Here is a 230,686-nt window from a genome sequence, read left to right as displayed (position 1 = left end):
ACCGCGAATATCTACAGCGTAATAACAGCGTCTATCTGTCTGGCCGTTATACTCATTACACCGCGTTTTTTCCCCAGACTGCCCGGTGCACTTATCGGCATATTGGTTTCTACCGCTGTGACTACGATCTTTTATCCCCATGAAGTCACAACGATCGCTTCGGCCTTTGGCGGTATTCCCAGCGGCTTGCCGCAATTGATTATTCCGGAAGTTTCTATCGATAAAATAGAACAGCTTTTTCAGCCTGCCCTTACCATTGCCATTTTAGGCGCTATTGAATCACTTTTATCGGCAGTTGTTGCCGATGGGATGGCCGGAACTCAGCACAATAGCAATAAGGAATTGATTGGACAGGGCATCGCCAATTTGGTGAGTCCTCTTTTTGGCGGCATTCCCGCCACAGGAGCCATCGCCCGGACTGCCACTAACATTAAAACAGGAGCGGCTACCCGCTATTCTGTTGTTATTTCCGGTATTTTCGTATTCTTTACTTTATTATTGCTGGCACCGTATGCCGGATTGATCCCGCTATCCAGCATGGCTCCTGTTCTGATGCTCGTTTCTTACAATATGAGCGAACATCAGGCCTTCGCCGATATTGTAAGAGTGCGTACATTCAGTAGTGTTGTTTTACTTATTTCTTTCGTTCTTACCGTATTTGTCAATTTAACAATAGCCGTCGAAGTGGGTTTGCTGTTGGCTATGATGTTGTTTGTAAAACGCATGAGTGAAATCACGGCGGTCAAGCCGGTGGTTTTTGACCGTAGCAGCAACCTGATCGAAGTCGTCGACGATGAAGTGCCGGAAGAATACTCCTGTCCGCAAATCAGTATTTATAGCATTGACGGACCTTTATTTTTCGGAGCGGCCCAGATGTTTTCCCAAAGTGTTATGAAAATGATCAACTACGAACCCAGCATTATTATCTTACGAATGAGTAAAGTATCCATTATTGACATTACGGGGGAAAACCATTTAAGAAAAATAATCGAACGTTTGAGAATAAGAAAGATTACTGTACTGATTGCCGGACTGCAGGGACAACCTAAGAAGAAGCTGGAGACCACAGGCTTGTACGACGATATTGGAGAGAATCATTTCTTTCCTCATACGATCAATGCTATCGATTATGCCATGAAGCAAATTGACACCCGTCATTGTTCCCGGTGTCAAAAAGACGTCTTTCAACAATGCGTGTTAGCGGGAAAAATACAGCACGGTGCCGATAAAAGCAGCAAATGATAATATTTTAACAAAAAGACTTTTCAAGTTATGGAAATTAATATATGATTAATTGTAAATTAAAGATCATAAGCGAGGGATTGAGTATGAAAACCGTTATAAATACCGACCGTGCGCCACAGGCCATCGGACCCTATTCACAGGCGATTAAAGCAAATGGTTTTTTGTTCCTGTCCGGACAAATCCCCTTAGATCCTATTAGCGGGCAAATAGTATACGGTGGTACAGTGATGCAGACCTACCAGGTTTTAAATAATATAAAAGTCATACTGGAAAAAGAAGGCTTGACGTTTGCCAATGCAGTCAAAACAACCGTATTTTTGAAAGATATAAGTGATTTTGCGGATGTGAATAAAGTGTATGCAGAATATTTTACGGAAGAACCGCCGGCCAGAAGCTGTGTTGAAGTGGCCAGATTGCCGAGGGATGTGCAGATCGAAATAGAAGTGATTGCTGCCTATTAATCGGCAAAACGGAAGCGTATAGCTCCGGCTTTTCTCGTGCTCCGCCAAATGTGAAAGTACAATTACATTTGCGGGGATTTTTCACAAAACAAGGCGGAAGAGACGCGCTTATGAGCACAGGTAAGCTGCTGACAACAAAGCCTTACGGAAAAAGACCTGTAAAGAACTTGTATTTTCACAATTGGTGGGGTACTCGTATGCTAATTTGTAAAGATGAGGAATATTTGGTATAATTATAAGTATTATATACTGATATCTATCTTAAATTGCAGGTAATATACAGCATTTTCCAATAATCGTAAGATAGGGGGGTTGTGATTGAGTAACCAGAACCATGTCGTAAGAAATGAATCGAGTGATGTGGGGGCTATCCGAATAGCCGATGAAGTGGTAGGAATTATTGCAGGTATGGCCGCAACAGAAATTTCAGGCGTAGCAGGGATGAGTGGAGGCCTCGTAGGCGGCATTGCCGAAATGCTTGGTAAAAAAAACCTGGCTAAAGGGGTCAAAGTGGAAGTCGGAGAAAAAGAAGCGGCTGTAGATTTATATATTATTGTAGAGTACGGGGTACGTATTCCCGATGTCGCTCTGCAGGTGCAGGAGAATGTGAAAAGGGCTATCGAAACGATGACAGGGCTTGATGTTGTGGAAATTAATATTCACATTCAAGGGGTTGGATTTGGGCAAGATAATAAAGATGAGGACATTCGTGTACGATAATACGCTACTTAAAACAGAACATGGAGCTTAGCTGGCTGGGAAAGGAGCCGTTATGGGAATCATTGATCGTGTCATTCTTTCAATTTATACACTATTATTGGCGTTCTTATCTTTAGGCGTAATCTTAATTTCTTTACGCCTAATTTCTTTAGAATGGGTGCAGACAAGCATTGCCTATCTGTATGGTCATTGGGAAGCCGGTCTGGTTGCTGCTGTCTTTTTTCTTGTAAGTGTCCGGCTTTTATTAGCAGGGGTGCGTTCACGGGCTGAACGGTTAAAAAACACCATAGTTCACCATACCGATATGGGGGATGTTAACATATCCTTGGATGCCGTTAGGAATCTGGTGGAAAAGATATCGAGAAACACACGCGGTGTTCGGGGTGTCAAAGTATTTGTTACGCATGATGAACAAGGCCTTAAAGTAATGCTGCGCGCCGTTATTAGTCCGGAAAGCAATGTTCCCAGTGTATCTGCCGAAGTGCAAAGACGGGTTCATGAATACATCAAAAATACAGTCGGTGTTGAATTATCTCATATACATATCCTGGTTGAAAACATTTCTAATGAATTTAAGACCAAACATCGTGTGGAATAAGATGAGGTGATACGATGAACTCCAAGCTATTGGCAGAAATATGGCAAAATCATAGTGGTAAAATATCGGGAGCTGCGATTGGCTTGCTAATCGGAATTTTTATTATTACCTTCGGCTTTTTTCGCACAATTTTCGTATTATTATGTATGATTGCCGGTTATGTTATAGGAAAACGTATTGATGAAAAAGAGGATATTATGGATATATTGGAAAAATTGCTGCCGCCCGGATATCATCGCTAATACTCTGTGTCACTTAAACCAGTAGACAAGACAGCAGCGCGAAAAGGCTGCAAGAGTATCCGTGTGTTTAGGTAATAAGAATATTAGTCATTTAGTTGTATTTAACTTTAGAAAAGAGGTATTATATGAGTCGCCGGAAAGCCAGGGAAATGGCATTACAGACTTTATTTCAGCTTGATTTTAATTCTGCCGATTATAATGATGCGCTTGGTTTGGTATTTGACGAAAATCTGCAGGTAAGTACCAAAGCAAAAGAATATACCGAGCAGCTTGTACAGGGAACGCAAGCTCATCTGGAGGAAATAGATAATATTATTTCAAAGGTCTCCAACGAATGGAAGCTGGAGCGGATGACTGGTGTTGACCGCAATATTGCCCGTATCGCCGTTTATGAAATGACCTATAGCGAGGAAAAACTGCCTCCTAATGTGGTAATCAATGAAGCGGTCGAGCTGGCAAAAGCATTTGGTACGGAGGACTCCAGTCGTTTTGTGAATGGTATTTTAGGTTCTCTGGTAAAAAGCCGGCAGTGAGGTGAGGGGTTACCATGACTCGCTGTTATCTGGGGATTGATACCAGTTGCTATACAACATCGGTGGCCATTTTTAACGAGACCGGCCATTTGCTTACTGAAGTCCGAAAATTACTAACTGTTAAATTTGGTGGCCGTGGCCTGGCGCAATCTGAAATGGTATTTCAACACTCACGCAATTTGCCTCTACTGTTAGAGCAGGCGCTGGCGTCCATTCAGAATGAACGGAGTTTCGCTGCCATTGGGGTATCTGCCTATCCCCGTCCTTTGCCGGATTCTTACATGCCAGCTTTTCTGGTGGGGGAAGGCTATGCAAGGGCGTTGGCCTGTATGCAAAACAACAGGTTATACCGGATCAGCCATCAGGAAAATCATATCTTAGCCGGCATTTGGTCGGCAGGCGGACCGGCTGGTAACGATTTTTTAGCTGTCCACGTTTCTGGCGGAACGACAGAAATTGTCCGAGTCAGCAAAACTAGTCCGATGAGCTTGGAAAGACTCGGCGGCAGCTCTGATTTACATGCCGGTCAATTCATTGACCGTGTAGGTGTCGCGATGAAACTTCCTTTTCCTGCAGGACCTCATTTAGAAAAACTAGCAGCTCAAGGTCATGATAATCCTCTTTTGTTGCCTGTTGCAGCCCGGGGATTGCAGATTAGTTTTTCCGGACCTGAGTCTCACGTAATGCGTCTTTTGCCTAAAAATCCTGATTTTGCGGCACTAGCTGCCGGCGTGGAGATTTGTGTCGCAGAGGCTTTATATAAAATGATTCGCGAGGCAATAGGGCAGACTGGTCTTGAGGAGATTCTATTGGTGGGCGGTGTTATGTCCAATTCCTTCATTCGGCAATATGTTTCTAAAAAATTAACTGCCGAACGGGCAAAACTGTATTTTCCACAGAAAGAATTCAGCAGCGATAATGCCGTTGGTGCGGCATACTTCGCTTCCATACAATAGCACGCTTACCGGATTTTTCGCATATGCTACTAATAAGAAGAGCTATGCGGAGGTGCACGCGTATATGTTGGCATATATTGTCGTAGGCGCAGCCATAGGTACTTTTATCGGACAATTGCTGCCGCCGGGAGGTTTTATCGGTTTTGTTGTCGGTACGGTTACCGGCTTTTGCGTACAAAAATATATCTCTCACAGAAGTTTTTGATATGACGTTGTCTCATCTGCATTTCAGACTTCTGTCTGTTTTTTTTTGTGCATTATACAAAATGTTAGGATGATGGCTTTGAAAGTATATACGGTCAGCGATATTACAAAATATATTAAACAAGCCTTTGTTAGGGACGCCATACTTTCATCCGTCTATATTAAAGGTGAAATTTCAAATTACAAGCAGCATTATTCCGGACATTGCTATTTTACTTTAAAAGACAGCAATGCGACAATACGGGCCGTTATGTTCAAAAGCCGGGCACAGTTTCTCCGCTTTAGACCGCATGACGGATTGCAGATTATTGCCGGAGGTCAGATTTCCGTTTTTGAACGGGACGGGCAGTATCAATTGTATGTTGAACAATTATTACCTGATGGTGTCGGTGATTTAAGCCTTGCTTTTCAACAATTGAAGGAAAGACTTTCAGTAGAAGGACTGTTTGATGAAAGCCGGAAACGGCCTTTGCCGATGCTGCCGCAAAGAATCGGCATTGTTACCTCGCCGACAGGAGCTGTACTGCGGGATATCGTTACGGTTTCCAAACGAAGGCATCCCGGCATTTCTTTAACTTTGTTTCCAGTCAAGGTGCAAGGACCGGAGGCGCCAAAAGAAATTGCCCGCGCCATTACCGTGCTAAACCGGCTAAAGCAAGTCGATGTGATTATTGTCGGTAGAGGCGGTGGTTCGATCGAAGAGTTATGGGCATTTAATGAAGAAGAAGTTGTCCGCAGCATTGCGGCTTCTGAAATACCGATAGTGTCGGCAGTAGGTCATGATACAGATTATACACTTTCCGATTTTGCGGCAGACAGACGGGCTGCCACTCCCTCGCAGGCTGCCGAGCTGGTTGTCCCCGATGCGGCAGAATTGCGCCGCTATGTAAAAGCATTGCGTGACATGCTGATAAAAGATATGTATCATCTAATTGATAGCAACCGGACTTGTGTTTTGAAATATATTAGCAGCCGTTTCTTTACACAGCCTTATGAACTGATTAAAGATAAACAGCAGTTGGTTGACGAGCTTTTACAACGGCTGGTACAGGCAACCGGTAAAACCGTCGTTACCAAACAGCATGCATTTAAACTGCTGACGGAAAAATTGTTGGTATTGAATCCTTTGTCCGTATTAGCACGCGGTTATAGTATTACCCGTACGGCCGAGAAGGAAGTTATCCGCTCCGTCCGGGATGTCGTTCCCGGTCAAGAACTGGAGATTATTCTGGTACAAGGCAGTCTTACTGCTAAAGTGATTACCGTAAGAGAAGGAGAACCCCGTGAAAAAGAAAACCGCTGAGTTAGCTGAAAACCAAACAACTGGAAATGAGCTATTGTTTGAAGAGGCATTGCAGAAATTGGAAGATATCGTAAAACAATTGGAAAAAGGCGAACTGCCCCTTGACGAGTCGCTTGCCCGTTTCTCGGAGGGAGTTCTTTTATCCAAAGCCTGCCTTACCAAGCTAAATAATGCCGAACAACAAATAGATACAATATTGCATGAGGAAGAGGGCATAATGGTAGAAAAACCATTGCCTTTGCAGGAGGATATGTAATGTTACGCAAGTACATTCAGGAAAAAAGCACACTCATTGACCTGGCTCTAGAAGAATTTATTCCGGAATATAACGGATATCCGGCAAAAGTCTTTGAAGCCATGCGCTATAGTCTGTTAGCAGGTGGTAAACGCCTGCGTCCCGTCTTATTGATGGCTGCCGCTGATGCCGTTGGCGGTCAGGGCGCCCGTTACCGGCACGTTGCCTGCGGGTTAGAAATGATTCATACCTATTCCTTAATACACGATGACCTGCCCAGCATGGACAATGATGACTACCGGCGCGGCAAACTCACCAATCACAAGGTGTTTGGTGAAGCAATTGCCCTGTTGGCAGGAGATGGTCTGCTCACGGCTGCATTTGAAATCATGCTGGCTCAGCCGGAGGTTGCACCGGCGGTACTGCTCCAGGTTGTGCGGGAAATAGCCTCGTCTGCCGGCGCAACAGGCATGATTGGCGGGCAGACGGTTGATTTATTGTCGGAAGGAAAAATGATTAATATTGCTACCTTGACGTACATGCATCAGGCCAAAACCGGTGCCTTATTCAAGGCTGCACTGCGTGCCGGCGCCATGCTGGCCAATGCACAAACATGGCAGGTAGATGCATTGACTACCTATGCGGAAGAATTTGGTCTGACTTTCCAAATCACTGACGACATTCTTGATGTAACAGGTGATCAAGCGAAAATTGGCAAGCCGGTCGGCAGTGATGAAAAAAATCAAAAGGCTACCTATGTCTCGCTCTATTCACTGGCAGAGGCCCAGAGTATGGCGGAAGCTGCCGGACAGCAGGCACTTTCTGCTTTGGACAAGTTTGGTCCTGAAGCCGACGTATTGCGCTTGATGGTTCGCTATATTCTAACCCGCGAGAATTGAGGTGCTTACATTGTCTGAGTTCCTGGCTTCCCTGGGACATAACATTATTCTCCTAAGTGCTTTTACAGCCTGGCTAAGCGCCCAATTACTAAAAGTACTTACTTCTTTTTTAGAGCACCGCGAGTTTAATGCTGAACGGTTGGTCGGCTCGGGCGGTATGCCAAGTTCTCATACGGCTTTGGTAGTCAGCTTGGCTTTTGCTACAGGCTTACAGGATGGCTTTGCTTCCTCCACTTTTGCCATTGCTGTCATCTTAGCTTCTATTGTGATGTACGATGCGGCCGGGGTGAGAAATGCAGCCGGTAAACAGGCTAAAGTCATCAATCGTTTGGTTCATCAGATGCGGGTCGAACATACCTTGCCTGACATAAAACTGAAAGAATTGCTGGGACATACGCCATTAGAGGTTTTAGCCGGTGCCGCTCTAGGTATTTTAGTTGCTTATGCGTTTGATATTTTCCGCTAAACGAGTTTTTCTAGAAACGAAAGGATGTATATGAGTAAAGAGCGTTTGGATGTTTTATTGACCACCCAGGGCTTGGCTCCCAGCCGCGAACGGGCCAAGGCCTGTATCATGGCCGGACTGGTCTTTGTCGACGGTCAAAAAGTGGACAAGGCCGGTACTTTGGTACCCACCACGGCCAACCTCACCGTCCAGGGCGACAGCATTGGCTATGTCAGCCGGGGCGGCTTAAAATTAGCTAAGGCCCTGGCGTATTTTCAGATTGATATGACCGGAAAAGTCATGGCTGATATTGGCGCATCAACTGGTGGCTTTACTGATTGTGCTTTGCAGCATGGCGCCGCCAAGGTTTTTGCCATTGATGTTGGTTATGGGCAACTAGCCTGGTCTTTGCGGACCGATGAGCGTGTCGTTAACATGGAAAGAACAAATATCCGCAATGTGACAGTTGATATGCTGGGTGTTTACCTGGACTTTGCTACCATTGACGTGGCCTTTATATCTTTAACCAAAGTCCTGCCGGTAGTAAAGTCGCTCCTGGCAGAGCACGCTACCGTTATCGCATTAATCAAGCCTCAATTTGAAGCAGGCCGGGAAAAAGTAGGGAAAAAAGGTGTCGTAAGGGATGGCGGTGTTCATATCGAGGTCATAACGCATATTATAGAGTTTGCCAGGGAGACGGGGTTAGTACCAATGAATTTGACTTTTTCCCCGGTAAAAGGGCCCGAAGGTAATATTGAGTATTTAATTCAGCTGGCTAACTTTCCTACGGAAGATGCACTTACCAGTCAGGTGATCGCCGAAGTGGTTGCCAATGCCCATGGAACTTTATCCTAATCAGGCAGATTATACAGATTTTAGATAAATAGTAATCGTCCGTTATCCGGAACCATAGCTGATTTTTCATTCAGCTTTTACGTGACGCACGGTACTAGTTGGATATGATGGGGGAAGGATCTTGCTGACTTTTGCTTTATTTCCGAACTTCAAAAAAAAAAATATTGGTAATGTACTGTCCTGGATTATTGAGTATCTGCGCAAAAACCAGGTAAGGGTCCTCTTGCCGGAAGAAATGGCAAAAACAGATATATACCGAAGTCTGACTCATCCTTTTGAGCAGGAGCCGAGCCAGGATATTACACTGGCCCTTACTCTGGGAGGTGATGGCACTTTGCTTAGCACCGCCAGAAAGATTGCACCTTACGGAATTCCGCTTTGCGGTATTAATATGGGGCAACTGGGTTTTCTGACGGAAGTGGAACTGCCGGAGTTAAGCGTGGCTTTAGACAAATTAATTGCCGGAGCGTATTCCACGGAAAACCATGTCATGCTGGAGGCAATAGTTTGCCGTGGCAAGAAGACCATCTATGTTTCCTCCGCGTTAAACGATGTTGTTGTGACCCGCGGCGGCTGTTCCCGTATGATCCGGTTAAATTTGTATATAAACCATGCTTTAACGGCAAATTACTCGGCTGATGGCTTGATTATTTCCACACCTACCGGTTCCACAGGCTATTCTCTGTCGGCCGGCGGTCCGATCATAAAACCCAGCCTGAATGTATTATTGATAACTCCCATATGCCCTCATACATTAAATTCACGTTCTCTGGTAGTTGCCGATACGGAAGAAATGCTGATCAAACTGCAATCGGTATCGGATGATATCGTGTTAACCTTAGACGGTCAAACGATTTACAAGCTATTGCCCGGTGATCAGATAACCGTCAGGCGCTCCGGGTCTTCAGCTCAATTTGTCAAATTTAATGATCAAAATTACTATGGGAAATTACATAGTAAGCTGCGAAGGGGCAAATGAAAATGCAAACCTTAAACGCCGTTCAACTGGCGCAACGACTATTGTTGCCAAAGGTTCAACAAGCGACCTGTCTAGTCGATGCTACCATGGGAAAAGGTGGTGATACACTGTTTTTAGCCCGGAACTCGTCTCCCGCTGCCACGGTATATTCCTTCGATATTCAAGCTGCAGCGGTAAAGCAAACACAGGAACTACTGACCAGGCACGGTCTTGAACAAAAAGTCAAACTGATTTCAGCCAACCATGCAACGGTTGGTGAACACGTCGGCTTAGGAATGCTTGAGGTTGCTATGTTTAATCTGGGGTATCTTCCTGGAGGGGATCATCTGCTGATTACCAAGCCGCAGACAACTGTTGAGGCACTACACATCTGTCTGCAGCGCTTGCAGGCAGGTGGTTTGGTTTCCGTTGTCGCTTATCCGGGGCATAGGGGAGGAAATGAAGAGACACAGGCAGTAGAAGATTTTCTGGAGAAATTACCGCAAAGCATATTTACCGCCTGCTGCTGGAATGTACTCAATCATACCAAGCATCCACCCCGGTTATATATAATTGAAAGGACGAGAGGTGAATTTTTTGAAGGGGATACGGCACGCGAAGATTAAGGAAATCATTGAACATAAAGTAATTGAGACACAGGAAGAATTGGCGGAATCCTTACGAAAAGAAGGCATTGAGATCACCCAGGCCACTGTTTCCAGAGATATTAAAGAATTAATGTTAATTAAGGTTCCTGTTGGTGACGGACGATACCGGTATGCATTTCCCTTAGAACAAAACGTAATTTTTTCGCAGGCGAGAATGGCGCGTATGTTCCAAGATTCTGTTCTACTCCTGGACCATAGCCAAAATATGATTGTATTAAAGACGCTTCCCGGGACGGCTCAGGCGGTTGCTTCCACTATTGACTGCGCCAAATGGCCGGAAGTATTAGGAACCGTTGCCGGTGATGACACCATTTTTGTTGTAGTAAAACCGCCGGACGCAGTTCCCCTGGTATTAAGCAAATTTCAGAATTTGTTACAACAATAGTTTGTTCATTATACGGTTAGACGCTTTAGTTTAGAGGAGATGGATGTGGATGCTAAAATCGCTAACCATTACTAACTTCGCCTTGCTTCAGCAAGTGTCTGTAGAGTTTTCAGAGGGACTGAATATTTTAAGCGGCGAAACAGGTGCCGGCAAATCAATTCTTATCGATGCTTTGGGCATTATCCTGGGGGAGCGGGCCTCCGCCGATTTTATACGTACCGGGACTGATTTTCTCCGTGTAGAGGCCGTATTTGCCATTGAGCAACTAACTTCTGTTATGGAATTACTGGATGAGCAGGGAATCGTTCCGGAAGAAGGCAGCATCATCATAAGCCGTAAAGTGGCTCGTAATGGCAAAAATACCATTATACTTAATGGCTGCCATATTACCCTAGCTGTTTTGCGGCAAATTGGCGAAAAACTGGTGGATATGCATGGTCAGCATGAAAATCAATCTCTGTTGAAACCGGAAATCCATATTCACCTACTCGACTTGTTTCAACATGACATTCTACCGGCTTTGCAGAACTACCGTGAAATATACCGAAACTGGCTGAAGGTCAAGGAAAATCTGACCAAGCTTGAAGTCCATTCCCGCGAGCGTGAACAACGACTGGATATGCTCTCCTGGCAAACGAAGGAAATCTCCGCCGCAGCGCTGCAGATCAATGAAGACCGTGACCTTGATAATGAAATACGCGTATTAGCCAACTCCGAACGAATTGCCCGGGCTATCAATCACGCCCATCTCTTGCTGGGAGAAGGCCTGGGCGACCAGGGTGGTATCATTGCCCAACTGTCGGAAGTAAAAAGGGAACTGGAGTCCATCGAACGCTTTGACGATAACCTGCACCCGATCATTGCAGCTATTACGGAAGCCTTATATCAACTGGAAGAGAGCACCAGCGATATAGGCAGCTACCAGGATACCATTGAGTTTAATCCTGAACGTTTGGAAATGCTGCAGCTGCGGGCCGACCTGATTCACAAGCTAAAAAAGAAATACGGTGCCACCATTGAAGACATTCTGACCTACTACGAACAAGCAGAAAAAGAACTGTATACTATAAATCATTATGACGAACAAATCGAAAAATTGCTTCGCCAGCGGGACAGTCTGCTTGTTGAACTCCAGGCTGCTGCAGCCAAGCTGAATACATTACGAAAGCAGTCGGGGCGAGAGTTGGGCAAGGAAATAACCGAGCACCTTGCTCATTTGGGGATGCCTAAAGCTAACTTTACTGTTCATATCGCGTCCAGTGACCGATTAGGACCGGATGGCGCCAATGATGTGTTGTTTTTATTTTCGGCCAATCCCGGGGAAGAATTAAAACCCTTGCATAAAATAGTCTCCGGTGGTGAATTGTCCCGTATCGCCCTAGCTATTAAAGCTGTTTTTTCGCAAAAGGACGAAATTTCGACCCTAGTCTTCGACGAGGTAGATGCTGGTGTTGGCGGAGAAATGGCCTTTCGCATTGCGGAGCGAATTAGTCTGATCAGTGCCAGCAAACAGGTGCTATGTATCACCCATTTGCCGCAAATTGCCTGTATGGCGGATACACATATTTATATAGAAAAGCTCGTGGAAGAGGAGCGGACAACTACTTCGCTTCGCCTGTTAACGGAAGAACAGCGGCTAACCGAATTAGCCCGGATGGTTTCCGGTACGGAGATTACTCCCATTGCCTTGGAAAATGCGCAACAAATACTGGAAACTGCTAAAAATAAAAAAGAAAAATGGAAAAAAACAGAGAAACTTTGAGGTTTCTCTGTTTTTTTTAATGTAATCGCCTTAAATAAAGATAAATGATAAATAATGCTATTAATTCCGGAATAATCCCCTAAAAAATCAGGTAATCTATAAACGAAATTGAGTTAAAGACTAATGTGCGAAGGGATGTGATGTAAAAAAATGCATAAAAGTCGTCGGCGGTCTTTTACGGGGATAATGATTGTATTACTCATTCTCAGCTTTTGTTTTTCACCACAATTTCGCAGCATCTATAATCTTCCGCCGCACATCAATATGATTGAAGGGGAAACAACTTTTTTTCCTATTAACTTTCCTTTGACGATTAAAATATATAAAAATACCAGTTATGAAGTGAGCTCCCCTGTTTATGCATTTTCAAAAGAAGTGGCACTATCATCACAGACTATCGGTAAAAGCGTTGTTGAGTTCAAATTATTGGGGCTTTTTCCTTTGCGCAGTATCCAAGTGGATGTCATCCCAGCTATTAAATTAATTCCTGGCGGGCATTCGATTGGTGTGATTTTGCACTCGCACGGCGTACTCGTCGTCGGCAACTCACCAGTGCAAAATCAGGAAGGTCAGTTCGTAACACCGGCAAAGGATGCGGGAATTGAGCTCGGCGACACAATTGTAAGTATTAACGGAATGACCGTTAACAGTGACGCCCAGGTAGCTGACCTCATTGACAGTAGCGGCAAAAGTGGACAATCACTACAAATGGTTATTAAACGAAACACCGAGGAAATGAATGTAACTGTTTCACCAGTATTATGTAATGAAACCAGGCGTTACCGGATTGGACTTTTTGTAAGAGATAGTGCAGCCGGAGTCGGTACACTTACTTTTTACGAACCTAAATCGCGAGCTTATGCTGCTTTAGGACATGTGATTGCCGACAGTGATACTAACCAGCCTATTGATTGCGATCAGGGTAAAATCGTAATGGCCACCATTTCAGGGATACAGCAGGGAAAGCGAGGCCAACCGGGAGAAAAAATCGGTGCCTTTGTCGAGGACAATGAAATAGTAGGAGATATTAAGAAAAATACTACCTTCGGTATATATGGCCAAATGAAAACCAATTTGACCAATGAGTTGTATCCCGACGCTTTACCTGTTGCCTCCATGAATCAGATACAAACAGGACCTGCCGAAATTTTGACCGTTATTGATAATCAAAAAATAGAAAAATTCAGTGTAGATATTCAAAAAATCAATCTGCAAGAGGCACCTAGCAGTAAAGGACTGGTTATTAAGGTCACCGATCCACGTTTATTAGAAAAAACCGGTGGAATTATTCAAGGAATGAGTGGTAGCCCTATTATTCAAAATGGCAAACTAATCGGCGCGGTAACTCATGTCTTTGTACATGATCCAACCAAAGGCTATGGCTGCTTTATCGACTGGATGTTGATGGAAAGTGGATTAATTCCAAAAACAGAGAAACAAACGGTAGGGAAATTATTCACTTTTTCCTTGCCGTTTGTTTTTAGGTAATAACTCTTACATATTGTATTTATTTTCCAAAAGAGGAAGGAAATCACGTAGCTTTGTCGAATTGTATTTTCATAAAACTACAGGGAGGAAAAGTAATGACAAAAGAAGTAATTAAAGTGGCAATTGCTGATGATAACCGTGAATTTGCTGCAATTATGCAGGAATTCCTTACACAGCAGGAAGACATCGAATTGGTAGGGATAGCGTATAACGGAGAACAGATTTTGACAATCATTCAGGAAGCTAAACCTGATGTAGTTATCCTGGATATTATTATGCCGCATTTAGATGGCATTGGTGTATTAGAGCGGGTTAATACTTTCAGTGGAAAACGTCCTAAGATCATCATGTTGACTGCTTTTGGCCAAGAGAGCATTACTCAGCGGGTTGTGGAACTGGGTGCGGATTATTATGTATTAAAGCCATTTAATATGGAAGTCCTAGCGAGCCGAATCAGACAGTTAGCCAGCACGATTACTTTGCAGCGACCTGTAGTTGCTCAGGCAATAAAAGCTCGTCCCGTCGATGTAGAGGTTACTAATATTATCCGTGAGATTGGCATTCCGGCTCATATTAAGGGCTATCAATATTTACGTGATGCAATCATGATGATTATCGGTGAAATTGAATTACTTGGGGCAGTCACCAAAGTCCTGTATCCCATGATTGCCCAAAAATACTCAACAACTCCCAGCCGGGTCGAACGGGCTATCCGCCATGCGATTGAAGTGGCCTGGAGCCGTGGCAATATGGAGATGATCAACCGGATTTTTGGTTATACTATTAAACTGGAAAAAGGGAAACCTACCAATTCTGAATTCATGGCGATGATTGCCGACAAACTCAGAATGGAAATGCGCGGCGCTTAATAGCGATCAGACAAAAGGTAAAGGATATTCGAGGCATTCCTCATGCCCGGATATCCTTTTTGCTATTTTCCCCGATGAATAAAAGGTAATTTGATTGGCAATAATCCTCCTATAGGAACGAACAAATACGGTGCAGGGAGATAGGGAGGATTCACAGTGATTATTAATAAGGTTGAGATATGTGGTGTTAATACAGCCAAACTCCCGGTTATTTCCGCCGGCAAAATGCGTGAATTGTTTGAGGTCATGCAGCAGGGAGAAAAGTCTGCACGGGAACAGCTTATTTACGGCAATCTGCGTTTAGTCCTAAGTGTCATACAACGGTTTAACAACCGTGGCGAATATGTTGACGATTTGTTCCAGGTTGGATGTATCGGTCTGATCAAGGCCATTGATAACTTTGATTTATCACAAAATGTCAAGTTTTCCACTTATGCAGTACCCATGATTATCGGTGAAATAAGGAGATATTTGCGCGACAACAATCCAATACGGGTAAGCCGTTCTATGCGGGACATCGCGTATAAGGCATTGCAGGTGCGTGATTCCCTGGTAAGCAAATATTCCCGGGAGCCTTCTATTAATGAAATTGCCGATGAATTAAAAATACAGCGGGAAGAAATCATTTTTGCCCTTGACGCCATTCAGGAACCGATCTCTCTATTTGAGCCCATTTATCATGATGGTGGTGATCCGATCTTTGTTATGGATCAAATCAGCGATGATAAACACCAGGATTTTAACTGGCTAGAGGGAGTGGCCATCAAGGAAGCGTTGCGTAAATTGAGCGAACGGGAAAAGCATATCCTTACATTACGCTTTTTTGAAGGAAAAACGCAAATGGAAGTCGCCGATGAAATCGGTATATCACAGGCTCAGGTTTCGCGTTTGGAAAAGGCCGCATTAGGTCATATGCGTAAATATATTTAACTGGGGAGTAGTTATGAAGAAAAAAGTATTGGCAGCTGCTATCGTGCTGTTTATAATTTCGGGCTGGAGTTTCTTTCTAAAAGAAAATAACAGCCGTTCTACTTTGCTGGAAACCAGCCAAGGACTTATTCGTCTGCATGTACTGGCTAACAGTGATAGTCCGGAAGATCAACAACTGAAACTAAAAGTTCGCGATGCCATACTTGCTTATTTGTCACCGCAACTGGAACAGGCAGGCTCCAGCGATTCAGCCAGAAGTATTATTTTAAATAATAAAGACAAACTGGTTGAGATTGCCCAACAGGTCATTAAAGAAAATGGCGCTGACTATTCGGCCCAGTTGGAAATGGGGATGTTTGACTTCCCCATAAAATCGTACGGAGACTTGATATTGCCGGCAGGAAAATATGAAGCAGTACGGATTTTAATTGGAGCTGCTCAAGGGAAAAACTGGTGGTGCGTTTTATTTCCCCCGCTATGTTTTATCGATATTACCAATGCGGCAGCGGCAACTTCCCAAACAGGAACTGATGCTCAGGGGCAACCGGCAAAAGATCATATTGAGATCCATTGGAAGCTGTGGGAAGCCCTCCAGCAAAAACCATAAACCAGAAAAAATATATAAAAACTCTTCCATTAATAGGCACATTTGCAATCAAGTAAACATATAGTGTATAGAGCTTGTGCTCTACCAATTTTGAAAGTGCAAAGTAAATTTGCGGTAACTTTGGGGGTAAGACAAGACGGAGGAGGAGCGCCTATTGAGTATAGGCAAACCGACGACAACGAAGCCTTACGAAAAAAGATCCGTGAAAGAATTGTAATTTCGAAGTTGCGGAGTACTTGGTAATGGAGGAGTGAGCGTATTATGGTAAAGACATCGGACTTGAAATTAAAAGAAGTCGTAAATGTAATCGACGGAAAACGATTAGGGACGATAACTGATATTGAAATTGATATAGAAACTGGTAAGCTTACAGCAATCATCGTACCCGGACATGGCCGGTTTTTAGGCTTCTTTGGCCGCAACGACGATGTAGTTATTACCTGGGATAAAATAACCAAAATTGGCTTTGATGTGATTTTAGTAGAAGCCCCCCATTTTAATGGAACTAAGCAAATTGAATAACCTATACCAGTCAATATACCGGCAAAAATAAACCTCCTGCAGAAAAAGACGCAGGAGGTTTATTTTTACCCCAAAACAATAAAAAAGTTTAATTTTAAGCAGGAATAATACAATATATGGAGTAATTTAATATATAGGAACACAACATGTAGTGTGTTATAGGTAAACCTTTTATATTATACCAATATTTTGTTTCTTATGCAAATAAAATAACAAGGGGGGAGAACTTTGTTATGCGTTGTCCATTTTGTGGCTTTGCCGAAAGCAAAGTGATTGATTCACGCGCGGCGGAAGAAGGAAATTCCATACGCCGTCGTCGTGAGTGTTTGTCATGTGTAAAACGATTCACTACCTATGAAGTAGTGGAGGAATTGCCCTTAATGGTGATAAAAAAAGACGGACGTCGCGCTATTTTTGACCGTGGAAAATTACTGAATGGGTTGCTGCGGGCTTGTGAAAAACGCCCGATTCCTTTAGCTGTTATTGAGAAAATTGTAGAACAGGTTGAAAAAGAAAGCAGAAACAATATGGAGCGGGAAATAACGACCAGACAAATTGGCGAAATGGTTATGGGGCAGTTGAAAGAAATTGATCAAGTAGCCTATGTACGTTTCGCATCGGTGTACCGGCAATTTGCGGATATTAACAATTTTATGTCCGAACTGGAATTACTAATGAAACAAGGATCTAAAGAAAAGCTATAAAGTGAGGAATCGAACGTGTTTACAAAGATAAAAAAACGGGATGGCCGCGAAGTTAATTTTGATGAAGCAAAAATAACGGAGGCAATCTTTAAGGCGGCCAAGGCGGTTGGCGGAGCGGATAAGCAATTGGCAATTGAATTAACCTTGGATGTCTTAAAGTATCTTAAGCGGGAATACAATGGACGCACTTTTACAGTTGAAGATGTGCAGGATGCGGTTGAAAAAATTCTGATTGAAAAAGGCCATGCCAAGACAGCAAAGGCCTATATTATATATAGAAATAAACGGACAAGCATACGGGAAGCACAGTCTTATCTGATGGATGCCGTGGCGGAGATACTGGTGGAAACCAGCCGGGAAAACGCCAATGTATCCAATTCTCCTTCGGCTAAGATGCTGCAAATTGCCAGCGCTGCCAGCAAAGCCTATTATCTTAATCGATTGATTCCGGAAAATATAGCGCAGGCCCACACACGGGGAGACATTCATATCCACGATCTTGATTTTTACGGCAAAACGCTGACTTGCGTACAAATTCCATTAGGCAGATTATTAACCAATGGCTTTAATAATGGTCACGGCTATATACGTCCGCCTAAACGTCCTTCTTCTGCAACCGCTTTGGCAGCCATTGTTTTGCAAAGCTCGCAAAATGACATGCACGGCGGACAATCTTTTGCGTTCTTTGACCGCGATATGGCTCCCTTCATGGAAAACGCCACGGAAGAAGAAGTATACCAAGCAATGGAGGCGTTAATCTATAACTTGAATTCCATGCATAGCCGTGCTGGTGCTCAGGTGCCGTTTTCCAGTTTAAATGTAGGCACCGATACTTCACCGGCCGGACGCAGAGTGACTAAAAACCTTTTGTTAGCCTATGAGAAAGGCCTTGGCCATGGCGAAAACCCGATATTCCCTAACATTATCTTCCGGGTAAAAGAAGGGATTAGCCTTAATCCGGGTGATCCCAACTATGATCTGTTCAAACTGGCAATCCGGGTAGCCGCCCAACGGTTAAACCCGACTTTCAGTTTTATGGACTCATCCTTTAACAAAGAATATAATGATCAAGTAGGTTATATGGGGTGCCGCACCCGGGTCATGTCCAACATTTGCGGGCCGGAAGTGACTGATGGGCGGGGCAATTTAAGCTTTACTACCATTAATTTACCGCGGCTGGCAATCAAGGCGGAACGGGATTTGGTTAAATTTTATCAAAGCCTGTCCGATCTGATTAATCTAACCTGTGAACAGCTGTTCCATCGTTACCAGGTGCAGGCTGCCTTAAAAGTAAAGGATATGCCTTTTTTGATGGGACAGGGGCTCTATTTGGATTCCGACAAATTATTGCCCAATGATACCATCGAAGATGTGATCAAACATGGCTCCCTGTCGGTCGGCTTTATCGGTCTGGCGGAAACGCTGATCGCTTTAACCGGCAGTCATCATGGCGAAAGTCCGGATTCCCAGGTTCTAGGCGAGGAAATTGTTGCCTTTATGCGCAACAAGGTTGACAAAGCGGCCGAAAAGTACAATTTGAATTATTCATTGCTGGCGACGCCGGCTGAAGGTCTGTCGGGAAGATTTATCAAAATGGATCGCCGGGAATACGGGCTCATCCCAGGTGTTACCGATAAGGAATACTATACTAATTCTTTTCATGTTCCCGTATCCTACTCCATTAGCGTCTTCGAAAAAATGAAAATTGAAGGCACTTACCATAAATATACGAATGCCGGCCATATCAGTTATGTGGAGTTTACTTCGCCTCCCGTCAATAATCTTAATGCCGTGGAAGACATTATCCGCTATATGAAAGAGTGCGACATCGGTTACGCAGGAATTAATTTTCCTATAGATTTTTGTGAAAGCTGTGGACAGCTTGGCGTCATTGACAACGAATGCTGCCCTGCCTGTGGTTCCGTCAAAGTGCGGCGTGTACGCCGGATTACCGGGTATTTAAGTACAGTCGAAAGATTTAATGATGCTAAATCCCGTGAGTTGAATGACCGGATTGCTCATGTGTAAGCTTCAAACAGGGAGATGGATACATTGATTCGTTACGCAGACATAGTTGGTGAATCCATCGTAGATGGTATCGGCATTCGGGTAGCTGCTTTTTTACAAGGCTGTCCCCGTTATTGTCCAGGCTGTCATAATCCGAAGCTGCTCGATAACGAGGGAGGAACTTTAGTGACAGAGGAGGCGTTTGCTGACTTATTGCTAAAGAAGATCACGCCGTTGCATCAGGGTATTACCTTTACTGGTGGTGACCCGCTACTGCAGCCAGAGGCTGTCCTTAAAGTCATCCTGTTATTGCGAAAAAACGCTCCCCGGTTAAATATTTGGCTGTATACGGGGTATACTTTTGATGAGGTATGTAACTGGGAGGTTATGCAGTATATTGATGTTTTGGTTGACGGACCGTTTATCCTGGAAAAGCGGGATATTGGTCTTCCCTGGCGCGGGTCCAGCAATCAACGGGTTATTAACGTACCGGACTCACTAAGGAGCGGGAAAGTCGTGGAAATGCTATTCGAAAGTCATTGATTCATTTTTAAACCATAGTTTCAAGAAAACAATGGTTCTCTAACTTGACAACTCCCGGCTAAAAGAATAGGCTTACAACAGACATAATAAGGAATGTTCTTTTATGGGTTGTAGGTCTATTCAGTTTTTATCAGTTCGGTTAGAAGATATATGTATTGGGGTTGATCGGTTGTCCTGGCTTTTAAAAGAAAAATTAAAAAATCAATTGACCACGGAAAAAGGAGCAAGAATATTCGCCCCAGGTTCCCGGAACGGGTTTGCTTTGGTGTATCCAAACACTTATTACGTGGGAATGTCTAACCTGGGTATGCATATTATTTATAAATGCATTAACGACAGGAAAGATACTGCCTGTGAGCGTGTTTTTTTGCCGGATAAAAAAACCGAACAGGAGTATCTGCGCACCAACACGCCGTTGATGACATTAGAAACGCAGCGCCCGCTCTATGAGTTCCCTTTGATTGGGTTTTCCGTTACCTTTGAAATGGATTACTTTAACCTTATCAAGGTGCTGGACCTGGGCAAGGTTCCTGTTTTGGCCGCCGCAAGGACGGATACCGATCCACTGGTTATCATTGGCGGTCCCTGTGCTACCTTCAATCCGGAACCGCTGGCTGATTTTGTGGATCTGTGTATTATCGGTGAAGGTGAGGAAGTAATCCAGGACTTGCTGGATACCTATTATGCCCAGCGTCATAAGCCACGTAAGGAGCTTTTAACGGCATTGGCGCAAATTGAAGGTATCTATGTTCCCGGATTTTCGACTTTTCACTATGACTCAAGTGGCAAAATCGCCTTTCGGGAGACTACACCAGGAATTCCGCCTACCACCAGACGGCGCTGGATTAAGAATTTGGAGCAGTTTGAAGCACAAACGGTTATTGTCACTGCAGACACCGAATTTGGTTCCATGTTTTTGGTTGAAGTTGCCAGAGGCTGCGGACGTCATTGCCGGTTTTGCATGGCCGGCTATTGTTTCCGCAATCCGCGAATTCGTTCGCTGGCAAGAATAAAACAAGCTATTGGGCAGGCTAAACAGTTGGAGCTGAAAGTCGGTCTGATGGGAGCCGCCATTTCGGATCATCCGAATATTGATGATATTTGCGAAGAAATCGTGCAGCAAGGCTTGAATATGTCGGTTGCTTCCCTGCGGGCCGATTCACTAACCCCACGCTTGGTCAAAGCCCTGGCGGTCAGTAACCACAAAACGGTAACCTTAGCGCCCGAAGCAGCCAGTATCAGAATGAGGGATGTAATTAACAAAGGCATCACTGATGAGCATATGTACGAAGCAATCCGCCTGGCTATCGATGCCGGAATTCATAATATACGATTGTATATTATGATCGACCTGCCTTTTGAGCGGGATGAAGATATTGAGGAAATTATCCTGATGGCCAGAAAGTTTAAAGAGTATATGAAGAAACTGGGCAGTGCCGGTAAATTGACACTAAGCGTCAATCCTTTTATCCCCAAGCCGTTCACACCTTTCCAATGGCTTGCGGTTTCCTCCGTTGCCACAATTGACGCTAAATTGAAGCACATTCAGACATCGCTGAAAAAGGATAAAAATATCGAAGTATTGGCGGAAACCGCTAAGGAATCCAATATTCAGGGCATTCTGGCACGGGGCGACCGCCGTCTTGGGTCAGCTTTACTAACCGCATACCGGTTAGGCGGTTACAAGTACTTTAAGCGGGCAATGTGTGAACATAACCTGCAGGAGGAATTTTATCTCTATCGCACCAGGGATGAGGAGGAAATATTCCCTTGGAGTCACCTGAATATGGGCTTTCATACCGAATATCTCTGGCAGGAACTGCAGCGGGCCGATAGTGGGAAGACAACTCCGCCTTGCAGCGACCATTGTACGCGTTGCGGAGTTTGCAAATGAAGGGAGGAGCTACTTTGGGGACTTTCTCAATTCAGCATAGAGAGGGTATCTGGAATGGTACCTTTAGTCATTTTAGTGCTTTTGGTCTGAAACATGGCGTTTCTGCCAGATTGGGAGGAATTAGCAACGAGCCGTTTACTTCTTTAAACCTGGCTCTTCACGTGGGAGATGACCCGGATGCCGTCAGGACAAACAGACAGTTATATTGCCGGGCGCTGGATATTCCCGCCGCAGCACTGGCAACAGCCGAACAAATACACGGTGACTCGATTCATCTGATTACCGCCCGGGATTATGGCCGGGGAGCCGTCAATTATCAGGAGTCTTTGCCACAGACAGATGCACTGATAACTCAGGTTCCTGGAATTCCCTTGATGTTGTTTTTTGCTGATTGCGTACCGGTGCTTATTTTTGATCCGGTACAGCAGGCGATTGCCGTAGTACACGCCGGCTGGAAAGGCACGGTGGCTTTACTGGCCCGCAAAACAATTCTGGCAATGCAGAAGTATTGCCAGACACAGCCCGAAGACTGTCTGGTGGGCATAGCTCCTTCGATTGGTCCCTGCTGCTATAAGGTAGACGCTCCGGTCATTGAACGGTTAAGAGCAAGCTTCGTTCATTGGGAGTCGTTGCTAAAGGAGGAAGAAACTCATTGGAAACTGAATTTATGGGAAGCTAACCGTCAGCAATTACGGGAAATGGGCGTAAAGGATGAAAATATTATCAATAGCCAGGTCTGCACTGCCTGCAATTCCAGCTTGTTTTTTTCTTATCGCAAAGAGCAGGGAAAAACAGGACGTTTAGCAGCATTTATCATGTTATAGTTGATTAATAAATAAACCTTGCCTGCAAGAATTAGTTATTGTTGAAGGTAAGGTTTATTCTATTTACCATAACCGGATTTATTTTTTTCAATTTATAAAATAATTTATGGAATATAAGAGGTAACTAGAGGAAAATTATGTTTATTCGAGAATAATATATATATCCGGCAGGAGGATTATTATGTCTATACGGAATTGTCTAAATCAAATACAGGAAAATATTGAAAAGGCCTTACAGACAAGAACGGTCTCGCCATTATGTCCGGATAGTGGTGTAAAGTTACTGGCCGTTACCAAGAATCAAGGCGTATCAGTTATCGAAGAAGCCATTCATAACGGAATTACAGCAATTGGCGAAAATCGGGTGCAGGAAGCGTTGCAAAAGCACGCGGCGTTACCTGATGTGGAGCTTCATCTCGTAGGTCATCTGCAAACAAATAAAGTAAAACAGGCTGTGCGCCTGTTCCATCTGATTCACTCCATTGACAGTGAAAAATTGGTCATCGAAGTCGACAAAGCTGCCGGCAGTTTTAATGCATGTCAGGATATACTGCTGCAGGTTAATGTCGCCGGTGAGGAAACCAAGTATGGTGTAACGCCGCAGGAGGTTGTTTCGCTAGGACGCCGCATCAGCGATTTGGAACATGTGCGCCTTTGCGGACTGATGACGATTGCTCCCTACTATGAAACTGCGGAGGAAGCGCGTCCTATTTTTAGTGAAATGTATCAATTGTTCAAAGAACTGGAATCCTGTCGGTTTCCCGGCCATCACCTTAAATGGCTGTCGATGGGAATGACGAACGACTACATAGTTGCAGTGGAAGAAGGTGCCAATATCGTGCGTATTGGTACCGGTATTTTCGGGCAAAGACAATATTAAAGGTCAGAAAGAGGGGGCGTACGTATATGAAGTTTATGGAAAAAGTATGGGGCAGCTTAGGTTTATTTGAGCCACTGGAGCCCGAAGAAGAACGTGCAACAAAGGTGGAAGAACCTGAATACAAACAGAAAAAACTCGGCAGTAATAACATAGTAAACTTACCTACTGCGCAAAAACAAATGAAAGTAATGGTTGTCGAGCCATTCTCTTTTGATGACGCGCAAACGGTAGCTGATTATCTAAAAAACAGAAAACCTGTGGTTGTAAATTTTGAAAGCAGTGAAAAAGAGGTAGCTAAGCGCATGATTGATTTCATCAGCGGAACTACGTATGCCTTGGGGGGAACGATACAGAAAATCGGCAACGATATTTTCCTATGTGCTCCAACCAATGTTGATGTCTCATATAGCTCACATGAGGATAGCGGTGACAAAGTTATCCTGCCTTGGGCCAATAAGTGAATTTTCTCTAGGGGGATACTATATTGTTACAAAATAAAAAGATTAGTTTTCTGGGTGGGGGAGCCATGGCGGAAGCCCTCATCCGGGGAATCTTAAAAGCGGGATTGTTCAAGCCGGAGCAAGTCACTGCCAATGACATCTCGCAAGAACGGTTGCATTACCTGGCAGACCGGTATCAAATCCGGACTTCCCCGGAAGGGGCAGCGGTAGCGGCGGAAGCCGAAATATTATTTCTGACTGTCAAACCGCAAGTCATTAACCAGGTCTTGAAGCATGTCGCTTCCAAGGTTAGAAAAGAAACTACCGTTATTTCTATTGTTGCCGGCTTTACGATTGCTGCGCTGGAAGAGGCGTTACCCCAGGTTCCGGTAGTGAGAGTAATGCCCAATACTCCGGTAGCTGTAGGAGAAGGAATGTCGGCCATTGCGCTGGGAACCTTTGCCGATGCCGGTACTGGTGAAATAGCCTCTGCTATTTTCTCTTCTGTTGGACAAGTTGTGAATTTGCCGGAAAGCTTACTGGATGCTGTAACCGGTTTATCCGGCAGCGGACCAGGCTATGCCTTCGTTATGATTGATGCACTAGCCGATGCTGGCGTACGGGCAGGGTTGCCCCGTGCCCAGGCACTGCTTTTATCGGCACAAACCCTATTAGGTGCCGCCAAGATGGTCATTGAAACCGGCGAGCATCCTGGCAAGCTCCGTGATATGGTTACATCGCCGGGAGGAACAACCATTGCCGGAATTCATGTTCTGGAACAACGAGGCGTTCGGGCTGCTTTAAGTGATGCCGTTATAGCTGCTGCTAATCGCTCGCGCGAACTGGGGAAAAAGTAATGGCTGAAAGGGAAAAAATCTTACGTTATTACCGTGCCAGCGGGGACGAGGCGATAGCTGCCCAATTATTGGATCTGGCTGAAAATACTCTCCGGAGCCGAAAATATAAAATCAGCGATTTTCTTGATCCCTATGGGTTTACTATTGCGGAAACAATCATTGCTCATTATGATGGGCGTCTAGTGCTGCAAGCTTTAGGCGGTTATGAGGATGCTGAACGCAATAAAGCTGTTTTTATAAGTAACGATTATTTAGGAAAAGTGGATTCACCAATAGCGGCCCTGCAAATAAGCTGGGATGGCCGCTATGATCATTTGTCCCATCGGGATGTCCTCGGCGCCTTGATCGGCTTGGGTATCAAACGGGAAGTTTTTGGTGATATCCTAATGCAGGGAGAACAATGTCAAATTATTGTTGACCGGACATTGGCCGCATTTGTCTTGGAAAACCTTAGTGATGTCGGCTCAGCCAAAGTGAGTGTGGCTGAAATTGCTCTTACCGACATTGTGGCACCGGAAAAGAAGGTCAAGGAAATTAAGACAACTGTTGCGTCCCTGCGACTGGATGTGATTGCCGCCGCCGGCTTTGGTGTCTCCCGCAGCCGGATGGCTGATGAAATTGCGGCAGATAAAATCAAGGTGAATTGGCAGAGTGCCAAAAATAGTGCTCAGACTGTGAAACAGGGTGATGTCCTTTCTATGCGCGGTCGTGGACGGGTAGAGGTATGTGAAATTATCGGGCAAACGAAGAAGGGACGGACTAGTATATTTTTAAAACGGTTTATATAGTGGAGGTGGAAGAATGCTAACACCCTTAGACATTCATAATCAGGAATTCAAACGCAGCTTCCGTGGCTATAACGAAGAAGAAGTGGATGAGTTTTTAGACCGGGTGATTAAAGATTATGAACAGCTATACCGGGAAAATATCGAAATCAAGGAATCCTTAGATCGTCTAAACAGTAAACTGGAACATTTTCAGAATATGGAAAACACCTTGCATAATACACTGATGATTGCGCAAGAAACGGCAGAAGAAGTAAAGTTAAATGCTAAAAAAGAAACGGAATTATTGATTAAGGAAACGGAAATCAAAGCGCAAAAAATGATTGAAGAGGCTATGGGTAAGGTGCGGAAAATGAGTGGTGAGTATGAAGAACTTCAAAAACAGGCACAGATTTTTCGCACCCGTATCAGAACACTGCTGCAGGCTCAACTGGAAATGGTAAAAAATGCGGAAGAAGACGATGTCCGATAAAACGATATAGGAAAGTGATTTTAAAACCGGAATTTACCGGTTTTTTTTTTATTGAAGTGGGAATTATAAGCGGGGAGGATTCATTATGGCTAATGAAAAGAATGAATCGGAAATGCTTGCTCTCCAAATGGAAAAATTAGTACGGCATTTTGAGGCCCTGCGTATTGCCGACTATATGGAATTACTGGAAAAGCCGTTTCGATTAATAGCCATAAATTTTGTGGCCGGCTTGTCCAGAGGATTTGGTATAGCCATTGGTGCAACCTTGATTTTTGCTTTAATGCTGGAATTTTTGCGGCGTCTGATTATGCTGAATATTCCTGGGATTGGCGGTTTTATTGCCGAATTGATTCGTATTGTGGAAATGAAAAACGGTCAAATTTAAAACTGGTAAAATATCCGGGGGGAATAGAAATGACAGGAGAAATTTTCGAATGTATGAGGGAATCACAAACAGTACGAAATTTTAGACAGGAACCCGTTACAGATGAAAATATTGCCAAACTTATCGAAGCTGCCTGCTGGGCTCCCAGTGCCGGTAACCTACAGCCATGGTTTTTCTATGTAGTAAAAAACGAAAAGGTAAAACAACGGCTGGCCGCAGCCTGTACTGACCAGCCACAGGTTGCCGAGGCTCCTGTGGCCATTGTTGTTATGGCCGATCCAGCAAAATCAAATGAAAAATATGGCGAAAGAGGCGCACAGCTCTATTGCCTCCAGGACACGGCGGCGGCAGCAGAAAATCTATTATTGGCCGCCGAAAGTATGGGACTGGCAACCTGCTGGGTCGGTGGCTTTGATGAGCCGCAGGTACAAAGATTAGTGGAAGCACCGCCACGCTTACGAGCTGTCGCCATTATCTGTGTAGGCCATAGTGATGAACAGGTAAGCTCGCCTAAAGAGCGATTGCGGGTAGCTGAAGTAACCAAAATAATTCATTAATAATTACGGAGTGTATGAAATGAATGAAAGTGAACGTCAAAAATATAAGACTCGTTTATTGCAAGAAAAAGAACGGCTTGGTTCCCAGATTTCCCGCTTAGCTGAGGCGGAAACCTCAAAGGCTATGTCTGATTCTATCGGGGAATTATCTATGTATGACAATCATCCTGCTGATATTGGCGATGAATTGTTTGAACGCAGTAAAGACATGGCCTTGCGTGAAAATGAAGAGCTGCTGTTGGCAGAGGTGGAAACTGCTCTGGAAAAACTATCTGCCGGCAACTATGGTATTTGCGACGCTTGTGGACAGGAAATCACTAAAGAACGCTTGAATGCCATTCCCTGGGCTTCAAAATGTCTTTCGTGTCAACAAGCGTCTGATCATCCCGATTCTACCCCTAGGCCGCTCGAAGAAGAACTTTTAGAGCCTCCCTTTCAGCGCACTTTTTTAGATCGGACAGAATTTAACAGCTTTGATGGCGAAGATGCATTACAGGCGGTTATGAGATTTGGCAGTTCCGACACTCCCCAGGATATTCCCGGCACAGATGATTACCAGACTTTGTTTCCCAATAGTAATAATGAACATCAGGGGCTTGTGGAAAAAACCGATGCCATTCCTAACCAAACGACGGAAAAAAGAAAATAGTATAAAAATTATATAGCAGGAGCTGTCTTGCATTAAGATCTCATGAGATATGTCCGGTACTCACAGATTACTTAATAACCAAGACAGCTTCTTTCTATGAAATCTACAAATAAATGAATTAAAGACGAGGAGGGAATTTTTATATGCAAATTTCACGACGAGAGCGTAAAAAACTGTTACAGGCCCTTATCCGTAAGCGGATAATTGCCGGCTTTGGTTTGCTTATCACGTGTTTTTTGTTGAGTATCCCATTATATTTCAATCAGCTATTTATCTTTGCCATAGAAACAGTTATCATATTATACGGGTTACTTATTATAAATCCTTATCATATCAGGAATTTTATTCCCGGCTTAAATTGCTCGCACCGCAGTACCCGTTGTATAGTAATAGTAATCTATATACTAGTCTCGATGGTTTCACTCAGTGAATTTTTAGGGAACCGCTGATTTATAAGAGTGTTACGCGTAAAAAGCTCTGTCAGGCACGCAGTACAAATAAATCTTTGGTACTCTAGGATAAATACTGCTAATTTACTTATTGTTATAGAGGAGAGATTGGATTGAATAAAATCCAGGGAAACATTAATGGAATCCGTAAAAGTATGCTGTCCCGCCTGGACGCGCTATATGAATATACAATTCCGCCTGATCAGCCGGCCACAATAGAATTAATCAATTTGTTGGCGGCATTTACTACGGAAATAAACCGGGAAGTTATGGTTTACATAAATAGAAAAGGACAGATTATACAAATTGCCATTGGTGACGCTGTCACTGTCTCGTTGCCTGAACTACCGGTAAAACGTTCGTTAAACAGATTAAGCGGTCTCCGTTGCCTGCATACTCATCCCAACGGCAATAGCGAATTAAGTGCCGTTGATATCAGCGCATTGCAGGAAATGCGTTTTGACTTTATGGCTGCCATCGGGGTGGGGGAAACACCTGCTGATACCAAGGTTACCTTAGGCGTAATTGCCGGCATTACCGATGAAGATATTTACCGTTTTGAAATGGCCGGACCATTCCAGGCAGAGAATTTCGTACAACTGGATTTTCCGGCCTTAGTCAGGCAAATAGAAGAGACGTTACTACGCCAAACAACGTTCAGTAATCTGGAAAAGCCGGAACGGGCTTTGCTTGTTGGTCTGGAAAGCTCTCAGGCCTGGGATATACGGGATTCTCTCCAGGAATTGGAACAACTTGCCGAAACGGCAGGTGCCAGTGTCGTGGGGAAAACCTGGCAGAAACGGGAGCGACCGGACGCCACTTTTTTTATTGGCCGTGGAAAAATACAAGAGCTTAGTCTTTTGCGTCAACAACAAAATGTCAACATGATTATTTTTGACGATGAACTTATCCCTTCCCAGCAACGAAATATCGAACAGGCTTTAGGCGTTAAAATTATCGATCGCACAGCCCTTATTTTAGATATTTTTGCACAGCGTGCCCGTTCTCATGAAGGTAAGTTGCAAGTGGAATTAGCACAATTAAAATATAACCTTCCCCGCTTAAGCGGACAGGGCTTGGTTCTTTCCAGATTAGGAGGCGGGATTGGGACACGCGGCCCCGGCGAAACCAAACTGGAGGTAGACCGCCGCCGGATTCGCTCCAGAATCAGTTTTCTTGAGGGTGAGATTAATACCATTCGTGCCAAACGTAACTTACATCGCGCCAAAAGGCAGGAAGCACGCGTACCAACCATAGCCTTAGTTGGTTATACCAATGCCGGTAAATCTACTTTACTCAACAAAATGACTCAATCCGAGGTATTGGCGGAAGATAAGCTTTTTGCTACCTTAGATCCTACAACCAGACGCTTCACGCTAGGCAATGGGAAGGAAGCCCTGCTAACAGACACCGTTGGTTTTATTCAAAAGCTTCCTCACCAACTGGTGGCTGCTTTCCGGGCTACTTTAGAGGAGATTTCCTACGCGGATATTCTGCTGCACGTAGTGGATGCCAGCAGTCCGCTTCTCCAGGAACAAAGTGATGCTGTGCTGCAGGTTATTGCTGAATTGGAACTAAGCAATAAACCATTGATTACAGTATTTAATAAAATTGATCAAATTAACGACCCGGAACAGATAAGCGATTTGTTGCTGCAGAAAGACAGTGTCGCCATTTCAGCGAAAAAAAACGCCGGTCTTGACCGGCTGTTGCAGGAAATAGAAAAACTTTTGGACAGCCAAACAGTTGACACTGAATTATTTATACCATATAATGACACCGGCATTATTTCACAATTATATAACTGTGCCGTTGTTCATAACGTTGATTATCAAGCTGAGGCGATCCGCGTAAAAGTTTCCCTAACACCTGAATTAGTCAAACGTTATAGTATATACATAACAGGAGAGAAGTAGACAATGTGTTTTTCCGAATCTTTATTGGCTTTACGTCACAAAGCGTTAGAAGAAGTGAAACCTTATTATTCAGCCGTCGATGATATTGCCGAAAAAAATACGGCCCGTATATTAGAAATCTTTCGCAAGCATCAGATTGCCAGCTATCATTTCAGTGCCACCACCGGCTACGGTTACAATGATGCCGGCCGCGATAAACTGGAAGAAGTGTGGGCTGATGTCTGCGGTGCGGAAAAAGCCTTAGTTAGAACTCAATTTGTATCGGGTACGCACGCACTGGCTACTGTATTATTTGGTATATTGCGCCCCGGCGATGAACTGCTTGCCGTTACCGGTGCACCTTATGATACCATGCAATCAGTCATTGGCTATGCCCAAGATAGCCCCGGCTCTCTAAAGGATTTCGGAGTTGCCTATCGGGAAATCGCCATGACCGCAAGTGGTGAGGTGGACTTTGCCGCCCTAAAGAACGCCATTCACGCCAAAACTAAAGTAGCTCTTATTCAGCGGTCCCGCGGCTACAGTCTTAGAAATCCCTTACAGATCAGCCAAATTACCGCTATCTGTGAGTTTATAAAAAGGATCAAACCGGATTGTATCTGCTTTGTCGACAACTGCTATGGCGAATTTGTGGACAGCCTTGAACCGACAGTAGCCGGAGCGGACATCATGGCCGGCTCGTTAATCAAGAATCCTGGTGGCGGCTTGGCAGCTACCGGCGGTTACATTGCAGGTCGTTCGGATTTGGTTGAAATGGCCGCTTACCGTCTTACTGCCCCCGGCATAGGCAGTGAGGTGGGATCTTCGATTAGCGGCAACCGCTTGCTCTACCAGGGCTTGTTTATGGCTCCTCACACCACGGCGCAAGCCGTGAAAGGTGCCATTTTTGCTGCTGCCTTTTTCTCCCTGTCAGGTTATACTACCTTTCCCGGACTAAGCGAACGGCGCAGCGATATTATCCAGGCTATCCAACTGAATTCACCAGAGAAAATGGTGGCTTTTTGCCGGGGACTGCAAAAATATTCTCCGGTCGATTCTCATGTGAAACCGGAACCAAGCGGCATGCCGGGCTATAGCGATGCCGTTATTATGGCGGGTGGTACTTTTGTCCAGGGTTCTTCCATCGAACTTAGTGCGGATGGTCCGCTCCGTCCGCCCTATGCCGTCTATTTGCAAGGGGGGTTAACCTTAGAGCATGTCATACTGGGGGTAATGGGAGCGGCGGCAGAAATGGAAAACCTCAGATAACTCGAATAATTAACATATTTCTATCATCTTATATAAAAACAGACAGGAATATTCTATAGCATGTCGAATGTAAATATAGATAATTTTAGAAAATAAACATTTTATGGTGGTAGTTTTGGAGTATATTATTGTTACCTTAACGGCAGTGACAGCAACTACACTGATCGTTTATAAGCTGGGAAACAGACTAACTGGCGTAACCTTGCATATAAAGTCCCTGATTTTATGTGCCATATGCGCTTTATTTATTAGTCTGATTTTGCCGCGAATTGTAGTAGATTTTGCCGGTTTGTCCGGCAGTGTTATTTTTTTGTTGTTTTTTGCTATCATTTTTGCTTATTTTGTTGCTCAATATGATGCTTCCTGTAAACCTACCCAGTCAACTCATCAAGTAATACATTCCGAGACTTTTTCCGAAGCCTGCACAGCGGCCCAAATCCCTGTCGCCGACAGTGTTGCGGGCCATATCCCACCGTCGCTTGCACTGCTGCCTTCGGAAAAGGTAGAAGTGATCACAGAAACTCAGCCGGAATTTGCTGTGACTGCAGCTTCTGTTGCAGTACTGGAAACAGAGTATACATCTTATAACAATCCTCAGGAAAAACCGGAGCCGGTGGCGCCGATTATACTTCAACAGATAAATGATAACGAGGAATGTCATATAGAGGAAGTGGCTGAAGAAGTGAAAAAAACAGATAATCCTAATCTGATTGATTTTATCAATCCGGCGATAACCGCCGAAACAGCTGAATTCGAAACGGCAGCTACCGTTTCAATAGCTGCCAACCAGGATATTGTTTCCGCAACTGTTGCTGAAGAACTGCCTCAGGCTATTCCGTTCACCGATTTAGCTGCACCGGTTGTTTCACTGGAAGAATTAATGGAAATGGCCTATCTGGAAAAGGAGCAAAAAAACTTTAATCAAGCGCTTACTCTTTTCCGGCAGGCTTTGTCCCGATATCCGGAAGATGATACTGCTCCGTTCTTAACTGTCGAAATAGGCAATATCCTAAAAAATAAAGGACTCTATGATGAGGCAATACAAATATTTTCAGATGGGCGCAACTTATCAGGACTGCGCAACGATCCATTATTAGAGCAGGAATTTATCTCGACAGTGGCTTTTTTACGAATTATCAAAAATACCTTGCTTCAGCATCGGTTGGGGTTTGTCCCCTTTAACAGCATCCCGGAAGCAATTATGGAAGAAATTAATACTGAGTTTCGCGAATGGCGCAACCTAAGTTAATATTTTAAATTCTAGGAGGAGTACTGTAAATGAAAAAGAGTGTAGACATTTTAGGGTTACAAGTGATTAGTATTAGCGAAGGTAAAGAGTTAGGCAGCGTTAAAGGGTTAGTGATTAATTCCAGCGAGGGAAGCGTAGCCGCACTAATTATTGACGACGGTAAATGGTATTTAGGAGCAAAACTATTGCCTTTTTCCGCTATTGCCGGCATTGGTGAATATGCTGTCACGGTGGAAGGCAGCGATGAAGTATTATCAGTCTCCACAGCACCTGATTATGAGAAGTTGTTAGCTGCCGACATTAGAATTATAGACACCAAAATCGTGACCAAGACAGGCCGGATATTGGGTAAGGTAGTCGAGTTTAATATTGACGAAAACGGAAAAATTGTTGCTTGTGATATTGAGGATGTAAAAGGTGAAGCGCTCACCTTAGCAGCGCAACGAGTTATTACATTTGGTAAACAAGTTACCGTTATCGCCGAAGAGGATGCCTTTATTACTGAAACAACTGTTCCGGTAACCAAAGAACCCCCTGTCCAGCCTAAGGAAGAAGTAGCACCGGCACCGGTGGTAAAAACTGCGCTGCCGGTCGAAGCAGCGGAAAAGCAGCAAGAAGAACCGGAAAAGAAGGTGGACGACAAACACCGTAAATTCTTGTTAGGGAAAAAAGCCAGCCGTCGTATTGAGACAGATAATGGCGTAATTATAGTGGATCAGGGTGGAGAAATTACAGAAGAAGTACTGCAAAAAGCAAAACTTGCTGGGAAATTTGTTGAACTCTCAATGAATATTCAATAAACTGAGTAAAATCCCCGCCATTGCGGGGATTTTCTCACTTCCCAGTTTTCGCTCATTCAAGCTAAACATGAAAGGGTGCTAGACTGTGCAAATTGCATCAGGAAAACGTACCACCAATATTATTCTCTTTTTAGCTATTATTGTTTTATTTAGTTCGGTTAGTTTATTTGCTGCCAACGCCGCGTTTGCCGTTAGAGATGAAATTTATACCGGCGTCAAAATTGCTAATATTCCTGTCGGTGGCCTCTCCGAAGAAGAGGCCCGGACCAAGCTGACTACACTGCTGAACGACCGTCTCGCCAAAAATCCGTTAATACTGATCTATAAAGATCGTGAATGGACAATCCAGCCTACAGAAATTAAATTGTCAGCAGATATTGATTCACTAATTAAGCAGGCTTATCAGGTCGGCCGAAGCGGTAATATCATTCAGCGTCTGCAAGAACGGTATATCACTATTAATAAAGGCTATCAACTGCCTATTAATTTTGCTTATGATAAGGAAAAACTCAGTGAGATACTAACTTCTATTGCGACTACGCTGAATCAAGAACCGCAAAGTGCCAGAGTAGTGTTACATGGGGTAAAAATTGTCTCTATCCCTGATACAGAGGGACTAAAGGTAGATGTGGAAGCTACTACCAAGGCAATTAATGACAAGATTAATGCCGATAGTTTTCCTTATAAAGTTTCTCTGGTTGTGAATGTTACCAAACCTAACATCGTCTTAGAAGATTTGAAAAGCATTGATGATCTCATTGCAAGTTACACTACACAATTTAATTCGCAAAATGAAAATCGTGTACAAAATATCCGTTTGGCTGCCAAAAGTGTAAATAATATCTTATTGCGTCCAGGTGAAACATTTTCCTTCAATCAAACTGTTGGCTTACGTCTGGCGGAATACGGCTATAAAGAAGCGCCTGTTTTTATTAACGGTAAGTTGGTTCCCGACTGGGGTGGCGGCGTCTGTCAGGTTAGCAGCACTTTGTATAACGCAGTGTTGCTGGCCGATATGAATATTTTGGAAAGAACTTCTCATTATCGTCCACCTGGATATGTACCATTGGGACAGGATGCAACGGTTGCCGACAATTTACTTGATTTTAGATTTAGTAATTCATCAGACCATAACATTTTTATTGGCAGTGAATTAACCGATACCCATCTGACCATTTACGTATTCGGTAAGAGTGAAAAGCGTCCGGAAATTACAGTGACTGCTACAGACAAAAAGGTGATAGAACCAAATACAATTGTGAAACAGGACCCGGAGCTGGAATTGGGGAAAGAAGTGGTAGAATCGGAAGGGGAAAAAGGCTTCCAGGTGACAACCTACCGGATTAAGCAATTGAATGGCAAGGAAATCAGCCGGGAACTGTTGGCTAAAGATGAATTTCCTCCTGATGACCGGATTGTGCGGGTAGGCACCAAAAACTTGCATGATCAAAAATAATATAAATAATAGATAAATAAAAAAGACAAGAGGTAAATTTATCTCTTGTCTTTTTATTTTTGTTTACGATTTACAATAATCGCAATACACCAACAACCTTACCAACAATGGCTACATCCTTTACATAAATTGGAGCCATTTGATCATTTTCCGGCTGTAAGCGGACGACATTCTTCTCTTTGTAAAATCGTTTCACCGTAGTTTCTTCATTATCAATAAGCACTACAACAATATCGCCGTTATTTGCATCTTTTTGCTCTCTGACCAGAATATAGTCACCGTCAAGAATTCCGGCATTGATCATACTGGTTCCTTTCACAGTCAGCATAAAAACATTGTCGTCCCGAACCAGTTCTGTCGGCAGGGGGTAGGTCTCTTCAATATTTTCTATAGCTAAGATAGGCTGTCCCGCTGTGACACAGCCAACCAAAGGGACAGGAGTCAAATGTTTTTGGCGCCAGGGAGCTTCATCCAGCACATCAATGGCGCGGGGTTTGGTTGGGTCGCGTTTGATCAGTCCTAACTGTTCTAATTTGGAAAGATGACTATGGACGGTAGAACTGGAACTCAATCCCACAGCTTCGCCGATTTCACGCACTGATGGCGGATAGCCTTTAGCCCGCAAAGTACTCTTTATATAGTCCAATATTTGCTGCTGTCGCGAATTTAGATAAGCGTCATTGTTCATGTTCATCCTCATTTCCTAATACTCAACCTAATTATAGCAATAGTTAACAAAAAATGCAAACATTCGTTCGAAAGCATATTGACCAGAACATATGTACGTGTTAAAATAATACCAAACAAATGTTCGAGGTGATATTATGTTTAACAAACCAAATCTATTTTTTATTTTGGGAATCATCTTAGGATTTTTATTTTTTGTTACTTATCAAAATGTCTATGCCCAGTCCAATATTTTTCTAGACTCCAAAACTTATGTCGTCGTCCAGGTAGAGACAAACGACACTTTATGGAGCATCGCTGAAAAACACATTACCAACCAAAACGATATTCGTGATTTGATCCGTGCTATCAAATATATAAATCATATTGACGAAAGCTCCAGTATCTATCCGGGGCAAGAATTAAAAATTCCAATCATAACAACATCCACTTAAAGACATAGAATTAAAGACATAGAAAGCGACATAATTTAAAATATGCTTCATTAATTTGATTCATTCGAGGTGATTCCTATTATCTATCCATATGCGGGGCTGCCATAGCCCTTTTTTCTTAAATATTTTACGTCCGATAATATCTATTATGTTAAGTAAACGGGTGAAAGGGGTCAAACTTGACTCAAGGTATCATGGTAACCGTTTTTCCGTATTTTTTATTGCGATCTATTAATTATTAATAATGTTCGTTCGGAACTTTTAAAGTTTTAGTTTTATTTAAATTTAAATGAGCTACTTTTTACAGTCTAATCCGTCAATTATTTTTTACAACTATATTTTCTATTAATTATATAAATATATAAAAAATCTAATTATCACTACCGAAAAATTATCGCCATAAATTGAAAATACGCCCTGTATTTCAGTTTGTCCGATAGGCAAGCCTTAGCGGTACATAAAAACTCATTAGCCGCTTTGTATGGCCTTATAAATAGCTATAATCTGAATTAACGATGTTCATCGGTTCCTGTTTGTAATCTCCCTTTACAAAATCCCAGTTTCATCCTATTTTCTTGCCAAAAGATATCCTTATAAGTATAATTATAGGGATATCTAAGCTAAACCAATTGAATTTGAATAAGGCAGGGATAATTTTGAAAATATCAGCCACAGCAATTGACGCAACCAACTTTATAGAAAATATAAAAGAGTATATTAAAAGAGATTCGGCCCATGGCCGTCCTTCGCAAGACACGTTAAATACCTATATGTCAAATATTAATCAATTTCTCCAGTGGTGCAGCCTGGAAGCCCGCATCCATCCTTTAGCGGCTGTCCAGGATGATATTAAGGAATACAGAAACTATCTGTGGGAAAATAGACAACTACGAGTATCCACGGTATCACTCAAGTTAACGGCTATCCGGCGTTTCTACGATTCAGCACGGCTCAGGAATCTGGTGGAAACAAACCCTTGTGACGGTATTTTTGCCGGTGAAGATCCCTTATTACGGACTACAGGCATCAAATACCTTAATGAAACTCAGTTACAAAGCCTGATCAGTCTAATACCCGCTGCCGGGGTAAATAACCTACGGGCCCGTTTGATCATTGCGTTTATGGCCTTACAGGGTTTACGTACGGTGGAAATCCATCGCGCCAGTGTGGAAGATATTGATTTAGACCACGGTATTATGATTGTTCGCGGCAAAAAGCGTGACGGACGGATTTATCTGAGAGCAGACACATTGGCTTTGTTGTTGAAATATCTACAGATTCGTGGTTTTGCCGAAAAGGATGAACGGGGCACTCCCCTCTTCCTCTCCACCGCATATCATAATAAGTTTGGCAGGTTATCCCGCTGTGGTATACGGGATATCGTGGATTTCTGGTTTAAGCAAGCCGGAATTAAGCAGGAAAATAGCCAAATGCTCAGTTGTCATTTACTTCGGCACTCTTGTGGGACCAACTTATATTTGCGCACCAAGGATTTAAGAGTTGTACAAGAAGTGCTGCGGCACAAAAAAATTGATACTACCACCAAATATTCGCACATTGAGGATCAAATGAATAAACGCTATACGGAGTTAATTCCGCTGGAAATATTGTAGTTCCGAAATAGGCGCTACGTATTTATAAAATTAAAGAAACATCCAGTAATTGCAAAACATGATCTATTTTATTGAATAAAGTGGCTTGATCAGATCCGGCAAATAAAAGTCCTATCGCATAATTGTCCAGCGTTAAAATTAAGGATCCGCTATCACCGGGCTTACTCATCGGCCCTGCCAAAATCTGTTCACTGAATACGGCATATTCACTGGGATTAATGCTTATTTTAAGCGTCACATCGGTAGCTAATACAGTACTTTGGGTTACGCCGGTAGTTCGCCCGCTTTTTTTTATCTCCAGCCCTGGTACAGCTTCCTTTATTCCCTGGACCGGGCCAATCTCCATAATGTCAGGACTTATGCTATTTTTATCAATAGGCTTGGCCACAGCACAATCTGCAAGGTTTTCTTTGCCGCTTTGCCGCCATACCTGAACTTTATATTGGGGACGAAAGGCTTTAATGATTTTATTAATCGTTGTTTCAAAAAACTGCGCAATGGGGCATTGCGGTGTAATTAATTCCATGGACAAGGGAACGAACCGTTCTAAATGTCCTATAGCGATCTTGTCCAAACTCAAGCTGGCGCCATCATATATTCCCGGTTGAGTAATTAGATCTCCCTTCTTCGAGCGACCATCCGATCCGTTTGTCAAATTTGCCAGGACATGATTATTGGATAAAATAAATGGCTCCTGAGTCTTTTTATCATATACAACAGCACCAAAAGTTCCCGCCGAAACCTGATAATGCCCTAAACTAATACCCGGCTGTGCCGGCCTTATCATGTCCGTACGGTTGGCATTCAATAAACGAATATTACCAACCTCAATAACATCGGTAGGTAGTCCGGCTAAAGCGGAGGGGATTTGATCATTGCGCAGAAGTTCCTTTTTTTTAAGCTTTTTTTGTACTAGTACAACGACGGCTTCATGTCCCGTATTCTGCCCACGAATTAATTTATGACCCTGTCCTATACCAACCACTTGATCCAAATTTGCCACTTGACGAAATAGTTCCGAGAATTTTGCACTCATACAAAGGCCTCCTCAACTAGACCGGTTTCTCGGTCATGAATGTCGGTCATTAATGTATGATATGCATACTCAACTTGCAACGCAATTAATTGCTAAGCAATTTTTTTATTTCATCAATCTGGGTCCGGGCAGCCTCTTCGCCACGCTTGATGCCAAGCAAGGCCTGTTTAGTGCTTTTAAAGCTTATACCCTGCATATCCGGCCGGATGATTACATCGGCATATTGCTCTCCCTTTAACAAAGTAACTTCCCGTCCCATAATATCAATACATTGCAACAAAATTTCACCAACCGATTTAAGGTCATAATTGGCCTGGCCGGCATAGCCTAAATCTACGGCTATAATGAAATCAGCTCCCATATGGTGTAATATGTCGGTAGGTAAATTATTCTTTACAGCACCATCTACCAATGTCATGCCACGGAATTTCTTCGGCAAAAAAATACCCGGTATGGATATACTGCTGCGCACCGCATCGGTAAGTAACACATTATGATAATATCTGGCATTTAAGATAGTGCGATGTCCCGGAACCGGTGTCGTAAAAAAAACGGTACTTGCTGAATTAATATCTACAGCCGTCACCGCCAGAGGAATCTTGGTATCATGTACGGTACGTTCCTGCCAGAGGCCGGAAAAAAAACGTTCTAGCTTATCTCCCTGAATCAAGCCTGTGGGCAGTACAGACCAAAACCGGAATTTACCGCTAAAGAACCACTTCATACTATGCTTAATAAGATCTGTGACGGTAACATTTAAATCAATTAAATTGGATAGATCAAGCTTTTCAGCAAGATTTATCATTTGTCTGGGGGTATAACCACAGGCATAGAGCGAAGCGACAATCGAGCCGGCGCTAGTACCTGCGATCATATCAATGGGAATGTTGTGATCAAGCAAGGCCTTTAGAACGCCAATATGTGCCAGCCCCCGTACTCCACCGCCACTGAGCGCGACACCGACAACTTTGGTTTTTGTTTTCTGGCGGCCAATACGAATAAGCATAACATCCCCCCACACTCTTCTGTAACATACTATGAGTTCATTACAGGAGATGGTGTATAAAAAAACACCTGTTGAAATATCTTTTCAACAGGTGTTACATTTTCTGTGCTAAAATAATCATTCGTGGTGTTTCCGGTCCATATGGCCGGCCATCAAAATCTCCATAGGTGGATTTGATGACGAAACCACTTTGTTCCAAGATGGTAATCATCTCCGAGAGCGAATAAGAACGTAAAGCAAATTCATATTGCGTTTTAACTCCAGTTACCTGGTTAATCAGCTGCCGTTTCATCGTTGCAATACCGTTTTGCAATTCCACCTTGTAGGACAACACATACTCTCCACTAGGATGCCGCCAATAGCGATTTAAACTATTACGAATCATCCAGTCCTTATTCAGTAAATCAATTAAAAACAACCCGCCTGAATAAAGAGAATGATTGATCAAATGCAAGACATGCGCATTTTCGCTATCCGAAAAGTAACCAAAAGCGGCAAACATGTTGATTACAGCATGGAAGCTCTGATTATAACAAAGCTTACGCATATCGCATTGGGAAAAAGTTATTGCTACGTTTTCCTCCTGCGCTTTTTGTGTGGCTATTTCTAAAAACTCAGCCGTGGCATCCACGCCTGTCATATTAAAGCCCAGTTTGGCAAGTTCAATCGTATGTCGGCCATATCCGCAATATAAATCTAAAATACAGGAATGCATAGGTAAATGTAGTACGTCTGTTATAAAGTTTACTTCTTGGGCAGTTCCTGCTAAAGAATATTCTTTAAAGTCACCTAGTATATTTTGCGTCATTATGACACCTACCATTACCCGATTCATACATAAGTCTGATTATGTCGAATCAGTTTTGTCAGATTTTTCTCCAAATAATTTAACACAGTTTCTACCGGCATGCTTTGCTGTGTATAAAGCAATATCCGCACATTCTATCAACTCAATATCGAAGTAGGCATCCTCCGGATAGCTGGCGATTCCTACGCTTACCGACACCTGCCCGTTTGGCTGAGCCATTCCATTTGGGAATGAATATTCGGCAATCTCCTTGCGGATCCTCTCTGCCAGCAGATAGGCTTCCGCCTCACTGGTTTCCGGCAATAATATGGCAAACTCCTCACCGCCATATCTTACAACAATGTCCACATCCCGGCAGGACTGTTTGATCAAACCGGCTACCGTGCTTAACACGGCATCACCGGCCAAATGTCCGTTTGTATCATTATAGTGTTTAAAATAATCAATATCAATCATAATCAAGGAGAGCGAACGTCTATAGCGCATAGCCCGCTTCAGCTCTTGCGTCAAAATGGTCCTGAAATAGCGGTAATTATACAGCCCGGTTAAGCCATCGGTGATCGCCTGGATTTCCACTTTCGAGACATGACTGGCATGAGCTATTGTCATGGCAATTTGACTTGCCAGTGAGCGCAATAAATCCAAATCGTAGGACTGGAGAATCCGTCCGTCAGTAGTTTCCACATTTAACACACCAAACAACCGGTCATCAACAACTAGAGGAATCGCCACTTCACTGATGCAATCACTGCTTCCGGTAATATATCGGGAATCCTTGGATACATCTTCCACATAAACTAATTCCCGGTGCAATGCGGCATAACCGGTTATGCCTCTCCCCAAAGGAATGCGCCGTGAGGCATCAGCAAGTCCCCGTTGCGCCGTCACTTTAAGCTCCTTGCGCTTTTCATCAAACAACATGATTGACACGTGGGTAAAACCCAACTCACGGGTAATGCCGTCTAAAATTTCATTTAATACTTCCTGTTCGTTGACTGTTTTTTGCACAATGGAAGTAATTCGATACAATGCGGCAATTTTCTTATGAGCCTGCTCGATGTCCATCATATGAAATTCTAAGTTAGACATGGCAATACACAATTCACGATTGAGTGACTCATACTGTTCAGACATACAGGTAAACTCTTCTTCGATCAGCAAAGACTCAGTAATATTTTTCATAAATACAATGACTGTGCTATATTGAGGCAAGAAAGAAAAAGAACAGGAGTAATATTCCGTTAGGCCACGAATATCAATATGGCATAACTTCGAAATATATACCGGCTGCTGTGAAGTAACACACTCATAATATGCATTATGAATGGTCGTATAGTTTTCCGGAGTGACAACTCTTTTCAATAAATCAAACCAACTTCTTCCGACCAGATACTGGAGATTGCGGGCATTATGTTTATGAACATATAAATGGGTTATTTTTTCCGATGAATTCACCGCGATCAAAGAAGAAGAAATGTGATTGACTACTGTCTCAAGCATTGCAATATTGATTTGATCCATCACGTTTAATCAATCCACCTCAAAAATACAGTACCTTATACTATTCGCTAAAATAGCCATAACTCCTGCTATCAAGTAAAATATGTGAAATAATCCGAAAATATCCATGCTATTCGTTTTTACACATCAATTAATCATTTCAGTACAGTCTATATGTAGTGTATATATTGTATTGAAACGATTTTATGACATTTTTTATAATTTTTCCAGCCAGCTTGCCACCCTGTTTACGCCTTCGGCCAGCCTGTCTTCCGGTTGTACCAGCGCAATGCGAACAAACCCTTCACCACAAGCCCCAAAAGCAATACCGGGAATCACAGCAATCCCTGTGTTTTGTAAAAGATCCACCGTAAAAGCCAACGAACTCTGCCTGGTGGGCACCGGCGCCCAAAGGAACATCGAAGCCTTAGGCTTTGGTATATTCCAACCGGTCCGCTTTAAACCGTCAACAAGAACATCGCGTCGGCGCTGATACATAGCCGCCAAATCTTTCACACATTGTTGTGAACCGCTAAGAGCCGCTATAGCAGCCTGTTGCACCGGATAGAATACACCATAATCTATATTGGATTTTAAGCGGCCCAGTAATTCGATTACCCTGGCATTCCCAACAGCAAATCCAATGCGGCAGCCTGCCATATTGTATGTCTTAGACAGTGAGTGGAGCTCTATACCGACCTCTTTAGCACCAGGAACAGATAAAAAACTATCCGGGCGATATCCGTCAAAGACCAGTTCGCTATAGGCGAAATCGTGACAAACGACAAAGGAATATCGCTGCGCCAGATTAACCACTTGGGCAAAAAACTCTTTAGGGGCTATGGCGGCCAGCGGGTTATTCGGATAATTGAGAATCATGAGCTTAGTTCGCCGCAATACGTCTTCGCTAATGGCACTTAAATCAGGAAGATAATGATTCTCCGGTCTAAGCGGCATATAATGAATTTCAGCGCCCGCGATGAGCGGTCCTGCCGTATAGATGGGATAACCCGGATCAGGAACTAATACCACATCGCCAGGGTTAACCAGGCATAAAGACAAGTGAGCCAAGCCATCCTGAGATCCCATCAGGGAATGAATTTCGTTCCGGGCATCTAAACCAACATTAAACTTTTGCCGGTACCAGGAGGCAATCACATCCAACAGGTCAGCATTGCCCTTTGACAGGGTATAACCGTAGCGTTCTGCATCATTTACCGCCTCGGTTAAGGCACGCATAATGTGCTTGGCCGGCGGCATATCGGGACTGCCAATACTTAAAGTAATCACATCTTTGCCTTCACAGACTCTCGCCTGCCGCAGGTCATCCATTTGGGTAAAGATGGCTGACATCAAACCGTTCATTCTTGCAGCTTGTCCAACTATTTTCAAACCAGATCACTTCCTTTGCAGGTACGTATAAACAGAAGCAGGACAAACAGTCCAAGCTTATTTTCCTGTCAATCTCATACTGCGCTTATGCGCCTCATAAAGCAGCTTTTCTTCGTCTATTGTTGTTAACCGGCGATTTTCAACCACAATTTTGCCATTGGCAATAACGGTATGAACATCGCCGGCTGAGGCTGAGTAAGCCAGCAATGATAAACGGTTGTGTCTGGGGCACCAGTGAGGAGAATCCATATCGAGAAGCACAATATCTGCCTTAAGGCCCGGAGCTAAGCGTCCAACCTTATCAGCCAAGCCCAACGCTTGCGCCCCAAAAGCAGTTGCCATTTTAACAGCGGTTTGAGCCGGTATAACCAGAGGATCACGAGTGTTAACTTTATGCAGCAGCGCTGTTAGCCGGATTTCCTCCAGCATGTCCAAATTGTTGTTGCTTGCAGCCCCATCGGTTCCCAGACCAACACAAAGGCCGGCAGCTAACATCTGCGGCACAGGTGCAATACCGCTGGCTAATTTCATATTGCTTCCCGGATTATGCGCCACGCGGACCTGCTTTTGCCGCATGATCTGAATATCCTCAGTCGAAACGTGTACACAATGAGCTGCCAATACACCGCAGTCCAGTACGCCTAATTCAGACATTAATTCAATCGGCGACTTCCCATACTGCTTAAAGCAATTTTCCACTTCACCGGCTGTTTCCGATAAATGGATATGAATCTCGGCATCCAGCTTCTGGGCTAAGGACACCACTTTTTTTAAATAATCCGGTGGACAGGTATAAGGCGCGTGAGGTCCTAACATAACCGTAATACGTTCATTTGCCGTATGATGATACTCATGGTAAAAGGCCTCACTTTCCGCCAATGACTGCAGCGCATTGGCGCCCAAACCGGTCATGCCTCTGGCCAGCACTGCTCGTATGCCACTTTCGGCAACCGCTTCGGCAACCTGGGGCATATAAAAATACATATCGGCAAAGGTGGTCGTACCTGTTTTCAGCATTTCGGCAATAGCCAATAATGTTCCGTAATATACATCTTCTGCCGTTAAGTTAGCCTCGGCCGGCCAGATTTTATTCTCCAGCCAATCCATCAGCAGCATATCATCGGCATAGCTTCTGAACAACGACATGGCGGCATGGGTATGTGTGTTAATCAGTCCCGGTATGGCCAGTTTGTCAGTGCAGTCAATAACTCTTGTCTTATCACCTGCTTCCATAGCGGTGCCGATACCTGTTATGCAGTCGTCACTGATCGTAATATCTGTTTGAATCAGTTCATCACAGTCAGATAAAAGTTCAACATTCTTTAAAATAATTGTCTGAGGCATTTTACACCGTCCTTTCTCTCCTGCATTCCCGCAGGAGTTAGGAACCACTGATTTAATGAGTGTCGTCCCTGGCAAGAAAGTAAAACCCCTGGGAAAGGTCAGCTATTTCAGGGTTTTATTGACACACTCAAACGGAAAAAGATCCGCCAAGACGCGTAATTCAATGAATCAGTGGTCCCTAGATTGTCTAAAGCATCGGCATGGTTTTATCCTTAAGCCTGCTTTAAATATTGTTCCTGTTCTTTTGTCAGATGATCAATCGTTATGTTCATTGCCTGTAATTTTAAAAGCGCTACCCGTGAATTCAGTTCATCGGAGGCTATATATACTTTATTACTCATTTCGCTGTGATGCTCCGCAATATGCATAACGGCCAGAGCCTGCATGGCAAACGATAAATCCATGATTTCCGTCGGATGACCATCACCGGCAGCCAAATTTACCAGTCTTCCCTCAGCCAGCAAGTAGACCTTTTTGCCATCGGAAAAAGTAAATTCTTCTATATTTTTACGGACCACCCGCTGTGAAACCGAATCGGCCGCCAAATGCTCCCGATTTATCTCCACATCGAAGTGACCTGCATTGGCTAAAATAGCGCCGTTTTTCATTACGGCAAACTGCTCACGCCGAATGACATGCTTGCAGCCGGTCAGCGTCACAAAGAAATCTCCCTGTTTTGCGGCTTCCTGCATAGGCATAACTCTAAAACCGTCAAATACGGCTTCAATCGCTTTGATGGGATTGACTTCGGTAACAATGACATTGGCACCAAGCCCCTTGGCCCGCATGGCAACCCCCTTGCCGCACCAGCCATAACCGGCCACTACAACAGTTTTCCCGGCAACAGTAAGATTGGTTGTGCGCATAATTCCATCCCAGGTCGACTGTCCGGTGCCATAACGATTATCAAACAGATATTTACAATAGGCATCGTTTACCGCCATCATTGGAAATTGCAGGCGTTTTTCCGCTTCCAGCGCCCTCAGGCGGATAACACCTGTAGTGGTTTCCTCGGAACCGCCAAGAATATGAGGCGCTAACTCGCTGCGTGTCGAATGAAGCAAGGATACCAGATCACCACCGTCATCCACAATAATTTGCGGCTTGGTATCCAGCGCCTTATGTAAGAATTGTTCATATTCTTCAGCCGTACAATTATACCAAGCATATACGGTCACACCTTGTTCCGCGAGGGCTGCCGCTACATCATCTTGTGTGGATAACGGATTGCTGCCGGTGATTGCGACATTCGCCCCGGCATTTTTCAAAACCAGCGCCAAATAGGCGGTTTTGGCCTCCAAATGCATGGTGATAACTATATTCTTTCCAACCAGAGGTTTTGTAGCCGAAAGTTCTTCATTTAACACGTTAAGCACTGGCATAAAGCCCTTGACCCAATTTATTTTATCGGCACCCTGTGCGGCAAGGCTCTTATCTCTAATGATCGATTCCATTTACATATCACCTTTCTTAGCTTTTAATTTTTCAATTGATATTTCATACGGCGTCCGTAATACACCATATTCTGTGATAATACCCGTTATCAACGAATTGGGTGTAACATCAAAGGCCGGATTAAATACCGGAACTCCGTCAGGAGCCACGCACACACCGCTCAGAAAGGTAATTTCCTCAGGCTTGCGTTCCTCAATAGGAATTTCATCGCCGGACCGCATGGAAAAGTCAAACGTCGAAAGCGGTGCAGCCACATAAAAAGGAATGTTATGTTCTTTCGCCAGAATGGCCACACTATACGTTCCGATTTTATTTGCCACATCGCCGTTACTGGTTATCCGGTCTGCTCCCACTATCACTGCCTGAACCATCCTCTGTTTCATAACCCAGCCGGCCATACTGTCGGTAATTAACGTAACCGGAATATGATCTTGCATAAGTTCCCAGGCGGTTAACCGCGAACCCTGCAGCAAGGGTCTGGTTTCATCAGCAAAAACACGGGATACATTTCCTTCGGACCAAGTCCTACGAATGACGCCTAAAGCCGTTCCATAGTCAACTGTCGCCAGGGTACCTGAGTTACAGTGAGTTAATATGGCAGTCGGTTGGGTAAACAATTGCGCGCCATACTGGGCAAGACGGTAATTAACTTGTTTGTCTTCTTCGGCAATGAGCAGGGCTTCCTGTTCCAGCTTATCAAGCAGGTCACTGTCCTGCTTATAGCGCTGCACTACCCCCAACATGCGGTCGACAGCCCAGGCCAGATTGATCGCAGTCGGTCTTGTCTTTTTTAATTCTTTCGCCAATACGCTAATTTTCTCATCAGTAAGCTCCGGTCGTACGGCTAATTCCCGGATGCCTAACACCATCGCAAAAGCGGCCGCAGCCCCTATCGCCGGAGCACCGCGTACCTCAAGATTTTTAATTGCCTTTGCTACAGTACGATAATCCCGGCACTGTATATATTCTACCTTGTTGGGCAGTAAGGTTTGGTTCAATAAGGATAAATAGCTACCTTTCCAAGAAATTGCTTGCATATGAACCTCCTATAATTTAAATCCGCCATACTCGGCTAACGCATGACGGCAACCACAATCCTTTTCCGTATCAATCAGTTCAATGGCCGTCATAACCAATTGTTTGATATGCTGCGTATTGTTCTGCATGGCCTCAACAACTTCTGCATGCGTCAAAGGTGTTTGAGAAATTCCCGCAGCAAAGTTCGTTACCATCGAAATGGTCGAATAGCAAATCTCAGCCTCCCGCGCCAGCACCACCTCCGGAACATTGGTCATACCGACAAGATCACCGCCCATTTGTTTAAACATGGAAATTTCCGCCGGTGTTTCAAATCTTGGACCTTCCGCGCACACATAAACTCCCTTATTATGTACAGCAAAACCCAGCGACTCGCCTGCTTCGACCAGTTTTTTTCTGAGTGACGGGCAATAGGGTTCGGTAACGTCAACATGGACAACGCCTCTCTCTCCGCCTTCATAAAAAGTATTGATCCGGCTTTTGGTAAAGTCCAGAAATTGATCGACCAGTACAAAATCACCTGGTTTCATCGCCAAATTTAACGAACCTACAGCAGTTGTAGCCAGGATACTCTCTACACCGATTTTTTTTAAAGCCCAAATGTTGGCCCGGTAATTGATTAAATGAGGCGCAATGGAGTGCTGACTGCCGTGCCTGGGAATAAAAGCAATCATTTTATTCTCAAATTCTCCGACCTGGCAGCTTACCTCACCATAGGGAGTAGTGATATCCACTGTTTGTACATTATGTAATATGGAAGGATCGTAAACGCCGGTTCCTCCAATAATCGCGATTTTCGCCATATTGCTCACTCCTTTATTAGATTGCTGCATTACCTTATATTGTACTATACTCTGTAAAGAAAAACAGCAAAGCTTATCGAATAAGCTTTGCTGTAGGCAAAGCAAAATTACCAAGGCAACTAAATCATAGAATGCCCCTGTTACTCTCACATCATTTATCCATCCATATATCAAACAGACAAATGCGTATCCCAGCCGGCAAGGAAAGCTTGTCGATTGATGACAAGTGCTTTTTCAGGCACCGCTTGTTCAACGGCCTGTAAGCAGAGGTTTTGCTCAAACTCCAGAATACGGGCTGCTACGCCTAGCAATATGGTATTCACTGTCCGTGGCTCGCCCAACTCTCCGGCTATTTCCCGGGCCTGTACAGGTATCGTTTTATAACGCCGGGAGAGCGTCTCAACAATATTCTCAGGATAGGTAGCCGCGCCTAATATAACAGGCATCGGTGCTATTTCCTGGGTATTAACGATCATGGTCCCTTCCGGCTTCAGATAGACCGACCAGCGTAATGCCTCCAGCTTCTCAAAAGCCAATATCATATCAGCTTGTCCCTTCTCGATTAAAGGAGAGAATACTTTGTCGGCAAAACGGACATATGTGACGACGCTGCCGCCGCGTTGTGCCATCCCATGGACCTCTGATTGTTTTACATCATAGCCGCTTAGCCGGGCCACGCCGCTGATTATTTTACTGGCCAGTAAGGTACCCTGCCCACCTACACCGACAATAAGGATATTAACCTGCTTACCCATGGTTGGCACCTGCCTTTATAGCTGTAAAGCGACAAATTTGGCTGCAAACGGTACAGCCATTACATAACGCCTGATCAATAGTTATTTCACCTGCCCGATCAGAAATCGCCGGACAGCCGATTTTAAGACACATTTTACAGTATTTACAGGATTTTTTATCAATCTGCAACGGGCGGCGCCTGATTTTTTTCTCAATAAGCAGACAAGGTTGGCGAACAATAACCACAGCAGGCCCATTGTGATCCACTGCCGCGCGCAGTGCTGTTTCCACCGCTGCCAGATTGTAGGCGTTCACCACAAAAACCTGCTCTACCCCGCAGGCACGGACCATCGTTTCCAAATCAATCTTCTGCGTCGGCTCGTTTTTTATCGTAAAGCCGGTGGAAGGGTTGTGCTGATGGCCGGTCATACCGGTAATGGAGTTATCCAGGATAACCAGCGTTATATTGCCTTTATTGTACACGACATCCATCAGACCGGTAACCCCGGAATGAAGAAAGGTGGAGTCACCAATCGTAGCGACAATCTTTTTCGCCGGTAATACCTTAGACATTCCCAGCGCGTTACCGATACTGGCTCCCATGCAAAGCCCCACTTCACCGGCCCGCAATGGCGGCAGTACCCCCAAGGTATAACAGCCTATGTCGGTAGTGATAATATCGGCAAATTTTTTTATTGCATGGTATACGCCACGATGCGGACAGCCAGGGCAAAGAACCGGAGGCCGCAAAGGCAGTTCCTGACTGGCATCTTCCGACCGGTGTGTTTCCAAAAGAAGCCTTTCCCGTATAAGGGAAGGGCTCATTTCACCGATGGCCGAAAAAATCTCTTTACCCACTACGGAAAGGCCCAACGCCTTGATTTGCTCTTCAAGAAAAGGTTCACCTTCCTCGATAACATATACCGTTTGATGATTCCGGACAAACTCACGGACTAATTGTTCCGGTAAAGGATAAGTAAAACCAAGCTTTAAATAGGTAGCCCGGTCCCCTAATGCCTCACGGGCATATTGGTAAGTAATACCGCTGGTAATGACGGCAAAGTCTTTGCCTTCTCCTTCTATATAGTTTCCGGAAAAGGTTTCCGCAAACACCTGGAGCCTTTCTAACCGTTCTTCCAGACTAATGCGCAGTTTCCTGGCGTGTGCCGGCATTAAAACATATTTTTCAGGATTTTTTTGATAGCTCCGTAAAGTATGTTCCTGTGGCTCCAGCAAAGAAACTAAGCTTTTGGAATGAGAAATCCTGGTAGTTAACCGTAATAAAACCGGTATATCAAAAGTTTCACTAATTTCCAGACCGGCATGCACAAAATTCTTGGCCTCTTGACTGTCCGACGGTTCCAATAAAGGTATTTTCATAAACTTGGCATAGTATCTGTTATCTTGCTCATTCTGCGAACTATGCATGCCTGGATCGTCGGCCGAAATTAATAAAAAACCGGCATTAACACCTGTATAGGCAAGCGAAAATAGCGGGTCTGCCGCCACATTTACGCCTACATGCTTCATCGCGACCAAAGCACGGCCGCCGGCCAAACAAGCACCCTGCGCCACTTCAACAGCCACTTTTTCATTGGGTGACCATTCACTATATATAGTGTCGTACTTGGCAATATTCTCAAGAATTTCAGTACTCGGTGTTCCCGGATAAGCGGAGGCGACCTTTACCCCGGCTTCATAAGCGCCACGCGCAACTGCTTCGTTGCCTGATAATAATATGCTGATGGGGGCTCATCCTTTCCTTGTTTCATCACATGCTATTACCTTCGCCAAAATATAGTAAAATCCTTGCGATTTTATAAATTTACCCCGACTAAACCACCAAGCGCTCCTGCGGCAACGCCTGCCAATAATTTATTGAGAAGAACCAAAGTCGTGACCGCATCATTATTCAGTTCCATACCAATCAGTACAGAGATACCTACATATAAAATTCCGACAGACATACCAATGAGCAAGCCCTTGGCCTCCGCTTTCTGTGTGGCCAGAACACTTCCCAAAAAGATACTGCCAATACTGATTGCCACCATGATGTACTCTAAATAAGTCTCAAGATATTCAGAATCAGAAACCAGCGTAAAAATTGCTAACAAGAGCACGGAAAGCAACGAAAAAATAAAACTAATGCAAGTTCCTCGAATAATCAGCGAAAGCGGATTTGTCATTCTCTTATTGTCCGCAGTGTTCCAACGGGAACGGTTATGTACCGCCACAGCATTCCCCCCTTTATAAAGCACTATTTTCATAGTTACTTTATTCAGACTTTGGCAAAATATGACTAATGCGGGACAAAAAATATCGACAACCTGGCAAGCAAGTTGTCGATTAGTTTTTTTATAACTTCCAGGAAGTCAATGCATCCATCAGGTTATACTTGGTCAAATCAAAATGAATAGGAGTCACTGAGATTCGTCCGGCTTTGACAGCCTCTACATCAGTATCCGGCTCATTGTCGCAGTCGACAATTTCGCCGCTCATCCAATAATATATTCTGCCTCTGGGATCTTGGTGGGGATGAAACGCATTACGGTATTCCCGGCACCCCAGCTTGGTGATCGAAACACCAGCGATCTGATCGGGCGGCAGCGCCGGGACATTTACATTTAGCAAGGTTCGCGGCGGCAATGGGTTTTGGATAAATTGTCTAGCTAACCTTACGGCAAATTGAGCGGCGGCAGTAAAATCGAAGTTTTCCCTGGCATCAAGCGAAACGGCTATGGCCGGGATACCATGCAACGCTCCCTCTATAGCGGCACTGACCGTACCGGAATAAAGTACATCGGTACCAATATTCGGTCCATGATTAATACCGGAAACGATCAAATCCGGCGGTTCCATGATATTGGTTTCCAAAGCAATCTTAACACAATCGGTAGGAGTCCCCACGACCCGCCAACCTCGGACACCGGCCTGTTCGATTACTTGTTCGTCAACATAAATTGGCTGATGAACGGTAATCGCCTGGCTGGTTGCACTTTTTTCGCTGTCGGGGGCGACAACGGTAACTTCGGCAACAGAAGCAAACTGTTGCCATAAAGCCTGTATTCCTGCCGAATGAATGCCATCGTCATTCGTCAATAACACGCGCAAAATGTAATCCCTCCATTCATCGTCTTTTTATTTTTACAATACTCCCAAATATTTATGAGTCTGCGGTATGACCCTCACGTTGGGTAAATAGTCAAGCGCCCGCTCCTGCCATTTTACGATTTGCTCTGTTTCAACAGCCAGTGCGGCATGAGTAACGGGTTGTAAAATCAACGGAAGCATTACATCCGCCGAGCCGATCAGGTGAATCGCCTCAAGAAATTCCTTTTCTCCGGTCAACGAACTTACCACAATCTTTACGAATACTTCCTTTTGACTGGCTAAGGTCAAGAAACGGCGGTGCTCCTGCCAATACTCCCGACCAGAGGTGCTGGGCAGTTTAATATCCATGCTGACAATGTCAATATAAGGCAGTACTTTGGCCAATTCTTCCGGTAAAGTACCGTTCGTCTCCAGATAAATGCGCCCTTGCAGTAAGGGTAGCAGTTGCAATAGCGCCTCACTTTGACAGAGCGGCTCGCCACCGGTTATACTCACCGAATGATGCCCTGTCTGGGACAGACGGTTCACCCGGTGCGCCAGTGCATCAACCGGCACAGGATTGGGTAGAACGGTAAAATCCCGCTGGCCCGGCGTTTGTTCCAGCATACAGGTTGTCGGAATACTGCGGGATTCTGAAGTATCACAAAAAATACAGGCGGCATTACAACCGGCTAAACGCAAAAACAATTGTCGATAACCAATATACGGTCCTTCTCCCTGGATAGAAGAAAATAATTCGATCAACTGCAGGGTATTCATTGTTGTTCCTCACCGGAATACCTCACGGCCGAGTGTGCCGACTCCCATACTTTGACTGAAGCAACCGTTACGGTTTCGGCAAGCCCGGCGTGATTGGCAAGCTCGTCATAAATGTATCTGGCTATATTCTCCGCCGTAGGGCTAATCCGGCAAAAGGGCTCAATTTCGTTCAAATAAAAATGGTCCAATTTGCCAATAATGACCTGAACCTCGGCTTTTAATTCTTTAAAATCAATAAGCATCCCCAAGGTATTTAATTGCTTTCCTTTGACTGACACTTCCACCTTCCAGTTATGGCCGTGTAGCCGGCAGCATTTTCCGGGATAATCCGGAATGTGATGAGCAGCCTCAAAATCAACAATGATCGTCAATTCAAACATGGGCAACTTCCTTTCTTTAAACAAAAATATTATTTACAGAATCAAACTATACCGAAAAACGATTGAAAAAAGATGAGTTAGAAAACTCACCTTTTGCCATACTTCTTATTCGCTTTTATTTAACCGCCTGTTTTCCCAGCAGTTCTTCCTTAGCAAACTCTTCCCGCGTGTCCGGCAGCAGCATGTCCTTGTAACTCATGCTGCGTGTATGCTGAGTATGACTCCATACACGTTCATTGCGATGAATAAAACCAAGAAATGTAATCGGAATCCAACTGTAAATAAATATAGGATACATAATCAAATAAAGCCAGCACTTCCAACTGGCCCGTATTTTAGCCAAAACAATAACCGGGAAGATATATTGTCCGATAGCAATTGCCGTCCAAACCTCGATTGGTAATATCATATACAAAATGTTCGTATAAAATGGAACATAATGATAAACATAATTCGATAAAATAAACAAAGTAGAGAGTATTAAAAAATACGGTTGTATCAAATGAATAATTCCATCCAGCAACCGGACATTTTGTTGTTTTATCCCCTCAACCAATAATTGTGGAATGTAACGGCCGGCTACGTCAAAATGCCCCTGTGCCCACCGCTTACGCTGATTCCATGCTTGTTTAAAGGTCAGTGGTTTTTCGTCATAGACAATGGCGTCATGAGCCCACGTGGTAGGAATTCCCTTCAGCAACGCTTTCATGGTAAACTCCATGTCCTCTGTCAGACAGGTGGCTCCCCAACCGTGCTCTTCCAGAACTTCTGATGCAATACACATTCCTGTCCCGCCTAAAACACTGGATAATCCGATATTATACTTAGCTAGATGCCAGATATGGTTAACCACCCAGAATGAAATGGCAAAAGTGCCGGCAATCCAGGTATCATTAGGATTTTTTGCATCCAAATAACCCTGAATGACCCGCTCGCCTTTACACAGGCGGTTATTCATTTCCAATAAGAAATCGGGATGAACCAGATTATCGGCATCGAAGATAACAACGCCATCATATTTCCGTTCGAGTCGGAACAGCTTGGCAAACATCCATTCCATGGCAAAACCCTTGCCCCGTTCCTCCAAATTAAACCGTTCATGAACATTGGCACCTGCGTTACGGGCAATTTGAGCTGTTTTATCATTACAGTTATCGGCAACTACGAAGATATCATATAGTTCGTTAGGATAGTTAAGCACATGCAAATTTTCAACCAGTTGTCCAATAACCTGCTCCTCATTATGGGCAGCAACTACGACAGCAAATGTTTTTTGGGGAGTAAGAATTTTTTCTTCCTTCCTTTTCCACATACCAAAAAATGCAATCACAAAATAGTATACCGTGAAAAAGACGATAATAAGTTGTATGGGAACCATTATGTAATCCAAAATATAGTTCATTCTAATGTTACTCCTTCTAAAAAACCTGTTTTTAAAAGGATTCCAGGAAAACACACAAAATGCTAATTATCAGATAACCGATAATTAGTGGCACAATAGCTTCCCCAGTCCCCTATTGTTAGACACTTTATTTACAAATAATATACCCCAATCCAAAAACAAGTATCCGAATATACTGTGCACGAGGTATATTATGCCGTACAAGTATCAAACAAACTAAAAAGAGTATTGAGAATACCCAGTAAAACATAAGCAATAAAAGGAATGAAAATCCATGCCGTTGCGTCTTTAATAGTAAACAAAAGGAAGGCGGCAAAAACTGCCGTACAGATAGCCGGAATGGCTCGTATTTTTTCTCCCTTTCCTTTAAAATCAGGGTAACGAATCGTGCTGACCATAAGATAGCCGACAATGGCAACCATAACGGCAAACAGCCAGGCTTCCGGTTTATACCCTACCAGAATAAAGGTTGCTATGACACAACCGCCGGCCGGTATGGGGAGTCCCATAAAATAGCCTTTTACAATACCTGTATTTACATTAAACCTTGCCAAACGAAGAGCGCCACAGGTCGCAAAAAGAGCAGCAACGCCATAGCCGGCATAGCCCAGCTCATGCAGCGAAAAAACATAGGCCAGAATCGCCGGTGCCACCCCAAAGGACACAAGATCACACAGCGAGTCCAGTTCTTTACCAAACTCACTGCTGACTTTAAAAAAACGAGCAGCCCGACCGTCGAAACCGTCAGCAATCATGGCGCAAACAATAAAAAAAGCGGCATACACAAATTGCTGTTGTAAAGTGGATATAATTGCAAAAACACCCAATACCAAATTAAGCGCTGTTAACGCATTGGGGATTATGCTTTTCATTGCATTAACCTCCCGATAATGGTTTCCCCGCCTTTAACCCGGTCCCCTTTTTTTACAAGAACCTCTACGGTTTTAGGCATAATAACTTCTGTACAGGAACCGAACTTAATCATACCATAGCGTTCTCCTTTTTCAAGCATGCTTCCCAAGGTGACCCAGGATACGATCCGGCGTGCTAAAAGTCCGGCAATCTGAGTAACCAGAACGCGCATATTTTCACTCTCCAAACCAATGGCATGCCGTTCATTTTCACAACCGGCCGACTCTTTATAGGCAGGACGGAAACGTCCGCAAGTATATTGCTGGAAAGTAATCTCGCCAGCAATAGGACTACGGTTCACATGCACATCAAAGACAGACAGGAAAATAGTTACCTTATTGCCTACTTCATTTAAAAACTGATCATCATATACTTCGCAAACACTCATCACCTTACCGTCGGCAGGTGACAAAACGAGCACGCTATCTTCGGGAATGGAGCGATTAGGATTCCTAAAGAAAAATGTAACAAAAACCAATAATATCCCAGGGGCAACACTCCAATAAGGGCCAGCGGCCAAAGCGACTATGGCAGTGAGCAGTGCAAGAAAAGCGATGTATATGTAACCTTCTTTGACTATAGGCGTTTTAACCATCTATACACCCCCTTCGTCCCCACTATGGCATTATAAAAATAAAAAGCAAGGAACTCTTATCTTCCTGCATTCTCAAATTATTATAATATAATAGGAGTACTTTGTCTAATGTTTTTTATGACCCATAACCTTAAGGACAAAGCGTGGCAATGCCAGCATGCGAATAGCCCGGGACGGCTGATTAAGCAAACGGAACAGCCATTCCAGATTGGCACGTTGCATCCAAACAGGAGCACGGCGGACATTTCCGGCCATAACATCAAAAGTTCCTCCCACTCCCATACATATGGGAACATTAAGGGCAGTCAAATTGGCCTGCAGCCATTTTTCCTGCTTGGGCACACCCAAAGCAGCCAGTAAAATGACAGGTTGGGCCCCTCGAATTTCATTAATAATAGCTGCATCATCTTCCGATGAGAAAAAACCGCTTCGCGTACCTATAATTTGTAAGCCAGGATAAATTCTTTCTGCTGACGCTTTTGCCTTTTCCGCCACACCAGGAGCACCGCCAAACATAAAAACCCGGTAACCCTTTTCGGCAGAAAGAGCCAACAACCGCTGAGCTAAGTCGTATCCGGCAACCCGTTCCGGCATAGGAGCTCCCTGATACCGTGCCGCCCACACAACACCGGCTCCGTCAGGAACGACCAGATCAGCATGGTTCAAAATATCGGCTAACTCCCTATCCTGCTGGGAAAACATAACCATTTCAGCATTTGCGGTGGCAATCAAATGAGGCTTGCCCGAATCGATAAAGCTTTGTATCGTATCGACAGCTTCCTGCATAGTAACACAATCAATCATTATATCCAATACCGATATCTTCATATGCACTGCAGACCATAATCTCCTTTTCTCTTAGAGCGTGTTTTTAAACTAACCGAATGATTCATGGCACAAAAGCGCCGCAGGGAAAACGTTGCAGATAGTTTTGAAAACACGCCCTAATATAAATAAACTACCTAGACCAAAGAATATTTTACCATATTTTTAAAACTTGGGCAATTGAAACGGAAAGTTCCACTTCAATTTATCATTTCGCTTTTTTCTGCTCCCCTCCTGTTGATCGTTTCCCGGTATATCGGCTTGCTTTTGTCTGGAGTTTTCCAGTCTTGCCCGGGAGTCGATTTCACTAGGTTCACTTCCTTTAATAAAGGCATCATATTCTATTTCCGGACAGGCTGGCGTCGCAATTTTTCCCGAATCGGTACAAACAGGAATGCCTGTCACCACGTTAGCTGGAACGACAAAGGAAGCTCCCTTGCTAAACGGTAGTTGTGATACCATATTACCCCATAATTGCGCCACCTGTGTTCCCGAAATCCCCACAGGTGTACGATCATCATTCCCCACAAAAATCCCTACAAGAAGTTCCGGGGTGAAACCAACAAACCAGGCCGTTTCATAATTATCGGTCGTTCCTGTCTTACCGGCCGCATCCCTGCCAAGCTGGGCCGGCGTGCCAGTCCCACTGTCAATGACCGCTTTCATCATATTGGTTGTTAGGTATGCAATTTCCGGACGCAAAACAGCCTGCTGAACCGGATGGTTTTCTTCCAATACCTGATTATTTTCATCCAGAACTTTTATGATACTGACAGGTCGGGAAACTATTCCGTTATTAGCAAAAGCAGTATACGCCGTACTTAATTCCAACAGATTCACCCCACGGGTCAATCCACCAAGCGCTGCCGCCAAATTGTTATCTTCCGGTACCAGTGTCGTGATACCCAGGCTTTTAGCCAAATTTAACACTTGTTCGATTCCAACCTGCCGTCCTAATTTTACCGCGGCTACATTGACAGATAGCCGCAAAGCCTTTTTAAAAGTAATGGGACCAAGATATTTTTTATCATAATTCTGTGGACTGTAGCCATTAATATTGATAGCCTCATCCAAAATAATAGAATTCATCGGCATTCCCTGATCAAGGGCTGTAGCATATACAAATGGTTTAAACGCCGACCCTGGTTGACGTACCTCTGTAACAACCCGATTTATCTGACTTTCCTCATAATTTCTGCCACCAACCATGGCACGGATATATCCATTCCGGGGATCTAGCGCCAAAAGCCCTCCCTGTTGTTTTCCCAAAATGGTTTCTGCAGCCTGCTGCGTTCTAATATCCAGTGTGGTATAAACCTTGAGACCGCCTTTATAAACCCGGTTGGCTCCGTATTTTTCCACTAATTGATTGGCGATATAATCAAGAAAATAGGATGCTTGTACCGAACGTTTCTTTTTACCGGAAACAATCAGTTGCTCCTTTTTGGCTTTCTCGGCCTCTGCCTCTGTAATATATCCCGCTTTGGCCATACCGGCAATGACTGTATTACGCCGTTCCAGCGCCGCCCCGCTGTCGATATAGGGAGAATAAATATTGGGCCCTCGGGGCAGGCCGGCCAGCAAAGCACTTTCGGCCAATGTCAGGTCCTTGGCTGATTTGCCAAAATAGACCTGCGCTGCTGCTTCCACACCATAAGCTCCCTCGCCAAAATACACCTGATTTAAATAAGCCTGCAGGATTTCCTGTTTGGTGAATTTCCTTTCAATAATTACCGCCAACAGCAATTCATTGACTTTTCGGGAAAATGTCCTTTCCTGGGTAAGAAACATGTTCTTGGCTAACTGCTGAGTAATCGTACTGCCGCCTTCCACTAGCCCACCGGTTCGAATATTTACCCAAAGAGCACGCAAAATCCCAATCGGATCAACACCTATGTGACTATAAAATCGTACATCTTCATTGGCAATAACCGCCTGCTGAACGTAAGGAGAAATATTGTTAAGAGTAACCACCACCCGATTTTCCTCAAACAACTTGGAGATAAGCTGCCCCTGGCTATCATAAACCTGCGTAGCTTCGATAAGCTGCAGGTTTTCCAAATTGTCGGTACGCGGCAGATTAATGCCTGCGCAACCGCCAAGCAAACTGCTTGTCAAAAATAAAACCAGTAAAAAAGCTGTGCATGAAAAAAAACGGAATATATACACCGGTGCACCTCCCTTTCTACTAGTATTTCAAAAAAATATAGGCTTTACGCGCTTAGGTGTGTTTTCAGACTAACGGAATGATTTATGCGAGTGATTTGTGCGCTAAATAAGCAAATTTTCCGGGGGAGCAATAGACGTTATTCCAAAAATTTTTCATCGTGCAGGGCACAAAAAGCACCGCCGAAGAACGTTTCTGGTAGTTTGAAAACACACCTCAACGCGAGTAAGGGATAGGGATATAAGACAAACACCGCCAACAAGAATTGTGGACGGTGTTTTTGTTTTATCGTACTGATAGATCAATTGCAGTTTTACAAACTATAGTTTGGAGATTCCTTGGTAATATTCACATCGTGAGGATGGCTTTCTTTCAGCCCGGCACCGGTAATACGAATGAACTTCGACTTAACAATCAATTCCTGGATGTTACGCACGCCGCAGTAACCCATGCCGGAGCGCAGGCCGCCAACCAGTTGGAAGACAGTATCTGCCAGAGAACCTTTATACGGCACACGGCCTTCAATACCTTCCGGCACCAGCTTGTCCATATTCTCTTGGAAATAACGGTCTTTGCTGCCCTCAGCCATGGCTCCCAGTGATCCCATTCCACGATATACCTTGTAGCTGCGCCCTTGATAAATAATCGTTTCGCCCGGACTTTCCTCTGTCCCAGCCAGTAGATTTCCTACCATAACAACGCTGGCTCCCGCCGCAATCGCTTTAGTGATGTCACCGGAATATTTAATACCGCCATCGGCAATAACCGGGATATTATATTCACGGGCCGCCTGCGCACAGGAATATACAGCCGTAATTTGCGGAACACCGATACCGGCAATAATACGGGTTGTACAAATGGAGCCAGGACCAATTCCTACTTTCACAGCATCCACACCGGCTTCGATTAAATCGCGGGTGGCTTCTGCCGTAGCCACATTGCCGGCAATAAGATCGACTTGCGGATAGGCAGCTTTGATGGTCCGTACAGCGTCCAAAACACCCTTAGAATGGCCATGGGCGGTATCCACTACCAGGACATCAACCTTAGCCGCGACAATGGCATCAATACGATCCATCATATCGGCACCAACACCTACGGCCGCAGCCACCAGCAACCGGCCTTTGGCGTCCTTCGCCGAATTGGGATATTTTTGAGCCTTCTCAATATCCTTAATTGTAATAAGCCCTTTTAAATTGCCTGCTTCATCAAGCAAGGGTAATTTTTCAATCCGGTGCTGACGTAATAACTCCTTGGCATCTTCCAGAGAAGTGCCAACAGGTGCCGTAATTAAACGTTCCCGTGTCATACAGTCACGGATTTTAGCGGTCAAATTAGTTTCAAACCGTAAATCACGATTGGTTATAATGCCTACTAATTTGTTATTTACCGTAACAGGCACACCGGAAATATGGTATTTTTCCATTAGATCATGCGCGTCTTGCAGTATGTTATCCGGCGATAAAAAGATGGGATCAACGATAATTCCGTGCTCGGAGCGTTTTACTTTATCAATCTCGTTGGCTTGCCGTTCAATGGACATATTCTTATGAATTACGCCCAAGCCGCCCTCTCTGGCCATAGCGATAGCCATTGGTGCTTCTGTTACCGTATCCATTCCGGCACTTACAATAGGAATGTTGAGTTTGATATTCCTGGTCAGATAGGTATTCACTTCTACATCCCGCGGTAAAATATCGGATCTTCCCGGGATTAATAACACATCATCAAAGGTTAACCCTTTTGTGGCAAATTTGTCCTCAAACATTAAATTATCTCCTTCCCGAAAACAATACAGGTGTATTTCATAATATAATACCACATTTAAACTTACCGAATCTACCATTTTTTATGTAGGAGTTAAAAATTTTTACCTATTTTCGACAAAAAAATCATGGATTGAAAGACAAACCCTCCAATCCATGATCTAGTCATTATTTTTCTAATACATATACTTTAACGTGTTGGATACCGAAATCATAGGCCTTTGCCACCGACTCAACGGCAATATCCACCCGGTTTCCCTTAATAGCGCCGCCGGTGTCTTCCGCCACCGCATACTTTCCCTGTCCGTCAGGGAACTCAATATACACTTTAGAACCAAGCGGAATAACCGAAGGGTCTACAGCAATAACACCCGGACGAATCTGAGTGCCTAAATGAGTCAAATTACCCCATTTGCCATTATCATGCGGTCCTGGTGCATACGCGGTTGCCTTAATATCCAGTTTCTTAGTATAAGAATCCGGCTTGGCTGCCGCCTTGGCAAAAGTAACAGGTGCAACAAAAGTCATCTGCAAAACAGTTAGTATGGTACCCCATAAAAGTATTTTTTTAAAATTCAACATGGTGGTACACTCCTTTCTATATGCCTGCGAGGTTAGCTGTCGGGTTCGGACAAAGGATAATCCCTACCGCTTTAGGCGGATTCACCCCAAAAATGGTTCCCCCGTTTTCTTTAAAAGAAATTCGGCATGCACATATAATAACGTAGCTGCTCAATAAAGGCAACCCGATCCCAATATGTTATACTATATTTACGCAAACTTATTATTAGCATACTCCGTTATGGTATGATATGCTCCTATTTGCTCGTAAAGTCACTGAAACGAGACTTCAAATACTACTCTTTGCCGATCATAAATGGGGCAAAACCAAGCTGGCCCCAAAGATGATTATGTACGGTCCGTACAGCGCCCCCTACTTTTCGTTTTTCCATTAGTTTTATTTGCTCCAAGGAAAGATACCACGCTTTTTCTTTTGGATAGGCGCTATTGATGCCTGCCTGATGATAATATTGAGCCGTCCGCTCCAGCAAGGAATAAATTGTCCATAAAGGAATGGCTCGCTGTAAAACGGCCCCTTCCATTCCTGCAATATAGGCATGAACTTGTTTCCAAGCTTCGTCTGAACCAGTCAACCGCCCTGTTTCCAGGTTGACTGGCTCATCACTTTGCAGCACTTGTATAAACTCTTCCTGCAATACAAGCAACAGATCCCACAGACAGGTTAATTCCGGTGTACGTTTTTTCAGTTGTTCCAATTCTTCGGTTATCGCTCGCTCTAAATCCCCGGCAAAGGTCTTTTTCATAAATATAATATGCCTCCTTGCTAAAACAGCCCATTCGCGCTAAGCGATGGGCTGTTTTTTACTTATTACTACTTATCCAGCATGAGTACGCCGGCTTTGCTGATATGCTGCTTAGCAGCCTCTCTGATTACAATGGTCACTGCATCAGGCTGACATTTGGCAGTTTCAACAATTACCTCGGTAATTTTTTTGGCAAGTTCTCTTTTCTGTTCGGTAGAACGGCCTTCCAACATATCAATTTGAACGATCGGCATAATAGCTCTCCTCCTTATCTTTGGGAATCGCTGATTCAATAATCCCGTCGGGCTGGCTAAAGATTTTTCCGTCTGGCAAGGAAGCAAATCCATAGGAATAGCAGTGCTCTCGCGAAGCTTTGCTGACGACGCCAGGCGGAAAAAGACCCGATAGAACGCACAATACGAATAAATCAGTGACTCCCTAAATATATTCGTCATTCACCCTAACAACCCTGCCGGTTAGGTTATGCTTTAACCAGGGAAATATGCCAAAAAAGGAACACTATCCTTCCATTTTTCATAAAGTATAGTAAGTCAGTTTATAATTCTTAACACAGGGAGGAAAACGTTTATGGGATTTTTACATGAAATCCGTAATCTAGAGTTCATTAAAGATCTGGAGCGTGAAATCAATACAGATGTATTGCTATTTGGAGTTGACGGGTTTACCTATTATGGAAATTTGCAGGCAATTGAGGATTGCCGGATAGCTTTTCTAACCCCTGCAATAACGGCAGAATCCAATGAAGTTGAAATTCTTACGCCGGGTGGCGAAATCAGAGAAGTGACCTTCTTGCGAGTTGACCTATGGTCAATTATCGCCAAAGGCTCCGGCATTGTAAATGATCCCTTTAATAACACCGGTTCCGGAAATGCCTTGAACGTTAACGGCGTAATCGGCTTAGGGCAGCGTGATGGAGAAGAGCAACGCCAGGACGGACATGATCTGGTATGTCAGTTAAGGCGCATGGTCGGCGATACGGTAGTGCTTACAACTTTGGGCGGTTTCTTATTTGAAGGAACGCTCGGCGCAGCAGACAATTGTCTGGCACTCTTAACAGTCAACAGTATTTTTGTTCCTGGTACTGATCAATGCATCAGCAACAGGGACGTAAGATCTGTCCTAGTAAATCTTGAATCGCTGACATCTATATCAACCGTTTGCTGTTGCTAACAAAGTTAAAAGTCCGTACTCCAGCGACTCGGTTAATCATATAGCCGGGTCGTTTTTATTTCCCTATTCTTCCCAGGAGGTTAACGTATGTTGTTTGCCAAGGAATATCTGGGACGCGTTGGTGTCGGAGCGACATCCCCCCATTTTTTTTGTGCCAACGACCGCAATATATATATTGTCAAGCTCCAAAACAACCGTTATGGAACAAAAGTATTAATCAGTGAACTACTGGCAAGTCAGTTAGGTAATTTACTCAATCTCTGTTTTCCTGCCAGCCAGTGTTTTACCATTGATGAGTCTTTCCTGGAATCCTATCCGCAGCTCCGAGCTGAAGGTGTTACTGCAGGCATCCATTTTGCCTCACAATATATATCCCATGCGACCTATATTGATAAATATACCTTTTCACAGATTACCAATCTTCATGAATTGGCAGGAGTGATATTTTTTGATCATCTCTTTCACAACGCTGACCGTACTAATAACAGAAAAAATTTACTGGTTGTTTCACAAGCTGCTAACTGTAAAGCCTATGCTATCGATAATTCCCATCTATTCCGCTCAGGAAAATGGACGAATGAATCGGTAACCTTTTTGGCAAATAAAATTTATATTTATTACCGTCGCGCTTTTCGGATGTTATTGAAAAACTATCTTACGCCACAAGATTTTAAACCTTATGTTGAGGCCTTTAAAAAAATCAGCAAGCCCCAAATCAGAAAGGTTATCCAAAAAATTCCCTCTGAATGGTGGACTAATCCAGAAGAAGCGCAGACACTGGAAACCTTCATTGAAGAGCGCCAAAGAATAGCCGATAGATTATATTATGCACTTTGCCAGTATACTGCAGCGACTCCCCATAGAATCATCTAACAACCACTGCTGAAAGCATGTCCTAATGATTTATACCAAAAGGCTGTATATATTTTCTATGTCCGGTAACAATAGTAATGTAAATTTTCTCCTCTCCCATAATCGGCGGCGTAGGCCGCCCTTTTTTATCCCCATTGCAGACTGGCAGTATGTCATAAATTTTTAACATTGGAAAATCTGATCAAAGTGATGACAAAAACGTTCCGCTATATAAGGACGCACTTTCTCAAATTCACCGGGCTGCGTAACCGTTTCATAGGCAGCCTTTCTAGCTTTAAGCAACAATTCAAGATCATTGACAATATCTGCTATCTTAAGGTCCGGCAATCCATGCTGCTGTTCGCCAAAAAAGTGGCCGGGACCGCGCAGCAAAAGATCCTGTTCCGCTAAAGCAAATCCGTCAGTGGTACTCGTCATGACCTGCAGACGTTCCTGTGATTCCGGATTGGGGTTATCTGACAATAAAATGCAATAGGACTGATGCTCGCCCCGGCCAATCCGTCCCCGCAGTTGGTGCAGTTGTGCCAGGCCGAACCGCTCCGCCCCCTCAATGACCATAATAGTGGCGTTAGGAACATTGACCCCGACTTCAATGACCGTTGTGGCAATAAGCACCTTAACACCGCCCTCATAAAACCGGCGCATCATTTCATCCTTTTCCAGGTTCTTCATTTTGCCATGTACTAAACCGCAGTCTAGATTCCGAAAATAGGTTTCCTGCAGCTCTTCATAAAGCTGTGTCGCTGATTGAGCCTGGATTTTTTCCGATTCATCTACCAAAGGGCATACAATATAGGCTTGACGGCCCTTAGCTATTTCATCCGTTATAAATTTATAAACCAAATGCCTGCGGTCCGAACCGCGAACAAAGGTTTTTATCGGTTTTCGCCCTGGCGGCAACTGACGTATGGAGGAAACATCCAAATCGCCATACACCGTTAGGGCCATCGTGCGCGGAATCGGTGTTGCCGTCATAACCAGCACATCCGGCATCATGCCTTTAGCCTGTAATTTTGCCCGCTGCCGGACTCCGAAACGATGCTGTTCATCGGTAATTACCAATCCCAGCCTATGAAAGCAAACATCTTCTTGGATCAAAGCGTGAGTGCCAATGACGATGTCGATACAACCGGTCTGAAGCGCTTGCAGCAATTCTTTTCGCTTTCCCTTTGTAACACTTCCTGTTAAAAGAGCCACTTTAATTCCCAGATTTTCAAGCTGGGCAGCCAGAGTCTGATAATGCTGTTCCGCCAATATTTCAGTGGGAACCATCATAGCTCCCTGATAACCGTTTTCCACTGTCTTTACTAACGCGATAGCAGCTACAACTGTTTTACCCGAGCCGACATCACCCTGTACCATCCGCTGCATGGGAAGCGGCGCCTCCATGTCCGCCTTAATCTCAGTTAATGCCTGCCGCTGTCCCTCGGTAAGTTGGAAAGGAAGCTGCTGTTCAAACTGAGACACCAAGCTACCGTCAGAAGCATGCTTAATTCCCAGCACATCCTTTTTCGCAGCATTTTTAGTATACAACAAACCACATTGCAATAAATACAATTCTTCAAACGCCAGTCTTTCCCTCGCTTTTTTCAATATCTCCCAGTTGTCGGGAAAATGAACCTGTAACAACGCTTCTTTACGTTCCATCAGCTTAAAATTCATCAGAAGCATTGCAGGCAGAGATTCCAATGGCTGTTGTAGGGCAAAATCAAGGGATTGTCTAATTAAACCTCTCAACCACCGTTGGCTGACAGCCTCATTGGCCGGATAAACCGGCAATATAGTCCCTGCACAGGGCATTCCTGTCTCATCCAGAATTTCTATTTCCGGATTCACAATTTGTACCGGAAAAAATTTCGTTTGAACTTTGCCATAGGCCATGACTTCCATATTGACTTTATATTTTGTCTTTAAATAGGGTTGATTAAAAAAAACCAGTTCAGCCCTGCCGCTGTCATCCTGTATGATTATTTTTGTCAGAGTAAGCCGACGGGTCTTATTAGCCGTAACCTTAAGTACCGTGCCCCGGCAGCTTTCCACATTACCGTCAGTCAGTTGACTGATCTTTTTTATTTGGCTGCGATCTTCATAGCGGCGCGGGAAATGCTCCACTAAATCCCGCACGGTATAAATCCCCAAAGAAGCCAACAGCGCGGCTTTGGCGTTTCCCACTCCCTTCATATATCTGATGTCAGTTGACAACGTCTTTATCAAAGTATCACCCCGGAAAGAATAGGTATTAAGGGTACTTTGCCTATTCTTTTTCTTTTGCTTGATTTAGTTCCCTTAGCAATGCATTTACATCAATATTGTGCATTTTGGCTCCACTGGCAATAGTTTCCCTGGCAGAACCCATGCAGCCAATACAACTCATTCCGTGTAAAGCAAAAATTTTTCGAGCCTGCGGGTGCGACTGGAGCGCTTCCAGTATAGGAGTATCCTCGGTAATCATGTGCCACGCCTCCCAACACCTATTTACATAGATTTTCCCTAAAGATTATTTAAAATCCTGCTGTCCATATAAAGTTTCAAAGTTATTCCATAATTTTAAGAACAATCCCTTGCGCAAAGTTATTCTCTTATGTTAAAATATCTATGTTTGGTTTATAAGCGTGTCTTCATTAGAGGAGGTGTATATAGATGGCAAATGTTTGTGAAGTCTGTGGTAAGGGTGAGCAAAGCGGATTCAATGTCAGCCACTCCCATTTAAAAACAAAACGTAGCTGGAAGCCCAATATTCAACGTGTCAAAGCTGTTGTTAGCGGCCAAGTAAAACGAGTCAATACCTGCACTCGCTGCCTGCGTTCTGGCAAAATCCAACGTGCTATATAAGTAGTGCATAAAGGGTTAACATCTGTTAGCTCTTTATTTTTTTCCGAAAATAAGGCTATAGCCAGTATTGGCTATAGCCTTATTTTATATCTGCCTATTTTAATAATGCTTCCAGTTCCTGACGGTTAAATTGATATTTTTCCGCACAAAAATGACAGCAAACTTCGGCCTGTCCTTCAGCGATCATATCTTCCAGTTCCGCTTTTCCCAAACTTATTAAAACATTATGTACCTTCTCCCGTGAACAAAGGCATTGAAACACTAGTCCTGCCTGGTCATACCAGGTAATGGGAAGACCCTGCAGTACCGTTCGGATGATGCCGGCCGCGTCTTTTCCTTCGTCAACCATTTGCGAAACGGGCGCAAGGTGCGCCAAATTGGCTTCAATTATTTGCAAACTTTTCTCCTCATGCCCCGGCAAAGCCTGCACGATAAATCCACCGGCTGCCGCAACAGTCATGTCGGGACGCACTAGCACACCAAGCGCTACACTGGAAGGCGTCTGCTCCGAGACAGCTAAATAACTGGTGATATCCTCCGCGATTTCACCACTTACCAAAGGGACATTCCCGGTAAAGGGTTGTTTTAATCCGGTAAAACGTGTTACATAAACATTCCCTTGACCTACAGCCGCACCGACATCCAATTTTTTTCCCCTTAAAGGTATATCGACATGGGGATTTTTCGCATAGCCCCTCACGGTTCCATGGGCCGTAGCATCAGCAACGATATCACCAATAGGTCCATCTCCGGCAATGCGTACAGTGAGACTTTCTTCTGTTTTCAAATTTGCCGCCAAAAGCAAGGCCGCCGTCATCGTCCTGCCCAAGGCTGCCGCTACGACGGGAAAGCAATCATGCCGGCGGCGGGCTTCTTCAACTAACTGCGTAGTCACTGCCGCGACAATACGCACTCCCGGCACCGTAGCTTTCATGATATGATCTCGCATTACATTCCTCCTGTAATAAGCTCCTCCTGTATTACTGACCCCGAATCTACATCTGTTATGGTTAGTTTCCCGTTATACAAGGTAGCCAGGGTAGCACGCCCGTCTTCACGCTTGGATAACTCCCTGACCGGTGATCCCGGATTTAGATGAATGATACCATCCCTTTTATTCAGCCGGGCAACATGGGTATGGCCGGTAATGATCACATGAGCTTTAAAATGTTTAGCAGCTTCAAACAGAGCTTCTTCATCTTTAAAAGTATGTCCGTGATTCACTACTATACGCATACCATTTATGACCACATAGCTATAGGGTGATTGTATAGGCATGGCAAGGACCATACTGTCTACTTCGGAATCACAATTACCCTGCGCTATAATAACCGGAACGGAGCACTGATTCAGGGCTTCCGCCAATTTTTGCGGATTATAGCCGGCAACAATTGGATTGCGCGGCCCATGATACAATACATCACCGGCGTGAAGAATTAAATCGGAAGCCTGTAAATATTCGCGGTATAGTTTATCCCAAGCACCAAAATAGCCGTGCGTGTCACTTACTATACTGATCCTCATTTTAATTGCCTCCATTATTTCCCTGGAAATATTTTACATACTTTTTAGCAGATTAGCCATTTCAATCGCCGAAAGTGCTGCATCAAAACCTTTGTTTCCAGCCTTTGTTCCGGCCCGTTCAATCGCTTGTTCGATATTTTCCGTAGTCAGGACACCGAAAATAGTGGGAACACCGGTAGCCATACCTACATGAGCCACACCTTTGGATACCTCAGCACATACATAATCATAGTGTGTTGTACCACCACGAATGACAGTTCCCAAACAAATCACCGCATCATATTTACCGCTGCCGGCCATCTTCTGGGCTGTCAAAGGAATCTCAAAGGCGCCAGGAACCCAAACAACCGTGATATCCTCTTCACTGGCACCATGGCGTTTCAGCCCGTCCAGCGCACCGCCCAACAACTTATTGGTAATAAACTCGTTAAATCTTCCTACAATAATACCAAAACGCAACCCTGTCGCAACTAACTGTCCTTCATATGTTTTCATTGATTATCCCTCCATATTTTGTTTAAGCATGTGACCCAATTTTGCTTTCTTGACCGACAAATACCGTTGATTAAAACGGTTTGGTTTTATTTCCAGCGGGATGCGTTCGGTAATGGTTAGTCCATAACCTTCCAGCCCGACCCGCTTGCGGGGATTATTGGTCAGCAGTCGAATACTGGTCAGGTTAAGATCTGCCAGGATTTGCGCACCAATACCATAATCGCGCAAATCAGCCGGGAATCCTAAAATCTCATTGGCCTCCACCGTATCCTTCCCCTGATCCTGCAAAGCATAGGCTTTGATTTTATTCGCCAATCCAATGCCCCGGCCCTCTTGCCGCATGTACAGCAAAACTCCCTCACCTTCTGCTTCGATACGCTTTAAGGCTGTCGCCAACTGGTCCCCGCAATCGCAGCGCAGAGAGCCCAGTACATCGCCGGTAAGGCATTCGGAGTGAACCCGCACCATAACATTCTCCTTATTGGTAATGTCTCCTTTGACAAGGGCAAGATGGCATTGTCTATCCAGAGAACTTTCGTAAGCGATTAAATGAAACTCGCCATATTTAGTAGGCAATTTGGTCTCAGAAATTCGTTCCACAAATTTCTCATGCTTTTTTCTATACTTTATCAAATCGGCGATCGTAATGATTTTCAGTTGATGTTTTTTCACAAATTCCATCAGTTCCGGCACCCGGGCCATTTTCCCATTATCATTCATAATTTCGCAGATAACTCCCGCCGGATATAATCCGGCCAATTTGGCCATATCCACCGTGGCCTCGGTATGCCCGGCCCGCCGCAGTACGCCGCCTTCCCGATAACGCAGCGGGAAGATGTGCCCTGGACGCCGGAAGTCTTCTGCCTTGGCCTTAGGGTCCAGTACCTTTTGAATGGTTTCCGAACGTTCGTAGGCCGAGATTCCTGTCGTTACACTGGCAGCGTCAATAGACACGGTAAATGCCGTGCTCATCGTATCCGTGTTCACCTGCACCATGGCTCCAATTCCCAGTTCATCCAACCGTTCGCCCACCACCGGCATGCATATTAAGCCACGACCATAGGTAGCCATAAAATTGATTGCTTCCGGGGTGGCTTTTTCCGCAGCCATTAATAGGTCCCCTTCATTTTCCCTGTCCTCATCATCAACCACGACGATGATCTTGCCATTTCTTATATCCTCAATAGCTTCTTCAATCGTATTAAATTTCATCGCAAACCTCTCCTTCGTTTTCTAGAATCCATGATCCTTTAGATATTCCATGGTAATACCGACAGGCTTACCGGTTTCGCTCTGATTTTGCGGCAACCCCAAGAGCTTTTCCACATACTTTCCGATCATATCAACTTCCAAATTAACCGGATCGCCCTTCTTCTTATGTCCCAACGTTGTCAGGGCAGCCGTATGAGGAATTAATGACACCGTAAACCACTGATCGCCGCAGTCGACCACGGTAAGACTAATGCCATCAATGGCAATAGAACCTTTTTTTATAATATACCGCATAATTTCAGCATCTGCTTTAATCTTGATTAGAATGGCAATATCATTTTTCTCCTTGACGACAATGTATCCTACTCCGTCAATATGGCCTGCTACAATATGCCCTCCTAAGCGGTCGCCAACCCGGAGTGTTCTTTCCAAGTTAACATAGTCACCAGGTCTTAAATTAGCCAATACAGTTCTGTCAACAGTTTCCGGCATTACATCAGCGGCAAAACAACCGTTCGACAGTTCTACTACGGTAAGGCAAGTGCCATTAACGGCAATGCTGTCACCTAATTTTGTATGGTCCAGCACAGTATTGGCATTAATCGTCAAGCGAACTGATTTCTGGCCTCTAGCTATGGCCCTCACTGTTCCCAATTCTTCCACAAGTCCTGTAAACATCACGGCCCTCCCTTCGCTGCAAATAAGCAGTCATCAATATATCTTCTCCAATATTTCCCACATGCATGTCTTCAAGTACGGTAGCCTGTGCGATATCGCTCACTCCCAATCCCCCAACAGGTCCCGGCGCCGTTTTTCCGCCAAGTATCTTAGGTGCGATAAACCAGTGGACTTTATCTATCACATTCTCCATCAGTACCGAAGCATTCACCTCGGCCCCGCCTTCCACAAGAATACTGGTTATCTTGCGCTGACCAAGCTCGACAAACAAATGTCGTAACGAAACGCCATGCCCGGTAACCAACGGCAGTTTAAGGACCTCTGCCCCCTTCGCTTGCAAAGCTGCCAGCTTTTCCGCCGGAGCCTCCGGTCCGACAGCTATAATGACAGGCGCCTCATGGTCACAAAGCAGTTTTGCTTCTAACGGAATCCGGCCCTTACTGTCCACAATCACGCGGATGGGATTTTTCCCGCCGCCTGGCAAGCGCGTCGTTAACGACGGATCATCGGCAAGGACGGTTCCAATTCCCGCCAAAATAGCATCGTACATATTACGCAAGCCATGGACATACTCCCTTGAACGCTCACTGGTAATCCATTTGGACTGACCTGTATAGGTCGCAATTTTACCGTCCAGTGTCATTGCCGTCTTTAATACACCAAACGGCAGCCCCGTGGCAATCCATTTGATAAATACTTCGTTCAGTTGTGCCGCTTCAGCGGCACAAACTCCCTCCAGCACCTCAAGACCATGCTGCCTGAGTTTCTGAATGCCTTTTCCTCTGACAAGCGGATTAGGATCAGTCATTGCCACAACGACCCTTTTCACACCGGCTGCAATTATGGCATCTGTGCAGGGGCCTGTGCGCCCATGATGGCAGCAAGGTTCTAATGTTACATACAGCGTTGCATTCCGTGCCAGTCCCCCGGCCTGGGCGAGCGCATGTACTTCAGCATGGGGTGTGCCAGCAGCCTGATGCCAACCTTGGCCGACGATATTGCCGTCAGCAACAATAACCGCCCCAACAACAGGATTTGGTGATGTACGTCCCAGCCCTTGCGCTGCCAACGCCAGTGCCTGTTTCATATATAATTCATCCATGCCAGCCTCCTGTAAAATAAAAAATCCCCTAAAAACCGTAGGGGTTTCAGGGAAATAACATACCAAGCCTATTAAACTAATGGCCCGTTGTAGCCTTTTCCCATCCAGACTATACTGTCGGCCCTGGAATTTCACCAGATCAACCACAAAGGTTCGCGGGCTTTACCGCCGGTAAGGAATTAAAAGATGTACTCTTTTTCACCTTGCCCCAAAGGCTAATTCTATTCTTATGTATAGGTATATGATAATAAAATATCGGCGATTAGTCAAACTGAATTTTAAAAAATTTACAAGACACGCCCTAAAACTTACTCCGTTGTTCCCGAAGCTCACCGATAATCTCCAAGTAAGAAGCATAGCGGCTCTGAGCGATGTGCCCGTCAGCGACGGCTTCCTTTACCGCGCACTGCGGCTCCTTGACGTGAAGGCAGGAAGAAAACCGGCAATGTGCCGAGTATGGTTCCATTTCCGGAAAGCAGTCTGCCAGTTGCGCCTCTTTAATGCCGGAAAACTCCGTAAAGCTAAAGCCAGGAGTGTCGACGACAAACCCTTCTCCCCCCGCTAACGGCAATAACTGGGCAAACCGCGTCGTATGTTTGCCCCGCCCGATCTTCTCACTTAATTCACCGGTAGTCAGTTGAAACCCCGGTTCTATAGCGTTTAAAAGAGTTGATTTCCCCACACCAGACGGACCGGCAAAAGCGGAAATTTTTCCGTACAGAATCTGTTTTAATTCCACTACACCGGTGCCCTCTTTGGCGGAGAGAGCAAGCACCGGATAGCCGATCGCTCGGTACAGGTTAATAATATCCTGCAATCGGTCTGCCGGCAACAGCTCAATCTTATTTATGCATAGGTATGCTTTTAAGCCGGACAAAGCGGCAAGCACTAGAAAACGATCAACCAGCCCCACATGAATGTCGGGTGTGGCAGCAGCAAATGTGACAATGACTTGATCAACATTGGCGACCATCGGCCGTTCCAATTTGGTACGCCTAGGTAAAATCTGCTCAATAACTCCCTTGTCCGGTCCGCTGGGCGTGTACTGCACGAGATCCCCCACCAGCAGGGAAAAACGTTCCTGCTTCATTCTGCCCCGCAAGGTGCAGGTAATTTGGCTCGAATTGGTTTGTACATAGTAAAAGCTATTATAGGTCTTTACCACAATGCCTTGTGTTAGCTCATTTTCCTGCATCACAATGTCTGCTCCTGGGTCAGTGTTCCGTTCAGATACACCTGCATGCGAACTTGCCCTACGCCTTCAATTTGCTTTTCAATTTTATCACCAGGCTTGTGCGAGCTTTCGTAAACCACTCTCCGGCCATTGGTGTCTGTAACTACAATTTGAACGACCTGGCGTGACGCCCCGTCAGGCACGGTAATCTGTACGATAGCCCGCTTAATGGCACTGGGCGCACTTCTTGCCACAGTAAAATCAATAGAAGTGCCCTCCGTCACCTCCGCTGCGGCAGGCGGATTCTGACCAATAATCGTACCAGGAGGATACTTATCGCTGGCCTCTTCCGTCACCTTGCCCTGCTTCAGTTTCAGGCTTTCCAATTGGGTGCTCACGGTAGTTAAAGGCGTCCCCTGAAAATCAGGCAGTACAATTTTGCGGGGAGTCGGGCCTTTGCTAACTACCAGATCAATGGGTGTACTTTTATTTACATGAGCCGGCGGACGGGGATTTTGGCTGATAACCGTATCGGCAGCCACATCAGCGGAAAACTGTTCATCCACCCTCCCCAGAGTAAGTCCCGCATTCTTCAGTTGCAGCTCCGCATCCCTGCGCGTTAAACCTCGCAAATCGGGCACTACGGTGATTTCACCGCCTTTGCTAACCACCAGCGTGATCGTACGCTGTTCCTTGACGGTCGCTCCCGCTTCCGGATACTGGGATACAACATACCCGGCGGGGACAGTATCGTTATAGGCCTCAGAAATGGAGACCCGTAAGTTTTGGTTACTTAATACTGTCTTCGCTATTTCGACCTGCTTCCCTACCACATCGTTGACCACCACATCATTATTGCTCCAGAACTTACCGAAGATTAGAAAAGAACCCAAAGCCACACCAAAAAACAGTAATACTAACAGCAGAATCCACCAAAGCTTGGATTTTTTCTGGTTATCAGCCCGTTTAGTTTCATTCTTTACCATACGGGTCGAAGCCGCATTGGTCTCCGTGATTTTAGGCAATACCTGAGTGGGAAAATCGCTGTGCGATAGCCTGCGGGTGTGATCATCATGCAAGTAATTCTGGGAAAGCTTAAGATCGGCAATCATTTGCCCGATATCATCAAACCTGGCCGTTACCTCCTTGGCCATAGCCTTTAGGACGGTAGCCTCAACCAAAGGCGGGATCTGAGGATTAATTTCCCGCGGCGGCCGGGGCTCTTGCTGCAAGTGCTGCAGGGCAATGCTAATGGGCGTCTCACCATTAAACGGTACAACACCAGTCAACATTTCATATAAAACAACACCCAAGGAATAAATATCCGACTTGTTACTTACCATTTCGCCTTTAGCCTGTTCCGGTGAAAAATAATGGACCGATCCCAAAATGGTTCCGGTATGATTCATCGTGGCCGAAGTAACCGCCCTGGCAATCCCGAAGTCCGTAACCTTCACCCGTCCTGTACGAGTAATTAGTATATTATGAGGTTTAATATCACAATGGACCAAATTATTCTGATGTGCATGCTCCAAAGCTTCAGCAATTTCTATGGCAATGCGGATTGCATTTTCCACCGGTAAAGCATTGCTGCGGACAATACGATCCTTCAGTGTCTCTCCCGATATGTATTCCATAATTATGTAATAAATGCCTTCATCCTGTCCAACATCATAAATATTTACGATATTAGGATGTGATAGCCTCGCGGCTGCCTGGGCCTCGCGGCGAAATCTGGTTACAAATTCATCATCATGGGTAAATTGCGAGCGCAGTACCTTGACGGCAACCGACCGATCCAACAGCTGGTCATGAGCCCGATAGACATCTGCCATTCCACCGCCGCCGATATGTTCCAATATAGTATACCTGTTGTCTAATGTTTTATTGAGCATGAACTTCACCCCCTTATCGTAATGCCTGCGCTAATATTTTCCGGGCAATGGGAGCGGCTATCTGACCGCCGGCCCCCGCGTTTTCCACAATAACAGCAATAGCAACTTCCGGATTATCGGCCGGTGCGAACCCGATAAACCAGGCATGCGATTCTCCATGAGGATTCTCTGCCGTTCCGGTTTTTCCTGCCACTTGGATACCGCCTAAACCGGCAGCACCGCCAGTACCTTCATTTACTACAGTTACCATCATATTTTTTATTTCATCAGCCACCTCAGGAGCAGCCGGTGTCAACCAAGCTTCCGGCGAGTACGTCTTTCTCACACTGCCGTCGGCAGAAAGTATTTGACTGACAAGAAAGGGTTTCATCAACTTTCCCTGATTCGCAAAACTACTGGCTAGTAACGCCATACGCAGCGGCGTAACCAATAAGCTGCCCTGACCGATCCCGGTTTGGGCCAGATCACCATCACTCAGTTTTGAAAACTCCGGCAAGTGACTTGGCGTTTCCTGCAAATCTTGCCCAAGGGGTTTTAGGAAGCCATACCGTTCAAACGTTTCTTCCAGTCTTTTACTTCCCAGTTTCAAGGTAAGACTGCCAAACATAGTATTGCAGGAAACAGCCAGACCCTGCTGCAAGTTAATTTTTCCATGTTTTTGTGAATCATGTTCATTAAGCACGTAATCAGGCCCGATTTTTAAGGCCCCGTCACAGTTGAAAGTCCAAGCCAAATCAACTATTTTTTCCCGCAAAGCCGCTTCCGCGATCATCACTTTTATGGTTGAACCTGGCGGATACAAGCCCTGGGTAGCTCGATTCAAAAGCAAACTGTCCTTGGAGTGTGATATATTGTCCCATTCAGCCTCTACCGAATTAGGATCAAAAGCCGGCTTACTTACCATCGCCAGAATCTCTCCGGTGCGGGGATTTAAAACGACAACGGCTCCCCGGTGACTGCCTAACGCTGAATAAGCTGTCTTTTGCAGGTTTACATCCAGCGTTAACTTTACATTATCACCCTGCTCCGGCATAAACAGTTGGGCAATAGCGCCCCACTGAGCTAAAGGTGTATTGAGGCCTGTCAAGAAAGCGGCATAGGAAGCTTCCAACCCTGATTTTCCATATTTATCACTATTATACCCGACGATATGCGCCGTTACCGGCCCAAAGGGATATTTGCGCTGCTGACCTGTCTCTGACCTTTCACTATAGGCAAGTTTATTGTTATTTCTATCCAGGATTTGCCCGGTTAATACCCGCTTGTTGGCTTCAGTGAGCCGCTTATTCAGCGGATGTTCGGCAAGCGAACGGCTCTCATAGGTTTGCAGATAGGAAACATGAATAAACAGGACGCATAAAAGGGCCAGAATACAAACGGCAACCTTACGAATTTGGCGGCGCAGCGAATTTTCAAATCCATCGAAGCGGTTGAAATTCATATGTTCTTAGGCCTCATTTCAGATATACCAAATAAAATTCCTAATAAGATGAAGCCGGACAACACAGAGCTTCCACCATAGCTGATCATTGGCAAAGTAATTCCTGTAAGCGGAAAAAACTTGGTAACCCCGGCAATAATTAAGAATATCTGTAAACCCATACTAGTGGACAGACCGCCGGCGAGCAAAGCACAAAAAGAGTCTTCCTGCAGCCAGGAAGTCCGAAAGGCGCGATAAACTAAAAGAATGTAGATTAGCAGCACTGCTCCCGCCCCTAAAAAACCAAGCTCCTCCCCTATGGCCGCAAAGACAAAATCGGTATGCACTTCCGGAATCATATTGGGAAATCCGTAGCCCAAGCCACTGCCCAGCATGCCGCCTGAACCAAAGGCGAATAAGGACTGCACGATTTGATAGGCTCTGCCATTTGGATCGGCCCAGGGATTAAGCCAAATATCCACTCTGGTTTGGATATGAGGATAGAGCATATAACATAAAACCGATCCGCCTAAAAACAGAACGGCCCCAATCAGAATATAACTCAACCGTCCACTGGCCATATAACTCATCAAAATGGTTATGCTGAAATATAAAAGCGCCGATCCCATATCCCGCTGTAAAACAAGCACCAGCATGGTTATTCCCCAGACAACCAGCAAGGGGGCAACAAACCGGGGATGGGGCAGTATAAAAGGTCCCACCCGTTTACTGGCATAAGCAAGTACCTCACGCCGTTCATTCAAATAGGCCGCCAGGAAGATGACAATGAACAGTTTGGCAAATTCCGAGGGCTGAAAACGGATGGGCCCTAAAATTACCCAGCTGCGGTGTCCGCCAATGTCCACACCTAACACAATTGCTGCCAGTAATAAACTAATACCAATAAAGCCGCAGATATATTTATATTTTGTCAATGCTTCGAGATTTTTCGAAAAATGAACGGTCAGACCAAAAGCTGCTATACCAAGCAACATCCAAAGTACTTGTAAAAAAAACAAATCCGGTGTCAAGCGAAAAACCATAATTAAACCAATCGCCGATAAGACGGCAGTCAACGGAAAAAATAGCGGGTCTCCATGATAACTGGTTTTGGACAAATAAATGCTTACCCCGAACCAGGCCATGACTACAGCAGCCACCGCGCCCAACACCGGATAATCAATATGCTTTTGAACCAGGCCGACAACAACGATACCGTTGATCAATACGGCACTGGCCAGCAGTAGCAAGAGATAATCCGTTTTCCCAGTTCTTGTCATTATACATCACCATATTGCAGCCAAATGGCCGTTATATTATCCATGCCGCCTGCCTCATTGGCCTTATCGATCAGGTTATCCACAACCTTTTGGCCTTCAACGGCAACACTATTTACAGCTAAAATCTGAAGAATGTCCTGCTCACTAAGCATATTAGTCAAGCCATCGGTACAGAGCAATAAATGATCCCCCGGTTTCCATTGAAACACACCGCTGTCAATTTTAATGTCAGAACTAGTGCCAACCGCCCTGGTAAGCATATTACGCTGGGGATGGGTCTGCATTTCGTCTCTGGTTATATTGCCATTGAGAAACAACTCCCAAACCAGCGAGTGATCACTGGTAATTTGCAGCATATTGTCTTTTTGAAACAAGTATAACCGGCTGTCGCCGACATGACTCCAGTAAACGGTATCTGCCTCCACATAGACTGCCGTCAGCGTAGTCCCCATTCCCAGATATTCCGGTTTACTTAGAGAAACCTGGTAAATTAGTTCATTGGCATGGGAAATGGCGTCTTCCATCAAATTTTGCAAAGGAATTTTCCCATATCCTGCCTCCACTTTTTCCAGCAAAGCCCTAATAGCCAGCCCGCTGGCAACTTCACCTGCCGCATGTCCACCCATACCGTCTGCCACAGCAAATAAATAGGGAGGGTGAAAGGCATAGCTATCTTCATTGATTTCTCTCATCCGGCCGATATCTGACTTCACACTGGCTAACAAACCGATCACCTCTCAAACTTAAAACTCACTGTCCCAATCCTTACTATGTCGCCGTCTTTTAGCGAGATTTCTCCCTTAACAGGACGGTCATTTAAAAATGTGCCATTGGTACTGTTCAAATCAGCTAACCAATAATCGTCCTTCTGTACGGCAATACACGCATGGTCATGAGATACAACCGTATCTTTGATAACAATATTGCTATGCTCATTCCGCCCAATCGTAAAGGTTTCCTGCAAGTAAAACTCCGAACGAGGAAAATGCAATCCACCGTTGTCAAGAAGGATAAGCCGGGCCTTTTTGTCGTTTGTAAAAAAAGCTTTTCCCGTAAGGTCGGTATACATATATTTTATTGCAAAATATAAAAAAAGGTATATAAACACCAAGAGACTGTATTGTAGAGCTATACTAACCGCATTCACTAAAACAAGTTTTTCCGGCAAGCTACTTCACCTCATATACAATGACCGTATTTCCCAGTTTTATTTCGTCTCCGGAGCGCAAAACTTTGCGGCTGACCCGCTGGCCATTCACATATAATCCATTCAAGCTATTCGCATCATGCAGGATATGACTGTTATCTTCATAGATAATATAAGAGTGCAACCGTGACGTATTCATATCCGTTAAAGTCAACTCATTACCCTCACGCCGGCCAAGATTGATTCTCCGCTTGCCGATTTCAAGACTCTTGCCTTCATCAACGCCTTCCACCACCTGCAATACGGCTAGCCTGCCTTCCTGCTTGTTGGCAGCGGGATTTAACTTAGTAAATACACGCGTATCAGACAGTTCGCTTTCCTCACTGCCACCTGCCGGCATTTCCATCAACGGTTCAGTGTATTTAGCTGTAACCCGAATATTCCCCTGAGACAACGTCTCATCCGGTTCCATACTAATAAGAGGATTTCCCACCAGCGTAAATCCCCTTCGTGACGCCTGTTCATTCAGATAGTTTGCCAGTTCAGCGCAAATAGTCTCCTGATACGGCAACATTCGGTCACAGTCTTGTTTACTTACATAAACTACATAGCCATTGGGAACATAAATATGGTCTACGCTAATAGAGCGAGCATCTTCCATGGCCCTGAACAGTTGTTTGGCAATTTCTACAGGCTGCAGTTCTCCTGCGATTTTCTTATTCAAAAAGCCTTCTATACATTTTTCAAATAAATCTTCCAGACTGCGGACAAATCTTATTCCCATATTATACACTCCAAATTCTTATAGCTGTATTATACGCTATATTTCCAGTATAGTCAAAAATAAGCATTATCACGCAAAAAAAGGCGTTAACCGCCTTTAGCCTGTTTTTCTAATGAATCGCTAATGTAATCAACGGTCAGTCTGGCGGGAGATTTCCCGCCAGGCAAGAAAGTAAAATCTAGAGGACAATGACTATTTTAAGCTTTGCTGACGCAGCCAGGCAGAAAAAGATTCGTCAGGGACAAGCGATATGAATAAATCAGTGATTCTCCAAATGCTCTTTCCTAAGCTGTCCGCAAGCCGCCTGAATATCCGCTCCCATTTCCCGGCGAACGGTAACATTGATGTTGCGGGCAAGCAGCGTTTGTTCAAACCTCTTGATTGCCTCCGCTCCTGGCCGCAAGAGCCCTCTTTCCGTTACCGGATTGACTGGAATTAAATTAACATTGGCCAACCGTCCCCGGAGCAGCTTTGCCAATTCCTCAGCATCACTAACACGGTCATTACGCTCCGCAATCAAAGTATACTCATAGGTGACCCGTCTTCCTGTCTGTGCAGCATAACGGTCTCCCGCAGCTAACAGGCCAGCGATAGGATATCGTTTATTTACAGGCATAAGTGCCGATCGGCTTTCATCATTCGCAGCATGTAACGAGATCGACAGAGTAATTGGCAACCCTTCTTGCGCCAACCGATCTATTTCCGGCACCAGGCCCGAAGTGGAAAGCGTGATGCTGCGATAACTCAAATGCAACCCATACTCCTCATGACACAAACGAATAAACTTGACCACATTTTCGTAATTAGCCAACGGCTCACCCATTCCCATAATAACAATGCTGTCTACTTTCTGTCCCTCCTGCGCAAGAAGAGACTCAATATGCAAAACCTGCGCCATAATTTCGCCGCAAGTTAAGTTTCTGGTCATCCCCTGCAAGGTAGAAGCACAAAAAACACAGCCCATGGCACAGCCAACCTGGGTAGACACACACACGCTATTGCCATAGGGCTGACGCATAAGTACTGTTTCCACAGCAGACTGATCGGGAAAACGGAGCAAATATTTGCTTGTCCTTCCATCTTCCGACTGCCAGACCGCCTGCAACTCATATTCCTTTACGGTAAAGTGCTCCGCCAGCAAGGTTCGCATAGACTTAGGCAGGTTGATCATGGCGGAAAAATCGGTTACATACTGCTTGTATATCCAGTTGACAAGCTGCGAGGCACGATAGGCCGGCAAGCCATAAGGTTTAATGACAGCAGAAATTTCCTGAACAAACAACCCCAGTAAGGCCACTTTCACTGCTACCACCTACCTTACTCTCTTCATTCGTGCAATAAAAAATCCATCTACCTGATCCCGCTGGGGCCATAACTGAACAGTTTGCTGATCGCTGCGGGGCTGTGGTAAATAGTCTCCCGTTTTTTCCAGTACAAATTCAGGATGGCTCCGCAAAAAAGCGTCAACGACTTGCGTATTTTCTTCCGGCTCGGTAGTGCAGGTACTGTAAACCAATATCCCGCCTGCCCTTACACAGCAAGCGGCACTATGCAATATTTGCAATTGCAGTTCAGGCAGTTCTCTGAACATGACCGGGCTTTTTCGCCATCTGGCATCAGGCTTGCGGCGCAAAACCCCCAGACCGGAGCAGGGAGCATCCACCAATACACGGTCGGCCTGCCCGGCATACAAGTCTCCGATCTTCGTGGCATCCAACACTCTGGTTTCTATCATGCCAATACCCAGCCGCGCTGCATTTTCTTCCACCAAAACCAGCTTGTGCTCATGCACATCCACCGCCACAATACGTCCCTGATTATTCATCAGTGCTGCCATATGAGTGCTTTTGCCCCCCGGTGCACTGCAAACATCCAAAATCAACTCTCCGGCCTGCGGCGCCACTACATGAGCTACCAGCATGGAGCTTTCATCCTGGATCTGAAACAATCCCTGTTGCAGGGACTGCAATGAACCGAGCGCAGGATGACCGTAGCAAAGAATCCCTTCCGGCGTCCACTGAGAAGCTTCGCATTCCACCCCTTCTTCCACCAGAACAGTCAGCAGTTTATCGCGGCTTATTTTCAATGTATTTGTCCGCAATGACAAAGGCGGGGTAGCATTGTTAATCCGACACAACGACTCAGCCTCCTCCGGACCAAGACGTTCAATCCAACGTTTTACAATCCAATCGGGATGAAAATACCGCAACGCCAGAGAGCGTACCGGATCGTCCTGCATATCCGGATATACTACCTTTTCTGGACTTCTTGCAGCATTTCTCAGTACTGCGTTGACAAACTTGACAGTGCCGGCATGACCATATTTTTTAGTTAACTCCACTGCCTGATTGCAGGCTGCCGAGGCGGGAACCTTGGAAAGAAAAAATAGCTGGTACACCCCCAGGCGTAGAATATTACGGATAACAGGGGCTACCTTCTTCAAGGAACGGCTGAGATAATGTTCAAGAATCCAGTCCAGTGTGGCCCCTGCTTTCACAGTTCCGTAAACCAGTTCGGTCACAAAGCGGCGATCCTGGTCGGAAAGCGGTTGCGCCCCCAGTTCTTTTGCCAGGGCAATGTTAGCATATGCCGCATTGGTATCAATCGTATTGATAATTTTTAGTGCGACTTCTCTTGCATCCAATCGTATCACCACTTTTAAAGAATTAATTATTATTTATTCTTACGCGATAAAGCTGCGGAGCGCTTCTTCCACTTCCTCCACATTAATTCGCGTATTGCAGCAAGGTCCGCAGGGACGCTGATTCAAAATCCCGATAACCGGCAGCGGGAACACATCCTGAATCCCGCTTGTCAGATCCCGTTCACAGGCGATAGCCAGCACGGCCTGGGGACGCAAAGTTTTTATAACTTTTCTTGCCAGCGTCCCGCCGGTAACAATAGCTACATGAACTCCATATTTTTTTTGCAGCCTGAGCAAATCACCGACCTGGCACATTCCACAGGAGCGGCAATTGGCCACATCGCGGGTTATCTTATGCGGGCAAGACTCTTGTTGAATACAATGCGGCGTGAGGATGAGCAGCCGTTCCGGCTTGACCCGTATATGCTTTTTCTTGATTAAATAATTGCTGACTTCAATGAAAGAACGTTCCACCCGCTCTTTTTCAAAATCCAGCAGTTTCCCGATACGAATGGCAACAGGAAACAACAGATTGATTGCCGACCATGCGTAGCCCTGAAATATGGACAACGTCGGCAAGCCCAGAATAGCCAGAATAATGCCGCCTACTCCGCAGGCAACTAAGAAGATGGCAAGCGCCAGCAAGCCGCCGAGAATAACGGGCAAATGTTCACTGATGAGAGCCAGTCCCGGAAAACTAACCATCCATAGCCCATAAATAGATAAAGCGGCAATTAGCAAACTGGCAAGAATAAGCGCCAAAAAAAGACGTTTTTTAGGACGAGGAATGACCCCGATCATAACCTTCACCCCCTACTCCATTTTTTCCCCTATGGCAGGAGAATATCCCGTAATATATTCACGACTGTTCATGCGTCGCTTACTTTCCGGCTGCAATTCATAAATTTCCAGCATGCCTTTTCCAGTTTCAACAACAAAAGAATCTTCGTTAATCTTACTGATCCGCCCCGGTTGTCCGCTAAAATTACCGTTCACAACTTGAGTCCGCCAAATTTTCACTAGCTTTCCCCGATGGAAAGCAAAGGATCCCGGCCAGGGATTTAACCCTCTGACCAAGTTGTGAATAGCCTCTGCCGGACAGGTCCAGTCAATTCTTTCGGTTTGCCTCGACAGCATCGGCGCATGAGTCGCTTTAACATGATCCTGCGGGATACGGGGAGCTCTATTTTCTATCAGCAACTGAACAGACTGGGCTAATAAAGCGGCCCCGACATGTTTAAGTTTCTCGTATAACTGCCCGGTTGTCTCTTCTCTGCCAATCAGTACTTCTTCTTTAAGTAACATATCCCCGGTGTCCATTCCCTCATCCATATACATGGTGGTAACACCCGATTTATTTTCCCCATTGATCACCGCCCAGTGAATGGGCGCCGCTCCCCGGTAACAGGGCAATAAAGAAGCATGCACATTGATGCAGCCCAGTGGAGGCAGCTTTAAAATAACCGGTGACAAAAGCTGGCCAAAAGCAACTACAACAATCAGGTCCGGGTTCCAGGCTCTTAAAGCTTCTACTGCCGCTTCCGTCTTAATTTTTTCCGGCTGAAATACCGGTATGTTGTGAGCCAAGGCGGTCTCCTTCACCGGTGAAGCCGTAAATTTCTGCCCCCGGCCCTTAGGTCTGTCCGGCTGAGTAACTACGCCAATCACCTCATGAGGACCGCCCTGTAATGTTTCCAAACAAGGCACGGCAAAATCAGGCGTTCCCATAAAAACAATACGCAGCTTGGTCATCACTTTTGCCCCTTATAAATGGTTTTTGCCCGTTCAATAAACAGCACGCCTTCCAGATGATCAATTTCATGCTGCAATGCTCTGGCAAAAAAACCGGTTCCTTCAATAGTAACGGTCTTCCCATGACGGTTGAGTCCCTCCACAGTAACCTTGGCGTAACGCTCCACTTCGCCAAATACACCGGGAATACTTAAACAGCCTTCAGTGCCAACCTCCAGGTCCTCGTGACTGATGATAACCGGATTGATTAGCTCAACCAAGCCTTCACCAATGTCAACAACAATAACTCTAAGTGATATGCCCACCTGCGGCGCTGCCAGGCCAACCCCATCGGCCGAATACATGGTATCCGCCATATTATCCAGCAATTGCTTAATCTTACGATCTATTTTAACAACCGGTTCCGCAAGTTGTTTCAACACTTCATCGCCGGCTTTTTTTATATCCAATATTGCCATGATGCATCCTCCCCATTCCATTGATTTTAACTGTCCATATTATGTCCAAATTCTAACACAAAAGTTTACGAAAATCTATGAGTTACCTAATGACTTTCCAGGTTTCGCCTCTTACAGTATATTCAAGGGTTCAATATCCAGCAGGACATCGTTGCGGCTATTTAGCTTTAGTTCCACTATCTGGGACTTTATATTAGCCAGTTCCTTCGATTTTATTAAAATATTAACGCGGTAGGAATTGTTAATTTTCGCAATAGGCGCAGCAAAAGGTCCTATGATTTCTGTTTGGCGGTCATACGGCAGTTCTTTTCCCAACTGCCGGGCAATGTGCTCGGCCTGACTGCGGGCCTGGTTTTCGTCAGAAGAAAAGACAGTAAGTTTGAGTAACTCGCTAAAAGGTGGATACTGCAGGCTTTTTCTGGCTTCAATTTCCTGCCTGTAAAAAACTTCGTAATTATGGGAAGAACTGGCCATAATGGCATAATGCTCAGGATTATACGTTTGAATAACCACCTGCCCGGCTTTATCGCCCCGGCCGGCGCGGCCTGCGGCCTGAGTCAGCAGGGAAAAGGTCCGCTCAGCGGAACGAAAGTCAGGCAAATTCAGGGCAGAATCGGCCGATATGATGCCTACAGCGGTTACATTTTTTATGTCGTGACCCTTGGCAACCATCTGTGTTCCTAATAAGATATCATATTCTCCCCGTGAGAATGACGTTATAATCCGGTCATGAGCCATTTTTCTGCCGGTGGAATCCTGATCCATACGGATGACCCGGGCCTGAGGAAAGATTTTTCCCAGTTCTTCCTCCAGCTTTTGGGTGCCTGTGCCAAAATAGCGGATATACCGGCTTGCACAGACAGGGCAAATATCCGGTGCCGGACAGCTAGCCTGGCAGTAATGGCAGCGCAGCATATTGCTGGAATTATGATAGACCATGGAAACGCTGCAGTGCTTGCATTTTATGATATGTCCGCATTCACGGCATAAGACAAAGGTTGCATAACCCCGGCGGTTGAGCAAAATAATGGCCTGTTCCTGCCGTTGCAGCGTATCGGCCAGCAATTGCTGCAGCGGTGCTGAAATAACACTGCGTCGCCCCTGGGCTAACTCCTCCCGCATGTCGACAATCTGCACTTCCGGCAGGAGGGAATGATCAATTCTTTTATTCAAGGTAAGCAATATATGCCTGCCCTGCTGAGCTTCATAATAGGTTTCCACAGAGGGGGTTGCACTGCCTAGCAACAGCACAGCTCCTTCCAGTTCAGCCCGCTTAGCAGCCACTTGCCGGGTATGATAATGGGGCTGCTCTTCCTGCTTGTAAGTAAATTCATGCTCTTCATCAATGACAATAATCCCCAGACGGGTTACCGGCGAGAAAACTGCCGACCGGGCACCAATCACTATACCGGCGCTTTCCTCTTGCAGACGCTGCCAGGCATCATGCCGTTCCCCGATTGACAGCTTGCTGTGCATTACAACCACATCTTCACCGAACCGTTCTTTAAACCGAGAGACGATTTGGCCGGTTAAAGCAATTTCCGGCACCAGGACAATAGCCTGGCGGTCTTGCTGCCGCACCGCGGCAACAGCTTCAATATATATTTGGGTTTTACCGCTTCCGGTGATTCCATGTAATAAGAAAGAACGGTACTGCTGCTCATCAATAGTAGGTATGATCCGGTCAATGGTTTGCTGCTGCTCCGGCGTCAGACGGACAGTCTGCTCCCGCAACCCCATACCGGAATAGCTGTTGCGCAGCACCTGCTGCTTCACATTCTCCGCCACTCCGGCTTTTACCAGACGGTTAACCGTGTCACGGGTAATCTGCCACGTGCTCAGGTCACTATATTTCACTTCTTCTTTTTGCAACAATAAAGCCACCAGACGTTTTTGCGCCGGCTTACCTACTAACGTTTCCAGGTAAATTTCGGCCTCCGCCGGGAGAATTGCCAACCGTACACTGGTTGTAAACTGGGGCACCGATCTCTTCTTTGCCGTCGTAGTACAAACAATCAATTTATTAGCTAATAAATCGTTCAGGGCGGCCTCCGTATAATCACCGAAGACTTTTTTCAACTTTGACAGAACCACCGGTTCATGTTTTTTCAGATAGTCATAGACCGCTTGCGGCTGAGGCGGTAAGCGGGACAGTATTTGTTCCATAGCCGCTTGCTCCAGGCCGGAAATTATACCGAACTGCTTTTCACTTTTTATGCCGGTTTTTCCCGGAATGAAAAGACGCATAGCCTCGGCTAGGGTACAAAGATAATACTCGCTTATCCACTTGGCTGTTTGCAACATGCTGTCACTAAACCAAGCTTGGCTATCCAATACATCCATAATCGGTTTTACTTCATACTCAAACGAGGTTTCCTCCGACAGAGCGGACAGAGCGACAATAAAGCCTTCATAGGTTCTGTTTCCGAAAGGCACTACCACCCGCCAGCCGATATCAAGAAAATGCAGTGTTTCCGGAATCGCATAGGAAAAAACTTTATCTATATTGCGGGCAGGTAAATTAACACACACTTGAGCTATGCGATTCATCAGTATCCCTCTCATACAAAGAGAGGACTTTACCAAGTCCTCTCCGAGATTTTAAAGCAGGCATATTTTCTATCGTGATGACAGTCTGATTCTTACAGATACCTACTGATTTATCTGAGCAGCCTGGCGTAATACCGCTGCCTTATCCGTCCGTTCCCAGGGCAAATCGACATCGGTACGGCCAAAATGACCGTAGGCCGCCGTTTGGCGATAAATTGGCCGGCGCAAATCCAGGGTATTAATAATTCCCGCCGGACGAAGGTCAAAGTGTTTTTCAATCAGTTTGACAATAACAGGCTCCTCGATCTTGGCCGTGCCAAAGGTCTCCACCATAATAGAGACCGGATGGGCAATACCGATGGCATAAGCCAATTGAATTTCGCACTTATCGGCCAGACCGGCTGCCACCACATTTTTAGCCACATAGCGGGCTGCATATGCCGCGGAGCGGTCTACCTTCGTAGGATCCTTGCCGGAAAAAGCACCGCCGCCGTGACGGGCCATCCCGCCGTAGGTATCAACGATGATCTTCCGTCCAGTTAAACCGGCATCACCCTGCGGTCCGCCTACCACAAAACGGCCGGTCGGATTGATATAATATTTTGTTTCCCCATCCAGCAAATGACCGGGAACGATTGGTTTAATAACCTTTTCCAAAACATCCCGTTCAATCGTGGCACCATCCACTTCCGGGCCATGTTGCGTAGAAATAACAATGGTATCCACCCGTACCGGCTTACCATCTTCATATTCCACAGTAACCTGGGTTTTCCCGTCAGGACGCAAATAATCCACTTCCCCGCTTTTACGGATGTCAGTTAAGCGTTTTGCCAGTTTATGGGCCAGGGAAATCGGGAGAGGCATATATTCTTCCGTTTCATTGGTTGCATAACCAAACATCATGCCCTGATCACCGGCACCAATGGCATCAATCAGGTCCATTTCACCCTTTTTTGCCTCCAGCGCCTTATCTACACCCAAAGCAATATCCGGCGACTGTTCATCGATGGATATGGATACACCGCAAGTATCCCCGTCAAACCCAAATTTGGCACGGGTATAACCAATATCCTTAATTGCTTCACGGACAATCTTAGGAATCTCCACATAACATTTGGTTGTAATTTCACCGGCCACATGGACCTGACCGGTAGTAACAAGCGTTTCGCAGGCGACTCTCGCCATCGGGTCCTGAGCAATAATCGCATCCAGAATACTGTCGGAAATCTGATCGGCGATCTTATCCGGATGTCCTTCCGTTACCGACTCTGACGTAAACAATACATGCTTTCCCATACTAATACCTCCTTATAACAAGCCAATAAAAAAACTCTCCAAAACGGGAGAGTAGCTATGTCACTCCCATCTTGTGTAAAACACAGGATTTGGCACCTTTTTAGCCTAGCTAACGGTTGCCGCAGTTTCATCGGGCCAGTCCCTCAACCTGCTCTTGATGAGTAAATCATATGTATTTTCAACAAAATAATTTTAAAATAGAAAAATAGAAAAAGCAACTATTTTTTTGCTATTTGCTGAATTTTATCGAAAATGACATCGGCCAACTCCCGTTTCGTCATTTGAGTGATTTCCTCAATCCGTCCGTCCCGGTACAAAAGCTTCACAATATTCGTGTCTGCATTAAAGCCTGCACCGGCCTGGGTAACATCGTTGGCAACAATCATATCCAGGTTCTTTCTCATAAGTTTGTCGCCGGCATGCTCTAGCAGCGACTCCGTCTCAGCAGCAAAACCGACCAAAATCTGTTGATTTTTATGTTGTCCCAGTTCCAATAAAATATCAGGATTTTTTTCCAGGACTAAAGTAAGCGTATCGCCGGCCTTTTTTATCTTTTGCAGCGCCACCTGCTGAGGTTTATAATCAGCTACGGCCGCCGCCTTAATAACAATATCCGCCCCTTGGTACTCGGCCAAAACAGCCTGACGCATTTCTGCCGCCGTTTCCACAGGCACATAGGCTACACCCTCAGGCGGCCTCAATTTAGTGGGACCGGAAATCAATGTCACTTGCGCGCCCCGTGCTTTTGCCGCTTCGGCCAGAGCATATCCCATTTTACCGCTGGAACGGTTGCCGATATAGCGTACAGGATCCAAGGGTTCTCTGGTTCCGCCTGCCGTAACGATAACCTTTCTCCCGGCCAAATCATTTTTTTCAACCCGATTTGCCGGGTTGGCAAGCTGCTTTTTCATAAAAGCAACAATATAATCGACAATACAGGCCGGCTCAGGCAGCCTGCCCTGGCCTTCCACGCCGCAGGCCAGCATGCCGCTGGCCGGTTCGATAAAGAAATAGCCCAAAGCCGTAAGCTTGGCTATATTTTGCTGAACCAAAGGATTGTTGTACATATTGGTGTTCATAGCAGGTGCCATGATCACCGGCGCTTTCGTAGCCATAATGGTGGTAGAAAGCATATCGTCGGCAATTCCATTGGCTACCTTGCCGATGATGTTCGCCGTGGCTGGCGCCACTACAAATAAATCAGCCGTGCTGGCTAACGCAATATGTTCTACATTCCAGTGCTTGACTTCACTCCATAGATCAACAGCCACAGGATTACCGCTCAATTCCCGGAAGGTTAAGGGAGTCACAAACTCAGTGGCCGCTTTTGTCATGATCACATAGACGGTGGCACCGGCTTTTTTCAAACGGCTTACCAATTCAACGGCTTTATAGGCGGCTATACCTCCGCTCACTCCCACTACTATGTTTTTCCCGTCAATCATGGAGTGCCTCCTATTTTATGCCTGTTTTTGTTCTCTCATAGGAAATCTTGTCACTTGCGACTTCTTCCAGAGCAATGGTCACTTGTTTGTTGGATTTGCTGTCCACCAAAGAGTCTTCGCCGTCCATAATTTCACGGGCCCGTTTAGCCGCCAGCACAACCAGAGTGTATTTACTATCCACTTTATCTACCAAAACATCAAGTGAAGGATGAATCATCAGGTTTTCCCTCCGTTAGTATATTTATGATTCGGCTGTTTTACAGCAGCATACGTCGTTGACCAACAGTGTATTGCGCTTTGCATTGCACTTTTCCGCCGTGATAATGGCGGAAATTTTGCGAACAGCTTCTTCAACCAAATCATTTACTACCACATAGTTATAGTGCTGCGCACAGTCAATTTCAAATGTGGCGCAACTGAGCCTGGTTTTTATCGACTCCAGGCTATCGGTCCCCCGTTTATATATACGGTTGGCCAATTCATTCAGGGAAGGAGGTATGATGTAAATAAAAACTCCCTCCGGAAATTTATCTTTTATCTGCATGGCGCCCTGCGTATCAATCTCCAAAATAACATCCTTACCGTCGTTTAAAAGTTCCATAACATATTGGCGGGGCGTTCCGTAACAGTTGCCATATACGTTGGCCCATTCCAGCAAATCATCCTTCGCTATCATTTCCTGAAACTCTTCCTGTGAAACAAACAAGTAGTTTGTACCGTGGACTTCTCCTGCGCGTGCCGCTCTCGTCGTCGCTGATACGGAATAATGCAAATTGGGATAGCTACGCAACAACTCTTTGCAAATTGTCCCTTTACCCGCTCCGGACGGACCGGATAAAACAATTAAGATTCCTTGCTGCGTCATAAAAAAGCTCCTTTCAACGTATATCTATTCTGCACTTTCGTCGCTGGTATCTTTGCTGGCCAGGCGGTGGGCTACTGTTTCCGGCTGAACCGCCGACAAAATAACATGGTCGCTGTCCGCAATGATAACCGCTCTGGTACGGCGTCCGTAGGTAGCGTCAATCAGCATCCCTCGGTCACGCGCTTCCTGGATGATACGTTTGATAGGAGCCGACTCAGGGCTTACAATAGACACAATCCGGTTAGCAGACACGATATTACCGAAGCCAATATTAATAAGTTTAATTTCCATAAGTTTAAATCCTCCTAAAATTATTTGTAATAAAGTTTTACTCTATATTTTGTATTTGTTCCCGAATCTTCTCAATTTCGCTCTTTACATCCACCACGATATTGGCAACACAGTAATCATTCGCTTTAGAAGCGATGGTGTTGGTTTCCCGGTTGATCTCCTGCACAATAAAATCAAGTTTTCTGCCCACAGGCTCCTTAACGAGCAAGGTCTGTTGAAACTGGGACAAATGGCTTTTTAACCGAACCAGTTCCTCAGTAAAATTAATCCGTTCCGCAACCAAAGCTACCTCTTGCAAAATACGGGCCTCGTCAAGCCCCACATTCAGCGTTGCCAGGGTGTCCCTCATACGGTTCAGCAATTTTTCACGGTATTCCACCATGATTTGCGGCGCCCGCTCTTCAATAGCCGCAATAAATCCCGACAGTTTTTCTATTCTGGCAGTCAAATCCTGGGATATATTGGAGCCTTCCGCCATACGCATCGTCAGCAAATTCCGGCTGGCTATATCCAAAGCCTGGGATAGTTTTTCCCACAAAAGAAGAGCATCTTCGTCAATCTCCTCCACGCGAATCACATCGGGGTATTTCGCTATGTGATACACGTTTTCTGCTTTGCCGCTGCCTGGAATGGCAAAAAGCTCTGTCAATTCTTTCAAGGCATTATGGTAAGCGATTGCCAGGTCTTTGTCAACCCTTACCTCACGATTCTTTTGCCCATATTCATCTATATTGATAAAAACATCAATCCGGCCGCGAAGTAATACATTGGAAAGATGCCGGCGTATCTTATCCTCAAATACGTTAAGATTTCTGGGCATACGAATGACAATCTCGTTATAGCGATGATTTACGGCCTTAATTTCTACCGTCAGCCGATGAGCATTGTCCACATATTCGCCTCGGCCAAAACCGGTCATGCTTTTTAGCACAGTATGTTGCACCGTCCTTTGCGTATGTTATTATTGACGTTACAATTCAGAAATAATCTCATTTTATTTTAAATTACTTCTTCTTACATTGAGAAATTCCTTTTTATACAGGTTTTCATATTCATTCCCTATTTCATTTTATACGATCCATATTAAAATAAAAGGTATGCTCCTGTTTATCGGCGGTGAGTATATGCAGCAACGCCGGTTTATCGGTTTGGATATCCTTTTCCTGAAAATAAAAATAACATTGGGCCATATACTGCGGCTTGTTGTCAGGCCAATTGGTTTTGGATACCTCTACCGTCGATTGGGCCGCTTTGACTGTATGCTTATCCTGTCTTACCGTCACTGCAGCATTTTTCATCAATGCGTCATTACCACCGTACAAGGTTGCACTAAAAATAACATAACCTGCGTAGTTCTCCAGGGTTTTACTGCTGTCTGCCGTTTCCACCGGTTTGCCTTGCTGTGCTTTACTGCGGGCATCAATGGCAATCAACAGAAAAGGAGTGTAGAGATACGCTCGCTCGGCAAACTCATCCAACTTGGGGGCACGTTCTTCGAAGGCCATCCAGGGAGCTAGAAAAGAGGTATAATCCTTTTTTACATTAGCGGTTCCATAAAGCTGGGCTTCTTTTATTACTTCAAGATTGATTGGGGATATTGCCAGGGCTTGACTACCGACGAGCAGACAAAATATCAGCGCCAAACTAACAATCCTCATGAAGCACCTCCCTTAGTCTTATGGCGTATATTATTATACTTTACTCTAAAAAATTCCTGTAAGCGTATGAAAAAAGTCGCCTGTTTGCAGACGACAATGCATTAGTGCGTGTCTTCCAACTATCCTAAACGCTCCCAGACGGTGCTTTTGGGGCCAAACTTCATTAAATTTTTTGAAACAGGGACGCTATTCCTGCAAAATTTTCCGTGCCCCATAGGGCATAATTCGTCTGGCCCGAAAAATCACTCGCCATGGATCATTCCGTTAGTTGATAGACACGTATTTAACGACGGTATTCTCCACGAAACACTTCGATAGCCGGTCCCGTCATAAATATATGATTGTTGTCGCCCCATTCAACAAACAGTTTGCCGCCATCCAAATGAACAGTAACCTGCCGCTTGGTCTTTTGGTTTAACACGCTTGCCGCTACAGCCGCGCAGGCGCCGGTACCGCAAGCCAGGGTTATCCCTGCGCCGCGCTCCCACACCCTCATCCGGATATTTTCCGCATTGAGCACCTGCACAAATTCCACATTAATCTTTTTGGGAAACAGTTCATGCTTCTCAAGTCCCGGACCAACTAACGGCAAATCAATACCGGCCGCATCATCGGTGAAAATAACGCAGTGCGGATTTCCCATAGAAACACAAGTACCATAATAAAGAACTCCATTTGCTTCCACCGGAATATGTATAGCAGTATCTTTCGCCTGTCCTGTCACCGGAATAACACCACGGGTCAGTTTCGGCTCTCCCATATCAACCCGGACGTTGACAACCCTGCCGCTTTCAAAAATCAACTCCGGGCGGATAATACCAGCACCGGTTTCCAAACTGATCTTTGTTTTAGCTGTCAGACCGTTCTCATATACATAGCGGGCCACGCAGCGAGTTACGTTACCGCACATTTCCGCTTCGCTGCCATCGGAATTAAAAATTCGCATATGAAAATCAGCGACCGCCGAAGAAGAAATTGTAACCAACCCATCGGCACCTATGCCAAAATGCCGGTCACAAACGGCAACCGCTAGTTGATTGCAATCAGTTATAGTCTCCTTAAAGCAGTCAACAAGGACAAAATCATTTCCCAGACCTTGCCATTTTGTAAATTGAAAACTCATATTACAACGCCTCCTTGCGCATCTATGCAACTGTTTTGACAAGCTTCAGTGATTGCCTAAGCACGTTTGGGCTGCGAAAACATATACCGTTTTTTTCGAAAAGCATATCGCACACCGCTGGTGATGAATGTCCAGCCAGAGATGGCTACCACCAACAGCCAGTCAAAGAGTGACATGGGAACGGTCTGGAATATACCTTGAAAAAAGGGATGATATACTACTCCGATCTGCATTAAAACAGAACCGGTCACCGCCAACACCAGATACTTATTTTTAGTTAAACCGACCTCAAATGCTGTGAATATCTCCGAACGGCAATCGAAAACATGAAACATCTGTGATAATACCAGTGTAACAAATGCCATCGTTCTTGCCAACTGCAAATTGTCCTGCAAAAGATAGACAAGAGCGAAAATCCCTACAGTACTGCAGGAAATCTGGATACCACGCATAATAATTTTACGGCTGAGCCCCCGGGAAAACACACTTTCTTCCGGATTTCGCGGCGGTCGCTGCATAATATCGTGTTGGTTCGGATCAATCCCCAGTGCCATAGCCGGAAAACCGTCAGTTACCAAATTGACCCAAAGAATTTGTACCGGCAGCAGAGGCAACGGGAAGCCAAGCAGTGAGGCAATAAACATGGTCAAGACCTCTCCCAGATTACAGGACAATAGGTAACGGATAAACTTCCGGATATTTTCGTAAATTCCCCGGCCTTCCTCTATAGCTGCAACAATGGTCGTAAAATTGTCATCGGCCAGGACCATGGCAGAAGCTTCTTTAGTAACATCAGTCCCGGCTTTCCCCATGGCCACCCCGATATTAGCCTCTTTTATAGCCGGGGCATCATTAATTCCGTCACCGGTCATAGCCACAACATGGCCGCGGCGTTTCAGCGCTTTTACAATTCTCAGCTTATGAGCGGGAGATACCCGGGCATATACGGCAACTTGGTCGACAATTTTATCCAGTTCTTTGTCATCCAGCTTTTCCAGTTCATGACCGGCAAGAGCATAACTGTTATTTTCCTGGTAGATCTGCAATTCACTCGCAATGGCGATGGCCGTATCCCTATGATCACCGGTAATCATAACCGTCTTGATCCCCGCCTGCCGGCAAGACAGAATAGCCTGCTTCACTTCGCTGCGCGGCGGATCGATCATGCCGATTAATCCGGCAAAGACCATGTCCCGTTCCACGCTTTCATCCAGAGCATCCTTATTGACCTGCTGCGGTCCCAGCTTGCGGTAAGCCAGGGCCAACACACGCAAAGCCTGTGAGGCCATGCTGTCATGAGCAGCCATGATTTGTTCCTTCATTTCAGGCGTAAGTACAACTTCCACATTGCCCTTATTATAATATTTACACACCTCCAGAACAGTATCGGCAGCGCCTTTGGTATATAAAGTATATAAGCCCTTCTGGCCATACACTACCGACATGCATCTACGCTCCGATGTAAACGGTACTTCTCCCAAACGGGGTTGCGTTTTTTCCACCGTTTCCCGCCATATACCGGCTTTTCCCGCCACCACTACTAAAGCTCCTTCGGTGGGATCACCTTCAATCGACCAGCTATCGGCCTGAGCCCTGCGCCATAAGCCGCTGATGCCCACATTATTGCGTTTAAGAACACTGTTATTGCACAAAGCACCAACGGTTAAGCATACCTGCAGCGCTTTTTCCCGTTGGAGGTTTACTTTGGCTTGATTAAGAAAAAATTCCCCTTTAATATCATACCCGTTTCCGGTCACTTCAAACGCCTGACTCCCGGCGAAAACCTGCCGTACCGTCATGGTATTTTGCGTCAACGTGCCTGTTTTATCCGAACAGATTACTGTCGTGCAACCCAGCGTCTCCACCGCCGGCAGTTTACGGATAATTGCATTGCGGCGAATCATGCGCTGAACACCCAAAGCAAGGGAAACTGTCACAATTGCCGGCAAGCCTTCCGGAATAGCGGCAACCGCTAAACTAATTCCCGCCATACACATTAAAAAAAGCGGTTCCCCTTTCCAGATACCAGTAAGCACTACAACCAGGCAGACAGCCAGACAACCCCAGACCAGTAAGTGCCCCAGTTTGGCCAGCCTGATTTCCAGCGGTGTAGGTTCCTGTTCTGCCGCCTGGAGCATGTCGGCGATGCGTCCGACTTCTGTCCGCATGCCGGTATCACAAACAATGGCGGTCCCTCGCCCCCTGGTGACGCTTGTACCGGCGTACACCATGTTTTTCCGGTCACCCAAAGCACTGGTTTCATTGCAAAGCAAGCTTGCTGTCTTACTTACAGGCAGCGATTCCCCGGTTAAGGCAGCCTCTTCCATCTCCAGCCCTTTCGTTTCTATCAAGCGGCAATCGGCAGCCAGTTTGTCGCCTGTCTCTATAATCAGAATATCACCAGGCACAAGCTCCCTGGCCGGGATTTGCTGCAAATTTCCGTTACGAAGGACTCTGGCGGTTGGTGCGGATAATTTCTGTAAGGCTTGCAAGGATTTTTCGGCCCTATATTCCTGTACAAAACCTAAAATGGCATTAATGATTACAATAATTAAGATAGTGGCCGCATCGGCAAATTCCCCTAAAAAGGCTGAAATTAATGTAGCTGCCAGCAATACCAGCACCATAAAATCCTGAAACTGGGCTACAAGTTTTTTCCACCATGCTATTTTCTCCTGGGCTGCCATTTCATTAAAACCAAACCGTTGCAATTTTTCTTTAACTTCTTTAGAAGATAAACCTTCGTTAACTTCAGTTTGCCAAAATCCGATGATCTCGTCTACAGTACGCCTATGCCACTGTTCCATATCAGCCCGTTCACCTCGCTAAGTATTGGTCATATACCCATGTTATTCGAAAAAACAGGTAATTAGACCAAATACCGCCTATCCCTCCGGCAATAACCAGGCCGTCGGCAGGGCTGAACACTTGTTTGACCGTATAAAGCCTGCATGATATACTAGGGACAAATCATTCGGAGGCATTTTTTATGAGTCTTGACGGTTTTTCCTTATCCTTATTAATTACAGAACTTAACCAAACCTTAACAGGCGGCCGGATTGATCGGATTTATCAACCGGATAAACATACCCTGACCTTGCTTGTACGGCAGCTAAACGAAACAATACGTTTATTGATTAGTATTAAGCCGGAAAATCCCTGCATGTACATAAGTGCCGCTCTGCCGGAAAATCCTGCGGCGCCGCCCGCGTTTTGCATGCTCTTACGCAAACATCTGGAAGACGGACGCATTGCAGTCTTCTCCCAACATGGCCTGGACCGTACGGTGTTTATTGACATCGATGTTAGAAATGAACGGGGCGAGTTGGTAACCAAGCGTCTGATCGTTGAACTGATGGGTAAACACAGCAATATTATTTTTACGCAAAATAACCTGATTGTTGATTCCATCCGCCGTATTGGGGCAAATGTAAGCTCTTACCGGCAGGTACTTCCCGGCAGGCAGTATGAATATCCCCCAGGTCCTTTAGGACATGATTTATTACACGGCAGTATTCCCGATTTCATAGCACAGCTTTCTCTGGAAAACGGTCTTTCCCTGGCCAAGACCATTGTAAAAATCACCAGTGGCATAGGTCCGGTAACAGCTCGGGAAATCGTCTGGCGCAGCGGACTTCCGGCCGATATTATGGTGGATGCTTTGGACAAATCCGATCTTGACGCCATATCCGAGGCAATTTACAGCATTAGAAAACTACTACAGGAAGACGATCTGCAGCCGTCGCTGGTTATAGACGCGACTAACCGTATCGTCGCTATGGCTGCCTTTGAACTGGAGCACATTGCGACAGGCCAAAGACAAACCTTTTCCACTATGAGCCAAATGCTCGAATTCTCCAGCGATCAAAAAGGAACCCAAAAGCCGCCGGAAAAAATCATGGTGGAAAAACTGCTGGCCGGTGAAATCAGTAAACAAAAACGTAAGCTTGCTGTGCTGACCGAGGAACTGGCCGATGCCAATGACTGCGACCAGCTCCGCCTGTACGCCGACATTTTAATGGCCCATCTGTATCATTCCCTGCCGTCCCGCTGCGAACAGATTGTTCTGCCTAATATATACAGCCTCACCGAAGGGGACACCACTATAATCCCGCTCGACCCATCTATGTCGATTTTGGAAAACGCCCAGGCATACTACGGAAAATATAACAAGCTTAAGCGGGCTCAGAATTTGCTTGCCGAGCAGCTTTCCCATTGCCGCCAGGAAATAGCCTATCTGGAAAGCATTCAGGTGGCATTGGCCGATACTTCCCTACAGGCAGAATTAGCCGAGATCAAACAGGAACTTACCCAGGCAGGCTATGTTAAGCCAACGGCGAAGCGTCGTTCTCCTACGGCCCCAACCGCGCCCTTACAGGTAGCGTCAAGCAATGGAGCGATCATCTGGATCGGCAAGAACAACCATCAAAATGATGCGCTTACCTGTAAACAGGCCCGACCGGATGATTTATGGTTCCATGCCAAAGATATTCCGGGGTCTCATGTCATTCTCCGGACCGATACAGTGCCGCCACTGGAACAAACCATTCGGGAAGCGGCGCAATTAGCAGCTTATTTTAGCAAAGCCCGGCAGTCCTCCAATGTTCCGGTCGATTTTGCCAAGCGGCGCCATGTAAAAAAACCGACCGGTGCCAAACCGGGATTTGTCATTTACGATCATCAAAAGACCTTGTATGTGACACCCCCGGACGAACAGACCGTTCAACAAAAGCTTAAAGAAAATGAAAAATAACGGAAATAAAAATAAGTCGCCCTACTAGAAAGGCGACTTATTTTTATTCCGTTATTTCTTCGATAACAACCTGATCATTTCCGTCAACCTGCGATAATTTCACACTAACAATCTCCCGGCTGGCTGTGGGAACATTCTTACCGACATAATCCGCTCTAATCGGCAGCTCACGATGGCCACGGTCAACCAAAACGGCAAGCTGGATAACCTTGGCCCGGCCAATATCCATTACCGCGTCCAGCGCTGCCCGGGCCGTTCTGCCAGTATATAATACATCATCAACCAGGATGATTTTCTTGCCGTTAATATCGCCGGGGATTTGTGTCTGATGCACAATCGGCTGATAACTAAGCGTGGATAAATCATCGCGGTATAAGGTAATATCTAGAATACCGACCGGAACCTTTACGCCCTCTATCTTTTCAATAGTCGCCGCCAGGCGCTCTGCCAACGGTACGCCGCGTGTCCGTATTCCCACCAGGATAATATCCTGGACCCCTTTATTCTTCTCAATAATCTCATGGGCAACCCGTGTAATAGCCCGTTGCAAGCCCTGCGCATCCATCAATACGGTTTTCTCAACTCTATTAGCCATGCCTTTCACCCTTTTCTGTTTTGTAAACTGTTTAGTATGCTTTGCATATCTTCAGGCACCGGTGCTTCAAAGACCATTTCCTGCCCGGTAACCGGATGTTCCAGTCTTAATTTTTTAGCATGCAGGGCCTGTCCTTCAATCGAAAATCGTGATTTAGGTGATCCGTACTTGGGGTCACCGACCACCGGATGACCGATATAGGCCATGTGCACTCTGATTTGATGGGTTCGCCCGGTTAAAAGCTTGCATTCTACTAAGGTATACTCACCAAAACGTGTAATCACTGTAAAGTTGGTAATGGCCTCCTTACTGTTAGTAAACGTAACGGCCATTTTTTTCCGGTCAGTGGGATGGCGGCCAATCGGCGCATGAATGGTTCCGGTATCCTCCTTGATATTGCCCTGAACAATCGCCCAGTATATCCGCCCGGCAGTCCGATTCTTTATTTGCTGAGCCAGACTGACATGAGCCCGGTCATTTTTGGCCGCTACCATCACCCCTGATGTATCCTTATCCAGACGGTGCACAATGCCCGGTCGAATCTCCCCGTTTATACCGGATAAATTGGTACAATGCTCCAATAAAGCATTGACCAGCGTTCCCTTATAATTGCCGGCAGCCGGGTGTACCACCATGCCCCGCGCTTTATTGACAACAATGATATCTTCATCCTCATAGAGTATATCAAGAGGGATATCCTCGGCCAGCACATCGACTATTTTGGGCTCTGGCAGTACGACTTTAACAATATCGCCTGGTTGCACCCGGTAATTTGCTTTTGCCTCTTTCGCATTCACCGTAACCTGCTTGTCACGGATCAGCTTCTGGACAAAGCTCCGGGTTGTATCTTGCAACCGGTTTGTCAAAAACACATCCAGCCGTTCATTAGGAATTACAGTTTCATCCACTACTGCCATTACTTCTTCATTCACTCTCGTTCAGTCCTTTTTTAAAAAAGATGATATCAATAATAATTACAATCACACCGGTCACAATCGCGATATCTGCCACATTAAAAACCGGCCAGATTCTAAAATCAAAAAAATCAACCACATAACTGGTCTTAAGCCGGTCAATCACATTACCCACCGCACCGCCGGTCATGAGACAAATTCCTGCCCGCAATAAAATATCCTCCCGGGGAATGCGAGGATAAAAATATAGGACTGCCCCAACCATGAGAGTAGCTATCAAAACAAAAAAAACTGTTTTGTGCTCCAATATGCCAAAAGCCGCTCCCGGATTTAAAACATAAGTAATATGAAAAATCTTTGGAATAACCGGTATGGACATGCCTGGCTCTAAATGGGTTTGAATATAGTACTTAGTCAATTGATCCACAATAATTACAAGTATTGATAACAGTAATATTGGCACAAGGGTTCGCTCCTATTCTTATTCAGCAATGGCGCCTGTTTATTTAGAGATAGTTACATCATACCTAACTTTTTCTAAAACGTAAAGAATTATGGAGCTATTTATTGACTTTTATCCTTCCGTACTATCAGATTCTTTTGCAATACGATCCTGCCGGCACAAGCTGCAGATGCCGGTTTCCAACGTTTGCTGGCGCAACAGCAAACGCGTCTCAGCCATACCACGGGCATAGCCAGTTTGTTCACCCCGGTGCTTGCCAAGCAAATATCCTGCCAAAAACGACAGAAGTACCAGCAATACTATCACTAAGCGCATACCTCCTGGTAATAATAATTTATTATATAAAATAAGGCTACACCACAAAATACAGGCTCGAATACAGCTTGATCCAATATCCAGGCAAGGGTCAGACAACAGGCAGCGGCTAAGATGCTTTCCAATACACCAAACCGGTAGGCCAGATTACGATATCCGGTCAGTTCATCTGCCCTCAGATCAATACAATCATCGATTAATTGCACGGCGAACACAAAAACAAGTGAAAAAATCATCATCGTCCACCCGGCCAGTACACCGCCAAGTATAAAGGCTACGACTGACTCCTGAGCGCCTGTCAGGCGGCTGGGGAATGAATTGTGTAAGTCCTGGAACATGCCGACCATATAGCTTCCCATGAATAAGCCGATACTCACGGCGTTATGCAGCGCCGAGGCAATTAGCATACTGATCAAGGCATAAAACATTGTCCCCCGCCCCAGCCTGACAGCCCAGTTTTTATACCGCCTTTTTTCATCCACCTCGCAATCCAGATAGTCATCGGCAAGCTTTATGGAGCCGGCACAAAATAAAACGGCCAGAAACATTTTAACCCAGTCAGATAGTATGTCTAACATAGTTTTTCACCTCTCTAAAACCATGCAGATAAAGTGCCGATATAGTTAATATCGGCGTATCGGGAAACAGCATTGGCATTCTTTTGACGGAGTCTCTTGCCACAGGCAAATCAATCTTATTTGCCAACAGGACATAATTGCGCCGCGTCATGCCATAGCTATATATCTCCCGGTCAATTTCAGTCCCGGCATTATGCTCTCTGATAGCCGTTAAATCAACGATATGTAAAATACCTTCTGCTGATCGCAATATTTTTAGGGTTTGGGCCATTCCCCGCCGGATAGTTTCATCGGGGTGAATACTTTCACTAATGCCACAAGTGTCGGTTAGCATAAAATTGGCCGTTGTCTTGCCAATTGGAATTTTAAGGACGAAAGACTGCACGAGACGGGTTTTATGCAAGGTCATCGCGCATAGTTCCCGTTTGGCCTCTTCGATTGAAAAATGCCGGCAGGTCATAAGTCCGTCAAAGCTCTTTGCCGTTATATCCACCGTCCGGCTTCCCAAATAATCGGCAAAATTTAAGGCAAACATGGTTTTACCGGAATTAGGCCTGCCGACAATCACCAGTTCCCGCACGCTCTATTTCACCTCCAGAAGGTCTTCCGCTTCCAGCGTAACTAAATCCTCCCTGGTTGTGACCTGTTTGGCCATCAACCTGACCGCCTGCCGGCGGATTGCTCTTTCTATAATATTGCGAACCGTCCTGGCATTGCCAAAATGCTCTACATTCTCACTGGAAGGACGGATCAGCAATCTTAATAAAGCCAGCTTTGCTTCCTTCGTAAACCGGTACTGACGTTTGTTGCACATCTGTTCCGAAATAGCCAGTAATTCTTCCTGCGTATAATCCAGGAAATTAATATGAATGGGAAAACGGGAATGTAGCCCCGGATTGGCTTGGAGAAAGCCGTCCATTTCATCCCGATAGCCGGCTAATATCAGAATCAATTCATTTTTATGATCCTCCATGGCCTTTACCAGCACGTCAATTGATTCTTTGCCAAAATCCTTTTCCCCGCCCCGCGCCAGTGAATAGGCCTCGTCAATGAATAAAATTCCTCCATAGGCCTTTTTCAATTGCTCCCGGGTTTTTTGCGCCGTATGTCCAATATATTCGCCGACCAAATCGGCACGCTCGACTTCCAGCAAATGGCCACGGCTTAAAACACCCATTTCACAGAAAACTTTTCCCAGAATACGGGCCACCGTAGTCTTGCCGGTTCCGGGATTACCTTTAAAAATCATGTGCAAAACCAAAGGTTCGGTAATTAAATGCTCCTTTTCCCGGCGTTTTTGAATTTCCAGAAAAGCGTATATTTCTCTAACCAGTTTTTTCACTTCGGTCAGACCAATGAGAGCATCCAATTCCCGCAAAATCTCTTCCATCTTTTTGCTGCTATCTTCAGCTTTTTGTTTACTGCTTACAGGTTTTCGCATAGCTGCATCCATCCGCTGATCCATATCCCGCATTTGCCGGAAACCGTCCAGTGCCGATATATCGCCTGCGGCGATTGCTGTAATGACCTCCTGGGGATATATGTACTTCATTACTGTTCACCTCGCCGTCTATCGGTGATATACAGTATACGCAGCTACCCCCTAAAATGTAACAGATGCTCCGGAAAAACCGGAGCATCTAGTCTTAAAAAACTTTACTTAACTAGCAAGAGCAGTTGTTTACCGAGGTGTTATTTCCCTTGAAGATATTATAGGAGACTGCTGATTAAATGAAGCTGTCGGCCTGGCGAGAGATTTCTTCGTCGTTTTGAAAATAATCACAACCGCAGGAAAGTCGGGCAATCTTAAAGTTATGCTGACGCAGTCAGGCGGAAAAAGCTCCGTCAGGACATGCAGCGCGAAATAAATCTGTAGTTCTTAGATTATTGTAACCTCCCACCTGTACTTTGGTGAACGCTGCATCCCTTAATTAGGAAACTCCCCCGCCGCGAAAGTTCGTGGGGGAGAGTTTTTCTAAAAACTTACACTATGCATCCTTATTCAAAAACAAGATTATATTAAATTTAATTATCAATCACTTCAAAAGTTTCCCATTTACGCACTCGCTCACGATTGGCAATCAAGGAAGAAGTGCCATCATGGTCTGCCGATACAAATTGTCCATTTGCCATAGATTTAAGGGCGATTTGGCGATTGCCCAAATAAACAATCTTGAAAGTCTCCCACTCGCCGATCTTGCTGCGGTTTGCAATCAAGGGGGAATTACCGTCATTAGCTGCGCTTACAAATTTCCCATTAGTCACGGAACGCAGAGCGATTTGATGATTGCCCAAATGCACAATCTCAAAAGTTTCCCATTCACGCGCCCAGTCCCGGTTTGCAATCAACGCTGACCTTCCATCGTTTTCAGCCGTCACGAATTTTCCATTGGCCATCGATTTTAACGCGATCATATGATGGTTCCAACGCTCCCCATCGTATGTATCATGCCAGCCAGGCGCAGCAACAATACCCTGCCGCACTTCTGCAAAGAATGGATCGGCACTTTCATAACAAGCATGATCAGCCCGGAAATGGATAAATACCCCATTAGCCCAATAACCGACGCTAACCAGTCTGTCATTATCATCATAAAAGAATACGGCATCTTTCACTTGTTGCCCGTGATGATAAAAACCGGCATCATCATGCCAGCGATAGGCATGAGTTCCAGGAAATTTTTCACCCCATCTTACATCATAGATAATTTTCATTTGATTGTGTCCGTTCCAGACTTCCCGCCGTTCATACCATTTAAATGGCAACCTTTCTTCCGACACTGCATCGTCATGATGAGTCTGGCGCCAAACGTCACCGCTATTATAATAAAAACCCCAACTGGCAGCACTTGCCGTTACTGACCAAAACAAGGATGCAAATAATGTTAAGAGTAAGATGAATATTTTTTTCAAACTGATTCCTCCTTAAAATTCAAGATCTAACGGGACCACATCAACCGGCTTTCCTTTCATCTCCCTTCACTTTAAGCCTAAATGGTAAATAAATCCTAAACTAAGTGTATCGTGCAAATAAGACAAAATTATGACAGTGATAAATTATTTAGTGCTATCAACAAGTAGGCATAAATTCCACGATAAAGCCGATAACGTAACAGATGCTCCGGAAAAACCGGAGCATCTGTTTATATTTTACTTTCTTCTTTTTTATCATGGTAGCTGGCAGATAGTGGACGAAAAGGGGTAATAGTTGATATCGCATGCTTATATACTAATTGCTGTTTTCCATCATTTTCAATGATGACCGTAAAATTATCAAAGCCTCTAACTGATCCCCTCAGTTGAAATCCGTTAACCAGGTAAATTACAACCGGAACATTTTCTTTACGCACTTGATTTAAAAAACTATCCTGCAAATTGATTACTTTTGTTGTCATGAATTAACCCCTCCGTATTTATGATTTGCCAAAAACAACATTCATCGCCATATTCTAATTTTTATTCTACTTAAGACAAAACTTTCCTGCAATGCATTTGTAAATTGTTTCCATCATTTTCTCATAACTGTCGTACTCATCAACTGAAAACCATTGAATATAAGGCATTCTGCGATACCAGGTAAGTTGGCGTTTGGCAAAATTTCTGGTAGCCTGTTTAATTTGATTTACCGTAGAAGGTAAATCCATCCTACCCTGCAGGTAGGCAACCATCTCTTTATAACCAATCCCCTTCATGGACTGGCAGTCAGGTGATACACCCGAACAGAGCAACTCTGCCACTTCTTTTTCCAAGCCGGCGGCCATCATTTGGTCAACACGGAGATTTATATTCTGATACAGCTTAGCCCGCTCCATGGTTAAGCCAATAACAACCGACTCATAAACCAGTTCAGGCTTCTCCTTTGTTTGTGATATGCTTTCGCCGCCCAGCTCCCGTACCTCCAAAGCCCGTATAATGCGCCGGCGATCGTTTGGATGAAGCCGCAAAGCCGCCTGTGAATCGCTCCTGGCCAGCATGGCATGCAGATGGTCGTTACCGTACTGCTCTGCCATCTTTTCTAAGTGTTGACGAAACTCCGAATCGCCGGGAGTCTCATTAAACTGATAGTTTTCCAGCAGGGCTCTGACGTAGAGTCCTGTGCCACCGGCCAGAATGGGAATCTTTCCCCGCCGGTTAATCCCGGTAATATATTGTGCTGCTATTTGTTGAAAATCGGTTACACTAAAAGTTTCGACCGGCTCAATATAGTCGATCAGGTGATGTACAATTCCTGCCCGCTCTTGTAGCGTCGGCTTGGCAGTACCTATATTCATCCTTTTATACACAAGCATGGAATCACCGGAAATCACTTCTGTCTCCAGCAATTTAGCCAGATCAATGCTGACTCTTGTTTTGCCGACGGCTGTCGGACCAATAACTGCAATTACACGTTCCATATCCTTCTCCCATCCACCTTATCCGTTAACCTGAATTACGCCATAATGTACGCTGCTGTATTTTCCGCCATACAGGCCTGACAAGGAAAACTTATCAAATTCGGCACTGTTGCGGGTTTCTTTGATAACGACACGCTGCCTGGCAATACGGCAAGCCTCCTGGACTGCTTCCGGCAGCAAGGGACGGTCATCGGCCAGATAACGAAGCGGTTTAAGGTTGGAGCTGCTATGGATAGGATGACGAAACATCGGATCGAAATACACAATATCAAAGCTTTTATCCGGCACATGGCAAAGATACTCATAATAGTCTGCCCAAACAACCTGTATGCGCCGTAATGCCTGGGTAACTGCCTCATCCTTGGCTGAGAAATGACGCAGACCGTATTCGGTAATTTGCGCGATCAACAGAGCATGCTCTATTCCAGCGATCTGCCCTGCCGCGCCGGCAACAAAACTGGCAACAATAGCGTCGGTAGCCAAACCCATTGTGCAATCTAATACGGACATCCCGGCAGAGAGCCCCATGGCCTCCACCATATGGTCAGGTTTTCCATTTTTCAAATTATTTATACGTAATTCTGCCATGCTCAAATGAAAAAAGTACTCTCCCCCCGGTGTGATCACCACAGGGCCCTGCTTTTTTACCACTACGAGAAGCTCAGCTTTATGACTGGCTTTTAAAAAGTCCAGTGATTGTTTACCCCGCCGGACATAGGGGACCTGCAATGTTTTTGCCATAGACTCGGCCTGTTGAACGGTGGCTTCGGTTGGATAAATCCCTGTTGTAACAATCAACTGCATACCTTCCTCTTTAGAGAACCGCTGAATTCATGAACCTTTCGGCCTAACGATCTTTTTCTTGCTAGGTGGAAGAAAATTCGCCAGAACGCGCAGTTGCAGTGGTTCTTAAGTTCGTTTAAACATTTTTGCCATGTCCTGCGGCGAAAACCGGACAATCACTGGCCTGCCGTGGGGGCAGGTATACGGCAGGGTAGTGGCACAAAGCTCGTTGACCAGCGCCTGCATCTGCTCCAGCGACAGCGTATCGCCGGCTTTAATCGCCGCTTTGCAGGAGGCGATTTGCAGGCAGGCATGGCGCAGATCCTGGGCGGTAGGATTATGTAGGCCCTGTATTTCAGTCAGAATCTGCCTTAATAATGCCTCACTGGCAGCAGGAGAAATATCTGACGGAGCTTCCGTCAATCTGACGGTGTTAGGTCCAACCACATCCAGGGAAAAACCCAGTTGTTGAAACACCTCGGCCTGCTCGCTGATTACATCAATTTCCACCTGGCTGAACTCAAAGAAAAGCGGCACCAGCAATTGCTGAAAAGGAATGCGCTCGGCGGCCTGGCCAAACTTATCATAAAGAATGCGTTCATGGGCGGCGTGTTGATCAATGATGTAAAGGCCGTCTTTGCCTTGCGCGATCAGATAACATTCGGCAATCTGCCCCATAACGCGTAGTTCAAAAGACTCTGCCGGTTCTTCTGCCCTGGCAGGCAACACCGGCGTAGCTTCAGCCTGCCAGGAGGCCTTTTGCTCTTCGTCCTGTCTCTTCACAGCCTCCCGGACAGCCGAAAAGCTCACACTCGGCTTTTCATATATCACATTCGATTTCTGGTAGGATTGATAGGGTACGGGTTCTTTATATTCTGGCTGTCTGCCAAATAAGCCTTCAACCGGCTGCGCAGGATGGCGTTCAATGAATTTCGGCCGTATAGGAGAAGCCAGTTGGGTAGGCTGCTGGGGATTCACCAGTGTTGTTGTAACCGCCTTATACACGGCGCGAAAAACTTGTTGCTCATCGCGGAATTTGACATCGCTTTTTTGCGGATGAACATTTACATCCACGCTATCTAACGGCACCGTTATTTGCAGTACAGCTAAGGGAAACCCTGTTTTCGGCAATAAAGAATGATAGGCATTATCAATGGCTTTAGCAATAAACCGGCTGTTAATAACCCGTAAATTGACAATATAAGTTTGCCACTGCCGGCTGCCTTTAAGCAAGGTCGGCTTACCGATCATGCCGGAAATGCTGATATTCGTATCGGCATAATCAATCTCAATAAGGTCGGGCGCAATCTGAGTACCATAAAGGCTTGTCAGTGTGTCTCTGAGCTTATTGGTTCCCGGCGTGTGCAGCACCAGTTTCTGATTATTAATCAATTTAAACGATACATCCGGGTGTGATAAGGCCAGCTTGGTGACAACCTGATGAATTTGTGACGCCTCTGTTGCCGGTGTTTTTAAAAATTTCCGTCTGGCCGGCGTGTTAAAGAACAAATCCTGAATGGTAATGGTGGTACCAACCTGACCGGCACCTTCCCTAAGGTCGCTTATCGTTCCACCCTGGATTTCCAGATAAGTTCCCAGTTCTTCCCCATGCAGTCTGGTGGTAAGCGAAAATTTGGATACCGCAGCGATACTGGGCAGGGCTTCACCGCGAAACCCCAAAGAACTTATGCATTCCAGATCGTCAACTTCATAGATCTTGCTGGTTGCATGGCGTAACACCGACAACTTCGCGTCTTCACGACTCATCCCGCTGCCGTCATCAGTCACCCGGATAAAGGGAATACCGCCTTCGGCAATCTCGATTTCTATATTCCGGCTACCGGCATCCAGCGAATTCTCCGCCAGCTCCTTGACAATGGAAGCAGGACGCTCCACCACCTCACCGGCGGCAATCTTATTGGCTGTATTTTCATCAAGCACATGAATAATGGAATGGCTCATAGCTTTCCAGTCTCCTGTCTGGCCTGATTTTGAAGCTTGTATAACACATTCAGCGCTTCCAGCGGAGTCAGTGTCATAATGTCCAGTGACAAGATATCATCCGCCAGCGCACTGCTAAACAGGGTCGGCTGGTTAGCCGCAGCCGTCTGTTCCTGGGCGACTCTTTCCTGCACACAAACATGCTGCTGCTCCAATTCAATTAATATCTCCTGCGCCCGTTCAATCGTGCCTTTCGGCAGCCCGGCCAACTGAGCCACATGGATACCATAGCTTTTGTCGGCACCGCCCGGCACAATCCGCCTCAGAAAAACAACTTCCTTGCCCCGTTCCTTTACGGCTACGGAATAGTTTTTTATGCTGCCATTCCACTCCGCCAAATCAGTCAGCTCATGATAGTGGGTGGCAAACAAGGTTTTTGCCTTAATCTTCTTTTTGATATGCTCAATAACCGCCTTGGCGATGCTCATACCATCAAAGGTGCTGGTTCCCCGGCCGATTTCATCCAGTATAATCAGGCTTTTCTGTGTGGCATGTTTAAGAATTTGCGCCACTTCATTCATTTCCACCATAAAGGTGCTTTGGCCGGTGGCCAAATCATCACTTGCCCCTACCCGGGTAAAGATACGATCCACCGGACAAATGCTGGCTTCCCGCGCCGGAATAAAACTGCCGATCTGCGCCAGCAGGACAAGTACGGCAACCTGACGCATATAGGTCGATTTGCCGGCCATATTCGGACCGGTAATGATCATCACTTCACTGTCGGTATGATTCAGCACCGTGTCATTAGGAACAAACATTTCCCGTACCAGCAAGCGTTCCACCACCGGATGCCGGCCGTCTTTAAGAATGATTTCATTTCTGGTGTTAATAGCCGGACGTATATAGTTATAGCGAGCCGCCGCTTCTCCCAAAGCAGTCAGTACATCCACCTGGGCGATTTGCCGGGCTGTCTGCTGAATTTCTTTAATCTTTTCTTTAATATAATCGCGAACTTCACTAAATAGATGGTATTCGATGGATACAATTTTCTCCTGGGCTCCAAGAATTTTGGTTTCAAAATCCTTGAGTTCCGGTGTGATGTATCGTTCGGCATTAGCCAGTGTTTGTTTACGTATATACTGTGCAGGGACTGCCGCCGCATGGGTATGGGTTACCTCCAGATAGTAACCGAATACTTTGTTGTAGCCTACCTTGAGCGATTTGATTCCCGTCTTTTCCCGTTCCTGTGACTCCAGCTCCTGTATCCATTTCTTACTGTCCCGCGAAATAAATCGCAGCTCATCCAGTTCGGCATGATAACCTTCTTTGATCATGCCGCCTTCGCGGACCGAAAAGGGTGGCGTATCCACAATGGCCGAAGCAATAAGTTCGACCACATCCGCATGGTTTCGTATCTGCCCCTGCAGATAGGCCAGCAACGGATCACGGATATCCTGCAAGCAATCCTTAATTTCAGGCACGATGTCTAAAGAAGCTTTTAAAGCGACCAAGTCCCGGGCATTGGCTGTTCCGACCTCAATCCTGGTTAATATACGCTCAAAATCATAAATTCCCGTTAACAGTCTATGTATGTTTTGGCGTACGACAGGCAATTCCAGGAAGCTTCCCACTGCATTCTGCCGGGCTGTAATTTCCTCAGTCTTCAATAACGGATATTCCAGCCACTTTTTTAAAAGCCGTCCGCCCATGGCGGTTTGGGTAAAGTCCAATACGGAGAACAATGTATCTTTTTTACTGCCGTCCCGCATATTGCGTGTTATCTCTAAATTCCTCAGCGTAGCTGCATCCAGAATAAGATGCTCGGCGGCATTGTATTTAACCAGGCAGTTAATATGTGACAAGTCGTTCTTTACTGTCTGCTGCAAATAGTGCAACAAACAACCTACAGCCATGCAAGCTCCAACAGCCTGGGGAAGCTCCGCCGGTGAAAAGAATTGCTGCGGCAAGGCCTTAATGGAATCAACATCCGACACATTCAGCGTAGTGACTGTGCAGCGGGAGAGCCGATTCTCGATAAAAGCTTCCAGTTCCGCTATATTTTCCAGCTTGGAGGCCAGCACCAGTTCGGCAGGCATCAGCCTAAACAATTGATCACACAGACCATTTAAACGATACAGTCCACTAAAAACCGTCCACAAACACTCACCAGTGGAAATATCAGCCGCGGCCAGACTGATTTCTTCGCTTTCTTCCCAAACAACCACCAAAAAATTATTATTCTGGTCAGGCAAAAGATTTTCCGATAATACAGTCCCCGGCGTAATAATCTTGATCACTTCCCGCCGTACCAATCCCTTTACCTGCTTGGGATCCTCCATTTGTTCGCAAATGGCAATTTTATAGCCTTTGCCAATCAGTTTGGCAATATAGGTATCTGCCGCATGATAAGGAATACCGCACATAGGAACTCTCGTATTCTGACCGCCCTCGCGAGAGGTCAGGGTGATTTCCAATTCCCTGGAAGCTAACTCGGCATCGGAAAAAAACATCTCATAAAAATCACCAAGCCGGAAAAACAAAATTTCTTCCGGATGCTTAGCCTTAATCTCGCGGTATTGCTCCAGCATAGGAGTATAACTTACGCTCATCGTCTCCTCCTTTTCCGGGAAAACAAGTTAATAATTATAGAGTTTGCCCTTTAATACCCAGGTCTGGGCACGATCTATTTTAACAGACAGCAATTGCCCGACCCGTTCCGGCCCCTGCTTGTCCCATAGTATGATTTTGTTGGTACGGGTACGCCCCATCAGTTTGGTGTCATCGTTTTTACTCGGCCCTTCCACCAGTACCTCCACCACATTGTCTTCCAATTGCTTATTAATTTCCAGGCTGATCGTATTCTGTACATCCATTAACGCCTGCAGTCTGGCTTTCTTTTCGGCAAGCGGAATCTGATCAGGCATAGTAGCTGCGGGAGTGCCTGACCGCTTGGAATAAATAAAGGTATAAGCAGCATCAAAACGGATTGTTTTTAGAAATTCCAGCGTTTCTTTGAATAATTCTTCAGTTTCGCCGGGAAATCCTACAATGATATCGGTCGTGATACTGGCCTGGGGAACTTTTTTTCTTATTTGCTCAATCAGTTTAGTATAGTACTCAGTGGTATAACCACGGTTCATTTTGGCTAAAACCCTATTGCTGCCTGACTGGATCGGCAGATGAAACTGCTCGCATATTTTTTTGCTTTGGCAAATTACATCAATAACAGCCTGATTCATATCACGGGGATGGGAAGTCATATAACGAATTCGTTCAATGGACTCCACCTGATCAACCCGCGCCAGCAATTGGGCAAAACCGTCTTCCTGTTTTTGATCCTTGCCATAGGAGTTTACATTCTGCCCCAACAAAGTGATTTCTTTAAAACCTTCCTGTCCTAACTGTTCTATTTCTTTAATAATATCCTTCATTGGCCGGCTGCGTTCCCGTCCACGCACATAAGGCACAATGCAGTAAGTGCAGAAATTATTGCAGCCATACATAATAGGGACATAAGCAGAAACCTTTCCCTTATGTACGGCAGGTACATTTTCAGCCAACCGTTCGGCCTGATCCCAGACAGCCAGCACTTTATCTTTTTTATTTTCCACCTCGGCAATTAATTCGGTTAATTTGTGAACATTATGTGTGCCTATGACAAAGTCGACATGGGCCGCTTTTTTAAAAATTTCATCCCGGTCTTTTTGAGCCATGCAACCGGCAATCCCAATAATCAGATTAGGATTTACCGCCTTAAGCCGTTTCAGTTCACCAATTTTTCCATAAATTTTCTGCTCGGCGCTTTCTCTGACGCAGCAGGTATTTATCATAATTAAATCGGCCTGATCCAGCTTATCGGTTAGTTCATAACCGACAGACTTCAGCTGTCCGACAAACCGTTCAGAATCATTTTCATTCATTTGGCATCCATATGTCAGCACGGACATACGTTTCGTCTGTATCGCATCCTGCATAAAAAGAATCATCTCCATAAAATATCTTGATGGTTATTATACCCTATATTAAAGCAGCAAACAACAACCCCTAGTGTAGTGACACGTTGACATTTCAGCTAAAGGACGCAGGATAAATTTTCATCTGCAAGGCGAAGGAATGAGACGTAGTGGTTCCTACACCGATTGACGACAACGAAGCAGCTGGAAATTTAGACAAGTAATTAAGCGAAATGTGAATGGGCCACTACACGATGGCTCCACCAACTTTAAAACTGAAAGATGATGACCCGCCCTAAAGCAGCAAAATGGCTCTTAGTTGGCACATACCAATAAGAGCCGTTTTCGTTATTGCCCTGCTGTATTATACGATCTTCCAATGCTCCCAAATAAGCTTGCAAAATCAAATAAGTCATTTGGTAAAATATTCCACGTGAAACATTGCGAAACCTGGAGAAAAACCACTGCCTTGCGGGAAAACCATCCCCTACATTTCACAGAAGCAAGATTTCCCAAAAAATTATAGGTTTTTCTCCAACGCAACACTAAAATCTTTACGGGGCCGGTACCCCACCAGGCGATTTATTTCCTGGCCTGCTTTAAAAATCAATATGGTCGGAATACTCATCACATTGTACTGGCTGGCCAGTTCCGCCTGCTCGTCAATATTAACCTTTGCAATGACGGCTTTCCCCTCATATTCCTCAGCTACCGCTTCTATTTCAGGCGCAACCATCTTACACGGACCACACCAGGAAGCCCAAAAATCAACTAATACCGGTTTGTCGGCAGCAATTGTCTGTGTAAATTCTGCCGGACTTGAAATGTTTATCACACTCACCTGCCATACCTCCCTATAATCCCATCAAGTTTATTATCTAAAAAAGGCTTTCATTAACACGGTAAAACAAAAACAATTATAATTAGAATTATATAGAATATTCTTCCAAAAGTCAATTGAGTTCCCACTGTGAGGACCTGACGTGCTTTACTTTTCCAGGATAATTTACTATGATAAAGGTAAATATTTTCGGGAGGTAGACCCATGGATTTCAAAGAAACGCTGTATAGCCGACGTTCTGTGCGTAAGTATACCGGTCATCTGGTGGATAAAAAAATAATCGAGGAACTATGCACTGCTGCGACCCAGGCTCCCAGTGCCACCAACGCCCAACCTTGGTGCTTTGGCGTAATTCAGGACCAAAACCTACTGTCCGCCTATTCCCAGCAAGTCAAGGCACATCTTATCGGTAAGATGGAAGAACTTCCTTCACTGCAGAAATATCATGCCCTGTTATCACGCGATGATTATGATATATTTTATGGTGCCGGCACACTTCTGCTTGTTTATGCCAAACCAGCCAGTCCGTTTGCTGTCACAGATTGCTGTCTGGCGGCGCAAAATGTGATGCTGGCGGCCCACAGCCTGGGTCTGGGAACCTGTTGGATTGGTTTTGCCCAGGAATTCCTGCAGCAGCCTCCTATCAAGCAAGAGCTAGGCATCCCGGAAACTTATGTTATGGTTGCACCACTGATTGTAGGCTATCCGGCCAGCGAGCAAGAACCGGTCGTAAAACATGCACCGGAAATAGTCTTCTGGAAATAACAATAACATGGCCGTTGTACGATAGGCTGCATGCAGCTTATCGTACAACGGCCATGAGCATTATGAGTCATCAATAAGCCGAGTTCTGTTCCGCTCGCGCGGCGACGATTATTTATCTAGGCTGTCAGTTGCCTGACAGCTCAAGCGACGCAACCCGGAAGGCTCAGCGGGCAGCTTCATCCCTTCCCTATTCGGTCTTGCTCCAAGTGGGGTTTACCTAGCCAATCAGTCACCTGATTGCTGGTGCGCTCTTACCGCACCGTTCCATCCTTACCTGGAAAATACCAGGCGGTCTACATTTCTGTGGCACTTTCCCTGAGGTCACCCTCGCTGGACGTTATCCAGCACCCTGCCCTACGGAGCTCGGACTTTCCTCAAATACGCCCTAGTGCTCCATCAACTCTGAAACTACAATTTCTTCACGGAGATTTTTTCGTAAGGCTTCGTTGTCGTCGGTTTACCTATGTTCAATAGGTGCACCTCCTCCGCCTTGCCTTACGAAAAAATCTCCGCAAATTTAATTTGCAGTTTTAAAATTGGCGGAACACTAGCGCATTCGCAATCGTCTTTTTGACTCATAACAACCGGATTATTATGTTATCAGTTATTTTACTTTGTGTCAAGCCTCAATAAAAATCAAACACATCTTTGGAACAACCAGTCCCTGACTCAATCTCGACGAACCATTTATTTTCTGTGGCACACCGTGTTAAATAGGCCGCTAAATCAGCAACTATAGGCTGTTCCGTCGCATAATGACCGGCATCAATAACCGTTAGGCCTGCCGCAATCGCTGCCTGAGCTTCATGATATTTTACATCGCCAGTTACTAATACATCCGCTCCTTCAGCAACTGCCTGGGCAATCAGTCCGGCCCCACTGCCGCCGCAAACAGCCACTTTACCGACCATACCTTCATGTTGACCGGCCACTTTCACAAAAGAAACCTCCAATGCCTGTTTAAGCAAGCAAATAAATTCCATCATACTGACCTTGTGGGACAAATCGCCAATGCGGCCCATTCCCAGCGGCACTCCCGGATTGAGCAGCCCATACAGATCATAAGCTACTTCTTCATAAGGGTGAGCCCGAAGCATCGCCGTAAGCACCCGGCTCTTGATCGCTTCCGGCAAAACAGTTTCCAGGCGGACTTCATCCACCCTTTCTAGTTGACCGGCCTTACCAATATATGGATCTGTTCCTTCTAACGGCAAAAAGGTACCTGTTCCTGCTGTTTGAAAGGAACAATGACTGTATTGTCCTATATGACCGGCTCCGGCGTCAGCCATGGCGGTTCGCACTTCTTCCACATGATTCTGCGGCACGTAGGCCACTAGTTTTAAAAGCTGCCCGGTTTGCTGAACAGCAAGAGGTTTTACGTTTTGGAGCGCTATTTTTTGGGCCAGACTGTCATTTACACCGCCTGCAGCAATATCCAGATTGGTATGTGCCGCAAATACCGCAATTTCGTTCTGCAGCAGTTTGGCCAGCATAACTCCTTCCGGTTTATCGGTACGGATACTTCTCAAGGAATGAAAAATGAGCGGATGGTGAGCAATAATCATATCAATATGATTGGCTGCCGCATAATCGATGACTGACAACGTCACATCCAAAACAACCAATATCTTTTTTATCTTTTGGGAGGGGCTACCTACCAGTAACCCTACATTGTCCCACTTCTCAGCCAGTTGAGCGGGAGCAAGACTATAAAGAGTATCCATAATCGCCTGACACTTCACAGACATGTACGCCACGCCTCCAACTCTTCTATTTTTTTTACAAGCCGCTGACAGCGTTCGGCGGCCTCCGTTGTTTTACTTAATTTCAGATTTTCAACTATTTTTTTATATTGTTTTATAATCTGCGTCATATGATATTCCAGCAGCGGGTGCTTTTGCCTCCACAAAACCGGTCCGATCTCATACAAAAGAGAATTCATGGCAGGCATCTCACCCGGCTCGGCCGCAATAATTTCATAAAGAATATCATCTTCTACAATCAGCTCTTCCTCGCAAATGGCCCACCGATGCTTCGTCAGCCATTGACGCATTAGCGCGGCGCCGATCATCGGCTGCACCACCAGGCGTTTAGCCGCTTGCACAACCGCCGGACAGGCATTAAGAATATCGGTCATGGTGGTTGCCCCCATTCCGGCAATCACTATGGTTTCCACTTCGCCAGGCTGTAAAACAGCTAAACCATCACCCAGCCGCAAGGAAATGCTCGACTGCAGCGAAGCCCGCTGTATCATATCTTGAGCAGCCAGATAAGGCCCCTGATTGACTTCGCCAGCTATGGCATGAGTAGCCACGCCATGCTCAACAAGATAAATGGGCAAATAAGCATGGTCCGTACCAATATCGGCTACCCCGGCTCCCGGTATAACCAACTTCGCGATGGCGGAGAGCCTCTTACTTAACGGCATATCCCATCACCTCTCCTTTTTAGTATATAACAAAATCCCGCTTTGCATAATTGACTTTTATCATAAATTAAAAAATGCAAAGCTTGTGCTTTGCATGTAAGTTCGTGTGGTGGGCGATGACAGGATCGAACTGCCGACATCCTGCTTGTAAGGCAGGCGCTCTCCCATCTGAGCTAATCGCCCGTATATTTGGTGACCCGTGGGGGAATCGAACCCCCGATACCGCCGTGAAAGGGCGGTGTCTTAACCGCTTGACCAACGGGCCATATAATATAAATCAGTTGGTGGGCCCACCTGGGATCGAACCAGGGACCAGCCGGTTATGAGCCGGCTGCTCTACCGCTGAGCTATAGGCCCATAAAAACAGGATTTCCAAAGAAATCCTGTTTACTGTAACAAAAATGGCTCCTCGAGTAGGACTCGAACCTACGACCGATCGGTTAACAGCCGATTGCTCTACCAACTGAGCTATCGAGGAATGTCACCAACGAAATATATTATATACTAGTATTATAAGTTGGTCAATATTTATTTTTCCTTAAAGGCTTATTTTATTCTAAAAAGTCTTTTAGTTTCTTACTCCGGCTCGGATGTCGCAGTTTTCGGAGCGCTTTGGCTTCAATCTGACGGATACGTTCCCTAGTAACACCAAAATGTTGTCCTACTTCTTCCAAAGTACGCGCCCGGCCGTCGTCCAGGCCGAATCTCAATCGCAAGACTTTTTCCTCCCGCGGGGTTAATGTCTCCAGAACTTCCTCCAATTGCTCTTTTAAAAGCATGAACGAAGCGGCCTCCGCCGGCGCCGGTGCATCCTGATCCTCAATGAAATCCCCCAAATGAGAGTCTTCTTCTTCCCCAATCGGGGTTTCCAAGGATACCGGTTCCTGGGCAATTTTCATAATCTCCCGCACCCGGTCAACACTGATCTCCATTTCACGGGCAATTTCCTCGGGCAATGGTTCACGCCCCAACTCCTGTAGAAGCTGGCGGGATACCCGGATCAGTTTATTAATTGTTTCCACCATATGGACCGGAATCCGGATTGTCCGGGCCTGATCGGCTATCGCCCTGGTAATTGCCTGCCGAATCCACCAAGTTGCGTAGGTACTAAATTTATAGCCTTTATTATAATCAAATTTCTCAACCGCTTTAATAAGCCCCAGGTTACCCTCCTGAATTAAATCCAGGAAAAGCATCCCCCTGCCCACATAGCGCTTGGCAATACTGACAACCAAACGCAAATTGGCTTCAGCCAGCCGGCGCTTAGCTTCCTCATCACCGTTCTCCATCCGTTGGGCCAGTTTAATTTCCTCATCAGCATTTAAGAGCGGGACACGGCCGATTTCTTTGAGATACATTCTCACAGGATCATCAATACTGATTCCTTCCGGAATGCTTAGGTCAATATCCACCTCTTCCGGCGTTACCTCTTCCATCTCTGAAATATCTGGTTCCCCTATGCTTTCTACATCTGGAATTTCATCGACAATCTCAATACCCTTGCTGGAAAAAACTTCATACATATCATCAATTTCGTCGGGAGATAAATCATCGCCTTGGAGAGTGTCCATTATTTCAGCATAGGTCAGAACACCGCCACGTTGTTTTCCTTTATGCAATAATTCATTAACATGCTCATTAGATACATTAGGTACATTCTTTTTCTCTGTCATTCTTACTCCCCCCCTCCATTGACAATACAATTAGGCAAGCACTTACTATGACTGGTGCAATTTAGTAATTTCATCATTAATTCGCTGACTTTCCGCCAATTCCTGCAGAAAGCTACTATCCCCCATACGATGTAATTCATCAGCACGCAGCCGATGTTCTTCATATAATTTTTTCAGACTGAACAGACGGATCTTCTTTATGCAGTCATCAACCATTTGTGTCATATTGGTTAATTGTATATCCATTAGCATAATGTGAGAAAATTCCAGGGCCGCCTCTTCTCCGAGAGTTTCCTGAAAACTGATATCTGTAATATTTTTCTCCATATTATACGCATTGCATATTGATTTCATTATTTTTTTTCTGCGTTCATCCTGAATATCTTCCGGTGTCAATTGTACTTCAATATATGGTATAATCGACATATCCTCACACATAAAGCGTATAATAGTTTTTTCAGCCTGCTCCGTGGGACTGACCTGCCGATTTTTCAAATAAACCGCACTACTATCCTTTCCCACATTTACAATTCTATCCTTTTTTTCAATATTTAAATATTTACGCAGTTCACTGCGAATAGAATTTTCATCAATGGACAACGCCTCGGATGTTTGCGTAATGTACTCATTTATCTCAACCGCATTGTCAAGCGAGGCTAAAACAGGAATCATTTTACTGACCACTGCCACCTTGCCTTCTAGCGTAGAATAATCTATGGTTTGTAAAGAGTTGCGCAAACTATACTCCACAAGCGAAAGACTCTCGGTAATAAGCAGTTTAAAAGCATCGGCCCCATGTTTTCTGATATATTCATCAGGATCTTTGCCATCGGGAATTGCTATCACTTTAATAGTTATGCCCAATTTTTTAGCGATTTCCAACGCTCTGAGCGTAGCATTCTGTCCGGCTGCATCACTGTCATAGGCAAACACAATTTCATGAACCGATCGCAGGCTTTTTGCCTGTTCCAGGGTAAACGCCGTCCCTAACGACGCCACCGTGTTTTTTACACCGGCTGAATGAGCCGCAATAACATCCATGTAACCTTCTACAACGATGGCCTGTCCTGTCTCCCGGATAAATTTATCTGCCAGATTAAGCCCGAATAAAATATGCCGCTTATTAAAGATTAGCGTCTCCGGCGAATTAAGATATTTAGGCTGGCTATCATCAAGCACTCTTCCGCCAAAACCGACAACACGACCACGCAAATCACAGATAGGAAACATAATCCGGTTGCGAAACCTGTCATAAGCGCCTTCACCGGAATTTCTCTCAGCAGCCAAACCAGCCTTAATCATGGTCTCAAGCTGAATACCTCTTGTGGAAAGCCCGTTCACCAGCTTATCCCACGCCGGCGGAGCGAATCCTAGACCAAATTGCTTGACCGCTTCCTGTGTAATTCCCCGGCGCTCCAGGTATTTCCTTGCTCCTTCAGCAAAATTTGTTTTCGTAAGACAGGCATAAAAAAAATCCCTGGCTAATTCATTGGCACGGAACAAAGTAGCCCTTTCCCGCTCAAGCTGGCGCTCCTTTTCTGTCTTTTCCTTCTCTGGCACCGGAATATTAAGTTTATTAGCCAGCAGCTTTACCGCTTCCGGAAAAACCATGTTTTCCATCTTCATTAAAAAGGTAAAGACATTACCGCCTGATTGACAGCCAAAACAATAGAAAAAACCTTTATCAGGAGTGACAGAAAAAGACGGAGACTTTTCATTATGAAACGGACAGCATCCCCAATAATTTTTCCCTTTCTTTTTCAAGGGTACATATTGGGAGATAATACTGACAATATCGCTCTCCGCACGCAGCCTCTCAACAAAATCCTCATAATCCTTATCTTTCATACTAATCCAATCACCTTTGGGTTGCCTGCTTTACTTATACAATTCTTGGCATTAAGTATATACATTAGACAATTATTTATACACCAAAAGCCATGATTAAGGTATATACTCCGGCAACCTTGCCAATAGATGTATACATTCGCGCCTTTATCTAATTTTCCTGCTTAATCAAACCATTGTATAAAGCATAAGTAGACATACTCTGAGTTTATTCTACATAATTTGCTACAGTCCTGCTATGAAGCTAATACTTCTGACAGCTTAGCTTATTTTTTATAGTATTCAATAAATAATTTAAATATCCTCTCAATCAAGTGCAAAAGTATGTTAAAATTAAAGTTTCTCCCAGGGCATGTTTGCAAACTATTCGGAACAGTCCCTGACGGCACTGTTTTCACCATGAAACGTTAGTTGCAAAATACGTCCCGGCCATCTGTCTATTCTGAAATCCTAATAACTTCATGGTACTTTCCCATATGCTGTCGCCGGCTTACTTATGTCTGCTAGGCGCGCCTCCGCTACCCCAAATTCCCGTGAATTCTTTTACGCTTCAAATAAGACGAAGTACTAACGAATTTGCCAATTAGCCGGAATAAATAATTTCTCAAACAGATGAATGGCGTATACGTCGGTTAATCCGGCAATATAGTCAGCAACGGTTGTCTCCAAACCCCAACGATCCCGTCGCTGCAAATATTCATCAGGTAATGCCGAAGGCCTAGCAACAAAGTATTCATATAGCTTCTGAATCACATAACGGGCTTTTTTACGGTCCGGTTCCAACTCAGCCGAATGATAGATCTTTTCAAACATAAACTCTCGTAATTCATTCATGGCCTCTTCAATAGCCGGTGACAGGCGGATTTCTGTCAGATTGGCAGAAGCCTCAAGCATATCGGCAACCATAACTGTAATCATATCGGATGGATGTGTTCCCATACATTTTGCCACCCGAGCCGGGAGATCTGTCTTTTTAATCATTCCGGCCCGGATGCCGTCATCATAATCGTGACAGAGATAGGCAATACGATCTCCCTTCCGGACGATGCTCCCTTCCAAGGTAAACGGCTTATGCTCACCGGTATGATTGAGAATGCCATCTTTTACTGCCGCCGTTAAATTCAAACCTTTTCCATTCTTCTCCAAATACTCTACTACCCGCAAACTTTGTTCATTATGATTATAATGTCCGATTAGATCTCTTAATGCATATTCACCGGCATGACCAAACGGTGTATGTCCTACATCATGACCTAAAGCAATAGCCTCGATTAAATCTTCATTAAGGCGCAGCCCACGGGCGATGGTCCTTGAAATTTGGGAAACCTCCAAACTGTGGGTCATACGCATGCGATAGTGATCGCCAGGCGAAAAATACACCTGGGTCTTATGTTTTAGGCGACGAAACGCCTTACTGTGTATAATTCTGTCACGATCACGCTGAAATGCCGTGCGAAACGGACATGGCTCTTCTTCCTTTTGCCTCACAGCCGTTTTACTTTTACTGGCTGCCGCCGCCAAGTAGATATACTCCTGTTCTTCTATCCGTTCACGTATATTCATAAAAATCCTCCTCACCAAAATATAACCTATCAATTGGTTTTTCCATCATTTGGCTGTGGAAAAATGACAAAGCAACTCCGCTACATTCAGAAATCTGTTATAATAAATAGTGAAGAAAGGCGGGATCATTAGTGAAAAAAAAGATTTCCATCGTATTTCTCTTACTTACTCTCCTATTTACCAGCACTGTCTTTGCTGCCATGCCGACAATACGGGCAGACCATCAATATTTTGATATTACTTCAGGCTTGCAGGTATTGAGCGGCAATGTTTATATTGAACATAAAAACCGTGTGGTAACGGCCGGCGAAGCCAGAACAAACTACGTAGAAGTCTGGGCTTCTGGTGGAGTAACCTTTACCCAAGACGACATATATTTTACCGGCAGCACCGTATATGTCTCTTTTCCCAAAAATTTAGCCCAAATCAGCGGCGGCATCAGCTTTTCCCGTTCCGGGCTGCAGATTACGGCTAACCAGGTCGATTTCAATTGGAAGACCAAAGTGGCTGACTTCAGCGGCAATGTCCAGGTTACCCAAGACGGCAACAGTTGGTCGGCAGATACGGCAAGTTACAATGTAATAACCAACAGCTTCCTATAAGTAATTATTTATAAGGTAAGAAAAACCTGTACAGTTGTACAGGTTTTTCTTATTTATTTTATTCATTTACTCATAAAGTAATTTTGCTAAAATCAGCCACTGTATGCGACAGTTCCAGCACAGCCTTTAATAAGGCAAGACGGTTGTTCCTCACCGGCAGATCGTCTACCATAACCATAACTTCGCTAAAAAAAGCATCTATCGGTGCAATCAAGCCAAATAATGAGGTCAAGGCTTCGTCATACCGCTTGGTGCCGGCAGCAGACAATACCTTCTCCCGGACTGCACCATAGGTTTGATACAGGGCTTGTTCCGCCGGATTGGCAAACAGAGACGGGCTTATCGCTAAGTTGATGGTATCCGCGATATTTTTAGTTAAATTAGCGATACGGGTAAACGCCTGAGCCGCAAGCTGCAGTTCACCGCCCCCCGCGTTAGCGGCAACGGCATTAGCTTTAAGCCAGGTATTATAAATATCATCCGTACCACTAGTCAATACCGAATCAATTAAATCATAACGGATACCGGCATCAGCCAGCACATTTTTAATACGCAGGCGGAAGAAATCCTGCACCTCGGCAGTCAACTTTTCCCGTTTGGCTCCGTCGGTAATTTGTAATAAGTTCAGCGTATCTTCCAAGAGCTCTTGCAGTGACAAGTGATAAGTTCCGTCAATCAGGATATGGACAATCCCCAGTGACTGGCGGCGCAAAGCATACGGATCTTGAGAGCCTGTCGGAATCAAGCCGCGGCTAAAAGTGGCTACGATATTATCCATTTTATCGGCAATGCTGACAATGCGGCCGGCATCACTTTGCGGTAGTTCATCACCGGAAAAACGGGGAAGGTAATGTTCATAAATTGCTTGAGCTACAGGCGGTTTTTCACCATTTAGAAGAGCATATTGGCGCCCCATGATGCCCTGCAGTTCGGTAAACTCATACACCATGCCTGTGACCAAATCAGCCTTGGCTAACAACGCACTTCTTTCCACAATTGCACAGGTATTACTGTCTTGACCAAGCTTACCGGCAATTTGACCAGCTAAACGCTGAACCCGTAAGGTCTTATCATATAACGTTCCCAAACCATCCTGAAACACGATCGTTTTCAATCGGCCTACCCGGTTGGCTAGTGTCACTTTCTGATCCTCTTCAAAGAAGAATTTGGCATCATCCAGTCTGGCCCTTAGTACCCGTTCATTGCCGTGCTGAACAATCTCCAAATGATCTGCGTTGCCGTTGCGTACCGTAATAAAGACCGGCAGCAACGATTTATCCTTGGCTCTGACCGGAAAATACCGTTGATGTTCCCGCATCGGCGTTACAATGGCTTCCGCCGGCAAAGCCAGATAGGCTTTATCGAAGGTACCACAAAGAGCAGTAGGATACTCTACCAAGAACACAACTTCTTCCAATAACTCTTCATCAATCTCAGCCGTTCCGCCATGACTTACGGCCAGCTTTTCCACCTGTTCACGAATAACCCTGCGGCGTTCCTCCTGATCAACCATAACAAAATGATCAGCCAGTTTTTTAAAATAATCATCAACCGAATCAACCGTTATTGCCCCGGAACTCAGGAAACGATGGCCAAACGTATAGTTGCTGCTTACTACATCCGTAATAGTCAGCGGAATGCACTCCGTACCGCAGAGCGCCAACAACCAGCGAATCGGTCGGACAAAACGGATATCATGATCGCCCCAGCGCATAGTCTTGGGAAAGTTCAGACTCTGAATCAGTGAAAGCAGCATTTCTGGTATCAGCTCAGCTACCGACCGGCCTTTTTCATTAATCACCGCATATACATAGCCTTCCCTGGTAACTAAACTATTCACATCAACACCCTGTCCACGGGCAAAACCCTGCGCAGCCTTGGTGGGCTGCCCCTGCGCGTCAAAGGCAATTTTCAGCGATGGCCCTTTGTTTTCCGTCTGCCAATCTTTCTGCTGCTCTGCCAGTTCACGAATGACAAGCGCTATTCTGCGCGGTGTGCCGAATGTCCGCACTTCGCTATAAGCGATGCGTAATTTCTCCAGTCTATCTTTGGCAATTTTCTCAAATTGCGCCAAAATGTCCGGCATAAATCTGGCTGGGATTTCTTCAGTTCCAATTTCCAACAATAAATCTTTAGGCATTATTCTTTCCTCCCTTAAGCAGCGGATACCCCAGTTTTTCCCTTTGAGTCAAATAAGCCTGCGCACAGAGCCGGGCCATGTTGCGAACCCGGCCAATGAAGCCGGTACGCTCACTCACGCTGATCGCCCCTCGCGCATCCAGTAAGTTAAAGGTATGAGAACACTTCAAGACATAATCGTAGGCCGGAAGGACAAAACCGCTGTCTAACACGCGTAAAGCCTCTTTTTCATACAGATCAAACAATTGGAACAAGAGGTTGGTATCAGCCAATTCAAAGTTGTAATGAGAATGCTCCACTTCATTCCGATGAAAAACATCACCATAGGTAATGCCATCCACCCATTCAATATCAAACACATTTTCTTTTCCCTGAATGTACATGGACAGCCGTTCTAAACCATACGTAATTTCAACCGATACAGGCTTAACATCAATACTTCCCACCTGTTGAAAATAAGTAAACTGAGTAATTTCCATGCCATCCAGCCATACTTCCCAACCTAATCCCCAGGCGCCCAGCGTAGGAGATTCCCAATTGTCCTCCACAAAGCGAATATCGTGCTTAGCCGGGTCAATACCCAGACGGGACAAACTTTCCAAATAAAGTTCCTGTATATTGTCGGGTGACGGCTTCATAATCACCTGAAATTGGTGATGCTGAAACAAGCGATTGGGATTATCGCCATACCGGCCGTCAGTAGGCCGTCTGGACGGCTCCACGTAAGCAACGTTCCAAGGCTCCGGCCCTAAAGCCCGCAAAAAAGTCGCCGGGTTCATTGTTCCCGCCCCTTTTTCTACATCATAAGGCTGTTGTAAAATACATTTCTGCTCCGCCCAGAAATTCTGTAAAGTTAAGATGATTTCCTGAAATGTCATATATTCCCCTCCTGTAATTTTTCCTTAAATAAAATAAAAGACAAAAATAAAAAAAATCCGCGTCCCCAGTAACAATCTGTTACCAGGGACGAGATTTTTATCATCCCGCGGTTCCACCCTGCTTGGCAAGTGCCCACTTTAAAATATTACGGCTTCTACTCTACCGCTATAAAACCATCGCAGTATTTCCGTCCGCAGCTCCAAAACGCCTTCACCTGACCATACCCCGGGCTTGCACCATCCCCGGCTCGCTAAAACGCAGGCTACTCTTTTTCTTCATTGCCGTATTTTACTATACAATATACCAAATAAGCCAGGCAATGTCAATTTAATCTTACGCAATAAACTCTTATTCTTCGTGATCGTTCTTATCGTTGCGAATAACTTCAATGGTGCAGCGCTTAAACACGGCAACCAAAACACCTAACGCGGCCAGTTGCGGTAGAAAAACAGCGCCAAGCGCACCTAAGCCGACAGGAATATCCACCAAGGTCTTATCCTCATGCTTTACCCGAATGCTATTGACATTTCCTTCATGAATCAGTTCTTTCACCTTATCAATCACTTCTGAGGATCGGACGGAAAACTCCTCCGTCCAGTTCGTCTGTTTTTCGCTTTCCAGCGCAATCAAGGCCTCAACGACATTGCCCCGCGCTTGTTCCAGTGCTTCCTTGGCCTCACGATAAGAAACACCAGTTCTGCTCCGTATAGCGTCAATCTTTTCCAGAGTAATTTCTTCCATTATGTGTTCCTCCAGATTTTTATTCTTATAATACCCGCCGCCGTGAAACCTATACCATTTAATAACTTTGTCATCCTTCTACTGTCTTAAACTGACAAGGTACTAGCAGAGCGGGAACGGTTAACGGCGTGTAATTGTCGGATAAAGCCCAGGGATTTCAGTGGCTTATCCAGACAGTACAGTAAATATTTCACCAGAACCGCCTCAGCCTGCACCAAAGCAGCCCCTGTAACCGAAAAGTCTTCAGGCTGTTTAAAATCCAGTTCCAGCAAGGTATTGATCAGTTCAACCGCCGGTTTATCAAGCTGAAGCTCCCGGGAAGAGCAGACAGAGCAGGCTGCCCCGCCGGCGCCGGCATCAAAAAAGGCCGGATATTGAAGAGCTTGTCCACAGGCAACACATACCTGCCATTCCGGAACATAGCCACTGATCTCCACGATTTTCCAGGCAGCGGCCAAGGCCACAATTCTTGGATTCCTGGTTCTCATCAGCGAAAACGCATCCAACAGAATATCAAAAAGCAGAGGCTCCGGCTGCCGTTCCGGGCAAAGTTCAATGACCAGTTCTGTTAGAAAAGACGCATAGGACATGGAAGTAAGCTCTTCACGAACCGGACGGAAGTGATTTTTCACTTCGCATTGCTTAATTACTTCCATACCGGTGCCCGATTGGAGCTGCAAATCCAAATAAGCAAACGGCTGAATGCTTCCGGCCAGACGATTGCTGGGCCGCCTGGCGCCATAAGCGACGGCTGTCAGCTTTCCCTGTTCTTTTGAAAATAACGTAACCAGCCTGTCGGCATCCCGCCAATCGCGTACCGCCAACAAAACGGCTTCCACTGGATAGATCATATGCTTTAAACTACTTCCACTCTGTTAGTATGAATTGCTTCTTTTAAAAAGGGCTGGCCGGCGAAAGAATCGCACTCCTTACACGAACGGTAAGCTAGATATGCTCCGATATGTCCGGTAGTTAAAAAGATTTCCCACATGACTTCTCGTAATAACATGTACTATCATCCCTTCGTATAGTTATTGGCTTATTAACTCATCGTCATCCACAGAAGGCCCCGGCAATTGTTTTGCCTTCACTCTTACTATGCGAAATCCATTAACTTTTAATACTTCAAAGACATAGGCACCAATATTTACTGTATCACCGATTTCCGGCTTGCGGCCTAACAGGCCGAAAATATACCCGCCGATCGTATCTTCCTCGTGGTCTTCCAATTCGATATGCAAAATATCCGTAACATCATCAAGAAGCACCCGTCCGTCAAACTCGTAACTGCCTTCTTCCAGCCGTTGAATTTCCACATCGACAATTTCATCGTGTTCATCCTGGATATCGCCGACAATTTCTTCAATGACGTCTTCCAATGCCACCAAGCCTGCCGTCCCGCCATACTCATCGGCTACCACCGCAAGATGGATTCGTTTCCGCCGCATGACCTGCAAAAGTTTTGCTACCGACATTCCTTCCGGGACGACCAGAATCTCCCGCATGATGGTCTTCAAATCTTTATTTTCAGAATTGCATAGATCAAAATCCATCAAATCTCTTAAATGAACCATACCGATCACATGGTCTTTATCCTCAATGCAAAGCGGAAACCGCGTATGGCTGGCTTCCCGGACTACCCGCAGATTCTCTTCGTAAGAATCATCAACAAACAGGCACACCATATCCTGGCGCGGAATCATAACTTCCCGGGCCAGACGGTCGGCAAAATCAAACACATTGTCAATCAGTTCGCTTTCCATTTGATCTAGTACACCGCCACGGTGGCTGGCGCTTACCAGCATGCGCAGTTCTTCTTCCGAATGGGTCAATTCAGCCTCTTTCGCGGCTTTAATCCCCAGGATGGCCAAAAATGCCTGCGCTGCCTGATTGAACAGTAAAATAACAGGATACCCGATTTTATGAAAAATATATAAGGGCCACACAGAAAATAAAGCGACTTCCTCAGTCTTTTGAATAGCCAGTGATTTGGGCACCAATTCGCCCAATACAATATGCAGAAAGGTAATAAATATAAACCCAAGAGCCACACTGACGGTGGACGCCAGCCAATAATAATTGTCCGGCAGAATGTCGTTAAACAGAGACACCAGCAATGACGCCACGGCAGGTTCCCCCAGCCAGCCTAGAGCCAGCGAAGCCAAAGTAATCCCCAACTGAGTGGCGCCCAGGTAGGTGTCAAAGCCCGACACCACCTTCAGAGCCAAAGCAGCCCGGCTATTGCCCTGATGAGCCAGTTCCTCCAAGCGGGTCTTTCTTACTTTTACCAGCGAAAATTCAGCAATAACAAAAAAACCATTCAGAAAAACCAATAACAAAGCCAATATTATTTTTACCGTACTATATAAAGGCGAATCGATAGCGCATCCTCTCCCTATTTTTGCACATCATGCCGGACCGGCATAATGGTTCCTGCTGTAAAAATATACTGCAGTGCACTCTCACTGGTAATGTCTAAAACTATTATATCCTTCTTAGGTACCAGAATATTAAAGCCGTTGGTTAAATTAAAACTCATCGGAACATAGACACAGACATGTTCTCCGTCCAAAGCTTCCGCCATCGGTTCGGAAAGTTCCGACATAATAAAGCCGATTGACTTTGCCCCCGGATGAGGATAAGGCACCAGAACAGCCTGTTTAAACAGATGCTGTGATTCAAAAACAGCCGTAGATAATTGTTTGATGCTTTTGTAAATAAACTTTACTATGGGAATGGAATCCAGCAATCGCTCGCCAAATTCCAAAAGACGTTTCAATATCCAATACGAAGATAGCCAACCCGTCACAACCAGCAGGATGACCACCGTAACAATCCCGATACCAGGAAAATGTACCGGCAGATGTCGTCCCAGCAGATCTTCGGCCATGGAAAAAATCTGTACAACAACAAAAGCGGTAATGGCAATGGGAACAATCACAATCAAGCCATTGATGAAATATTTGGAAATTCGATTCATAAAAATACTCCTCTTTACAAATGATACCATCTATCCTGATTGCGGTCAATAAAGAGAAATGACTACCTGCCAGGTAGTCATCAGAATCTTTCTATGCCGTCCGGTTATTCATAGCCAAAATTCCGCAATGAACTGTCCCGGTTACGCCAATCCTTTTTCACTTTAACCCATAAATCCAGAAAGCTTTTCGAGCCAAGCAGATTCTCAATATCTTTTCTGGCCGCATGACCAATCTCTTTTAGCAATTTGCCGCCGGCACCAATGACAATGCCCTTTTGTGATTCCCGCTCCACATATACCACAGCCCTGATATATAAATCGTCATTAGGTCGCGTAGTAATTTCCTCAATATCCACGGCTATGGCGTGGGGAATTTCCTCTCTGGTAACGTGAAGAATCTTCTCTCTGATCAGCTCGGCAATAACCAGCCGTTCCGGCTGATCGGTCAGCATATCTTCAGGGTAATACTGCGGCCCCGGTTTTAAATGTTTTTTTATCTCGTCTGTCAAATGATCAAGATTAGTATGTTCCAAGGCAGAAATTGGCACGACCGCCGAAAAATCAAAGCAATTTGTATATTGGGTAATAATCGGCAAAATATTGTTTTTGCTGATTTGGTCAATCTTGTTAATTACCAGAATCACCGGCGTCTTAACCGTTTTAAGTCTCTCCAGGATATACTGCTCCCCGGCACCCAGTTCTTCAGTGGCATCAACAACAAAGGCAACAACATCTACTTCATGCAAGGTATTTTCCGCCGTTTTGACCATATACTCACCCAATTTATGCTTAGGCTTATGTATGCCCGGCGTGTCAATAAACAGAATCTGAGCGTCCGCCAACGTTAACACACACAAAATTTTATTGCGGGTGGTTTGGGGCTTATCAGACATAATCGCCACCTTTTGTCCAATCAGACTATTCATCAAAGTGGATTTTCCCACATTAGGACGGCCAATAATGGCGACGAACCCCGATTTATATTCTTGTTTTTCAGCTACTTCTCTCATTCCGGATTCCCCTTTTGAAGAACTTGCTACAGTTCTTGCTTCTTCTGATACTTTCACTATGTCAGTCTCCTGTCTTCATATATCATTAGGACTTCTGGTAATATTAAGCGCCGCCAAGACCCGTTCTTCCTCCAGCCTCATAGTCTGGCGCTCCAGCTCGTCCTCATGATCAAAGCCCAGTAAGTGTAACATGCCATGGACGGTCAGATAAGCCAGCTCACGTTCCAGACTATGCCCGAATTCACCGGCTTGCCGCTCGGCCGTTTCCAAGGAGATGATGATGTCACCCAGCAGCAGTTCCTCCGGACCATCAATAATATCCGGTTCATCGCCTTCATTCAAGGCAAATGAAAGCACGTCCGTAGCCCGGTCTTTCCCACGATAATCCCGGTTAAGCTCCCTGATATAAGGATCATCGGCCAGAACAACACTCACTTCGGTTTGTGGTGCCAGGGCATGTATTTCAGCTGCTTTTTGCAGCACAGCCGTCACGGTGTTCTCCAGTTGGTCCGTTACTTTCATCTTTTGCTGGAGATTGCTTATTGTTACTTCCATTTTTATACTTCCTCTTCTCTAATTCTTTTAGCGTATCCGGATATTCGATCCGGGTATGAAACATACTGGATAAGACCCGGATAAACACATCACCGATGATATTCAAATCCTTTAAAGTCAAACTGCACTCGTCCAATTGTCCGTCATGCAGTCTTTCCCTGATGATCTTTCTAACCATCGCCTCAATCCGGTTCAAGTTGGGTTTGGCTATGGAACGAACCGCGGCTTCGCAGCAATCGGCCAGCATAATAAGCGCCGCCTCCTTAGTCTGCGGTCGCGGCCCCTCGTAGCGAAAGTCAGCTTCCACAATGCATTCACTATGATCTGTTTCGGTGGCCCTGTTATAAAAATACGATACCAACGTTGTCCCGTGGTGCTGTTGAACAATATCAGTGATCACTTGCGGTATCTTATAGTCCCGGCATAAATCAATTCCGTCTTTAATATGGGAAGTTACGATTAAAGTGCTCAAAGAAGGAGCAATTTTTTCATGGGGATTATCAATTCCCACTTGATTTTCAACAAAAAAGTAAGGACGTTTGATTTTTCCGATATCATGGAAATAAGCACCAACTCTGACGACCACCGGATCGGCGCCAATACTGTCGGCAGCTGTTTCCGCCAGATTACCGACTAAAACGCTGTGATGATAGGTCCCGGGAGCATCCAGCAGCAACCGTTGCAGCAGCGGATGATTAGGCCGGGTCAGGTCCAGCAGTTTGATGCTGGTAGTGATATTAAAGGCATGTTCCAGATAAGGCAATAACCCAATGGTAATAACGGCAGATATAATCCCGCTAACTACTCCCTGCAAGCCTTGAAAGAGGACCTGTGAAGGATTAACCTGTTTAATAAAACCGGTAGCCAGAATGACAATGAAATTAACCGCTGCAATCCAAACACCCGTTTTAGTCAAACTATAGCCATGGGTCACCTTAGACACACTATATACGCCAACCATGCTGCCAATTAGAGCAACCGACACGGCACGTAGATCCTGATCTACAATCACTCCGAACAGCATGGCTGCCGTCACCCCGGTGAGCAACCCAACTCTGGCATCAATAAGAATAGACGCTAAGAGAGCACCAGCCGCCACAGGGGCTACGAAGTCAGAGTAATAATGGGCCGTCTTACCTAACAGCAAGGTTAACAGGATGATCAGTCCCAGTAAGGCCAACTGCAAATCATTTTCATATACCCCACGGGAAAATTTATACAGATAACCCATGACCAGCAGCATGACCAGCAACACAAACACAGTCAGACCAAAAACCCTGATCTCACCAACTTGTCCTTTGTATAAGCCAAGCTCTTCCATTGCCTGGATCTGGTCGGCCGTAACCACATCGCCCTTTCTGACTAGGATTTGTCCTTGTTTTACAGTCTCCCGCACCGGTTCAATACTATTTAACGCCGACTGCTTACGCTTGTCGGTTTCGCGCACATTCAAAATAAAATTAGGCTTTAACAGTTGCTGCGTGATGCCGGCAACGGCCGCCTCCATATGTTTGTTAAGGCCCAATTCCTCTGTTTCGATTACAATATGCTTTCTGGCAAGGTCAATATCATCATCGCGGATTCCACGCTGAAAATATTTATGCAGCAATAATTTAACCTGTTCCTCCGCTTTTACCAAGTCCACTTCATTAAGTTGAACCAACCCGGCCACCGCGGTTTGCGGCAGACTGACCGGCATATTGGCGGAAATCTTTCCCATCTTCCCTTCATCCGTTTTTAACGAGGTGTCAGCCAGTGTCGAACGGGCTATCAGGAAGATGGCCGCTACACTCTCATCCGCTTTGGCCATGATCGAAACGTCCAGATCATACACGTTGGCAATACTGGAAAGTACCTCTTCTTCCAAATGCTTGGTTTTTACCGTATCTACATAAGAAACGGTACGGGGAGCAAGAATATCGCGATCACTAACTTGTCCAATTTGGAAAGAAACTTTATCGGAAACAAAATCGGCCGATAAAACGACGGTAAACACGAAAAAAAACGCCAACCCAAGTACCATACGACGAATGATGGGTTTTGCATATGTACTCGTTGGTTGAAGAAAAAAATCCCGTAACTTGCTATTATTAAGTGACAGCATGTGTTTCACTCCAATATCAGGTTTTGCCTTCTCCCATCTCATACCTGTCATACGCTTTAACAATCCGACTTACTATCTCATGACGGACAACATCACTTTCCGTCAGGTTCACCAGCGTAATTCCGTCAACATTGCGGAATATCTCTTGCGCCTGTTTAAGACCGGAAACCGCGTTATGCGGCAAATCAATCTGTGTGATATCGCCTGTTACAACAATTTTAGAGCCAAAGCCCATCCTGGTTAAAAACATTTTCATTTGCTGCGGCGTCGTATTTTGCGCCTCATCCAATATTATAAAAGAATCATTTAGTGTACGGCCGCGCATATATGCCAGCGGGGCCACCTCTATGATATTTTTCGCCATGTATTTTTGAAAGGTTTCATAGCCCAAAATATCCTGCAAAGCATCATATAAGGGCCTTAAATAAGGATCAATCTTTTCTTGCAAATCTCCCGGCAAAAAGCCAAGTTTCTCGCCGGCTTCGATGGCCGGGCGGGTCAAAATAATTCTTTCCACCTCTTTGTTTTTCAAGGAAAATACTGCCAAGGCAACAGCAATATAAGTTTTCCCTGTTCCGGCAGGTCCTATTCCAAATGTTATATAATTGCTCCTTATCGCCTCGATATAAGCATGCTGCCCGATGGTTTTCGGCCTGATTTGCCGTCCCTTCGCCGTAGTCATAATCGTATCGCCAAACATCCTATGCAAAGATTCCAGCTTTTTATCCTCCAACATACGGATAGTATATTTTATGTCATGAGAGGATAAGGTATTTCCTAAACGGCAAAGATACCTTAATTCTTCGAACAGATTGAAAATAATCCCGGTTTCCTGTTCATCGCCCCGAATGACCACTTCAGCCCCGCGAGCAGTTATTCTATCCGGAAAGTAGGAATTGATAATACGGAGATTTTCGTCATGCCGTCCTAGTACGGCAAGCGCCTCCGTAATATCTGTAAATTGAAAACGTTTTTCCGTTATCCCTGTTTCATGTATTGACTGCAAAGATACTTTTCCTCCTTGATTACTGTGCAATATTTATGTTCTGCCCGATATCCTCAATGGCTTCCACACTTACTTTAACTCGTACAATTGCCGTATCCGGTGTATTGATTACGGCAATATCACGGGACAAAATCTGCGCCGACTCGGGAATGACCGTCTGTATAGCCGACAGCGCTTTGCTCTTGGCACGGTCACGGGCTTCTTCAAAGGTATATTCTCTGTGGGAAACCTGCAGTTCATGATACACCTTTATGGTAGATTCGACAACAAAGCCGCTATTCCTCCATCCAGGCAGCTTTTTATAGATCGTCTGTTCTTCAAAGGACGAATATTGCTCCGGGTGAGGCTCCCGAACGGTAACCTGAGCATTGCCGATTTTCAGGTAAACGCCGATATCTTTTTTCCCGGTGCGGGTATATAAGTCCTCCGCCATATCAGCCTCACCGTAACTCTCATACCAGACCCTTCCCTTCACAATGCCTTTCGCTTTTGTCAATTGTATAGTATGATCCGCCCCCCCGGAATTTACTACACCATCTTCTTTGTTTTCCGGCGGCGGTACAATGCCCCGGATAAGTACATCACCCGGTTTTACCGTATCATCCTTTTTTACCTTAGGTTGTCCGTTCAAGACAATAATTTCGGTAATTACTGCATCTTTTGCCGCTACAATATCAGCCGGCGATTTGTCTTCCTGTTGCGGCAAGGTTTTTTCTACAATCTCAATGACAGCCCGTGTGCCGGTATAATTAATCCCGACCCAGGCAATTTCGGGAATCTCCAGCATAAGCTGGTTTTCGATCTCCTGCAACCGCTCTTTGTCCTTTATATTACCGGGACTGAGTCCATGCTGGCGAGCAATGTCCGTAATCCGTTCTGACGGTATTGTTTTAACTCCCTTAACATCGACAAACCAGATATGGGCCGTCAAAAAATTCAAGGTAATAAAAAAAAGCAGCGCTCCCAGAGCAATCATTTTGCGCCGCTTTACTCTTTTAGCAACAAAAGGAAATCCGTGGCAACCAACCACTTTAATGTGATTACGGGTTTTCCTTACCAACCTGCGAATACGTAAAAAGTCGGCCAGTTGCAAATAAGCATACATGCTGGACTCGTCGCTTTTTATATTCCATAAAAGAATACCTTCGGTTATACACAAATTTATGAACTTCTCCGGCATTGGTCCATTAATGCGAATGATAACATGACCATTAAGGTATTTTAAGAAACTAAGTGTCATACCGAATGACCTCCACGATACCTTCCAGCAAGATTTGTTCAACCTGCAAGTTACCCAGCACCATATCCGCTCCCGTTACTACCAGTTCTCCCTGATTCAATTTTATTCTTACTAACGAAGGGGTATATTGTATAATTCCCCGGTGGTTTTCAACCAAAAGTTGTTTATTACCTAACATGGTAATACGGGGCAGATCCATGACGATATCTTGCGGAATATCCAGCAGACCGGCTAGTTTTTGTAAATGACCCCGCTTATTGCGCAACAGTATCCCTCCTTCCACCCCTATAAAATGTATGCGCATCCTTTACGTTTCATTCTGAGGAAGGCTTGGCAAACCGTATAGCGGACATAAATAAAAAGCGTGAGACAAATCACGCCTTTTAAAGAATTGCCGATTTAATTAGCCTGCCGGTCTAACGAGAGATTTTTCTCTGGAAAGGAAGCAAAACAGCAGAAATAGTTAAGCTATTTCAGATTTTACTGATGCAGCCCCAAGTGGAAAAATATCCGACGGAGCACTGAGTAAATTAATCAGTAGTTTCTCAAGAAAGTGGCAACGCCCCAGTCAGCGGATTAACCGCAGGCAGTTGAAACCGTTCCATAAAGTTTTCAAATTTGTGAATTTTTACCGGAGCAGCAAACCGCATGTAATTGGTTGCCAGAATCATTTCGCCGCAATCCAGGTTCTTAATTTCATTTCGCTGCTGCAGAATATCTTTCCGGCACATGGCCTCCAGCTTGCCCCGGTCGGCCTTGGAGGCCAAGCCTAAAATAAACAGGGTATTTAACTGGGATAATACCTTATCCGCCAATAGCCTCGGCTGCTGATCAACTACGCACATCCCCAGATTGAACTTTCTAGCTTCGCTTACTAATCTTGCAAATACATTATTGTTCGCCACTTCTTTTTTCCCCAGAAAACGGTGGGCTTCTTCCAAAACAACCAAGACCGGCTTCGCACTCATTTTGGCCTGCTCATCCTTACCGGAATAATGTTGCAGAAGCTTCTTGGAAAGAAAGGTTGATAATGCTTGCTCACCAACGGGAGAAATATTTTTAAGCTCTACCAACACAACCTTCCCCGACTCCAGTTCCTGCAATATCTGTGGCAAGGTCCGTTCTTGCTGTTCTGCAATATTCAGTTCCTTTTCTAAATTCCAGCAAAGGCTTTTTATTTTGTTGATTGTCCGGGAATTAAATTTTTGTCCGGTGCTGCCTGACAATTCTTCCACAATATCAGCCGTATCATAATTGAGAATATATTTCATCCAGTTTTCCTGCCAGATAGCATGCATCTTGTAGAGTGCATCCAATTGCGCCTCGGTGAAGCTGCCGCAAGCCAATATGTCATCAGGCTCTATCTCCTCATAAGCAATTTTGAATTTCGTTGCCGCTTCATTTGCCGGGTTGGTATTGTATATTGCCAGCCTGTCTTTGACCAGCGGGTGGACAGCCAAGTCCTTGTAATATTCATTATGGACATCAAAGATCAACAGTCCGTAATGATCACTCTGCATAACCGAGCTGGCTAAAACCTTTACCAAATTGCTTTTGCCGGAGCCAGTGGTACCGAAAATACCGATATGCTCGGTAATAGCTTTGTTGCCATAAATTCCGACAGGCAGGTCCATCACACTTCGTCCGGATTTTAGCAAACCAATTTCCAAATCACCCTTCATTTCATCTAGCAAGGCGCTGTCTTCTCCACTTAGCGAATGCACTTCGCAAAAAAAGTTAGGGCAGGTTTTGGGATTTAATAGTTGCCCCTGCTGATCCACATAACACAGTTGCTCCGCCATGGCTATTTTTACCGTATGATTGCCACCTAAATAAAAATCTAATTCTTCCTGATTGGCAACCTGACCGTTCTCATCCAGTTTGCTCATCAAGTAACCGACTCCGTTTACTCCCGACCAGCGTGATTTGACTTTAAAATCATAAGCTCTAATGTAAAAACGGTCCTGGCTTTGTCCCTCCACGACCAGTATGTCCCCAAAATCCACATCTTGGTTAGGAGCCACGACAAACTCCACATAGGTACCTTTGGCATAAGTAAGCCTTCCCTTGTATTGTGCCATGGACTTATCTCCCTTCGTAAAAAGTTGCCGATTTATCTTTTATTGTGCATAAAATACAAAAAAAAATAACAGGTTTAATTTTCCCTGTTATTTTTAAAAATCTATCTTCTTTTTTGACAGATCGGTCTGTAGGCACGGGGCTTTTGCAATATCTCGGAATAGATAACCGCCTGTAGCAGCATATTCCTATCAACGGACAAGCTCGGTACAACACCTGTCGTCTTGTCGGTGCTGGCTAAGGATACGGCCGTCTGAGGTATAACAACCTCAGGGTAGGCAGGTAATACCGCCGGTTTGCTGCCTTTCACCGGCGGCCCAGACGGCATATTGGCCGGCGGCGCCGGTTCGGGAATTTCCGGATATTCATATTTCTTTGGTTTTCCCCGGCGTAAAAGCTCCGGAAGCAGATAGAGCACCAGCATGAGCAGAATGGGTATTATGATATCCATAATTACTCTTTCCTCGGCTCATTGCTTTTTACCGAAGTCTGCAGCGGTTCAACCTTGCCAATCGTCTCACGCATCTGCGTATCGGCAATAACATTATTCATATTATAATAATCCATGACACCCATTCGCCCTTCCTGAAGAGCCGCCGCCAAGGCATGAGGAACTTCAGCCTGGGCTTCCACGACCTTAGCCTGCATTTGTTGGGTATAGGCGCGCATTTCCTGTTCTTTGGCAACTGCCATTGCCCGCCGTTCTTCAGCCTTGGCCTGGGCAATTCTTTTTTCCGCCTCTGCCTGGTCGGTCATGAGTTCGGCCCCGATGTTCCGTCCCACATCCACATCGGCAATATCGATGGATAATATTTCAAACGCCGTACCGGCGTCCAGTCCTTTGGATAACACCGTCCTCGAAATATGGTCGGGATTTTCCAAAACGTCCTTATGATCTACCGAGGAACCGACGGTTGTGACAATCCCCTCGCCAACCCGGGCAATGATCGTAGCTTCGCCGGCACCGCCGACCAGTCTGTCAATATTCGCTCTCACGGTAACTCTGGCCTTTACCTTCAACTCAATGCCGTTTTTCGCTACCGCCGACACAATAGGCGTCTCAATGACTTTGGGATTAACGCTCATTTGCACGGCTTCCAACACATTACGTCCAGCCAGGTCAATGGCTGCCGATCTTTCAAACGGCAGGGGAATCTGCGCCCGGTGAGCGGCGATCAGAGCATCGACGACTTTGTCCACATCACCGCCGGCCAGATAGTGAGCCTCCAGTTGATTTACCTGAATATCCAGACCGGCCTTATTCGCCTTGATTAGCGGTAAAACGATTTGAGACGGTGGCACCCGGCGCAACCGCATGCCAATTAAGGTAAAGATCCCGACCCGTACGCCGGCCGCCAAAGCCGATATCCATAAACCCAGCGGCACAAAATGCAAGAATATGCCAATTCCCATAATAATTAACGCCAGAAAAAATAAAGGACCGATTAAAGATGTCATTCATTCATCTCCTCTTCATTAATGTTTGGTTAAGCGAACCACCATACGGTTGCCCGTGGTTTCGATGACCGTCACTTCCAGTCCCGGCTGAATAAAATCTCCCTCCGAGACTACATCCAGAACAGTTCCGTCAATTTCGATTCTCCCGGCCGGGCGTAAAGCGGTCAGCGTCTTACCGGTTTTCCCCTGATACGCCGAATGGTCATTGCCGCTTATAAAGCCGGCCTGCCCGGTTTCCGCTTCCCGCAGCACCAGTTTTGTCCACAGCCGGCTGGACGGCAACCGCCTGACGATGACCAGGAACAAACCTATAGCCAGTAACATACTGATAAGAATGCTATAAACAGCCGTATTACCGGCACCGGCAAGCAAATACACGCCGGCAAACAGGCTGAGCGTACCGGCAGCTGCAAAAATACCGGTACCGGCTACAAAAAACTCCGCGCCCAGCAGCAGCAGCCCCATAAGCAGCAATAATGCCTCCAGCCAGCCGGCATAACCTAACAGCCATTGACCGGTGAATAAAAGAGAAGCTGACGCCACGGCAAGCAGACCGGCTACACCGGTACCGGCGGTCTTGAACTCAACGAGAATGGACAAGAACATAACCGTCAGCAAAAAAAACTTCACCGCAGCCATAGACAACCATCCGCCGGCATAATCCTGCCAGTTGACGGCATATTCCCGTAAAGGACTGTCCTGCAGACCATAGTGGGTCAGTACTGCCGTGCGGTCAGCGGCGATCATTTCAGCATAGCCTACTGCCACTGCCTGAGAATCGGTCAGTGAAAGAATTTGCCCTTGTCCGGCATACCCCGGATATCCCATAGTTTTATCCACCATAGCTTCAGCAATCCGCGGATTACGTCCGTGCTTTCCCGCTGTGGCGGCAAATTCGGCCTTTAGTGCCGAAATATTTTTTTCGGTGGCGGGAATCGGCTCGGCAGCCCCGATACTGCTGCCTTGGGCCATCACAATATGCTGATGAGCCAGGCTAATCAGCGCGCCGGCCGACCAGGCGCGGTTTTTCACAAAACAAATGGTGCGTACCGGCATGCTATCAATCATATCCCGCATTTTGACCGCCGAGTCGACCAGACCGCCGAAAGTATCCAATTCTAAAATAACCGCTGCCGCATTTTTATCGCGGGCTTCCGTATAAGCTCTATGTAAAAGGGCTACCTGGGTTTCATTAATCTCCCCCTGCATGACAACAACGACAACGGAAGGCTGTTCGTTCTGAGCACTCACCGGGACAAACATCGCCAGACAAAGCATAAACAAGATCAACCATACTGTTCGCATCATCTTACAGTCCTTTCCCCAGCCTCACACCCACTCAGGTCTCTAAGTAGGAGAAACTTGGTAGAGTCTAATTCTTCATATACACAATCACCCGCACGTTGCCATACCGACAGCCTGCGTGTGTCCTAGCGGGTAAATTAAAATCCGGCACAATGGTTGTACCGGATTCATTTTACTGATTTAACAGCTCTCGTACTATAGAATTTACTAACTTTCCATCGGCGCGTCCCTTAATCTTGGGCATGAGCGCAGACATAACTTTCCCCATATCCTTCGGACTAGCAGCATTCGTTTCAGCAATCGTTTCAGTTACCACTGCACGAACTTCAGCTTCATTTAATTGTTGAGGAAGATATTGCATCAACACGGCAACTTCCTGTTCCAGGTTATCAACTAAATCTTGTCGGTTGCCTTTCTGGAACTCTTCAATTGCGTCCCGGCGCATTTTTACTTCTTTCGATAAAACATCCAGAACTTCGCTTTCGGAAAGCTCTTTCTTTTGATCAATCTCAACATTTTTTATATTAGCACGCACCATACGAATTACCGAAAGGCGCGTCTTGCCCGCTTCCCGATCCTTCATGGCCTGCTTCATATCTTCTGCTAACCTATCCTTAAGATACATGTAGATACCTCCGAAACACTGCTATTAAGCTTTAAATTTACGTTTCCGTGCCGCTTCGGATTTCTTCTTGCGTTTTACGCTAGGTTTTTCATAATGCTCGCGTTTTCTAACTTCGGCAAGAGTTCCCGCCTTTTGACAAGTACGCTTAAATCTGCGGAGTGCACTATCAATTGTTTCATTTTTTCCTACCTTGACTTCTGACATCTGATCTCCCTCCCTCCACTTGACCATTACGGGGAAGTGTATGACGTTCATATACACCTAAATATTATACACTAGCAATTTGCAGATTGTCAATATTAACCTGGGGGCCATTTCATAGACCTACCGCCAAGAATATGGTAGTGCAAATGATGCACCGTTTGTCCGCCATGTTCCTTGGTATTGATAACAACGCGGAACCCGTCTTCGGCTAAGCCAAGTTTATTGGCTAAAACCCCGACAGTAGCGGTAAGATGACCTAATAACCCCACATCTTCCGGACCTGCCGCCAGGAGGTGTTCCAGATGCTTCTTCGGGATAAGCAAAACATGAACCGGAGCAGCCGGGTTGATATCCTTAAAGGCAATAACCTGCTCATCCTCATAAATAGGTTCGACGGGAATTTGTTTTGCCGCTATTTTGCAAAAAATACATTCTGTCTGCATACAGCACCTCCCCTCCGGCGATTTTAACCGTCTCGTCATTATTTATTTCTGTAGGCTTACGGCAATATCCTGCAAAAAAATAAAACAGCGTAGCTAATTCTATACAATGACACCCCATAGGCCGTCACGATAGGTTGCTTCGATCCGAACTTGGCTGATTTTTCCCTTTACCTCCTGCGCCCCTTTAGCGTATACGCGAACATAATGATCTGTCAGCCCTTCTACAATATCTGTTTTTTTATTTTCAAATAGAACCTGCACATCCTGACCGATATACTGTTTATTATATAACGCAGCCTGCGCCGCCGCCAATTCCTGGAGGGCCTGAACACGCTGTTTTTTTATGTCTTCACCAACCTGGTCAGGATAATCCGCGGCCGGTGTCCCCTGCCGCTTGGAATAGGGAAAAGTATGAACTCTGGCAAAGCCCATACTGCCGGTAAAATCCAGCGTCTCCGCAAATAAAGCGTCCGTCTCTCCCGGGAACCCGACAATAATATCGGTTGAAATAGCAACATCCGGTATTGCTTCACGAATATCGGCAATAAGCGCGCGATACTCTGCTGCTCGATAATGACGGTTCATTGCCCGCAAAATAGTATCGCTTCCAGACTGGAGCGGCAGATGTAAATGATGGCAGAGCCGGCCATCCTGCTTCATAATCGCAATCAACTCATCCTCTACTTCGATGGACTCCAGAGATCCCAGCCGCAAACGGACAAGTCCGTCCAAGTCAAGAATGGTCTTAACGGCATCGACCAAACTGTGGTTATTGTCACGTCCGTAGGCGCCCAAGTGAATGCCTGTTAACACAATTTCCTTGAATCCGGCCTGAATCAAGCGCACGGCCTCCTGCCGGACGCTGGTGAGCGGCCTTGATTTGAGAGCGCCTCTGGCGTAGGGAATAATGCAGTAAGTACAAAAATTAGTGCAGCCATCCTGAATCTTCAAAAACGCCCGCGTCCGGCCGGGAGCTTGCAGCAACGGCACATCCTCAAATTCTGTCGACGTCATGACATTCCCGACAATATTAATTCGTTTCTTAGACTGTGCGGCCTCACCGACCAGTTCTACCACGCGCCGCCGATCCTTGGTGCCGATAATGACATCCACACCTTCTATAGCCTCCACCTGTTTCGGTGAAACCTGTGCATAGCAGCCTGTTACCGCAATAATGGCTGCCGGATTATTTTTCATTGCCTTGCGAATTAGCTGCCTGGATTTTTTTTCCCCCAGATGAGTGACAGAGCAGGTATTGATTACATACACATCGGAAAAATCATGGAAGTCAACAACGTCATAGCCTTCGAGCTTAAACAGACTTTCCATAAGCTCTGTTTCATACTGATTCACTTTGCAGCCTAACGTAGTAAATGCAACCAGCGGCACCTAATCACCTCCCATGTCGCCACATTCATACATAACAATCGAAAGGGCGGCAACCGGTGCCGTTTCGGTACGCAAAATGCGCGGCCCCAGCGTAATAACCAAAGCGCCCAGACTCCGGCATAATTGAACTTCGTCGGGAGTAAAACCGCCCTCCGGTCCGACAATAATTGTATAGCGGAGGCTGTCCTCCTGGCGTAAAACCTGTTTTAATGTGGTGTCGGCCTGTCCTTCATATAACAGAAGAACCTTGCTCTCTTTATCGATATGCTGGAACAGTTGATCTAAATCCTGTACAGCCTCCACAACGGGAACCTGCAGCCGCCCCGATTGTTTCGCCGCCTCGGCGGCAATTTTTTGCCATCGACTGACCCGTTCTGCTTTTTTCTTGGCATCATAGCGAACAACGGTATTCTGCGAAATAACCGGAATAATACTGTCCGCACCAAGTTCTACAGCTTTTTGCACAATATAATCCATTTTATCGCTTTTCGGCAGGCACTGCGCCAGCGAGACTCTTACCGGCGATTCTTTTTCTTCCTTGATTATTTCTTCCGGACAAAGCCGAATGCGATATTCCTCCACCTGTTGAATCACCGCAATCACAGCCTGTCCATCCTCAGCAATTAGCGTAACCCGTTCGCCCGGTTTCATACGCAAAACGCGGCTCATATGATAAGCATCCGGGCCGGTAATGGTTACTGCCGCCCCTAACTTGCCCTTAAGAAAAAAGCGGCGCATGTTAGACGCCTCTCTTTCTCATCACCATAGCAACCCAGCCGCCATTTTCGACAACCTTTTCCACAATAAAGTTCTGTTCAATAGCAGCCGCCGTTACATCACTCAATCGCTCAACAATAATCCCGCTGGCAATAAAGCACCCATCCTGCTTAAGCTTAGCCGGGATATCATTTAGTAAATGAATAATGATATCGGCAATAATGTTTGCCACAATGACATCGGCCTGACCTTCGACCCCGGTTAGCAAATCGCCCCGCGCAACAGATACCAGGTGCTCGACCTGATTGATTGTTACATTTTCCTGAGCCACTCGCACGGCAACCGGATCAAGATCCACAGCTTTAACACTTTTGGCGCCAAGCTTGGCAGCCGCTACCGCTAAAATTCCTGAGCCGGTCCCAATATCAAAGACCACCGATCCTTCACGCACCACTTCCTCCAGGCATTGGGCGCACATCATCGTAGTGTGGTGCGTTCCAGTGCCAAAAGCCATGCCCGGATCAAGTTCAATGACAATATCATTGGGGATAGCCACATAGTCTTCCCAGGAGGGCTTGATAATAATCTGTGGGCTGATCCGCGTAGGATGAAAATATTCTTTCCAGGAAGACTCCCAGTCTTCTTCCTGAACTTCTTTGCAGGCAATCGCACCTTTGCCCTTATCAAGGTTATGGTTTACCAGTTCATTAACCCGCTGTTCAAATGAGGCCAGCTTATCGTCCAATTCCTCGTTCATCGGCAAGTAGGCTTTCACAGTAACGGTTTCCACATCAGTTTCCTCGGGAATGTCGCAATAATCCCAGGCTCCCGCGCGCCGGTAGGCATTAACCAGCTCAGGATCTTCAATGACAACCCCGCTGGCTCCTAAATCATGAAAAATATTAGCTACCGCCTCGGTAGCCTCATGTGTCGTCTGGATACTGATTTCAGCCCACTTCATACAATCAATCGCTCCTTATATCCGTATGCTGTTAGTACCGTGTAAAATACAGTGTGCACTTTAACAGACTGCCTTCATACGCCAAACACATCTTTTACTTTTTTAAAAAAGTTTTTCTGCTCCGGATTTATATTTTCGCCGCCTAACTTGGCAAACTCTTGCAATAAAGTACGCTGGCGCTCATTCAGCTTCTGCGGGGTCAGAACTTTAACCCGGACATGCTGATCGCCGCGGCCATTGCCGCGCAAGTGGGGAATCCCTTTTTCCTTTAGACGGAATATCGTTCCCGACTGCGTGCCTTCGGGAATGCGCAGCTTCACTTTGCCGTCCAGGGTAGGCACATCAATTTCATCACCCAATGAAGCCTGGACAAAGCTGATTGGTACTTCACAAATTACTTCGCTGCCTTCACGGGCAAACAATTTATGCGGTTTTACGAAGATATATACATATAAATCACCCGGCGGACCCTTACGAACACCGGCTTCGCCCTCGCGAGCGATCCGCAGCCGCGAGCCGTTATCTACGCCGGACGGAACTTTGATTTTAATCTTACGCTTGTTGCGCACTTTTCCACGGCCATGGCAATCCCGGCAAGGAGTCTGAACAATTCTGCCTTCACCGTTGCAACGGTCACAGGTACGCACATTGACCATCCGGCCAAAGGGCGTATTCTGCATCACCTGAACTTGCCCTGTTCCTTTACACTGCGGGCAAACTTCCGCCTGTGTTCCCGGCGCCGCTCCGGAGCCCTTACAGGTATCGCAGTCTTCAGTACGCGGAATCTGTACTTCTCGTTCCACACCAAACGCCGCTTCTTCAAAGGATATTTCTAAATCATACCGCAGATCGGCACCTTTTTCCGGACCGGGCTGACGTCCGCCAAACCCAGACTGACCACCAAAAAACATATCAAAAATATCTGAGAATCCACCACTGCCGCCAAATCCGAAATCCCCGCCAGCATTTCCTCCCCGGGCGCCATCAAACGCAGCATGACCAAACTGGTCATACTGCGCTTTGCGTTGGGGGTCAGATAATACTTCATAAGCTTCATTAATTTCCTTAAATTTAGCTTCCGCTTCTTGTGGATTATCACGATTGACGTCAGGATGGTATTTGCGGGCCAGTTTACGAAAAGCCTTTTTTATTTCATCGTCCGATGCCGTTCTAGGCACACCCAGCAATTCATAATAGTCTTGTTTACTCACGGCACACCATCCTACACTATTTACTTGAAAAGTAATTATTTTTTGTCTTCGTCCACTACCTTGTATTCGGCATCTACAATTTTCTCATCCTGTCCGGCACCACCTGGCGCGCCGGTTCCCGGAGCCTGAGCACCGGCTCCAGCCGCATCGGCCTGGCTATAGGCTGCAGATGTCATCTCATACAACGGTTTGGTCAATTCTTCTGTGTCGGCTTTAATTTGTTCTATATCGGTACCTTTAAGCGTTTCTTTTAGTTTGTCGGCTGCTTTTTGCACCTTCTCAACCAACGCTTTATCGGCTTTATCGCCCATATCCTTAATCGTTTTTTCGGCCTGATACACTAGGGAGTCAGCATTATTGCGCACTTCCACTTCTTCTTTGCGCTTTTTGTCTTCCGCCGCATGCGCCTCGGCCTCGTTAACCATGCGCTCAATATCGTCCTTGCTCATACCGCCAGAAGAGGTGATCGTGATTTTCTGTTCCTTGCCAGTTCCCATATCTTTCGCTGAAACATGGACGATACCGTTGGCGTCAATGTCAAAGGCCACTTCAATACGGGGCACTCCACGCGGTGCCGGCGGAATATCGGAGAGTTCAAAACGGCCCAGAGTTTTATTGTAAGCGGCCATTTCCCGCTCTCCCTGCAGCACATGGATGTCAACGGAAGGCTGATTGTCTGCTGCAGTAGAGAAGACCTGACTCTTTCTAGACGGAATGGTAGTATTGCGGTCAATAATTTTAGTAAACACACCGCCCAGCGTCTCAATACCCAAAGACAGCGGCGTAACATCGAGAAGCAGGACATCCTTTACGTCACCGACTAAGACACCTGCCTGAATAGCAGCGCCAACGGCCACACACTCGTCAGGGTTTACGCCGCGGTGCGGTTCTTTGCCTAAGAAGCGTTTGATCGCTTCCTGCACAGCCGGAATACGGCTGGAACCACCCACCAAAATGACCTTATGAATTTCGCTTGGCTGTAAACCGGCATCGGTCATAGCCTGACGAGTTGGACTCATAGTAGCTTCCACCAGATCGGCGGTTAATTCATCAAACTTAGCTCTGGTCAAATTGATGTCCAGATGCTTGGGACCGGTTTGGTCCGCGGTGATAAACGGCAGGTTGATATTGGTCGTTAACACGCCGGAAAGTTCAATTTTTGCTTTTTCTGCAGCTTCTCTAAGCCGTTGGGCGGCCATCCGGTCCTGCGACAAATCCACACCGGATTCTTTCTTGAATTCACTAATCAGCCAGTTCATGATTCGTTCGTCAAAGTCATCGCCGCCTAAACGGTTATTACCGTTAGTAGCCTTTACCTCAAACACACCGTCGCCTAATTCGAGTATGGACACGTCAAAAGTACCGCCGCCCAAGTCAAACACAAGAATGGTGTGATCTTCACCTTTGTCCAGCCCGTAAGCTAACGCCGCCGCCGTCGGCTCATTGATAATCCGGAGCACTTCCAAACCGGCAATCGTTCCGGCATCTTTCGTAGCCTGACGCTGGCTGTCGCTAAAATAAGCTGGCACGGTAATAACAGCCTGAGTTACCGTTTCTCCTAAATATGCTTCGGCATCAGCTTTGAGCTTTTGCAGCACCATGGCCGAGATCTCCTGGGGCGTATAATCTTTATCGTCAATACGGACTTTATGGGCCGTTCCCATATGGCGTTTAATGGAACTAATCGTGCGATCAGGATTGGATACGGCCTGACGTTTTGCCAATTGGCCGACCAAACGCTCCCCGGTTTTCGAAAAGCCGACAACCGAAGGAGTAATCCGGCTGCCTTCCGCATTAGCGATAACGACCGGCTCGCCGCCTTCCATCACGGCAACCACTGAGTTTGTAGTACCAAGGTCTATTCCAATAACTTTTCCCATTGCAAATACCTCCTAAGTTTTGTATGTAAAATTTTTAATTGCTTACCACTTTTACCATGCTGGGACGAACCACTTTGCCTCGGACACTATACCCTTTTTGTAGTTCCTCGGTAATCGTCCCGTCCGGCTGCTCCGGATCTTCTACCCGCATAACTGCTTCATGCTGCTGCGGATCAAAAGGCTTGCCAACCGCCTCAATGGCGGTCAGTCCGACTTTATCCATCACACCGGCAAACTGACGATAAATCATTTGAACACCGGCTAGTACGCTTGCCGCATCCTGCGCGACAGCACTTTGCAGAGCCCGCTCGAAGTTATCGATGACCGGTAGAATCTCTACCAGTATATTCTGGGCAACAATATTGGATAATTCCTCTTTTTCCTGCCGGGTCCGGCGCTTAAAATTCTCAAAATCCGCCTGCAAACGTTTGAAACGGTCGATTTGTTCATTGACCAATTGATTCTTTTCTTCCACCAAAGCCAACAAGCGTTCTACTTCCGCTTCACTGGCTGCGCCAGTCCCGGCAGCTTCGTCACCCTCAACGGTTTCCTTTTCTTCTGCATCTAAAACCAGTTCCTGCTCGCAGCCATTGGCTTCCTTATTTTCCGACATGTATAATTTCACCTCACCTATATAGTAGCCTACTCAAAAATCGGATGGGTCCTGATCTTTAGAGGCGGCATTATCCTCTCGCTTCTTGATAATGGTATCAATCCGCAGAATAGCTATAGCCACTTCGCCGGCCGCCTTAACGGCATGAATCTTTACCGGTACGGGGTCTACGACACCTAATGACAGCATATCGGCAATCAAGCCTGTTTCACAATCAATAGCCAGGCAATCCTGGCCGGTTCCAACTTGCGCGGCTACTACTTCCTCCACCTTTTCCAGCGGATTATAGCCGGCATTCTCGACAATTTGGGCCAGTGGGTGCTTCAGGGCATTGACCACACAATCCACGCCATAAACAGCCATCCCCTTGACCCGAGTGCGCGTCTGCTCCAGGGCGCGGGCCACAGCCACTTCTATCGCGCCACCGCCGGGAACATACCCACCGGTTGTCGCTGCCTGCACACTGGAGGCCGCGTCCTTGGCAATTCGCTCCCTTTCTCCCGCAACCTCCTGGGTTGATGCGCCGACCAAAATGGTTGCCATCGGTTTCCCCTGGCCGCCAACAACGCGTAGCTGCTCCAGTTTTTCATCTTCATAGACCTTCTCGGCATATCCAATGTATTTAACAAGCTCACCCGCTTCTTTTTTCAAACCGGTCCGCTTAATCATTTTAGCTCCGGTATGATCGGCCGCCCGACGCAGTTCTTTTGCCGCAATCCGCTGCACCACCAAAACCCCTGCGTCGGTCAGTATTTCTTCAGCATCGGCGTGAACACCACGATCAACTAGAACGACATTAATATTTTGCTCGACAATTTTTAATATATTGGCACGAAATTCATTCTGCAAATCAAGGTACCGCCTGAATCCCGCCTCGGTCCCCAAAGCCTCGTCACCGATATTTTCCGGTTCAAGGGCATCATCAATAATCAGGATTCTCGCATTGTCCATGGCTTGCGGCATTTCTTTATTCATCCGTTCTTTGTCAATGACAACCCCCATAAACACTTCATTGTCGGCTCCAACCTTTGCCGTAATAATTTCCGACAGTCTAAAATGTTTATCCTGTAGCTTGGGCGAACCGATTAAACGGGCCGCCTGAACTACCAGTCGCGCAATATCCTCGTATTCGCGGCCGGCAACCATGGCAATATTATGCAAAATCGGCTGTTCCAGTTTTTCTATCGGTAAACTTCGCTGCGCCAATTGTTCAACCGCATATTGGACGCCGAATCGGATTCCCTCAATAATCCGGGCTACAGGCACACCCCGCAGGACCTGATTTACTCCTTCGGCCACCAAAGCGCCGGCAATCAGCGTAGCCGTTGTCGTTCCATCGCCCACTTCTTCCTGCTGAGCCTTGGCAATATTAATCAGCATTTTAGCCGCCGGATGATTAACATCCATTTTATCCAAAATGGTGACACCGTCATTGGTAATGATCACACCGCCTGCCCGGTCCACCAGCATGGTATCCAGCCCCTTGGGACCTATGGTTCCCTCGACAGCCGCCGTAACAGCCCGGACGGCGTTGGAGTTAGTTACCAGGGCGGTCAACCGTTCATCAACGTCTGAACCACTCCCGGCCTGCTTTACATTCATCGTTCGTCCTCCTATGTATATGGCGGAACAGCCGCCATCATACTGGTCTACGACAGACCAGTATCATACAAATTACACCTTGTATTTCTTCAATATTTCACCTAAATGGCTGTGCATAAAATCAAGAATGCTGATAATCTTTCGATATTCCATCCGTGTCGGTCCTAAGACAGCCACGGTGCCGACAATCTGACCGTCCAGGCGATAGGTGGCCTGCACAACACTGCAATCCTGCATTCCGGTATACTTATTTTCCTGACCAATAGTGATGATGACACCGTCGTCTTCTTTCTTTTGCAAGATATCGCAGAGCAAACGCTCTTCTTCCAGCATGGTCAACAGGCCTTTGATTTTGTCAAGGTTACGAAACTCCGGCTGATTCAGCATTTGCGTAGTGCCACCCAGATACACCTTTTCATTTTTCTCGGCAAACAGTGCTTGTTTGATCATAAGCAAAGCCGTATCCAAAAATTCTTCGCTCGGCAAAAGCTCCTGTTTGATTTGAGTCAGCAGTGAAGTCTGAATCCGGTCAAAAGGCAATCCTGCCAGACGACTGTTGATGCCTTCGGCAATTCTTTGCAAATCCTTTAATGAGGTTCCCGGCGGCGTATTCATAATCTTGTTTTCTACAAAGCCGGTATCGGTTACTACCACCAAAATCACGCGACGTTCGTCCAGCGGCAGAAACTGAATATATTTAAAGACATATTGCGAAAGCTGCGGCGCCAATACCATGGAAATATTTCGGGTCATCCGGGAAAGAATCTTCGCCGTTTCCTGAAATACTTCTTCAATACGCTGCACCTTGGCATGATACCAGTTATCAATCAAACTAATCTCACGTTCCGATATGGTCTGCGGTTCAATTAAACAATCTACATAAAAGCGGTATCCCTTAGCCGATGGGATTCGCCCTGCTGAGGTATGGGGCTGTTCAATGTAGCCTAATAGCTCAAGATCGGCCATTTCATTCCGGATAGTGGCCGGACTTATTCCCAAGCCATATTTGCGAGCAATTGTTCGTGAGCCAATAGGTTCAGCGGTGGAAATATAATCATCAATGATTGCCTGCAAAATTTTACGTTTACGCTCATCTAACATAACTCCACCCCCATTGTTAGCACTCAGTCTCATAGAGTGCTAATATCTATTAAAAAAATACCACTCCTTACGCCAACTGTCAAGATAGCAACTGGGGTTTGTTTGTAAATTAACGAAATGATCTTAGGTGCGTGATTTTTGCGCCAAATAAGACAACATGTTACAGGAATAGTGGCCCTTACTTCAAAACATGGTAACGAAGTACGGCACAAAAACACCGTCAGGGCGTTTCGGATAATTTACAAACAAGCCTCTACTAAGTATCCGGTAAAAAAGCGCCAAAAACCACATTTCCGTACTTCATCCCCAGTTCTGTCAGGCGTACGTTTTTTTCTGTTACCTCGAGCAGTTTCTGCCGGCGGAGCGCAGTGATAACCTTATTATATTGACTAAAGAAATCTGCCGCAAAGCAAGTATTAAACTCAGGGATATGTACGCCGTTACTGGTTCGCAGCGCTAAAAAGGTAAATTCAGCCATGGCCGTCTCTCTATCCAGTTTTTCCACAACCGCTACAGGAAATTCCTGCTTTTCTCCACCAGTACTGGAAAAGAAGTCGATATATCGCTGCAGGTCAACGGTATTCGCCAGCCTCTGACCGTCAAAAAAAGAATGGGCCGCCAGGCCTAATCCCAGATAAGGCTGGTAATGCCAGTATTTTAAATTGTGACGGCATTCCCAGCCCGCCGGGGCATAATTGGATATTTCATACCGTCTAAAGCCTCGAGCCGGTAAATAATGCACAGCCAGCTCATACATGGCCTCTTCGATCTCTTCCTCGGGCAAAGCGAGCCGCCCCTGCTCATGTAGCGAAGCAAAGGGCGTCCCCTCTTCGATTTTCAACCCATATACCGAAAGATGCCGGACGCCCATACCGATAGCACGGTCGATGCTTTCCTGTAAATCCTGCACTGTCTGTTCCGGCAAGCCGTACATCAGATCAACATTGATATTGTCAAATCCCGCAGCCTGTGCCAGTTCTACGGCCCGGGCTGCCTCTGCCGCCGAATGAATCCTGCCGATTTGAGGCAATAAGCGCTCCGCAAAAGTCTGTACGCCAAAACTGATCCGGTTGACACCCTGTGCCTGCAAGGTCTGCAGCTTAGCCCTGTCCACCGTCCCCGGATTGGCTTCTATCGTAATTTCCACTTCGTCGCTCAGTCGATAGTTTTCCCTTAAGCAGCTAAGAATCTGGTTTAGCAGGTCCTGCGACAACAGGGTTGGCGTGCCGCCGCCGATAAAAACGGTATCAACCACGGCATGGGAGAAAATACCGCTCCGGCCAGTGGCTTCCCGGCACAAAGCGGTAATATAAGTGGAATATAGCTGACTATCAGTGGTAAAGGACGGAAAATCACAATACAAACATTTCTGGCGGCAGAAAGGTATATGAACGTAAATGCCCAGTTTCATCGGCGCTAGTCCATCTTAAGAATTGCCATAAAGGCTTCCTGGGGAACTTCCACACTGCCTACCTGTTTCATGCGTTTTTTGCCTTCCTTTTGCTTTTCCAGCAGTTTTCGTTTACGCGAAATATCCCCGCCATAGCATTTCGCCAGCACATCTTTTCGCATGGCCCGGACGGTTTCCCGGGCAATCACTTTGTTGCCGATAGCCGCTTGAATCGGGATTTCAAACATTTGCTTCGGAATGATTTCTTTTAACTTTTCCGCCAGTTGTCTGCCGCGGTAAGCCGCCTTGTCCCGGTGCACGATGATCGACAGGGCGTCCACCGGCTCACCGTTCAACAGGATATCCAGTTTGACCAACTGGGAGGTCTGATAGCCGATCAATTCGTAATCCAGCGAAGCATAGCCTCTGGTAGAAGATTTCAAGCGGTCAAAATAATCATAAATAATTTCGCTGAGCGGCAAATGATAAGTCAGCATCACACGGGCAACGTCCAAATATTTCATATCTTTAAACTCGCCGCGTTTTTCCTGTGAAAGCTCCATGACCGCACCCACGTGATCATTGGGAACAATCACTGTTGCCTTAACATAAGGCTCGTCAATATGATCAATCTCCTGAGGGGTGGGCAAATGCGACGGATTGTCTATTTCATAAACTTCACCATCCGTTTTGGTCACTCGGAAAATAACGCTGGGTGCTGTAGTGATTAAGGTCAAATTATATTCCCGTTCCAACCGTTCCTGAATCACATCCATATGTAAGAGACCTAAGAAACCGCAACGAAAACCAAAGCCCAAGGCAATGGAGGTTTCCGGCTCAAATACCAGCGCCGCATCATTTAGCTGAAGTTTTTCCAACGCATCCCGTAAATTATCATAATCGGCACTGTCCACCGGATATAAGCCGCAATATACCATGGGTGTGATTTTCCGGTAGCCTGGCAGGGGTGACTTTACCGGACGCTCCGCCTCTGTAACCGTATCCCCGACCCGGGCATCCTTAACATTTTTAATACTGGCGGCAACAAAGCCCACCTGTCCGGGTTCCAGCACATCCACATTGGCAAGAAAGGGCCGGAAAATTCCCACTTCGGTGACTTCAAAGCTTTTGTCCGTCGCCATCATTTTGATCTTCATGCCCGGCTTAACCGTACCATCCATCACCCGGACATAGGCGATGACTCCCTTATACGGGTCAAAATGAGAGTCAAAAATAAGCGCGCTCAAAGGAGCTTCCCTATCGCCCTGCGGGGCAGGGATCTTTGCTACGATCGCCTCCAGCACTTCTTCAATGCCAATACCGGTTTTGGCACTCGCCAGTACAGCCTCCGAAGCATCCAGACCAATTACATCCTCCACTTCCTGCTTGACCCGCTCCGGTTCGGCGCTGGGCAAGTCAATCTTATTGATAACAGGAACAATTTCCAGATTGTGGTCCAAGGCCAGATAGACATTAGCCAACGTCTGAGCCTCAATCCCCTGCGCCGCGTCAATTACTAGCAACGCTCCCTCGCAGGCAGCCAGGCTGCGGGACACTTCATAAGTAAAATCGACATGCCCCGGGGTGTCGATCAAGTTGAGCATATAGGTTTCACCATTTTTGGCCTTATACGACAGCCTCACCGCCTGCGCCTTAATGGTGATGCCCCGTTCCCGTTCCAGTTCCATTTGGTCTAATACCTGGTCTTCCATTTCACGGGCAGAAAGCGCACCGGTATATTCTAAAATCCGGTCAGCCAAAGTTGACTTTCCATGATCAATATGGGCAATTATCGAGAAATTTCTAATATTAGCTGAATTCATGAAGGCGCCTCTCCTCTGATGTAAATACTTTTAAAATTATATCATCTGCCGCCTTCATACCGCAAGTGTTACCTTTGCTTCCTGATCAGTTCAAATAAGGTCTGGCTTGCCGCCTGTACATAAGCGTGCAATTGAACCTTGGTGCGCACCGCTTCCTCGCTAAACTGCCTGGACCATAAATCAAGCAGGGCAAATTCCGGTGCCGCATTGATACATAAACGGACAGGAATTCCCCATTGTCGTGTCCCGGCCGTAACAACGATTTCTGTATCGGTATTGTTGAGCATGGCCAGCGGATAATCGGATTGAACCAAATAGGAAGCGCCAAATAAATAGAAAGCGTAATAACCTGGGTCCTGCTGCCTGACATTAAAGGCCTGCACGGTTTCATGGCGCCGGGTAAGTCCATTCATCTGCAGCTCCGCCGCATTGACACCGACAACGATCAGCAGCACTAATACCAGCAAACCTCGCAAGACAACTGTTGTTTCCGCCAGACGAGTATCGTTCAAGTTATCACCTCAAGCTAATTGCTCATTTTACTGAAATTTATTTTCCGCAATAATCTCAGCCAACACATCGCCCAGCATTTCCATACTGCGTGAAGCCTCTTCCACACTATTTTCCTGACAGCCAACCTCTAATAATAAGGCGTGGGGATGGAGATGCTGATTATAGCGCCACTCTACTAACTGGATCCCCCGCGATAATCCGGGGTAATGCTGGTTCAGCTTAGCATCAATCAGTTTGGCAAAAGCGTGATTTTCCTGCCAATGGGGCTGTTCCAGACCCGGTTGCCCCTGCGCCACCAGGATCATAATCCGGGCAGCCGGCTGTCCGTTGATCATGGCTGTTGTGTATTCCCGTTTTTGCGCGTCCCGGTGTATATCAAAAATCATTTGTATGGACGGATTATCCTCCAGCATTTTTTTTGCCGTAATTTCCGAAGGTCCATAGGCTTTCATAAAACTGGGATAATCATGAACAGTAGTGCTTTGGACAGCGGCAATATTGTATTTTTCCATTTGCTTGACTAATGCCTGTCCTACCTGGATAATATCGCCGGTCTGCCCGCCCGGCTTATGGTCCACTCCCGAGGTAGGGATATAGGACTCCGCCGTGTGAGTATGGTATATACCCACTAAAGGCTTGCTTTTGTCCAGTTCTGTCTTCCCTGAGGCCTTGGGAAAGAGCGCCACACGCTCCCCGCCAACCGCCGGTTTTGAACTTCTAACGCTTGCCACGACAGGTATTTCCGAATTGATCACCGAACGCATATCGCGTAGATCAACCGACGTCAACATCAGGAAAAAGTTAGACAATAGGCTGGCCGGGGTAAACTGACTTGTTCCGTTTTGTTGCTTTGCCACCAATTCCAGGCCCGGCACACCGTAAAACAAGATTTCCTGCCATTGCGGCCAGGTGGTAAATGTCTCCTGCTCGATAGGATAGAGTTTGTTTACTGCTACAGGTACAGCCGTATCCTGGGTGAAAGCCTGTACTACTGCCAACGTACACAATAACAAAATAATTGCGCCGACCAAAAAATAGGACTTTTTCATTTGCCGCTTATTCGTCGTACGATGCCGCTGCCGCCTTGATAACATCATTGCCTCCTATCGGCAACTTAGGGATTACCTGGAAGTTACCTGGTTTTTCTATGGTTGTCATCAATCATTACAAGAGTGCCGTACAGCCTTAACTATCAGCACGTCCTATATATATGCCCGGCAGCTATTCAATATGACTTAAGAAAAACACTAAATTTAATTCACACCACGCTTTCTGACAAATCTTTTTTCACTTGACTGCGTCAGCAAAACCTCGAAGCATCCCAACTATTTTTGCATTTTTATTTTCTTACCCGATGAAAAATCTCTCGCCAAAGCGACAGGCTTATTACACCAACGAATTCTTAATAATGGCAGTTAATGCAAGTAACGGTGAATATTGGCGTAATCAATATTCGGATGCATGGCCTGGTTAATTCCCCCGGCCACTACCGCGGAAATATCGGCAATCTGTCGGTCTACTTCCTTCGGCGTAACCATAAGATCGCCTAGTGAATTAGGTAATACCTGCTTTATGATGGTATGACGGTCGGCCTCGGAAAGCCGTTCCATACTCTTTAAATATCTGGCAAAGGCCGCTTGTTCCTGCATGGCATTAATAGTATCCATGGCTATGGTGGAGGCGTGAACAACGGTTGGCACACCTATGGCGATCACCGGCACCTGCAGGGACTCTTGGGTTAAGCCAAACCGCTTATTGCCTACGCCCGAACCAGGATGGATGCCCGTATTAGAAAGCTGCACCGTAGTAACCACGCGGTGGCTGGCGGCAGCAGCCAGCGCATCAATCGCAATAACCGCATCCGGTTTGATTCGGCTGACAATGCCGTGGACAATTTCCGCCGTCTCCATACCGGTAACCCCTAATACGCCCGGTGCGATCGCGCAAACGGAACGGACGCCGCCTTTCAGCTCAGGCGATAGCATATCCTGCAAATGCCGGGTGACGACAATCTTTTCTACTGCTCTTGGTCCCAGGGCATCCGGTGTAATTTGCCAGTTTCCCAGACCAACCACCAGAACTGTGGCATTTTGCGGCAACGGCAGCAACGCAGCAAGTTCTTTAGCCAACATTTGCATAACCTTTTCTTGCAGCAACGTGTTTTTATAACGCAAGCCCTGCGCTTCCACCGTAACATATTCGCCTTCAACCTTGCCCATCATCTGAGCCGCCTGCGGCGTACTGATCGTCACACGGGTAATAACCACATCCTCGTCATTGGCTGTCTTCACTGTCAAACCGGGAATTTTCTCTTCCACCTCTTCCGTCAGCATTTCCTGCGCTTCCAAAGCCAAATCGGTTCGCAAATTCCGGTGTCCGTATGCCATCTATTAATCACTCCTAAGCTTTGTTTTTCTCAACCAACAACAATTATCCCTATTATGAGCTGGAACATATTTTCCTATACCGCAGAATTCTCACTTGCTTTTACTGATAATTCATGCTAGAATATTGGAGGTAAAATGGTCAAAGGAGGTGAAACACTTGCCAAATATTAAATCATCTGAACGTAGTGTAAAAACTGATGCCGAAAGACGCGCAAAAAACTTTGCAGCTAAATCCACTGTAAAAAGCGCTTTCCGCAAAGTAGCTGAAGCTGTACATACCGGCAAAGCGGATGAGGCGAAAGCCTTCCTGACCAATGCTAGCAGCACTATTGATAAAGCTGTTTCCAAAGGCGTTATCCATAAAAATGCAGCAGCCCGTAAAAAATCCCGCTTAGCCCGCAAAGTCAACGCTATGGCTCAATAAGTTATAAAAACCCTATCCATTCAAGATGGACAGGGTTTTTTTGTTTTATTTTAACAACATAGTTTTAATAGCATAGGCGAATGACGATTTCTTCCAGCACGGCCTCATTAACTAAACTTGATTTAAAATCGGTGTCGGCCTGGGCAAGCGATAGCAGCGCCTGGCGTAATTGCGCGATGCCGAAATGCTGACTTTGTTTTATCTTTTTTTCACAAATATAATTGACGAGTCCGGTCCTGCTCCCTATTTCACGGACAGGCAACCCGGCTGCAACCATTTCCTTGATTCGCCAGAAGAGGCGTATCTCCCGGGCCAGCAGGCCGATCAACTTAGCCGGATGCTCACCGGAAGCTAGCTGTCTGCCCAGTAACGTCAAGGCCTTGGTAACCTGCTTTTGGCCGATTGCCTCCAGCAGGGCAAAAGCTGACAGTTCAGGAACGGACGCCAGCACCGCTTCCAAATCCTGAAGCGTAATCATTGTCCGGTTTCCGGTGTAAAGCGACAGCTTTTCCAGCTCCGCCTCCAAAAAAACCAAAGAAACTCGTGGCATGCTCCCCACCATGGCTAACGTGGCTTCCATCGCATTGGCAGCTATTTTTTTTTGTCTTTTACCAAGCTGCGCCTGTATCCATTGGGAAATATTTTTGCTATCCCAGGGTTTAAAGGAAATAGCTTCAAAAGCAATCCCGTATTTTTCAATCTGTTTAAACAGCTTCCTTCGCTTATCCACCTTCTCGGTTGTCGTTAAGACAAGACAAGTATATTCCGGCATATCGGCGAGCACCTTCAGCAGCCGCCCACTGCTCTTATCGCCTTTTCCCGATTCGTCCACCTCGGCATTGTCCTGCTTTGCCGCCCGGAAAAAAGCCGTATTGTGGATGACAATAACCTGCCTTCCTCCCAGGAACGGTACTGTTTCCAAGAGACCAATCAGTTCCTCCGGTTTAGGATCGCCATCCAGCACAGTCAAATTGCAATCCCGTTCATCCGGCGCCAGCAATTGGTCAATAATAGTGTGCTCCAGTTGCTGGATAATATAATGCTCCTCACCGTATAACAGATATACAGGGCTTACCTCCCCCTGCCTGATCCGCTCTTCCAGTTGACTATAGTTCATAGTTGTCCTCGACTCCTTATTTATCATAAAGGTAGGGATTAACCGTCATCGTTTGTCCATCAGTAACAACCTGTATGGCACCGGACCGGTCGGTACGATATACCCTGGTCTTACCTGCAGCCAGCCGCGTCAGCGTTTCCGCATGAGGATGGCCGAAAGAATTGTGATAACCGACGGATATTACGGCAACCTGCGGCGCCACAGCCTGCAAAAAGGCGGCCGTAGATGACGTGCGCGAGCCATGATGCCCCACTTTCAGCAAATTACTTTTAATCGGCAGGTTTTCAGCCAGTATTTCCGCTTCGCCGGGAGATTCTAAATCACCGGTAAACAGGATGCTCTGGTCACCGAACGTCACCCGTATGACCGTGGACGTTTCATTTCCCGCGCTGGCACTCCGGCCGCCCACAGGAGCATGCACTACCGTAAAGGTCACTCCATCCAGTTCAATCCGTTGCCCTTGATATTGCGGAATTACGGCTTGCCTGTTTCTATGATATAACACTGCCTGCTCTGCCTGCGTATACTCCGCCTCCCGGGCCATTAATACACATTTGACCGGAATATGATTCAATATAGCAGCCGCTCCGCCGGCATGATCCTGATGTCCATGTGTCAAAAAAAGATAATCCAGTTCCGTTATCCCGTAATGTCTCAGGTATGGATAAACAACCTGCTCGCCCAGGTCGAAAGAAGTACTGCCCATAGACCCGCCCGTATCCACCATCACTGCCCGGCCATGAGGTGTTGTAATCACAGCAGCATCGCCTTGACCAACATCAATAAAATGAATAATCACCGGTCTGGGGTAAACCAGATAAACAGCCCAAACCATTGCCGCCACAAGGCTGAGGGCCTGAACCCGGCCCGGCCATCGCCGCCATATCTCTAATGGTAACATAACTGGTTGGGGAAAGTAACCATATAACCAAAATAAAAGCAGATAGTAGACTACACAAACGGCCCAATTCATGGGAGGAAAATAAATGCTGGCGCCGGGAAGTGCCGCCAGCCAGGCTGTAGCCTGAAGCACCGCACCCAGGCAAAGGCTGCAGCCTGCAAAGATAACTCCGGCAAGCGCCGGAACCCAGCCCACAAGCAATACACCAGCTAACCCCGCTATAACAAGGCCCTCCATCACTGGCACAATAATAAAATTAGCGGTAAAGGAACTAAGGGAGTAATTGCTGAAATACCAGGCTGTCAAAGGCAGCGCTGCCAGTTGAACGGCAAAAGTCGCGGCAATAACCTGCGCTGGCCGTTTGGGCAAGCGTCGTAGCCAATCCACTGTCTTGGCATAAAACAAAATAAGCCCGGCTGTGCAAGCAAAAGAAAGCTGAAAGCTAATATCATAGATCAGTTCCGGCTGCAGGGCCAGCATAAGCAGCAGGGACAGTCCAAAAGCGGCGGCTACATCCTTTTCCCGTTTCCAGATGACAGCCGCCAAGCCGGTCAGTCCCATAATCAATGAACGCAGTACCGGCGCAGTCAAGCCGGCGATAACAGCATACCCGGTAACCGCAATGGCCGTAATGACGGCGATTAAGCCCGTCCGGAGTTTAAATCGCCTCCCCAGCCAGAGCATCGCCACGCCAACCAATGCGACATGGGTTCCCGATACCGATAAAATATGAATCAGTCCGGTTGTCTGAAAATCGGCGATAACCTCCCGGCTGATTCCCTGATAGCCCCCGAAGATCATACCGGACAGAATAGCCGCTTCCGGGGCAGGCATAACCTTTTCCATAGCGACAACAACCTGACGGCGCCATTTATCCCGCCAGCCCTGCCAGGAAGTGCCCCCTCCGTCCGGCTCAATAAGTGTTAAGGGACCGGCCGGCAGCAAGCGCGCCCTGATCCCCTCCCGTTGCAAAGCGGCCACGGTGTTGATCGAACCGGGATTATTATACCCATGAAGCTCGACAATCGTCCCCGCAACACTAATCCTGTCACCATAGTCAATCGCCACCGGTACTTTGTTCGCTGAAACACTCAAACTGACCTTGCCGGTTAGCGGCATTATACGTTTTTTTTCGTTACCCGGTTCCGTCAGTTCCCAGGCTTCCACTATATATCTGAACTTAGTTGCTTCCCCGCTCGCCGCAAGCTCCTGCTTTTCAACAACCTGCCCCCTGAAAATTACATCCTGACCGGCGAACAGGCTGACATCACTGGCGGGGATACTGACTGCCTGCAGATAGCGGATAGCACCGGCGAAAAAAAAGAGCGCAGTCAGAGCACAAACCAGCCAGCCCGCCTTATCGCACTGCCGGGCAAAGCAAAACACAGCTCCCGCCGCAATCAGCCCCAGGCAATAAAGCAACGGCAAATAAACCGCGCATAAACCGGCCCACCAAATGCCGGCCGTAAAAGCTGCGGCCAGTACCACTAGAAAATTATTTACTATCACAGACATCGGCATGCACCAATTAAATAGTTATTTTATCGGCCAGCCGTTTAAATTTGGCTTCACCGATACCGGGGACATTTTTCAAATCGGCAACATCCTTAAACATCCCTGCCGTTTCCCGGTATTCCACAATCCGTTCCGCCATGGCGGGGCCGATTCCGGGAAGTTTATCCAGTTCTTCTTTGCCTGCGCTGTTAATATTTACTTTTTCCTGCCCATCACTGCTAGATATTACCGTTCCGCCACTACCGGCGACTACAGTACTGTTTTTGTCCGGCACATGGATATGCATTCCGTCCCTGATTTTTTCCGCCAGGTTAATTTTGATCTGATCAGCGGCTGCCGTTAATCCACCAGCCACCTGCACCACATCCACCACCCGGCTGTTAACCGGTACGTGGAATACTCCCGGCCGATTAACCGCACCGCTGATATAAACAACACAGTCCTCCACCGTTTTAGCCGTATCGGCCTTAGTCGGATTTACCGCATCGCCGCTTTTTCGCTGTTCCTCCGACTGGACGGAAATCCGCTCGCTAGCCGCCTGCTTTTGCCAGAAACTGTAGAAGCTGGCTGTTAACAAAATGACCGCAACAAGCATAATTACGATAATCCGTTCTCTGGTGAACATCCATCCGTTCCCCTCCGCAAAAGAATATCTGATTCATCGAATTCGCCAAATATATCCAAAATCCTCCAAATGCACCAAAAAAAGCAGCCGTCCTACCAGCAGGTAGAACGGCTGTATTTTTTATCCGGTGGCTAAGCTCCTGGATAATTTCGCCTAAGCTTAAGGGAGTACCAATCCGCTCTGGAAGGAGCCTCCATTTATTTTACTACAATATTGACTAGCTTTTGCGGCACGCATATTACTTTTACAACTTGCTTGCCTTCAATGAATTCCTGAACTTTTTGCTGTTCTAAAGCTTTATCCTGCAGTGCTTTATTGTCAAGACCTACGGGAACAACAATTTTATCTCTTACTTTTCCGTTAACCTGTAAAACAATTTCCACCTCATCCAGTTTAACCGCTTCCGGATCAAAGGCAGGCCAGCTTTCTTTGTGAACGCTGCCGGCCTCGCTGCCGGCAATGGCATGCCATAATTCTTCTGTAATGTGCGGTGCGAAAGGAGCCAGCAATCGAACCAGGGCGGTGACCAATTCCCGGGCAAAAGCCGGTTGGACGGCAACATTCTGATCTTTCAATACATACATGGCATTAACCAGTTCCATGATGGCACTGATAGCAGTATTGAAAGTGAAACGTTCCCCCACATCCTCCGTTACCTTTTTGATGGTTAAATGCAAAATCCGTCTTACATGCTGCTCTTCCTTGGACAAGGACGAAGCAGCCACTTCCGCTACCTCTGCGGTAAGGAAGGAATGATAATAATGGATAATGCGCCAGAAGCGTCCGAGGAATCGGTAGGCTCCTTCCACACCTTGCTCGCTCCATTCCAGATCGCGTTCCGGCGGAGCCGCAAACAAGATGAACAGGCGGGCCGTATCGGCACCGTACTTGCTGATAATTTCCTCCGGCGAAACCACGTTGCCCTTGGATTTTGACATTTTGGCACCGTCTTTAATAACCATGCCCTGAGTCAGTAAATTTTTAAACGGCTCATCGAAATTGGTAAGTCCGGCATCTTTCAGTACTTTGGTAAAGAAGCGGGAATAAAGCAAATGCAAAATGGCATGTTCAATGCCGCCGATATACTGATCAACAGGCATCCAATAATTCACCTTAGACGAGTCAAAAGGCGTCGTAGTATTGCGCGGATCGGTATAACGCATGTAATACCAGGAGGAACAAATAAAGGTATCCATCGTATCGGTTTCACGTCTGGCCTCACCGCCGCATACCGGGCAGGAACAATGTACAAAAGACTCGGTGGTAGCCAGCGGCGACACCGATCCTGTATCAAACCGGACCTCGTCGGGCAGCATGACTGGTAAGTCTTTTTCCGGTACCGGTACAACACCGCACTGCGGGCAATAAATAATCGGAATCGGCGCGCCCCAGTATCTTTGACGGGAAATCAACCAGTCGCGCAAGCGGTAATTCACCCGCTTTTTCCCCAGGCCATGTACTTCCAGCCATTTGGCGATTTCCGTCTTGCCTTGTTCATTATCCAGACCGGTAAACTGCCCGGAATCAACCATGATACCGGTGCCATCGTAAGCACCTGCCATGGTTTCAATACTTAGCTCCTGGCCCTGCGGCTGAATAACCAGACGTTTTTCCAAACTGTATTTGGTGGCAAACTGCCAGTCCCGTTCATCATGGGCTGGTACGCCCATAACCGCACCGGTACCGTATTCGACCAATACATAATTGGCAATCCAGATCGGTACCTGAGCACCATTGAACGGATTGACGGCATAAACACCGGTAAACATTCCTTCTTTTTCCATCTCACTGGAAGTACGGCTAATTTCACTTAGATTACACACCCGTTTGATAAAATCACGAATAGCCGCCTCGTTCGGTTTGCCGGTGATAAACTTATCTACCAGGGGATGTTCCGGCGCCAACACCAAATAGGATACACCGAAAACCGTATCCTGCCGCGTTGTATAGACAGCAATTTTTTCCTCATATTCAGGTACAGAGAAACTGAATTCAGCCCCTTCACTGCGGCCGATCCAGTTATCCTGCATCGTTTTGACCCGCTCTGGCCAGCCTTTAAGGTCCTTCAAATCCTCCAGCAGCCGGTCGGCATAATCGGTTATTTTAAGGAACCACTGTTCCAGTTCTTTCTTGACCACAACGGCATCGCAACGCCAGCAATGCCCGTCAATGACCTGTTCGTTGGCCAGCACGGTATTGCAGTCGTTACACCAGTTAACCGTTGCCTTTTTCTTATACGCCAGGCCACGCTTGTAAAACAACAGAAATAACCACTGGGTCCAGCGATAATATTCCGGGTGACAGGTGGCCACCTCACGGTTCCAGTCGTAGGAAAGCCCCAGTTCCTGCTGTTGGCGCCGCATGTTGGCAATATTGTCCCAAGTCCACTTTGAAGGCTGTACGCCATGCTTGATCGCCGCATTTTCCGCCGGCATGCCAAAGGCATCCCACCCCATGGGATGCAGCACGTTATAGCCTTGCATCACCTTAAACCGGGCCACCACATCGCCAATGGAGTAATTGCGTACATGTCCCATATGTAAATTTCCCGAAGGATACGGAAACATTTCCAAAACATAATATTCCGGCCGCTGACGGTTGATTTCCGTACTGAATGCATCCGTTGCCAGCCATTCTTTTTGCCACTTTGCTTCAATGTCAGACGGAAGATATTTTTCGTCCATTACTTAATAACCTCCCTAATGTATAAAACAATCCCTTTGGTGCCCAAGAATCAAAAACGTCCCTGGCTATAAAAGCCAGGGACGAGACATTCCCGCGATACCACCCTGATTGACGGCGAATTGCCGTCCTCTCCTAGATCACTAACGCCGATCCTGCGTCAGCCATTACATTTCACGGCTGCTCCTCTGCAGCGAGTTCGGCGCCTTCCCGGTTTGGCTTGCATCGTCCGCCAACTTTCTGTACCGGTCATCTCACTTACTACTCTGCATCCACGGATTATCAGATTACATTATATAGTAGTTCTTATATAAAGTCAAATTTTAGAACCTGTATTTAATCATGGAAATACTGGAGCGGCGAGCGATTTTTTCACCAGACAAGGTAATTTTTCGTGGACATAATGGGTTATGACCGGAAAAATTAATGAAGTATAGCAAAAAAATCGTCGCCGACACAGTGTTTCTAATATTTGACTACAGGTTCTTAACTTATCCCCCAAAATTAGTCTTCTTTATATATTCATATTTAATAACGACAGTTCATAAATTTAACCATCCAGCTATGTTTAAGGAGGCTTATCATGTATAAACTGATCATTGGCAATGTAAGGATCACCGTCCATGATGATGATATTACCCGGCAGGCAGCTGCCGACGCCGCCAAGCAGGCCATTCATACTGCCGGCCAGCAGGGAAAATTGCTGAGCCTGATCGAATTGCGGGCCACCGCCGACGGTATTGACGTACAAACAACGGAAAAGACCGGCAACCGGCTTGCCCGTAAAACCATCAAACAAAGCATGCTGGACGGCATATTGAATGCCGCCAGGGAAAAACTGATTCCCACAGCCGCTTTTACCAGTAAGGATGTCTGGTTCGACAGCGAAACAGGGCAGGAATGGCGAGGCGCCGAGGTTGATTCCACCCGCGGCGAGCTGTTGCTGCAATTGGAAAAATGGTCTCAGGAGTTATAGTTGTTATCCTTGATGCCATGTAAATAGATTTGCACAGCCTGCAGCAGATATTTCTTATCATGCTCATTGTCAACTGTCAAAAATTCCCGGGCTATCGGTTTGGCAATAAAGTAGAAATTCATAATTCCCACCAGTGATAGTACTGCATAGCCTGGATTCAACGCGGCATTAAACTGACGGGACGCCACTCCTTCGGCAAAGGCCTGATATAAAAAGGGATAAATTTGTCCAATATAGCGTTTTACGACACTTTCCAGCCCGGCTGTGGGATTCGTCAGTTCACTGTGTAAAAAGCGGATCAGAAAAGGCCTGCTTTTGTGTATTTCATACACGCCTTTAGCGTAGTATACAATCCGCTCTTCCGGGCTCATCGCCGTTTTTGCGGCTTGCTGCAGCAGACCGGTAATCGGCCGGAACTGATTTTCCAAAACGGCCAGGTACAAGCCTTCCTTACTGCCAAAATGATAGGATATGAGCGCACTGTTTACCTGAGCGGCATCAGCCAGCTCCCTGATCGATACGGCGGCATAACCCCTTTGGGCAAATAAGGACGTGGCAGACTCAATCAGTTTGGCCTGCGTATCTTTTTCTGTCATGATGTTCTCCTGAAATGCTATTCTTACTCGAATGATTAAAGAATAGCATTTCTTTTTTCTTTTGTCTATGTGATTCCCTTCCGTCCGGCTGGTCCTGAGCAGCAATTGGCAAATAATTGCACATTACAGACAAATCGCCTATAATGAATACAGATTTTGTTGTACAGGTCACGTCTGTGCCACCCCTGTCTGCATTAACAAGGAGGATTCTATGCACCAGTATTTGTTTTTTATCGGCGACTTTCCCATCCGGGCCTATGGTCTGATCCTGAGCCTTAGCATCATATTGGCAACAGGCACAGCTTACTATTTTGCCAAACAGGACGGACGTTGGCATCAGCACGTCCCTGATATGGGAATTTACTGCGGCATCGCCGGCATTGTCGGCGCCCGCTTATGGGATGTATTTTTCTTTGACTGGGGTTACTATCACAATCATTTGCTGGAAATTCCATTTGTCTGGCAAGGAGGCATGGCTATCCAAGGCGGCGTTTTTCTAGGTGCCATAGTCGGGTACCTTTATACCAAGCGGCATCAGATTGATACCTGGGCTTTTGCCGACATTGTCGCCGCTCCGGCCATTATCCTCGGTCAGGCGCTGGGCCGGGCCGCCAATCTGTTAAACGGCGATGCCTTCGGACATCCCACAGGCGGCAACTTTGGCATTCTCTACCCTTCTACCACACTGGCCCATCAGGTATATGGAGCACAGCCCCTATGGCCGGCCGAAATATGGGAAAGTCAGTTGGACATGGTGATCTTCGTGCTGCTGCTGCTTTTCCGTACGACCAATCACGCCAAGGGCCAGGTATTTATCCTGTATGCGGTGCTTTATTCCACCGCCCGTTTTTTCCTGGAATATCTGCGCGGTGATTACGGTACCTTACTGCTGGGGTTAAAATCGGCACAGCTTACCAGTTTGGCAGTGATTTTGGTTGGAGTCGGCCTGTTTATCTGGGTAGGCAAATATGGGACACCTATTGAGGAACCAAAAAAAACAACCAAAAGATAAACCTCTTACAGTAAAAAAGGGTAGCCAGCTTACTATAGCGGGCTACCCCTTTTCTTTGCCCTTGTTCTTATCGTGATTTCGCCGAATAGCAAGTCGCTCCTGAACAACCGCTTCATAGCCCTGGTCACCGGGCCGGTAATAAACAGTTCCTGCTAACGCATCGGGTAAATACTGCTGTTCAATATAATGCCCCGGATAATCGTGCGGGTAGCGGTACTCTTTTCCGTGGCCGAAAGCTTTAGCTCCTTTATAGCTGCTGTCACGCAGATGCAGCGGCACGGTGCCGCAATCTTTTTGCCTTACATCCTGCAAGGCATCGTTAATGCCCAAATACGCCGCGTTGCTCTTAGGTGCCGCCGCAATATAGGTGACAGCCTGTGCCAATGGAATCCGCGCCTCCGGCATGCCAATAAACTGCACAGCCTGCGCCGCTGCCATCGCCAGACTAAGCGCCTGAGGATCGGCATTGCCGACGTCCTCTGCGGCACAGATCACAATTCTGCGGGCAATAAATTTTACATCCTCACCAGCGGCCAGCATGCGGGCCAGATAATGCAGCGCCGCATCGGGATCGGAGCCGCGCATGCTTTTAATCAGCGCCGAAGCTACATCATAATGGTTATCGCCATTTTTATCGTATATTTGAATTTTTTCACCGGCCACGGCATGTACAAAATCCGCAGTCAACCGCTTTTCTTGCGACACTTCCAATAATCCGACGGCTTGCTCCAATATATTCAGAGCCACCCGGGCATCACCGCCGGCAATATCGGCTATCGTCGCCAGGGCCAGTTCGTCATATTCGATTGCCAGATGGCCCAGTCCCCGCTCTGCATCAGCCGTTGCCTGCCTGATAATCCGCAGAACAGCTTCTTTATTAAGAGGCTGTAACCGTACCACCCGCATGCGGGATAAGAGAGGCGAATTCACTTCGAAATAGGGATTCTCGGTTGTCGCACCGATCAAAATAACCCGTCCATCCTCCACAAAAGGCAGCAGCACATCCTGCTGGCCCTTATTAAACCGGTGGATTTCGTCAATAAACAGTAACGTGCGCTGCCTATGCAAAATAAGGCGGTCTTTAGCCCCCTCCGTTACTTTACGGACATCGGCAATCCCCGCCGCCACGGCATTTAACTGCTCGTAATGGCTGCCTGTCTGATTGGCAATGACATTGGCCAGTGTTGTTTTTCCCGTACCAGGTGGACCGAATAAAATCATCGAAGGAATATTATCGGATTCGATCATTTTTCGTAGGAAACTCCCGTGACCGACCACCTTTTCCTGTCCGACAAACTCCTCCAGGCTGCGCGGCCGCATACGCGCGGCCAACGGTTCATTCTTCCGCGGTTCCTGCTGCAGGCTATATGAAAACAAATCCATTTCCGGTTGTACTCCTTTCTTCCCTTGCTCCCGCACTCTCACCGTATCCCGCGCTGTTTTTCCGGCCAGCTCCGGGCATAGGCAAGAGCATCTCTTATATAAGTTAACATTCTCTTCATATCGTTATTTATCCTGTCAAATAGAAAAAACCTAAGCCTCTTACCGACGCTTAGGTTGCTTTTTCTTGCCTTCTTCCCCACCATGCCGTATATCGCCGCTGTTTTGAACCTGCCCTAAGCAGGTGGGCACCCTCCTGCTTACTTTATGTGTCCTCGCGAAAGGCATGCATGCGATAAACAGAGTCAGGTTCCCTTATTTACGGTGTTGGCTCAAAACATTGGCACCCACGTACATAGCAGGGTGAGAAGGGCAATGTTTATGCTTTTATATTATCAAAAAATTTCGCCAATTGCAAGTTTTCTGTCGTGGAACATTATTCCAGGCAATTATCCGATAGCTAGGCGGCGCCAAGACGCTGACCTATGCAAGTGGGAGTTATGCCCCTCATAGGCACAGTCGAGCGACGATCTTCCTGGATACTTCCGACTAAGCTTCAGGGGGTGTCAAAACACCCCTGAAACAAGTCTCAATTTATTTGCCGGCCGGCTTTTTAAGTACAATATCCGTCTTAATCGACAGTTCCTTAAGCTGCGCCGGCGATACCTCCGAAGGCGCCTGAGTCATTACGTCGGTGGCGCTTTGCGTTTTGGGGAAGGCAATGACATCACGGATCGAAGAACGCTTGGCCATCAACATGATCATCCGGTCCAAACCAAAAGCGATACCGCCATGAGGAGGCGTACCATATTCAAAGGCTTCCAGCAGGTAACCGAATTTTTCCATAGCTTCTTCCTTGCTCAATCCGATTGCTTTAAACACCTTTTCTTGTAAATCGCGGTTGTAAATCCGGATACTGCCGCCGCCAATTTCGGTGCCGTTCAAAATCATATCATAGGCTTTTGCTTTCATCTGCCCCGGATTGGTGTCGATCAGTGCAGCATCCTCATCGCGGGGAGCGGTAAACGGGTGATGCATAGCCGTCCAGCGTTTTTCTTCCTCATCATACTCAAACATGGGGAAATCGACAACCCACAGGAACGACAAGGCATCGGAATCAATCAAATTAAGCCGCCGCGCCATTTCCAGCCGCAGTTGGCCCAAAGCGGCGGCTACTACTGCCGGTTTATCGGCAATAATCAGAAGCAAATCACCTTCCTGAGCGTTGGTGGCAGACAATATGTGCTGGACTTTTTCTTCACTAAAGAACTTGGTGATCGGAGATTTAATTCCTTCCGCCGTGTAACAAATCCAGGCCAGCCCTTTGGCGCCATAGATATTCACATATTCAACCAGACCGTCCAATTCACGTCTAGGTATTTGGGAATAACCTTTAACATTGATTGCCTTTACCTGACCGCCGTTAGCCAGGACGGTCTCAAACACTTTGAAGTCCGAACCGCGTACCGCGTCGGAAATATCCATCAGTTCCATGCCGAACCGGAGATCCGGTTTATCGGAACCATACCGGGCCATCGCATCTTCATAGCTCAATCGCAAAAAGGGTGTCGGGATGTCCATCTTCATGGTTTCCTTGAACAGATAAGCAATCATGTTTTCCATCATGACAAGAATTTCCTCGCGGTCCAGGAAGGACATTTCAATATCCAACTGGGTAAATTCAGGCTGCCGGTCAGCCCGCAAATCTTCGTCACGGAAGCAGCGGACAATCTGAAAATACCGCTCCATACCGGCCACCATCAAAATTTGTTTAAAAATCTGCGGAGACTGCGGCAAGGCAAAAAACTTTCCAGGATTCACCCGGCTGGGCACCAAATAGTCGCGGGCACCTTCCGGCGAGCTTTTCATCAGCATTGGTGTTTCAATTTCGACAAAACCATTATGATCGAAAAAATCGCGCATAGCTTTGGTGACATGATGACGGAGCATCAAGTTACGCTGCATTTCCGGACGGCGCAAGTCCAAATACCGGTACTTGAGGCGCAATAACTCATCGACATCCACATTGTCCTGGATATAAAACGGAGGTGTCTTAGCGGCATTTAAAATCCGCAGTTCCTCGCCATATATCTCGATTTCACCGGTAGCCACGTTGGCGTTAACTGTTTCCGGCGACCGCAGGCCCACTTTCCCCTTTACGCAAAGTACGTATTCGCTGCGTACCGTTTCCGCCTTTTTGAAAATATCGGCATATGCATCCGAAGAGAACACAATTTGCACAATGCCGGAGCGGTCTCTTAAATCAATGAAAATTAAACCGCCATGGTCACGCCGGCGGGCAACCCAGCCGCACAATACAACCGCTTCGCCATTCATCGCCTTATTTAAATCATTACAGGAATGAGTCCTTTTCAATCCTACCATCGTATCCATTTCATTATTCCTCCGTCTCTCTTTGAATCTTGCCTGTAACGTCAGCCACAGCAACCAGTTCCTGCTCGCCGCTGTGCATATTTTTTAACATTACCTTGCCATCAGCCATTTCTGTTTCGCCAACAATCGCAACATATCGGGCCGGATACTTATTAGCATGTTTCAGTTGCGCCTTGATGCTTCTGTCCATATAGTCCATATCGGCATAGAGACCGGCCTGCCGCAAATCGCACAACAGGCGGAAGGCATAACTTTGCATGTCTTTACCCATGGGTGCTACAAAAACATCGATATCGCCGGTAGTAGCCGGCAATAGGTTTTGCTTTTCCAAGGCCAGCATAACCCGTTCCAGGCCAATAGCCAGGCCAATGCCCGGCGTCGGCTGTCCGCCGCACTCGGCAACCAGACCGTCATAACGGCCACCGCCGCATACGGCGCTCTGTGCTCCCAGCGGCGCATACTGAATCTCAAAGGCGGTTTTTGTATAATAGTCAAGACCCCGCACCAGTCTCGGATTTAATTGATAATCAATACCGGCTGCGGTAAGCAGCACTTTTAACTGAGAAAAGTGGTCCCGGCATTCGTCGCATAGGCAATCAATCACTTCCGGCGCACCGGCCGACAGCTTAGTGCAGGTCTCCTTCTTGCAATCCAGTATTCGCATCGGGTTACGGTCAAACCGCGACTGACAGTCGGAACACAATTCCGGCAATTTATCCGCTAAAAAGTCCTGCAGTCTTCTACGGTAGACAGGACGGCATTCCGGACAACCTACCGAGTTAATATACAGTTTTAAATCATTAAGGCCCAGCCGTTGAAAGAAGGTTACGGCCAAGATGATAATTTCCGCATCCACCGCTGGCCCTTTGGCCCCCAAAGCCTCTATGCCAAACTGATGAAACTGGCGGTAACGCCCTGCCTGCGGTCGGTCATACCGGAACATAGGTCCCATATAAAACAACTTAGCCGGCAAGGGTCCGGCATACAGCTTGTTCTCCAGAAAGGAACGGACTGTTGCCGCCGTATTCTCGGGACGCAAGGTCAGGCTTCGTCCCCCCCGGTCGGTAAAGGTGTACATTTCCTTTTCCACGATATCCGTAGTTTCACCAATACCGCGAAGAAAAAGCTCCGTATGCTCAAAAACCGGCGTACGGATTTCCTGATACGCAAAAGAACGGCATACATCACGCGCTGTTTTTTCGATATATTGCCAATACCCGCTGGAATCCGGCAAAATATCTTTTGTACCGCGCGGACCTGTTGTCAACATGTAAAAAATTCCTCCTCGTTATTCAAACACCCCTGCGATAACCGCATTTCTTTCCGCAAGATAGGTTGTAAGATTTTTCATATATGTATGGACATCCTTGGGATGATAGCAATTTTTAATTTGGCCGGTAAGGGGCTGCACCGCTTTGGTCGTTGCTGCCGGGCCAATGCCAAGGATTGTCTGGTTTTCCTCCATAATCTGGACATTATAGATACATTCTGTTCCCGCTTTTGCATAGCCAACATTTTCTAAATTACCGGACATATATTTCTGCCGGTATAGATAGTAGGGATGCATGTTTAATTCAGCCATGGCTTGTCTGGCAATGGCCAACATGTTTTCCGTCGTTTGGCGTCCCGGCAGTAACTCACTGCATTCCTCCAGCGACATTTTAAGCCTAGATCCTTTTTTCAAAGCTAAAGTGTGTACCGTTACATTATCCGGGTGTAACGCCGCAATACGGGTAACGGTATCCTGCATATCCGCTTCCGTTTCCCCCGGCAAGCCGGCGATAATATCCATATTAATATAAAACTCATCCATACTGCGCAATTTTTGGAACATACTTATTATATCCTCAACAGTATGCTTTCGTCCAATGAGTTTTAAAGTTTTTTCCTGCATAGTCTGAGGATTCAGGCTTACCCGGTTCACGCCATACCGCTTCAATAGTTCCAGTTTGACCTGATTCAAACTGTCCGGCCGGCCTGCTTCCACGGTATATTCCGTAGGAACGGTTTCTCCCAGAAAGAATTTAACCATTTCCAATAGCTGCCGGAACTGTTCATTGAGCAGGCTGGTCGGCGTTCCCCCGCCAATATACACCGTTTGAATTTCCAGTCCGTATTGGTTGATTAATTGCCTGGCAGCGCATAAATCCATTGCCAGCGCCGTCAAAAAACTCCCTACCGCTGCTTCCGCAGGCAGTGCAAAGCCAGGGAACGAACAATACAGGCAGCGGGACGGACAATAAGGAATGCCGATATACACACTGATTTGCCTGGCGTTATGACGAAACTGAGGCAGCCGGTTCTGACGGCCGACCACCTCAACAATCAACTCAGCCTTATCTTGGTCCAGGGCATAATCGTCAATCAGTTTATCAATCACCGATTCCGGTGTCAAACCGGGCTCCAGTAATTTCCGGACCATTTTACCAGGCCGCACCCCGGACAGAATACCCCAGGGGCCGCCTTTCTCGCCTGTAATCCGCCGCATAAGCACTAGCAAATTCAGGCGCACCAGCCGGCGGGCCGTCTTAGCCGCTTCCGCCGGCGAGGAAACCGCATGCTGAGCTTGTTCAAAAGAAACCGTTGACCCGGACTCCCGTACAAAAACCGTTGTGCTGACCCGGATTGCGTTAGCTTCTTCTGCCGTATAATTGTCAATATAGAAGCTATCTTTCGCTAGCTGTTGCCAAACAGTCCGGCCTAGCGGCAGTTCAGCGGAACCTATTTGAAACAGGTTCATAATGGCCCGGATATCCTGCAAAAACAGCTCCTGATTCTCCCCGGTGAAATACGTACTAGGTCTCACTTTTCTTTTGGCACTCCTGACAATAGCCGTAAAATTTAAGCTGGTGATCCACCACCGCAAAATTGCTTTTCCGGGCTACCGCACTTTCCAGTGCATCCAGCAAATCATCCTCAAACTCCCTTACCTTACCGCAGGACAGGCATATTAAATGATGATGATGGTGGCTGGTGCTGTCTTCGTTAATCTCATAACGGCTGCGGCCATCACCAAAGTCCATCTTTTGCAAAACCGATAAATCACTTAGCAATTCCAACGTCCGGTATACGGTAGCCAAGCCGATTTCCGAGGACTGATCCCGCAAAATGTTATGCACATCCTCCGCGCTTAAGTGTTCTCCCTGATGATCAAGAAAAGCCTGCAACACAATTTGACGCTGTGAAGTCAATTTATACTGCCTTTCCCGAAACATCTCTTTTAATTGGGCCATAGTAATACTCATTTTTCATTTCACCTATCTTTCTCTATGCCATAAATGTCTAACAAGTACTCTCAAGAGCGCCGCTACCGGCACTGCCAGGATCATCCCTGCAATGCCAAATAATTTCCCCCCCACCAGCAGACTGATAATAATGATAACAGGATGAAGTGCAATCGAATGTCCCATAATCTTGGGTACAACCACATGATTTTCAAGCTGATGGATCATCAGGTAAAAAATAATCACCTTAAGCGCCAGTGCCGGCGCCGTTGCGTAAGCCAGTAAAATGGCCGGCAAAGAGCCAACAATCGGACCGACAATCGGAATGGTTTCCGTAAGCATCGCCAGCAGCCCCAGCACCATGGGATATTGGACACCCATAAGGTACATGCCGGCAAATACCATAAGACCGATCACAATACTTACCAGAATCTGACCGCGAATGTATTGACTTACCACCTCCGCCATTTCGTCGATAATGACTTTCGCTTTATGCCTGGTTTCACCGGGAAATACCGCCAGGAGATCCCCTTTTAAAAACCGCCAGTCTTTAAGGAAATAATAGGTCAACACAGGTACAACAACCAGTTCAACTGCTCCCGACGCAACAGAAAAAGCCGTATTCAGCATCCGTTTGGCCAGATCAATCGTGTATGCTGTGGCCCCATTCAAAACTTGATCGATAATATTGTGAATATTATCGGGTATTTCCACATTATGTGTATTTTTTTCAAACTCTATCGAAATCATCTTCAACTTGAAGATCAGCGACGGTAAATCAGCCAGGAATTTATAAAACTCAATAATAAAAGGGGTAAATAAAAAGACTGCAATGATCGTCACCAGTATAGCTGCACAAACAAATGATAAAAGGGTTGCCACGCCCCGGGGCAAATGCCGGTGAAAAGGCCAGATGGGAACAGCTACGAAAAAATCCACCACGGGATTTAAAACAAAAGATATCACCATGGCCAGCAGAATAGGTAAATAAATAGCGCTCACTTCATTTAACAGATAGATAATAACGGCCGCAGCCACCAGTTTTAAATAACCTGTTTGCGTCTTGGTCAACATAGGTTTCACATACGGATGAAGGAATTCATCCGGCGCTCCCATCCAATGGTGGTAGCCGGCCCATGCCCCGGCAATACCTTTATGTCATCGGGCAGCACCATCAGTTTTTCCCGTATTCCGGCAATCAGCAATTCGCTGGACCCGCCGGGAAAATCAGTCCGTCCGACCGATTCGGCAAACAGGGTATCGCCACTGAGCAAAAACTTATCGCCCAACAGACAGATACCGCCGGGCGTATGTCCGGGAGTATGAAGCACCTTAAGTGTACCCTCCCCGACAGCAATTAAATCCTCTTCCTGCAAAAGCCGGTCCGCCGCCTGACAAATTACCGGCGCGCCGATATAAACAGACAGGTTGCGTTGCGGACTTGTCAGCATGGCGGCATCGTCGGCATGAATATAAACAGGCGCTTGGGTAGCCTCCCTGATTTTATCGTTCGCCGTGATATGATCAGCGTGACCGTGGGTATTCACAATGACCGTTACCTGAAGCCTTTGCTCTTGTACTGTTTGCAATATTTCCGTCGCGTTGGCACCGGGATCCACCACAATGGCCTGCCTTGTTTTCTCACAATAGACAATATAACAATTTGTTCCCAGTGCTCCTACTTCGATTCCTATCACTTCCATGTAATCCCTCCTAAAAGGTTCTCTTACTGTCCAACAGCAACGTTACCGGTCCATGATTAGCCAAAGTGACAATCATTTCCGCCTGGAACTGCCCGGTGCCAACCCTTACTCCCAAGGAAGAACAGATTTTTACAAAGACTTCGTACAACTCATTGGCCTCACCAGGCGGTGCCGCCGTTGAAAAGCTGGGCCTGCGTCCCTTGCGGCAATCTCCCAACAAGGTAAACTGTGAAACGACCAGTAATTCTCCCCTGATATCAAGGAGAGACAAATTCATTTTCCCCTCCGGATCAGGAAAAATGCGCAGGTTTACAATTTTTTCCGCCAAATACCGGACATCCTGCAAGGTATCCTCTTGTTCAACCCCCAGTAGAACAGTCAACCCCCGGTCAATTTGGGAATTTGTCTGACCGTTCACCACAACGCTTGCCTTATCGGTTAACTGAACTACAGCCCTCATGCCGTACCTCCTACACTAAGCGTCGCCCGATGCACACTGTATACATCTTTCACCCGGCGGATTTTGGTCATAATATGCTCCAGTTGATTCAAATTGCTGATATCCAGCGTTAAAGTGATCACCGAGGTTTTATTTTTTTGCGGCCTTGCATTGACCGAGCTGACATTGGTCTTGCTTTCGGCGATCACCATGAGAATATCGGACAACATGCCGGCCCGGTCGACGCACTGCACCTCAATGGCCACCTTATAAACGCTATCGGTATTGATATCCCAGCTAACCTCAATCATCCGGGCATATTCCTCGGGATGTCTTAAAATATTCGTGCAGTCGGCCCGATGGATGGATACGCCACGGCCTCGCGTAATATAGCCAAAGATCGGATCACCAGGGACAGGATTGCAGCAGCGCGCCAACCGCACCATGAGACCGCCTTCCCCTTCGACCAAAATGCCGTGGCTGGATTTTTTCTTCGTATTGTTTTTCGGCTTTAAATCGGCTAATAGCTTCGATACATCGGGCGGCGCCGCTTCCCGCAATTCCTTTTTATAAATTTCTATGAATTTAGCCATGACGGCGTGAGATGTGGTACCGCCAAAGCCCAGTGCCGCAAACAAATCGTCGGCATTTCCCGCTATATTCAACTTCTTGGTGATTTCATTCAGCCGGTCGCCTTTACTAACCTCTTTCCAGTCATAACCGAGTTTTTTGCATTCCTTCTCGATCAGCTCCCGGCCCTTGACGATATTTTCTTCCCGTTTTTCCTTCTTAAACCATTGTCTTATCTTGTTTCGCGTATCGGAAGAGCCAACTATATTGAGCCAATCCCGGCTGGGACCGCTGCTTTGCTTGCTGGTAAGAATCTCGACAATGTCGCCGTTTGCCAACGTATACTCCAACGGCACAATCCGGCCATTCACTCTGGCGCCCACACAGCGATGCCCTACATCGGTGTGGATCCTGTAGGCAAAATCAATCGGTACCGATCCGGCCGGCAAATCAATGACATCACCTTTGGGCGAAAACACAAACACCTCATCGGCAAAAACATCCAGCTTTAAAGTCTCCATAAATTCTCGTGGGTCCCGTAAATCCTGCTGCCATTCCAGCAGTTGGCGCAGCCAGGACAGTTTTTCATCAAAATCTTTGCTGGTCCCTTTACTGCCCTCTTTGTATTTCCAGTGAGCGGCAATGCCGCACTCGGAAATCCGGTGCATCTCCTGCGTCCTGATTTGAATTTCCAAGGGATGGCCCTCTGTCCCGATCACGGTCGTATGCAGCGACTGATACATATTAGTTTTGGGCATGGCAATATAGTCCTTAAACCGCAGCGGCAGTGGCTTCCAAAGGGTATGCACGACACCTAAGGCGCCATAGCAATCCTTTACGGTATCCACGATAATACGAATGGCCGACAGGTCATAGATTTCACTCAAATCCTTATTCCCTTTAACCATCTTTCGGTAGATACTGTAAAAATGCTTAGGGCGCCCCTGAATGTCAGCTTTGATATCCACCGCCTTCAGCCGTTCCGTTAATATGTCGATGGCAGAATTGATCAGCAGCTCCCGTTCTTTGCGCTTTTGCTTTACCTTCTCAACCAGCTCATAATATTTATCAGGCTCCAGATAGCGAAACGCCAAATCTTCCAGTTCCCATTTAATATTTGACATCCCCAGCCGATGAGCCAGCGGTGCAAATATTTCGATTGTCTCCTGGGCGATTTTTCGCTGTTTGGCTTCCGGCATATATTTCAAGGTACGCATATTATGCAATCGGTCGGCCAGCTTAATCATAACTACCCGTATATCCTTCGCCATCGCCAGAAACAACTTCCGCTGATTTTCCAGTTGTTGCTCTTCTTTGGATTTATACTCAATCCGGCTAAGCTTGGTAACACCGTCTACCAGCATAGCAATTTCCTTGCCAAATTTCTTTTCCAGTTCCTCCAGGGAAAATTCCGTATCTTCCACGACATCATGCAGGAGTGATGCGCTGATGGTTACAGCATCAATTTGAAGATCAGCCAGGATCTTCGCAACACCCAGCGGATGGAGAATATACTCCTCGCCCGATATGCGCTTTTGCCCTTCGTGGGCATTATAGGCAAGACGATACGCCTCCTCAACGAGATGAATCGGAGCGTCAGGCTGGTAAGACTGTATCTGGCTGATAACATCTTCTATGGTTATATTGGTTTGTGTAGACATACGCATACCCCGCTATAAAACATATGATAATGAATTGAATTCTTACTTCAATAACTGACTAAAGAAACTACATTATATCCGGCCAATCTTTCCCGGCCCTGCAAATAGGACAGTTCAATCATAAAGGCTATGCCGGCCACCTCACCGCCCAGTTCCTCAATGAGTGCAATCGTGGCCAGTGTCGTTCCGCCGGTGGCCAGCAAGTCATCGACAATTAATACCCTTTGTCCCGGTAAAATAGCATCTTTATGCACTTCCAGTGCATCATGACCGTACTCCAGCGAATACTGATGACGGATTGTTTCAGCCGGCAGCTTGCCGGGTTTGCGCACAGGAATAAAACCCGCTTCCAGCGCATAGGCCACTGGTGCCCCGACCGCAAAACCGCGGGCCTCCGGGCCGACCACCAAATCGATTTGCTGGTCTTTAAACGAAGCAGCCAATTGATTAATGGCAGCCTGAAAAGCTTCGCCATCTTTCAGCAGCGTCGTAATATCCTTAAAGCGGATACCCGGCTCGGGGAAATCCATAACCACTCTAATTTTTTCTTTAAAATTCATCTGTACGGCCTCCTAATTCGTGATCCAGTATAATTAAGCTATCCATGTTAGAATTTCATTGGCAGTGGCCTCCATAACTTGCCGAGCAAAACGGGAGAACTCCTCCAGTTTTTCTTGGCCTGCCCGGAACGTCAAAGACTGCTCAATATCCAATTTATGCCCGGGCGGTTTTGAAAGCACCAGACGCCAGCAACCATCCTGCCCGTTCAGAACCTTCAGTAATTTCAACTCAGTCAGAATTTGCAGCGCAGCAGCCACACCGTCTTCCGTTATAACTATATTATGCTTTTTAAAAATCATTTCTTTTATTGTCCGGGTCGTTATATCTAATGGCCGATCTTGCTCTGTTTCGCTTCGTAGCAATAGATAAACATACCCAGTAATCGCCCTATCGGGCAGGCTGGATTTAAGAAGCGAACCGGTCTGACCAATATCGTTTTTGCCAAAGACCAAATGCAGTCGAAAACCGTCAACGTCCCGTTCCAGCTTGCTGCATTGCTCGCTGAATTCCTTTTTATTCAATACGGCATGGTAAAATACGACATGCCTTACCGCCGGAAGGGCAATATCCACACAGACATTAGCGACTAGTACGACTGCCTGCATTTCTCCGTTGCGCCACCGGCTTTCGATCGTTTCGCGCCGCTCGACCGTGCATTGCTGGCTGTACCAGTCTACGGCAAACCGACCGTCAACAGCCCGAGTTAGCTGTCCGATCAGCTCGCCCGCCTGTATCGCTGTATTGACATAAATAACCGTTTTTTCACCTGTTGCTAAAACTGCCAAGATATGTTCCAGCTTGTTGGCAGCATTGCGATAATCATGCAATTCCAGATGATGGTTTGACGATTTAATTATAGCATGGTTTTCTTTTTCTTTCACTGCCGGACGTACATCCAACGCCTTTAACTGTAAATTCCGGGCACCGTTCCACTCGTTGATTTCCGGCACAAAGGCGACATCGACCCGGTTACCGATAACCGGAGCCAAAGAACCTAACTGCCAGGCAATCACATCGCTGCCGCATTTTTTTTGCTGAACTCTCATTTTCAGATGGCGTCCCTCCTGACCGATCGCTCTGGCCTGTGACACCTCCAGGTTTTCACAGGCTAACAGCGGAGCGGCATTTCCCATGCCATAGGGAGCCAATCGTTTCAATTCCTCCACCAAGCTAAAATCCACTTCCGTCAGAGAAACTAACGCATCAATCTGCAATTCCGGGATCAAGGCCTCCGGCGGCAACATCTTTCCGGCAATATCATTCAGCCGCTGCCGGAAAGCCTCCAGGTTTTCCGGCAGAATGCTAAAACCGGCAGCCTGGGAATGTCCGCCAAAATGCAAGAGCAAATCGGCACATTGCTGCAGCGCCTGATAAATATCGAAGCCGGCAACGCTGCGGCACGAACCGCGCCCCTGACCATCCTGGAAGGCAATCATAATCACCGGCCGGTAATATGTATCCACTAAGCGGGAAGCTACAATTCCGATAATTCCCGGATGCCAGTGTCCAGCCAGTACCATGACCTGATCGGAGCACTGTCCGGCCGCCTGCCCGGCTTCTTCCAGAATCTGTTTTTCGATATTCTTTCTTACGGTATTCTCATTTTCCAGTAATGCAGCAATTTCTTGCGCTCTCATCTCATCCTCGGTAATCAATAGCTCCACGGCCAAATCGGCCTTTCCCACTCTCCCTGCCGCATTAATTCGCGGAGCAAGCACAAAGCCGACTTTATCAGCTTCCAATTGTTCCGGCAGCAGTTTACAGGTATTCATCAAGGCCCGTAAACCCGTATTGGTTCCCTTAGCCATTTCCGCCAATCCCGCTTTTACCAGTATCCGGTTCTCACCCAGGAGCGATACCACATCCGCCACTGTACCCAGCGCCACCAGATCCAGACAATTAAGCAGGCTATCTTCTCCCTGCTGCTGGCGCCAGAGTGCCTGACATACTTTATAGGCAACACCGACTCCGGCCAGTTGTTTTTCCGGATAACCGCAGTCCGGTCGTTTCGGATTGATTACGGCATAAGCCGGCGGCAGTTTTTCCGGCGGCTGATGATGATCGGTGACAATAATATCCACACGTTCCTGCATACCGCCAACTTCGGCTGCGGCGCTAATCCCGCAGTCAACAGTGACAATCAACCCGGTCCCTTGCTCATACAAACGCTCCAGCGCAGCAGCGTGAACCCCATATCCCTCGCTTTGACGGTCAGGTATATAATATCCCACTTCACCGCCCAACCGTCGTAATGTCCGGTAAAAGAGCGCGGTAGCGGTAATGCCATCCACATCGTAGTCACCATATATGGTGATTTTCTGTTTATTGTCCAGGGCCGCTTTAATACGCTGTACGGCTCTGTCCATGTCTTCCAACTGATGAGGATCATGGAGCGCCTCTTTTGCACCATACAAGAAAGCTCTTGCCTCTTCTATATTATCCAAACCCCGGTTCAGCAAAATCTGAGCCGTAATCCTGCTGATTCCCAGCGCGGCACTCAGACGGGACTGGATATCGGGCCGGGGCTGTATGGGATTCCATCTTCTACAAATCCTGGACATAATACCTCCACAGACTAAAATAAATAAAATGACGAATTGTACTATATTTCTAGAACATTTCTCAATATTCCTTTAAAAATGGCAATAAAAAAGCTACTATGGCAGTAGCGGCCGCCATGTTGTCTTCATGGCATAAACAAATAGTTAGTGGCCAGTCCAAACAGGATTAAACCACAAACTCCCCGCAGTAGCAAAAGCATAAACAAATAGGGGGCTCCCCGGAAAAAATCATCACGGCTAGGCATCAAGGTCTTGCCAATTAACGTCTGCCAGACAAGTATGCCAGGCAAAGTTCCGATAAAGGCACTGGTCATCAATACTCCGGCAAAATTTCCAACTGCCGTATCGATGACAAAATGCAGCGCCTGTTGTTTCATTAGATAGCCTCGCACTAGCCTGCCGCCCAGTTCGGCAATCAGAACAACAGTCAGTACAACCGGCCAAAAAAACGCCGGCAAAAATGCTTCCGTCACCATATAATAACCGGCAATCCCCAAAGCAATCATGGCGGTTCCCGGTAAATTAGGCGCTAATGTGCAAACCACACCAGCCATCATCCACAAAATCAGTATCGCTTTCCATAACAACATCTTTCGAATACGCCCTTTTAGAAACAGTGTAGTAACAAGCTTATATTTCAATCAAATGACTTGTCTGAATTTCCATTTGCTGCGTTGTTATCATTAGACGTAGGAACGGCTATACCTCATTCCTCTGTCTTGCAGATGAAAATTCATCCTACATACTTTGACCAAAATAGGAACATGTCACTACACTAGCCTTTACTGCCTGTATAGGAAATATACGCTATACAGTAAAAACAGCACCATACTGAGCCCTGCAATACTGATAATCGATAGCATAACGGTAAAAGGCAGGTAGCTGCCAAGTGAAACCAGGCCATAGGCAATGGCCAGTGAACGCCAAAAGGAATAGCCTGTCAACACGCTTACCTGTCGTGCGTTAACCAGCATAGCCGGTGCCATGGTATTCAAAAAGGTACAAAACAGTGCCAAATGAAAAAGCCACCACACCGGTTGGCTTAAAAAGCGGCCGGCAAGACCGGATAAAGCCAACGGCCCTGTTGCGGCTGTTCCCACGATCAACTCGGCAACCAGCAGGGTAAACATGCCCTCCAGAAGCTTGGCAAGTATCACCAGCAGAATGGTTTTATACCCTTTTCCCGCTAAATGAGCTGCCGCTTCCACAGTGAGAATAGAACGCATGCCGCCAATATTATAGCCAATTAGAATACTTAAGGTAATCCAGCTAACATCCTGCCACTGCGGCCAACTCAGTGACCATTCCGGTTTAGCAGAAACCAGCAGGTAAAAAACCAGCGGGATAAGCACTAGAGCCAAATAGTTGGAAAATTTCACGATATCTCTGCCCCGACCGGCAGCCAATAAGGAAAATAAAAGCAAGCAAAATGGAGCACCCCAAAAATGCGGAATGGAAAACAGCTTTTCCAAAATATATCCCGTGTAGTAGCCACCGGTCAAAGCACTGGCTGGCAGGCAAACCGACAGCACGGTAACGGCCAGCAGCTTTTTTCCCCAGCGCCGGGACATTGCACCAGCCAACACAGTCAGTTCCTGTCTCCCCTGTACACCAATCCACCCTGCCATGCCGGTCATACAGGTTCCCAGAAAAATATATACGATAACAGTGGCTATAAAAACCTCTCTTGGTAAAAAAGCAGCCAAGTCGGGGACAAGGGCCACATTATCTCCCGCAATATGGGCTACCGCCAGGTAGAAAGCCGGTAAAAATATCCACATATCCTTTCACCCGCCTTTACTGCTACTATGATATTAGTAACGCCGCCACTTGGTGAAGGAATAGTGAAAATAAATGAAAGTCCGGTCTGAACCGGACTTTCCAAAAGATATTATTTCGCTTTTGCTCTCCCGGCCAATCTTTTCCGGTCGGCATATTCCTTCCAGGTGACCCAAATCGGACTGGCATTAAAAATGGACGAATATACGCCACTGATAAAGCCCACCAACAGAGCAAAGGAAAAGTTCTTAGTTGTTTCCCCGCCAAAGAAATATAAGGAAGCAGTGGCAAACAGTACGGTAAGAATGGTGTACAGCGACCGGGTCATAGTCTGCCAGATGCTATGATTTACCAATTCCTGCAGGCTTTCATTCTTCCGCTGCATTTTTAGATTTTCCCGTATCCGGTCAAAAATAACTACCGTATCGGTAATGGAATAACCGACAATAGTTAGAATGGCAGCTACAAAAGAAGAGTCGATCTCTTTTTGCAGCAAAGAGAAAACGCCCAGTACAACCAGCACATCATGAAAAATAGCCAATATACCGGAAACGGCAAATCTAAACTCAAACCGATACGTCAGGTACAGTACCATAAAGAATGCTGCCAATAACACGGCCTTTATCGCTTGCCAGGTCAATTCAGAACCAATAACGGCACCGACCTTTTCCACCCGCTGGACTTCAAAATCGCCCAGCCGTTTATGCATATCCTCTATTACAACGCGCCGTTCATCGTCATCGAGCACTCTAGTCCGGATAAAGACGTTCTGCGCCGCTTCCGCCTGACTTGTCGAAGCCAACTGGATGGTACTATTGCCCAGTTGATAATCGTCTAAAACCGTACGCACCTCAACTACCGTAACCGGCCGGGCAAATTGCAGATCCAGCAGTGTGCCGCCGGTAAAATCTATCCCCAGATTAAAGCCTCGCAGCACCATGGAAATCAAGCCGGGAATGATAATCAGCGCAGAGAGTGCAAACCAGAGGTATCGTTTTCCAATAATATCAAATTTCATGTTTTCGCCTCCCTACGCCCCAAAGATTTTTCCGCTTTTTACTAAGTTTGCACTTATCAGCATTTTCAATAAGAAGCGGGTAACGGTAATTGCTGTAAACATACTCAAAATAATCCCCAGCCCCAGGGTAATGGCAAAGCCCTTAACCGGACCTGTACCGAGAAAGAATAACACAACGGCTGCCAGCAGTGTATTGACATTGGAGTCGATAATACTGCTAAAAGCACGGTTAAAACCGGCATCCATCGCGGCCCGCAGCGTTTTGCCGGAACGGTATTCTTCCTTAAACCGTTCAAAAATCAAAACGTTGGCATCCACGGCCATGCCAATTGACAAAATAATACCGGCAATACCGGGTAAGGTCAACGTGGCGTTCAATGATTTTAAACCAAAAAGCAGCAGCATAACATATAATGCCAAACTGATGTTAGCCACAAAACCGGACAGGCGGTAGAAAAATAGCATAAACAGAACAATGGCCGAAATGCCAATGGCAAAGGCTGTTTTACTCTTTTCCTTTGAATCCATCCCCAAAGTAGGGCCTACGGTTCTCGTCTCCATAACTTCCACTTTTACCGGCAGAGAGCCTGAACGCAGCAAAATAGCTAAATTCTGTGCTTCCTCAAGCGTCTTGCTGCCTGTAATCTGCGCCTTGCCACCGGTAATCGGCTCCTGCACCACAGGGCTGGTAAGCACCTGCTTATCCAATAAAATGCTAATTGGTTTTCCCACGTTTTTGGTTGTCAGGTCGGCGAATTTCTTCGCCCCTTCATCGGAAAATTCCAGGGCAACCACATTTTTGTTTGATTGTTCGATCTGAGCCTGCGCATTTTTCAAATCGGTCCCGGTCATCACGGTAGTTCCCGTTACATCCTTAAACTCCAGCATCGCCGTCTTGCCGATCAGTTCGATTGCCTTGTCAGGATCGTTAATCCCCGGCAGCTCCACAATAATCCGGCGGTCTCCCTGGCGTTGAATGATCGGTTCCGTCAAGCCCAGGTCATTGATCCGGTGCTCAACAATTTTGACCACCCGCTGCACAGCATCCTCATCGACCTTGGCTTCCGGCGTATCTACCGCCTCCAACACGACATGGGTACCGCCCTGCAAATCAAGACCTTGCTTAATGGACAAAGCCAGGGGTGAAATGAAATAGCCGGCAATAGCTAAAATCGCTACTACTGCAACTAAAAACTTAGTCAAATTCCCCACTCTCAATGATTTCTCCCCCTATTCTCATATTCTCTTACCTTTTTGCACGAGGTTAATTATATCCGAAATTTTGAAATAATGTCAACGAATCCCTTGAGTGTGTTTTCAAACTACAAGAAATGATCCGTCGTGAGTGATTTTGCGGCGAATGAGGCAACATGTAGACAGTGTCCCCTATTTCAAAAGATGTTAACGGGTATGGCGCAAAAAGCGCCGCCAGGAACCGTTTCGGATAGTTTGAAAACACACCCTTGATTGTCCACCGGAACCCAGGAACCACACTGCCTCACCTGTTAACGGCTCCTGGTCCGGCGTATCGGCTTGGCCTTTATAACAACTGATTGTCGTTAATGATCAGACTGAAGCGGCATTTTAAGAACTCAGCGGCACGTCGGCACATAACCATCCGTACCAGAAAAATCTCAAAATACTCCATAACCGGACAAATCTCCGTATTAATAGTAAGTTGCAGGGTTATCGTCCGTTGCTCCTTGTCAATAAGTAAGGCGCTGCTTTCCGCTGCATAATTGACACGGTCATGGATTTCAAATTTGGCAAAATCGGTATTAGTTACCCGGCTGCGGAATACATCTGACTTATCAGCCAGGATGAGTGCTGCCGCAACCGCATTGACAGCTTGTCCCCGTTCCTCCTCATGGTTGCCGATCGCGGAAATCACCAAAGCAATCTCTTCAGGCGGCATGTTCAGCCGGGCCAAAATGGCATAAGCCATGACCGCGCCGGTACCTCCATGATTAAACCGGTTAACCATATTGCCAATGTCATGCAAATATCCGGCAACCGATGCCAGTTGACAGGACCGTTCCTCGCAGCCAAGCTCGCTAAGCACCTGATACGCCCGATGGGCCACAATGTTGGCATGGCGCTGCCCATGTTCCGTAAAGCCAAGTTCACTGAGATACTTAGTGCTGCAGCTAAGATACACATCTACTTCATGATCTTCTTTCAAATTAGCTGTGGTTATGACTGCCATCATTTTTCCTCCTGATATAATCCAGAATGACTTGAGCCACTTCTTCTTTGGTTAAACGATCGGTTTCAATAAATAAGTCAGCATGCTCCCTGGCGTCAGCCAGCCGCTCCCGCTGAGCAATCAGCCGTTCCTCACCCCAGGGAATTTTCCGCCGGATCCGAATCGTCGCTAATGTGGCATCTAGCATTACTAGTATGTCAGGTTGTTTTTTCTTCCATAACTGTTTTATTTGAGAATGTTCCTGTGCGGCGTTATAAGCTTCGATTCCCATCCTGGTAAGATTTTGCACCAGTGTTGTCTTGCCGGAAGCACACACCCCAACCACTACAACTCGCATCTTACACACCACCTATATAAGAACCTGTATTCAATCATTAAAAATACTGCATCGGCAGCAGTTTTTCTGCCATGCTTAGCCACAAGCCTATTATATATATCCACAGAAAATTACTTCGCCTGGCAAAAAAAGCCGCTTACTGTCCATCATTTCCATGATTACCTACAACTCTGAAACTCAGCAGGGAAAATTGACACTCATCCGGTGAATTTTGTGTACATTTTCACTGTCTGTTATTCCCATAACCACAACAGTCATATCATCGCCGGGACGATAATCATCAAGCTGAAGCGCATACTCCAGAATAGCTTCTGCAATAAAGGAAGCATCACCCGGTTCGTTTTCCTCAATGATTTTCAGCAAATAATTAAAATCCATCGTTTTGCCCCTTTTACGTCCGGCAGCCTGAATCCCGTCAGAGTAGGAGACCAGGATCATCCCTGTCTCTAGCGGAAGCTGGTGCATTAACGGTTTCATTCGCTTATGCACACCAATGGAGTTAATTTCCTGCTCATAGACGTCGGTATGATATATATTTTTAATGATAACCGGACAATTGGAATTACGGCTAAACAGTACGGTTTCTGTTTCCAAATCCACACTTAATACCGTTAAGGTCGAAGAAACTTTCCCGTCCTTCATGGTATACAGATAATCGTGTACAGCCCTGGCTACCGCACCGTCACGGGCCCCTTCGGCAATAAGCGCCGCCGCCTTGTTGACTACCATGCTGCTGGTCAGTTTTGCGGCCTTGCCGCTGCCCTGGCCGTCAGCCAGGATGGCGGAAATTCCGCCGCGGGGCCGTTCAGCAACTTCCACGCTGTCGCCACATTCACTCATCGCATATTTATGGGTTTTGGCTATGCCAATTTTCACTTCCATGTTTAAATCATCCTAATAAGGGAAGGCAACATGTCTCAAAAGCTACATCTTGCCTTCACCGCATTTTATAAGCTGATCCTTGGTGACAATGCAATCAACAGTCTGGTCATGCTCAGCACAGACCACTTCCGAAACCATTTGACAGCTAAGCGCCACACCCGCCGTTACGGCATGAGATGTTTTTTGCAAAAACCGGTCATAGTAGCCAGCTCCCATGCCACACCGCCGGCCCAGGGCATCAAAAGCGACACCGGGCACAATAACCAAATCGATCTCCTCCGGTGCGACAAAAGAAAGCGTCCTTTCGTCGGGCACCAAAATACCGAATTTTCCTGCTGACAACTCTGCAAAATTATGTATAACTGCAGCCTGCATATAACCATATACTTCCCCGGGATAGGGTACACAAACCGTCTTATCTTGCTGCCAGGCATGCTCAATCAATGGCCTGGTCTGCACCTCATCGGGCATGGACAAAAAAAGCATCACTGTCCTGGCCTGAACATATTCAGGCCAGTTGTACAGCCGCCCGGCAATAGCCTCACTCTCCGCCCTAATAGTCTCCCGTGGCAAAGAACGCCGGAGGCTCAGGATTTTTTGCCGCAATTCCTTCTTTTTGCTGCCTGCATCATTCGCCAAGTTCATTCACCAGCTCATTTTTCGTTGTTCTTAAGCTCGCTCTGTAACCCGTTTACCGACGAGCGGGAAACGGTAACATCCACCTTTTCGGCAATTTTCAAAGTAACCACTCGTTCATTCAGCGCCACTATGGTGCCATGCAAACCGCCAACAGTCACAATCCGGTCCCCTTTTTTCAAGCTGTCCAGCATCTGATTTCTTTGCTGCTGACGTTTTTTTTGCGGTCTGTACAGAAAAAAGTAAAAAATAACGATCATTACGATCAACGGAGCATACTGCATGATTTCCTGTGTTATTCCCGGCAAAAAAATCACCTCCTGATTATAAAATTTTGTACCAGTCAAATATATTCAACATAGAACTGGCAAATCCTTGTTACTTTTGATATTGCGACCAAAACTCCGCTCTAAATTCCAAAAAGCGATCTTCAATAATAGCCTGTCGCATCTTTTTCATGAAATGAATGAGAAAATACAGGTTATGAATGGTTGTCAGCCGCAGGCCGAATATTTCTTCGGTTTTCAGTAAGTGGCGGATATAGGCCCGTGAAAAATTGCGGCACGTATAGCAGCCGCAATCGGAATCGATCGGTCTGAAATCCCGGGTGTATTCCGCATTCTTCACAACCAGGCGTCCCTGATGGGTCATTACTGTCCCATTGCGGGCAACACGGGTGGGAAACACACAGTCGAACATGTCAATTCCGTGCAGCACACCTTCCACCAAACAGTCAGGCGTCCCCACGCCCATTAAATAGCGCGGTTTATTAACCGGCAACAGCGGCACTGTATGCTCCAGCATTTCATACATCAAGTCCTTAGGTTCACCCACACTGAGACCGCCAATGGCATAACCGGGAAAATCCAGGGAAACCAGGTCGCGGACACTCATACTGCGCAAGTCTTTATACATACCTCCCTGTACAATTCCAAACAACGCCTGATCGGCCCTGGTATGGGCGCCTTTGCAGCGTTCGGCCCAACGGGTTGTCCGCTCGGTCGATTTTCTGGCGTAGTCGTGATCAGCCGGATAGGGAACGCACTCATCAAAGGCCATAATGATATCGGCCCCCAACGCCATCTGTACCTCAGTGGCCCGTTCCGGTGAAAGAAACTGCTTTGATCCGTCAATATGCGAACGGAAGGTAACGCCTTCCTCGGTAATTTTCCGCAGCGGCCCCAGGCTAAATACCTGGAAACCGCCGCTGTCGGTCAAAATACCGCCGTCCCAGTTCATAAACTTATGCAGTCCGCCGGCCTCCGCCACCAGCTCATGACCCGGCCGGAGATATAAATGATAGGTATTGCTTAAAATAATTCCCGCACCCATTTCCTTTAACTCATGGGGCGACATAGCCTTAACGGTGGCCTGCGTGCCCACAGGCATAAAGATAGGAGTGTCAAAGGTGCCATGAGGCGTATGCAGCCGTCCGGCCCGCGCTCCTGTTTTCGAGCAACGTTTAATTAATTCATATTGTACAGCCATATGTATCATCCATCCCTGTTTATAATTCCATTAGGAAACCGTTGATTTACTGGCGAAGATTTTTTCGGCTGGCAAGGAAGTAAAACCGCAGCAATAGCGGCCTCTATTTCGAGGTTTTACTGACGCAGCCGTCCGGGAAAAGCTCCGCCAGGATACGCGGTATGAATAAATCAGTGGGTTCCTAGATAATCAGCATAGCATCGCCGAAACTGAAAAAACGATACTGCCGGGCCACCGCTTCCCGGTAGGCCGCCAGAACCTTTTCCCGCCCGGCAAAGGCGCTGATCAACATTAACAGCGTCGATTTTGGCAAATGAAAATTGGTTATGATGGCATCGACAACCTGGAATTGGCAGCCGGGATAAATAAAAATACTGGTCCAGCCGCTGCCGCTTTTCACCTGACCGCCCACCGCCGCCGTTTCCAACGTCCGCACCGAGGTCGTTCCCACGGCAATGACCCTGTTGCCCGCCTGTTTAGTTGCATTGATCAATTCAGCCGCTTCCGGCGTAATAGTGTAATATTCCTTATGCATGTTATGCTGAGTAATATCCTCCACCTGTACCGGCCGAAAGGTCCCCAGTCCCACATGCAAGGTGACAAAGGCCAGATTAATCCCCTGCTGTCGCAAGTGCTCTAAAAGCCCTTGCGTAAAATGCAGCCCCGCTGTCGGCGCTGCCGCCGAGCCCCGCTCCCGGGCATATACTGTCTGATATCGTTCTTTATCGGTAAGCTGCTCTTTAATATAAGGCGGCAGCGGTGTCTCACCCAACTGGTCCAGAATTTCCTCAAATACACCGTCAAATTGAAAGCGGATCACCCGACCACCAAAATCAGTACCATCGAGAATCTCACAGCGCAGTGCCTCACTAAAAACAATAACCGTACCGGGCCGGGCTTTCTTGCCGGGCTTAACCAGCACCTCCCAATCGGTTGCCGTCAAGCGGTTCAGCAAAAACACCTCTATTTTTGCGCCGGTTTGCTCCTTATGGCCGATCAAACGGGCCGGAATAACCCGCGTATCATTAAAAACCAGAGTATCGCCGGGACGCAGATACTCTGGCAGGTTAAAGAACTGCTTATGCTCCAGCTCGTCCCTGCCACGGTCCAGCACCAAGAGCCGGGAAGCATCCCGCGGTTCGCAGGGCAACTGGGCAATCCGTTCCTCCGGCAACAAATAGTCAAAATCTTCTAATCGCATCGAGTCAGTCTCCTTAATACCTAAATACCTAATACAACTTTTTAATTTCAATACCCTGATAATAGTGTTTCAATATAGCTTTAAAGTATTCCGGACTATTGGCCGGAGCTTTTTCCGCCATGGCCTTGGCACCCCACTGCGACATACCCAAACCATGTCCGGAACCAAAGCCGTTAAATACAATCAGCTCCTGTCCTGTCCCGCCTATATGGCGGATACTGTCACGGTCCAGCAAAAAGCCCTTTTGCTTATTAGGCGGCAGATTGACCGGTATCTCCTTGGTTTCATGGTCACCATAAGAATCGGTAATTTCAACCTCCAGCGTTTTATTGCCCGGGGCGATGACCGAAATATCGAACAACGTACTTTTCAGCGACAATAAGCTACGAACTTTCGTCCCCGGCAGTGTGACACTGCCCTTTGAACCAATGAATATCATTTCATTGACCCGGCCGGAAATTCCCCGGTCCAGAGAATTTCGGACAGGCGGCGGTGTCAACGCCGACAGTTCTACCGCCTCCAACTTGCCAATGGCATAACCGGCCCGTTCCAGGAGGGATTGCAATTCAGCAGCGCTAAACTGCTTTTCCCAGGAATAGTTTGGATTATTTTGATCAAAGTCAGCTACGCCGCGCAAGTAAGGTAGATAACTGCCCCAGACGTTTTCGCTATTTTCCGTATAACCGCCGCCACTGCTGTGAAAATAACCGGGAATGACCTTCCCCTGATAGGTAAGCACCATACCGGCCGTTTCATCAATAGCCCTGTTGGTTTTCAGATTTTCATCATCGACCCCGCCATATACCTGACAGTCGGTGGTGGCGCAAACATCAAAGCCCTGCTGAGCATGTTTATTCAGATTGGCCAAAGCATAGGAACGGGAAGCCACGGCTTGCGCCTTAATGGCTTCCATCGGCCAATAGGGGGAAATTTCCTTGCCAATAATCCCGTACACATATTCTTCCACCGGCAGCCGGTTAATGACCGTCAGGCCCTTTTTCGCCGTCATAAGCTCAATCGTACCGCGATAATGACGCTTGTTTACTTCGATGAACGATTTGCTATCTTCCACTGCCATTCTGACCGATTTGGCCGTCTGCGGCCGGCCGTTTAAAATAAGCTTGTCCACCGCCGTGGCAACCAGTTTTTCCTTTGGTCCCAGTTGAACCAATACCGCACCGGTATCATTGTCCACCACCGCAAATTTCACATCGGCAGACAGGACGACACTGGGCTGATTTACCCATAAGCCTACCCTGATTTGCGGCACTGCAGCAGCCTGCTTCAGCACTGGTGCCGGGTTTGCCGGAGCGGCAAAACCTGGTAAGGGAAGGATCAGCAAAAAATACAATAGCAATACAAAGGCTTTACGCAACAAACTCATTCTCCTCTCAACGGCGGGTAAATAAATTGAGAATTACCGTAAGCAAAATACTGAGAATAAGAGAAGTAACAATAGGAAAATGAAAACTAAAATTCCCTTTTTCCCAATGAATATCTCCCGGCAAGCGGCCAAGGCTGAAAAACTTTCCGCCAAAATGCAGGACAATACCAACAATGACCAGGATAATTCCCAGATAGATCAAGGTCTTGCCAAAGGAATCAAACGCCAGCATCAGGACTTCACACTCCGCTTTTTCATATACCTTTCCTTCTCACTGAAAATACAGCCGCAATAGGGCTGCCGGTACAATTCCATATCCTTGCTGATTTGCACGCCTTCCTGCCAGCCAGTCCGGAAATCAACATATAAAAACGAGATTCCTTCTTCCGCCGCCATTCTTTCGCAGGTTTCCCGAATCAATTCATGCTTTTGATAAGGGCTGACTAAAAGGCTGGTGGTGAAACAGTCAAAGCCCTGTTCTTTGGCATACCGGGCCGTTTGTCGCAGCCGAAGCTCATAGCACATACCGCAGCGGCCATTTTCCGCCTGCAGCGCCTGGGTTAAAAACTCCTCCAGCGTATAGCTGTCATCAACAATCATAGTAAGCTGGGAGCGGGAGGCAAAGTCCTGAGCCGTCTCCAGTCTTTTACGGAATTCCTTATAAGGATGAATATTGGGATTATAAAAATAGCCGGTCACTTCATGTCCCAGTTCCCGGAGCTGCTTCAGCGGAAACACCGAACACGGACCACAGCACATATGCAGTAACATTCGCATGCTTTACGATACCTCTTTACAATAAATTTACCTGGCCGTTTTCCTTCACCGCAATGCCCAGATGCTGATAGGCGGCCGCCGTAGCCACCCGTCCCCGCGGCGTACGGTTAATAAAGCCCAGTTGGAGCAAATAGGGCTCATAGACATCCTCAATGGTATCGGTCTCCTCACTGATCGATGCCGCCAGAGTCTCTAAACCGACCGGCCCGCCGCCAAACTTTTTAATTACAGCCAGCAGTAATTCCCGGTCGGTCCGGTCCAGCCCAATCTTATCCACTTCCAGCATAGCCAGTGCCTTATCGGCGATCTCGTCGGTTATGGTGCCTTCGCCGACAATCTGAGCATAGTCCCGCACCCGTTTTAGCAAACGGTTGGCCACGCGCGGCGTACCCCGGGACCGTTTGGCGATTTCCCAGGCACCGCGTTCCTCAATATCAATCTCTAAAATTTGAGCGGCCCGCTTTACGATGCACACCAAATGCTCCGGACTGTAATATTCCAGCCGGCAGATGACACCAAAACGGTCCCGCAGCGGCGCCGCCAGGGCACCGGCTTTAGTGGTGGCTCCCACCAAAGTAAAAGGAGCCAAATCCAACCGGATCGACCGGGCACTAGGACCCTTGCCAATAATGATGTCCAAGGCATAATCTTCCATAGCTGAATATAAAATTTCCTCCACGCTGCGGGACAGACGATGTATTTCGTCAATAAACAGAACATCTTTTTCACCCAGATTGGTTAGCAGAGCCGCTAAATCACCGGGACGTTCGATCGCCGGACCTGAGGTGATTCTAAAATTAACACCCAGTTCATTGGCAATAATATTAGCCATGGTAGTTTTTCCCAATCCTGGCGGCCCATATAAGAGCACATGGTCCAACGCTTCCTGGCGGGTTAACGCCGCCTGCACAAAAATGGACAGGCTGTTTTTAACCTGATCCTGTCCTATATATTCGGCCAGACGCCGCGGACGCAAACTATACTGCCAATTGTCCACATCCTGCTCATCGGCCGCTATAATGCGATCTTCCTCCATAACTACCTCCTGACAAATTCCTTAAGCGCCAGCCGGATCAACGTTTCTGCTGAGTGACCGGCACCGTCCAGTCCCTTCAACACCGGCATGATTTCATTTTGGTTGTAGCCTAGGGCTACCAGCGCCTGCAAGGCCTGTTCCACCTCGCTATCGTTAACGGCAATAGCCGGACCGGTAGTAGTCAGCACGGCGGCTCCTGCCGCCAGGCCAGCACCGAGCTTATCTTTCAGTTCCAAAACAATCCGCTCGGCTGTTTTCTTGCCGATTCCCGGCAGCTTGGTCAAGAAGGCGATATGGTTACTGGCGACAGCCAATCGAAAATCTGTCGGACTGCAGGCGGACAGAATGCCCATCGCTACTTTGGGACCGATCCCGCTCACCGAGGTGACCCGGATAAACAGATCATATTCATCCTGTGTGGAAAAACCATAAAGCAATAAAGCATCTTCCCGGACATGCATATAAGTAAACAAGGAAACCGTCACACCAACCGACAGCTTCTGCCTGGTTGAACCGGCAATAAATATCCGGTAGCCCACTCCCTGCACATCAAGCAGACAGTATTCCGGCATAAGGTGGGAAATGACACCCCGCAAATAACCGATCATAATTTAGTACCCCATGACACAAGATTATTTCCTGCCGAATGGGTTGTGCAAATAGCAATGGCCAAAGCGTCCGCCACATCATCCGGACTGGGCTTACAGGGCAGATTTAACAGCCGCTGCGTCATAAAAATAACCTGCTCCTTGGTCGCCTTGCCATATCCGACAACCGACTGTTTTACCTGTAGCGGCGTATATTCGGCCAGCGCAATATTATTTTGATCAATAGCCAGCAGAATGACGCCGCGAGCCTGCCCGACAGCCATTGCGGTCCGGACATTCTTACTGAAAAAAAGTTGCTCCACACCAACCACATCGGGCTGATATTTCTTGATAAGCCTATCCAGTTCCTGATGAATAATGGTCAGCCGCTTAGCCGCCGTCAGTTGCGGACTGGTCTCAATCGCTCCGTAATCTACGGCCTTTAATGTGCTGCGCCGCAGTTCGACCAAGCCATAACCGCAGATAGCGGTTCCCGGATCAATACCTAATGCCAACATCTAGTAATCCTCTCCTATCCTGGATTACTAAATTCTACAGCCGGACAGTAGATTCCTTTTTTATGCAGTCCGGCAACTTTCCCTTTCGTGTAACCCGGCAAGGTACATTACGCCTTATATCCAACCTGCGTTTACCAAGCTTATATATTCTCTGCTTTTTTACCTACAATGTAAAAAAAGAGGGCTTCCCCCTCTTTTTTTATTCCTTAATTACCGTGACTGCAATCCCTCAATAGTCCGCAGCATTTCCTCCTTAGAGTTGACGACCAGACCCTGACGCAGCTCAGTCAAATCCTGTTCCATCAACCGGTTAACCGGAATAGCTGTGACCTCTTTCACGATGGCCTTTGGGCCAGGTTTCCCGTAGAAAACAGCGACATGCCCGTCTTTAATCCCCAGGAACATATTGTTGGCATGCTCCCGGCAATAGCTGTCGACCTTGAGAGTCATATCCACTTCCGCCGTATCAAATTTATTGATTGTCCAGCCAGGATACACCTGCTGCACCTGAGCCAGCGTAAAGCCAGCCACGGTATCAGGCGCTTTTGTCTGTAAGACTTCCTCATCATTGCATTTGGTATAAAGAATATGTTGGACCAAGGCAGTCTCGGTATTGATTTTTATTTTATTATCCGGCTTGCTGACTTCAGCATCCTGCATGACATCCGGTTTATGGAAAGCGCCTGGATGAACATACAGATAAAACCCCAGTCCTGCGGCCACCAGTATCCCGCCAACCAGCCCTATTGTTTTTAACTTTCCGGTAAACTTGGAAAATGGCAACATAGTTCGCACCCCTTGAGCCGCTGCCATAGTGTTTCGCCAACTTGGAAACTACCCCATTACTTGACGGTTCCTTTTTCGCAAGACTTCATTGTTGTCAGCTTACCTTTGTTCAATAGGTAAGCCGACCTGCCCTGCCTTGCGAAAAAATCCTCGCAAATTAATTTGTCCTTGCAAAATTGGCGAACCACTAGCGGCGAGTAATATTGCCATAATTATTACCAAACCGATTAAAAATTATACATAAGACGGTAAGTTTCGTAACATTCCATAAAAAAAGCGGGCTACCCGCACCTAAGTACGATAACCCGCCGCCTTTTTTCAGGTAGCCAATACTCCTGCCAGTTCATAATCGGCAATATCAATGGTATTCTTGTACTTCACGGCTTCCTCGTAGGGTACGGTAATCAACTTACCGGCCTGTATCGACGTCAGACGGTTTACCTCACCCTTGATAATGCTGTCGATGGCAGCACCACCCATCCGGCTGGCCATGATGTTATCCGTTGCCAGCGGCATACCGCCACGCTGAATGTAGCCCAGCACAGTGACATGAGGTTCAAAACTGGTTTTTTCATCAATAATCTTGGCAATATCAAAACCGTGAGCCACGCCTTCGGCCAGCATAATAATGCTATACAGCTTACCACGGCGGTAGGTATTCTGCAGGCGTTCACAAACTTTTTCAATATCCAGCGGACGTTCGGGCAGCAGAATGATCTCTGCCCCGCAAGCCAGTCCGGACATTAAGGCAATATGACCGGCATGGCGTCCCATAACCTCGACAATAGCCACCCGTTCGTGGGAAGCGGTTGTATCACGTATCTTGTTCACCGCATCAAGCACGGTGTTGACAGCCGTATCGAAACCAATCGTATAATCGGTACCGACCATGTCATTATCGATTGTCGCCGGAATCACCATCGTTTTAATACCGGCTTCCGCCAGTTTCATCGCACCGGCCATTGAACCGTCGCCACCGATGACCACTAGACTGTCAATATCAAACCGTTTCAACTGATTGATCGCTTCAATAAAGCCCTCGGAAGTACGGAAAGCTTCGCTGCGGGCCGTTTTTAAGATGGTTCCGCCATATTGAATAATACCGGAAACCGATTTTGCATTCATCGGCATGAATTTGCCGCCAATAACACCGTCATAGCCTCTTTCCACACCGATCATTTCAAAACCGTGATACAAGCCTTTACGCACTACCGCGCGTATAGCCGCATTCATTCCCGGAGCGTCGCCGCCGCTTGACAATACTGCAATTCGCTGTGCCATTCTTTCATCCTCCATCACTAAAAAATAAGTAGTTTTATCGGCTATAAATACTTTTTCTGATGAAACTAGTGGTCTGTAAACTCTAAGCCTATAGGATGAATTACGAGAGATTCTTCGTCCTGCGAAGCGGAGGAGGTGCACATATCGGGAATATGTAAGCCGACGACAACAAAGCAGGGCGGAAAAGATCTCGTAAGAACACTATAGAATTAGGGGTTACAGATCACTAGCTATATGACAACGTCCCTCTATAGAAAACGTTTGGCATATCTAAAAATACAATTTTGTAATACTTATTCTACTTTAGGGAAAACTCTCCTGCCTCTTTTTATGAAAGATTCGCCAAAAAGATTCCTCGCCAAGAAAAAACGAGCAGCCATAGGGTTGCTCGTTTAGTATAGAAAAACACTGTTTGATTCACGACAGGTTTTATCCTGCCCATGTTTTCTTAGGAGTACAACTCTATGTTTGATCCTGCTGTATTCTTTTTAAGGATAAGATCCAACGTGCATCTCTCAAGCAGAGCTGCTACAATATTAGTATGGACCATTTACTGCCTGTTAGCAAGTGATTTCCTGTAAAATTTCGTCAACCGTCATTGGCGGTACATCATCTTTGATGAGTACACTGCCGATAGACCGCACCAACACCCAGTGAATCTTGCCACCTACCGCCTTCTTATCGCGTACCAGAAAAGGCATCAGCCGATCGGTTGTACATTCCGGAGCACCAAGCGGCAGGTTGTACTGAGCTATTATGCACCTTATCGTATCCACTGTTTCCTGAGAGCAAAGTCCCAGCGCAGCGCTTAAGGAGGCAGCTCCCACCATCCCGATAGCCACCGACTCACCATGGCTGTATAAACCAAAGCCGGTGTCGGCTTCCACTGCATGCCCAATGGTATGGCCAAAATTCAAAATCATCCGCAGGGAGTTTTCTTTCTCATCCTGTTCCACTACAGCGGCTTTGATTTCACAAGAGCGCTTAATGATATGCTGCAGCGCCTCAGGTTCTTTCGCCAGTACCGGCCGGCTGTTTTTCTGCAAATAAGAAAATAGGTCCGCATCTTCTATAATACCGTATTTTATCACTTCCGCCAGTCCGGAAGCCAGTTCCCGTTCGGGCAGCGACTGCAATAGGGCAATATCTATCAGCACCAGCCGCGGCTGATAAAAGGCGCCGATCAGGTTTTTTCCCAACGCATGATTGACAGCCACTTTGCCGCCAACGCTGGAATCAACCTGCGCCAATAAGGTAGTCGGCACCTGGACAAAGGGGATGCCGCGCAAATAAGTTGCGGCAATAAACCCAGCCAAATCACCGACCACACCACCGCCGAGAGCCACAATAACCGACTTGCGATCAAGCCCCATAGTGATTGCCTTGCTAAATACCGTTTCGGCAACTGCCAGTGACTTGGAATCCTCACCAGGAGGAACGGCAAACAGTTCGGCGGTAAAACCCGCTTCTGCCAATATGCCAAGCACCTGCTCGCCGTACAAAGCGCCCACCTGTGCATCAGTCAACACCAGAGCCTTTCCGGTTAAACCGTTTCGGCCCATCAGGCTGCCCAATTGCGCCAGCGTATGTTGCCCAATATAGATGGAGTACCCATCTTGTCCTACCTTTACTTTAACTTCTTCCACGTAAACGCCCTCCTCTGCGCAAAAAGGCGATAATTTCGTCGGTTACTTGCTGCGGTGTACAGGCGCTGGTGTCAATCACAAAATCAGCAGCTTCCCTATACAGGGACGCTCGTGACGCCAGCAGAGACGTTACTTTTTGTTCCCTGTCGGCGCAGTTTAAAAGCGGGCGGGTGTTGCGCCGGCCGGTACGCTCCAGAATCACCTCAACCGAAGCGGTAAGGGAAATAATATAACCATTGACTCGCAAACGGACAATATTTTCCGGATCAAGTACAATACCGCCACCTGTCGCAATAATCGCATTAGTATACCGTCCTACTTTGGCGGCCATTTCCCTTTCCTTTTGGCGAAAAAAAGCTTCCCCATAAAGAGAAAACATCTCGGGAATGGTCATGTTATTTTCCTGCTCAATTTTCTTGTCTGTATCAATAAAAGGACGCCCCAGGCGATTTGCCAAAAGCCGTCCCGTACTGGTCTTGCCTGTTCCCATAAAGCCGATTAATACGATATTCTTCATTTCATCCCCCGGTACACCAACCACTAACACACACCGACTTGTTAGCTTTTACATCAATTTTAACAATCGTTCCCTATAAAAGCAACTGTTTATTTCGCAACTACCCGGTCGGTATAGCTTTTTACGGCTGTTGCCAGGTCAGCCATATTGTCACGGCTAAACTGCTCCAATAAGGTTTGAGCCAGCCCAATAGCCAGCATAGCCTCACCCACAACAGCCGCTGCCGTAACGGCGCAGACATCGCTGCGTTCGGTACTGGCCTTGACTGCTTGCTTGGTCTTTATGTCCACCGAGGCCAACGGCTTCATCAGCGTAGGAATCGGCTTCATTACCGCCCGGGCCACAATCACTTCACCGTTGCTCATACCGCCCTCGATGCCACCGGCCCGGTTGGTCTGACGGGAATACCCTTGCTGTTCGTTATAAAAAATCTCATCATGGGCCACACTGCCCAGCAAAGCGGCATAACCAAATCCGGCGCCAAACTCCACGCCTTTAATCGCCGGAATAGACATAAGTAAAGCAGCCAGTCTGGTGTCCAGCCGCCGGTCCCACTGAACATGGCTGCCCAGCCCCGGTATGACCTGCAACGCTGCCACTTCAAAAATGCCGCCCAGCGTATCACCGGCTTCCTTAGCCTGCTGAATAGCCGCTTTCATCTTATCCTCAACATCCGGTTGGATACAGGATAGATCAGAACCGGCCTTTCTTTGTTCCAGCGATGCATAATCAACACTTTCACTGATCTGTACGCCGCCGATGTTGGTGACATGAGAAACAATGGTCATGCCAAATACGCCTAACAGCTGCTTGGCAATCCCTCCGACCGCCACCCGGGCCGCTGTTTCCCGGGCACTGGCCCGTTCCAGAATGTCCCGGATATCTTCCCGGTCATATTTCAACGTCCCGGTCAGATCGGCATGACCCGGCCGCGCTTCCAATACCTGTTTTCCTTCCGGCTCACCAAAAGCCGCCATCCGGCCGCCCCAATTAGCCCAGTCCTTATTTCTAATTGCCAAGGTAACCGGGCTGCCCAGCGTCTCGCCAAAACGGATGCCTGACAGCACCTCGGCGGTATCCTGTTCAATTTTCATCCGGCCGCCCCGGCCGTAGCCCTGCTGCCGCCTTGCCAAATCCTGGTTGATTTTGTCAATATCAATGGACAAACCGGCCGGCAGCCCCTCAATAATGGCTGTCAGACACGGTCCGTGTGACTCCCCTGCTGTGAAAAAACGCAATGCCATCCACCTCTGTCAAGTATTTTACTAGGGAACCACTGATTCATTCGCACTGCGCGTCCAGACGAATCTTTTCACGCCCGGCTGCGTCAGCAAAACCTTGAAATAGCTGAACTATTCCTGCAGTTTTCCTGCCTTGCCAGTCGAAAAAATCTTTCGTCAGGTCAACAGGCTCATTAAATCAACGGTTCCCTAAGCAGCAGGACTATTAACTGCGATGCCCTCATTTTTTCGGCTCTTCCGTCTTTTTCTGATTTGGAGCTTCACCTAAAATATAAGTGGCTATAATCAATTTAGTTTCCAAAATCTGATCATGCAAGTCAGTCGATATGCTGAGAACATTAGTAAAACGGGACAGATTATCCATTTTGGTTACAAAATCAAGAATGTTGTGGAAATCGCCATGAACCACCAGTTCCATCGGCAATGCCCGATAACCCTTTTGATTTATCATTTCACCGGGTTTTATCGAAACAAGTTCAAGTCCTGCTGCCTTGGTTTCCCGGTCTAGTTCCACCAATACATCGCTGACTTTGGCAGACTCGGGCAATAAAGTACCCAACTGGACTTCTTTCGCATCCAGTTCGGCTACATATTGCGCCAGATCCGGGTGTTTCCGGGAGTAATCTTCCAATTGTTTTACAACCTGTTCTTCCTGCTGCAACGTAACGGTAAGTTCTGCCATACGTTCCCTTTGCGGCAAAATTACCATCATAATGAATATTACCACAAAAGCAGCCAGAATGGCAGTAGCCCCGGCAATCTTATTTTTCACAGATAACTGTTCAATATCCATTGTCAGCTTACTCAGCAACGTATTCATGGTTTTGACTCCTTAAGCTGTACCGTAATCTCAAACCGGGTAGAAGGAACCACCTGCTCAGTCTTCCGTTCTCCTGTTGCCAATACGGGATTGGCAAAAACGTCATCGCTCTCGAGCCGGCTGATTAATGAGGCCAAATCGGTATATTTATCGGCAATTCCCACAATCTTGATGAGTTTTTCCTTTTCCTTATCATCCAATCCTACATGGGTAAACCAAACTTGCGGCGGTGTGATTTCCGCCAAGTGGGTAATCAAGGCATTCCAAGGCTTGCGCTCCTTAGTAAGCTCCGCTAAGATAATCTCTCTTTGACTAATTCTGCCCAAGCGGGTATTAGCTTCTATCCGATTGTTTTCCACCGGGCGCAAGAGCTCATGCTGGTTTTTCGCATCGGCAACCTGTTGTTCCAAATGCCACAGCCAGCCGGCATGATAAAAAAACAGCATGGCACATAGAGCCAGTGTTCCCGCCGTCATAGCAGTGATGATCCTGGTAACCGGAATCAACGAGGGACGTTCAGCTACTGGCAACAAGTTGATTTTAATCATCACTAAGCCCCCTTAAGCCCAAACCGATAGCAATCGCCAAACGTGCCGCCTCAGCAGTCAAATATTGTTTATCGTACATGGGAACAGTCTGTAAAGTAAGTAAAGGATCGTGCACAGTAACGGGCAATTGCAATTGTTTCTGCAAAAACTCCGGTAAATGGCCCAGTTTAGCTCCGCCACCGCTAAGATAAATCCGGTCCATTACCACACGGGGATTCTGCATTTGATAATATTCATAAGTCCGGCGTATTTCACGGCTTAGGTCTTCCGCCAGGATAATAAATTGCTGTCGCAGTGCCGCATAGGTATCATCTGTTGCTATCGCCGGCTGCGCTTGCAGCAAATTCAGTTCCTTGTTTTTAAGCTGCTCCGCCTCCGGATAGCTTACATTGCAGTGATGAATAACAGTCTCGGTAAACTGACGCCCGCCAAAAGGAATGGTGCGCACCAATACCGGTAAACGTCCCTGGTAGATAATAACCTGAGAAACAATCTCACCAATATCAACCACCATCATATTCTGATCCTGCACTAAGGTACGCTGCAAGGCCAGTGCCTCAAAATCAACAGTCAGCAATTTTAGATCGGCATGGGAACATAAGTCCGAAATAACTTTGACATGCTCCTGCTGAGCGGCCACAATTAGTATCTTGGTCTCATTTTCAACGGTGTCCAGTACGGCAAAGTCATAATAATAAGATCCCGGTGCGTAAGGTACATACTGATCAATATCCCACTTGATGGCTTCCCGCATCTCCGGCTCACTCATTACTGGCAGGGAAATTTCACGGGAATAAGCTTTTCGGCCACCCAATCCAACGGTTACTTCCTTACGCTGAATTCCCGTGGTCGCTACCAGTGTCCGGATAACGTCCGCCAGCTTTTCCGCATCGGCAATTGTCCCATCCTGCATGACACCTTCCGGAATGTCCGTCGAACCAATACGCTGCACAACTACACCGTCTCTGTGCCTGGCGACTTCCACAACTTTTATTGATGTGGCGCTGATATCCAGCCCCACATGTGAAGATGCTTTGGTTTTAAATAGTTTTGCAGCCCACGTTTTCATTTATCATTCCCCTCGTCCATGGTGCGGGTTTTTACCAACAATTTGGCAGGCATAGGTAATCGCGGTAATAATATCAATGGCAAACTGCTGCTCCAAGGTTTTAATCTTGGAATACATCTCTCCCCGAGCAGTAGCAATATAACGGGAAGGCAAAAAGTTCAAGGCAATTGCGGCAATATCCGCCCGGCATTTCGGGCACTTACACATATCCTTATTCCGTTCAATCACTTCATCCAGTACTTCAAACACCAAGTCTTCCATGCAGTTTCTAACTTCCACGATCATCCCTCCTAATTGTTGTCCCACGTATATTGAATGATTTTATTTCCTGTTTTATCATCTTCGGAAATGGTATAGGAAACGGTAAGCTGCCGGGCAGCTGTGCGAACTTTGCCGGTTGAACTAATTTTACCAGACAGGGGATTCACCGTTACCTGGTACGTCCCTTCCCCCAGTTTTGCCGATTCTCCCGGCCATAACGGATCTTGCGGCAATTGGCTGACTGCTTTTTTTACGCCGGCCTCAGCTAAATAATGGGCAGCCATACCGTCGATATACCCGCCGGCAGACGCTCCCTCTGAAGCGCTGAGCTGCAGCATAGCACCGCCAATACCCAGGACTAGCAGCACCACGGCTAATACCACTCCAGTTACCATGCCACGCTCGTTCAAACAGTGCGCTGACCATCTCATATGGATACATCCTTCATGATCAACACCTCATGGCAATGAAAGATTGGGACAATAAACGACCGTTCTCAAATGTCCGACAGTTTGCCTGGCCACAGGCTCCCAAATATCAAATTCAATGGACACTTGCTGCGGCATACGGGGATCACGATGAAAGGATAAATTAGCAATACATTCCTCGGTTACCGGCTGGCTGGTGCCCGGCACACTCCGGTAAAGGGTTCTCATTCTTGTGCCGGCACCATTTCCCAACCTAAAGGAAACTGATTTTTTATATAATATTCCCCCTGAAGGGTTAGGGAGGTTAGGGTCCTGGAAATCAAGCTCACCGGCTTCCCTGCCGTTCGGAACAGGCAGGTAAATATAGCTGGTATAACGCAGCTGCCGTACCATAAAATCCATGGCAAACCGGGCTGCCTGCCGGGAATCTATCTGCTGTCGATGCTGCTGCCAAAGCCGGAGACTTTGCATTCCCACCGGCAGGGCGGCCGTCATCACCAGCGTACTCAACAGCAAACCTACCAGCAGTTCTAGAAAGGAGATACCTGCCATCGACCAACGACAGAGCTTCATACAACCACCGGCCGGCCATTCTCGCTGTCGGCAGACACTTGAGTAAGCACGCAAAAAGTTTCGAGTACGACTTCCTGCGACTGACTATGTTCCTGCCAGGTCACCTGGATCGAAACCTGTACAAGAGAATACTTACCCACCGGCCCGGCTGCGGTAACCTGCCCGTTTCGGATATAAACCGCTTGTCCACCGGGTTCGCTTAGCCTCTCTTCCGGCAATTGCCAGGGAAGCTCAACAAAATTTAGTTGTTTTCCGGTCTCAATGCCGGCCTTTAACTCCTCCAGTTTTTCCCGTGCCAGATTAGCAGCCAGCACAGCCCGATGAGCATGCTGCGCACGCTGAAAGGCTTGGGTTGTCAATATCGTCAAAGAAGGTAATGCAATGAGTAGAATCAGCGCGGCAAATAATGCTTCGATCAGGAAAAAACCAGTCTGCCCACGAAAGTAACGCATATAAGCTTTCACACCTTTTCGCTTTATGCACCGCTGTCACTTACACGAACTCTGCCAATGGCTCCTTCAATCAATATATACTTAAATTTGCCGATTTTCTTACTGCGTAATGTAATCGTATAGCCGCTTTTCGGCACTCCGGCGACAGAAAAACTTACCGAAGGTGGCGGCGCTTTCAATTCAATAGATGAATCGAATTGAATATGTTTAACAACCTGTAAATTGCTCATCAGATAATAACCAAAAGGAGCTGCATTGCGAAAAACCAAGGTATAGGTTTTCCCCGGTGCCGCATTGAGCGAAAGCTGCTGCAAATAACGCAAATCAGAGGCTAGCAGCATAGCCGCCGATTCCAGCTCGCGTGCCGCCAAGCCGTTGTTTACCGACGGAATCGCCATGGTAGCCGTCAATGCGACAATCAGAAAAATCGCTAACACTTCGGGGAAGGTAAAACCGCGCTGCATACGCTCACCCCATACATAAGTTCCAATACCACCGGATCAATTCCTGTCCGTAGAGCAGACTAAGAAAAGCACCGGCAGCAATAAACGGTCCAAAGGGAATACAATCCCGCCGTCCCTTGCGCTTGAGCAAGAGAATAAAAACAGCAACAACTCCGCCGATGACAAACGAGAGAAACAGTGCCAGCAAGGTAAGTTTAGCACCCAAATAAATTCCCAGCACCGTCGCCAGCTTAATATCGCCGCCGCCCATGCCACCCTTGCTGACAATGGCGATGAGCAACAGTAGTCCGCCGCCGGCTAAACTTCCAACCAGCATAGAAAGTAATCCAACAGATGGCGTCAAACATTCTATCAGTGCACCAGCCCCAGCCATAAATAATAACACCTTGTCCAGAATAAGCTGATGATCGTAATCAATATAAGTAATAACCAGTAAAAAAGAAGTCAGTATAAGAGCTTTAATTAAGGGAAATCCTATACCAAATACCGTATAGCACCAAATAAATAAACAGCCTGTTAATAATTCCACAATGGTATATCGGCTTGAATAAGCTGCGCCGCAATGACGGCAATGGCCCCGTGAGAAAAGGTAACTAAACACGGGAATCAGATCAAGTATCTGCAGCCGCTGCCTACAAACTCCACAATGTGACGGCGGATAAAGGATGGATTGATTTTGAGGTAGACGGTAAATGCAAACATTAAGAAAGCTGCCGATACATACTCCTGCCACAAAAAAAAACAAATTCATGCATAAAAACATCCTATCTCTCCTGCGTATAAAAAGAGTAATTAAAGGCGGAGGAAACCGCCTTTAATTTTCTAAAGAATCATCCATATAAAAACTAAATTAACTACTAAGAACCTGTTGTTGTCGTTGTTGTGGTTGTTAGATCAGTAGAGGTCTTGCTATCAAATGTAGCACGACCGTTACTAATTCCATAGGTACCGCCTGCTGATGTACCATTTGCAACTTTAGTTTTCCACTTAATACCACTAGCAGGTGGAGTTGGAACCCCTCCCGAAAAATAATCAGTAAGCGACGAAACAGCTGAAGGTAAAGTTCCTTGATTATCTGCGGCATATTGTTGGATCGCACTGTCTATTGATTGCAAATCTGCCAGTATTTTAGCACCATTAGCAGATGCTGTCGAATCAACATATTTAGGAATAGCCACTGCTGCCAATATACCGATAATCGCAACTACGACCAGCAATTCAACTAAAGTAAACCCTTTCTGCATTCTCAACAGTGACCGAATTTTTTTCATAGTCATTGGTTTCACCTCCTTTCCCTAAAATTTTCTTTATCTCACGCTCGCACCACTCATAATATCAAACATCGGCAGCATAATGGCTATGACAATACCACCAATGGTGATACCTAAAAATACAATAATCAGAGGTTCAATCAAACTATTCAAACGGCTCACCATATCTTCAACTTCACTATCATAAAAGTCAGCCACTTTTTCCAGCATTCGGTCCAGACTGCCACTCTCTTCACCGATAGCTACCATCTGTACCGTCATTGGTGTAAAGACCCGGCTAGCACCTAGTGTCTGTGCTAAGCCTTGCCCTTCACGCAGTCCAATTCTGGCCCGGCGCATAGCCTCAGTCATACTCAAATTGCCCAGTATTTTTTCCACAACCTCTAAGGCTACGATAATTGGCACACCGCCTCGCAGCAACGTACTTAATGTCCGACTGAAGCGGGCGATGGAAATCTTACGGGTCAAAATACCAACCACCGGCAGACGCAGAACTAGCTGGTCAAACTGCTTGCGGATGGACGGCTTGCGCAAAGCAAAGACAATTCCGTAACTTAAACTGCCAATACATAACAAGAGCACTAAAACATGATGCTGTAATACATCACTAACAGTTAAGAGTAGCTTGGTCATGAAAGGCAACTCTACATGCATATCAGCAAACATTTTGGTAAAAGTCGGCAACACAAAAGTTAAGATAAAAACAACCACTAAACAGGCAATCCCCATCACCACTGCCGGATAAACCATGGCCGACTTTACCTTCTCATTCAGCTTATGCTCCTTTTCAAAGTGAGCAGCCAGTCTCTCCAGTACATCGTCCAGCACCCCACCTAGTTCGCCAGCCTCAATTAAGTTAATCATTAAGGGTGGGAAAATACGGGGATACTTTCCTAATGACCGAGAGAGAGTATCTCCCTCCCGCACCTGTTTATAGCAATCCTGCAAAGCTTCTTTTAATAAGGAGTTCTCACACTGCTCCACCAGAATATTTACACAGGATAGGATAGGCATACCGGCATTAATCATGGTGCTAAACTGACGGCACATAACCGCCAGGTCTTTTGTTTTCACCCGACGCAGACTCTTTAATAGTTGACCGGTAGAGGTTTTGCTCTTTTCTTCCTGCAGGGAAGTAATAAAATACCCCTGTTCCCGGACATAGGTCGCAGCAGCCGTCTGATCCTCTGCCAATACCACCCCGGACAGGATGCGGCCTGAACGGTCCCGTGCCTTATACTGAAAATTTTTGGCCATATCCTGTCCACCTCACTTACTGTCAAAACTCAATATTGCTGCGTTAGTTTCACAAACGTCTCCGGGTTGCTGGCCCGGATGATGGCATCTTCATAAGTAATGGTTCCGCTGGTATACAAGGTTTTCAAGGAAGAATCCATCGATTGCATTCCATTGCGAGCGCCCGTCTGGATAATTGACAGAATTTGATGACTCTTACCCTCACGAATCAGATTACGCACTGCCGGCGTAGCCGTCAAAATTTCTAGAGCCACCACCCGGCCTGTCCCATCGCGACGTGGGATCAGCTGCTGAGAAATAATCCCCTGCAAGGTCAATGACAACTGTACACGGATCTGCTGCTGCTGATAAGGCGGGAATACATCAATAATCCGGTCTATCGTCTGGGAAGCATCACCAGTATGTAAGGTAGCGAACACCAAATGACCTGTTTCAGCCGCCGTTACCGCAATGCCGATGGTTTCAGCATCCCGCATTTCCCCTACTAAAATAACGTCAGGATCTTCCCTCAAGGCTGCTCGGAGTCCATTAGCAAAGGATTTGCTGTCGGCATGAATTTCCCGTTGATTGACAATGCTTTTTCGGTGTTTATGCAAGTATTCAATCGGATCCTCTAAAGTGAGAATATGACAGGCCCGCTCGTTATTAATTAAGTCAATCATGGCCGCCAGCGTAGTTGATTTACCACTTCCCGTCGGACCGGTGACCAATACCAGTCCCCGGGAATTGCGCGCCAACGTTTTTAATATCTCAGGATGACCCAATTGATCCAGCGTGGAAATCCGCTCATTTACCACCCGAATAGCCAATCCCATGGAACCGCGCTGCCGGAACAGGTTAACCCGAAACCGGCTGACACCGGGAATAGCAAACGAAAAGTCAAGTTCTCCCTGCTCCAGGAACCGCTGTCGCTGTTCCTCTTTGGTAATCTCCTCGACAAAGGAGGCCGTATCCTGGACGGAAAGCACCGGATGTTCGGTCTTTACCAGATGTCCGTTAATCCGAAAAACCGGCGGAACACCAACGGTAATATGAACATCGGAGGCACGGCATTCCACCGCTTCTTGCAATAATTGCTTCAACATAGTTTATATCTCCCAATAAAGATAGCCGGTTTACAAGGTTGCATAGGCAACTCGCATGACTTCGGTTACTGTTGTATAACCTTGCAAAGCTTTTTGCAGCCCATCATCTTTCATAGAATGCATCCCATGCTTAACCGCTACAGCCTTGATCTCATCAGCCGAAACCCGCTTGGCTATCAACTCCCGTAATAACGGTGAAACCGGCATCACTTCATGAATAGCCATACGGCCCTGATAGCCGCTGTTGCCGCATTCCGGACAACCCGTTCCCCGGTAAAGCACAACCTCCTGGCTGCTCTGCTCGCCAAGAAAAGCCCGTTCCGGCGATCCCGGCGCTGAGCAGTAGGCTTGCTTACAAGCCGGGCAAATAATCCGGACCAAGCGCTGGGCAATAACCCCCAGCACTGAGGAAGCCACCAGGAAAGGCTCCACACCCATATCCAACAAACGGCTAATTGCCCCCGGTGCGTCATTGGTATGTAAAGTACTCAACACCAAATGCCCGGTCAAAGCAGCCCGTATAGCAATATCAGCCGTTTCCCCATCCCGTATTTCCCCGACCATCACAATATTAGGGTCCTGTCGTAATATAGACCGCAGTCCGCCGGCAAAGGTCATGCCTGTTTTGGGATTGACCTGCACCTGATTAATGCCCTCCAGGCGATATTCCACCGGATCTTCAATGGTAATCACATTCTTCGCCGGTGTGCTTAGTTCACCCAAAGTGGAATATAACGTAGTTGTTTTGCCTGACCCGGTAGGGCCGGTCACCAAAATCATCCCGTAGGACTGGTTAAACAAATTTCGATAGTGCTTCAGATTGTCCGCCGAAAATCCCAGACGGGCAATATCCAACATAACCGCCTGTTTGTCCAGAATTCGCATAACCACTTTTTCGCCAAAAATAGTCGGCAAGGTAGATACCCGGATATCAATAGTCCGGCCGGCCTCCTGAATCTGGATACGCCCGTCCTGCGGTACCCGCCGCTCCGATATATCCATCTGGCTCATAATTTTAATCCGTGAAATAATGGCGGCATGAATATTCATTGTAAAAGAAGATATTTCCCTAAGTACACCGTCAATCCGAAAACGGACCCGTAGATTTACCTCCTGCGGTTCGATATGAATATCACTGGCCCGTTCACGTACAGCCTGGCTGAACAAACTATTTACAATTCCAATGACTGGCGCATCATCCGCCGTCTGGATTTGTTCCAATTCCAGCGTTTCTTCCGGCCGTAGACGGTTAATTGCCTTTTCCACCAACTCACTAACACCATAGGCTTTACTGATCGCCCGCAAAACCTCCCTCTCTCGGGCAATAGTTGGCAGCACTTCGCAACCGGAAAACAAGCGGACATCATCAATCGCATAAAAATTGGTCGGGTCCACCATGGCCAGCGTTAATTTCCGCCCCTGTTTGTTTACCGGTATCACTTTATACTTTTCTGCCATCTGCACCGGTATCAGCCCGGCAACCGCTGCCGGTATATGAAGGTTACTCAGATCGATATGAGGTACACCCAACTGAAATTCCAGCACTTCGATCATATTCTCTTCGGTAATATAACCTAAGCTTAAGATCACCTTACCAATTCTTTCCTTGGTTTGACGCTGCACCTGCAAGGCTTTCGCCAATTGCTCCGGCGTAATCAGCCCGGTTTCCACCAGCAAGTCGCCCAGTCTCTTCCGATTGGATATCAAAACTCATACCACCGCCTTACATAGCAGAATGAAAAATTACTAACCTAGCAATAGACCTTTATCAGTCCGGCATTTTAAAGCTTTGATACATTACAGGTATAGGAGGTTCACAGCCTGTCCACAACGAAAAGGCTAACGCTCCCTGTTCAATCAGCATACCGTCACCGGTAACAATTTTATGCCCCAAAGCAGCCGCTGTTTTTAGAAAAACAGTTTCTAATGGATTATATACTAAATCACAAACCGCAATAGGTTTAGAAATAGCCTGCCAATCAACCAAAGGTTGGGTATCCAGCTTCGGCGACATTCCCAGGGAAGTACAATTTACAAGAATATCACAAGCACTTAGCTGTTCGCTAAACTCCGCTCCTTCTTGCCATAAGCAAAAAGTAATTTTATCAGAATCAGAAAAAAGTTTTAAAAACTGCATCGCTTTTTCCTGATTACGAGCACATATTGTGATTGAGGCCGCAGCTTGCTGCAACAAGCCGCAAACCACAGCCCGGGCCGCTCCCCCTGCTCCCAGGATCACTACTTTTTTTCCCGAAGGGTTTACACTCTTCGTCAACAGCGCTTTAATAAAGCCGTCGCCATCAGTATTATAACCGGTGCAAACTCCCTCGCGGATGACGATCGTATTTACCGCCCCGATTTTCGTTGCGCTCTCATCAAGTTTATCCAAGTACTGCATAATGTTCACTTTATGTGGTATGGTAACATTGGCTCCGGCAAAATCCAGCGCCTTCAAGCCCTCAACCGCAGCTTCCATCTTGTCCGGCTTAACAGGCAGTGGAACATACACATAATCCAACCCGGCCGCTTTAAAGGCGGCATTTTGTATTGCTGGAGACTGGGAATGGCCCACCGGCCAACCGATAATTCCAATCTTTTTAGTTTTCCCTGTTATCATATGAGTTCCTCAATCCTATTAATTAATCTAATCTAATTTAGTCAGTAATCCTTTTTCTTCCAGTCTGGACAGCAATCGGCTCTCCAGTAGACGAAGCAATTTAGTTGTAAAAAATTCACTTTTGCTCAAGGGAACAACTAAAATAGTATAGCAGCCAAGACGATTGCCGCCGCAGATGTCAGTGAACACTTGATCGCCAATAACGGCAACATTTTGCGGCAATAAGTTCATTTCCCGGATGGCTTTGCGAAAACCGTATTTAGCCGGTTTTCGCGCCCAATGCACATAATTGACATCAATACTCCGGGCAATTTCAGCTACTCGTCTTTCATAGCTGTTGGAAACCAAGCAAAGATGCATCCCCTGTTCCTTAGCCCCCTGTAACCAAGTTCTAATATCATTAGGAACCTGGCCTTCTCCCCAGGGAAGCAAGGTGTTATCTATATCCAGCAACAATCCCTTAAGATCATTGTTCACAAATACATCCCAGGAAATGTCCAAAAGAGTTTTTACACGCAAGTCAGGGCAAAAAAGTTTGTCGGAAAAATTCACCAGAGCCTCCTAACCAAGCGACTAAGTTTTATTGAACAACATGGGCAGTTAAGAATATAACAATCTCCGACTCGCTGCCAGAATTGCTGACGCTTCTAAACAGTGTTCCCAATATGGGCAGATCACCCAAAAAGGGAACTTTTGTGTATGTCTTCGATTCCTGACTGCCGATCAAACCACCAATCACCATCGTTTCCCCATCTTTCATTCGTACATTCGTTTCCGCTTCCCGCGTCGTGATCTGATATTGTTTGATATCAGAAACCAATTGCGGCGTACTAACTTCTGTCTTTACATTAGCGGTAATCTGTCCGTCAGCGCCTACAATGGGGGTATAGGTTAGCTTAATCCCGGTATCCACATAGGTGGTAGAAGTGGAAGTTGTTCCATTAGCTACCGTATTAGTCTGCACCGGAACCCTGTCGCCTATAAGTATGCGGGCTTGTTTACCGTTAATTGTCGTAACTTTGGGCTGCGATAAAATTTTAGCATTGCCATTGCTGACAAGCGCATTGATTTTAGCCGTATAATAAAATTCATAAGGATGTCCGTCCGGATCCCTTCCGTATTGAATTATGCCCGGATAACCATCGGCCAGGCTTGTATGGCGAGTAATTGTAGGCTGGGTAGTAGTTGTTGTTGTACCAGTGGTAGAATCATAACTGGTTCCTGCCGGCGTGTACTCATACGTTTTGGGGGTCTCATCCCAGTTCCAGGTCACCCCTAAATCTTTAGTGGCAGACTTGCTGATAGCAACCACTTTAGCCTCCAGTTCTACCTGCTGCGGTCGCTTATCCAACTCATCGACAATCTGTTTTATCCGGGAAATACCTAGCGATGAACCGGTGACCAATAAAGTATTAGAAGGAATATCAGTATCCAGCTTCACTTTTAACCCTTCTGCCGCCGAAGCAATTGTTGACTTCATATCCTGCGCTGTCACATACTGCAGTTTAATAACTGCCGAATCAGCCACATCAGCCCGGTCAAAAATAATTGTATTATCTACTTTATGATAGGTCAGCCCCTTTGCTTGAGCTATTAAATCAATGGCGGTATCCAATGAAACATTGTCCAATCTTACTGTAATATTTGGCGATTCCTTCGCTGCCGATTCATCAATGATCATATTGACTCCACTTAACAATGACAACGTATGTAACACAACCCGGATATCTTCCTGCACAAAGTTTAAACTGACCGACTCCGGATTAGCAAAGCTTACTGGCAAAATGACAAAGATCTGAAGTATGGCTACTGCCACTATAGCAACTAGCTTATTGCGCCACGTTATGAGTTGAATCATTCCCGTTACCTGTCCTTTCTTTTGCCATGCTTTTTTCCGTTTTTATATTATTAGTGATCGGCAATGTCAATTGTCCGGCAGGTCCAGAAACCACCACCATGTCTGACATAATTGATTCTACCTGATATGCACCAACCTGTTCTCCCAGGCGGTATGCCTTGGAGTGCTTGCCATCATTAATGACGGCCAGTTGCTGCCCATCATCACTGCTGACTATACCTGTAACACTAAATTTAGGTAATTCAAGTGCTGCTGGACTTATCCCGGCTGCCACCTGCCCCGCATCCGGCACCGGTTGCTGTGTTACCGGCAATTTACTATCCGTTCCCTTATCCTTGCTGTCCATATACTCCGGCGGAATAGCGAAAGGATTGCGAACAGTGCCCTGCTTCTCAACAACAGGAAAACTTACATTTGTTTCATTAGAATCTTTTGCCGCTGTTTTCTGCGTTGCCACTTTAGAACTTTGGCCATTGGAGACTGTCGGTGCAATAGGGTTGTCCTCATTAGCCGGGATAACTACTAAATATAGGGCAAGTGCCATAACACCTATCGCAAGAGTCGCAATGATTTTTGACGATAAAGAAGACATATCTTGTTTTATATTCAATAAAGATCGCACCGCCTTTTATTGGCAAAATAAAAAATTAAACAAATTACCATTATTACTCAATAAGCCATTTTTTTCTTCGATAATCTCCCAATAAAATCCTCCATAAAAATAAGAAAACCATCTGAAAATTTCAGATGGGTGGTTACGCTACCTGCTCCTACTGGTTCAAGCGTCCAAATACAAACCAGTATTCATCACTTCCATGTAAAAAACGCATAGATCTCGTCAAATTATCACAATTATTATCATCATTCATTTTTGATCATTTGTCAACATCTAAAATTGCCACAATTTGTCGATATAATTAAAAATAACTTTGAAAACTATAAAGTATAATAAATTTCCATAAAAAGTATTGTCAAATGTAAATAGATAGTATTAAATAAAACGTAGATATGGAAATAAAACAAGGTTCACGTATTTACCGGAGGCAGGGAGGGTATCGTTTGTTTCGTTCACAAAAGGGATTTGCTCTAATTGAATTGCTTGTGGCTATTGCTATTTTAGGAATTCTGGCAGGGATTGCAGGGATAAACCTCCGGTATGGCATTGCCAAAAATGATTTAACAACGGCAACCAGCCAACTTGCCGCTGACATCCGGACGATGCAGCAGTTATCTATGGAAAAAGCGATTGATGACACCAGCGCTGCCATTAACATCACTTTTGCTACCGGTTCTTATCAAATCATCACCGACCAGTCGACAAACACCGGCTTTTCCTCCCGGACCTTACCTTCCAGCATTACACTATCTTCGTCAAATGGAAATACACTAGCCTTTAATCCGAGTAATTTATCCACTAATACAGCTACAATGGTTACTTTAACAAGCAGCATACTGCCTAAAACTGAAAATAAACAAACAATTATTATTTCCCGCATGACGGGAAGAATTCGCATTGATACATCTTCCACTCCCGCTTACCGCACAGAAGAAATATAACATTATATTGGGGTAATCATATGAAAATAATCGAAAATCAAAAAGGTTTTTTGCTGCTGGATTCTCTGTTCGGTGTTTTAATTACCAGTGTTGCGCTAATTTCTATTGTCAGCCTGGTTACTATGGGGGTTAAAACCTACTCTGTTAACAGCGAACAGTCCCGTGCTTACCAAATTGCCGCTAGTTACGGAGACGCTTTACAAAGCTTAAGTATCGCCAACTGGGCCACACTGGTCCCCTCTACGGTGACCAGCTACCAAGCCATTGACATTTCCAGCTCGAATACTGTTGTTTATAATGATTTGGCAAATGCAAGGAATTCACTTTCTTCATTGCCGGGAGCAACAGTTTCTATCTATGGAAAAGTTAGTTCAGCTGCCAATGCCGGGAACCGTCTAGCCCAGGTAAAAATCATAGTTTCCTGGAGTAATAACACAAAGCAAGTAGCGCTTATTAAATACTATATTCGCAATAACCAACCTAGTTCAACCTGATTATTTAGCATAGAGGTGCTTCATTCAGTATGATAAAACGATATAAAAACAAGCAGGGCTTCTTTTTAACTGAAATTTTAATAGGAATGGCTGTCATGCTAATTATTTTAGCAGCCATCGTTCCTCTTTTTGCTAATACTACCAAAACCATAGCCAATGGAACCTCCACCAATCACATGCTGCAAGAAGGCCGCTGGGCCTTGGATCTAATGGCTAAAGACATCGCTCCAGCCTCTACAATTCTTACTCCGGCAAATAACAGTACTGCTGCCACCTTGGTATTTCAGCGTAGCGACATAGCCGGAAATATTACGTATTCATTAGTCAATAATGAACTCCGCCGCCAAATTGGCTCAGGTACTCAATACCCCTTAACGAACGGCAGTCTGGTTCAAATCATCAGCGCCAGCTTTCAGTCCGGTCTTAACGGGGAAAACATAACGATTACCTTATCGCTCACCGATGGTAGTCATACCACTCAGTTAACACGCACAGTATTTCTTTTAAATAACTAACACGCTATGGAACAGGAGGAATTACCTTGCGCCGGATTTTTACCAATCAAACAGGTGCAGCGTCACTTATAGCTATTACTACCATGGTACTGCTGGCAGCAATGGCCACCACTTATCTGTCGCTCTCTGCCAACGGTCTGAGCCGCCTTACCGGTTTTGGCTATGGTGATAATATCAAGGCAAAAGCAGCGGCCGAAGCCGGCATACGTTATACTTGGATGAATGCCGTACAAAATACAAGCACAACAAATTACATTTGGGACACAACAAAACTTAACACTTCCGCAATTTCCGTAGATAGTACTGACAGCAATTCTCCCACTTTTACCATAAGTCTTACAAGAATAACTGCTAATTTGCCGTCCGGTGTTAAAAACACCGATTCTTATTATAAAATTACCTCTGTCGGGCGCTCAGGCAACAGTAAAGCAATTACAGAAGCTTATTTATTGGTTTCTCCCATGGTTTCCTTAACGGAATTTGTCCAGGGAGGAAATGCTTCCAATAATGCCCCTTGGACTGTTGATACAATAAATGGAGTCGCGACGGCACCAAGCAGCAGTGACTATTATCAGATTCTGTTTAACGGGGATGCTGATTACGCCGCAAAGGGTATTACTTACCACTATAAAATCAATCTTAACAGCACTAATCCTAGTCACCCGAATGATACGGGTTATGGAATTTACTACCTTGCCAATGGTACGCCTAATGATATGTCCGCCTATGTACTGCAATATGATCCTGGACTAACACCTGATCAAATTTTAGTAAAAAAGGTAGTGGCTGATGCTACCAGTCAGCAATATCCCTGGTATAATGAGCAGATTATCGGGGGTACTACGGCGGATGGCTATAGCAACCAATCCTGGCAAAGCTCTAATGCTTCTGCCAGCTGGAACACGGCCAATACGAATAAAACTACCTGGACCAATACTACGACGCTTATTCTAAATGAAACCACCAGTAACCCGGCAACCGGCTCTTTCATTACGCTGGATAACGAAAGTACTGATACAACTTATAAAAAGGATATTATGTCGGTTCAGATGAGTACCGTCATGGCGGAACTTAATAAACTAAAAGCCAATAATACTTCCAGCAACCAAATGCTTAATCAAGACCACATTTTGACGATCGACATTAAACCAGTAGTAGTTAACGGCAGTCAGAACTATATTCACCGCATCTACATTGACGGCTTAGAAATCCTGCGTTTTGTCGATCGGTCTACGAAATACAACTTTGCGAAAGATCCCGGCTATGGACAAACCGGCTTGCGTGTTTGGGAAGCTCAGGCTAAGTTTAGTAATCTAAAAAATGCTCCGGGAGCTATTTCTTTGCGTAGCTGGGAAATACAAAAGCCATAACGTTCAAAGGGGAATCATTCAACTGTCGGTTGAATGATTCCCCTTCTTATTCTCCCAAAACACTTTCCACGTCGCTCTGCACCTTGCAGAGCTTTAATTTTTCCCCGTTCTTACTTTCCTTCTCGCAACTGCCGCAGATGCCTTCACCGCAGCACATGGTGGCGTTGTTGGTGGCTGCCATGGGGATATTGATACCGGCGGCTTGCATGGCGGCGATGACGGCCTGATGCTGTTCGTCCGGGCCGGCGCTGACTACCAGATCGATTTTACCACGGATGGTTTCCTCCAGGCGTTTCATGCCGTTTTGCCGCATAGAACGCACCGGCTCAACAGTTACACCCAATTGTCGCAGTTCTTCTTCAATAAACAGCGTTTTTACTTTACCCGGCGCCAAAATGGCGATTACCTGATTCTTATTTTCCACCAGCTTTTTAACCAATGGCAATGCCGGTGCCTGGCCAATGCCGCCGGCTACCACCAGCACTCGGCCACCGGTAAGGTTCTCAATCCAGGGCTGGCCAAAGACTCCGTTATAATAGGGCCCCTTCACGGTTAAACGCCGGTTACCCTTCCAGAATATCCGGCCCGATTTAGGACCGACCACTTCAATGGCCACTTTGATTTTATTGGCCGTGACATCCATAATTCCTACCGGAAACTGGCAAAACTGTGGATCATCAGGCTTACGTAAAAAAACAAAGGACCCTGTCTTCTGCAATTGTTCAGCCAATAGCGCCGATACGGGAAACTCCAGAATATACATATGATCCGCCATAGCCTTGACAATAGTATATTCTGTCTCTTCCTCCAAGCGGCTCAGGACCTTCTCTCCCTGCCCCTCCACTGCGGTTTGCCAGAATTTTTCGTATAGCACGCAAACGCCGCACCAGTTACAGTCACAGGTATTTTCTCCTCTTAACTGACTGCAAAAAACACAGTTATTGGTCTGTGCCAACAGGCAGGGACAATACTTGGAGTTAAGGTCAATACACCTTAAATGTATATTACGCATATTTCGCCTCCTTAGACCAGACAGCCGTTAAAAATATCGGTCAGTCCGGCGCTGGCAATACGCTCGGAAATTTCCGCCCGGTTAATCGAGTACAATTCCAGTTCCTGCATCCTGGCAAAATATACCCCGCCGGAAAAGGTATACCGGACCTTTTTACCCTCTTCCGACAACATCTGTTCATGACTAAAAGCAATAAAATCACCGGCTGCCAAGCTGCGCGGATAAGTAAGATACCTCATATCCAGACAATACCTCACGGCGTTGTGGCCGGCCAATAGACCGGTAAGTACAGCTTCCGTATGACCTACCAGAATGGTGGATTTTTCTCCGGCACAAAATAAATTATCGACACCCTCCACTTTTAGAGAATCATCGCAGGGAGCAATACCGAGATAGCGCATTGAGTTTCCCATGCCACCGGCATAAGGGTCTTCAAAACGGACACTTTCAAAGCCGGGTATAGCCCTTAAATCTTCTAACGGGAAATAGGATGTCATCAGCTTGGCATGGCCCGTATCCAGAAGAACTAGATTCTCGGCAAACGCCGGTAACGCATACTGGGAACAGGCTTTCTTCGTCAGCGAATTCTTTTTGCGCAGCTTTTCCGGGATCGGGACAATCGCTACACCGTCGGTATCGAGTTTGCCCCGGATTTCTTCACTCAGGGAATCCTTATTCAATTTACAGGAACCGCTCATCGCGCCATAGGAACCATCCGCTCTTTGTCCCATAATCTCTTTTACATCAGCCTTGGCCGCCAGACTAACCCGGGGCCCGAACGAGGGGCACCTGAGTACACACATGGCACAGCCGTTGCCGTATTTCAGGCAATTGCCCATCGAACCTGCTGTTCCGGTCGTATCGACAAAGGCATCGCCTTTGATCACCTCACCGCTATGCAGCATTACAGCCTGTATCTTCTTGCCGTATTTCTGGACGTCCACCACCCGGTTCATCATCCGAAGTTCCACGCCATAATTTTGCAATATCTTTTTCACCAGTGGTTCCATTGTGGTTACATCGTACAGCGAAGCATGGCTATGACCGGGAAAACTGATGCCCCGGTGACGGCTGTTGGCATCCATGGCCACAAAAAAATCGCCGCCCCCCATGGCAATAGCTTCTTCCGCTGCCGTATACCGCCCGTTATTACGGCATATTCCGCCAACCAGGCCGGTCCCGAGCAATAGGTCGGTACGTTCAATCAGCAGCACCTGAGCACCGGCTTTCGCTGCTGATAATGCGGCGGCACAGCCTGCCCATCCACCTCCGGCAACTATCACTTTTATCACAGGCACCCCTCCATTTCTCATTGCACAATATAGTCTATTCCTACCGGAGGTAAATGCCACTGTAAAGCAAAAAACGCCCCTGGCAGAGTTTGCCACAAGCGTTCGACGAGAATATCAAACCTTACGAAAATAATTGACGGCAAAGATACACTGCTCCAAAAAAGCCGGCTATATCGCCCAGTAGCCCGACAAACACTGCATAACGAGGATTTTGGATACCCACCGCCCCAAAGTAAACAGTCAAAATGTAAAAGGTCGTATCGGTACTGCCCATAACTGTTGAAGCCATACGGCCCAGCAGCGAGTCCGGTCCAAAGTTGTTGATCAGCTCCGCCGTCAAGCCTAACGAACCGGTGCCGGATAAAGGACGCATGATTGCCAGTGGCACCAACTCGGCCGGAATGCCAATGACTTCTAACAGAGGTTGCAGCAGGGACGTCAAAAAATCCAGAGCGCCGGAGGCCCGGAAAATATAAATGGCTACCAACATCGCCACAAGGAAAGGCATAATCCTGACCGAGGTGGCAAAGCCTTCCGCGGCCCCCTCGACAAAAGCTTCATACACCTTGACGCCACGCAGCAATCCCGCCAGGGGAATCAGCAGCAAAAGCAACGGAATAGCCCAAAGGGAAAGTTGTGCACAGGCCGCAAGAAACATCCCGGTTACCTCCGTAGCCGCAAAGTGAAACAGGTCCGGCAAATTCGATCGGCAAAAATAACGGCAACCGTGGCAAAAAGACTTGCCAGGAGTGTCGGACCTATAATTTCCGTGGGGTTGGCTGAGCCGGCCGCAGTCCGCAGCGCGATTATCGTGGCCGGAATTAACGTAAAGCCGGCTGTGCAAAGAGCCAGTAACGTGCACATGCTGGCCGACGCCGTCTTTTTATCATGATTCAGGGTTTGCAGCTCCTGCATCGCTTTAATCCCCAGCGGCGTGACGGCATTACCCAGTCCCAGCAGATTGGCACTTAAAGTCATAACAATAGCCCCCATAGCCGGATGCCGGCGGGGGACTTCGGGAAACAACCAGCGGATTAGCGGCCCCAGCAGCAACGCCAAGAGAGTAACAAGCCCGGCCCGTTCGGCAATTTTCATCATTCCCAGCCACAGGCACATGACTCCGGTCAGTTTAAGCGCCAGCTCAACGGCGGTTTCCGCCCCGCTCATCGCACTTTGCACCACAAGCTGTATATTGCCCTGCAGTCCGGCGTAAATAATGCCAATGGCTATAAGAGACATCCAGATAAAATTAATCACCGCCATCACCTCTTAAGAACGTATGAGGCAATAGCGGTGAATAGAACTCTCATTATCCCGGGCAGGCAGCTACCCTGAAAGATAAGGGTTTGCTAACCGGAAACTGAAGCCTAAGCAAGGTTATGGAAAATTAAAGAAAACACCTGCAACAGAGAGCTCCAGATTTGCGTAAAAAAGGATTTACGTTCGATCGTATCGGTGGCAAGCAGGTCTACCGTGGCAATTGGCGTATTTTTATAAAATACCCGTACCACGCCCAGCTTTTGCCCGGCAGCGACAGGCGCCTCCACCGTGGGATCTGCCTCAACCACGGTGTGTATTTCCTGCCGGTCTTCCTCGGTTACAGGCACCGTCAGCGCCGCAGCGGTAATCGCCTGTACGGTCTGCGCCTTGCCGTGTCGAACCTGCAGCGTTTTTAATATATCTCCCTTTTGCAGCACATTCACGGTATGCATCTGGGAAAACCCATAATTCAGCAGGGCAATCGAATCGTCCCACATGTGTTCGCTGTCCAGAACAACGGCAATCAACTGAATGCCGTCACGGTTGGCCCCGGATACCAGGCAGCGCCCCGCCGCATCGGTATAACCTGTTTTCACGCCATTGGCGCCCTCATACAGCCACAACATCCGGTTCTCATTATATAAGTCCCGGTCATGCTCTTTGCCCGCCCAGGGAATGATTTTATTTTTCGTGCTGACAATATCGCGGAAATCCTTGTTTTGGTAACCGTATGCCGTAATTCGCGCCAAATCGTGTGCCGTACTATAGTGATTCTCATCGGGCAACCCGCTTGAATTGACAAAATTGCTATGGATAGCCCCTATGGCATGCGCTTTTTCCGTCATAAGCGCGGCAAATTTCGGGACAGATCCGGCGATATGTTCCGCCACCGATACGGTGGCGTCATTGCCGGATACCAGCATCATGCCGTACAGCATATCGCGCATGGTCAGTTGTTCACCCTTCGTCAGCCACAGCGAGGACCCTTCCGTATTGGCGGCATTCTCGCTGGCGGTTACCATATCATCAAGATTACCATACTCCAGTGCCGTGATCAGGGTCATGATTTTAGTCGTACTGGCCGGATAACGCCGCTCTTCCGCGGCCTTAGCATACAAAACCTTACCGGTTAAGGCTTCCATGACGATGGCCGACTTCGCTGTTATGTCCGGGGCATTTTCCGCCGCCTGACACGCCGGAACAGCATATAGCGCTATCAATAATGTTAAGATACAGAGTACAGTCGTTTTGATTTTCATTACTAAAAAACCCTCTCAGCATAGTAAATAGTCGGCGAGTATCTTGCGTCACGTAAAGGATAAGCTTGCAAGGATTTTTTCGTCCTGCAAGACGGAGGAGCTGCCCACATCGCACATATGTAAGACGAGGGCAAAAAGGCAGAACGGAAAAAGACGGCAAACAGCGCCAATACATTTTGTTGGCATAAGGTACTATTACAAAACAGTCACCAAAATATTATATATATGTTTTTCCCGATCGTCAAAGCCACCATACATGATTGTAAGACCTCCAGGCAATAATAGAAGCAGATAAGAGGGTTAAAGAGCCGATTCTGCCAAATTTCTTATTCGTTAAAAACTCTTTAATCCCAACAACTTTTATCCTATATAGGAGGTGAGCATCCCTGGAAACATTAAACATAAAGACGGCCTTGCGCTCTACCCTGACCCAAAAGCAGGAGTTAGTCCGGGATTATCAGTCGTTTGCCGGCCAAATCAACGATCCCGATATTGCCAAAATGTTTAAGCATTTTGCCGAAGCAGAGGCCCTACATGCCACTCAGATTAAGGACAAACTGGAACAGCTTTCCTAAAGAACGACTGCTTTGCCCATAGTGTGCGGCCAGACGGATTCGTTTTCCGTCTGGCTTAATCAGTTAAATTTTGAAATGGTCCAGTTATTTCTTCTTGTTTGCTTCCTTGCCGGTGAAAAATCTCCACCCGGCCGACTGACTCATTACATCAGTGATTCTCTACTGATTCCTGCAGAAAAATATACAGGGATATTGTAATCAACAATATCCCTGTATATTTTATATGCTTGAGTCCTTGCCGTTATGCTGCAACGTTTTTTTAAACAGTATATTGACAATAAAAAACCATGCACTGCTGCATGGCCTGTTATTGTTGGCTACACTCGCTGCTCCTGATGCTTATATTGAGTCTCAGCCGTTTCGGCCAAGGCATCCAATTGTTTATCCTCCTCTTTATCCTGGATCATTTCCTGTAGCTTATTAAGTACCTTAGGCACCATATCAATGACCCGATCCAACAGTAAATCACCGTCAACCGGCATAAACCGGACACCGTTTACGGGCGAACATACCAAAAAACCCACGGGTTTCACACTGACTCCGGCCCCACTGCCGCCGCCAAACGATTGAACAACTTCATTGCTCTCGACTTCTTCCGGTTCATAGTCTCCGCCGCCGGCGGCAAAGCCAAACGTCACGCGTGAAATCGGTATGATAACAGTCCCATCCGGGGTTTCCACCGGATCGCCAACAATGGTGTTAACATCAACCATTTCCTTGATACTTGCCATAGCCGTCTTCATTAAGCCTTGTATCGGATGTTCTGCCACTATGTCTCTCCTCCTTGGCCATAATATAAACCATCATTCCAATTGCAGTTATAAGATTGCCAAGTTTCAAGGTGAATATACAGTCAAAATCAATTTCCCACAGGCTACTCCCCTGGATAGGAGTCAAAGCTACAACAGGCCGTGAGGAGAAAGCCACCCTTTGTCCAAGCCGCTTTAGCAGCAAACTCTTACCACTCCAAATTACACCATACAAAATCCCCACAAGCGCCGCGTCTTCCAATCCGTAACGGGTTCGCCAAGTTAAATGTACACAGGTCAGCTTACCGATTAAGGCATTCATGACCCGGCGGTAAACAATAAAGTGTTTCCTGATCTCCTCCAGGACATGCCGTAACCGGCTGGGATGCAATACATATCTTTCAATAAATCGCTTTACAAATATCTGCTCCCTCCCCGGATCACTATCGACGGACTCCTGCCCTTTGACCACTTCTGCCGTCGGCCAGACCTGTCCTTCCTTCTCTAATTGCAAAGCAGGAATTTTCATGGAATAATGCAACAGACGGTATACTGCATATACGGTTACCAAAATATAGTCATCCGACGCATTGCGCCGGTAGCAAAGCTGGAGATATAGAGGAATATTAGCCAGTATAAAAAGTAAAATAAAAAAATCCACGGCAAGGATTATCCCGATTTCCATATAAGACAATGCCCTTTCTCGTTGCCGGTCACCGGTACCGCGATCACCTTAAAACCGTCAGCCCAATTTAAGGAACCGCAGATGTAATGAGCCTGTGGGCCTGACGCAAGGTTTTTTCGTCTGGCAAAAAAGTAAAACCCGGACGCTAGTTAGGCCGTTTCAAGGTTTTGCTGATACAGCCAGACGGAAAAAGCTCGGCCAGCACGCACAATGCGGATAAAGCAGTGGTTCCTTACTATAGCTTGGGCAGAAAACGCCATGATTATGTAACGAAAGATATAAATAAACAGAATAGCATTAGTGCTATTCTGTCGGTATGAATTGCGCCAGATCCGGTAGTTCGTCTAAACTGCCCAGGCCAAAGCAACTCAAAAACTCTTCGGTTGTTCCATACAGGATAGGACGACCAATGGCTTCCTTCCGTCCCATCTCCTTGATAAGCTGACGATCTACCAGCAGGTTGACAACGCTATCCACCTTGACGCCGCGAATGCTTTCAATCTCCTGCTTGGTAATCGGCTGTTTAAAGGCAATGATCGCCAGCGTCTCCATAGCGGCCATGGATAACCTGGTTTCCTGCACCTGCCCCAGACGCTCAAGCACTGTAGCCAGCTCCGGTCTGGTGCACAGTTGATAACCACCCGCCACCTGACTGATGACCAGTCCACGGGAATTACCCGCCATTTCCTCATTCATCTGAGCAATCAAAAGTTCAATATGTTGCTCCGTCACCTCAAGTATTTCTGCCAAACGTCCGGCCGGCGTAGGTTTGCCGCAGGCGAACAGCAGTGCCTCAATATGCCCCTTTAGGTGATTATAAAACATCAGGGCAGATCACCCTCCTGTGCTTGAACTTGTCCGTCATAATTAAGAAAAATATATATGGCTGCAAAGCTTTTTTCCTGGCGAACGGCCACACGCTTTAGCCTAATCAGCTCCAGTAAAGCCAAGAAAGAAGCGATAAGTTCGGCTCGCGATCCCTGCCTGATCAGAGTCTCTTTGAAATCCAGACGGCCCCGGTTGTTATGCAGCAAATTGACAATATCCTGCATTTTATCCTGGACGCTGATTTCTTCCCGTGCGACAACGGCAAAATCCTCTGCCGCCCCTTCCCATACAGCCGCGAAGGCGGTAATCAAAATATCCAGATCAAGTCCCTGCGGTAAGGTATAGCGCACTGAGAACTCCTGAGGCAACCGGAAAAAATACTGATCCCGCTCCTGCTTCTTCTGTTCCAGTTCCAAGGCAGCCTGCTTAAATTTACGGTACTCCAGCAGGCGGTCTACCAACGCCTTGCGCGGATCTTCTTCCTCATCCTCAAGCTGGGCGGCATGCGGCTGACGTGGCAGCAGCATGCGGGATTTAATCTGCAGCAAATTGGCCGCCATAACCAGAAACTCACTGGCAATATCAATATTAAACTCCTGCCAGTCACGGAGATAATTTATATATTGCTCGGTAATCACGGCAATTGGTATGTCATAAATATCGATCTTATTCTTCTCAATCAAGTGCATCAAGAGCGCCAACGGCCCTTCAAACACTTCCAGTTTTATTTTGTACTCTGACATGGTCAGCTCAGATTCATCACTTGACGGACCTCGGCCATGGTGGCCGCAGCCACCGCCCTGGCCCGTTCAGCGCCATATTCCAGAATCTCTTTTACCCTGCCAGGGTTCGCCTCCAGCGCAATGCGCCGTGTATGAATATCGGCCAGGGCGGTAACCATCCGTTCCGCCAGGCGCTTCTTACATTCCACACAGCCGATAGTAGCCTGCCGGCAGGCTGTTCCAATAGATTCCAGTTCATCAGGGCTAAAGATTTTATGGAAGGTATATACGGTACAGACGTCGGGATTCCCCGGATCGCTTTTCTTCACCCGCTGGGGGTCGGTAATCATTTGGCGTACTTTGGCCCGCAGCTCGTCCGGACTGGCCGCAAAGGGAATCTCGTTGCCGTAGGATTTACTCATCTTCCGCCCGTCAATGCCGGGCAGCAGCGGGGCCTTGCTCAAGAAAGAATTGGGCTCGGGAAAAATTGGCTTGTACATATGGTTAAACCGGCGCGCAATCTCGCGGGACAACTCCAAATGGGGCAATTGGTCCTCCCCTACCGGCACCGTGTCGGCCTTATACAGCAGAATATCGGCCGTCATCAGTTCGGGATACCCCATAAAACCATAGGTATTGATATCTTTTCCCTGGTTGCCCAGCTGCTGTATTTTATCCTTATAGGTAGGCACCCGTTCCAGCCAGGAAAGCGGCGTCATCATGGACAAGAGCAAATGCAGTTCGGCATGCTCTTTGACATGGGACTGAACAAAAATCACATTATGCTCCGGGTCCAGACCGGCACTCAACCAATCCAAAGCCATATTAAAAATATTTTGCTGCAGTTTGCTGGTATCTTCATAGGAAGAGGTTAGCGCATGCCAGTCAACAATGCTGAAAAAACATTCGTAATCCTTCTGTAATTTAACCCAGTTTTCCAATGCTCCCAAATAGTTTCCCAAATGAAACTTCCCCGATGGCTGCATACCACTAAAGATGCGACCCTTTACCATGATAGATTCCCCCTAGCTCAAAAATAAATAAAGTATGCTGGTAAATACAGACATGATCGGCCCTAGCACCAGGCCTATAACACCCAGGTACAGCAAGGCAACCATAATAATCATACCATACGGCTCCAGTTTGTCGAACTTGTAGGATAACCGGGCCGGCAGCAGGCTGGAAACAATTTTCGATCCATCCAGCGGCGGTATAGGCAGTAGATTAAAAAAGGCAAAACCCAGGTTTAAATAATACATATTGACTAACAACTTACCGGTCATTACACTCTGCAGCGAAGTCTGTTCCAGCAGAAAAAGTACCAGCAGCGAGGTGACTGCAATCAGTAAATTAGCCGCCGGGCCGGCAAACGACACAAGAATGGTCCCTTTCCGGTAATTATCAAAATTATTCGGATTAATCGGTACCGGTTTGGCCCAGCCGAATTTAAACAGCCAAAGCATAATGAGGCCCCATGGGTCAAGATGTGCCACCGGATTCAGCGTTAAACGCCCATGGTAGCGCGGCGTATTGTCACCCAGCCAGACCGCAGCCCGGGCATGGGCATATTCGTGAAGCGTCAATGCGACAAGCAATGCAGGAATACGAAAAATCATATCAGGATCAAAACCGAACACGCTGTTTCCCCCTTATAACCATTCACTATAACCAGTCATCTATTTATTGTGTCATATTACCAATATATTAGCAAGCTTTGGCATAGAAAAAACATAAAAAATTCAGCAAGACCTCCGTCCCGGCTCGCTTTGCATATTTTTTCGCACTTTGCAGAACCTATAACCGACAATGGCCCGGCACGCCGGTAAGAAAAATCCAGCGGGAGGTATCCAGGCAAGAATGACTAAAAATACTATACTTATGACGGTAATAACCGTTTTTCTATTGTGCGCGTTAAGCGGCTGCAGTATGCTTCAGCCGGCGCCAAAGCCGGAAATCGGTCCGGCGGGAAAGCCGCTTGATTCCCTGCCTAATCCGCCATTTAACCAGCGCTTTGTCCCTCCTCCGGCCGAACTTTACGATCTGGCAGCTACGGCCGGCGTGATTTTCGAAGGCGTCAACAAAAAAAACTGGCAGCAAGCAAAAGAAGGACTTAACAATCTATCCACTACTTGGGAGAAAGTACAGCCGGCGATTGGCGCCAAAAAAGGCGTCAAGGAAGCCAATGCCGCCCTCGGCCAACTGACAACGGCCATTGATGAAGAAACGCAGGAGCAAGCCTATGAGACATTGAACAAATTCATGGGCAGCATCAGTGACATCGGGAAATCCTACAAACTCTCGCCCCTGGCGGACATCATAGCCGTTGATAATGCCATCCGCAGTGTTTGTTTTTACGTCGAAGATCAGGACTGGAGCAAAGCTGCTTCCAAAGTCAAGGCCCTGGAAGGTACCTGGGGCCAGGTTAAAACCAGTATGGAAAGTGTCGGTATCCTGGATGAAATCGTAAAGGGTCACTCGGCGGTCACTCAAATGAAGGATGCCGTCAACGGCGAAAATAAAGGAGCCTTTGACGAGCAGGTTGCCAATATCAATTATAGCATGGGCCGTATCCGCGATTTTTACCGTGGTAAATAAAAAAATTATCCCCGGCGCTCCCTGCCGGGGATAATTTTTATTATTTGTTCCTATCTTTATCTTTATCTTCATCTTTATTATTTTCTTCACGGTAACGCACCCGGATCTGCGGTTTTAACGCGGCCGGACGCAATAGCTTGCTGGGGATAGGCAACCGCAGGATTACGCCTTTCATGGCATTGAAATTAAACGGAATCGCCGGCCAAAGATAGGGTACATCAAAGGATTTCGTACTAACCAGCAATACAAACAAAGCCACCAGTCCGAATAACAGACCGGGCAATTTAAAGAACAAAACCAGGAGCAGTAAAATGACCCGGAACAGGCGTACGGCCAGAGCAAATTCGACACTGGGCGTGGCAAAGGCTCCTACGGCGGCAATGGCCGTATATAAAATGGTTTCATTGCCGAACAGGCCTACTTTGGTCGCATATTCGCCCAGCATAAAAGCCCCGATAAAGCCCAGGGCCGTCGATTGTGCAGCCGGCACATGCACCGTTGCCATCCGCACCAGTTCCACCCCCAGCTCGGCCACAATAAATTGAATACCAAGCGGTACGATCCCGGGATCGCGGGGTCCTAAAAAAGCTAACGAAGCAGGCAGCAGATGACGCTGCAGCACCAAGGACAGCCATAACGGAGGTAAAATAAGGGATAAGCCCACTCCCCCCAAGCGCACCAGCCGTAGGTACGATCCAACCAGCACATGCTGGTGATATTCTTCCACATGCTGAAGATGGTGCCAAAGGGTTGTCGGTAAAATCATAATGTTCGGCGATGTATCAACCACCAGGCATACATGCCCTTCCAGCATATGTACGGCAACCACGTCAGGCCGTTCGGTATAGCGGACTAACGGCAGCGGATTCCAGCGCCGGCCGCCGACAATAAACTCTTCAATCGCCTTTTCCGCCATCGGAATGCCATCCACATTGATCTTGTTGAGCCGCTCCTTAATTTTATCTACTAGTTCGGGATTGGTAATATCTTTTATATAACAGACGGCCACATCAGTTTGTGACCGGCTGCCGATTTTTACTATCTCAAAACGCAAATTAGGATCGCGGAGCCGCCGGCGGATCAGGGCAGTGTTAAAAGGGATGGTTTCCACAAACGAGTCGCGGGAACCCCGTGTCACCTTTTCAATGTTGGATTCTGCCGGTGCCCGGACGGGATAGGCTCTGGCATCAAATACGATAGCCTGCGTTTCGCCGTCAATAAAAAATACCAGTTCTCCCGACAAAAGACTGGTCAATGCCGGATCCATCGCATCCACCAGCTTAACCTGGGAATGGGTAGCCCGTGAATAAAATAGCTTCTGCAATGTGTTGACTGTCAGATCTTCCTGATTAAACAGCATCATATCCTGAAATATATTGGTTAAGAGTACGTCGTTGGTCATGCCGTTAATCGAAAAGGATGCCGCCCGTCTCCGTCCTACCTTATATTCCCGGAAAACAATATCAAAGCTCTCACCGACCCCCAGCAATTCTTTTAAATAGTTAATATTGTCATCAAGGTCTTTATGAATTTTTTTTTCTTCAGTGTTGTCCGTCATAGGGAATGCCACTCCGTTTCAAAATCTCTTCAATAGCCCGGCGGGTAATCGGCGCTCCCCGGGAAATATCATCGGCCTTATCCATTTTGCCGATATCGCCGACACCGACAATGACAGGCACCTCTACCTCATTTAACACATCCACTGTATCTCCCTTGATCACCATATGATTGCTTCTGTTTCTTACATCACCGTTTTTATCAACCGGGTGATCCACCATCTTGCCCGTTCCCGTTACGCAGACGTCTGCCTCGATACCGCCGCTGCCACCGGTATTGGAAGCTACTGCAACCGCCCCCAGCACTTCGATGTCCGGGTGGTCGGCTACATACTGCATAGCCCGCTCACCTTGCCCCCTATCGCGTCTGCCCCGGTCATCAAACATAACCAGGACAGGGTCGGATTTTACTGTTTTCAGCAAATTAACAATTTCTTTACCGCTAATCGGTGTCGGATTTCCGCCGGATGCCGATATACAACGCAGTCCCAACGAAGCTGCCAAATCCTCCACAACGTTCTGTGCCACTTTATCTCCGTCAGTAACCAAAATAACTCTCACTTTCTCCGGCATATAGTCACCTCTGCATCAATTTTTTTTGCCATCCAGCATCTGACTGATCCTTGCTGCAACCTTCTCACTTTCCTGGATCACCTGCTTTAATTTTTTCAGACTGTCCTCCAGTTCATTAGCCAATTCATACTGTGTCCTGGTCAGCAGCTCTTGTGCCGTCTGGGCGCCGCCCGCTGTCTTTGTGCCTGAATTCTGCCCCTGACCGCCTAATAGTTCACTGTTCATGGCGCTTTCTTTTTCCTGTCCGTTACTTTGCAGATATTGACTGAACAGCTTGCACAGTTCCTCGGAATTTTGCGACGCCGGTTCCGCTTGCCCCTGTTCATCGGTACGGTCCTTGGTTTTAGCGTTTTGCTGCAGGTTCTCCAATTGCCTGTTAAGCTTTTCCAGCAATCCGATTACCTCTTGGTTCGTGCTGTCTGCAGCCGTCTGGCCGGCGTTAGCCTGCAGCCTCATGAAGCTTTTGGCAAGATCGGCTATTGCAGCGTCCGAGGACGGTAAAGATCGGTCCGGTGCTGGCGGCTCGGCTTTTTTTTCCTCAAAAACGTCCCGGGGTTGCTCCGCTCTGGGTTCCTCTTTGCTGCGCCGGAGCAGACGGCGCGAAAACCTGGTCTGCATATGTAAACCACCTTTCTTATAGGAGCTGTATCATACTTAACACAAAAGAAACTACAGCCAGCCGTAAATTGACTACCCCGAAAGGATGTTTCAACCGGGCCAGAGGATTCAGC

235 protein-coding genes, 4 tRNA genes, 2 other RNA genes, 4 riboswitches and 1 other annotated feature (2 of these 246 running past the window's edge) are annotated in these 230,686 nt (G+C 46.5%); of the genes, 57 read left to right on the top strand and 184 right to left on the bottom strand.

The window, feature by feature from the left end; genetic code table 11:
• The 40 genes from F3H20_RS01770 to F3H20_RS01580 all read left to right on the top strand — a co-directional run.
• A protein-coding gene (locus F3H20_RS01770; protein ID WP_149733252.1) for a SulP family inorganic anion transporter crosses the window boundary here: on the top strand, positions 1–1,242 show its 3' portion. Its footprint begins 501 nt before the window's first position; only the last 1,242 of its 1,743 coding nucleotides appear in the window; its start codon lies beyond the left edge, outside the window; it ends in the stop codon at positions 1,240–1,242.
• Positions 1,243–1,328: 86 nt separating this feature from the next.
• The gene (locus tag F3H20_RS01765; RefSeq protein WP_091743408.1) at positions 1,329–1,706 is read left to right on the top strand and encodes a RidA family protein; all 378 of its coding nucleotides are present in this window, start codon (positions 1,329–1,331) and stop codon (positions 1,704–1,706) included.
• Positions 1,707–2,024: 318 nt separating this feature from the next.
• Positions 2,025–2,426, top strand: coding sequence for an Asp23/Gls24 family envelope stress response protein (locus F3H20_RS01760; protein ID WP_091743409.1), 402 nt, complete (start codon positions 2,025–2,027; stop codon positions 2,424–2,426).
• A gap of 52 nt (positions 2,427–2,478) precedes the next feature.
• Entirely contained in the window at positions 2,479–3,024 is a 546-nt protein-coding gene (gene amaP, locus F3H20_RS01755; RefSeq protein ID WP_149733251.1) for an alkaline shock response membrane anchor protein AmaP, read from the top strand.
• A 14-nt stretch (positions 3,025–3,038) separates the two neighbouring features.
• Entirely contained in the window at positions 3,039–3,266 is a 228-nt protein-coding gene (locus F3H20_RS01750; RefSeq protein WP_091743411.1) for a DUF2273 domain-containing protein, read from the top strand.
• A gap of 125 nt (positions 3,267–3,391) precedes the next feature.
• The gene (nusB, locus tag F3H20_RS01745; RefSeq protein WP_149733250.1) at positions 3,392–3,799 is read left to right on the top strand and encodes a transcription antitermination factor NusB; all 408 of its coding nucleotides are present in this window, start codon (positions 3,392–3,394) and stop codon (positions 3,797–3,799) included.
• A 14-nt stretch (positions 3,800–3,813) separates the two neighbouring features.
• Positions 3,814–4,755 (top strand): Kae1-like domain-containing protein, encoded by a 942-nt coding sequence (locus F3H20_RS01740; protein WP_149733249.1) that lies wholly within the window; start codon positions 3,814–3,816, stop codon positions 4,753–4,755.
• A gap of 64 nt (positions 4,756–4,819) precedes the next feature.
• Positions 4,820–4,960, top strand: a complete 141-nt coding sequence (locus tag F3H20_RS19800) for a hypothetical protein (RefSeq protein WP_177173417.1) — start codon at positions 4,820–4,822, stop codon at positions 4,958–4,960.
• Between the two features lie 78 nt (positions 4,961–5,038).
• A complete protein-coding gene (gene xseA, locus F3H20_RS01735) occupies positions 5,039–6,262 on the top strand; it encodes an exodeoxyribonuclease VII large subunit (protein ID WP_149733248.1) in 1,224 nt (407 codons plus the stop codon).
• Positions 6,243–6,518: an exodeoxyribonuclease VII small subunit gene (xseB, locus tag F3H20_RS01730; protein ID WP_149733247.1), complete on the top strand. Its 276-nt coding sequence runs from the start codon at positions 6,243–6,245 to the stop codon at positions 6,516–6,518. The genes xseA and xseB overlap by 20 nt, the downstream gene beginning before the upstream one ends.
• Positions 6,518–7,396, top strand: coding sequence for a polyprenyl synthetase family protein (locus F3H20_RS01725; protein WP_149733246.1), 879 nt, complete (start codon positions 6,518–6,520; stop codon positions 7,394–7,396). The genes xseB and F3H20_RS01725 overlap by 1 nt, the downstream gene beginning before the upstream one ends.
• Before the next feature lies 1 nt (position 7,397).
• Positions 7,398–7,862 (top strand): divergent PAP2 family protein, encoded by a 465-nt coding sequence (locus F3H20_RS01720; protein ID WP_223191556.1) that lies wholly within the window; start codon positions 7,398–7,400, stop codon positions 7,860–7,862.
• 30 nt (positions 7,863–7,892) lie between these two features.
• The gene (locus F3H20_RS01715) at positions 7,893–8,696 is read left to right on the top strand and encodes a TlyA family RNA methyltransferase (RefSeq protein WP_149733245.1); all 804 of its coding nucleotides are present in this window, start codon (positions 7,893–7,895) and stop codon (positions 8,694–8,696) included.
• A 121-nt stretch (positions 8,697–8,817) separates the two neighbouring features.
• Positions 8,818–9,675 (top strand): NAD(+)/NADH kinase, encoded by an 858-nt coding sequence (locus F3H20_RS01710; protein WP_149733244.1) that lies wholly within the window; start codon positions 8,818–8,820, stop codon positions 9,673–9,675.
• A 2-nt stretch (positions 9,676–9,677) separates the two neighbouring features.
• Complete coding sequence (locus F3H20_RS01705; protein ID WP_149733243.1) at positions 9,678–10,280, top strand: tRNA (mnm(5)s(2)U34)-methyltransferase; 603 nt, start codon at positions 9,678–9,680, stop codon at positions 10,278–10,280.
• The gene (argR, locus tag F3H20_RS01700; protein WP_149733242.1) at positions 10,252–10,707 is read left to right on the top strand and encodes an arginine repressor; all 456 of its coding nucleotides are present in this window, start codon (positions 10,252–10,254) and stop codon (positions 10,705–10,707) included. Before F3H20_RS01705 ends, argR begins: the two co-directional genes overlap by 29 nt.
• A gap of 49 nt (positions 10,708–10,756) precedes the next feature.
• The gene (gene recN / locus F3H20_RS01695; RefSeq protein ID WP_149733241.1) at positions 10,757–12,469 is read left to right on the top strand and encodes a DNA repair protein RecN; all 1,713 of its coding nucleotides are present in this window, start codon (positions 10,757–10,759) and stop codon (positions 12,467–12,469) included.
• A 150-nt stretch (positions 12,470–12,619) separates the two neighbouring features.
• A complete protein-coding gene (gene spoIVB / locus F3H20_RS01690) occupies positions 12,620–13,957 on the top strand; it encodes a SpoIVB peptidase (protein WP_149733240.1) in 1,338 nt (445 codons plus the stop codon).
• Between the two features lie 95 nt (positions 13,958–14,052).
• On the top strand, positions 14,053–14,826 hold the full coding sequence (gene spo0A, locus F3H20_RS01685) for a sporulation transcription factor Spo0A (RefSeq protein ID WP_149733239.1): 774 nt from the start codon (positions 14,053–14,055) through the stop codon (positions 14,824–14,826).
• A 156-nt stretch (positions 14,827–14,982) separates the two neighbouring features.
• A complete protein-coding gene (gene sigG, locus F3H20_RS01680) occupies positions 14,983–15,756 on the top strand; it encodes an RNA polymerase sporulation sigma factor SigG (protein ID WP_091743425.1) in 774 nt (257 codons plus the stop codon).
• A gap of 13 nt (positions 15,757–15,769) precedes the next feature.
• Complete coding sequence (gene spoIIR / locus F3H20_RS01675) at positions 15,770–16,363, top strand: stage II sporulation protein R (RefSeq protein ID WP_149733238.1); 594 nt, start codon at positions 15,770–15,772, stop codon at positions 16,361–16,363.
• A gap of 261 nt (positions 16,364–16,624) precedes the next feature.
• Positions 16,625–16,885 carry a YlmC/YmxH family sporulation protein gene (locus F3H20_RS01670; RefSeq protein ID WP_091743427.1) on the top strand — a complete coding sequence of 87 codons (261 nt, stop codon included), beginning with the start codon at positions 16,625–16,627 and terminating at the stop codon, positions 16,883–16,885.
• A 233-nt stretch (positions 16,886–17,118) separates the two neighbouring features.
• Complete coding sequence (gene nrdR, locus F3H20_RS01665) at positions 17,119–17,589, top strand: transcriptional regulator NrdR (protein WP_149733237.1); 471 nt, start codon at positions 17,119–17,121, stop codon at positions 17,587–17,589.
• 15 nt (positions 17,590–17,604) lie between these two features.
• Positions 17,605–19,617, top strand: a complete 2,013-nt coding sequence (nrdD, locus tag F3H20_RS01660; RefSeq protein ID WP_149733236.1) for an anaerobic ribonucleoside-triphosphate reductase — start codon at positions 17,605–17,607, stop codon at positions 19,615–19,617.
• A 24-nt stretch (positions 19,618–19,641) separates the two neighbouring features.
• Positions 19,642–20,139: an anaerobic ribonucleoside-triphosphate reductase activating protein gene (nrdG, locus tag F3H20_RS01655; protein WP_223191555.1), complete on the top strand. Its 498-nt coding sequence runs from the start codon at positions 19,642–19,644 to the stop codon at positions 20,137–20,139.
• A gap of 169 nt (positions 20,140–20,308) precedes the next feature.
• Positions 20,309–22,033, top strand: coding sequence for a TIGR03960 family B12-binding radical SAM protein (locus F3H20_RS01650; protein ID WP_149733234.1), 1,725 nt, complete (start codon positions 20,309–20,311; stop codon positions 22,031–22,033).
• 14 nt (positions 22,034–22,047) lie between these two features.
• The gene (pgeF, locus tag F3H20_RS01645; RefSeq protein WP_223191554.1) at positions 22,048–22,857 is read left to right on the top strand and encodes a peptidoglycan editing factor PgeF; all 810 of its coding nucleotides are present in this window, start codon (positions 22,048–22,050) and stop codon (positions 22,855–22,857) included.
• Between the two features lie 181 nt (positions 22,858–23,038).
• The gene (locus tag F3H20_RS01640) at positions 23,039–23,737 is read left to right on the top strand and encodes a YggS family pyridoxal phosphate-dependent enzyme (protein WP_149733232.1); all 699 of its coding nucleotides are present in this window, start codon (positions 23,039–23,041) and stop codon (positions 23,735–23,737) included.
• A gap of 26 nt (positions 23,738–23,763) precedes the next feature.
• Positions 23,764–24,198, top strand: a complete 435-nt coding sequence (locus F3H20_RS01635; protein WP_091743434.1) for a cell division protein SepF — start codon at positions 23,764–23,766, stop codon at positions 24,196–24,198.
• 23 nt (positions 24,199–24,221) lie between these two features.
• Positions 24,222–25,034 (top strand): pyrroline-5-carboxylate reductase, encoded by an 813-nt coding sequence (gene proC / locus F3H20_RS01630; RefSeq protein WP_149733231.1) that lies wholly within the window; start codon positions 24,222–24,224, stop codon positions 25,032–25,034.
• Positions 25,034–25,822 carry a YlmH family RNA-binding protein gene (locus tag F3H20_RS01625; protein ID WP_149733230.1) on the top strand — a complete coding sequence of 263 codons (789 nt, stop codon included), beginning with the start codon at positions 25,034–25,036 and terminating at the stop codon, positions 25,820–25,822. Before proC ends, F3H20_RS01625 begins: the two co-directional genes overlap by 1 nt.
• A 13-nt stretch (positions 25,823–25,835) precedes the next feature.
• Positions 25,836–26,291, top strand: a complete 456-nt coding sequence (locus tag F3H20_RS01620; protein ID WP_149733229.1) for a DivIVA domain-containing protein — start codon at positions 25,836–25,838, stop codon at positions 26,289–26,291.
• An 85-nt stretch (positions 26,292–26,376) separates the two neighbouring features.
• Positions 26,377–26,676: a DUF5665 domain-containing protein gene (locus F3H20_RS01615; protein ID WP_149733228.1), complete on the top strand. Its 300-nt coding sequence runs from the start codon at positions 26,377–26,379 to the stop codon at positions 26,674–26,676.
• 29 nt (positions 26,677–26,705) lie between these two features.
• The gene (locus F3H20_RS01610; protein ID WP_149733227.1) at positions 26,706–27,233 is read left to right on the top strand and encodes a nitroreductase family protein; all 528 of its coding nucleotides are present in this window, start codon (positions 26,706–26,708) and stop codon (positions 27,231–27,233) included.
• 19 nt (positions 27,234–27,252) lie between these two features.
• On the top strand, positions 27,253–27,882 hold the full coding sequence (locus tag F3H20_RS01605; RefSeq protein ID WP_149733226.1) for a TraR/DksA C4-type zinc finger protein: 630 nt from the start codon (positions 27,253–27,255) through the stop codon (positions 27,880–27,882).
• A gap of 562 nt (positions 27,883–28,444) precedes the next feature.
• A complete protein-coding gene (gene hflX, locus F3H20_RS01600; protein ID WP_149733225.1) occupies positions 28,445–30,247 on the top strand; it encodes a GTPase HflX in 1,803 nt (600 codons plus the stop codon).
• A 3-nt stretch (positions 30,248–30,250) separates the two neighbouring features.
• Positions 30,251–31,495 (top strand): methionine gamma-lyase family protein, encoded by a 1,245-nt coding sequence (locus tag F3H20_RS01595; RefSeq protein ID WP_149733224.1) that lies wholly within the window; start codon positions 30,251–30,253, stop codon positions 31,493–31,495.
• 115 nt (positions 31,496–31,610) lie between these two features.
• Positions 31,611–32,744: a tetratricopeptide repeat protein gene (locus F3H20_RS01590; RefSeq protein WP_149733223.1), complete on the top strand. Its 1,134-nt coding sequence runs from the start codon at positions 31,611–31,613 to the stop codon at positions 32,742–32,744.
• 29 nt (positions 32,745–32,773) lie between these two features.
• Positions 32,774–33,544, top strand: coding sequence for a PRC-barrel domain-containing protein (locus tag F3H20_RS01585; RefSeq protein WP_149733222.1), 771 nt, complete (start codon positions 32,774–32,776; stop codon positions 33,542–33,544).
• A gap of 85 nt (positions 33,545–33,629) precedes the next feature.
• Positions 33,630–35,000, top strand: coding sequence for a VanW family protein (locus tag F3H20_RS01580; RefSeq protein WP_149733221.1), 1,371 nt, complete (start codon positions 33,630–33,632; stop codon positions 34,998–35,000).
• Positions 35,001–35,070: 70 nt separating this feature from the next.
• Here F3H20_RS01580 and lexA read toward each other — a convergent pair whose 3' ends face one another.
• Entirely contained in the window at positions 35,071–35,688 is a 618-nt protein-coding gene (gene lexA / locus F3H20_RS01575; protein WP_149733220.1) for a transcriptional repressor LexA, read from the bottom strand.
• Between the two features lie 136 nt (positions 35,689–35,824).
• Between lexA and F3H20_RS01570 the strand changes: the two genes are divergently transcribed.
• Positions 35,825–36,121 (top strand): LysM peptidoglycan-binding domain-containing protein, encoded by a 297-nt coding sequence (locus tag F3H20_RS01570; protein ID WP_149733219.1) that lies wholly within the window; start codon positions 35,825–35,827, stop codon positions 36,119–36,121.
• A gap of 656 nt (positions 36,122–36,777) precedes the next feature.
• Positions 36,778–37,734 (top strand): tyrosine-type recombinase/integrase, encoded by a 957-nt coding sequence (locus tag F3H20_RS01565; protein ID WP_149733218.1) that lies wholly within the window; start codon positions 36,778–36,780, stop codon positions 37,732–37,734.
• Between the two features lie 22 nt (positions 37,735–37,756).
• Here the strand turns inward: F3H20_RS01565 and F3H20_RS01560 are convergent, their stop codons facing one another.
• From F3H20_RS01560 to F3H20_RS01445, 24 genes are all read right to left on the bottom strand, one after another.
• On the bottom strand, positions 37,757–38,770 hold the full coding sequence (locus F3H20_RS01560; protein WP_149733217.1) for a chymotrypsin family serine protease: 1,014 nt from the start codon (positions 38,768–38,770) through the stop codon (positions 37,757–37,759).
• A gap of 85 nt (positions 38,771–38,855) precedes the next feature.
• On the bottom strand, positions 38,856–39,776 hold the full coding sequence (locus F3H20_RS01555; protein WP_149733216.1) for a patatin-like phospholipase family protein: 921 nt from the start codon (positions 39,774–39,776) through the stop codon (positions 38,856–38,858).
• 94 nt (positions 39,777–39,870) lie between these two features.
• Entirely contained in the window at positions 39,871–40,584 is a 714-nt protein-coding gene (locus F3H20_RS01550; protein WP_149733215.1) for a class I SAM-dependent methyltransferase, read from the bottom strand.
• Between the two features lie 39 nt (positions 40,585–40,623).
• A complete protein-coding gene (locus tag F3H20_RS01545; protein WP_223191566.1) occupies positions 40,624–42,105 on the bottom strand; it encodes a sensor domain-containing diguanylate cyclase in 1,482 nt (493 codons plus the stop codon).
• Between the two features lie 195 nt (positions 42,106–42,300).
• Entirely contained in the window at positions 42,301–43,476 is a 1,176-nt protein-coding gene (locus F3H20_RS01540) for an aminotransferase class I/II-fold pyridoxal phosphate-dependent enzyme (protein WP_223191553.1), read from the bottom strand.
• Positions 43,477–43,533: 57 nt separating this feature from the next.
• Positions 43,534–44,820, bottom strand: a complete 1,287-nt coding sequence (locus tag F3H20_RS01535; protein WP_149733213.1) for an amidohydrolase — start codon at positions 44,818–44,820, stop codon at positions 43,534–43,536.
• 212 nt (positions 44,821–45,032) lie between these two features.
• Positions 45,033–46,274 (bottom strand): adenosylhomocysteinase, encoded by a 1,242-nt coding sequence (locus F3H20_RS01530; protein ID WP_149733212.1) that lies wholly within the window; start codon positions 46,272–46,274, stop codon positions 45,033–45,035.
• The gene (gene mtnA / locus F3H20_RS01525; RefSeq protein ID WP_149733211.1) at positions 46,275–47,312 is read right to left on the bottom strand and encodes an S-methyl-5-thioribose-1-phosphate isomerase; all 1,038 of its coding nucleotides are present in this window, start codon (positions 47,310–47,312) and stop codon (positions 46,275–46,277) included.
• A gap of 9 nt (positions 47,313–47,321) precedes the next feature.
• Positions 47,322–48,116: an S-methyl-5'-thioadenosine phosphorylase gene (gene mtnP, locus F3H20_RS01520; RefSeq protein ID WP_149733210.1), complete on the bottom strand. Its 795-nt coding sequence runs from the start codon at positions 48,114–48,116 to the stop codon at positions 47,322–47,324.
• Between the two features lie 170 nt (positions 48,117–48,286).
• Positions 48,287–48,871 carry an indolepyruvate oxidoreductase subunit beta gene (locus F3H20_RS01515; RefSeq protein WP_149733209.1) on the bottom strand — a complete coding sequence of 195 codons (585 nt, stop codon included), beginning with the start codon at positions 48,869–48,871 and terminating at the stop codon, positions 48,287–48,289.
• Complete coding sequence (gene iorA / locus F3H20_RS01510; protein ID WP_223191565.1) at positions 48,864–50,591, bottom strand: indolepyruvate ferredoxin oxidoreductase subunit alpha; 1,728 nt, start codon at positions 50,589–50,591, stop codon at positions 48,864–48,866. Before iorA ends, F3H20_RS01515 begins: the two co-directional genes overlap by 8 nt.
• A 77-nt stretch (positions 50,592–50,668) precedes the next feature.
• On the bottom strand, positions 50,669–51,085 hold the full coding sequence (locus tag F3H20_RS01505; RefSeq protein WP_188128163.1) for a TIGR04086 family membrane protein: 417 nt from the start codon (positions 51,083–51,085) through the stop codon (positions 50,669–50,671).
• 121 nt (positions 51,086–51,206) lie between these two features.
• The gene (gene surE, locus F3H20_RS01500; RefSeq protein WP_223191564.1) at positions 51,207–51,956 is read right to left on the bottom strand and encodes a 5'/3'-nucleotidase SurE; all 750 of its coding nucleotides are present in this window, start codon (positions 51,954–51,956) and stop codon (positions 51,207–51,209) included.
• Positions 51,957–51,995: 39 nt separating this feature from the next.
• Entirely contained in the window at positions 51,996–52,721 is a 726-nt protein-coding gene (locus F3H20_RS01495; RefSeq protein WP_149733205.1) for a 7-carboxy-7-deazaguanine synthase QueE, read from the bottom strand.
• Positions 52,718–53,101 (bottom strand): 6-carboxytetrahydropterin synthase QueD, encoded by a 384-nt coding sequence (queD, locus tag F3H20_RS01490; RefSeq protein ID WP_149733204.1) that lies wholly within the window; start codon positions 53,099–53,101, stop codon positions 52,718–52,720. The genes F3H20_RS01495 and queD overlap by 4 nt, the downstream gene beginning before the upstream one ends.
• Before the next feature lie 115 nt (positions 53,102–53,216).
• Positions 53,217–54,503 (bottom strand): glycosyltransferase family 2 protein, encoded by a 1,287-nt coding sequence (locus F3H20_RS01485; protein ID WP_149733203.1) that lies wholly within the window; start codon positions 54,501–54,503, stop codon positions 53,217–53,219.
• 191 nt (positions 54,504–54,694) lie between these two features.
• Positions 54,695–55,375: a CDP-diacylglycerol--serine O-phosphatidyltransferase gene (pssA, locus tag F3H20_RS01480; protein WP_149733202.1), complete on the bottom strand. Its 681-nt coding sequence runs from the start codon at positions 55,373–55,375 to the stop codon at positions 54,695–54,697.
• Positions 55,372–56,010 carry a phosphatidylserine decarboxylase family protein gene (locus F3H20_RS01475; RefSeq protein WP_149733201.1) on the bottom strand — a complete coding sequence of 213 codons (639 nt, stop codon included), beginning with the start codon at positions 56,008–56,010 and terminating at the stop codon, positions 55,372–55,374. Before F3H20_RS01475 ends, pssA begins: the two co-directional genes overlap by 4 nt.
• Positions 56,011–56,115: 105 nt before the next feature.
• Positions 56,116–56,844: a WecB/TagA/CpsF family glycosyltransferase gene (locus tag F3H20_RS01470; protein WP_188128162.1), complete on the bottom strand. Its 729-nt coding sequence runs from the start codon at positions 56,842–56,844 to the stop codon at positions 56,116–56,118.
• Between the two features lie 156 nt (positions 56,845–57,000).
• Positions 57,001–59,004, bottom strand: a complete 2,004-nt coding sequence (locus F3H20_RS01465) for a transglycosylase domain-containing protein (protein WP_223191552.1) — start codon at positions 59,002–59,004, stop codon at positions 57,001–57,003.
• Between the two features lie 311 nt (positions 59,005–59,315).
• Entirely contained in the window at positions 59,316–60,770 is a 1,455-nt protein-coding gene (gene guaB, locus F3H20_RS01460) for an IMP dehydrogenase (RefSeq protein ID WP_149733200.1), read from the bottom strand.
• Positions 60,771–60,936: 166 nt separating this feature from the next.
• Entirely contained in the window at positions 60,937–61,350 is a 414-nt protein-coding gene (locus F3H20_RS20340; RefSeq protein ID WP_091743467.1) for a 3D domain-containing protein, read from the bottom strand.
• 7 nt (positions 61,351–61,357) lie between these two features.
• Positions 61,358–61,487, bottom strand: a riboswitch (cyclic di-AMP (ydaO/yuaA leader).
• A gap of 138 nt (positions 61,488–61,625) precedes the next feature.
• Positions 61,626–62,093: a hypothetical protein gene (locus F3H20_RS01450; RefSeq protein WP_149733199.1), complete on the bottom strand. Its 468-nt coding sequence runs from the start codon at positions 62,091–62,093 to the stop codon at positions 61,626–61,628.
• Between the two features lie 68 nt (positions 62,094–62,161).
• Positions 62,162–62,440, bottom strand: coding sequence for a 2-hydroxymuconate tautomerase (locus F3H20_RS01445; protein ID WP_149733290.1), 279 nt, complete (start codon positions 62,438–62,440; stop codon positions 62,162–62,164).
• 241 nt (positions 62,441–62,681) lie between these two features.
• Here F3H20_RS01445 and F3H20_RS01440 point away from each other — a divergent pair, with 241 nt between their 5' ends.
• The gene (locus F3H20_RS01440) at positions 62,682–63,284 is read left to right on the top strand and encodes a hypothetical protein (RefSeq protein ID WP_149733198.1); all 603 of its coding nucleotides are present in this window, start codon (positions 62,682–62,684) and stop codon (positions 63,282–63,284) included.
• 87 nt (positions 63,285–63,371) lie between these two features.
• Complete coding sequence (locus tag F3H20_RS01435; protein ID WP_149733197.1) at positions 63,372–64,157, top strand: HipA family kinase; 786 nt, start codon at positions 63,372–63,374, stop codon at positions 64,155–64,157.
• 162 nt (positions 64,158–64,319) lie between these two features.
• Here F3H20_RS01435 and recG read toward each other — a convergent pair whose 3' ends face one another.
• Entirely contained in the window at positions 64,320–66,371 is a 2,052-nt protein-coding gene (gene recG / locus F3H20_RS01430; RefSeq protein ID WP_149733196.1) for an ATP-dependent DNA helicase RecG, read from the bottom strand.
• 40 nt (positions 66,372–66,411) lie between these two features.
• Positions 66,412–66,609 carry a DUF1858 domain-containing protein gene (locus F3H20_RS01425; protein WP_149733195.1) on the bottom strand — a complete coding sequence of 66 codons (198 nt, stop codon included), beginning with the start codon at positions 66,607–66,609 and terminating at the stop codon, positions 66,412–66,414.
• Positions 66,610–66,797: 188 nt separating this feature from the next.
• Between F3H20_RS01425 and rpmB the strand changes: the two genes are divergently transcribed.
• Positions 66,798–66,989 (top strand): 50S ribosomal protein L28, encoded by a 192-nt coding sequence (rpmB, locus tag F3H20_RS01420; RefSeq protein WP_091743474.1) that lies wholly within the window; start codon positions 66,798–66,800, stop codon positions 66,987–66,989.
• Positions 66,990–67,083: 94 nt separating this feature from the next.
• On the opposite strand, the gene hslO is transcribed toward rpmB, so the two are convergent.
• The 28 genes from hslO to F3H20_RS01280 all read right to left on the bottom strand — a co-directional run bounded on the left by hslO (position 67,084) and on the right by F3H20_RS01280 (position 96,589).
• Complete coding sequence (hslO, locus tag F3H20_RS01415) at positions 67,084–67,938, bottom strand: Hsp33 family molecular chaperone HslO (protein ID WP_149733194.1); 855 nt, start codon at positions 67,936–67,938, stop codon at positions 67,084–67,086.
• A complete protein-coding gene (gene yfcE / locus F3H20_RS01410) occupies positions 67,938–68,513 on the bottom strand; it encodes a phosphodiesterase (RefSeq protein WP_149733193.1) in 576 nt (191 codons plus the stop codon). The genes hslO and yfcE overlap by 1 nt, the downstream gene beginning before the upstream one ends.
• Before the next feature lie 33 nt (positions 68,514–68,546).
• Positions 68,547–69,008: a 6,7-dimethyl-8-ribityllumazine synthase gene (ribH, locus tag F3H20_RS01405; RefSeq protein WP_091743477.1), complete on the bottom strand. Its 462-nt coding sequence runs from the start codon at positions 69,006–69,008 to the stop codon at positions 68,547–68,549.
• A gap of 3 nt (positions 69,009–69,011) precedes the next feature.
• On the bottom strand, positions 69,012–70,220 hold the full coding sequence (locus tag F3H20_RS01400) for a bifunctional 3,4-dihydroxy-2-butanone-4-phosphate synthase/GTP cyclohydrolase II (RefSeq protein ID WP_091743478.1): 1,209 nt from the start codon (positions 70,218–70,220) through the stop codon (positions 69,012–69,014).
• Positions 70,221–70,241: 21 nt separating this feature from the next.
• The gene (locus tag F3H20_RS01395; protein WP_149733192.1) at positions 70,242–70,898 is read right to left on the bottom strand and encodes a riboflavin synthase; all 657 of its coding nucleotides are present in this window, start codon (positions 70,896–70,898) and stop codon (positions 70,242–70,244) included.
• Positions 70,849–72,000 (bottom strand): bifunctional diaminohydroxyphosphoribosylaminopyrimidine deaminase/5-amino-6-(5-phosphoribosylamino)uracil reductase RibD, encoded by a 1,152-nt coding sequence (gene ribD, locus F3H20_RS01390; protein ID WP_149733191.1) that lies wholly within the window; start codon positions 71,998–72,000, stop codon positions 70,849–70,851. Before ribD ends, F3H20_RS01395 begins: the two co-directional genes overlap by 50 nt.
• Positions 72,001–72,088: 88 nt before the next feature.
• Positions 72,089–72,220, bottom strand: a riboswitch (FMN riboswitch).
• Between the two features lie 81 nt (positions 72,221–72,301).
• On the bottom strand, positions 72,302–73,195 hold the full coding sequence (rsgA, locus tag F3H20_RS01385; protein ID WP_149733289.1) for a ribosome small subunit-dependent GTPase A: 894 nt from the start codon (positions 73,193–73,195) through the stop codon (positions 72,302–72,304).
• Positions 73,195–75,069 (bottom strand): Stk1 family PASTA domain-containing Ser/Thr kinase, encoded by a 1,875-nt coding sequence (pknB, locus tag F3H20_RS01380; protein WP_149733190.1) that lies wholly within the window; start codon positions 75,067–75,069, stop codon positions 73,195–73,197. Before pknB ends, rsgA begins: the two co-directional genes overlap by 1 nt.
• A gap of 13 nt (positions 75,070–75,082) precedes the next feature.
• The gene (locus tag F3H20_RS01375; protein ID WP_149733189.1) at positions 75,083–76,510 is read right to left on the bottom strand and encodes a peptidoglycan D,D-transpeptidase FtsI family protein; all 1,428 of its coding nucleotides are present in this window, start codon (positions 76,508–76,510) and stop codon (positions 75,083–75,085) included.
• Positions 76,507–77,769 carry an FtsW/RodA/SpoVE family cell cycle protein gene (locus tag F3H20_RS01370; RefSeq protein WP_149733188.1) on the bottom strand — a complete coding sequence of 421 codons (1,263 nt, stop codon included), beginning with the start codon at positions 77,767–77,769 and terminating at the stop codon, positions 76,507–76,509. The genes F3H20_RS01375 and F3H20_RS01370 overlap by 4 nt, the downstream gene beginning before the upstream one ends.
• Positions 77,769–78,503, bottom strand: a complete 735-nt coding sequence (locus F3H20_RS01365; protein WP_223191551.1) for a Stp1/IreP family PP2C-type Ser/Thr phosphatase — start codon at positions 78,501–78,503, stop codon at positions 77,769–77,771. The genes F3H20_RS01370 and F3H20_RS01365 overlap by 1 nt, the downstream gene beginning before the upstream one ends.
• Complete coding sequence (locus F3H20_RS01360; RefSeq protein WP_149733186.1) at positions 78,500–78,937, bottom strand: FHA domain-containing protein; 438 nt, start codon at positions 78,935–78,937, stop codon at positions 78,500–78,502. The genes F3H20_RS01365 and F3H20_RS01360 overlap by 4 nt, the downstream gene beginning before the upstream one ends.
• A gap of 1 nt (position 78,938) precedes the next feature.
• Entirely contained in the window at positions 78,939–79,700 is a 762-nt protein-coding gene (locus F3H20_RS01355) for an FhaA domain-containing protein (protein WP_149733185.1), read from the bottom strand.
• 259 nt (positions 79,701–79,959) lie between these two features.
• A complete protein-coding gene (gene rlmN, locus F3H20_RS01350) occupies positions 79,960–81,003 on the bottom strand; it encodes a 23S rRNA (adenine(2503)-C(2))-methyltransferase RlmN (RefSeq protein ID WP_149733288.1) in 1,044 nt (347 codons plus the stop codon).
• Positions 81,004–81,012: 9 nt separating this feature from the next.
• Positions 81,013–82,344: a 16S rRNA (cytosine(967)-C(5))-methyltransferase RsmB gene (gene rsmB, locus F3H20_RS01345; protein ID WP_149733184.1), complete on the bottom strand. Its 1,332-nt coding sequence runs from the start codon at positions 82,342–82,344 to the stop codon at positions 81,013–81,015.
• A 39-nt stretch (positions 82,345–82,383) separates the two neighbouring features.
• Positions 82,384–83,145, bottom strand: a complete 762-nt coding sequence (locus tag F3H20_RS01340) for a DUF116 domain-containing protein (protein ID WP_149733183.1) — start codon at positions 83,143–83,145, stop codon at positions 82,384–82,386.
• Positions 83,146–83,157: 12 nt separating this feature from the next.
• A complete protein-coding gene (fmt, locus tag F3H20_RS01335; RefSeq protein WP_149733182.1) occupies positions 83,158–84,096 on the bottom strand; it encodes a methionyl-tRNA formyltransferase in 939 nt (312 codons plus the stop codon).
• A complete protein-coding gene (gene def / locus F3H20_RS01330; protein ID WP_149733181.1) occupies positions 84,096–84,554 on the bottom strand; it encodes a peptide deformylase in 459 nt (152 codons plus the stop codon). The genes fmt and def overlap by 1 nt, the downstream gene beginning before the upstream one ends.
• A gap of 111 nt (positions 84,555–84,665) precedes the next feature.
• A complete protein-coding gene (gene priA, locus F3H20_RS01325) occupies positions 84,666–87,104 on the bottom strand; it encodes a primosomal protein N' (RefSeq protein WP_149733180.1) in 2,439 nt (812 codons plus the stop codon).
• 102 nt (positions 87,105–87,206) lie between these two features.
• The gene (metK, locus tag F3H20_RS01320) at positions 87,207–88,400 is read right to left on the bottom strand and encodes a methionine adenosyltransferase (protein ID WP_149733179.1); all 1,194 of its coding nucleotides are present in this window, start codon (positions 88,398–88,400) and stop codon (positions 87,207–87,209) included.
• A gap of 63 nt (positions 88,401–88,463) precedes the next feature.
• A riboswitch (SAM riboswitch) is annotated at positions 88,464–88,564 on the bottom strand.
• 54 nt (positions 88,565–88,618) lie between these two features.
• Positions 88,619–89,845, bottom strand: a complete 1,227-nt coding sequence (gene coaBC, locus F3H20_RS01315; protein WP_149733178.1) for a bifunctional phosphopantothenoylcysteine decarboxylase/phosphopantothenate--cysteine ligase CoaBC — start codon at positions 89,843–89,845, stop codon at positions 88,619–88,621.
• A gap of 10 nt (positions 89,846–89,855) precedes the next feature.
• Positions 89,856–90,062, bottom strand: a complete 207-nt coding sequence (rpoZ, locus tag F3H20_RS01310) for a DNA-directed RNA polymerase subunit omega (protein WP_149733177.1) — start codon at positions 90,060–90,062, stop codon at positions 89,856–89,858.
• Positions 90,063–90,086: 24 nt separating this feature from the next.
• The gene (gmk, locus tag F3H20_RS01305) at positions 90,087–90,710 is read right to left on the bottom strand and encodes a guanylate kinase (RefSeq protein WP_149733176.1); all 624 of its coding nucleotides are present in this window, start codon (positions 90,708–90,710) and stop codon (positions 90,087–90,089) included.
• 24 nt (positions 90,711–90,734) lie between these two features.
• Positions 90,735–91,001 carry an extracellular matrix/biofilm regulator RemA gene (gene remA, locus F3H20_RS01300; protein WP_091743495.1) on the bottom strand — a complete coding sequence of 89 codons (267 nt, stop codon included), beginning with the start codon at positions 90,999–91,001 and terminating at the stop codon, positions 90,735–90,737.
• Between the two features lie 37 nt (positions 91,002–91,038).
• On the bottom strand, positions 91,039–91,932 hold the full coding sequence (locus F3H20_RS01295) for a YicC/YloC family endoribonuclease (protein WP_149733175.1): 894 nt from the start codon (positions 91,930–91,932) through the stop codon (positions 91,039–91,041).
• 133 nt (positions 91,933–92,065) lie between these two features.
• Positions 92,066–92,659, bottom strand: coding sequence for a hypothetical protein (locus F3H20_RS01290; RefSeq protein WP_149733174.1), 594 nt, complete (start codon positions 92,657–92,659; stop codon positions 92,066–92,068).
• Positions 92,660–92,942: 283 nt separating this feature from the next.
• Positions 92,943–93,782: a diaminopimelate epimerase gene (gene dapF, locus F3H20_RS01285; protein ID WP_149733173.1), complete on the bottom strand. Its 840-nt coding sequence runs from the start codon at positions 93,780–93,782 to the stop codon at positions 92,943–92,945.
• Between the two features lie 56 nt (positions 93,783–93,838).
• Positions 93,839–96,589, bottom strand: a complete 2,751-nt coding sequence (locus tag F3H20_RS01280) for a calcium-transporting P-type ATPase, PMR1-type (RefSeq protein ID WP_149733172.1) — start codon at positions 96,587–96,589, stop codon at positions 93,839–93,841.
• A 182-nt stretch (positions 96,590–96,771) separates the two neighbouring features.
• On the opposite strand from F3H20_RS01280, the gene F3H20_RS01275 reads away from it, so the two are divergent.
• Complete coding sequence (locus F3H20_RS01275; RefSeq protein ID WP_149733171.1) at positions 96,772–98,535, top strand: Rqc2 family fibronectin-binding protein; 1,764 nt, start codon at positions 96,772–96,774, stop codon at positions 98,533–98,535.
• 43 nt (positions 98,536–98,578) lie between these two features.
• Here the strand turns inward: F3H20_RS01275 and pyrR are convergent, their stop codons facing one another.
• The 15 genes from pyrR to trxA form a co-directional block, all read right to left on the bottom strand.
• Entirely contained in the window at positions 98,579–99,130 is a 552-nt protein-coding gene (pyrR, locus tag F3H20_RS01270; protein WP_149733170.1) for a bifunctional pyr operon transcriptional regulator/uracil phosphoribosyltransferase PyrR, read from the bottom strand.
• A gap of 5 nt (positions 99,131–99,135) precedes the next feature.
• Positions 99,136–100,047 carry an RluA family pseudouridine synthase gene (locus F3H20_RS01265; protein ID WP_149733287.1) on the bottom strand — a complete coding sequence of 304 codons (912 nt, stop codon included), beginning with the start codon at positions 100,045–100,047 and terminating at the stop codon, positions 99,136–99,138.
• 7 nt (positions 100,048–100,054) lie between these two features.
• Positions 100,055–100,507 (bottom strand): signal peptidase II, encoded by a 453-nt coding sequence (lspA, locus tag F3H20_RS01260; RefSeq protein WP_149733169.1) that lies wholly within the window; start codon positions 100,505–100,507, stop codon positions 100,055–100,057.
• A 111-nt stretch (positions 100,508–100,618) separates the two neighbouring features.
• Positions 100,619–100,813: a hypothetical protein gene (locus F3H20_RS01255; protein WP_149733168.1), complete on the bottom strand. Its 195-nt coding sequence runs from the start codon at positions 100,811–100,813 to the stop codon at positions 100,619–100,621.
• Complete coding sequence (locus F3H20_RS01250; RefSeq protein ID WP_149733167.1) at positions 100,813–101,400, bottom strand: UbiA prenyltransferase family protein; 588 nt, start codon at positions 101,398–101,400, stop codon at positions 100,813–100,815. Before F3H20_RS01250 ends, F3H20_RS01255 begins: the two co-directional genes overlap by 1 nt.
• Complete coding sequence (locus F3H20_RS01245; protein WP_149733166.1) at positions 101,381–101,980, bottom strand: GTPase domain-containing protein; 600 nt, start codon at positions 101,978–101,980, stop codon at positions 101,381–101,383. Before F3H20_RS01245 ends, F3H20_RS01250 begins: the two co-directional genes overlap by 20 nt.
• Before the next feature lie 3 nt (positions 101,981–101,983).
• Positions 101,984–102,952 carry an AAA family ATPase gene (locus F3H20_RS01240; protein WP_149733165.1) on the bottom strand — a complete coding sequence of 323 codons (969 nt, stop codon included), beginning with the start codon at positions 102,950–102,952 and terminating at the stop codon, positions 101,984–101,986.
• Positions 102,953–103,425: 473 nt separating this feature from the next.
• Positions 103,426–104,313 carry a fascin domain-containing protein gene (locus tag F3H20_RS01235; RefSeq protein WP_149733164.1) on the bottom strand — a complete coding sequence of 296 codons (888 nt, stop codon included), beginning with the start codon at positions 104,311–104,313 and terminating at the stop codon, positions 103,426–103,428.
• 230 nt (positions 104,314–104,543) lie between these two features.
• Complete coding sequence (gene hfq / locus F3H20_RS01230) at positions 104,544–104,795, bottom strand: RNA chaperone Hfq (RefSeq protein ID WP_091743507.1); 252 nt, start codon at positions 104,793–104,795, stop codon at positions 104,544–104,546.
• A gap of 66 nt (positions 104,796–104,861) precedes the next feature.
• Entirely contained in the window at positions 104,862–105,794 is a 933-nt protein-coding gene (gene miaA, locus F3H20_RS01225) for a tRNA (adenosine(37)-N6)-dimethylallyltransferase MiaA (RefSeq protein ID WP_149733163.1), read from the bottom strand.
• An 18-nt stretch (positions 105,795–105,812) separates the two neighbouring features.
• Positions 105,813–106,598, bottom strand: coding sequence for a class I SAM-dependent methyltransferase (locus tag F3H20_RS01220; RefSeq protein WP_149733162.1), 786 nt, complete (start codon positions 106,596–106,598; stop codon positions 105,813–105,815).
• Positions 106,599–106,703: 105 nt separating this feature from the next.
• Positions 106,704–108,539, bottom strand: a complete 1,836-nt coding sequence (gene mutL, locus F3H20_RS01215; RefSeq protein ID WP_149733161.1) for a DNA mismatch repair endonuclease MutL — start codon at positions 108,537–108,539, stop codon at positions 106,704–106,706.
• Positions 108,536–111,130 carry a DNA mismatch repair protein MutS gene (gene mutS, locus F3H20_RS01210; protein WP_149733160.1) on the bottom strand — a complete coding sequence of 865 codons (2,595 nt, stop codon included), beginning with the start codon at positions 111,128–111,130 and terminating at the stop codon, positions 108,536–108,538. Before mutS ends, mutL begins: the two co-directional genes overlap by 4 nt.
• A gap of 27 nt (positions 111,131–111,157) precedes the next feature.
• Positions 111,158–112,495, bottom strand: a complete 1,338-nt coding sequence (gene miaB, locus F3H20_RS01205; RefSeq protein ID WP_188128161.1) for a tRNA (N6-isopentenyl adenosine(37)-C2)-methylthiotransferase MiaB — start codon at positions 112,493–112,495, stop codon at positions 111,158–111,160.
• A 499-nt stretch (positions 112,496–112,994) separates the two neighbouring features.
• On the bottom strand, positions 112,995–113,315 hold the full coding sequence (gene trxA, locus F3H20_RS01200; protein WP_149733158.1) for a thioredoxin: 321 nt from the start codon (positions 113,313–113,315) through the stop codon (positions 112,995–112,997).
• 204 nt (positions 113,316–113,519) lie between these two features.
• Here trxA and F3H20_RS01195 point away from each other — a divergent pair, with 204 nt between their 5' ends.
• Entirely contained in the window at positions 113,520–114,080 is a 561-nt protein-coding gene (locus F3H20_RS01195; protein ID WP_149733157.1) for a nitroreductase family protein, read from the top strand.
• A 58-nt stretch (positions 114,081–114,138) separates the two neighbouring features.
• Here F3H20_RS01195 and rnpB read toward each other — a convergent pair.
• The 10 genes from rnpB to F3H20_RS01145 form a co-directional block, all read right to left on the bottom strand.
• An RNA gene (rnpB, locus tag F3H20_RS01190) (RNase P RNA component class A) lies at positions 114,139–114,477 on the bottom strand.
• A gap of 229 nt (positions 114,478–114,706) precedes the next feature.
• Positions 114,707–115,828: a Nif3-like dinuclear metal center hexameric protein gene (locus F3H20_RS01185; protein ID WP_149733156.1), complete on the bottom strand. Its 1,122-nt coding sequence runs from the start codon at positions 115,826–115,828 to the stop codon at positions 114,707–114,709.
• Positions 115,819–116,508 carry a tRNA (adenine(22)-N(1))-methyltransferase gene (locus tag F3H20_RS01180; RefSeq protein WP_149733155.1) on the bottom strand — a complete coding sequence of 230 codons (690 nt, stop codon included), beginning with the start codon at positions 116,506–116,508 and terminating at the stop codon, positions 115,819–115,821. The genes F3H20_RS01185 and F3H20_RS01180 overlap by 10 nt, the downstream gene beginning before the upstream one ends.
• A gap of 107 nt (positions 116,509–116,615) precedes the next feature.
• Positions 116,616–116,691: transfer RNA gene (locus F3H20_RS01175), tRNA-Val, on the bottom strand.
• 7 nt (positions 116,692–116,698) lie between these two features.
• Positions 116,699–116,773: transfer RNA gene (locus F3H20_RS01170), tRNA-Glu, on the bottom strand.
• Positions 116,774–116,790: 17 nt separating this feature from the next.
• Positions 116,791–116,865: transfer RNA gene (locus tag F3H20_RS01165), tRNA-Ile, on the bottom strand.
• 45 nt (positions 116,866–116,910) lie between these two features.
• Positions 116,911–116,986: transfer RNA gene (locus tag F3H20_RS01160), tRNA-Asn, on the bottom strand.
• Between the two features lie 73 nt (positions 116,987–117,059).
• Positions 117,060–118,181: an RNA polymerase sigma factor RpoD gene (gene rpoD / locus F3H20_RS01155; protein ID WP_091743517.1), complete on the bottom strand. Its 1,122-nt coding sequence runs from the start codon at positions 118,179–118,181 to the stop codon at positions 117,060–117,062.
• A gap of 45 nt (positions 118,182–118,226) precedes the next feature.
• Positions 118,227–120,029, bottom strand: a complete 1,803-nt coding sequence (gene dnaG / locus F3H20_RS01150) for a DNA primase (RefSeq protein ID WP_149733154.1) — start codon at positions 120,027–120,029, stop codon at positions 118,227–118,229.
• 567 nt (positions 120,030–120,596) lie between these two features.
• Complete coding sequence (locus F3H20_RS01145) at positions 120,597–121,592, bottom strand: deoxyguanosinetriphosphate triphosphohydrolase (RefSeq protein ID WP_149733153.1); 996 nt, start codon at positions 121,590–121,592, stop codon at positions 120,597–120,599.
• Between the two features lie 131 nt (positions 121,593–121,723).
• Between F3H20_RS01145 and F3H20_RS01140 the strand changes: the two genes are divergently transcribed.
• On the top strand, positions 121,724–122,194 hold the full coding sequence (locus F3H20_RS01140) for an organic solvent tolerance protein OstA (RefSeq protein ID WP_091743520.1): 471 nt from the start codon (positions 121,724–121,726) through the stop codon (positions 122,192–122,194).
• A 70-nt stretch (positions 122,195–122,264) separates the two neighbouring features.
• Here F3H20_RS01140 and glyS read toward each other — a convergent pair whose 3' ends face one another.
• The 33 genes from glyS to gpr all read right to left on the bottom strand — a co-directional run bounded on the left by glyS (position 122,265) and on the right by gpr (position 156,549).
• Positions 122,265–124,334 carry a glycine--tRNA ligase subunit beta gene (glyS, locus tag F3H20_RS01135; RefSeq protein WP_149733152.1) on the bottom strand — a complete coding sequence of 690 codons (2,070 nt, stop codon included), beginning with the start codon at positions 124,332–124,334 and terminating at the stop codon, positions 122,265–122,267.
• On the bottom strand, positions 124,327–125,211 hold the full coding sequence (gene glyQ, locus F3H20_RS01130; protein ID WP_149733151.1) for a glycine--tRNA ligase subunit alpha: 885 nt from the start codon (positions 125,209–125,211) through the stop codon (positions 124,327–124,329). Before glyQ ends, glyS begins: the two co-directional genes overlap by 8 nt.
• Before the next feature lie 349 nt (positions 125,212–125,560).
• Complete coding sequence (locus F3H20_RS01125) at positions 125,561–125,953, bottom strand: DUF4342 domain-containing protein (protein ID WP_149733150.1); 393 nt, start codon at positions 125,951–125,953, stop codon at positions 125,561–125,563.
• 86 nt (positions 125,954–126,039) lie between these two features.
• Complete coding sequence (gene recO / locus F3H20_RS01120; RefSeq protein WP_149733149.1) at positions 126,040–126,804, bottom strand: DNA repair protein RecO; 765 nt, start codon at positions 126,802–126,804, stop codon at positions 126,040–126,042.
• 5 nt (positions 126,805–126,809) lie between these two features.
• Positions 126,810–126,962, bottom strand: a complete 153-nt coding sequence (locus tag F3H20_RS19795) for a hypothetical protein (protein WP_188128160.1) — start codon at positions 126,960–126,962, stop codon at positions 126,810–126,812.
• A 22-nt stretch (positions 126,963–126,984) separates the two neighbouring features.
• On the bottom strand, positions 126,985–128,298 hold the full coding sequence (locus F3H20_RS01115; RefSeq protein WP_262501585.1) for a hemolysin family protein: 1,314 nt from the start codon (positions 128,296–128,298) through the stop codon (positions 126,985–126,987).
• 50 nt (positions 128,299–128,348) lie between these two features.
• Positions 128,349–128,933 (bottom strand): DUF502 domain-containing protein, encoded by a 585-nt coding sequence (locus F3H20_RS01110; RefSeq protein ID WP_149733147.1) that lies wholly within the window; start codon positions 128,931–128,933, stop codon positions 128,349–128,351.
• A 104-nt stretch (positions 128,934–129,037) separates the two neighbouring features.
• On the bottom strand, positions 129,038–129,943 hold the full coding sequence (gene era / locus F3H20_RS01105) for a GTPase Era (protein ID WP_149733146.1): 906 nt from the start codon (positions 129,941–129,943) through the stop codon (positions 129,038–129,040).
• Positions 129,944–130,018: 75 nt separating this feature from the next.
• Positions 130,019–130,465: an rRNA maturation RNase YbeY gene (ybeY, locus tag F3H20_RS01100; protein WP_223191562.1), complete on the bottom strand. Its 447-nt coding sequence runs from the start codon at positions 130,463–130,465 to the stop codon at positions 130,019–130,021.
• A complete protein-coding gene (locus tag F3H20_RS01095) occupies positions 130,407–132,602 on the bottom strand; it encodes an HD family phosphohydrolase (RefSeq protein ID WP_149733144.1) in 2,196 nt (731 codons plus the stop codon). Before F3H20_RS01095 ends, ybeY begins: the two co-directional genes overlap by 59 nt.
• A gap of 16 nt (positions 132,603–132,618) precedes the next feature.
• A complete protein-coding gene (locus tag F3H20_RS01090; protein WP_223191550.1) occupies positions 132,619–133,608 on the bottom strand; it encodes a PhoH family protein in 990 nt (329 codons plus the stop codon).
• A gap of 19 nt (positions 133,609–133,627) precedes the next feature.
• Positions 133,628–134,848, bottom strand: a complete 1,221-nt coding sequence (gene yqfD, locus F3H20_RS01085; protein WP_149733143.1) for a sporulation protein YqfD — start codon at positions 134,846–134,848, stop codon at positions 133,628–133,630.
• Positions 134,838–135,113 carry a sporulation protein YqfC gene (gene yqfC, locus F3H20_RS01080; protein WP_091743532.1) on the bottom strand — a complete coding sequence of 92 codons (276 nt, stop codon included), beginning with the start codon at positions 135,111–135,113 and terminating at the stop codon, positions 134,838–134,840. The genes yqfD and yqfC overlap by 11 nt, the downstream gene beginning before the upstream one ends.
• Before the next feature lie 280 nt (positions 135,114–135,393).
• Positions 135,394–136,929, bottom strand: coding sequence for an ATP-binding protein (locus F3H20_RS01075; RefSeq protein ID WP_149733141.1), 1,536 nt, complete (start codon positions 136,927–136,929; stop codon positions 135,394–135,396).
• Between the two features lie 101 nt (positions 136,930–137,030).
• Positions 137,031–137,378, bottom strand: a complete 348-nt coding sequence (locus F3H20_RS01070; RefSeq protein ID WP_149733140.1) for a hypothetical protein — start codon at positions 137,376–137,378, stop codon at positions 137,031–137,033.
• Between the two features lie 2 nt (positions 137,379–137,380).
• Positions 137,381–138,385: a flotillin-like protein FloA gene (floA, locus tag F3H20_RS01065; protein WP_149733139.1), complete on the bottom strand. Its 1,005-nt coding sequence runs from the start codon at positions 138,383–138,385 to the stop codon at positions 137,381–137,383.
• An 18-nt stretch (positions 138,386–138,403) separates the two neighbouring features.
• Positions 138,404–139,693, bottom strand: a complete 1,290-nt coding sequence (locus tag F3H20_RS01060) for an NfeD family protein (protein WP_149733138.1) — start codon at positions 139,691–139,693, stop codon at positions 138,404–138,406.
• Between the two features lie 169 nt (positions 139,694–139,862).
• Positions 139,863–140,315 (bottom strand): GatB/YqeY domain-containing protein, encoded by a 453-nt coding sequence (locus F3H20_RS01055; RefSeq protein WP_091743537.1) that lies wholly within the window; start codon positions 140,313–140,315, stop codon positions 139,863–139,865.
• Between the two features lie 24 nt (positions 140,316–140,339).
• On the bottom strand, positions 140,340–140,519 hold the full coding sequence (gene rpsU / locus F3H20_RS01050) for a 30S ribosomal protein S21 (RefSeq protein ID WP_019553266.1): 180 nt from the start codon (positions 140,517–140,519) through the stop codon (positions 140,340–140,342).
• Between the two features lie 95 nt (positions 140,520–140,614).
• The gene (locus F3H20_RS01045; protein WP_149733137.1) at positions 140,615–140,962 is read right to left on the bottom strand and encodes a histidine triad nucleotide-binding protein; all 348 of its coding nucleotides are present in this window, start codon (positions 140,960–140,962) and stop codon (positions 140,615–140,617) included.
• A 99-nt stretch (positions 140,963–141,061) separates the two neighbouring features.
• Positions 141,062–142,351, bottom strand: a complete 1,290-nt coding sequence (gene mtaB / locus F3H20_RS01040; RefSeq protein WP_149733136.1) for a tRNA (N(6)-L-threonylcarbamoyladenosine(37)-C(2))-methylthiotransferase MtaB — start codon at positions 142,349–142,351, stop codon at positions 141,062–141,064.
• Positions 142,352–143,089, bottom strand: a complete 738-nt coding sequence (locus F3H20_RS01035) for a 16S rRNA (uracil(1498)-N(3))-methyltransferase (RefSeq protein ID WP_149733135.1) — start codon at positions 143,087–143,089, stop codon at positions 142,352–142,354.
• Position 143,090: 1 nt separating this feature from the next.
• On the bottom strand, positions 143,091–144,029 hold the full coding sequence (gene prmA / locus F3H20_RS01030) for a 50S ribosomal protein L11 methyltransferase (protein WP_149733134.1): 939 nt from the start codon (positions 144,027–144,029) through the stop codon (positions 143,091–143,093).
• A gap of 74 nt (positions 144,030–144,103) precedes the next feature.
• Positions 144,104–145,240, bottom strand: a complete 1,137-nt coding sequence (dnaJ, locus tag F3H20_RS01025) for a molecular chaperone DnaJ (RefSeq protein WP_091743542.1) — start codon at positions 145,238–145,240, stop codon at positions 144,104–144,106.
• A 35-nt stretch (positions 145,241–145,275) separates the two neighbouring features.
• Positions 145,276–147,120 (bottom strand): molecular chaperone DnaK, encoded by a 1,845-nt coding sequence (dnaK, locus tag F3H20_RS01020; RefSeq protein ID WP_149733133.1) that lies wholly within the window; start codon positions 147,118–147,120, stop codon positions 145,276–145,278.
• A gap of 34 nt (positions 147,121–147,154) precedes the next feature.
• Positions 147,155–147,733, bottom strand: a complete 579-nt coding sequence (grpE, locus tag F3H20_RS01015) for a nucleotide exchange factor GrpE (RefSeq protein WP_149733132.1) — start codon at positions 147,731–147,733, stop codon at positions 147,155–147,157.
• A gap of 33 nt (positions 147,734–147,766) precedes the next feature.
• Positions 147,767–149,335, bottom strand: a complete 1,569-nt coding sequence (locus tag F3H20_RS01010) for a TCP-1/cpn60 chaperonin family protein (protein ID WP_149733131.1) — start codon at positions 149,333–149,335, stop codon at positions 147,767–147,769.
• A gap of 72 nt (positions 149,336–149,407) precedes the next feature.
• Positions 149,408–150,436 carry a heat-inducible transcriptional repressor HrcA gene (gene hrcA, locus F3H20_RS01005; RefSeq protein ID WP_091743546.1) on the bottom strand — a complete coding sequence of 343 codons (1,029 nt, stop codon included), beginning with the start codon at positions 150,434–150,436 and terminating at the stop codon, positions 149,408–149,410.
• A 256-nt stretch (positions 150,437–150,692) separates the two neighbouring features.
• Positions 150,693–151,847 (bottom strand): radical SAM family heme chaperone HemW, encoded by a 1,155-nt coding sequence (hemW, locus tag F3H20_RS01000; RefSeq protein WP_149733130.1) that lies wholly within the window; start codon positions 151,845–151,847, stop codon positions 150,693–150,695.
• 5 nt (positions 151,848–151,852) lie between these two features.
• Positions 151,853–153,649, bottom strand: a complete 1,797-nt coding sequence (gene lepA / locus F3H20_RS00995; protein ID WP_149733129.1) for a translation elongation factor 4 — start codon at positions 153,647–153,649, stop codon at positions 151,853–151,855.
• A 68-nt stretch (positions 153,650–153,717) separates the two neighbouring features.
• Positions 153,718–154,161: a hypothetical protein gene (locus F3H20_RS00990; RefSeq protein WP_149733128.1), complete on the bottom strand. Its 444-nt coding sequence runs from the start codon at positions 154,159–154,161 to the stop codon at positions 153,718–153,720.
• Between the two features lie 27 nt (positions 154,162–154,188).
• Entirely contained in the window at positions 154,189–155,259 is a 1,071-nt protein-coding gene (gene spoIIP, locus F3H20_RS00985; RefSeq protein WP_223191549.1) for a stage II sporulation protein P, read from the bottom strand.
• A 318-nt stretch (positions 155,260–155,577) separates the two neighbouring features.
• Positions 155,578–156,549, bottom strand: coding sequence for a GPR endopeptidase (gpr, locus tag F3H20_RS00980; RefSeq protein WP_149733127.1), 972 nt, complete (start codon positions 156,547–156,549; stop codon positions 155,578–155,580).
• Between the two features lie 157 nt (positions 156,550–156,706).
• Between gpr and rpsT the strand changes: the two genes are divergently transcribed.
• Complete coding sequence (rpsT, locus tag F3H20_RS00975; protein ID WP_091743551.1) at positions 156,707–156,973, top strand: 30S ribosomal protein S20; 267 nt, start codon at positions 156,707–156,709, stop codon at positions 156,971–156,973.
• 64 nt (positions 156,974–157,037) lie between these two features.
• Here the strand turns inward: rpsT and holA are convergent, their stop codons facing one another.
• The 4 genes from holA to leuS all read right to left on the bottom strand — a co-directional run bounded on the left by holA (position 157,038) and on the right by leuS (position 163,815).
• On the bottom strand, positions 157,038–158,090 hold the full coding sequence (gene holA, locus F3H20_RS00970) for a DNA polymerase III subunit delta (protein ID WP_188128159.1): 1,053 nt from the start codon (positions 158,088–158,090) through the stop codon (positions 157,038–157,040).
• Positions 158,091–158,106: 16 nt separating this feature from the next.
• On the bottom strand, positions 158,107–160,506 hold the full coding sequence (locus F3H20_RS00965) for a DNA internalization-related competence protein ComEC/Rec2 (protein ID WP_188128158.1): 2,400 nt from the start codon (positions 160,504–160,506) through the stop codon (positions 158,107–158,109).
• Positions 160,507–160,519: 13 nt separating this feature from the next.
• Positions 160,520–161,131: a helix-hairpin-helix domain-containing protein gene (locus tag F3H20_RS00960; RefSeq protein WP_149733124.1), complete on the bottom strand. Its 612-nt coding sequence runs from the start codon at positions 161,129–161,131 to the stop codon at positions 160,520–160,522.
• Positions 161,132–161,328: 197 nt separating this feature from the next.
• Entirely contained in the window at positions 161,329–163,815 is a 2,487-nt protein-coding gene (gene leuS, locus F3H20_RS00955; protein ID WP_149733123.1) for a leucine--tRNA ligase, read from the bottom strand.
• Between the two features lie 74 nt (positions 163,816–163,889).
• Positions 163,890–164,097: a binding site (T-box leader), on the bottom strand.
• Between the two features lie 299 nt (positions 164,098–164,396).
• On the opposite strand from leuS, the gene F3H20_RS00950 reads away from it, so the two are divergent.
• Complete coding sequence (locus F3H20_RS00950; RefSeq protein WP_149733122.1) at positions 164,397–164,789, top strand: hypothetical protein; 393 nt, start codon at positions 164,397–164,399, stop codon at positions 164,787–164,789.
• On the opposite strand, the gene F3H20_RS00945 is transcribed toward F3H20_RS00950, so the two are convergent.
• Positions 164,777–165,385, bottom strand: coding sequence for a TetR/AcrR family transcriptional regulator (locus F3H20_RS00945; RefSeq protein ID WP_149733121.1), 609 nt, complete (start codon positions 165,383–165,385; stop codon positions 164,777–164,779). The two genes, F3H20_RS00950 and F3H20_RS00945, sit on opposite strands and share 13 nt — an antisense overlap.
• Positions 165,386–165,596: 211 nt before the next feature.
• On the opposite strand from F3H20_RS00945, the gene lgt reads away from it, so the two are divergent.
• Entirely contained in the window at positions 165,597–166,397 is an 801-nt protein-coding gene (gene lgt / locus F3H20_RS00940) for a prolipoprotein diacylglyceryl transferase (RefSeq protein WP_149733120.1), read from the top strand.
• A gap of 42 nt (positions 166,398–166,439) precedes the next feature.
• Here lgt and F3H20_RS00935 read toward each other — a convergent pair whose 3' ends face one another.
• From F3H20_RS00935 to F3H20_RS00685, 51 genes are all read right to left on the bottom strand, one after another.
• Positions 166,440–167,780 (bottom strand): replication-associated recombination protein A, encoded by a 1,341-nt coding sequence (locus F3H20_RS00935; RefSeq protein ID WP_149733119.1) that lies wholly within the window; start codon positions 167,778–167,780, stop codon positions 166,440–166,442.
• Between the two features lie 189 nt (positions 167,781–167,969).
• Positions 167,970–168,145: non-coding RNA, 6S RNA (gene ssrS / locus F3H20_RS00930), on the bottom strand.
• Between the two features lie 226 nt (positions 168,146–168,371).
• Positions 168,372–170,171, bottom strand: coding sequence for an aspartate--tRNA ligase (gene aspS / locus F3H20_RS00925; RefSeq protein ID WP_149733118.1), 1,800 nt, complete (start codon positions 170,169–170,171; stop codon positions 168,372–168,374).
• Between the two features lie 4 nt (positions 170,172–170,175).
• The gene (gene hisS, locus F3H20_RS00920; protein WP_149733117.1) at positions 170,176–171,441 is read right to left on the bottom strand and encodes a histidine--tRNA ligase; all 1,266 of its coding nucleotides are present in this window, start codon (positions 171,439–171,441) and stop codon (positions 170,176–170,178) included.
• Between the two features lie 18 nt (positions 171,442–171,459).
• Entirely contained in the window at positions 171,460–172,977 is a 1,518-nt protein-coding gene (gene hemZ / locus F3H20_RS00915; protein WP_223191548.1) for a coproporphyrinogen dehydrogenase HemZ, read from the bottom strand.
• Positions 172,967–173,416 (bottom strand): Fur family transcriptional regulator, encoded by a 450-nt coding sequence (locus F3H20_RS00910; protein ID WP_091743562.1) that lies wholly within the window; start codon positions 173,414–173,416, stop codon positions 172,967–172,969. The genes hemZ and F3H20_RS00910 overlap by 11 nt, the downstream gene beginning before the upstream one ends.
• A 12-nt stretch (positions 173,417–173,428) precedes the next feature.
• On the bottom strand, positions 173,429–174,469 hold the full coding sequence (locus F3H20_RS00905) for an AI-2E family transporter (protein ID WP_149733116.1): 1,041 nt from the start codon (positions 174,467–174,469) through the stop codon (positions 173,429–173,431).
• A 5-nt stretch (positions 174,470–174,474) separates the two neighbouring features.
• Complete coding sequence (locus tag F3H20_RS00900) at positions 174,475–175,098, bottom strand: MBL fold metallo-hydrolase (protein WP_149733115.1); 624 nt, start codon at positions 175,096–175,098, stop codon at positions 174,475–174,477.
• Positions 175,099–175,108: 10 nt separating this feature from the next.
• A complete protein-coding gene (gene dtd / locus F3H20_RS00895; protein WP_149733114.1) occupies positions 175,109–175,558 on the bottom strand; it encodes a D-aminoacyl-tRNA deacylase in 450 nt (149 codons plus the stop codon).
• Positions 175,555–177,768, bottom strand: a complete 2,214-nt coding sequence (locus F3H20_RS00890; RefSeq protein WP_149733113.1) for a RelA/SpoT family protein — start codon at positions 177,766–177,768, stop codon at positions 175,555–175,557. Before F3H20_RS00890 ends, dtd begins: the two co-directional genes overlap by 4 nt.
• Before the next feature lie 47 nt (positions 177,769–177,815).
• Positions 177,816–178,328: an adenine phosphoribosyltransferase gene (locus F3H20_RS00885; RefSeq protein WP_149733112.1), complete on the bottom strand. Its 513-nt coding sequence runs from the start codon at positions 178,326–178,328 to the stop codon at positions 177,816–177,818.
• A 33-nt stretch (positions 178,329–178,361) separates the two neighbouring features.
• Positions 178,362–180,890 (bottom strand): single-stranded-DNA-specific exonuclease RecJ, encoded by a 2,529-nt coding sequence (gene recJ / locus F3H20_RS00880; RefSeq protein ID WP_149733111.1) that lies wholly within the window; start codon positions 180,888–180,890, stop codon positions 178,362–178,364.
• A 125-nt stretch (positions 180,891–181,015) separates the two neighbouring features.
• On the bottom strand, positions 181,016–181,480 hold the full coding sequence (locus tag F3H20_RS00875) for a hypothetical protein (protein WP_149733110.1): 465 nt from the start codon (positions 181,478–181,480) through the stop codon (positions 181,016–181,018).
• A gap of 192 nt (positions 181,481–181,672) precedes the next feature.
• Complete coding sequence (locus F3H20_RS00870; protein WP_149733109.1) at positions 181,673–182,671, bottom strand: hypothetical protein; 999 nt, start codon at positions 182,669–182,671, stop codon at positions 181,673–181,675.
• A 110-nt stretch (positions 182,672–182,781) separates the two neighbouring features.
• Entirely contained in the window at positions 182,782–183,687 is a 906-nt protein-coding gene (gene secF, locus F3H20_RS00865; RefSeq protein WP_149733108.1) for a protein translocase subunit SecF, read from the bottom strand.
• Positions 183,688–183,699: 12 nt separating this feature from the next.
• A complete protein-coding gene (gene secD, locus F3H20_RS00860) occupies positions 183,700–184,905 on the bottom strand; it encodes a protein translocase subunit SecD (protein WP_149733107.1) in 1,206 nt (401 codons plus the stop codon).
• 322 nt (positions 184,906–185,227) lie between these two features.
• A complete protein-coding gene (locus F3H20_RS00855; RefSeq protein WP_223191547.1) occupies positions 185,228–185,896 on the bottom strand; it encodes an HD domain-containing protein in 669 nt (222 codons plus the stop codon).
• On the bottom strand, positions 185,871–186,230 hold the full coding sequence (locus tag F3H20_RS00850) for a hypothetical protein (protein WP_149733106.1): 360 nt from the start codon (positions 186,228–186,230) through the stop codon (positions 185,871–185,873). Before F3H20_RS00850 ends, F3H20_RS00855 begins: the two co-directional genes overlap by 26 nt.
• A 177-nt stretch (positions 186,231–186,407) precedes the next feature.
• Positions 186,408–187,112 (bottom strand): PP2C family protein-serine/threonine phosphatase, encoded by a 705-nt coding sequence (locus F3H20_RS00845; RefSeq protein ID WP_149733105.1) that lies wholly within the window; start codon positions 187,110–187,112, stop codon positions 186,408–186,410.
• Between the two features lie 42 nt (positions 187,113–187,154).
• Positions 187,155–187,757 (bottom strand): 5-formyltetrahydrofolate cyclo-ligase, encoded by a 603-nt coding sequence (locus F3H20_RS00840; protein ID WP_149733104.1) that lies wholly within the window; start codon positions 187,755–187,757, stop codon positions 187,155–187,157.
• Positions 187,758–187,765: 8 nt separating this feature from the next.
• Positions 187,766–188,065 (bottom strand): preprotein translocase subunit YajC, encoded by a 300-nt coding sequence (yajC, locus tag F3H20_RS00835; RefSeq protein ID WP_316842094.1) that lies wholly within the window; start codon positions 188,063–188,065, stop codon positions 187,766–187,768.
• A 61-nt stretch (positions 188,066–188,126) separates the two neighbouring features.
• Positions 188,127–189,236, bottom strand: a complete 1,110-nt coding sequence (gene tgt / locus F3H20_RS00830) for a tRNA guanosine(34) transglycosylase Tgt (RefSeq protein WP_149733102.1) — start codon at positions 189,234–189,236, stop codon at positions 188,127–188,129.
• A 181-nt stretch (positions 189,237–189,417) separates the two neighbouring features.
• The gene (gene queA / locus F3H20_RS00825; protein WP_149733101.1) at positions 189,418–190,437 is read right to left on the bottom strand and encodes a tRNA preQ1(34) S-adenosylmethionine ribosyltransferase-isomerase QueA; all 1,020 of its coding nucleotides are present in this window, start codon (positions 190,435–190,437) and stop codon (positions 189,418–189,420) included.
• A gap of 28 nt (positions 190,438–190,465) precedes the next feature.
• Positions 190,466–191,815: a SpoIID/LytB domain-containing protein gene (locus tag F3H20_RS00820; RefSeq protein ID WP_188128157.1), complete on the bottom strand. Its 1,350-nt coding sequence runs from the start codon at positions 191,813–191,815 to the stop codon at positions 190,466–190,468.
• A 13-nt stretch (positions 191,816–191,828) separates the two neighbouring features.
• Positions 191,829–192,053, bottom strand: coding sequence for a DUF2905 domain-containing protein (locus F3H20_RS00815; protein ID WP_149733099.1), 225 nt, complete (start codon positions 192,051–192,053; stop codon positions 191,829–191,831).
• Positions 192,053–192,598, bottom strand: coding sequence for an epoxyqueuosine reductase QueH (locus tag F3H20_RS00810; RefSeq protein ID WP_149733098.1), 546 nt, complete (start codon positions 192,596–192,598; stop codon positions 192,053–192,055). Before F3H20_RS00810 ends, F3H20_RS00815 begins: the two co-directional genes overlap by 1 nt.
• A gap of 16 nt (positions 192,599–192,614) precedes the next feature.
• Positions 192,615–193,634, bottom strand: coding sequence for a Holliday junction branch migration DNA helicase RuvB (gene ruvB, locus F3H20_RS00805; RefSeq protein ID WP_149733097.1), 1,020 nt, complete (start codon positions 193,632–193,634; stop codon positions 192,615–192,617).
• A gap of 2 nt (positions 193,635–193,636) precedes the next feature.
• On the bottom strand, positions 193,637–194,242 hold the full coding sequence (ruvA, locus tag F3H20_RS00800) for a Holliday junction branch migration protein RuvA (protein WP_149733096.1): 606 nt from the start codon (positions 194,240–194,242) through the stop codon (positions 193,637–193,639).
• Positions 194,239–194,739: a crossover junction endodeoxyribonuclease RuvC gene (ruvC, locus tag F3H20_RS00795; RefSeq protein ID WP_149733095.1), complete on the bottom strand. Its 501-nt coding sequence runs from the start codon at positions 194,737–194,739 to the stop codon at positions 194,239–194,241. The genes ruvA and ruvC overlap by 4 nt, the downstream gene beginning before the upstream one ends.
• 210 nt (positions 194,740–194,949) lie before the next feature.
• The gene (locus tag F3H20_RS00790; protein WP_149733094.1) at positions 194,950–195,525 is read right to left on the bottom strand and encodes a BofC C-terminal domain-containing protein; all 576 of its coding nucleotides are present in this window, start codon (positions 195,523–195,525) and stop codon (positions 194,950–194,952) included.
• A 318-nt stretch (positions 195,526–195,843) separates the two neighbouring features.
• Positions 195,844–196,806, bottom strand: a complete 963-nt coding sequence (gene pfkA / locus F3H20_RS00785; RefSeq protein WP_091743588.1) for a 6-phosphofructokinase — start codon at positions 196,804–196,806, stop codon at positions 195,844–195,846.
• 560 nt (positions 196,807–197,366) lie between these two features.
• The gene (aroB, locus tag F3H20_RS00780; RefSeq protein WP_149733093.1) at positions 197,367–198,452 is read right to left on the bottom strand and encodes a 3-dehydroquinate synthase; all 1,086 of its coding nucleotides are present in this window, start codon (positions 198,450–198,452) and stop codon (positions 197,367–197,369) included.
• Entirely contained in the window at positions 198,439–198,969 is a 531-nt protein-coding gene (locus F3H20_RS00775) for a shikimate kinase (RefSeq protein ID WP_149733092.1), read from the bottom strand. Before F3H20_RS00775 ends, aroB begins: the two co-directional genes overlap by 14 nt.
• An 89-nt stretch (positions 198,970–199,058) precedes the next feature.
• On the bottom strand, positions 199,059–200,207 hold the full coding sequence (gene aroC / locus F3H20_RS00770) for a chorismate synthase (protein WP_223191546.1): 1,149 nt from the start codon (positions 200,205–200,207) through the stop codon (positions 199,059–199,061).
• A gap of 223 nt (positions 200,208–200,430) precedes the next feature.
• Complete coding sequence (pilO, locus tag F3H20_RS00765) at positions 200,431–201,030, bottom strand: type IV pilus inner membrane component PilO (protein WP_149733090.1); 600 nt, start codon at positions 201,028–201,030, stop codon at positions 200,431–200,433.
• Positions 201,027–201,578 carry a PilN domain-containing protein gene (locus F3H20_RS00760; RefSeq protein ID WP_149733089.1) on the bottom strand — a complete coding sequence of 184 codons (552 nt, stop codon included), beginning with the start codon at positions 201,576–201,578 and terminating at the stop codon, positions 201,027–201,029. The genes pilO and F3H20_RS00760 overlap by 4 nt, the downstream gene beginning before the upstream one ends.
• Positions 201,571–202,647, bottom strand: coding sequence for a type IV pilus assembly protein PilM (gene pilM, locus F3H20_RS00755; RefSeq protein WP_149733088.1), 1,077 nt, complete (start codon positions 202,645–202,647; stop codon positions 201,571–201,573). The genes F3H20_RS00760 and pilM overlap by 8 nt, the downstream gene beginning before the upstream one ends.
• Positions 202,648–202,650: 3 nt before the next feature.
• A complete protein-coding gene (locus tag F3H20_RS00750) occupies positions 202,651–202,932 on the bottom strand; it encodes a late competence development ComFB family protein (protein WP_223191545.1) in 282 nt (93 codons plus the stop codon).
• Between the two features lie 5 nt (positions 202,933–202,937).
• The gene (locus F3H20_RS00745) at positions 202,938–203,339 is read right to left on the bottom strand and encodes a hypothetical protein (protein ID WP_149733086.1); all 402 of its coding nucleotides are present in this window, start codon (positions 203,337–203,339) and stop codon (positions 202,938–202,940) included.
• 27 nt (positions 203,340–203,366) lie between these two features.
• On the bottom strand, positions 203,367–203,909 hold the full coding sequence (locus tag F3H20_RS00740; protein WP_149733085.1) for a PilW family protein: 543 nt from the start codon (positions 203,907–203,909) through the stop codon (positions 203,367–203,369).
• On the bottom strand, positions 203,906–204,361 hold the full coding sequence (locus F3H20_RS00735) for a type IV pilus modification PilV family protein (protein WP_149733084.1): 456 nt from the start codon (positions 204,359–204,361) through the stop codon (positions 203,906–203,908). Before F3H20_RS00735 ends, F3H20_RS00740 begins: the two co-directional genes overlap by 4 nt.
• Before the next feature lie 23 nt (positions 204,362–204,384).
• Positions 204,385–204,825 carry a prepilin-type cleavage/methylation domain-containing protein gene (locus tag F3H20_RS00730; protein ID WP_149733083.1) on the bottom strand — a complete coding sequence of 147 codons (441 nt, stop codon included), beginning with the start codon at positions 204,823–204,825 and terminating at the stop codon, positions 204,385–204,387.
• A 4-nt stretch (positions 204,826–204,829) separates the two neighbouring features.
• Positions 204,830–205,576: a prepilin peptidase gene (locus F3H20_RS00725; RefSeq protein WP_149733082.1), complete on the bottom strand. Its 747-nt coding sequence runs from the start codon at positions 205,574–205,576 to the stop codon at positions 204,830–204,832.
• Between the two features lie 106 nt (positions 205,577–205,682).
• Positions 205,683–206,102 (bottom strand): type II secretion system protein, encoded by a 420-nt coding sequence (locus tag F3H20_RS00720; protein ID WP_223191544.1) that lies wholly within the window; start codon positions 206,100–206,102, stop codon positions 205,683–205,685.
• Between the two features lie 30 nt (positions 206,103–206,132).
• The gene (locus F3H20_RS00715; protein ID WP_149733081.1) at positions 206,133–207,353 is read right to left on the bottom strand and encodes a type II secretion system F family protein; all 1,221 of its coding nucleotides are present in this window, start codon (positions 207,351–207,353) and stop codon (positions 206,133–206,135) included.
• Positions 207,354–207,382: 29 nt separating this feature from the next.
• Positions 207,383–208,438: a type IV pilus twitching motility protein PilT gene (locus F3H20_RS00710; protein ID WP_188128156.1), complete on the bottom strand. Its 1,056-nt coding sequence runs from the start codon at positions 208,436–208,438 to the stop codon at positions 207,383–207,385.
• A 30-nt stretch (positions 208,439–208,468) separates the two neighbouring features.
• Positions 208,469–210,145, bottom strand: a complete 1,677-nt coding sequence (gspE, locus tag F3H20_RS00705) for a type II secretion system ATPase GspE (RefSeq protein WP_149733080.1) — start codon at positions 210,143–210,145, stop codon at positions 208,469–208,471.
• Between the two features lie 61 nt (positions 210,146–210,206).
• Complete coding sequence (gene aroE / locus F3H20_RS00700) at positions 210,207–211,055, bottom strand: shikimate dehydrogenase (protein WP_149733079.1); 849 nt, start codon at positions 211,053–211,055, stop codon at positions 210,207–210,209.
• Positions 211,056–211,082: 27 nt separating this feature from the next.
• Positions 211,083–211,607, bottom strand: coding sequence for a YqeG family HAD IIIA-type phosphatase (locus F3H20_RS00695; RefSeq protein WP_188128155.1), 525 nt, complete (start codon positions 211,605–211,607; stop codon positions 211,083–211,085).
• 28 nt (positions 211,608–211,635) lie between these two features.
• The gene (locus tag F3H20_RS00690; protein ID WP_149733077.1) at positions 211,636–212,913 is read right to left on the bottom strand and encodes a secretin N-terminal domain-containing protein; all 1,278 of its coding nucleotides are present in this window, start codon (positions 212,911–212,913) and stop codon (positions 211,636–211,638) included.
• Positions 212,885–213,523 carry a hypothetical protein gene (locus F3H20_RS00685; RefSeq protein WP_149733076.1) on the bottom strand — a complete coding sequence of 213 codons (639 nt, stop codon included), beginning with the start codon at positions 213,521–213,523 and terminating at the stop codon, positions 212,885–212,887. Before F3H20_RS00685 ends, F3H20_RS00690 begins: the two co-directional genes overlap by 29 nt.
• Positions 213,524–213,653: 130 nt before the next feature.
• Positions 213,654–213,737, bottom strand: a riboswitch (cyclic di-GMP riboswitch).
• Positions 213,738–213,972: 235 nt separating this feature from the next.
• Here F3H20_RS00685 and F3H20_RS00680 point away from each other — a divergent pair.
• Genes F3H20_RS00680 through F3H20_RS00665 form a run of 4 tightly spaced genes read left to right on the top strand, consistent with a single transcriptional unit; the run spans position 213,973 to position 216,849 of the window.
• The gene (locus F3H20_RS00680) at positions 213,973–214,470 is read left to right on the top strand and encodes a prepilin-type N-terminal cleavage/methylation domain-containing protein (RefSeq protein ID WP_188128154.1); all 498 of its coding nucleotides are present in this window, start codon (positions 213,973–213,975) and stop codon (positions 214,468–214,470) included.
• Positions 214,471–214,490: 20 nt separating this feature from the next.
• Positions 214,491–214,964, top strand: coding sequence for a hypothetical protein (locus F3H20_RS00675; protein ID WP_149733074.1), 474 nt, complete (start codon positions 214,491–214,493; stop codon positions 214,962–214,964).
• A gap of 29 nt (positions 214,965–214,993) precedes the next feature.
• Positions 214,994–215,479, top strand: a complete 486-nt coding sequence (locus F3H20_RS00670) for a PilW family protein (RefSeq protein ID WP_149733073.1) — start codon at positions 214,994–214,996, stop codon at positions 215,477–215,479.
• Positions 215,480–215,505: 26 nt separating this feature from the next.
• Positions 215,506–216,849: a hypothetical protein gene (locus tag F3H20_RS00665; protein WP_149733072.1), complete on the top strand. Its 1,344-nt coding sequence runs from the start codon at positions 215,506–215,508 to the stop codon at positions 216,847–216,849.
• A gap of 46 nt (positions 216,850–216,895) precedes the next feature.
• Here the strand turns inward: F3H20_RS00665 and F3H20_RS00660 are convergent, their stop codons facing one another.
• The 5 genes from F3H20_RS00660 to F3H20_RS00640 form a co-directional block, all read right to left on the bottom strand.
• Entirely contained in the window at positions 216,896–217,861 is a 966-nt protein-coding gene (locus F3H20_RS00660) for a hypothetical protein (protein WP_149733071.1), read from the bottom strand.
• Between the two features lie 11 nt (positions 217,862–217,872).
• Entirely contained in the window at positions 217,873–219,153 is a 1,281-nt protein-coding gene (locus F3H20_RS00655; protein ID WP_149733070.1) for an FAD-dependent oxidoreductase, read from the bottom strand.
• 121 nt (positions 219,154–219,274) lie between these two features.
• Positions 219,275–219,811: a spore maturation protein gene (locus F3H20_RS00650; protein WP_149733069.1), complete on the bottom strand. Its 537-nt coding sequence runs from the start codon at positions 219,809–219,811 to the stop codon at positions 219,275–219,277.
• Between the two features lie 5 nt (positions 219,812–219,816).
• Entirely contained in the window at positions 219,817–220,416 is a 600-nt protein-coding gene (locus F3H20_RS00645) for a nucleoside recognition domain-containing protein (RefSeq protein WP_223191543.1), read from the bottom strand.
• 104 nt (positions 220,417–220,520) lie between these two features.
• Positions 220,521–221,672 (bottom strand): D-alanyl-D-alanine carboxypeptidase family protein, encoded by a 1,152-nt coding sequence (locus F3H20_RS00640; protein WP_149733067.1) that lies wholly within the window; start codon positions 221,670–221,672, stop codon positions 220,521–220,523.
• A gap of 413 nt (positions 221,673–222,085) precedes the next feature.
• Here F3H20_RS00640 and F3H20_RS00635 point away from each other — a divergent pair, with 413 nt between their 5' ends.
• Positions 222,086–222,247, top strand: coding sequence for a ferritin family protein (locus F3H20_RS00635; protein ID WP_223191542.1), 162 nt, complete (start codon positions 222,086–222,088; stop codon positions 222,245–222,247).
• A 317-nt stretch (positions 222,248–222,564) separates the two neighbouring features.
• Here F3H20_RS00635 and ytfJ read toward each other — a convergent pair whose 3' ends face one another.
• The 6 genes from ytfJ to F3H20_RS00605 form a co-directional block, all read right to left on the bottom strand.
• Positions 222,565–223,017, bottom strand: coding sequence for a GerW family sporulation protein (gene ytfJ, locus F3H20_RS00630; protein WP_091743617.1), 453 nt, complete (start codon positions 223,015–223,017; stop codon positions 222,565–222,567).
• On the bottom strand, positions 222,953–223,681 hold the full coding sequence (locus F3H20_RS00625; protein WP_149733066.1) for a DUF2953 domain-containing protein: 729 nt from the start codon (positions 223,679–223,681) through the stop codon (positions 222,953–222,955). Before F3H20_RS00625 ends, ytfJ begins: the two co-directional genes overlap by 65 nt.
• A 303-nt stretch (positions 223,682–223,984) precedes the next feature.
• The gene (gene scpB, locus F3H20_RS00620) at positions 223,985–224,506 is read right to left on the bottom strand and encodes an SMC-Scp complex subunit ScpB (protein WP_149733065.1); all 522 of its coding nucleotides are present in this window, start codon (positions 224,504–224,506) and stop codon (positions 223,985–223,987) included.
• The gene (locus F3H20_RS00615; protein ID WP_149733064.1) at positions 224,506–225,252 is read right to left on the bottom strand and encodes a segregation and condensation protein A; all 747 of its coding nucleotides are present in this window, start codon (positions 225,250–225,252) and stop codon (positions 224,506–224,508) included. Before F3H20_RS00615 ends, scpB begins: the two co-directional genes overlap by 1 nt.
• Positions 225,253–225,254: 2 nt before the next feature.
• Positions 225,255–226,244, bottom strand: coding sequence for a tryptophan--tRNA ligase (trpS, locus tag F3H20_RS00610; RefSeq protein WP_149733063.1), 990 nt, complete (start codon positions 226,242–226,244; stop codon positions 225,255–225,257).
• Between the two features lie 12 nt (positions 226,245–226,256).
• Positions 226,257–226,868, bottom strand: coding sequence for a site-2 protease family protein (locus F3H20_RS00605; RefSeq protein ID WP_149733062.1), 612 nt, complete (start codon positions 226,866–226,868; stop codon positions 226,257–226,259).
• Between the two features lie 220 nt (positions 226,869–227,088).
• Between F3H20_RS00605 and F3H20_RS00600 the strand changes: the two genes are divergently transcribed.
• Entirely contained in the window at positions 227,089–227,826 is a 738-nt protein-coding gene (locus F3H20_RS00600; RefSeq protein WP_149733061.1) for a hypothetical protein, read from the top strand.
• Positions 227,827–227,866: 40 nt separating this feature from the next.
• Here the strand turns inward: F3H20_RS00600 and F3H20_RS00595 are convergent, their stop codons facing one another.
• The 4 genes in view from F3H20_RS00595 to F3H20_RS00580 are tightly spaced (at most 16 nt apart) and all read right to left on the bottom strand, a layout consistent with a single transcriptional unit that may run on beyond the window.
• Positions 227,867–229,384 carry a spore germination protein gene (locus F3H20_RS00595; protein ID WP_149733060.1) on the bottom strand — a complete coding sequence of 506 codons (1,518 nt, stop codon included), beginning with the start codon at positions 229,382–229,384 and terminating at the stop codon, positions 227,867–227,869.
• Positions 229,368–229,955, bottom strand: a complete 588-nt coding sequence (locus F3H20_RS00590; protein ID WP_149733059.1) for a stage V sporulation protein AE — start codon at positions 229,953–229,955, stop codon at positions 229,368–229,370. The genes F3H20_RS00595 and F3H20_RS00590 overlap by 17 nt, the downstream gene beginning before the upstream one ends.
• Positions 229,956–229,970: 15 nt before the next feature.
• Positions 229,971–230,573 carry a hypothetical protein gene (locus F3H20_RS00585; RefSeq protein WP_149733058.1) on the bottom strand — a complete coding sequence of 201 codons (603 nt, stop codon included), beginning with the start codon at positions 230,571–230,573 and terminating at the stop codon, positions 229,971–229,973.
• A gap of 16 nt (positions 230,574–230,589) precedes the next feature.
• Positions 230,590–230,686, bottom strand: the end of a protein-coding gene (locus F3H20_RS00580) for a hypothetical protein (protein ID WP_149733057.1). Its footprint extends 293 nt past the window's final position; the window shows 97 of its 390 coding nt (coding positions 294–390); its start codon lies off the right edge, out of view; the stop codon is at positions 230,590–230,592.

The sequence above is a fragment of the Propionispora hippei DSM 15287 genome (assembly GCF_900141835.1).
In the GTDB taxonomy this organism is placed as follows: domain Bacteria; phylum Bacillota; class Negativicutes; order Propionisporales; family Propionisporaceae; genus Propionispora; species Propionispora hippei.
The sequence above is the reverse complement of the archived record's forward strand: the minus strand, read 5'-3'. Positions and strand labels throughout refer to the sequence as shown.

Bases quoted from the DNA above. Each gene is read 5' to 3' on its own strand.
- F3H20_RS01765 (WP_091743408.1), top strand. From the start codon at position 1,329: ATGAAAACCGTTATAAATACCGACCGTGCGCCACAGGCCATCGGACCC.
- amaP (WP_149733251.1), top strand. From the start codon at position 2,479: ATGGGAATCATTGATCGTGTCATTCTTTCAATTTATACACTATTATTG.
- F3H20_RS01750 (WP_091743411.1), top strand. From the start codon at position 3,039: ATGAACTCCAAGCTATTGGCAGAAATATGGCAAAATCATAGTGGTAAA.
- nusB (WP_149733250.1), top strand. From the start codon at position 3,392: ATGAGTCGCCGGAAAGCCAGGGAAATGGCATTACAGACTTTATTTCAG.
- F3H20_RS01740 (WP_149733249.1), top strand. From the start codon at position 3,814: ATGACTCGCTGTTATCTGGGGATTGATACCAGTTGCTATACAACATCG.
- F3H20_RS19800 (WP_177173417.1), top strand. From the start codon at position 4,820: ATGTTGGCATATATTGTCGTAGGCGCAGCCATAGGTACTTTTATCGGA.
- F3H20_RS01725 (WP_149733246.1), top strand. From the start codon at position 6,518: ATGTTACGCAAGTACATTCAGGAAAAAAGCACACTCATTGACCTGGCT.
- F3H20_RS01715 (WP_149733245.1), top strand. From the start codon at position 7,893: ATGAGTAAAGAGCGTTTGGATGTTTTATTGACCACCCAGGGCTTGGCT.
- F3H20_RS01705 (WP_149733243.1), top strand. From the start codon at position 9,678: ATGCAAACCTTAAACGCCGTTCAACTGGCGCAACGACTATTGTTGCCA.
- recN (WP_149733241.1), top strand. From the start codon at position 10,757: ATGCTAAAATCGCTAACCATTACTAACTTCGCCTTGCTTCAGCAAGTG.
- spoIVB (WP_149733240.1), top strand. From the start codon at position 12,620: ATGCATAAAAGTCGTCGGCGGTCTTTTACGGGGATAATGATTGTATTA.
- spo0A (WP_149733239.1), top strand. From the start codon at position 14,053: ATGACAAAAGAAGTAATTAAAGTGGCAATTGCTGATGATAACCGTGAA.
- spoIIR (WP_149733238.1), top strand. From the start codon at position 15,770: ATGAAGAAAAAAGTATTGGCAGCTGCTATCGTGCTGTTTATAATTTCG.
- F3H20_RS01670 (WP_091743427.1), top strand. From the start codon at position 16,625: ATGGTAAAGACATCGGACTTGAAATTAAAAGAAGTCGTAAATGTAATC.
- nrdR (WP_149733237.1), top strand. From the start codon at position 17,119: ATGCGTTGTCCATTTTGTGGCTTTGCCGAAAGCAAAGTGATTGATTCA.
- F3H20_RS01640 (WP_149733232.1), top strand. From the start codon at position 23,039: ATGTCTATACGGAATTGTCTAAATCAAATACAGGAAAATATTGAAAAG.
- F3H20_RS01635 (WP_091743434.1), top strand. From the start codon at position 23,764: ATGAAGTTTATGGAAAAAGTATGGGGCAGCTTAGGTTTATTTGAGCCA.
- F3H20_RS01625 (WP_149733230.1), top strand. From the start codon at position 25,034: ATGGCTGAAAGGGAAAAAATCTTACGTTATTACCGTGCCAGCGGGGAC.
- F3H20_RS01620 (WP_149733229.1), top strand. From the start codon at position 25,836: ATGCTAACACCCTTAGACATTCATAATCAGGAATTCAAACGCAGCTTC.
- F3H20_RS01615 (WP_149733228.1), top strand. From the start codon at position 26,377: ATGGCTAATGAAAAGAATGAATCGGAAATGCTTGCTCTCCAAATGGAA.
- F3H20_RS01610 (WP_149733227.1), top strand. From the start codon at position 26,706: ATGACAGGAGAAATTTTCGAATGTATGAGGGAATCACAAACAGTACGA.
- F3H20_RS01605 (WP_149733226.1), top strand. From the start codon at position 27,253: ATGAATGAAAGTGAACGTCAAAAATATAAGACTCGTTTATTGCAAGAA.
- F3H20_RS01595 (WP_149733224.1), top strand. From the start codon at position 30,251: ATGTGTTTTTCCGAATCTTTATTGGCTTTACGTCACAAAGCGTTAGAA.
- F3H20_RS01585 (WP_149733222.1), top strand. From the start codon at position 32,774: ATGAAAAAGAGTGTAGACATTTTAGGGTTACAAGTGATTAGTATTAGC.
- lexA (WP_149733220.1), bottom strand. From the start codon at position 35,688: ATGAACAATGACGCTTATCTAAATTCGCGACAGCAGCAAATATTGGAC.
- F3H20_RS01570 (WP_149733219.1), top strand. From the start codon at position 35,825: ATGTTTAACAAACCAAATCTATTTTTTATTTTGGGAATCATCTTAGGA.
- F3H20_RS01560 (WP_149733217.1), bottom strand. From the start codon at position 38,770: ATGAGTGCAAAATTCTCGGAACTATTTCGTCAAGTGGCAAATTTGGAT.
- F3H20_RS01555 (WP_149733216.1), bottom strand. From the start codon at position 39,776: ATGCTTATTCGTATTGGCCGCCAGAAAACAAAAACCAAAGTTGTCGGT.
- F3H20_RS01550 (WP_149733215.1), bottom strand. From the start codon at position 40,584: ATGACGCAAAATATACTAGGTGACTTTAAAGAATATTCTTTAGCAGGA.
- F3H20_RS01545 (WP_223191566.1), bottom strand. From the start codon at position 42,105: ATGGATCAAATCAATATTGCAATGCTTGAGACAGTAGTCAATCACATT.
- F3H20_RS01535 (WP_149733213.1), bottom strand. From the start codon at position 44,820: ATGCCTCAGACAATTATTTTAAAGAATGTTGAACTTTTATCTGACTGT.
- F3H20_RS01530 (WP_149733212.1), bottom strand. From the start codon at position 46,274: ATGGAATCGATCATTAGAGATAAGAGCCTTGCCGCACAGGGTGCCGAT.
- mtnA (WP_149733211.1), bottom strand. From the start codon at position 47,312: ATGCAAGCAATTTCTTGGAAAGGTAGCTATTTATCCTTATTGAACCAA.
- mtnP (WP_149733210.1), bottom strand. From the start codon at position 48,116: ATGGCGAAAATCGCGATTATTGGAGGAACCGGCGTTTACGATCCTTCC.
- F3H20_RS01515 (WP_149733209.1), bottom strand. From the start codon at position 48,871: ATGGGTAAGCAGGTTAATATCCTTATTGTCGGTGTAGGTGGGCAGGGT.
- F3H20_RS01495 (WP_149733205.1), bottom strand. From the start codon at position 52,721: ATGAATACCCTGCAGTTGATCGAATTATTTTCTTCTATCCAGGGAGAA.
- queD (WP_149733204.1), bottom strand. From the start codon at position 53,101: ATGTTTGAATTGACGATCATTGTTGATTTTGAGGCTGCTCATCACATT.
- F3H20_RS01485 (WP_149733203.1), bottom strand. From the start codon at position 54,503: ATGAACTATATTTTGGATTACATAATGGTTCCCATACAACTTATTATC.
- pssA (WP_149733202.1), bottom strand. From the start codon at position 55,375: ATGAAAAGCATAATCCCCAATGCGTTAACAGCGCTTAATTTGGTATTG.
- F3H20_RS01475 (WP_149733201.1), bottom strand. From the start codon at position 56,010: ATGGTTAAAACGCCTATAGTCAAAGAAGGTTACATATACATCGCTTTT.
- guaB (WP_149733200.1), bottom strand. From the start codon at position 60,770: ATGTTTGAGGACAAATTTGCCACAAAAGGGTTAACCTTTGATGATGTG.
- F3H20_RS20340 (WP_091743467.1), bottom strand. From the start codon at position 61,350: ATGTTGAATTTTAAAAAAATACTTTTATGGGGTACCATACTAACTGTT.
- F3H20_RS01450 (WP_149733199.1), bottom strand. From the start codon at position 62,093: ATGAAAAAGACCTTTGCCGGGGATTTAGAGCGAGCGATAACCGAAGAA.
- F3H20_RS01445 (WP_149733290.1), bottom strand. From the start codon at position 62,440: ATGGATTTGCTTCCTTGCCAGACGGAAAAATCTTTAGCCAGCCCGACG.
- F3H20_RS01440 (WP_149733198.1), top strand. From the start codon at position 62,682: ATGGGATTTTTACATGAAATCCGTAATCTAGAGTTCATTAAAGATCTG.
- F3H20_RS01435 (WP_149733197.1), top strand. From the start codon at position 63,372: ATGTTGTTTGCCAAGGAATATCTGGGACGCGTTGGTGTCGGAGCGACA.
- F3H20_RS01425 (WP_149733195.1), bottom strand. From the start codon at position 66,609: ATGATTACCGAGGATACTCCTATACTGGAAGCGCTCCAGTCGCACCCG.
- rpmB (WP_091743474.1), top strand. From the start codon at position 66,798: ATGGCAAATGTTTGTGAAGTCTGTGGTAAGGGTGAGCAAAGCGGATTC.
- hslO (WP_149733194.1), bottom strand. From the start codon at position 67,938: ATGCGAGATCATATCATGAAAGCTACGGTGCCGGGAGTGCGTATTGTC.
- yfcE (WP_149733193.1), bottom strand. From the start codon at position 68,513: ATGAGGATCAGTATAGTAAGTGACACGCACGGCTATTTTGGTGCTTGG.
- ribH (WP_091743477.1), bottom strand. From the start codon at position 69,008: ATGAAAACATATGAAGGACAGTTAGTTGCGACAGGGTTGCGTTTTGGT.
- F3H20_RS01400 (WP_091743478.1), bottom strand. From the start codon at position 70,220: ATGAAATTTAATACGATTGAAGAAGCTATTGAGGATATAAGAAATGGC.
- F3H20_RS01395 (WP_149733192.1), bottom strand. From the start codon at position 70,898: ATGTTTACAGGACTTGTGGAAGAATTGGGAACAGTGAGGGCCATAGCT.
- ribD (WP_149733191.1), bottom strand. From the start codon at position 72,000: ATGGATGAATTATATATGAAACAGGCACTGGCGTTGGCAGCGCAAGGG.
- rsgA (WP_149733289.1), bottom strand. From the start codon at position 73,195: ATGCAGGAAAATGAGCTAACACAAGGCATTGTGGTAAAGACCTATAAT.
- pknB (WP_149733190.1), bottom strand. From the start codon at position 75,069: ATGCTCAATAAAACATTAGACAACAGGTATACTATATTGGAACATATC.
- F3H20_RS01375 (WP_149733189.1), bottom strand. From the start codon at position 76,510: ATGAATTTCAACCGCTTCGATGGATTTGAAAATTCGCTGCGCCGCCAA.
- F3H20_RS01370 (WP_149733188.1), bottom strand. From the start codon at position 77,769: ATGACAAGAACTGGGAAAACGGATTATCTCTTGCTACTGCTGGCCAGT.
- F3H20_RS01355 (WP_149733185.1), bottom strand. From the start codon at position 79,700: ATGGGAATAAGATTTGTCCGCAGTCTGGAAGATTTATTTGAAAAATGT.
- F3H20_RS01340 (WP_149733183.1), bottom strand. From the start codon at position 83,145: ATGATCGGGGTCATTCCTCGTCCTAAAAAACGTCTTTTTTTGGCGCTT.
- fmt (WP_149733182.1), bottom strand. From the start codon at position 84,096: ATGACCAAGCTGCGTATTGTTTTTATGGGAACGCCTGATTTTGCCGTG.
- def (WP_149733181.1), bottom strand. From the start codon at position 84,554: ATGGCAATATTGGATATAAAAAAAGCCGGCGATGAAGTGTTGAAACAA.
- priA (WP_149733180.1), bottom strand. From the start codon at position 87,104: ATGAATCGCATAGCTCAAGTGTGTGTTAATTTACCTGCCCGCAATATA.
- metK (WP_149733179.1), bottom strand. From the start codon at position 88,400: ATGGGAAAGCATGTATTGTTTACGTCAGAGTCGGTAACGGAAGGACAT.
- coaBC (WP_149733178.1), bottom strand. From the start codon at position 89,845: ATGATTGACGGGAAAAACATAGTAGTGGGAGTGAGCGGAGGTATAGCC.
- rpoZ (WP_149733177.1), bottom strand. From the start codon at position 90,062: ATGATTCATCCTTCACTTGATGTTTTGGTAGATAAAGTGGATAGTAAA.
- gmk (WP_149733176.1), bottom strand. From the start codon at position 90,710: ATGACGCAGCAAGGAATCTTAATTGTTTTATCCGGTCCGTCCGGAGCG.
- remA (WP_091743495.1), bottom strand. From the start codon at position 91,001: ATGGAAATTAAACTTATTAATATTGGCTTCGGTAATATCGTGTCTGCT.
- F3H20_RS01290 (WP_149733174.1), bottom strand. From the start codon at position 92,659: ATGAGGATTGTTAGTTTGGCGCTGATATTTTGTCTGCTCGTCGGTAGT.
- dapF (WP_149733173.1), bottom strand. From the start codon at position 93,782: ATGAGTTTTCAATTTACAAAATGGCAAGGTCTGGGAAATGATTTTGTC.
- F3H20_RS01280 (WP_149733172.1), bottom strand. From the start codon at position 96,589: ATGGAACAGTGGCATAGGCGTACTGTAGACGAGATCATCGGATTTTGG.
- F3H20_RS01275 (WP_149733171.1), top strand. From the start codon at position 96,772: ATGAGTCTTGACGGTTTTTCCTTATCCTTATTAATTACAGAACTTAAC.
- pyrR (WP_149733170.1), bottom strand. From the start codon at position 99,130: ATGGCTAATAGAGTTGAGAAAACCGTATTGATGGATGCGCAGGGCTTG.
- F3H20_RS01265 (WP_149733287.1), bottom strand. From the start codon at position 100,047: ATGGCAGTAGTGGATGAAACTGTAATTCCTAATGAACGGCTGGATGTG.
- F3H20_RS01250 (WP_149733167.1), bottom strand. From the start codon at position 101,400: ATGTTAGACATACTATCTGACTGGGTTAAAATGTTTCTGGCCGTTTTA.
- F3H20_RS01240 (WP_149733165.1), bottom strand. From the start codon at position 102,952: ATGAAGTACATATATCCCCAGGAGGTCATTACAGCAATCGCCGCAGGC.
- hfq (WP_091743507.1), bottom strand. From the start codon at position 104,795: ATGACAACAAAAGTAATCAATTTGCAGGATAGTTTTTTAAATCAAGTG.
- miaA (WP_149733163.1), bottom strand. From the start codon at position 105,794: ATGGAACGTGTAATTGCAGTTATTGGTCCGACAGCCGTCGGCAAAACA.
- F3H20_RS01220 (WP_149733162.1), bottom strand. From the start codon at position 106,598: ATGCAGTTGATTGTTACAACAGGGATTTATCCAACCGAAGCCACCGTT.
- mutL (WP_149733161.1), bottom strand. From the start codon at position 108,539: ATGAGCCATTCCATTATTCATGTGCTTGATGAAAATACAGCCAATAAG.
- mutS (WP_149733160.1), bottom strand. From the start codon at position 111,130: ATGAGCGTAAGTTATACTCCTATGCTGGAGCAATACCGCGAGATTAAG.
- miaB (WP_188128161.1), bottom strand. From the start codon at position 112,495: ATGCAGGATGCGATACAGACGAAACGTATGTCCGTGCTGACATATGGA.
- F3H20_RS01195 (WP_149733157.1), top strand. From the start codon at position 113,520: ATGGATTTCAAAGAAACGCTGTATAGCCGACGTTCTGTGCGTAAGTAT.
- F3H20_RS01185 (WP_149733156.1), bottom strand. From the start codon at position 115,828: ATGTCTGTGAAGTGTCAGGCGATTATGGATACTCTTTATAGTCTTGCT.
- F3H20_RS01180 (WP_149733155.1), bottom strand. From the start codon at position 116,508: ATGCCGTTAAGTAAGAGGCTCTCCGCCATCGCGAAGTTGGTTATACCG.
- rpoD (WP_091743517.1), bottom strand. From the start codon at position 118,181: ATGACAGAGAAAAAGAATGTACCTAATGTATCTAATGAGCATGTTAAT.
- dnaG (WP_149733154.1), bottom strand. From the start codon at position 120,029: ATGAAAGATAAGGATTATGAGGATTTTGTTGAGAGGCTGCGTGCGGAG.
- F3H20_RS01145 (WP_149733153.1), bottom strand. From the start codon at position 121,592: ATGAATATACGTGAACGGATAGAAGAACAGGAGTATATCTACTTGGCG.
- glyS (WP_149733152.1), bottom strand. From the start codon at position 124,334: ATGCCTAAAGATTTATTGTTGGAAATTGGAACTGAAGAAATCCCAGCC.
- glyQ (WP_149733151.1), bottom strand. From the start codon at position 125,211: ATGACATTTCAGGAAATCATCTTAACTTTACAGAATTTCTGGGCGGAG.
- F3H20_RS01125 (WP_149733150.1), bottom strand. From the start codon at position 125,953: ATGGAAGAAATTACTCTGGAAAAGATTGACGCTATACGGAGCAGAACT.
- recO (WP_149733149.1), bottom strand. From the start codon at position 126,804: ATGATCTATCCAGTGGAAGCCGTTTTGTTGGCGGTACGCGATTGGCGG.
- F3H20_RS19795 (WP_188128160.1), bottom strand. From the start codon at position 126,962: ATGTTATTACGAGAAGTCATGTGGGAAATCTTTTTAACTACCGGACAT.
- F3H20_RS01110 (WP_149733147.1), bottom strand. From the start codon at position 128,933: ATGAATCGAATTTCCAAATATTTCATCAATGGCTTGATTGTGATTGTT.
- era (WP_149733146.1), bottom strand. From the start codon at position 129,943: ATGAGAGAAGTAGCTGAAAAACAAGAATATAAATCGGGGTTCGTCGCC.
- ybeY (WP_223191562.1), bottom strand. From the start codon at position 130,465: ATGAAAGTAACGGACCAACTGGAGAACACCGTGACGGCTGTGCTGCAA.
- F3H20_RS01095 (WP_149733144.1), bottom strand. From the start codon at position 132,602: ATGCTGTCACTTAATAATAGCAAGTTACGGGATTTTTTTCTTCAACCA.
- yqfD (WP_149733143.1), bottom strand. From the start codon at position 134,848: ATGACACTTAGTTTCTTAAAATACCTTAATGGTCATGTTATCATTCGC.
- F3H20_RS01075 (WP_149733141.1), bottom strand. From the start codon at position 136,929: ATGGCACAATACAAGGGAAGGCTTACTTATGCCAAAGGTACCTATGTG.
- F3H20_RS01070 (WP_149733140.1), bottom strand. From the start codon at position 137,378: ATGGATATCATAATACCCATTCTGCTCATGCTGGTGCTCTATCTGCTT.
- floA (WP_149733139.1), bottom strand. From the start codon at position 138,385: ATGACATCTTTAATCGGTCCTTTATTTTTTCTGGCGTTAATTATTATG.
- F3H20_RS01060 (WP_149733138.1), bottom strand. From the start codon at position 139,693: ATGATGCGAACAGTATGGTTGATCTTGTTTATGCTTTGTCTGGCGATG.
- F3H20_RS01055 (WP_091743537.1), bottom strand. From the start codon at position 140,315: ATGTATCTTAAGGATAGGTTAGCAGAAGATATGAAGCAGGCCATGAAG.
- rpsU (WP_019553266.1), bottom strand. From the start codon at position 140,519: ATGTCAGAAGTCAAGGTAGGAAAAAATGAAACAATTGATAGTGCACTC.
- F3H20_RS01045 (WP_149733137.1), bottom strand. From the start codon at position 140,962: ATGCAGACAGAATGTATTTTTTGCAAAATAGCGGCAAAACAAATTCCC.
- F3H20_RS01035 (WP_149733135.1), bottom strand. From the start codon at position 143,089: ATGCGCCGCTTTTTTCTTAAGGGCAAGTTAGGGGCGGCAGTAACCATT.
- prmA (WP_149733134.1), bottom strand. From the start codon at position 144,029: ATGAAGTGGGCTGAAATCAGTATCCAGACGACACATGAGGCTACCGAG.
- dnaK (WP_149733133.1), bottom strand. From the start codon at position 147,120: ATGGGAAAAGTTATTGGAATAGACCTTGGTACTACAAACTCAGTGGTT.
- grpE (WP_149733132.1), bottom strand. From the start codon at position 147,733: ATGTCGGAAAATAAGGAAGCCAATGGCTGCGAGCAGGAACTGGTTTTA.
- F3H20_RS01010 (WP_149733131.1), bottom strand. From the start codon at position 149,335: ATGAATGTAAAGCAGGCCGGGAGTGGTTCAGACGTTGATGAACGGTTG.
- hrcA (WP_091743546.1), bottom strand. From the start codon at position 150,436: ATGTTAGATGAGCGTAAACGTAAAATTTTGCAGGCAATCATTGATGAT.
- hemW (WP_149733130.1), bottom strand. From the start codon at position 151,847: ATGAAACTGGGCATTTACGTTCATATACCTTTCTGCCGCCAGAAATGT.
- lepA (WP_149733129.1), bottom strand. From the start codon at position 153,649: ATGAATTCAGCTAATATTAGAAATTTCTCGATAATTGCCCATATTGAT.
- spoIIP (WP_223191549.1), bottom strand. From the start codon at position 155,259: ATGATGTTATCAAGGCGGCAGCGGCATCGTACGACGAATAAGCGGCAA.
- gpr (WP_149733127.1), bottom strand. From the start codon at position 156,549: ATGGCATACGGACACCGGAATTTGCGAACCGATTTGGCTTTGGAAGCG.
- holA (WP_188128159.1), bottom strand. From the start codon at position 158,090: ATGAACTATAGTCAACTGGAAGAGCGGATCAGGCAGGGGGAGGTAAGC.
- F3H20_RS00965 (WP_188128158.1), bottom strand. From the start codon at position 160,506: ATGTCTGTGATAGTAAATAATTTTCTAGTGGTACTGGCCGCAGCTTTT.
- F3H20_RS00960 (WP_149733124.1), bottom strand. From the start codon at position 161,131: ATGTTCACCAGAGAACGGATTATCGTAATTATGCTTGTTGCGGTCATT.
- leuS (WP_149733123.1), bottom strand. From the start codon at position 163,815: ATGGACGAAAAATATCTTCCGTCTGACATTGAAGCAAAGTGGCAAAAA.
- F3H20_RS00950 (WP_149733122.1), top strand. From the start codon at position 164,397: ATGTATAAACTGATCATTGGCAATGTAAGGATCACCGTCCATGATGAT.
- F3H20_RS00945 (WP_149733121.1), bottom strand. From the start codon at position 165,385: ATGACAGAAAAAGATACGCAGGCCAAACTGATTGAGTCTGCCACGTCC.
- lgt (WP_149733120.1), top strand. From the start codon at position 165,597: ATGCACCAGTATTTGTTTTTTATCGGCGACTTTCCCATCCGGGCCTAT.
- F3H20_RS00935 (WP_149733119.1), bottom strand. From the start codon at position 167,780: ATGGATTTGTTTTCATATAGCCTGCAGCAGGAACCGCGGAAGAATGAA.
- aspS (WP_149733118.1), bottom strand. From the start codon at position 170,171: ATGGATACGATGGTAGGATTGAAAAGGACTCATTCCTGTAATGATTTA.
- hisS (WP_149733117.1), bottom strand. From the start codon at position 171,441: ATGTTGACAACAGGTCCGCGCGGTACAAAAGATATTTTGCCGGATTCC.
- F3H20_RS00910 (WP_091743562.1), bottom strand. From the start codon at position 173,416: ATGAGTATTACTATGGCCCAATTAAAAGAGATGTTTCGGGAAAGGCAG.
- F3H20_RS00905 (WP_149733116.1), bottom strand. From the start codon at position 174,469: ATGTTGACCAAGACGCAAACAGGTTATTTAAAACTGGTGGCTGCGGCC.
- F3H20_RS00900 (WP_149733115.1), bottom strand. From the start codon at position 175,098: ATGGAAGTGATAGGAATCGAAGTAGGAGCACTGGGAACAAATTGTTAT.
- dtd (WP_149733114.1), bottom strand. From the start codon at position 175,558: ATGAGGGCTGTAGTTCAGTTAACCGATAAGGCAAGCGTTGTGGTGAAC.
- F3H20_RS00890 (WP_149733113.1), bottom strand. From the start codon at position 177,768: ATGTCTACACAAACCAATATAACCATAGAAGATGTTATCAGCCAGATA.
- F3H20_RS00885 (WP_149733112.1), bottom strand. From the start codon at position 178,328: ATGAATTTTAAAGAAAAAATTAGAGTGGTTATGGATTTCCCCGAGCCG.
- recJ (WP_149733111.1), bottom strand. From the start codon at position 180,890: ATGTCCAGGATTTGTAGAAGATGGAATCCCATACAGCCCCGGCCCGAT.
- F3H20_RS00875 (WP_149733110.1), bottom strand. From the start codon at position 181,480: ATGTTGTTATGGAAAGCGATACTGATTTTGTGGATGATGGCTGGTGTG.
- F3H20_RS00870 (WP_149733109.1), bottom strand. From the start codon at position 182,671: ATGTGGATATTTTTACCGGCTTTCTACCTGGCGGTAGCCCATATTGCG.
- secF (WP_149733108.1), bottom strand. From the start codon at position 183,687: ATGAAATTTGATATTATTGGAAAACGATACCTCTGGTTTGCACTCTCT.
- F3H20_RS00855 (WP_223191547.1), bottom strand. From the start codon at position 185,896: ATGATGGCAGTCATAACCACAGCTAATTTGAAAGAAGATCATGAAGTA.
- F3H20_RS00850 (WP_149733106.1), bottom strand. From the start codon at position 186,230: ATGCGAGTTGTAGTGGTTGGGGTGTGTGCTTCCGGCAAGACAACACTG.
- F3H20_RS00845 (WP_149733105.1), bottom strand. From the start codon at position 187,112: ATGGAAGTGAAAATTGGCATAGCCAAAACCCATAAATATGCGATGAGT.
- F3H20_RS00840 (WP_149733104.1), bottom strand. From the start codon at position 187,757: ATGAACTTGGCGAATGATGCAGGCAGCAAAAAGAAGGAATTGCGGCAA.
- tgt (WP_149733102.1), bottom strand. From the start codon at position 189,236: ATGGCTGTACAATATGAATTAATTAAACGTTGCTCGAAAACAGGAGCG.
- queA (WP_149733101.1), bottom strand. From the start codon at position 190,437: ATGCGATTAGAAGATTTTGACTATTTGTTGCCGGAGGAACGGATTGCC.
- F3H20_RS00815 (WP_149733099.1), bottom strand. From the start codon at position 192,053: ATGCTGGCGTTTGATTCCTTTGGCAAGACCTTGATCTATCTGGGAATT.
- F3H20_RS00810 (WP_149733098.1), bottom strand. From the start codon at position 192,598: ATGCGAATGTTACTGCATATGTGCTGTGGTCCGTGTTCGGTGTTTCCG.
- ruvB (WP_149733097.1), bottom strand. From the start codon at position 193,634: ATGGAGGAAGATCGCATTATAGCGGCCGATGAGCAGGATGTGGACAAT.
- ruvA (WP_149733096.1), bottom strand. From the start codon at position 194,242: ATGATCGGTTATTTGCGGGGTGTCATTTCCCACCTTATGCCGGAATAC.
- ruvC (WP_149733095.1), bottom strand. From the start codon at position 194,739: ATGTTGGCATTAGGTATTGATCCGGGAACCGCTATCTGCGGTTATGGC.
- F3H20_RS00790 (WP_149733094.1), bottom strand. From the start codon at position 195,525: ATGTTGCCATTTTCCAAGTTTACCGGAAAGTTAAAAACAATAGGGCTG.
- pfkA (WP_091743588.1), bottom strand. From the start codon at position 196,806: ATGGCACAGCGAATTGCAGTATTGTCAAGCGGCGGCGACGCTCCGGGA.
- F3H20_RS00775 (WP_149733092.1), bottom strand. From the start codon at position 198,969: ATGAAGAATATCGTATTAATCGGCTTTATGGGAACAGGCAAGACCAGT.
- pilO (WP_149733090.1), bottom strand. From the start codon at position 201,030: ATGAATACGTTGCTGAGTAAGCTGACAATGGATATTGAACAGTTATCT.
- F3H20_RS00760 (WP_149733089.1), bottom strand. From the start codon at position 201,578: ATGATTAAAATCAACTTGTTGCCAGTAGCTGAACGTCCCTCGTTGATT.
- pilM (WP_149733088.1), bottom strand. From the start codon at position 202,647: ATGAAAACGTGGGCTGCAAAACTATTTAAAACCAAAGCATCTTCACAT.
- F3H20_RS00750 (WP_223191545.1), bottom strand. From the start codon at position 202,932: ATGATCGTGGAAGTTAGAAACTGCATGGAAGACTTGGTGTTTGAAGTA.
- F3H20_RS00745 (WP_149733086.1), bottom strand. From the start codon at position 203,339: ATGAGATGGTCAGCGCACTGTTTGAACGAGCGTGGCATGGTAACTGGA.
- F3H20_RS00740 (WP_149733085.1), bottom strand. From the start codon at position 203,909: ATGAAGCTCTGTCGTTGGTCGATGGCAGGTATCTCCTTTCTAGAACTG.
- F3H20_RS00735 (WP_149733084.1), bottom strand. From the start codon at position 204,361: ATGCGTTACTTTCGTGGGCAGACTGGTTTTTTCCTGATCGAAGCATTA.
- F3H20_RS00730 (WP_149733083.1), bottom strand. From the start codon at position 204,825: ATGCAGCGCGGTTTTACCTTCCCCGAAGTGTTAGCGATTTTTCTGATT.
- F3H20_RS00725 (WP_149733082.1), bottom strand. From the start codon at position 205,576: ATGAATTTGTTTTTTTTTGTGGCAGGAGTATGTATCGGCAGCTTTCTT.
- F3H20_RS00720 (WP_223191544.1), bottom strand. From the start codon at position 206,102: ATGACTATGAAAAAAATTCGGTCACTGTTGAGAATGCAGAAAGGGTTT.
- F3H20_RS00715 (WP_149733081.1), bottom strand. From the start codon at position 207,353: ATGGCCAAAAATTTTCAGTATAAGGCACGGGACCGTTCAGGCCGCATC.
- F3H20_RS00710 (WP_188128156.1), bottom strand. From the start codon at position 208,438: ATGTTGAAGCAATTATTGCAAGAAGCGGTGGAATGCCGTGCCTCCGAT.
- aroE (WP_149733079.1), bottom strand. From the start codon at position 211,055: ATGATAACAGGGAAAACTAAAAAGATTGGAATTATCGGTTGGCCGGTG.
- F3H20_RS00690 (WP_149733077.1), bottom strand. From the start codon at position 212,913: ATGATTCAACTCATAACGTGGCGCAATAAGCTAGTTGCTATAGTGGCA.
- F3H20_RS00675 (WP_149733074.1), top strand. From the start codon at position 214,491: ATGAAAATAATCGAAAATCAAAAAGGTTTTTTGCTGCTGGATTCTCTG.
- F3H20_RS00670 (WP_149733073.1), top strand. From the start codon at position 214,994: ATGATAAAACGATATAAAAACAAGCAGGGCTTCTTTTTAACTGAAATT.
- F3H20_RS00660 (WP_149733071.1), bottom strand. From the start codon at position 217,861: ATGCGTAATATACATTTAAGGTGTATTGACCTTAACTCCAAGTATTGT.
- F3H20_RS00650 (WP_149733069.1), bottom strand. From the start codon at position 219,811: ATGTTTCTTGCGGCCTGTGCACAACTTTCCCTTTGGGCTATTCCGTTG.
- F3H20_RS00645 (WP_223191543.1), bottom strand. From the start codon at position 220,416: ATGGCGGTGATTAATTTTATCTGGATGTCTCTTATAGCCATTGGCATT.
- F3H20_RS00640 (WP_149733067.1), bottom strand. From the start codon at position 221,672: ATGAAAATCAAAACGACTGTACTCTGTATCTTAACATTATTGATAGCG.
- F3H20_RS00625 (WP_149733066.1), bottom strand. From the start codon at position 223,681: ATGGAAATCGGGATAATCCTTGCCGTGGATTTTTTTATTTTACTTTTT.
- scpB (WP_149733065.1), bottom strand. From the start codon at position 224,506: ATGTTTTATAATCACCTAAAGGGGCATATTGAGGCACTGCTGTTCGCC.
- F3H20_RS00615 (WP_149733064.1), bottom strand. From the start codon at position 225,252: ATGTCAGAGTACAAAATAAAACTGGAAGTGTTTGAAGGGCCGTTGGCG.
- trpS (WP_149733063.1), bottom strand. From the start codon at position 226,244: ATGGTAAAGGGTCGCATCTTTAGTGGTATGCAGCCATCGGGGAAGTTT.
- F3H20_RS00600 (WP_149733061.1), top strand. From the start codon at position 227,089: ATGACTAAAAATACTATACTTATGACGGTAATAACCGTTTTTCTATTG.
- F3H20_RS00595 (WP_149733060.1), bottom strand. From the start codon at position 229,384: ATGACGGACAACACTGAAGAAAAAAAAATTCATAAAGACCTTGATGAC.
- F3H20_RS00590 (WP_149733059.1), bottom strand. From the start codon at position 229,955: ATGCCGGAGAAAGTGAGAGTTATTTTGGTTACTGACGGAGATAAAGTG.
- F3H20_RS00585 (WP_149733058.1), bottom strand. From the start codon at position 230,573: ATGCAGACCAGGTTTTCGCGCCGTCTGCTCCGGCGCAGCAAAGAGGAA.